This window comes from Apibacter sp. wkB309, from assembly GCF_002964915.1.
Lineage (GTDB): Bacteria > Bacteroidota > Bacteroidia > Flavobacteriales > Weeksellaceae > Apibacter.
The window spans coordinates 173015-403700 of sequence record NZ_PSZL01000022.1 but is presented as its reverse complement, the minus strand read 5'-3'; the positions used below and the strand labels follow the sequence as shown (position 1 = coordinate 403700).

General features: G+C 30.0%; 224 protein-coding genes and 3 tRNA genes (2 of these 227 cut by a window edge). 129 read left to right on the top strand and 98 right to left on the bottom strand.

The features are described 5' to 3' along the window. The 3 genes from C4S75_RS07700 to rplS all read left to right on the top strand — a co-directional run. Positions 1 to 507, top strand: partial view of a thioredoxin family protein gene (locus C4S75_RS07700; RefSeq protein ID WP_105297720.1) — the 3' portion only. The gene continues 96 nt to the left of window position 1, outside the view; 507 of the gene's 603 nt are visible here — the last part of the coding sequence; the start codon falls outside the window, past its left edge; its stop codon occupies positions 505 to 507. Between the two features lie 232 nt (positions 508 to 739). Next, entirely contained in the window at positions 740 to 1831 is a 1092-nt protein-coding gene (ychF, locus tag C4S75_RS07695; protein WP_105297719.1) for a redox-regulated ATPase YchF, read from the top strand. Positions 1832 to 2103: 272 nt separating this feature from the next. Beyond that, the gene (gene rplS / locus C4S75_RS07690; protein ID WP_105297718.1) at positions 2104 to 2457 is read left to right on the top strand and encodes a 50S ribosomal protein L19; all 354 of its coding nucleotides are present in this window, start codon (positions 2104 to 2106) and stop codon (positions 2455 to 2457) included. 84 nt (positions 2458 to 2541) lie between these two features. Here rplS and C4S75_RS07685 read toward each other — a convergent pair whose 3' ends face one another. Next, a complete protein-coding gene (locus tag C4S75_RS07685; protein WP_105297717.1) occupies positions 2542 to 3051 on the bottom strand; it encodes a helix-turn-helix domain-containing protein in 510 nt (169 codons plus the stop codon). Positions 3052 to 3362: 311 nt separating this feature from the next. Between C4S75_RS07685 and C4S75_RS07680 the strand changes: the two genes are divergently transcribed. From C4S75_RS07680 to C4S75_RS07665, 4 genes are all read left to right on the top strand, one after another. Next, positions 3363 to 4547, top strand: coding sequence for a M14 family zinc carboxypeptidase (locus C4S75_RS07680; RefSeq protein WP_105297716.1), 1185 nt, complete (start codon positions 3363 to 3365; stop codon positions 4545 to 4547). Positions 4548 to 4741: 194 nt separating this feature from the next. Further along, entirely contained in the window at positions 4742 to 5698 is a 957-nt protein-coding gene (gene trxB / locus C4S75_RS07675; RefSeq protein WP_105297715.1) for a thioredoxin-disulfide reductase, read from the top strand. A gap of 25 nt (positions 5699 to 5723) precedes the next feature. Beyond that, complete coding sequence (gene recR / locus C4S75_RS07670; protein WP_105297714.1) at positions 5724 to 6338, top strand: recombination mediator RecR; 615 nt, start codon at positions 5724 to 5726, stop codon at positions 6336 to 6338. Positions 6339 to 6364: 26 nt separating this feature from the next. Further along, positions 6365 to 7228, top strand: coding sequence for a glycosyltransferase family 2 protein (locus C4S75_RS07665; RefSeq protein ID WP_105297713.1), 864 nt, complete (start codon positions 6365 to 6367; stop codon positions 7226 to 7228). 76 nt (positions 7229 to 7304) lie between these two features. On the opposite strand, the gene C4S75_RS07660 is transcribed toward C4S75_RS07665, so the two are convergent. Further along, complete coding sequence (locus C4S75_RS07660) at positions 7305 to 8492, bottom strand: MFS transporter (RefSeq protein ID WP_105297712.1); 1188 nt, start codon at positions 8490 to 8492, stop codon at positions 7305 to 7307. A 188-nt stretch (positions 8493 to 8680) separates the two neighbouring features. On the opposite strand from C4S75_RS07660, the gene C4S75_RS07655 reads away from it, so the two are divergent. Beyond that, positions 8681 to 9415: a carbonic anhydrase gene (locus C4S75_RS07655; protein ID WP_105297711.1), complete on the top strand. Its 735-nt coding sequence runs from the start codon at positions 8681 to 8683 to the stop codon at positions 9413 to 9415. A gap of 131 nt (positions 9416 to 9546) precedes the next feature. Continuing rightward, a complete protein-coding gene (mtaB, locus tag C4S75_RS07650; protein WP_105297710.1) occupies positions 9547 to 10881 on the top strand; it encodes a tRNA (N(6)-L-threonylcarbamoyladenosine(37)-C(2))-methylthiotransferase MtaB in 1335 nt (444 codons plus the stop codon). Positions 10882 to 10958: 77 nt separating this feature from the next. Here the strand turns inward: mtaB and serB are convergent, their stop codons facing one another. After that, positions 10959 to 12191 (bottom strand): phosphoserine phosphatase SerB, encoded by a 1233-nt coding sequence (serB, locus tag C4S75_RS07645; protein WP_105297709.1) that lies wholly within the window; start codon positions 12189 to 12191, stop codon positions 10959 to 10961. Between the two features lie 32 nt (positions 12192 to 12223). Continuing rightward, positions 12224 to 13045, bottom strand: a complete 822-nt coding sequence (gene folP / locus C4S75_RS07640; RefSeq protein ID WP_105297708.1) for a dihydropteroate synthase — start codon at positions 13043 to 13045, stop codon at positions 12224 to 12226. Positions 13046 to 13518: 473 nt separating this feature from the next. Here folP and C4S75_RS07635 point away from each other — a divergent pair, with 473 nt between their 5' ends. The 5 genes from C4S75_RS07635 (at position 13519) to gyrB (ending at position 19101) form a co-directional block, all read left to right on the top strand. Beyond that, positions 13519 to 14556 carry an acyltransferase gene (locus C4S75_RS07635; RefSeq protein WP_105297707.1) on the top strand — a complete coding sequence of 346 codons (1038 nt, stop codon included), beginning with the start codon at positions 13519 to 13521 and terminating at the stop codon, positions 14554 to 14556. A 25-nt stretch (positions 14557 to 14581) separates the two neighbouring features. Beyond that, entirely contained in the window at positions 14582 to 15124 is a 543-nt protein-coding gene (locus C4S75_RS07630; RefSeq protein WP_105297706.1) for a DUF1599 domain-containing protein, read from the top strand. A 10-nt stretch (positions 15125 to 15134) separates the two neighbouring features. Beyond that, complete coding sequence (locus tag C4S75_RS07625) at positions 15135 to 16229, top strand: BT_3928 family protein (protein ID WP_105297705.1); 1095 nt, start codon at positions 15135 to 15137, stop codon at positions 16227 to 16229. 17 nt (positions 16230 to 16246) lie between these two features. Further along, on the top strand, positions 16247 to 17005 hold the full coding sequence (tpiA, locus tag C4S75_RS07620) for a triose-phosphate isomerase (protein ID WP_105297704.1): 759 nt from the start codon (positions 16247 to 16249) through the stop codon (positions 17003 to 17005). 158 nt (positions 17006 to 17163) lie between these two features. Further along, a complete protein-coding gene (gene gyrB, locus C4S75_RS07615; RefSeq protein ID WP_105297703.1) occupies positions 17164 to 19101 on the top strand; it encodes a DNA topoisomerase (ATP-hydrolyzing) subunit B in 1938 nt (645 codons plus the stop codon). 72 nt (positions 19102 to 19173) lie between these two features. Here gyrB and C4S75_RS07610 read toward each other — a convergent pair whose 3' ends face one another. From C4S75_RS07610 to C4S75_RS07600, 3 genes are all read right to left on the bottom strand, one after another. Continuing rightward, positions 19174 to 19707 (bottom strand): GNAT family N-acetyltransferase, encoded by a 534-nt coding sequence (locus tag C4S75_RS07610; protein WP_105297702.1) that lies wholly within the window; start codon positions 19705 to 19707, stop codon positions 19174 to 19176. 87 nt (positions 19708 to 19794) lie between these two features. Continuing rightward, the gene (locus C4S75_RS07605) at positions 19795 to 20682 is read right to left on the bottom strand and encodes a hypothetical protein (protein WP_105297701.1); all 888 of its coding nucleotides are present in this window, start codon (positions 20680 to 20682) and stop codon (positions 19795 to 19797) included. Beyond that, positions 20679 to 21359, bottom strand: a complete 681-nt coding sequence (locus tag C4S75_RS07600; protein WP_105297700.1) for an RNA methyltransferase — start codon at positions 21357 to 21359, stop codon at positions 20679 to 20681. Before C4S75_RS07600 ends, C4S75_RS07605 begins: the two co-directional genes overlap by 4 nt. A gap of 67 nt (positions 21360 to 21426) precedes the next feature. On the opposite strand from C4S75_RS07600, the gene C4S75_RS07595 reads away from it, so the two are divergent. Then, the gene (locus C4S75_RS07595) at positions 21427 to 22449 is read left to right on the top strand and encodes an asparaginase (protein WP_105297699.1); all 1023 of its coding nucleotides are present in this window, start codon (positions 21427 to 21429) and stop codon (positions 22447 to 22449) included. 293 nt (positions 22450 to 22742) lie between these two features. Here C4S75_RS07595 and C4S75_RS07590 read toward each other — a convergent pair whose 3' ends face one another. After that, positions 22743 to 23381, bottom strand: a complete 639-nt coding sequence (locus C4S75_RS07590) for a porin family protein (protein ID WP_105297698.1) — start codon at positions 23379 to 23381, stop codon at positions 22743 to 22745. 1458 nt (positions 23382 to 24839) lie between these two features. Here C4S75_RS07590 and C4S75_RS07585 point away from each other — a divergent pair. Continuing rightward, a complete protein-coding gene (locus C4S75_RS07585; RefSeq protein ID WP_105297697.1) occupies positions 24840 to 25439 on the top strand; it encodes a DUF4468 domain-containing protein in 600 nt (199 codons plus the stop codon). Between the two features lie 378 nt (positions 25440 to 25817). Here C4S75_RS07585 and C4S75_RS07580 read toward each other — a convergent pair whose 3' ends face one another. The 13 genes from C4S75_RS07580 to C4S75_RS07520 form a co-directional block, all read right to left on the bottom strand. Next, positions 25818 to 26120, bottom strand: a complete 303-nt coding sequence (locus C4S75_RS07580; RefSeq protein WP_221404067.1) for a helix-turn-helix domain-containing protein — start codon at positions 26118 to 26120, stop codon at positions 25818 to 25820. A gap of 8 nt (positions 26121 to 26128) precedes the next feature. Beyond that, positions 26129 to 26428: a helix-turn-helix domain-containing protein gene (locus tag C4S75_RS10235; RefSeq protein ID WP_158254234.1), complete on the bottom strand. Its 300-nt coding sequence runs from the start codon at positions 26426 to 26428 to the stop codon at positions 26129 to 26131. 225 nt (positions 26429 to 26653) lie between these two features. Next, positions 26654 to 26965 carry a helix-turn-helix domain-containing protein gene (locus C4S75_RS07570; RefSeq protein ID WP_146105598.1) on the bottom strand — a complete coding sequence of 104 codons (312 nt, stop codon included), beginning with the start codon at positions 26963 to 26965 and terminating at the stop codon, positions 26654 to 26656. Positions 26966 to 27125: 160 nt separating this feature from the next. Beyond that, on the bottom strand, positions 27126 to 27518 hold the full coding sequence (locus tag C4S75_RS07565; protein WP_105297695.1) for a hypothetical protein: 393 nt from the start codon (positions 27516 to 27518) through the stop codon (positions 27126 to 27128). A gap of 1236 nt (positions 27519 to 28754) precedes the next feature. After that, on the bottom strand, positions 28755 to 30386 hold the full coding sequence (locus tag C4S75_RS07555; RefSeq protein WP_105297693.1) for a type I restriction-modification system subunit M: 1632 nt from the start codon (positions 30384 to 30386) through the stop codon (positions 28755 to 28757). A gap of 20 nt (positions 30387 to 30406) precedes the next feature. Continuing rightward, positions 30407 to 31525, bottom strand: coding sequence for an AAA family ATPase (locus C4S75_RS07550; RefSeq protein ID WP_105297692.1), 1119 nt, complete (start codon positions 31523 to 31525; stop codon positions 30407 to 30409). A gap of 3 nt (positions 31526 to 31528) precedes the next feature. Further along, positions 31529 to 32821: a restriction endonuclease subunit S gene (locus tag C4S75_RS10110; RefSeq protein WP_158254233.1), complete on the bottom strand. Its 1293-nt coding sequence runs from the start codon at positions 32819 to 32821 to the stop codon at positions 31529 to 31531. Next, on the bottom strand, positions 32814 to 35849 hold the full coding sequence (locus C4S75_RS07540) for a type I restriction endonuclease subunit R (RefSeq protein ID WP_105297691.1): 3036 nt from the start codon (positions 35847 to 35849) through the stop codon (positions 32814 to 32816). The genes C4S75_RS10110 and C4S75_RS07540 overlap by 8 nt, the downstream gene beginning before the upstream one ends. Positions 35850 to 36130: 281 nt before the next feature. Beyond that, positions 36131 to 36298 (bottom strand): hypothetical protein, encoded by a 168-nt coding sequence (locus C4S75_RS10105; RefSeq protein WP_158254232.1) that lies wholly within the window; start codon positions 36296 to 36298, stop codon positions 36131 to 36133. 293 nt (positions 36299 to 36591) lie between these two features. After that, positions 36592 to 36837, bottom strand: a complete 246-nt coding sequence (locus tag C4S75_RS07535) for a hypothetical protein (protein ID WP_105297690.1) — start codon at positions 36835 to 36837, stop codon at positions 36592 to 36594. Positions 36838 to 37927: 1090 nt separating this feature from the next. Beyond that, entirely contained in the window at positions 37928 to 38341 is a 414-nt protein-coding gene (locus C4S75_RS07530; RefSeq protein WP_105297689.1) for a helix-turn-helix domain-containing protein, read from the bottom strand. A 47-nt stretch (positions 38342 to 38388) separates the two neighbouring features. Further along, positions 38389 to 38829 carry a helix-turn-helix domain-containing protein gene (locus tag C4S75_RS07525; RefSeq protein ID WP_105297688.1) on the bottom strand — a complete coding sequence of 147 codons (441 nt, stop codon included), beginning with the start codon at positions 38827 to 38829 and terminating at the stop codon, positions 38389 to 38391. Between the two features lie 31 nt (positions 38830 to 38860). Continuing rightward, positions 38861 to 39301, bottom strand: coding sequence for a helix-turn-helix transcriptional regulator (locus C4S75_RS07520; protein ID WP_105297687.1), 441 nt, complete (start codon positions 39299 to 39301; stop codon positions 38861 to 38863). Positions 39302 to 39405: 104 nt separating this feature from the next. Between C4S75_RS07520 and C4S75_RS07515 the strand changes: the two genes are divergently transcribed. The 53 genes from C4S75_RS07515 to C4S75_RS07265 all read left to right on the top strand — a co-directional run bounded on the left by C4S75_RS07515 (position 39406) and on the right by C4S75_RS07265 (position 72557). Then, the gene (locus C4S75_RS07515) at positions 39406 to 39597 is read left to right on the top strand and encodes a hypothetical protein (RefSeq protein ID WP_105297686.1); all 192 of its coding nucleotides are present in this window, start codon (positions 39406 to 39408) and stop codon (positions 39595 to 39597) included. A gap of 87 nt (positions 39598 to 39684) precedes the next feature. Next, positions 39685 to 39873, top strand: coding sequence for a helix-turn-helix domain-containing protein (locus C4S75_RS07510; RefSeq protein ID WP_105297685.1), 189 nt, complete (start codon positions 39685 to 39687; stop codon positions 39871 to 39873). Positions 39874 to 39899: 26 nt separating this feature from the next. Beyond that, a complete protein-coding gene (locus C4S75_RS07505) occupies positions 39900 to 40250 on the top strand; it encodes a hypothetical protein (protein ID WP_105297684.1) in 351 nt (116 codons plus the stop codon). Positions 40251 to 40372: 122 nt separating this feature from the next. Then, complete coding sequence (locus C4S75_RS07500) at positions 40373 to 40705, top strand: hypothetical protein (protein WP_105297683.1); 333 nt, start codon at positions 40373 to 40375, stop codon at positions 40703 to 40705. Between the two features lie 11 nt (positions 40706 to 40716). After that, positions 40717 to 40950, top strand: coding sequence for a hypothetical protein (locus C4S75_RS07495; RefSeq protein WP_105297682.1), 234 nt, complete (start codon positions 40717 to 40719; stop codon positions 40948 to 40950). 96 nt (positions 40951 to 41046) lie between these two features. Then, positions 41047 to 41598 carry an ERF family protein gene (locus C4S75_RS07490; protein WP_105297681.1) on the top strand — a complete coding sequence of 184 codons (552 nt, stop codon included), beginning with the start codon at positions 41047 to 41049 and terminating at the stop codon, positions 41596 to 41598. A gap of 1 nt (position 41599) precedes the next feature. Continuing rightward, positions 41600 to 42631, top strand: coding sequence for a hypothetical protein (locus tag C4S75_RS07485; RefSeq protein WP_105297680.1), 1032 nt, complete (start codon positions 41600 to 41602; stop codon positions 42629 to 42631). 6 nt (positions 42632 to 42637) lie between these two features. Then, entirely contained in the window at positions 42638 to 43078 is a 441-nt protein-coding gene (locus tag C4S75_RS07480) for a hypothetical protein (RefSeq protein WP_105297679.1), read from the top strand. Positions 43079 to 43090: 12 nt separating this feature from the next. Further along, positions 43091 to 43699, top strand: coding sequence for a hypothetical protein (locus C4S75_RS07475; protein WP_105297678.1), 609 nt, complete (start codon positions 43091 to 43093; stop codon positions 43697 to 43699). Then, positions 43696 to 44061, top strand: a complete 366-nt coding sequence (locus tag C4S75_RS07470; RefSeq protein WP_105297677.1) for a DUF1508 domain-containing protein — start codon at positions 43696 to 43698, stop codon at positions 44059 to 44061. The genes C4S75_RS07475 and C4S75_RS07470 overlap by 4 nt, the downstream gene beginning before the upstream one ends. 4 nt (positions 44062 to 44065) lie before the next feature. Beyond that, positions 44066 to 44800, top strand: a complete 735-nt coding sequence (locus tag C4S75_RS07465) for a DUF1508 domain-containing protein (RefSeq protein ID WP_105297676.1) — start codon at positions 44066 to 44068, stop codon at positions 44798 to 44800. Between the two features lie 13 nt (positions 44801 to 44813). Further along, complete coding sequence (locus C4S75_RS07460; protein WP_105297675.1) at positions 44814 to 45170, top strand: DUF1508 domain-containing protein; 357 nt, start codon at positions 44814 to 44816, stop codon at positions 45168 to 45170. Positions 45171 to 45172: 2 nt separating this feature from the next. Next, the gene (locus tag C4S75_RS07455; RefSeq protein ID WP_105297674.1) at positions 45173 to 45538 is read left to right on the top strand and encodes a DUF1508 domain-containing protein; all 366 of its coding nucleotides are present in this window, start codon (positions 45173 to 45175) and stop codon (positions 45536 to 45538) included. 45 nt (positions 45539 to 45583) lie between these two features. Further along, positions 45584 to 45862 (top strand): hypothetical protein, encoded by a 279-nt coding sequence (locus C4S75_RS07450; RefSeq protein ID WP_105297673.1) that lies wholly within the window; start codon positions 45584 to 45586, stop codon positions 45860 to 45862. Between the two features lie 90 nt (positions 45863 to 45952). After that, positions 45953 to 46561: an HNH endonuclease signature motif containing protein gene (locus C4S75_RS07445; RefSeq protein WP_105297672.1), complete on the top strand. Its 609-nt coding sequence runs from the start codon at positions 45953 to 45955 to the stop codon at positions 46559 to 46561. Beyond that, complete coding sequence (locus C4S75_RS07440; protein ID WP_105297671.1) at positions 46558 to 46926, top strand: hypothetical protein; 369 nt, start codon at positions 46558 to 46560, stop codon at positions 46924 to 46926. The genes C4S75_RS07445 and C4S75_RS07440 overlap by 4 nt, the downstream gene beginning before the upstream one ends. 22 nt (positions 46927 to 46948) lie before the next feature. After that, positions 46949 to 47782: a DUF6291 domain-containing protein gene (locus tag C4S75_RS07435; protein ID WP_105297670.1), complete on the top strand. Its 834-nt coding sequence runs from the start codon at positions 46949 to 46951 to the stop codon at positions 47780 to 47782. After that, complete coding sequence (locus C4S75_RS07430; RefSeq protein WP_158254231.1) at positions 47745 to 48707, top strand: hypothetical protein; 963 nt, start codon at positions 47745 to 47747, stop codon at positions 48705 to 48707. Before C4S75_RS07435 ends, C4S75_RS07430 begins: the two co-directional genes overlap by 38 nt. 29 nt (positions 48708 to 48736) lie before the next feature. After that, positions 48737 to 49012 carry a hypothetical protein gene (locus tag C4S75_RS07425; protein WP_105297668.1) on the top strand — a complete coding sequence of 92 codons (276 nt, stop codon included), beginning with the start codon at positions 48737 to 48739 and terminating at the stop codon, positions 49010 to 49012. Between the two features lie 36 nt (positions 49013 to 49048). Continuing rightward, positions 49049 to 49183 carry a hypothetical protein gene (locus tag C4S75_RS10195; RefSeq protein ID WP_255410610.1) on the top strand — a complete coding sequence of 45 codons (135 nt, stop codon included), beginning with the start codon at positions 49049 to 49051 and terminating at the stop codon, positions 49181 to 49183. 128 nt (positions 49184 to 49311) lie between these two features. Further along, the gene (locus C4S75_RS07420) at positions 49312 to 49962 is read left to right on the top strand and encodes a hypothetical protein (RefSeq protein WP_146105597.1); all 651 of its coding nucleotides are present in this window, start codon (positions 49312 to 49314) and stop codon (positions 49960 to 49962) included. Positions 49963 to 49975: 13 nt separating this feature from the next. After that, positions 49976 to 50182 carry a hypothetical protein gene (locus C4S75_RS07415; protein WP_105297666.1) on the top strand — a complete coding sequence of 69 codons (207 nt, stop codon included), beginning with the start codon at positions 49976 to 49978 and terminating at the stop codon, positions 50180 to 50182. A gap of 169 nt (positions 50183 to 50351) precedes the next feature. Next, the gene (locus C4S75_RS07410; protein ID WP_105297665.1) at positions 50352 to 50696 is read left to right on the top strand and encodes a hypothetical protein; all 345 of its coding nucleotides are present in this window, start codon (positions 50352 to 50354) and stop codon (positions 50694 to 50696) included. Positions 50697 to 50719: 23 nt separating this feature from the next. Next, positions 50720 to 51082 carry a YegP family protein gene (locus C4S75_RS07405; protein WP_105297664.1) on the top strand — a complete coding sequence of 121 codons (363 nt, stop codon included), beginning with the start codon at positions 50720 to 50722 and terminating at the stop codon, positions 51080 to 51082. Positions 51083 to 51105: 23 nt separating this feature from the next. After that, positions 51106 to 51459, top strand: coding sequence for a DUF1508 domain-containing protein (locus C4S75_RS07400; protein ID WP_105297663.1), 354 nt, complete (start codon positions 51106 to 51108; stop codon positions 51457 to 51459). A 12-nt stretch (positions 51460 to 51471) separates the two neighbouring features. Then, positions 51472 to 51936, top strand: coding sequence for a hypothetical protein (locus C4S75_RS07395; RefSeq protein ID WP_105297662.1), 465 nt, complete (start codon positions 51472 to 51474; stop codon positions 51934 to 51936). Further along, on the top strand, positions 51933 to 52166 hold the full coding sequence (locus tag C4S75_RS07390) for a hypothetical protein (protein WP_105297661.1): 234 nt from the start codon (positions 51933 to 51935) through the stop codon (positions 52164 to 52166). Before C4S75_RS07395 ends, C4S75_RS07390 begins: the two co-directional genes overlap by 4 nt. Further along, the gene (locus C4S75_RS07385) at positions 52163 to 52846 is read left to right on the top strand and encodes a hypothetical protein (protein ID WP_146105596.1); all 684 of its coding nucleotides are present in this window, start codon (positions 52163 to 52165) and stop codon (positions 52844 to 52846) included. Before C4S75_RS07390 ends, C4S75_RS07385 begins: the two co-directional genes overlap by 4 nt. 120 nt (positions 52847 to 52966) lie before the next feature. Beyond that, positions 52967 to 53392 (top strand): methyltransferase domain-containing protein, encoded by a 426-nt coding sequence (locus C4S75_RS07380; RefSeq protein ID WP_255410609.1) that lies wholly within the window; start codon positions 52967 to 52969, stop codon positions 53390 to 53392. Positions 53393 to 53414: 22 nt separating this feature from the next. Next, entirely contained in the window at positions 53415 to 53798 is a 384-nt protein-coding gene (locus tag C4S75_RS07375) for a VRR-NUC domain-containing protein (protein ID WP_105297658.1), read from the top strand. Positions 53799 to 53817: 19 nt separating this feature from the next. Further along, complete coding sequence (locus C4S75_RS07370; RefSeq protein WP_105297657.1) at positions 53818 to 54009, top strand: hypothetical protein; 192 nt, start codon at positions 53818 to 53820, stop codon at positions 54007 to 54009. 93 nt (positions 54010 to 54102) lie between these two features. Continuing rightward, positions 54103 to 54342: a hypothetical protein gene (locus C4S75_RS07365; protein ID WP_105297656.1), complete on the top strand. Its 240-nt coding sequence runs from the start codon at positions 54103 to 54105 to the stop codon at positions 54340 to 54342. 52 nt (positions 54343 to 54394) lie between these two features. Then, positions 54395 to 54814: a hypothetical protein gene (locus C4S75_RS07360; protein ID WP_105297655.1), complete on the top strand. Its 420-nt coding sequence runs from the start codon at positions 54395 to 54397 to the stop codon at positions 54812 to 54814. A 23-nt stretch (positions 54815 to 54837) separates the two neighbouring features. Further along, positions 54838 to 55329, top strand: a complete 492-nt coding sequence (locus tag C4S75_RS07355; RefSeq protein ID WP_105297654.1) for a transposase — start codon at positions 54838 to 54840, stop codon at positions 55327 to 55329. Between the two features lie 5 nt (positions 55330 to 55334). Further along, positions 55335 to 56756: a phage terminase large subunit gene (locus tag C4S75_RS07350; protein WP_105297653.1), complete on the top strand. Its 1422-nt coding sequence runs from the start codon at positions 55335 to 55337 to the stop codon at positions 56754 to 56756. Between the two features lie 26 nt (positions 56757 to 56782). Next, complete coding sequence (locus tag C4S75_RS07345; protein WP_105297652.1) at positions 56783 to 58153, top strand: phage portal protein; 1371 nt, start codon at positions 56783 to 56785, stop codon at positions 58151 to 58153. An 18-nt stretch (positions 58154 to 58171) separates the two neighbouring features. Further along, positions 58172 to 58366 (top strand): hypothetical protein, encoded by a 195-nt coding sequence (locus C4S75_RS07340; protein ID WP_105297651.1) that lies wholly within the window; start codon positions 58172 to 58174, stop codon positions 58364 to 58366. Positions 58367 to 58385: 19 nt separating this feature from the next. After that, a complete protein-coding gene (locus C4S75_RS07335) occupies positions 58386 to 59417 on the top strand; it encodes a hypothetical protein (protein ID WP_105297650.1) in 1032 nt (343 codons plus the stop codon). 144 nt (positions 59418 to 59561) lie between these two features. Beyond that, entirely contained in the window at positions 59562 to 60179 is a 618-nt protein-coding gene (locus tag C4S75_RS07330; RefSeq protein WP_105297649.1) for a hypothetical protein, read from the top strand. A 10-nt stretch (positions 60180 to 60189) separates the two neighbouring features. Further along, entirely contained in the window at positions 60190 to 60753 is a 564-nt protein-coding gene (locus C4S75_RS07325; protein ID WP_105297648.1) for a hypothetical protein, read from the top strand. 1 nt (position 60754) lies between these two features. Next, a complete protein-coding gene (locus C4S75_RS07320) occupies positions 60755 to 61858 on the top strand; it encodes a major capsid protein (RefSeq protein WP_105297647.1) in 1104 nt (367 codons plus the stop codon). Between the two features lie 13 nt (positions 61859 to 61871). Further along, positions 61872 to 62192, top strand: coding sequence for a DUF6706 family protein (locus C4S75_RS07315; RefSeq protein ID WP_105297646.1), 321 nt, complete (start codon positions 61872 to 61874; stop codon positions 62190 to 62192). After that, positions 62186 to 62509: a hypothetical protein gene (locus tag C4S75_RS07310; protein ID WP_105297645.1), complete on the top strand. Its 324-nt coding sequence runs from the start codon at positions 62186 to 62188 to the stop codon at positions 62507 to 62509. The genes C4S75_RS07315 and C4S75_RS07310 overlap by 7 nt, the downstream gene beginning before the upstream one ends. After that, positions 62500 to 62958, top strand: a complete 459-nt coding sequence (locus tag C4S75_RS07305; RefSeq protein ID WP_105297644.1) for a hypothetical protein — start codon at positions 62500 to 62502, stop codon at positions 62956 to 62958. The genes C4S75_RS07310 and C4S75_RS07305 overlap by 10 nt, the downstream gene beginning before the upstream one ends. Continuing rightward, entirely contained in the window at positions 62955 to 63368 is a 414-nt protein-coding gene (locus C4S75_RS07300) for a hypothetical protein (protein WP_105297643.1), read from the top strand. Before C4S75_RS07305 ends, C4S75_RS07300 begins: the two co-directional genes overlap by 4 nt. Before the next feature lie 11 nt (positions 63369 to 63379). Then, positions 63380 to 64117 (top strand): hypothetical protein, encoded by a 738-nt coding sequence (locus C4S75_RS07295; RefSeq protein ID WP_105297642.1) that lies wholly within the window; start codon positions 63380 to 63382, stop codon positions 64115 to 64117. Between the two features lie 78 nt (positions 64118 to 64195). After that, the gene (locus C4S75_RS07290) at positions 64196 to 64750 is read left to right on the top strand and encodes a hypothetical protein (protein ID WP_105297641.1); all 555 of its coding nucleotides are present in this window, start codon (positions 64196 to 64198) and stop codon (positions 64748 to 64750) included. Positions 64751 to 64809: 59 nt separating this feature from the next. Continuing rightward, positions 64810 to 64986 carry a hypothetical protein gene (locus C4S75_RS10100; protein WP_158254230.1) on the top strand — a complete coding sequence of 59 codons (177 nt, stop codon included), beginning with the start codon at positions 64810 to 64812 and terminating at the stop codon, positions 64984 to 64986. Continuing rightward, entirely contained in the window at positions 64986 to 69692 is a 4707-nt protein-coding gene (locus C4S75_RS07285; protein ID WP_105297640.1) for a tape measure protein, read from the top strand. Before C4S75_RS10100 ends, C4S75_RS07285 begins: the two co-directional genes overlap by 1 nt. A gap of 9 nt (positions 69693 to 69701) precedes the next feature. Then, the gene (locus C4S75_RS07280) at positions 69702 to 70142 is read left to right on the top strand and encodes a hypothetical protein (RefSeq protein ID WP_105297639.1); all 441 of its coding nucleotides are present in this window, start codon (positions 69702 to 69704) and stop codon (positions 70140 to 70142) included. A 31-nt stretch (positions 70143 to 70173) separates the two neighbouring features. Next, entirely contained in the window at positions 70174 to 70776 is a 603-nt protein-coding gene (locus C4S75_RS07275; RefSeq protein ID WP_105297638.1) for a DUF4468 domain-containing protein, read from the top strand. A gap of 358 nt (positions 70777 to 71134) precedes the next feature. After that, entirely contained in the window at positions 71135 to 71884 is a 750-nt protein-coding gene (locus tag C4S75_RS07270) for a hypothetical protein (RefSeq protein WP_105297637.1), read from the top strand. Next, positions 71871 to 72557 carry a hypothetical protein gene (locus tag C4S75_RS07265; protein WP_105297636.1) on the top strand — a complete coding sequence of 229 codons (687 nt, stop codon included), beginning with the start codon at positions 71871 to 71873 and terminating at the stop codon, positions 72555 to 72557. Before C4S75_RS07270 ends, C4S75_RS07265 begins: the two co-directional genes overlap by 14 nt. Before the next feature lie 113 nt (positions 72558 to 72670). On the opposite strand, the gene C4S75_RS07260 is transcribed toward C4S75_RS07265, so the two are convergent. Further along, a complete protein-coding gene (locus C4S75_RS07260; RefSeq protein WP_105297635.1) occupies positions 72671 to 72967 on the bottom strand; it encodes a helix-turn-helix domain-containing protein in 297 nt (98 codons plus the stop codon). Between the two features lie 168 nt (positions 72968 to 73135). Here C4S75_RS07260 and C4S75_RS07255 point away from each other — a divergent pair, with 168 nt between their 5' ends. Genes C4S75_RS07255 through C4S75_RS07240 form a run of 4 tightly spaced genes read left to right on the top strand, consistent with a single transcriptional unit; the run spans position 73136 to position 74964 of the window. Further along, positions 73136 to 73447: an SH3 beta-barrel fold-containing protein gene (locus C4S75_RS07255; RefSeq protein WP_105297634.1), complete on the top strand. Its 312-nt coding sequence runs from the start codon at positions 73136 to 73138 to the stop codon at positions 73445 to 73447. Positions 73448 to 73449: 2 nt separating this feature from the next. Then, complete coding sequence (locus C4S75_RS07250; RefSeq protein ID WP_105298143.1) at positions 73450 to 73872, top strand: Rha family transcriptional regulator; 423 nt, start codon at positions 73450 to 73452, stop codon at positions 73870 to 73872. 2 nt (positions 73873 to 73874) lie between these two features. After that, positions 73875 to 74675: a phage antirepressor KilAC domain-containing protein gene (locus C4S75_RS07245; RefSeq protein WP_255410607.1), complete on the top strand. Its 801-nt coding sequence runs from the start codon at positions 73875 to 73877 to the stop codon at positions 74673 to 74675. Positions 74676 to 74718: 43 nt separating this feature from the next. Further along, on the top strand, positions 74719 to 74964 hold the full coding sequence (locus tag C4S75_RS07240; protein ID WP_105297633.1) for a hypothetical protein: 246 nt from the start codon (positions 74719 to 74721) through the stop codon (positions 74962 to 74964). Positions 74965 to 75250: 286 nt separating this feature from the next. Here the strand turns inward: C4S75_RS07240 and C4S75_RS07235 are convergent, their stop codons facing one another. Continuing rightward, the gene (locus C4S75_RS07235) at positions 75251 to 78661 is read right to left on the bottom strand and encodes a phage tail protein (RefSeq protein ID WP_105297632.1); all 3411 of its coding nucleotides are present in this window, start codon (positions 78659 to 78661) and stop codon (positions 75251 to 75253) included. Positions 78662 to 78675: 14 nt separating this feature from the next. Next, positions 78676 to 79380 (bottom strand): phage tail family protein, encoded by a 705-nt coding sequence (locus C4S75_RS07230; RefSeq protein ID WP_105297631.1) that lies wholly within the window; start codon positions 79378 to 79380, stop codon positions 78676 to 78678. Positions 79381 to 79504: 124 nt separating this feature from the next. Between C4S75_RS07230 and C4S75_RS07225 the strand changes: the two genes are divergently transcribed. The 9 genes from C4S75_RS07225 to C4S75_RS07185 all read left to right on the top strand — a co-directional run bounded on the left by C4S75_RS07225 (position 79505) and on the right by C4S75_RS07185 (position 85579). Further along, positions 79505 to 79981: a hypothetical protein gene (locus C4S75_RS07225; RefSeq protein ID WP_105297630.1), complete on the top strand. Its 477-nt coding sequence runs from the start codon at positions 79505 to 79507 to the stop codon at positions 79979 to 79981. Between the two features lie 6 nt (positions 79982 to 79987). Continuing rightward, positions 79988 to 80935: a hypothetical protein gene (locus tag C4S75_RS07220; RefSeq protein WP_146105593.1), complete on the top strand. Its 948-nt coding sequence runs from the start codon at positions 79988 to 79990 to the stop codon at positions 80933 to 80935. A gap of 7 nt (positions 80936 to 80942) precedes the next feature. Then, entirely contained in the window at positions 80943 to 81803 is an 861-nt protein-coding gene (locus C4S75_RS07215; RefSeq protein WP_105297628.1) for a hypothetical protein, read from the top strand. Between the two features lie 33 nt (positions 81804 to 81836). Continuing rightward, positions 81837 to 82652 (top strand): DNA adenine methylase, encoded by an 816-nt coding sequence (locus tag C4S75_RS07210; RefSeq protein WP_105297627.1) that lies wholly within the window; start codon positions 81837 to 81839, stop codon positions 82650 to 82652. A gap of 3 nt (positions 82653 to 82655) precedes the next feature. Then, positions 82656 to 83066, top strand: a complete 411-nt coding sequence (locus C4S75_RS07205) for a hypothetical protein (RefSeq protein ID WP_105297626.1) — start codon at positions 82656 to 82658, stop codon at positions 83064 to 83066. Between the two features lies 1 nt (position 83067). Next, positions 83068 to 83457: a hypothetical protein gene (locus C4S75_RS07200; protein ID WP_146105592.1), complete on the top strand. Its 390-nt coding sequence runs from the start codon at positions 83068 to 83070 to the stop codon at positions 83455 to 83457. Positions 83458 to 83460: 3 nt separating this feature from the next. Next, positions 83461 to 83901, top strand: a complete 441-nt coding sequence (locus C4S75_RS07195; protein WP_105297624.1) for a M15 family metallopeptidase — start codon at positions 83461 to 83463, stop codon at positions 83899 to 83901. A 4-nt stretch (positions 83902 to 83905) separates the two neighbouring features. Next, positions 83906 to 84475 (top strand): hypothetical protein, encoded by a 570-nt coding sequence (locus C4S75_RS07190; protein ID WP_105297623.1) that lies wholly within the window; start codon positions 83906 to 83908, stop codon positions 84473 to 84475. Positions 84476 to 84724: 249 nt separating this feature from the next. After that, positions 84725 to 85579: a DNA adenine methylase gene (locus tag C4S75_RS07185; RefSeq protein WP_105297622.1), complete on the top strand. Its 855-nt coding sequence runs from the start codon at positions 84725 to 84727 to the stop codon at positions 85577 to 85579. 293 nt (positions 85580 to 85872) lie between these two features. Here C4S75_RS07185 and C4S75_RS07180 read toward each other — a convergent pair whose 3' ends face one another. The 3 genes from C4S75_RS07180 to C4S75_RS07170 all read right to left on the bottom strand — a co-directional run bounded on the left by C4S75_RS07180 (position 85873) and on the right by C4S75_RS07170 (position 89251). Next, the gene (locus tag C4S75_RS07180; protein WP_105297621.1) at positions 85873 to 87003 is read right to left on the bottom strand and encodes a site-specific integrase; all 1131 of its coding nucleotides are present in this window, start codon (positions 87001 to 87003) and stop codon (positions 85873 to 85875) included. 167 nt (positions 87004 to 87170) lie between these two features. Continuing rightward, positions 87171 to 87257, bottom strand: a tRNA-Ser gene (locus tag C4S75_RS07175). Positions 87258 to 87496: 239 nt separating this feature from the next. After that, positions 87497 to 89251, bottom strand: coding sequence for a long-chain fatty acid--CoA ligase (locus C4S75_RS07170; protein ID WP_105297620.1), 1755 nt, complete (start codon positions 89249 to 89251; stop codon positions 87497 to 87499). Positions 89252 to 89425: 174 nt separating this feature from the next. Here C4S75_RS07170 and C4S75_RS07165 point away from each other — a divergent pair, with 174 nt between their 5' ends. The 5 genes from C4S75_RS07165 (at position 89426) to C4S75_RS07145 (ending at position 95657) form a co-directional block, all read left to right on the top strand. After that, complete coding sequence (locus C4S75_RS07165; RefSeq protein ID WP_105297619.1) at positions 89426 to 90940, top strand: GH3 auxin-responsive promoter family protein; 1515 nt, start codon at positions 89426 to 89428, stop codon at positions 90938 to 90940. A 16-nt stretch (positions 90941 to 90956) separates the two neighbouring features. After that, positions 90957 to 91349, top strand: coding sequence for a hypothetical protein (locus C4S75_RS07160; RefSeq protein ID WP_105297618.1), 393 nt, complete (start codon positions 90957 to 90959; stop codon positions 91347 to 91349). Between the two features lie 227 nt (positions 91350 to 91576). Next, positions 91577 to 92854, top strand: a complete 1278-nt coding sequence (locus C4S75_RS07155) for a replication-associated recombination protein A (protein ID WP_185116746.1) — start codon at positions 91577 to 91579, stop codon at positions 92852 to 92854. A 204-nt stretch (positions 92855 to 93058) separates the two neighbouring features. Then, complete coding sequence (uvrC, locus tag C4S75_RS07150) at positions 93059 to 94846, top strand: excinuclease ABC subunit UvrC (RefSeq protein WP_105297616.1); 1788 nt, start codon at positions 93059 to 93061, stop codon at positions 94844 to 94846. Between the two features lie 106 nt (positions 94847 to 94952). Next, entirely contained in the window at positions 94953 to 95657 is a 705-nt protein-coding gene (locus C4S75_RS07145) for a DUF4197 family protein (RefSeq protein ID WP_105297615.1), read from the top strand. A 179-nt stretch (positions 95658 to 95836) separates the two neighbouring features. Here the strand turns inward: C4S75_RS07145 and htpG are convergent, their stop codons facing one another. Continuing rightward, the gene (gene htpG / locus C4S75_RS07140; RefSeq protein ID WP_105297614.1) at positions 95837 to 97720 is read right to left on the bottom strand and encodes a molecular chaperone HtpG; all 1884 of its coding nucleotides are present in this window, start codon (positions 97718 to 97720) and stop codon (positions 95837 to 95839) included. 281 nt (positions 97721 to 98001) lie between these two features. Here htpG and C4S75_RS07135 point away from each other — a divergent pair, with 281 nt between their 5' ends. Beyond that, positions 98002 to 98448 (top strand): GNAT family N-acetyltransferase, encoded by a 447-nt coding sequence (locus tag C4S75_RS07135; protein WP_105297613.1) that lies wholly within the window; start codon positions 98002 to 98004, stop codon positions 98446 to 98448. 334 nt (positions 98449 to 98782) lie between these two features. After that, positions 98783 to 100264 (top strand): amino acid permease, encoded by a 1482-nt coding sequence (locus tag C4S75_RS07130; protein WP_105297612.1) that lies wholly within the window; start codon positions 98783 to 98785, stop codon positions 100262 to 100264. 70 nt (positions 100265 to 100334) lie between these two features. On the opposite strand, the gene C4S75_RS07125 is transcribed toward C4S75_RS07130, so the two are convergent. The 5 genes from C4S75_RS07125 to C4S75_RS07105 form a co-directional block, all read right to left on the bottom strand. Beyond that, complete coding sequence (locus tag C4S75_RS07125) at positions 100335 to 101222, bottom strand: nucleoside phosphorylase (RefSeq protein WP_105297611.1); 888 nt, start codon at positions 101220 to 101222, stop codon at positions 100335 to 100337. Positions 101223 to 101262: 40 nt separating this feature from the next. Beyond that, a complete protein-coding gene (locus C4S75_RS07120; RefSeq protein WP_105297610.1) occupies positions 101263 to 101601 on the bottom strand; it encodes a translation initiation factor in 339 nt (112 codons plus the stop codon). A 263-nt stretch (positions 101602 to 101864) separates the two neighbouring features. Continuing rightward, positions 101865 to 102464 carry a nitroreductase family protein gene (locus tag C4S75_RS07115; RefSeq protein WP_105297609.1) on the bottom strand — a complete coding sequence of 200 codons (600 nt, stop codon included), beginning with the start codon at positions 102462 to 102464 and terminating at the stop codon, positions 101865 to 101867. A gap of 144 nt (positions 102465 to 102608) precedes the next feature. Next, on the bottom strand, positions 102609 to 103655 hold the full coding sequence (locus C4S75_RS07110) for an alpha/beta hydrolase (RefSeq protein ID WP_105297608.1): 1047 nt from the start codon (positions 103653 to 103655) through the stop codon (positions 102609 to 102611). A 338-nt stretch (positions 103656 to 103993) separates the two neighbouring features. After that, positions 103994 to 104407 (bottom strand): helix-turn-helix transcriptional regulator, encoded by a 414-nt coding sequence (locus tag C4S75_RS07105; RefSeq protein WP_105297607.1) that lies wholly within the window; start codon positions 104405 to 104407, stop codon positions 103994 to 103996. Positions 104408 to 104759: 352 nt separating this feature from the next. Between C4S75_RS07105 and C4S75_RS07100 the strand changes: the two genes are divergently transcribed. From C4S75_RS07100 to C4S75_RS07090, 3 genes are all read left to right on the top strand, one after another. Further along, positions 104760 to 105419 (top strand): hypothetical protein, encoded by a 660-nt coding sequence (locus tag C4S75_RS07100; protein WP_105297606.1) that lies wholly within the window; start codon positions 104760 to 104762, stop codon positions 105417 to 105419. A 287-nt stretch (positions 105420 to 105706) separates the two neighbouring features. Next, entirely contained in the window at positions 105707 to 106888 is a 1182-nt protein-coding gene (locus tag C4S75_RS07095) for an ImmA/IrrE family metallo-endopeptidase (protein ID WP_105297605.1), read from the top strand. A 13-nt stretch (positions 106889 to 106901) separates the two neighbouring features. After that, entirely contained in the window at positions 106902 to 107450 is a 549-nt protein-coding gene (locus tag C4S75_RS07090) for a hypothetical protein (RefSeq protein ID WP_105297604.1), read from the top strand. An 85-nt stretch (positions 107451 to 107535) separates the two neighbouring features. On the opposite strand, the gene C4S75_RS07085 is transcribed toward C4S75_RS07090, so the two are convergent. The 7 genes from C4S75_RS07085 to C4S75_RS07055 all read right to left on the bottom strand — a co-directional run bounded on the left by C4S75_RS07085 (position 107536) and on the right by C4S75_RS07055 (position 113934). Next, the gene (locus C4S75_RS07085; protein WP_105297603.1) at positions 107536 to 108063 is read right to left on the bottom strand and encodes a GNAT family N-acetyltransferase; all 528 of its coding nucleotides are present in this window, start codon (positions 108061 to 108063) and stop codon (positions 107536 to 107538) included. Positions 108064 to 108067: 4 nt separating this feature from the next. Beyond that, a complete protein-coding gene (locus C4S75_RS07080; protein WP_105297602.1) occupies positions 108068 to 109249 on the bottom strand; it encodes an aminopeptidase C in 1182 nt (393 codons plus the stop codon). Between the two features lie 11 nt (positions 109250 to 109260). Further along, positions 109261 to 110871, bottom strand: a complete 1611-nt coding sequence (lepB, locus tag C4S75_RS07075; RefSeq protein ID WP_105297601.1) for a signal peptidase I — start codon at positions 110869 to 110871, stop codon at positions 109261 to 109263. 64 nt (positions 110872 to 110935) lie between these two features. Next, positions 110936 to 111637 carry a 4-hydroxy-tetrahydrodipicolinate reductase gene (dapB, locus tag C4S75_RS07070; protein ID WP_105297600.1) on the bottom strand — a complete coding sequence of 234 codons (702 nt, stop codon included), beginning with the start codon at positions 111635 to 111637 and terminating at the stop codon, positions 110936 to 110938. Between the two features lie 36 nt (positions 111638 to 111673). After that, the gene (locus C4S75_RS07065; RefSeq protein ID WP_105297599.1) at positions 111674 to 112273 is read right to left on the bottom strand and encodes a DUF5683 domain-containing protein; all 600 of its coding nucleotides are present in this window, start codon (positions 112271 to 112273) and stop codon (positions 111674 to 111676) included. Then, positions 112270 to 113154 carry a ParB/RepB/Spo0J family partition protein gene (locus C4S75_RS07060; RefSeq protein ID WP_105297598.1) on the bottom strand — a complete coding sequence of 295 codons (885 nt, stop codon included), beginning with the start codon at positions 113152 to 113154 and terminating at the stop codon, positions 112270 to 112272. Before C4S75_RS07060 ends, C4S75_RS07065 begins: the two co-directional genes overlap by 4 nt. 3 nt (positions 113155 to 113157) lie before the next feature. Next, positions 113158 to 113934 carry a ParA family protein gene (locus tag C4S75_RS07055; RefSeq protein ID WP_105297597.1) on the bottom strand — a complete coding sequence of 259 codons (777 nt, stop codon included), beginning with the start codon at positions 113932 to 113934 and terminating at the stop codon, positions 113158 to 113160. 316 nt (positions 113935 to 114250) lie between these two features. On the opposite strand from C4S75_RS07055, the gene C4S75_RS07050 reads away from it, so the two are divergent. Next, positions 114251 to 114634 carry a Spy/CpxP family protein refolding chaperone gene (locus C4S75_RS07050; protein WP_105297596.1) on the top strand — a complete coding sequence of 128 codons (384 nt, stop codon included), beginning with the start codon at positions 114251 to 114253 and terminating at the stop codon, positions 114632 to 114634. A gap of 100 nt (positions 114635 to 114734) precedes the next feature. On the opposite strand, the gene C4S75_RS07045 is transcribed toward C4S75_RS07050, so the two are convergent. From C4S75_RS07045 to C4S75_RS07005, 9 genes are all read right to left on the bottom strand, one after another. After that, positions 114735 to 116576, bottom strand: a complete 1842-nt coding sequence (locus C4S75_RS07045; protein WP_105297595.1) for an ABC transporter ATP-binding protein — start codon at positions 116574 to 116576, stop codon at positions 114735 to 114737. Positions 116577 to 116625: 49 nt separating this feature from the next. Continuing rightward, a complete protein-coding gene (locus C4S75_RS07040; protein WP_105297594.1) occupies positions 116626 to 118227 on the bottom strand; it encodes a BamA/TamA family outer membrane protein in 1602 nt (533 codons plus the stop codon). A gap of 297 nt (positions 118228 to 118524) precedes the next feature. After that, positions 118525 to 119229 carry a hypothetical protein gene (locus C4S75_RS07035; protein WP_105297593.1) on the bottom strand — a complete coding sequence of 235 codons (705 nt, stop codon included), beginning with the start codon at positions 119227 to 119229 and terminating at the stop codon, positions 118525 to 118527. A 52-nt stretch (positions 119230 to 119281) separates the two neighbouring features. Next, positions 119282 to 120070: a peptidoglycan editing factor PgeF gene (gene pgeF / locus C4S75_RS07030; RefSeq protein ID WP_105297592.1), complete on the bottom strand. Its 789-nt coding sequence runs from the start codon at positions 120068 to 120070 to the stop codon at positions 119282 to 119284. A gap of 57 nt (positions 120071 to 120127) precedes the next feature. Further along, positions 120128 to 122953 (bottom strand): DNA polymerase I, encoded by a 2826-nt coding sequence (gene polA / locus C4S75_RS07025; RefSeq protein WP_105297591.1) that lies wholly within the window; start codon positions 122951 to 122953, stop codon positions 120128 to 120130. Positions 122954 to 123278: 325 nt separating this feature from the next. Further along, a complete protein-coding gene (gene prfA / locus C4S75_RS07020) occupies positions 123279 to 124358 on the bottom strand; it encodes a peptide chain release factor 1 (RefSeq protein ID WP_105297590.1) in 1080 nt (359 codons plus the stop codon). A 208-nt stretch (positions 124359 to 124566) separates the two neighbouring features. Continuing rightward, on the bottom strand, positions 124567 to 126417 hold the full coding sequence (locus C4S75_RS07015) for a DUF3413 domain-containing protein (RefSeq protein ID WP_105297589.1): 1851 nt from the start codon (positions 126415 to 126417) through the stop codon (positions 124567 to 124569). Further along, positions 126417 to 126872 (bottom strand): CvpA family protein, encoded by a 456-nt coding sequence (locus C4S75_RS07010; RefSeq protein ID WP_105297588.1) that lies wholly within the window; start codon positions 126870 to 126872, stop codon positions 126417 to 126419. Before C4S75_RS07010 ends, C4S75_RS07015 begins: the two co-directional genes overlap by 1 nt. 2 nt (positions 126873 to 126874) lie before the next feature. After that, a complete protein-coding gene (locus C4S75_RS07005) occupies positions 126875 to 127702 on the bottom strand; it encodes a prephenate dehydratase (protein WP_105297587.1) in 828 nt (275 codons plus the stop codon). A gap of 92 nt (positions 127703 to 127794) precedes the next feature. On the opposite strand from C4S75_RS07005, the gene C4S75_RS07000 reads away from it, so the two are divergent. Then, positions 127795 to 128493 (top strand): ABC transporter ATP-binding protein, encoded by a 699-nt coding sequence (locus C4S75_RS07000; RefSeq protein WP_105297586.1) that lies wholly within the window; start codon positions 127795 to 127797, stop codon positions 128491 to 128493. Between the two features lie 29 nt (positions 128494 to 128522). Here C4S75_RS07000 and C4S75_RS06995 read toward each other — a convergent pair whose 3' ends face one another. Together C4S75_RS06995 and C4S75_RS06990 are read right to left on the bottom strand one after the other, a co-directional pair. Beyond that, on the bottom strand, positions 128523 to 129140 hold the full coding sequence (locus tag C4S75_RS06995) for a hypothetical protein (protein ID WP_105297585.1): 618 nt from the start codon (positions 129138 to 129140) through the stop codon (positions 128523 to 128525). 17 nt (positions 129141 to 129157) lie between these two features. Then, positions 129158 to 129700: an RNA polymerase sigma factor gene (locus C4S75_RS06990; protein ID WP_105297584.1), complete on the bottom strand. Its 543-nt coding sequence runs from the start codon at positions 129698 to 129700 to the stop codon at positions 129158 to 129160. Positions 129701 to 129949: 249 nt separating this feature from the next. Here C4S75_RS06990 and C4S75_RS06985 point away from each other — a divergent pair, with 249 nt between their 5' ends. After that, on the top strand, positions 129950 to 130855 hold the full coding sequence (locus tag C4S75_RS06985; protein ID WP_105297583.1) for a TIGR01777 family oxidoreductase: 906 nt from the start codon (positions 129950 to 129952) through the stop codon (positions 130853 to 130855). Positions 130856 to 130981: 126 nt separating this feature from the next. Here C4S75_RS06985 and alaS read toward each other — a convergent pair whose 3' ends face one another. Together alaS and C4S75_RS06975 are read right to left on the bottom strand one after the other, a co-directional pair. Continuing rightward, positions 130982 to 133591, bottom strand: coding sequence for an alanine--tRNA ligase (gene alaS / locus C4S75_RS06980; RefSeq protein ID WP_105297582.1), 2610 nt, complete (start codon positions 133589 to 133591; stop codon positions 130982 to 130984). A gap of 60 nt (positions 133592 to 133651) precedes the next feature. Then, positions 133652 to 134152 carry a hypothetical protein gene (locus tag C4S75_RS06975; RefSeq protein WP_146105591.1) on the bottom strand — a complete coding sequence of 167 codons (501 nt, stop codon included), beginning with the start codon at positions 134150 to 134152 and terminating at the stop codon, positions 133652 to 133654. Positions 134153 to 134433: 281 nt separating this feature from the next. On the opposite strand from C4S75_RS06975, the gene C4S75_RS06970 reads away from it, so the two are divergent. After that, positions 134434 to 134910, top strand: coding sequence for a septal ring lytic transglycosylase RlpA family protein (locus tag C4S75_RS06970; RefSeq protein ID WP_221404066.1), 477 nt, complete (start codon positions 134434 to 134436; stop codon positions 134908 to 134910). 228 nt (positions 134911 to 135138) lie between these two features. Here C4S75_RS06970 and C4S75_RS06965 read toward each other — a convergent pair whose 3' ends face one another. Further along, complete coding sequence (locus tag C4S75_RS06965; protein WP_105297580.1) at positions 135139 to 136035, bottom strand: AraC family transcriptional regulator; 897 nt, start codon at positions 136033 to 136035, stop codon at positions 135139 to 135141. 167 nt (positions 136036 to 136202) lie between these two features. On the opposite strand from C4S75_RS06965, the gene C4S75_RS06960 reads away from it, so the two are divergent. Continuing rightward, a complete protein-coding gene (locus C4S75_RS06960; protein ID WP_105297579.1) occupies positions 136203 to 137189 on the top strand; it encodes an aldo/keto reductase in 987 nt (328 codons plus the stop codon). 312 nt (positions 137190 to 137501) lie between these two features. On the opposite strand, the gene rimO is transcribed toward C4S75_RS06960, so the two are convergent. From rimO to lpdA, 7 genes are all read right to left on the bottom strand, one after another. After that, a complete protein-coding gene (rimO, locus tag C4S75_RS06955; protein WP_105297578.1) occupies positions 137502 to 138803 on the bottom strand; it encodes a 30S ribosomal protein S12 methylthiotransferase RimO in 1302 nt (433 codons plus the stop codon). Between the two features lie 81 nt (positions 138804 to 138884). Beyond that, entirely contained in the window at positions 138885 to 139847 is a 963-nt protein-coding gene (locus C4S75_RS06950) for a hypothetical protein (protein ID WP_105297577.1), read from the bottom strand. Between the two features lie 101 nt (positions 139848 to 139948). Beyond that, the gene (locus C4S75_RS06945) at positions 139949 to 141112 is read right to left on the bottom strand and encodes a class I SAM-dependent RNA methyltransferase (RefSeq protein ID WP_255410604.1); all 1164 of its coding nucleotides are present in this window, start codon (positions 141110 to 141112) and stop codon (positions 139949 to 139951) included. Positions 141113 to 141399: 287 nt separating this feature from the next. Next, complete coding sequence (locus C4S75_RS06940; RefSeq protein ID WP_105297575.1) at positions 141400 to 142737, bottom strand: peptidylprolyl isomerase; 1338 nt, start codon at positions 142735 to 142737, stop codon at positions 141400 to 141402. 72 nt (positions 142738 to 142809) lie between these two features. After that, the gene (locus C4S75_RS06935; RefSeq protein WP_105297574.1) at positions 142810 to 144675 is read right to left on the bottom strand and encodes a hypothetical protein; all 1866 of its coding nucleotides are present in this window, start codon (positions 144673 to 144675) and stop codon (positions 142810 to 142812) included. 128 nt (positions 144676 to 144803) lie between these two features. After that, positions 144804 to 145373, bottom strand: coding sequence for a Maf family nucleotide pyrophosphatase (locus C4S75_RS06930; protein WP_105297573.1), 570 nt, complete (start codon positions 145371 to 145373; stop codon positions 144804 to 144806). A 160-nt stretch (positions 145374 to 145533) separates the two neighbouring features. Then, positions 145534 to 146922 carry a dihydrolipoyl dehydrogenase gene (gene lpdA, locus C4S75_RS06925; RefSeq protein ID WP_105297572.1) on the bottom strand — a complete coding sequence of 463 codons (1389 nt, stop codon included), beginning with the start codon at positions 146920 to 146922 and terminating at the stop codon, positions 145534 to 145536. Between the two features lie 150 nt (positions 146923 to 147072). Here lpdA and C4S75_RS06920 point away from each other — a divergent pair, with 150 nt between their 5' ends. Next, on the top strand, positions 147073 to 147390 hold the full coding sequence (locus C4S75_RS06920) for a TM2 domain-containing protein (RefSeq protein ID WP_105297571.1): 318 nt from the start codon (positions 147073 to 147075) through the stop codon (positions 147388 to 147390). A 46-nt stretch (positions 147391 to 147436) separates the two neighbouring features. Here the strand turns inward: C4S75_RS06920 and C4S75_RS06915 are convergent, their stop codons facing one another. Next, complete coding sequence (locus C4S75_RS06915; RefSeq protein WP_105297570.1) at positions 147437 to 151912, bottom strand: hypothetical protein; 4476 nt, start codon at positions 151910 to 151912, stop codon at positions 147437 to 147439. A 2-nt stretch (positions 151913 to 151914) separates the two neighbouring features. Between C4S75_RS06915 and tsaD the strand changes: the two genes are divergently transcribed. Further along, positions 151915 to 152931: a tRNA (adenosine(37)-N6)-threonylcarbamoyltransferase complex transferase subunit TsaD gene (gene tsaD / locus C4S75_RS06910; protein ID WP_105297569.1), complete on the top strand. Its 1017-nt coding sequence runs from the start codon at positions 151915 to 151917 to the stop codon at positions 152929 to 152931. 4 nt (positions 152932 to 152935) lie between these two features. Beyond that, positions 152936 to 153559 carry a hypothetical protein gene (locus C4S75_RS06905; RefSeq protein ID WP_105297568.1) on the top strand — a complete coding sequence of 208 codons (624 nt, stop codon included), beginning with the start codon at positions 152936 to 152938 and terminating at the stop codon, positions 153557 to 153559. 38 nt (positions 153560 to 153597) lie between these two features. On the opposite strand, the gene C4S75_RS06900 is transcribed toward C4S75_RS06905, so the two are convergent. Next, on the bottom strand, positions 153598 to 154404 hold the full coding sequence (locus tag C4S75_RS06900) for a M48 family metallopeptidase (RefSeq protein WP_105297567.1): 807 nt from the start codon (positions 154402 to 154404) through the stop codon (positions 153598 to 153600). An 89-nt stretch (positions 154405 to 154493) separates the two neighbouring features. On the opposite strand from C4S75_RS06900, the gene metK reads away from it, so the two are divergent. From metK to C4S75_RS06880, 4 genes are read left to right on the top strand one after another with little or no spacing between them, the layout of a single operon-like run. Then, positions 154494 to 155762 carry a methionine adenosyltransferase gene (gene metK, locus C4S75_RS06895; RefSeq protein WP_105297566.1) on the top strand — a complete coding sequence of 423 codons (1269 nt, stop codon included), beginning with the start codon at positions 154494 to 154496 and terminating at the stop codon, positions 155760 to 155762. Between the two features lie 16 nt (positions 155763 to 155778). Continuing rightward, complete coding sequence (gene ruvX, locus C4S75_RS06890) at positions 155779 to 156189, top strand: Holliday junction resolvase RuvX (RefSeq protein ID WP_105297565.1); 411 nt, start codon at positions 155779 to 155781, stop codon at positions 156187 to 156189. Positions 156190 to 156193: 4 nt separating this feature from the next. Next, a complete protein-coding gene (gene def, locus C4S75_RS06885) occupies positions 156194 to 156769 on the top strand; it encodes a peptide deformylase (protein WP_105297564.1) in 576 nt (191 codons plus the stop codon). A 42-nt stretch (positions 156770 to 156811) separates the two neighbouring features. Beyond that, a complete protein-coding gene (locus C4S75_RS06880; RefSeq protein ID WP_158254229.1) occupies positions 156812 to 157381 on the top strand; it encodes a DUF5606 domain-containing protein in 570 nt (189 codons plus the stop codon). A gap of 137 nt (positions 157382 to 157518) precedes the next feature. Here C4S75_RS06880 and dnaJ read toward each other — a convergent pair whose 3' ends face one another. Together dnaJ and C4S75_RS06870 are read right to left on the bottom strand one after the other, a co-directional pair. Further along, entirely contained in the window at positions 157519 to 158637 is a 1119-nt protein-coding gene (gene dnaJ / locus C4S75_RS06875; RefSeq protein ID WP_105297563.1) for a molecular chaperone DnaJ, read from the bottom strand. Between the two features lie 28 nt (positions 158638 to 158665). Then, complete coding sequence (locus C4S75_RS06870) at positions 158666 to 159211, bottom strand: nucleotide exchange factor GrpE (RefSeq protein ID WP_105297562.1); 546 nt, start codon at positions 159209 to 159211, stop codon at positions 158666 to 158668. 133 nt (positions 159212 to 159344) lie between these two features. On the opposite strand from C4S75_RS06870, the gene C4S75_RS06865 reads away from it, so the two are divergent. The 4 genes from C4S75_RS06865 to C4S75_RS06850 all read left to right on the top strand — a co-directional run bounded on the left by C4S75_RS06865 (position 159345) and on the right by C4S75_RS06850 (position 165066). Then, entirely contained in the window at positions 159345 to 160325 is a 981-nt protein-coding gene (locus tag C4S75_RS06865) for an acyl transferase (RefSeq protein WP_105297561.1), read from the top strand. 130 nt (positions 160326 to 160455) lie between these two features. Next, entirely contained in the window at positions 160456 to 161040 is a 585-nt protein-coding gene (locus C4S75_RS06860) for a YdcF family protein (RefSeq protein WP_105297560.1), read from the top strand. A gap of 33 nt (positions 161041 to 161073) precedes the next feature. Then, positions 161074 to 163776: a PD-(D/E)XK nuclease family protein gene (locus tag C4S75_RS06855; RefSeq protein WP_105297559.1), complete on the top strand. Its 2703-nt coding sequence runs from the start codon at positions 161074 to 161076 to the stop codon at positions 163774 to 163776. Positions 163777 to 163839: 63 nt separating this feature from the next. Continuing rightward, the gene (locus tag C4S75_RS06850) at positions 163840 to 165066 is read left to right on the top strand and encodes an aminotransferase class V-fold PLP-dependent enzyme (protein ID WP_105297558.1); all 1227 of its coding nucleotides are present in this window, start codon (positions 163840 to 163842) and stop codon (positions 165064 to 165066) included. Positions 165067 to 165246: 180 nt separating this feature from the next. Here the strand turns inward: C4S75_RS06850 and C4S75_RS06845 are convergent, their stop codons facing one another. The 7 genes from C4S75_RS06845 to C4S75_RS06815 form a co-directional block, all read right to left on the bottom strand. Continuing rightward, complete coding sequence (locus C4S75_RS06845; protein ID WP_105297557.1) at positions 165247 to 166032, bottom strand: YgcG family protein; 786 nt, start codon at positions 166030 to 166032, stop codon at positions 165247 to 165249. Further along, on the bottom strand, positions 166016 to 166438 hold the full coding sequence (locus tag C4S75_RS06840) for a TPM domain-containing protein (RefSeq protein WP_105297556.1): 423 nt from the start codon (positions 166436 to 166438) through the stop codon (positions 166016 to 166018). Before C4S75_RS06840 ends, C4S75_RS06845 begins: the two co-directional genes overlap by 17 nt. 20 nt (positions 166439 to 166458) lie before the next feature. Next, entirely contained in the window at positions 166459 to 167076 is a 618-nt protein-coding gene (locus tag C4S75_RS06835; protein ID WP_105297555.1) for a LemA family protein, read from the bottom strand. A gap of 119 nt (positions 167077 to 167195) precedes the next feature. Beyond that, complete coding sequence (locus C4S75_RS06830) at positions 167196 to 168575, bottom strand: tetratricopeptide repeat protein (RefSeq protein WP_146105590.1); 1380 nt, start codon at positions 168573 to 168575, stop codon at positions 167196 to 167198. A 10-nt stretch (positions 168576 to 168585) separates the two neighbouring features. Next, positions 168586 to 171198, bottom strand: a complete 2613-nt coding sequence (gyrA, locus tag C4S75_RS06825) for a DNA gyrase subunit A (RefSeq protein ID WP_105297553.1) — start codon at positions 171196 to 171198, stop codon at positions 168586 to 168588. A gap of 173 nt (positions 171199 to 171371) precedes the next feature. Further along, positions 171372 to 171875 (bottom strand): anaerobic ribonucleoside-triphosphate reductase activating protein, encoded by a 504-nt coding sequence (nrdG, locus tag C4S75_RS06820; protein WP_105297552.1) that lies wholly within the window; start codon positions 171873 to 171875, stop codon positions 171372 to 171374. Then, entirely contained in the window at positions 171868 to 174075 is a 2208-nt protein-coding gene (locus C4S75_RS06815) for an anaerobic ribonucleoside triphosphate reductase (protein ID WP_105297551.1), read from the bottom strand. Before C4S75_RS06815 ends, nrdG begins: the two co-directional genes overlap by 8 nt. Positions 174076 to 174529: 454 nt before the next feature. Between C4S75_RS06815 and C4S75_RS06810 the strand changes: the two genes are divergently transcribed. Then, entirely contained in the window at positions 174530 to 174949 is a 420-nt protein-coding gene (locus C4S75_RS06810) for a hypothetical protein (RefSeq protein ID WP_105297550.1), read from the top strand. Positions 174950 to 174951: 2 nt separating this feature from the next. On the opposite strand, the gene C4S75_RS06805 is transcribed toward C4S75_RS06810, so the two are convergent. The 5 genes from C4S75_RS06805 to C4S75_RS06785 form a co-directional block, all read right to left on the bottom strand. Further along, a complete protein-coding gene (locus tag C4S75_RS06805) occupies positions 174952 to 175956 on the bottom strand; it encodes a glycosyltransferase family 2 protein (RefSeq protein WP_105297549.1) in 1005 nt (334 codons plus the stop codon). Positions 175957 to 175972: 16 nt separating this feature from the next. Then, positions 175973 to 177286, bottom strand: a complete 1314-nt coding sequence (murA, locus tag C4S75_RS06800; RefSeq protein ID WP_105297548.1) for a UDP-N-acetylglucosamine 1-carboxyvinyltransferase — start codon at positions 177284 to 177286, stop codon at positions 175973 to 175975. Beyond that, positions 177283 to 177927, bottom strand: a complete 645-nt coding sequence (locus tag C4S75_RS06795) for a DUF4290 domain-containing protein (protein ID WP_105297547.1) — start codon at positions 177925 to 177927, stop codon at positions 177283 to 177285. Before C4S75_RS06795 ends, murA begins: the two co-directional genes overlap by 4 nt. Before the next feature lie 583 nt (positions 177928 to 178510). After that, positions 178511 to 181750: a c-type cytochrome biogenesis protein CcsB gene (gene ccsB / locus C4S75_RS06790; RefSeq protein ID WP_105297546.1), complete on the bottom strand. Its 3240-nt coding sequence runs from the start codon at positions 181748 to 181750 to the stop codon at positions 178511 to 178513. A gap of 104 nt (positions 181751 to 181854) precedes the next feature. After that, positions 181855 to 182508 (bottom strand): DUF4294 domain-containing protein, encoded by a 654-nt coding sequence (locus C4S75_RS06785; protein WP_146105589.1) that lies wholly within the window; start codon positions 182506 to 182508, stop codon positions 181855 to 181857. Positions 182509 to 182569: 61 nt separating this feature from the next. Here C4S75_RS06785 and C4S75_RS06780 point away from each other — a divergent pair, with 61 nt between their 5' ends. After that, complete coding sequence (locus C4S75_RS06780) at positions 182570 to 183655, top strand: M42 family metallopeptidase (protein ID WP_105297544.1); 1086 nt, start codon at positions 182570 to 182572, stop codon at positions 183653 to 183655. An 85-nt stretch (positions 183656 to 183740) separates the two neighbouring features. Here the strand turns inward: C4S75_RS06780 and C4S75_RS06775 are convergent, their stop codons facing one another. Next, a complete protein-coding gene (locus tag C4S75_RS06775; protein ID WP_105297543.1) occupies positions 183741 to 184154 on the bottom strand; it encodes a hypothetical protein in 414 nt (137 codons plus the stop codon). A 194-nt stretch (positions 184155 to 184348) separates the two neighbouring features. Beyond that, positions 184349 to 184891 (bottom strand): YqgE/AlgH family protein, encoded by a 543-nt coding sequence (locus C4S75_RS06770; protein WP_105297542.1) that lies wholly within the window; start codon positions 184889 to 184891, stop codon positions 184349 to 184351. A gap of 50 nt (positions 184892 to 184941) precedes the next feature. On the opposite strand from C4S75_RS06770, the gene pdxH reads away from it, so the two are divergent. Continuing rightward, positions 184942 to 185586, top strand: coding sequence for a pyridoxamine 5'-phosphate oxidase (pdxH, locus tag C4S75_RS06765; protein WP_105297541.1), 645 nt, complete (start codon positions 184942 to 184944; stop codon positions 185584 to 185586). A 107-nt stretch (positions 185587 to 185693) separates the two neighbouring features. Here the strand turns inward: pdxH and priA are convergent, their stop codons facing one another. The 3 genes from priA to C4S75_RS06750 form a co-directional block, all read right to left on the bottom strand. After that, entirely contained in the window at positions 185694 to 188117 is a 2424-nt protein-coding gene (priA, locus tag C4S75_RS06760) for a primosomal protein N' (RefSeq protein ID WP_255410603.1), read from the bottom strand. A 92-nt stretch (positions 188118 to 188209) separates the two neighbouring features. Further along, a complete protein-coding gene (gene queG, locus C4S75_RS06755; RefSeq protein ID WP_105297539.1) occupies positions 188210 to 189136 on the bottom strand; it encodes a tRNA epoxyqueuosine(34) reductase QueG in 927 nt (308 codons plus the stop codon). A 94-nt stretch (positions 189137 to 189230) separates the two neighbouring features. Continuing rightward, positions 189231 to 189302, bottom strand: a tRNA-Arg gene (locus C4S75_RS06750). Positions 189303 to 189455: 153 nt separating this feature from the next. Between C4S75_RS06750 and C4S75_RS06745 the strand changes: the two genes are divergently transcribed. Together C4S75_RS06745 and C4S75_RS06740 are read left to right on the top strand one after the other, a co-directional pair. Then, a complete protein-coding gene (locus C4S75_RS06745) occupies positions 189456 to 191900 on the top strand; it encodes a cation-translocating P-type ATPase (RefSeq protein WP_105297538.1) in 2445 nt (814 codons plus the stop codon). 1681 nt (positions 191901 to 193581) lie between these two features. Continuing rightward, complete coding sequence (locus tag C4S75_RS06740) at positions 193582 to 194307, top strand: SHOCT domain-containing protein (protein ID WP_105297537.1); 726 nt, start codon at positions 193582 to 193584, stop codon at positions 194305 to 194307. Between the two features lie 442 nt (positions 194308 to 194749). Here the strand turns inward: C4S75_RS06740 and C4S75_RS06735 are convergent, their stop codons facing one another. Continuing rightward, the gene (locus C4S75_RS06735; RefSeq protein WP_105297536.1) at positions 194750 to 196600 is read right to left on the bottom strand and encodes an acyltransferase family protein; all 1851 of its coding nucleotides are present in this window, start codon (positions 196598 to 196600) and stop codon (positions 194750 to 194752) included. A gap of 184 nt (positions 196601 to 196784) precedes the next feature. Here C4S75_RS06735 and C4S75_RS06730 point away from each other — a divergent pair, with 184 nt between their 5' ends. Next, the gene (locus C4S75_RS06730) at positions 196785 to 197153 is read left to right on the top strand and encodes a helix-turn-helix transcriptional regulator (protein WP_370431232.1); all 369 of its coding nucleotides are present in this window, start codon (positions 196785 to 196787) and stop codon (positions 197151 to 197153) included. A gap of 56 nt (positions 197154 to 197209) precedes the next feature. Then, complete coding sequence (locus C4S75_RS06725) at positions 197210 to 197707, top strand: hypothetical protein (RefSeq protein WP_146105588.1); 498 nt, start codon at positions 197210 to 197212, stop codon at positions 197705 to 197707. 5 nt (positions 197708 to 197712) lie between these two features. Here the strand turns inward: C4S75_RS06725 and C4S75_RS06720 are convergent, their stop codons facing one another. The 3 genes from C4S75_RS06720 to C4S75_RS06710 all read right to left on the bottom strand — a co-directional run bounded on the left by C4S75_RS06720 (position 197713) and on the right by C4S75_RS06710 (position 202639). Continuing rightward, positions 197713 to 198930 (bottom strand): site-specific integrase, encoded by a 1218-nt coding sequence (locus tag C4S75_RS06720; protein ID WP_105297533.1) that lies wholly within the window; start codon positions 198928 to 198930, stop codon positions 197713 to 197715. 155 nt (positions 198931 to 199085) lie between these two features. Next, positions 199086 to 199159, bottom strand: a tRNA-Arg gene (locus C4S75_RS06715). Positions 199160 to 199189: 30 nt separating this feature from the next. Further along, positions 199190 to 202639, bottom strand: coding sequence for a DUF2723 domain-containing protein (locus C4S75_RS06710; protein ID WP_105297532.1), 3450 nt, complete (start codon positions 202637 to 202639; stop codon positions 199190 to 199192). A 194-nt stretch (positions 202640 to 202833) separates the two neighbouring features. Between C4S75_RS06710 and C4S75_RS06705 the strand changes: the two genes are divergently transcribed. Both C4S75_RS06705 and C4S75_RS06700 read left to right on the top strand, forming a co-directional pair. Then, entirely contained in the window at positions 202834 to 204336 is a 1503-nt protein-coding gene (locus tag C4S75_RS06705) for a GH3 auxin-responsive promoter family protein (protein ID WP_105297531.1), read from the top strand. Between the two features lie 48 nt (positions 204337 to 204384). Continuing rightward, positions 204385 to 205239: a glycosyltransferase family A protein gene (locus tag C4S75_RS06700; protein WP_105297530.1), complete on the top strand. Its 855-nt coding sequence runs from the start codon at positions 204385 to 204387 to the stop codon at positions 205237 to 205239. A 43-nt stretch (positions 205240 to 205282) separates the two neighbouring features. Here the strand turns inward: C4S75_RS06700 and C4S75_RS06695 are convergent, their stop codons facing one another. After that, on the bottom strand, positions 205283 to 205999 hold the full coding sequence (locus tag C4S75_RS06695) for a class I SAM-dependent methyltransferase (RefSeq protein ID WP_185116741.1): 717 nt from the start codon (positions 205997 to 205999) through the stop codon (positions 205283 to 205285). 55 nt (positions 206000 to 206054) lie between these two features. Here C4S75_RS06695 and C4S75_RS06690 point away from each other — a divergent pair, with 55 nt between their 5' ends. The 4 genes from C4S75_RS06690 to C4S75_RS06675 all read left to right on the top strand — a co-directional run bounded on the left by C4S75_RS06690 (position 206055) and on the right by C4S75_RS06675 (position 209932). Further along, entirely contained in the window at positions 206055 to 206942 is an 888-nt protein-coding gene (locus C4S75_RS06690) for a glycosyltransferase (protein ID WP_105297529.1), read from the top strand. After that, a complete protein-coding gene (locus tag C4S75_RS06685) occupies positions 206943 to 208424 on the top strand; it encodes a lipopolysaccharide biosynthesis protein (RefSeq protein ID WP_105297528.1) in 1482 nt (493 codons plus the stop codon). It abuts the gene before it with no gap. Positions 208425 to 208517: 93 nt separating this feature from the next. Then, the gene (locus C4S75_RS06680) at positions 208518 to 209342 is read left to right on the top strand and encodes a hypothetical protein (RefSeq protein ID WP_105297527.1); all 825 of its coding nucleotides are present in this window, start codon (positions 208518 to 208520) and stop codon (positions 209340 to 209342) included. A gap of 74 nt (positions 209343 to 209416) precedes the next feature. Next, on the top strand, positions 209417 to 209932 hold the full coding sequence (locus C4S75_RS06675) for a PaaI family thioesterase (protein ID WP_105297526.1): 516 nt from the start codon (positions 209417 to 209419) through the stop codon (positions 209930 to 209932). An 81-nt stretch (positions 209933 to 210013) separates the two neighbouring features. Here C4S75_RS06675 and C4S75_RS06670 read toward each other — a convergent pair whose 3' ends face one another. From C4S75_RS06670 to prmA, 4 genes are all read right to left on the bottom strand, one after another. Continuing rightward, complete coding sequence (locus tag C4S75_RS06670; RefSeq protein WP_105297525.1) at positions 210014 to 210967, bottom strand: electron transfer flavoprotein subunit alpha/FixB family protein; 954 nt, start codon at positions 210965 to 210967, stop codon at positions 210014 to 210016. Positions 210968 to 211010: 43 nt separating this feature from the next. After that, a complete protein-coding gene (locus C4S75_RS06665) occupies positions 211011 to 211757 on the bottom strand; it encodes an electron transfer flavoprotein subunit beta/FixA family protein (RefSeq protein WP_105297524.1) in 747 nt (248 codons plus the stop codon). 120 nt (positions 211758 to 211877) lie between these two features. Continuing rightward, the gene (locus C4S75_RS06660; RefSeq protein ID WP_105298139.1) at positions 211878 to 212165 is read right to left on the bottom strand and encodes an ATP-dependent Clp protease adaptor ClpS; all 288 of its coding nucleotides are present in this window, start codon (positions 212163 to 212165) and stop codon (positions 211878 to 211880) included. Beyond that, the gene (prmA, locus tag C4S75_RS06655; RefSeq protein ID WP_105297523.1) at positions 212162 to 212992 is read right to left on the bottom strand and encodes a 50S ribosomal protein L11 methyltransferase; all 831 of its coding nucleotides are present in this window, start codon (positions 212990 to 212992) and stop codon (positions 212162 to 212164) included. The genes C4S75_RS06660 and prmA overlap by 4 nt, the downstream gene beginning before the upstream one ends. Before the next feature lie 226 nt (positions 212993 to 213218). On the opposite strand from prmA, the gene C4S75_RS06650 reads away from it, so the two are divergent. Further along, positions 213219 to 214052 (top strand): hypothetical protein, encoded by an 834-nt coding sequence (locus C4S75_RS06650; protein WP_105297522.1) that lies wholly within the window; start codon positions 213219 to 213221, stop codon positions 214050 to 214052. Between the two features lie 11 nt (positions 214053 to 214063). Then, a complete protein-coding gene (locus C4S75_RS06645) occupies positions 214064 to 214678 on the top strand; it encodes a deoxynucleoside kinase (RefSeq protein ID WP_105297521.1) in 615 nt (204 codons plus the stop codon). Between the two features lie 128 nt (positions 214679 to 214806). Here C4S75_RS06645 and recQ read toward each other — a convergent pair whose 3' ends face one another. Continuing rightward, the gene (gene recQ / locus C4S75_RS06640) at positions 214807 to 217002 is read right to left on the bottom strand and encodes a DNA helicase RecQ (protein WP_105297520.1); all 2196 of its coding nucleotides are present in this window, start codon (positions 217000 to 217002) and stop codon (positions 214807 to 214809) included. An 84-nt stretch (positions 217003 to 217086) separates the two neighbouring features. Here recQ and C4S75_RS06635 point away from each other — a divergent pair, with 84 nt between their 5' ends. Both C4S75_RS06635 and tatC read left to right on the top strand, forming a co-directional pair. Beyond that, positions 217087 to 218049: an SIS domain-containing protein gene (locus C4S75_RS06635; RefSeq protein ID WP_370431229.1), complete on the top strand. Its 963-nt coding sequence runs from the start codon at positions 217087 to 217089 to the stop codon at positions 218047 to 218049. Between the two features lie 44 nt (positions 218050 to 218093). Next, entirely contained in the window at positions 218094 to 218915 is an 822-nt protein-coding gene (tatC, locus tag C4S75_RS06630) for a twin-arginine translocase subunit TatC (RefSeq protein WP_105297518.1), read from the top strand. 48 nt (positions 218916 to 218963) lie between these two features. Here tatC and C4S75_RS06625 read toward each other — a convergent pair whose 3' ends face one another. Next, positions 218964 to 219812 carry a fructosamine kinase family protein gene (locus C4S75_RS06625; protein WP_105297517.1) on the bottom strand — a complete coding sequence of 283 codons (849 nt, stop codon included), beginning with the start codon at positions 219810 to 219812 and terminating at the stop codon, positions 218964 to 218966. A gap of 350 nt (positions 219813 to 220162) precedes the next feature. Here C4S75_RS06625 and C4S75_RS06620 point away from each other — a divergent pair, with 350 nt between their 5' ends. Next, a complete protein-coding gene (locus C4S75_RS06620) occupies positions 220163 to 220705 on the top strand; it encodes a plastocyanin/azurin family copper-binding protein (RefSeq protein ID WP_105297516.1) in 543 nt (180 codons plus the stop codon). Between the two features lie 67 nt (positions 220706 to 220772). Here C4S75_RS06620 and C4S75_RS06615 read toward each other — a convergent pair whose 3' ends face one another. The 3 genes from C4S75_RS06615 to C4S75_RS06605 all read right to left on the bottom strand — a co-directional run bounded on the left by C4S75_RS06615 (position 220773) and on the right by C4S75_RS06605 (position 225135). Beyond that, on the bottom strand, positions 220773 to 221540 hold the full coding sequence (locus C4S75_RS06615) for a hypothetical protein (protein WP_105297515.1): 768 nt from the start codon (positions 221538 to 221540) through the stop codon (positions 220773 to 220775). Positions 221541 to 222134: 594 nt separating this feature from the next. Continuing rightward, positions 222135 to 223421, bottom strand: coding sequence for an adenylosuccinate synthase (locus C4S75_RS06610; RefSeq protein WP_105297514.1), 1287 nt, complete (start codon positions 223419 to 223421; stop codon positions 222135 to 222137). Between the two features lie 253 nt (positions 223422 to 223674). Further along, positions 223675 to 225135 carry an aminoacyl-histidine dipeptidase gene (locus tag C4S75_RS06605; protein WP_105297513.1) on the bottom strand — a complete coding sequence of 487 codons (1461 nt, stop codon included), beginning with the start codon at positions 225133 to 225135 and terminating at the stop codon, positions 223675 to 223677. 327 nt (positions 225136 to 225462) lie between these two features. Between C4S75_RS06605 and C4S75_RS06600 the strand changes: the two genes are divergently transcribed. The 3 genes from C4S75_RS06600 to C4S75_RS06590 all read left to right on the top strand — a co-directional run bounded on the left by C4S75_RS06600 (position 225463) and on the right by C4S75_RS06590 (position 228000). Next, on the top strand, positions 225463 to 226761 hold the full coding sequence (locus C4S75_RS06600; protein ID WP_105297512.1) for an aminopeptidase P family protein: 1299 nt from the start codon (positions 225463 to 225465) through the stop codon (positions 226759 to 226761). Positions 226762 to 226790: 29 nt separating this feature from the next. Continuing rightward, positions 226791 to 227660 (top strand): cupin-like domain-containing protein, encoded by an 870-nt coding sequence (locus tag C4S75_RS06595; RefSeq protein ID WP_105297511.1) that lies wholly within the window; start codon positions 226791 to 226793, stop codon positions 227658 to 227660. Between the two features lie 97 nt (positions 227661 to 227757). After that, complete coding sequence (locus tag C4S75_RS06590; protein WP_105297510.1) at positions 227758 to 228000, top strand: hypothetical protein; 243 nt, start codon at positions 227758 to 227760, stop codon at positions 227998 to 228000. 75 nt (positions 228001 to 228075) lie between these two features. Here the strand turns inward: C4S75_RS06590 and C4S75_RS06585 are convergent, their stop codons facing one another. Both C4S75_RS06585 and ahcY read right to left on the bottom strand, forming a co-directional pair. After that, positions 228076 to 229287 carry an acetate/propionate family kinase gene (locus C4S75_RS06585; RefSeq protein ID WP_105297509.1) on the bottom strand — a complete coding sequence of 404 codons (1212 nt, stop codon included), beginning with the start codon at positions 229285 to 229287 and terminating at the stop codon, positions 228076 to 228078. A 373-nt stretch (positions 229288 to 229660) separates the two neighbouring features. Further along, on the bottom strand, positions 229661 to 230686 hold the 3' portion of the coding sequence (gene ahcY / locus C4S75_RS06580; protein WP_105297508.1) for an adenosylhomocysteinase. 288 nt of this gene lie beyond the right edge of the window; only the last 1026 of its 1314 coding nucleotides appear in the window; its start codon lies beyond the right edge, outside the window; its stop codon occupies positions 229661 to 229663.

Here is a 230686-nt window from a genome sequence, read left to right as displayed (position 1 = left end):
TCTAAAAATGAAGATATTAAAAAACTTGCTGAATACACACGTTTAAATTTGAGCCGAATCCATCGGAATGATAAAACGCTCGTATTGGATGAATCAGTGAGTTCAGGCTTGAAGAAAATTAGTCGTAAAATTCATATATTAGTCATATCCGAAGGATGGTGTGGAGATGCAGCGCAAATAGTGCCGGTAGTCAATAAAATCTGCGAATCATCCGAGAGGCTGGACATGAGAATTTTTTTTAGAGATCAAGATGAATTATTGATTAATCAATATCTCACTAATGGGGGAAAGGCAATTCCCATTGTAATTTTTATTGATGCGGAAACTTCCGAAGAAATCGCTCATTGGGGGCCTCGACCTAAACCTTGTGCTCCTTTCCTAAAAAAATACAAAACAGATCCTGAAAACTATACCCATGATGATTTTGCAAAAGATATTCAAGGATTCTATAACAAGGATAAAGGCCGAACCATTTCAGAAGAATTGTTAGAAAAGATTTTACAGTAAATAAGTGTAATTTTTTCGAAAATCTATAGTATTCTTTACATAAGTTATTATAAATCTTTATTTTTTAATTGGGCAAAAGTTCTTGTCTAATGCTATCCTTTCTGTGTATAATATTTATTTCAGCAATGTTTTTAGTAGAATACTAGTTTTTTCATATACACAAATTTTGATTTAAATAGCCCGTTCTTAGGCTAAATTATAATTTTATATATTTGTCACAAATTTTTCGAGTATGAAATGTGGAATTGTTGGTCTACCCAATGTAGGGAAATCTACTTTATTTAATTGTTTATCTAATGCAAAAGCACAATCGGCTAATTATCCGTTCTGTACCATCGAACCGAATGTAGGTACAGTTTCTGTGCCTGATTTAAGGTTAAATAAACTTGAAGAATTAGTAGTGCCGGAAAGGGTAGTGCCTGCCGTAGTGGAAATAGTAGATATTGCCGGTTTAGTTAAAGGAGCCAGTAAAGGAGAAGGTTTGGGAAATCAATTTTTAGCTAATATCAGAGAAACCCATGCAATAATCCATGTGTTGCGTTGTTTTCAAAATGATAATATTACCCATGTTGAAGGAACTATAGATCCGGTTAGAGATAAAGAAATTATTGATATAGAGCTGCAACTTAAAGATTTGGAAACCATTGAAAAAAAATTGGATAAATCCAAAAGAGCGGCTAAAGCAGGAAATAAAGAAGAGCAGCAAATTGTGTCTGTGTTGGAAAGGTTGAGAGCTTTTATTGAAGAAGGTAAAAATGCACGAGAATTCGAAACAGATTCGATTTCAGAGCCGATTATTGCAGAATTACAACTCTTGACCTTTAAACCTATCATGTATGTGTGTAATGTAGATGAAAAATCAGCAAAAGAGGGCAATGAATTTGTTGAAAAAGTAAAAGAAAAGGTAAAAAACGAAAAGGCGGAAGTGATCGTATTAGCGGCACAAATTGAGGCAGACATTTCTGAATTAGAAACCTATGAAGAGCGTAAAATATTTTTAGAAGAATTAAATTTAGAAGAACCGGGGGTAAATCGCTTGATTCGCCAAGCATACAAACTCTTAAATTTACAAACTTATTTTACTGCCGGAGTTAAAGAAGTTAGAGCTTGGACAATTGAAAAAGGATGGACAGCTCCTCAAGCTGCCGGAGTAATACATTCAGATTTCGAAAAAGGATTTATTAGAGCTGAGGTTATTTCCTATCAAGATTTTGTAACTTACGGATCGGAAGCTAAGGTTAAAGAAGCCGGAAAATTATCAGTTGAAGGTAAAGAATATATCGTTAACGATGGAGATATTATTCATTTCCGATTTAATGTTTAAGCTATATTAATGTCAATTGTTTAGTTTTAAACTATATTTTTAAAACACGTCTCCTTTATTTAGCATAAATTATAAATAAAGGAACTCATATTTGAATACATTATAAAATTATTCAGCTATTTGTTATAAAACTTTTTAGTATTTAAAAGAATTTTAAATTTACGTATAGTATTTGTACAATTAAATAAGAATTATTAATTTTGCATCCAATTGATTAACCTCTGACGAAAGACGTGAATGTTATTCAATTTTATAACTGTTATATTTTTTAAATGGAACCATTAATTAAGTACGTACAGGATAAGTACATCGCAAAAAAAGAATTTCCAAAATTTGGAGCCGGGGATACCCTAACTGTTTATTACGAAATTAAAGAAGGTAATAAAACAAGAACCCAGTATTTTAAAGGGGTAGTTATTCAGGTTAAAGGAACCGGAGCAACCAAAACATTCACTATCAGAAAAATGAGCGGTGATGTAGGGGTTGAAAGAGTTTTTCCTATTAATATGCCTGCGCTTCAAAATATTGAAGTTAACAGAAGAGGAAAAGTACGTAGAGCAAGAATTTACTATTTTAGAGATCTACGCGGTAAAAAAGCAAGAATTAAAGATGCTAGAGTTAAATAATATTACTTATAGCATTTATTTTAAAATAAAAGAGGAAAATTTTAATTTTCCTCTTTTTTTTGGTTTTTACTTTCCTTTTTAAAATTAATTTTCGAATACTTCAAACGTATGATCTTCGTATATAATTAAGATTTTTTCTATTTTTTTCTTATTATTTTTCGTTTTCTGTAGGATTGAATTTTTAATTATTTGATCTTCTGTCTGAGAATTTTCTTTTACGCGATTCTCAGGCACTTGAATAGTATTAACACTATTAGAGTGTGAAGTATCTTTCTGTTTATGATCTATTTCATCTAAAGAAAAGAGTGTAGGGGATGGTTGTTCCTGAACCGTTTTATTTTCTAAATCTAAACTTTCCTTTTTATTATTTTCCAATTGAGTTTTCAAAGGTTTTCCTTTTCCTAAAATAAGCCATTCAGAATTTATTTCAGGAAAAACTGATAGAGTTCTTTCTAAAAAATCTAACGAAGGTTTATTTCGAGCAGAAGTGATATGCGAGATACTGGATCGTTGGACATTTATTTTATCTGCAAATTCTCCTGATGTTAAACCTAATATTTCTATGAGTGTAGCTATTCTTTTATCAATTTCCATGATTTACAAATGTTAACTATTTACATATGTGAAATAGAGTAATAAATACAAAGTTACTAAAAATACCATTGATTCTCTCAAAAAATAACTTAAAGTTAACTTCAATAAAAACATTAAATAAATATATATAAAATACTGGTAAATATATATTTATATATTTTTTAATAAAAAATTAAATAAAATAACTTATAATTATATGACACAATATCAGAACTAATAATTTAGGAAAGAAGATAGTTTTACAAATGTAAATTACAAATGTAAATCAAGAAAACTGTTTATAATTGAATATCTTTGTAAAAAATATAATTATGTCTGCAGAGTTTAAAATCTTTGATTTAAATGAAAATTTAAGTATCGAAGAAAATTTTAAAAATAGATATGTAAACCCATCGGAGCTTTCCGATTTTTTAATGAATAATTATAAAAGTTTACTTACAGAAATTGGAAGATCGGAACTTAATAAACCTATATATAAATTGACCTTAGGAAAAGGACCTAAAAATATATTACTATGGACCCAAATGCACGGGAACGAAACAACGGGTACCTTAAGTTGTCTAGATTTGCTTAAATTTTTTGAAAATGAAAATAATTGCTCACATGAAATTCTCAGCAAGTTTACCCTCGATATTATTTTTATGTTAAATCCGGATGGAGCTGAAATTTGGACACGAAGAAATCGTTTAGGAATTGATATTAATCGGGATTTTTTAACCGCTTCATCAATAGAAATGCAAGTATTAAAAAAAACTGCAAGCGAAAAAAAATATGATTTAGCGTTCAATCTACACGATCAAAGAACTATATTCGGAGTAGAAGGAAAAAAAGAGCCGGCCACTCTGGCTTTTTTATCGCCATCGGAATCGGTTGATAGAAAGGTGACTGAAACCCGAAAAAAATCGATGGGATTAATAGCTGATATATATAAAGAAATTTCAAAACTTCTACCTAATAAGATATCAAGGTTTACCGATGAATTTTATCCAAGATCAGTAGGTGATAATTTTCAAAAATTAGGAATTCCTACTATACTATTTGAAGGCGGACATTTTCACAAAGATTATTACCGTCAAAAAACCCGAAGATATTTTACTTTATCGTTGATTACTGCTCTATATTATGCCTCTGTTAAGGATGAATGGCAAAAGGGGTATGAATTATATAATGAAATACCTAATAATTCTTTATCATTTTTTGATATTATATATAGAAATGTACGCATACGTGAAGATAAAAAAGAAACAGTTGATATTGGTATACAATATGTAGAAGAGATTACTAAGGGAGAAAATGAACTTTCATTTATTGCCAAGATAGAAGATATTGGAGACCTTTCATTCATGTATGGACATGAAGAAATTGATGCAGAAGAAAGATGTATCGTTTTCGCTGACTCTTCCATACAGTTTCCTAAAATTGGCATCTTGGCTGATTTTAAGTTAGATGAATGGATTATTGTTAATGGAAAAAAATTGGATTCATTTGCTTACTAATCACCTAACAATACATTAAAACATAATAATTTATTTCTAATATTAGCAAAAAAAATGCTTAATACTTAAAATAACACATTTACCGGCCTTTTAGATAGTAAATCATAATAGCATTATATAGAGTTTACATAGGCTTACACACAGTCTCAAAGATAAATTTAGTAACTTTGCTCGGTTAATTATATATGATAATGATGACAGAAAACACAGATATATTAGAAACTATTATTATAGGTTCCGGCCCTGCAGGATTTACGGCTGCAATTTATGCTGCCAGAGCCGAAATGAAGCCGCTTATGATCACCGGTTTAGAATTAGGAGGACAGCTAACGACTACGACCGAAGTTGAAAATTTTCCAGGATATCCCGACGGGATTACCGGTCCTGAAATGATGATTCAGTTACAAAAACAAGCCGAAAAATTCGGCACACAAGTTATCATCGATACCGTATCAGAGGTTGAATTAGGAAAAAATGTAGGGGACATACATGTTGTAAAAACTATATCGGGAAAAGAATTTAAAACTAAGACGATTATCATTTCAACGGGTGCTAGTGCAAAATATTTAGGTAAAGATTTTGAAAAAACGTATAGAGGAGGCGGAGTTTCTGCTTGTGCCACTTGTGACGGATTTTTCTACAGAGGTAAAAATGTGGTAGTTGTAGGAGGCGGAGATACGGCAGCTGAAGAAGCCACGTATTTAGCAAAAATATGTAAGACTGTTTATATGGTTGTACGTAAAGATTATTTAAAAGCTTCTAAAATTATGCAAGAACGAGTAGACCTTACCACTAATATTGTACTTATGTATAATACTGAATTGAAAGATTTAAAAGGTGATAATAATTTGGTTTCTCAAGCAGTGGTTATTGATAATTTAAACAACGAAGAAAAAGTATTGGATGTAGACGGAATATTTATTGCTATCGGACATAAACCTAATACCGAGATATTTAAAGGTAAACTGGAAATGGACGAAACCGGATATTTACATGTTAAGCCATTTAGTACAGAAACAAATATACCGGGAATTTTTGCGGCGGGTGACGTTGCCGATAAAAAATACAGACAAGCAATTACTGCCGCAGGAGCAGGGTGTATGGCCGCTTTGGATGCAGAAAAATATGTATCGTCCTTAGATCATCATTAATTTTTAAGAAGGTCACGATGATTGTATGAATTATCCTAGCAAAATATTAGAAAAAGCAGTTGAAGAAATTTCACAACTTCCGGGTATTGGAAGGAGGACGGCTCTACGTCTAGCCTTGCATTTATTGGATGTACCTGAAATTCAGGCAGATAATTTATCAAAATCAATTAGTCAGTTAGTACATGAAATAAAGCACTGTAAACTATGTAACAATCTATCTGATACTGAGATCTGTACCATCTGTGCAAATCCGTATCGAAATGAAAAAATTATCTGTGTGGTTGAGGATGTAAGAGATGTAATGGCAATAGAAAGTACCCAACAGTTCAATGGGAAATATCACGTATTGGGCGGAAGAATTTCCCCTATGGAAGGAGTCAGCGCAACCGATTTGTGTATTAATCCGCTAATAGAAAGAGTTAAAGAGCAGAGAACAGAAGAAATTATATTTGCATTAAGCGCTACTATAGAAGGAGACACAACCATGTTTTATTTATATAAAATATTGAATGATCCTCATATAAAATTCACGGCAATAGCAAGGGGAATAGGAGTTGGTGATGAACTTGAATATACGGATGAGTTAACTTTAATACGTTCCATACAAAACAGAGTACCTTATAAACAAGGAATTAAATAGTTCTTATAGTAATTAAAAAATAATTAATGAATTTGAAACAACTTTCAATTATTATTGTTAATTATAATGTAAAAGATCTTTTAAAAAATTGCATTCAAAGTTGTTTACATGCAATAAAAACTATTGATGCAGAAATTATTATTGTAGACAATAATTCCAATGACGGAAGCAAAGAATTTATAACGCGAGTATTTCCTCAAGTTAAATGGGTTCAAAACTCGGCAAATTTAGGTTTCTCTAAAGCAAATAATATAGGTGTTTCGTATTCAAAGGGAAACTATTTACTAATTCTCAATCCCGATACTATCGTTAAGCCGGATGTTTTTGAAAAAATTATACCTTTTGCCGAACATGCAAAACAATTTGGAGCCTTAGGGGTTCGAATTACCGATGAAAACAACCATTATCGTCCGGAATCGAAGAGAAATTATCCGAATCCTAAAAATACATTTGATAAATTATTCAGCCAATTATTTTTCAGTAAATCAAAAAAATCTAAAGGCTACTATAATACGGAATTGGGTGAATATGATATAGGAAAAGTGGAAATTTTAACAGGATGCTTTTTCTTTACCACTAAAAAAATATATACTGAAGTAGGTGGTTTCGATGAATCTTATTTTATGTATGGTGAAGATATCGATCTAAGTTATACTATTTTAAAAGCCGGATATCAAAATTATTATTACGGGAAAACTTCTATAATACATTATAAAGGAGCAGCAACTAAAATAGATAAATCGTATTACAAAAATTTCTATAATGCTATGGAAATTTTTGTAAGAAAATATTTCAAAAAGCCTTTTGTAATGTATATTTTCCTATTGTTCGGATTAAAAATAAGATATTATTTAGCTTTATTAATATTTAGCATGCAAAGAAAAAAATAACACAATATTTATAAAATAATGCTCATAAATTTATTCAAATTTATGAGCATTATTTTTTATGGAAAAGTTACTTATTTTAATCTTTGAAAACTTTTAAATTAGAAGAAAGTATAAAAATACAAATTCCAAAAATACCTATTAAAGCAAAGGAAAATCTAAGATTAAGAGCTTCGGATATGTAACCTATAACCGGAGGACCTAATAAAAAACCTATAAATCCTATGCTGGAAACTATAGTCAATGCCATGCCGGTTGGAATTTTAGTTTTCTGTCCTGATAAGCTGTAAATAGTGGGTATTATGCTGGATACTCCTAAACCGATAATCATAAAAGATAAAGTGGTGATAATCAAATTAGGAAAAGCAACAGAAATAAATAAGCCCAATGATATCAGTATACCACTTAGTTGAACTACACGTTTTCTTCCCCATTTTTGTATGGCATGATCAGCAATAAAACGACCGCTTGCCATCATAATCATAAACGAGGTGAAACCTAAAGGAGCCCAATTTTTGGAAGCTTTAACGATTTCTTCAAAATATATCCCGCTCCAATCAAACATGGCACCTTCGGAAGCCATACCACAAAAAGCAGTAATTCCCAAAAGAAATAAAAATTTTTCAGGTTTTTGCTTCTCATTTGTACTTTTTGTTTCTGAATTTTTATCAGAAATATTTTTTGCGTCTATTTGTAGATATTTGAAATTAAATAAAATAAGTACCCCTACTGTAAAAAGAATAAACAAATAATGTTGAAAAGGCGATAGCCCTAAATTTACCATTACTAATCCTATTAATGAACCGGTAAATCCGGCTATGCTCCATCCTCCATGAAAAGAAGACATGATGGATTTTTTGTATAGATTTTCAACAAGTATTCCTTGAGTATTAACGGAAATATTGCAAAAATTACCAAAAAAGCCAAACAAAATTAAAGTAAGAATTAACATTAATTCGGTTTGTGAACATCCGATTAATAATAAACTTAAAGCATAGCAAGGCAGAGAAGCTATCAATATTTTTTTACTTCCCATTTTAGATATTAAAAATCCCGATAGGGTCATCCCTAAAATTTGACCAACCGGCAGCATTAATAAAATAGTTCCCCAGGAAGCATCCCCTAATTTTAAAAAGTTTTTAATATCGGGAATTCTGCTGGCCCAGCTGGAAAAACATATTCCTTGTGAAAAGTAAAAAGCAAATACCCCCAAACGGATTCTTTTGGGCGATAGATTGTTAGGCTTCGAATCAATTGCGTTAGTCATGAATGAAATTTTGATTTTTTTTGAAAATTAGCTGCAAATTTAATTCGCAAGTTTGTAAAATCATAAAATATTATGTAAAGCTCTTAAATGAGAACATTTTGTTTTAAATTAAACTAATTAACAAAAATTTAACATTTATATTGTTTCGTGGTTATATAATTTTGTGCTAAATTATAATAGATAAAACAATGAAAAAAGTATTTTTATTTTTAAGTATACTTGCTGCAAGTATGAGCTATTCTCAAAATCATCATTGGGGATATGAAGGAGAATCTTCTCCGGAACATTGGGGAGAATTGGAAGAAGGAAAACAATGTGGTATAGGTAAATTTCAATCGCCAATTAACATTTCAAAATCTAACTATAAAAAAGATTTATCGCCTATACAATTTAATTACGGATCCGGAGAAATCGAGGATATCGAAGACAATGGGCATTCTCTTCAATTTGATTTTAAATCGGGAAGCACCATTACGTACAACAAAAAAGTTTATACCTTAGTTCAATTCCATGCTCATGAAGAATCTGAACATACCATTGATAGAGTGAGATACCCGTTGGAATTACATTTTGTTCATAAAGCAGAAGATGGTTCAGTATTGGTAATAGGTGTTATGGTAAAAGAGGGAAATTTAAATTCTTATTTTGAAAAACTCGAAATTTTTAAATCATTAAAAGGGTTAGGAAAAATTAATACAGTTATAAAATTCAATCCTGAAAATTTATATCCAAAAGATAAATCTTATTACACTTATTTAGGATCTTTGACTACCCCTCCTTGTGCAGAAAATGTCACTTGGATCGTATTTAAAAATCCGATCACAATGAGCGAAGAAGAAATTGATGAAATAAAATATCACTTACCAAAATCAAATAACAGACCTCTTCAACCTTTAAACGGTAGAAAAATATTTAATAATTAAAAAAATACAGTCATAACTTAAATTCCCTGATTATACTTTTAATAATCAGGGAATTTTAATAAAATCATAAAAATTATTTAATACTAATTATATTAATTTCAGTAAATAAATTAAATACGTAATTTTGCACTATGCTAAACGAAATCAGGAAATCCGTAGCTTTTCATACCATAGGATGTAAATTAAATTTTGCTGAAACTTCTACAATTGCTCGACAATTAATTGAGGAAGGATTTGTAAAGGTATCTTTTGAAGAAACAGCAGATGTTTATATTATCAACACATGTTCGGTAACCGATAATGCCGATAAAGAATGTAAAACTATCGTTAAAAGAGCGTTACATTTAAATCCTGATGCTTTGATTTGTATTATTGGTTGTTATGCTCAATTAAAACCGCATGAAATCAGTAAGATTGACGGGGTAGATTTAGTTTTGGGTGCAAAAGAAAAGTTTAATATTCACAAGTATATTATGGATCTTAAAAAAGATTCTGAAGTAAAAGTTCATTCTTGTGAGGTTGATCAAGCTGATTTTTTTGTAGGTTCCTATTCAATTGGAGACAGAACACGTGCTTTTTTAAAAGTACAGGATGGTTGTGATTATAAATGTACATATTGTACAATTCCTTTAGCAAGAGGAATCTCACGCTCTGCAGAGCTTAAAACCATTATTAAACAAGCCGAAGAAATTTCTGAGAAAGGAATTAAAGAAATTGTACTTACAGGCGTGAATATTGGCGATTATGGAAAAGGTGAATTTGGAAATAAAAAACATCAACATACTTTTTTAGAATTAATACAGAATTTAGATAGGGTAGAAGCCATAGAGCGCATACGGATATCTTCCATTGAACCAAATTTGCTTAAGGATGAGATTATTGATTATGTTGCTGATTCGAAAATTTTCGTTCCTCATTTCCATATTCCATTACAATCCGGATGCGATGATTTGTTGAAGAAAATGAAGAGAAGATATCTGACTCATTTATACGACGAGAGAATCCATAAGATACATTCTGTAATCAAAGATGCTTGCATAGGAGTTGATGTAATTGTAGGTTTCCCCGGAGAAACAGAAGAAAAATTCTTAGAAACGTATAATTTTTTACAAAATCTGCCGATTAGTTATTTACATGTTTTCACTTATTCGGAGAGGGATAATACAGAAGCTATTCATATGGAAGACAGGGTACCTTATTCTGAGCGCAAAAAAAGGAATAAAATGTTAAAAATCCTGTCTGAAAAAAAACGCCATGCATTTTATGAATCTCAATTAGGCAAAGTTAAAACGGTCCTTTGGGAGCATGAGAACAAAAATGGGATGATGTTCGGATATACTGAAAATTACGTACGCGTTAGCCAGCCTTATAATCCTAAACTTATTAACCAATTAGAAGAAGTTTACCTGGAAAAACTTGATTCTTTTGGAAATGTGATGGTAAAATCTACCATTGCAGCTTACTAAGCTAAGAAATTTAATCTAAGTATTAAAATTGTACACATAAACCGTTGGTTTACGTTTATTTAATTTACAATCAAATGTTAAGAAATAGACGTCATTTCAATATCTTCGGAAGAATCTTTATATCCTAAGAAATATAAAATTCCATCTAATCCGATGGTAGATAAGGAATGATTTGCATTTTGTTTGACCGTTGGCTTCGCATGAAATGCAATTCCGAGTCCGGCTATGGATAACATAGGTAAATCATTTGCTCCATCGCCAACCGCAACAGTTTGTTGTATATCTATATTTTCAAAAGTTGAAATTAATTTTAAATATTCGGCTTTCTTTTTTCCATCCACAATATCTCCAATGTAATTACCTGTTAACTTTCCATCAATAATTTCCAATTTATTGGCAAATACATAATCGAATCCGAATTTTTCTTTGAGATAGTCTCCGAAATAGGTAAATCCTCCGGATATAATTGCTGTTTTAAATCCACTTTTCTTAAGAACTCCCATCAGTCGTTCGAGCCCTTCAGTAATAGGTAAATTTTCTGCTATCTCTTTTAAAACGTTTTCATTCAAGCCTTTTAATAACTTTATTCTTCTTTTAAAGCTTTCGGAAAAATCTATTTCTCCATTCATCGCAGATTCAGTGATGGCTCTAACTTCATTTCCAACCCCTGCTTTTTCTGCAAGTTCATCGATAACTTCAGTTTGAATTAAGGTTGAATCCATATCGAAGCAAATCAGGCGTCTCATTCTTCGGTACCTGTTTTCTTCCTGTAAGGCAATATCTATATTTAAATCAGATGATAAGGATAAGAATTTATTTTGTATTTCTTTTAGGTTAGATAAATTACCTCTTACAGCAAATTCAAAGCAAGTTCGATCAATATTTCGATCTAATGGTATGCGTTGAGTTAAACGTATGATCCGTTCGATATTAAGTTTAAAATCCAATAAAACTTTAGAAACTTCAGAAATTTGGTTAGCACTAATTTCTTTACCTAAAATATTTATTATGTATCTGTTTTTACCCTGAACTTTAACCCAATTGCTGTATTCTTCTTTGGTTAAAGCTGAAAATCTAACATTAATTTCTAATGAGTTGGCTTTAAATAAAATTTCTTTTAAAATGTTTCCGGAACTTCCGTTTTCAGACATGAAAATAATAGCTAAGGATAAAGAATGATGTATATTGGCTTGTCCAATGTCAAGTATTTTAGCATTATATTTTCCTAAGATATGAGTGATTGCTGTTGTTATCCCCGGTTTATCAACTCCTGATATGCTGACTAAAATTATTTCTGATGAATTTTTCATGTGAAAATTAATTTTTTTAAATCATTTAATTATTAATTTAACATTTTCCACAGTTTAATCATTTGTTTTGCTTCTTTCACATCATGAACACGCAAAATATGAGCACCTTTTTGTAAGGCGTACAAATTTAATGCGGAAGTACCTATCAATGCATCTTCAGCAGAAGTTTCTAAACATTTATAAATCATGCTCTTTCTGGATATTCCTATATATAAGGGAAGATTAAATATTTTGAATTTATCTATATTTTTCAGTAAATCATAATTTTGTTGTAAAGTCTTACTGAATCCAAATCCCGGATCTAATAAAATATCATTGACACCAAATTCTCGTAATTCACTAATTTTTTTAGAAAAGTAATAATTAATATCGGTGATTAGATTTTCATAATTTGTATAATTTCCCATAGTTTGTGGAGTTCCTCTCATATGCATTAAAACATAAGGAACGTTGAGTTTTCCCATGGTTTCAAACATTTTATTATCTAAAGTGCCTCCCGAAATATCATTAATCATTCCCACACCTTCATTGACACTTTCAATGGCAACTTTAGACCAAAAGGTATCGATCGATAATTTTACCCGAGGAAATTCTTTTTTAATAGCTTTAATTACAGGAATTACTATGCTTAGTTCTGTTTCATCAGATAAAAAATCGGAATCCGGACGAGTGGATTGTCCACCAATATCAATGAGATCAGCGCCTTCATCTATTAATTTTTCTGTTTGTTTTAAAGCTTTGTCAATAGTGGAATACCTACCACCATCAAAGAAAGAATCCGGAGTAACATTTAGTATTCCTGCTACTTTAGGTTCATTACAATCGACCAAATCACCATTAATATTAATTATCATATATCTTATTTGAAACTGTAAATTTAAAAAAATAAATAAAGTTTAAAGTATATATAGTTACATAGTTTAATAGCATTCGTTTTTAATATTAATGAAGTTTAGTTGTAAATTATATTTTCACAAATGTTTTAAAATTGTTTAAAATATAAATGGTACAGAATAAACTTTCTACAATTTTTATAGTATTATATCCCTAAATTTACATAATAGCGTATTTTATACTTATTAATAAATTTTATTGATGTAAAATCATTTTTAAATTTATTAAATTAGTATAACAAATTATATTGTAACAATTTTTTGAAATGATAGACAAATAGATTTTTATATTTAATCTTAAAATAAAGAGATAAAATGAATAAATTTTTTATCTCTTATGTAACTAATATTATAGTCAACTTGTAAACAAGTATTAATATAAAGGTATAGTAATTAAAATTAATTTATTTTTGCGCTCTTAAACTCAGGATTAAATGAAAGAATCTGTGAATACAAATAAAATCATATGGATTGATAATCTTAGGGCTGTTTCAGCTATAGGAATTATTTTAATACATGTGTCCGCCATAATGAGTCATCATTATGGAAGTATTCCAAATAAAAGTTGGTGGATATCAAATTTTTATATTAATATAGCTCGGTTTGGTGTACCGGTTTTTGTTATGATGACCGGTATGTTATCTTTAGGAAAACAATACACTTTTAAACATTTTACCAAAAAATTATGGAGAATATTAATACCTTTTGTGTTTTGGAGCTTAATATATATTTTCTTTAAAATACTAGATATTCATTATAAAGATCATGTCGATCTGGGATATAGATTTGTTATTGATTATACCTATCTAGAATTGGTTTCGGGAGCGAGTTACCATATGTGGTATATTTATATGATTATAAGAATTTATCTATTATATCCGATTATCAATCAATGGATTTTAGATAGTAATCCAAGACAACAATTATATTTTATAGTCGTTTGTTTTATAATATTTTTAATTTTCTACACTTTTTTTAGTACTGTTTATTTAGTAAACTATATAAAACTATATTCTGAATTTCTGGGATATTTAGTATTGGGATATTATTTAGTAAGAAGAAAATATGAATATAGTGTTAAATATTACGTATATGTATGTTTAATTATTTATTTATTATCCCTTTTTGGAATTTGCTTTGATACTTATATTACATCTAAAATGAACAATTTTTATATAGAGCAATATAAGCCCTGGGATTTATTTCAAGCTCTTTCCGTTTTTTTACTTTTCTTATTAGTTCCGGTATTCAATAAAAAAAGTAAAATATTATCTTTTATAAGTGAATACAGTTACGGAATATATTTAATACATGTACTAGTCATGAGATTAATTGAACATTTTGGTTTAAACGCATATTCTTTTAATCCTTTATTTTCTATTCCAATTACTACTTTTTGCACTTTACTTATATCAATTATCATATTATATACTTTAGATAAGATACCTTTAGGAAAATATATAGTTAAATAGTACATTTGTAGGTATTAATGGAATAATGGAAAAAACATCAGAACAATTTGATTCAGTAATTTCAGTTTGTAAGGAATTATTTATAAAAAAAATGATTGATTACGGATCGGCTTGGAGAATATTACGATTGCCTTCCTTAACAGATCAGATATATATCAAAGCCAATCGAATTAGAACTATTCAGGAAAAAGGAAATCAAAAAATTTCAGAAGGAATCGACGAAGAATTTTTAGCGATAGTTAATTATTCTATTATGGCATTGATTCAATTGGAAAAAGGAATTGCTGAAAATCCTGACTTAAATTTAGAAGAGGCTGAACAGCTTTACGATGAAAAGGTTAGCCAGGCTAAAAACTTAATGATGCGTAAGAACCATGACTATGGAGAAGCTTGGAGAGATCTGAGAATAAGTTCGATTACAGATTTAATTTTGCAAAAATTATTGCGTATAAAACAAATTGAAAATAATGAAGGCAAAACATTAGTTTCCGAAGGTTTAGACGCCAATTATTTTGATATACTAAATTATTCTGTATTTGCTTTAATTCTTCATCAAGAAATTAATTAATTGTTGTTACATGAAATTTTTAACTCAATTTTTTAGAATACTTGTTGGAGTAGTTTTCATAATTTCCGGTTATGTTAAAACTATTGATCCCATTGGATTTTCATATAAATTGGAAGAGTATTTTGGAGAAAGTGTGTTTAATCTGCCGAGCTTACATCACTTAGCACTTCCGTTGTCTATTTTTTTTGTAGTTTTTGAAGTCATGTTGGGTGTATTTCTTTTATTAGGAGTTTGGAAAAAATTTACACTTTCTTCTTTAGTTTTATTAATAATTTTCTTTTCATTTTTAACTTTTTATTCTGCATATTTCCACAAAGTAACTGATTGTGGTTGCTTTGGAGATGCTCTTAAATTATCACCGTGGACTTCATTTGGAAAAGATATTATCCTTTTGGTAATGATTTTAATCTTAGTTTTCGGTTCAAAATACATCCGTTCTGTATTTTCTGTAAAAATTAATTGGATAATCGTGAGTGTATCTTTTGCTATCTGTGTATGGACTGTTTATCAAGGCATTGCTCATTTACCTATTATTGATTTTAGACCTTATGCTGTGGGAAAAAATCTTAAAGTAGGTATGAACGATGGTGAACCGGAGCAAAATATAATTATATACACACTCAAGAATACCTCCAATAATGAGATAAAAAAAATGAATTCCGAGGAATATATCAGTTCAGGAATTTGGAAAGATACCCTAACGTGGAAGATTAATGATACTTCGGTTAAAATTTTAAAAGAGGCAAAATTGCCTTCGGTACATGATTTTACAGTAGAATGTTTAGGAAATGATATAACGCAAGATATTTTAGATCAAGAGAAAATAGTAATAATTACTGTGCCTTTTGCAAAAAAACTTAGTATTATTGAACGAGCTAAATTGAGAAAAATCACTTTTCAATTTAACGAGAAAAAACTTAATTTTGTTATTTTAACGAATGATCCACAATATTTGAATCCTTTATCTTCATGCATTACAGATCAAACAACATTAAAAACAATTAATAGAAGCAATCCCGGGGTACTAATATTAAAAAGAGGAATAGTTGTTGCCAAATATAATGGTAATGATTTTCCAACCGTGAATGAAATAGAAAAATTATAAACTTAATAAACATACATATGAGAAAAAAAATTGTAGCCGGAAATTGGAAAATGAATAAAACATTGCCTGAAGCTAAAGCTTTATTAGCAGAAATTGACTCATTTATTCAAACTAATTCACCTAAATGTGAAGTTATTGTAGGAATACCATTTATATATTTAGAAAATGCCAAAGCAAATCATAAAAATGTACAAGTTTTTTCTGAAGATATTTCCGAACACAAATCGGGAGCATATACAGGAGAAATTTCTGCTGAAATGCTTACCTCTATTCAGGTAGACGGTTCAATCATTGGCCATTCTGAAAGAAGACAATATCATAAAGAAACAGATGAACAAATAGGAGCTAAAGTTAAAATTGCTTTAGATAATGGTTTAACCCCTATTTTTTGTAATGGAGAATTATTAGAAGAAAGAAAAGCAGGTAAACATTTTGAAGTAGTTAAAAGACAAACCGAAATTGCTTTGTTTAACTTATCAGCTGAAGAAATCGTTAAAGTGGTAATTGCCTATGAACCGGTTTGGGCTATTGGTACCGGCGAAACAGCTACCCCGGAACAAGCGCAAGAAATACATGCATATATCCGTTCATTAATTGCTGATAAATATGGAAAAGAAGTAGCTGATTCAGTATCCATTCTATATGGAGGAAGTGTGAAACCGGATAATGCTAAAGAAATTTTCTCAAAACCGGATGTTGACGGTGGATTAATCGGCGGGGCTTCTTTAAATGTTAAAGACTTTGGATCATTAATCAATACATACAAAGAAATTTAATTACATTATAAAATAAGTTTTAGAAAAAACAGATTCATTGATTCGAATCTGTTTTTTTATTTGGTTTTATAGAGTATGAAATACCCTAAATACTAGTAAATATCAATATTTTTACGTATATTTGTAAGCATTTCTTGAAATAAATTAACGATTAAAAAATGAGTGAACAAAAATATACTGCAGATAGTATTCAAGCGCTTGAAGGAATTGAACATGTACGTATGCGTCCCTCCATGTATATTGGGGATGTTGGAGTTAGGGGATTACATCATTTAGTATATGAGGTAGTTGACAATTCCATTGATGAGGCTTTAGCCGGGTATTGCGATATTATTAATGTAAGTATAGGAAAAGATAATTCTATAACGGTAAAAGATAACGGTCGAGGTATTCCTGTAGATACCAATAAGCAGACGGGTTTGTCTGCCTTAGAATTGGTTATGACTAAAATTGGAGCAGGAGGGAAATTTGATAAAGATTCATATAAAGTTTCCGGTGGATTGCATGGAGTGGGAGTGTCCTGTGTAAATGCATTATCTACTGAATTGATTGCTACCGTTAACAGAGACGGTAAACAATACCGGCAAAAATACTCTAAAGGGGTTGCATTAACTTCTGTTGAAATTGTTGGGGTTTCCACCCATACAGGAACTACAGTAACATTTATTCCCGACAGTTCAATTTTTACCGAAACTATTTATAATTACGATACATTAGCCACTCGTCTTCGTGAACTTTCATTTTTGAACAAAGGAATTACTATTACTTTATCAGATGAACGTGAAGTAGATGAAGAAGGCAACATTAGATCGGAAGAATTTTATTCTGAAAGAGGATTAGAGGAATTTGTCGAATTTATAGATGAAAACAGAGAACCCTTGATGGACGAAATCATCCATATGGAGGGAGAAATTGATGAAATACCGGTTGAAGTTGCGATGAGATATAATACTTCGTATACGGAAAATATTCATTCGTATGTAAATAATATCAATACCCATGAAGGGGGAACACATTTAACCGGGTTTAGAAGGGCGTTAACCAGAACCTTGAAAAAATATGCCGATGAAAATATTAATTTGGCAAAAGAAAAGGTTGAAATTACCGGTGACGATTTTCGTGAAGGTTTGACTGCTGTTGTTTCCGTTAAAGTCATGGAACCTCAGTTTGAAGGACAAACCAAAACTAAATTAGGTAATTCGGAAGTTAGTTCTGCTGTAGATAAAATAGTTGCCGAAATGTTAACTAATTATCTGGAAGAACATCCTAATGAAGCAAAACAAATTGTTCAAAAAGTTCTTCTAGCAGCAAAAGCACGACAAGCGGCTAAAAAAGCAAGAGAACTTGTGCAACGAAAATCTCCGTTAGGAGGAAGCGGATTGCCTGGAAAATTAGCTGATTGTTCTTCACGTAAAGCAGAAGAAAGTGAGTTATTCTTAGTCGAAGGAGATTCAGCAGGGGGGACAGCCAAACAAGGTAGAGACAGAAACTTCCAAGCGATCCTTCCATTGAGAGGTAAAATACTTAATGTAGAAAAAGCTGTTAGCTATAAAGTATTTGAAAGTGATGAAATAAAAAATATTTATACCGCCTTAGGGGTATCTGTTGGGACAGAAGAAGATTCTAAAGAATTAAACCTTTCTAAGCTAAGATATCATAAAGTGGTAATTATGACCGATGCGGATGTAGACGGTTCTCACATTACAACTTTAATATTAACCTTTTTCTTCCGTTACATGAAAGAAATGATAGAAAAAGGATATATTTATATCGCAACCCCTCCTTTATATTTACTGAAAAAAGGAAATAAAGAATATTATGCCTGGGATGATAAACATAGAGAGGAAATAGCTTCACAATTAGGTAACGCTCAAGGTAAAGGTTTTACCGTTCAAAGGTATAAAGGTTTAGGAGAAATGAATGCTGAACAGCTTTGGGATACAACTATGAATCCTGAAAAAAGAACGTTGAGACAAGTTACTATCAATAATGCATCTGAGGCAGATCGAATATTCTCCATGTTAATGGGAGATGATGTGCCGCCACGTAGAGAATTTATTGAAAAAAATGCTGTTTATGCAAATATTGATGCTTAAAATATTATAACATTATATATAAAAAAAGCCTATTTAATAAAAATAGGCTTTTTTTATTAGTAATATTTTAGATTAAACTTGGTATACTTCTGAGTGTATTAACTTTATAACATTTATATCCTCTTTATCTAGTTGTATTTCACGAAGAGACATTAATTTCATTGGGTAACTTTTACCATCCTGATGATAGGAAGGTTGTTTATATTCAATATCATTCCATAATTTGAATCCTAATCGTTCATAAAAATTAATTCGACGTATATCCCAATGTGAAGTAGGAGGTTCCACTTCAAGTACAATAGGTTGTGAAATTTTTTCTATGAATAATTGCATAATCTTACTTCCATATCCTTTTTGTCTATGAACAGAAGAAATCGCAAAATGTTCAATAAATGTAAAAGTATTTAATTTCCAATAAGTAATGAAACCGATTCTTTCGTTGTCTTTTATACATAATAAGATTTTAAATTTATCTTTATAATCTTCATAAAGTTTAAACATTTGATCCGTAGGCCTCCTTTCTTCAACAGGAAAAGATTTTATATAATTATTTTCGACAAATGTAATTTCATTTTGATCTAAAAGATTTAATTTTTCAAGTTTCATATTAATTTATGGAATTTTATTTAAAATTGAGAGTAAACACTTTTATTAAAAAATTGAATATAATTTATTTCAAAATAATGAAATTTATTAATGATTATCAAAATAATCTGAAGAATGATAATCTTTTTCTTGATCAGTTGTATTTAAATTTTCATTGTTATCAGTACTAATGGTAGGAGAATTATTATAATTAGTAGTCGGTTCACTTTCAGTTGAAATATTATTTTCACTCTGATCATCAGTAGAAACTTTACCTTCTAGAGTGTCTAATTTATTTTGGAAACCTTGAATGACCAATGTTTGAGAATTTAGTTGTTGATCAATGTCTTTATTACGGTTTTTTAAAGTTTGTAATTCCGCTTCATTTAAAATTATCCTTTCTTTAATTTTAGTTATATTATCTTGTTCTTTGTAAGAAATTTTGGAGTTGGCTTTTAAGTCAATTTTATTGTAATCGTCACGAATAATTTTTTCTAAATATAAAATTCTATCGGAATTACGAACTTTTTCTTTAGTAAGCTTTATGGTAAAACTTTTAGCATTCGTTAAATCATCAATTGCACAAGACTTTTGAATATCTAACTTAAAATCTTCAAGAACTGGGATTGCTAATTCTTTTTCAGTAGTATTTGAATTGATGAAAGTATTAGATAAATTATGAAAAGAAGTGAATATTGTCATACTTTTATCATCATTATATTCATATGCAAAATTTCCTAACCAGCTTTCACCATTTGGTGAAAATTTAATATCCGAACCATAGACTTTATTAACAATTCCACCTTTAACTTTACCTCCTTGTTTTTTAATAAAATTCTTCCAAGTATTTACTAGGACATCCTTATTACAAATTGGTAATGTAAAACTTAAGGATTCCATAATCTTGTTTTTTTCCGTATATGAAGATTCTTCAATAGTTTGAGAATGTGCAAAAGCACAGATAAAACTTAAAAGTATAATAGATGTTTTATTCATTGTTTTAAAGATTTAATATAATGAGCTGCAATTTCCTCACCTGAACTTACCGATTTTATAGCCCATTTTATTTTTAAATTAAGTTTTTGAATTTCAGTTAACTGCCAATTTAAATGACTTTCTTCCAATTTCTTTCTCATTTCATAAAAACATATTCCGGCTGCTACAGAAACATTAAGACTTTCTGTAAAACCTATCATTGGAATTTTAATACACGCATCAGCATAATTTAAAGTTTCTTCATTTATACCTTTAAATTCAGTACCAAAAATTAAAGCTGTTGGCTGAGTTAGTTGAAAATCATAAATATCTATAGCATTTTTTTCAGGAGAAACTGCTACCAGTTGATATCCATTTTCTTTAATCTCTTTTAAAGATTCCAGATTTGAAGATTTATAAGAGATATCAATCCATTTATCGGCTCCTCTTGCTACGGTACTTTCCGGCTTAAATTCATTTCTGTTTTCCAAGGCAATCAATGATTGAAACCCAAAAGCTTCCATACTTCTAACTATGGCACCGGCATTACGATATTGATACAGATCTTCAAGTATGGGAAGTACATAATTTGACCTGTAGTTAACTAAATTTTCTATTTTTTCAAATTTTTCTTTTGATATAAAATCTGTTAAATAGTTATATAAATCCAAATTATTCAAAAATTCTTTTGAAATCATGTTTCAAAAATAACAATTAAAGCTGTTAATATTTTCATAAATTGCAATTTAAAACCGAGAAATATAGATGAAACGTAAAATTTTATTAATTTATACAGGAGGAACTATAGGAATGATCAAAGAGTATAGTACCGGAACACTAAAACCTTTTGATTTTAATGCGCTATTAAAGCATATACCCGAGATAGAACTAATTGATGTAGATATAGATATCAACGTATTTGAAAAACCTATTGATTCTTCAGACATAGATATTAATGATTGGATTAAATTAGGTAATATACTTGAAAATTCTTATTTCAAATATGACGGATTTGTAATATTGCACGGTACGGATACGATGTCTTATACTGCTTCTATGATGAGTTTTATGTTACAAGGATTGAAAAAACCTGTAGTATTTACGGGATCACAATTGCCAATTGGTGAATTGCGAACAGATGCCAAAGAAAATTTGATTACTTCAATTTATTACGCTTCTTTATATGAGAATGATAAACCTGTTATCAACGAAGTGTGTATTTATTTTGAATATAAATTATATAGAGCAAACAGAACAACCAAATTCTCAGCAGAACATTTTGATGCTTATATTTCCCCCAATTATCCTAAATTAGGAGAGTCCGGCGTCAATCTTGGAGTTTTTAAAGAATATCTTTTAAAACCTGGTCATACAGATTTTAAGGTAAATAAAAATCTGGTTAATAAAATTGATATATTCACTTTTTTTCCGGGAAAAAATAAATATTTATTAGATCGAATGGTTTCAGACAGTGATCTAGAGGGCATTATCTTAAGAACCTTCGGTTCGGGAAATATTCCTTCCGACAAAGAAACCTTAAAAGCCTTACATAAAGCCAAGGAGTTAGGAAAAGAAATTATAGTTATTACCCAATGTATAAGAGGAAATGTAAATTTTGGGAAATATCATAATAGCCTCATATTTAAAAATTTAGGGGTTATATGTGGTTATGATATAACAGTAGAAGCTGCCACAACTAAACTAATGCATTTACTCGGACAAAATTTAAAAGGAAATGTACTCAAAAAACTGTTTGAGGAAAATTTATCCGGTGAAATAACTAATTAACCCATTATTTTAGTCTTATTAAGCTAATTTAAATTGATTACAATAGATTGTAAACTAGACTTATATATTTATTTCTTATAATTTACTTTAATTAATTATAGTATATAAATATAACTTTATATTCGAGACTATAAATACTTATAAATAAAAATTATTTTATATTAATATCACAATATTAAGTACTATCAATATACTTAAGATAAGATAAATTGTTAATAAAATAAATACCATTTTAAATTAATCATTAACTAATAAAAAATGATAAAATAACAATAGAAATAGTGTGGTTTATATTAGAAAAAGTAAAAATAAGAAACTCCTAAATTAGATGTATTGTGAGATTTAAACCATTTTCCATTTTTAGAATACACTTTATTGTTATCATAAATATTATTTAACCCCCAATTATATCTAATACCTATTTCATGTTTACGAGCAAAGCTAATTCCACCACCTAAGCCGGCTGAAATATCAAATTTTGAAGCTCCTCCGTACCATTTTTTGTCTCTGTGTTTATTTTTTTCATGAATTAAATATCCAACCTGTGGACCGGCTTCTATAAAAAATTCGTGTGTTTCTTTTCCTCTACAGCAAGGAGGGAATATGAAATCTCCAAAATAGTACTTAACCATTAACGGAATGTTAATATAAGTCTGATAAAATTTAACGTTAATATCTTTACCATCTTTTTCTCCTTGTTCAGAATAAACTATTTCAGGCTTAAAAAACCAACTATCGTTGAAGTCATTAAAAGGAATTTGTGCAAACAAACCTACTGCAGGTGCAAAAATACGGGTATCTGAGTGTTTATGCACATTTCTGATATTTGTAAATTGTAAACTCCCTTTTACACCAAATTTAACTTGCGATTTTAATGTAGAAAAACTTAAAAATAAAATTACTACATAAAAAATTTGTAAATTTTTAATCATTTTATGAAATATAACTTGTAAATATTTTAAATATATTAATAAACTTTTATAAAAAATTTAACATTTGCGCAAATATAAACATTATTTTAAAATATAAAAATGAAAATAATCTGAGAAAATATCATTAAATAAATATAAAATATATGTAATAATTAAAGATTATTTATTTGTATTTTATATCATTTGTTTATATTAATACAAGAAAAAATGTTTATAAATAACTTTTTTAATTTAATTTATTTCTTAATATTTAATTCGTATGCACTTAAAATAATTATTTTTTAAATCTAAATATGTTACTATTTATAACTAGGATTAAGCTAACCATGACCTAATTAAAAATTTTTTTTTAATTTAAAAAATAACATTTAATAGTATAAAATTATAAAAAAAAAAATTATTATAAAAAACTTTTATAATAAATTTTTTAATTATGTGAAGTAAATTTTATTATTTTTAAATTATTATCATAAAAATTAATAAATAGGATAATATTTAGTTAAAAATTAACACTATTATATTTAATTTAGTTGTTAATATTTTATATTAAATAGTAACATTTTATTTAATGTATTAAATTTAATTAAAAAATAAATCAAAATGAAATGAGTTTTATATTTTATGTTTATAGAATGATATATATTTATAAATGTGTTTATTAATATAAATATGTATATTTTTATTTTCTATATTTAAAATATTAAAAATTTAGTAAGGGGAATATTGATTTTTAAAAAAATAATAGTATTTTTGCATAAAATTAACACTAATAAACGTCTTATGAAATTTAGAAGAATTATTTCCGCTCTTAATTTAGAAAATTCCTTATTGTTTATTACTTTAACATTATTTTATTGTTTTGCTAAAATGTTAAAAATAGCAACGTCTTAAAAACATATTTATCATTACATATATATTATCTTGTATTTTTAGTTGAATATAGATTTTAGATATATATATGACTAATACTTTAAAGTGATTATAAAAATTTTTAAGCTTAAAAAATAATGGGAATATGATATCATATTCCTTTTTTTTATGATTTTAAAAATTTAAATTAATTAAAATTTAAAATTATTACTAATGGATGCTTAAAATTTAAAAAATATTTTAAATTTTTTTGATACCGTAATAGATAATAAAGTTTTATTTAGGCTTTTTTGTTAAGAACTTATTTTTATTTATAAAAAAATTTTGTTACCAATGTAAAAAGTGTAGCAAAAATAATCTCAGAATATGGCACAGGCAAAAATTACCTCATTTTAATGTCGTAAGAAGTAGTTAAAATTTAATCAAATAATATTTCATTTATATATTTTTGTTAAGATTTAAATCCAAATCACTATTATATAAATCTCTTTAATTTTATTTTCAAATAAGTAATATTTGTAAAAATAATATTTTTATTAGAGATAAAATAAAGTAAATTTTATATATTTGTTTTCAAAATTGATTAGTATGAAAAAGATATTTTTAGTTTTATTTATTTTAATTTATACATTTTCTTTAGGACAGAGCGCAAAAGAAATGCTTAAAGAAATACAAGGTAAATGGAGTTTAGACGATAATAATAATGTTACCGTTGTTAGAATCATTGAAGCGCCAAATATGAGCAAAAATGAAATCTACCAAAGGGCATTAAATTATTTTACATATAATTATGTAAACGGGTCATCAGCAATTCAGACCCAAGATAAAGAGGCTGGAGTTATCGTTGGCAAAAGCCTTTATAACAATGTACATAAGGGTATCAATATCTTCACGATTAACGTTAATGCAACGTATATATTGAGAATTGATGCTAAAGAAGGTAAAGCTAGAGCTATGGTAACACTTTTACAATATGAAAAAAAAATAGTTAGTAGAAATACGGCACCAAGTTATATAACAACCAATATTGCCCAAGAATATCCAATAAATCCTAATGGTGCGAATAAAACAATTATGGCTAAAGCGTTTTATAAAACATTCAAAAAAGCCAATGCTACATTAGAAAACTTAGAAAAAACTATTAAAGAGGGTTCTACATCAAAAGATATAGAAAATTCTGATTGGTAAATTTTTAATTTTGTGACACATCATAACCATCAAAAATTTAATCCGTTGAATTATCAGCGGATTTTTTTTTAATATTTGTACAATGTAAAATTTGTATTTCTTATATTTAATATAATTATTATCATGTCCTTGTTGAAGATGATTTACGGAAATACCTTTACCTATTTTTCATTCAAATTTTACACTACCGTCTCCGGCATCACTAATTTCCGCAATTGAAAAAAATTTTTTTTATCTTTAGGTTCTCTTATGGTTGCTTTAATGGGGATCCTTTCAGAATTTTACAAAATCCAACTATCTAAATAGTTTGTTTCTTCTTTCTCTTACTAATAATACTTCTTTTTCTTCTTTTTTCATGATTATTTGGTTTAAATTTGTTTATAATTCGATTTTCTTATTATTTTTATGGATAAATTCTTGGATATTTTCTTGTGTATAAAATATTTTTTTTCCGATTTTTTGATACTTTAAAAGTCCCATAGATCTATATCTTTGAAGGGTAGCTTTGCTAATATTAAATAATTGACATAGATCTTGATTATCAAAAAAATTTTGTTCAGTAATGCAGTTTTTGAAATAAAATAACTTTTCAATTTTTTCCAGTTTTGACAATAGTTTCTGTTCTGTTTTTTGTAGTCTTTTTTCAAGTTCTTCAAGAGTGATCATTGGGGTTGTTTTCATATTTATTATTATTTATTAGTATTGGTTAAGTAGTCTATATAGTTCGTATGCAAGTTTGAGACGGACTTTACTTTACAACATATTAGTCTCTCTTCAACGATTCTTTCTATTTCCGAAAATCTGTATAAAATCCTAGTTCCTTTTCTTAAATACGTAACTTTTTTTTTATTTCTTAACCCAGATAGCGTCCTTGGACAAATAAGTAGTATTTGACAAACCTCTTTAGTTTCTAAATAAATGTGCTCAGTTTTCAATACTATTTCACCATTGTTGTTGAAAGAGGCATGATCATTAGCGCCCGTTTGCATCAACTTACATACACAGTTATAGATTCGGTCGATTTTTTCAATTAATAGGTCTTGGTCTGGGTTCTCTATAATTAACTTTTTCATAGTTATGAATTTTTTTTGTTTAATTTCATAAACGTATAAAAACGTATAAAAATGCATTATTCTATCATGTCAACATATAACTTTATTATATTTATATTATTAAGCTTTATTTTATAGTAATAAAAAATGTAGGTGCTTACGCTAATATGTAAGTTTTGATCTTGTATTGGAATGCATCCAATCTAAAAGCTCTTTTCTTGAAAAAATCAATTTATTGCCGAATTTTTTGCAGGGTATTTTTCTTTCAGAAGATAATTTATACAATTTGGATTTCGATATGTCATACCCATTTTCCGCAAGAAAAGCAATTGCAGATGTGAGGTTAATGGTATCAACAACGGGTAATTCGTTAAATTGATTAAAAAGATCTGAATAGTTATCAAATACGCTCGAAATTTCCTCTTTAAGGATTTTGCGTAATTCGTTTTCATTTAAAATTGTGAAATCTGCCATATATTTATATTTATTGGTTATATGGCAAATTAAACAATTGAAGTTTAGATATAAAAACATCTAAAAATGTTACAAACACATATTAATTAATATGGTTTTATAAACTAATACTATCGTTTTTTTTTGATTGTTTGCTAAATGTCAACTCTGTAAAGTCATTTTATTTAACTGTATCACAATTAATTATTTTTTTATACAAACGCAATTGTTCTAAAATATGCTCTAATTGATAATAATTTAATTTTTCATTGCTAATTAATTCATGAGAAATCCATCTTGATATCGTACTTCTTGTAACTTTTAAAATTTTTGATAATTGTGTTTGAGATCCAACAATTTTGTTTGGATGATTTTTAAGATATCTTTCCAGTCTATCAATTATTTTATCAATATTATTAATCTTATACTCTTTGATACAATCAAAATTAATAGTAAGAGTACGTATATCGAAATTATTAAATTGATGATGGTTTGCTACTTCTGAAATAATAGCATCATATAACGATTTAGATAATTCAGTTCTTCTAATTGTGTAGTTAGTTCGTTTTGGCATTTTAGATTTTTATTTAAAATTAAAATAAATATCTAGGATTTCCATTTTTGAGTTTTCTAAAATAATAAATATCGATTTCTTAATAACAACGAAAATATAGAAATCAGAAAAGTTGTTTCCGAATTTGTTTCGGTATTTAAACATTCTAAACACATACTATGTATAACTAACTGGTTTATAGTGTTTTATAATTTATTTTAAACGAATTACCTCTTGACTCTTAATCAAGAGGGCATCCATTTCATACATTTTTTACTTCCATTTTTATAAAATAACATACCGATTATCAACTATTTAATAAAAATAATTTTTTATTATCTAGTATTTTAAGTAATATGCATATATATTTAAGATTTGTTTAAGTATAAAGATAGTATTAATTTTTAAAAATTTATTCTTAGGATGACCTATGAAAGTAATGGATTTACTATTACTGCTGACTTTTAAAAAATACAAAAAAATTAAATATTCCTGTTGGTATAGGTATTTATTGGAGGCTGCTTTGGCATCGACATTAAAAACGGATGAACACCAACCATAGTCGTTGGTATAAGCTATAATTATAATTTTATAAGGCTTTAATTTATATTTATTTATGAGAAAAAATAGATTGTTGTATTTTAAATCATGAATTTTTTGGTCACATAAATCTTTTATTGTAAATTTGTATGTATTTAAATTAGACATTAGACATTTGACATAGAAAAATTAATTGAACATTCTAAATCACTCTGAATTACTCAATACAGAGTGATTTTTTATATTCTAAAGTAAACTTTTATTATGATGTAGAATATTCAAATTCCTAATTATTATATTAAAGATAATATTTAAAAATTTATTTAATAATAAATTAGTACAATATCTTTAATACAAATTGTAATAAACTTCTGTTACAAATTTAAAATAATGCAACAAAAATGAGCAGAATTAGGCACAAGTAAAAAAACGTAAAAAAGCGCTATAATCCGTATAAATACAAGAAAATCCGCTATATAAGCGAGTTTATTAGCAGAGAGGATAGTCTCTTTCTAAAATATCGTAACATTGTTCTATAATATCCAATTTTTATATTACGGTAACGGTTTTATAACACTCCTAAAAAAGAAAAACTACAATTAAACATTGATTATCCCGAAGTTTATAATCGTACGTTCAGCGTAGTTTTATTCAAGCTTTTCGCAAGTATCTAAATATAGATATTTGCGCCTTGCACTAAATTTATAACTCTTTCTATTAGTTAATAGGAGGTAATCCCAGCTCTTTTAGAAATTCATTATGTTTATCCGTGTTTGTTTTTATGCTTTCGTTTATTGATATCAATTTTTTATTCACCTCTTGTAAATCAATTGGTACTTCCTCTTCTGATATATTTACATATCTCGAAATATTTAGGTTATACCCATTTTTCTCAATTTCTTCCATCGAAACTTTACGAGAATATCGTTCTATTTCATATCGGTGCTGATATGTTTCGACAATTTTATCTATATGTTTATCTTCTAATGAATTTTGTCTTTTACCTTTTACATAATATTCACTTGCGTTAATAAACAAAATATCATCCTCTTTTTTACATTTTTTCAAAACCAGAATACAAACCGGAATACCTGTTGAATAGAATAAATTGGAAGGTAATCCAATAACCGTGTCAATATTATTATCTTTTAATAGCTTAGTTCGTATTCGCTCCTCTGCTCCTCCACGAAATAAAACACCATGAGGCAGTATAATAGCCATAGTTCCTTCTTTAGCTAAAAAGTGAAATCCGTGTAACAAAAAAGCAAAGTCAGCTGCTGATTTTGGCGATAACCCATGGCTTTTAAAACGAAAATCTTCTGCCAGAGTATCGTTCGGCTCCCAGCGTAAACTAAAAGGCGGATTAGCTACTATCGCATCAAACTCAATCTTCTTAGAAGGATTCATTTCGTTCAATATATCCCATTGGTTAAGCAAAGTGTCTCCGTGGAAAATTTCAAACTCGGTGTCTTTCATGCCGTGTAGAAGCATGTTCATCCGTGCCAGATTGTAAGTCGTTACGTTTTTTTCCTGCCCGTATATTTTCCCTATGGTACCGCCATTTTCCCTTAATTTGGTTCTTACATTCAAAAGTAACGAACCCGAACCACAGGCAAAATCTAATACTTTGTCCAATTTAGGTCTTGGACCTCTTACAGGGTCTTGAGTATCTAAGATAACAATTCGGGAAAGAATGGTTGAAATTTGTTGAGGAGTATAAAACTCTCCTGCCTTTTTTCCTGAACCGGCTGCAAATTTTCCAATCAAATATTCATAAGCATCTCCAAGAGTATCGGTATCTGTAGAAAAATCAGCAATGCCTTCGGCTATTTTTGTAATTATCTTACAAAGCTTATCATTTCTTTCTTTGGAAGTTTTTCCGAGTTTTTCCGAGTTCAAGTTGATTTCAGAAAACAAACCCTTAAATGTGGTTTCAAACGATTCGTTTTCAATGTAACGGAACCCTTTTTGGAGTGTTTCCAATAAATCATTATCTTGAGTACGAGCCAGTTCGATAACATTACTCCATAAATATTTCGGTTTGATAACATAATGCACTTTTCTACGCATCTGCATTTCAAAATCTTCTATATCTTCTTGGTTTTTATCGTACCAGATTTGTAAAGGGGGAGGTACAATAAAATCAACTAGGTTATCTTTAGAAGGACTTTTGGGATAATCTTTTCCTAATTCCTTTTTGGCTGCTTCTTCATAATTAAAAGACAGATACCGGAGAAAGAGAAATGAAAGCATATAGTCACGAAAGTCATCCGCATTCATGGCTCCTCGCAATTGATCTGCTATATCCCAAAGGGTATCCCCTAATTTATTTTTATCTTGTTGTGTCATACTGTTTCTGTTTAAGTTTTTTAGTTAAATATTTCTGGAAAATGAAATTCATACTTTTCCGTAAAACCGGTAAAAATTCTTTTGAAAAGTTCTTTGTTGTCATCTCCCATTTCCACAGGATCGAATATTGAATATTTACCATGGCTAAATAATTGTAATGCCCGTTCAAAAAGCACTTCATCTTCTAAACCGACAATACATTTATCAATTTTATCATAACCAAAAAAAGTTGCCGTTTTTTCTAAAATACTTCTCAAGGAATTAAAATGATAGGTATAAATTTTATTTGATTCACAGACTTTTTTTAATTCGCTCAGTATGGCTATATGATGAAAAAAAGGGGTATCTTTGGTATTTTGTAAAGCATATCCATCAGTTCCTTTACTATGTAAAAAATAACGTTTATACTGCAGTTTTTTTCTACCAGATTCATTGAAAAGTACGTTAAAGAACAAGCTGTGATGCGTTGAAATTACCGTTTTAATCGTGTTACCTTTTGTGGAAATTAAATTACATAAATCACAAGCAACCGCAATAGCATTATTTTCATCAAGGGAGGATATGGGATCATCAATATAAATATACTTCACCCAACTGTATGCAGGGTCTTTATCAATAGCTAACTGACAAATGGCAAGAAAAAAACACCATATAAATAAGGTCTCTTCTCCTCTTGAGATTTTAATATTCTCTACAGTTTGTTCATTTCCGTCAACAATCATGCTTCGTGAAAAAGCTACGGTGGAGGAATCATAATCGATGTCGAACTTTAAATCTGCATAATTATTAAAGAATGATTCAATTTTGATATCCAAATCCAACTCATGTAATCCGTCAAAAAATACAGAGTCAGGATTTAATTTAAGTACTCGGTTGGTATCATTTTCAAGGTCATTATTCCAGGAGAATAAATCTTCAGTAAACGCATTGAAATATAAAGTATCCCGACTGGATACATTACCATCAACATCAACCTTTTTTCCTGCCTGTTTAAATTCCATGGAAAGCCGTGTTTTACCACTTCCATTATGTGCAAATAATAATACCAAATTTTTCATTGGGCGATTGTCACCCGTTAAATCCTTTCGGAGATGTTGGGCTACCTCTGAAAGGTTTGTAAAATTAATTATTGTACTCATTTTCTAGTCGTTTATTTTAGGAAACAATCCCTGCATCAAACCTTTTTTATGTAGTTTTAGCTGTTCTATCTTTTCTGTTTGCGCTGTGATTAAAGCATCTAAGGATGATAGGCAAGAGGCGATTTTTTGTTGTTCTTTGATAGTTTTAGGTATCATTAACTCAATTCCTTTTAGTTCATCTAAACCAATTCTTTTTCTGGTTGAACCTGTTGATTTTTTTTCAATAGCTTCTCTTATTTGTTTTGAATTTATTATTGAATAAATAAAATATTTCGAGTATTTTTTCTCGTCTACAACTAATCTTATGCCATCAGAAGCCATAACACATCTATTTAGGTAAGATGGTATAATACAAGCTCGACCAACAGGATCACCCATCTTTGATAAGATTATTTCATCCGAGTAGATATTGCAGCTTAACAATTCATCGGCTTTCTCTTTTGAAGTATAGATTTTGTATTCATTATTAAATTCTCCATTACCAATATTTTGGAGTTGAATAATTCGAATTCCTTCTGTTGTATAATCACAAGCTTTTAGGTTTGAACCAAAAGGCCCACCAGTAAAACTCCATTTGATTTTTTTATCTGTTGTCTCAATTATTTTCTTTTCCACCCACTCTCCATCTTTCTCAAATTCCTTAAACCTATATTTAGGTACTTTTTCCCCTTCTTGAGGAAAAAGCTTTTGCATTAATCCTTTTTTGTGGTCTTTAAGCAGATTCAGCTTTTGGCCTTGAGCTGCTATCATCTCATCTAAAGAGGAAAGGCAGGAAGCTATTTTTTGTTGTTCTTCAGGATTCTTAGGAACTATAAATTTGTATTTTAGAAAGTTCTTACTATTAATTGAGTTTATTGTCGCTCCCAAGTCAGCCTTAACTTGTCTCTCATACCTTTCTGTTTGAAATAGCTGAAAAACAAATTCAGGTTTTTCAGCTCTAAAAACTGTCATAAAAGCGCCGTGAGTAGCAAATGGTATTCCTTTTGGAATAATTGCATTTTTCCCAATTAGTGATTTCGAACCATTTCTAACACAAATTAAAATATCATTCGGTTCTGAAAAATTGGCTCCTTTTATGTCAGTTCTAACATAAACACAATCATTTAAAGCAATTAATCCATTTAGAATGTTAGAAGAACGCAATACTAACAAACCTTTTCCTCTTACATCATTTGGACTATAAGTAAGTCCATTAATTAACTCACCTAAACTATTTAGCTCTTTCTCTTCCCATTCCTCTTCATCCACAAACTCAGGAAAACGCAATTCAGGTATTAATTTAGTCTTTTTACTCATAAGCTGTTAATCCTGATATTTCACGTCCTTGGGCTAATTTATTTAATTGGGGTACTAGGTCTTCCATCAATGCTAATTCTTTAACCCTGCGTTCTTTCCAGCCTAAGCTTAAGGGTTCTAATAAATCCGTAAGCTTTTCCCCGTCAAAAATCATCCGGCTCATGATCTCTTCTACAAAAGCTTTCAGGTCTGCTGTTTCTAATCCGTACTTGTGAGCTATGGCAGCCAGTTCTTTGTTGTATTTTTGAACTTTAAATGTATTGTACCCTTGATAAAGCGACTTTACATCCTGTCCGCTGTTCCAATCCAAACTGTTGATATATTCGGTTAAATCTTCTTCTTCTTCCATTAAATTGGAATTGGATTTCAGCAAACTAATTACCTGTTCTTTAGTCATCTTATGCTTAGAAGGTTTCTTTTGCGTATTGTCTGCAATCAGATTCATGATATAATCATAGTCTATTATAGCAGAGGCAAACAATACAAATTCAAAATCCAGTTGTTGAATTTCTGGCGGTACTTCATCGCCTCCTTTTTGCTGGATTTCTCTTAGTCGCTTCGCTGTTTCCAAATACGAACTTCTAAATCCTTGTAAAGTTTCGTAAGGTAAAATGGTTTCGATGGTAGTTTTTTGATCTTCATCCAAGTCTGTATATTGATCAAGCTGGGTTTTAAGTCGTTGTACCTCTTTAAAGTTTTTCACAAAGGTAATCCTCGCAGCATCTCCTCTCAATCCGTATACTTCTTGCGGTTCATTAACAAGGTTTTGTTTTTGCATAAAATCTCCCAATTTACCTACGGCTTCTTTATATTTTTCAATAATTACCGGAGCAGGATCAACCAGCCAAATTTTTCTGGACTGTCCACTGTCTTCTCCCGAAAAAAGAGCGATAGCTTGATTTACGGCATCCTGCTGCGAACGGAAATCTAAGATATTGCCGTAAGGCTTGGAATCATTGAGTACCCGATTGGTTCGTGAAAATGCCTGAATCAGTCCGTGATATTTTAGGTTTTTGTCTACGTACAAAGTATTAAGGTATTTGCTGTCAAAACCTGTGAGCAACATATCCACTACTATGGTAATATCAATTTTATTTTTATGTGGATAATCTTTATTACTATATTTTTGATCTTTAATGCGTTTTTGTACGTCCTGATAGTATAAATCAAACTCATGGATGCTATGATTCGTACCGTATTGTATATTGTAATCGGTAATAATTTCCGTTAAAGCTCTTTTCTTTTCTTCAGGGTTTTGTGTATTGTCTTCTCTTTCCTGAATTAAATCTTCCTGAAGTTGCTTAATATCTGCTGCATTCTTTTGGCTTTGACGGTCTCCATCCTTAGCAATTAACTGTACGGGTGGTGAAAATACACAAGCAATATTCAATGGCAGATAATTAGGATTTTCGCTTTGTTTCTTTTTCTGAACTTCTTTGAATAACTGATAGTATACAATAGCATTATCGATAGAAGCAGTAGCCAAAATAGCATTAAATTTTCTGTTGTTGGTTGCTCCATTATGCTTCTCCAAAATAGACTCCACAACCGCCTTTCGTTCAACCGTTTCTCCCTGATTTATTTTAGTAGAATTTTTGCCCTTAAAAAAATCTATGTGGAAACGCAATACATTTCTATCATCAATAGCATGAGTGATGGTATATTTATGCAACTCTTGATCAAATATATCTTTAGTCACTTTGTATGTTGCTTTTCCATCTTCTCTTATAACATTAGTCGCATTATCTTCAAAAATGGGTGTACCTGTAAAACCAAATAGCTTTGCATTGGGAAAAAACGCTTTTATAGCTGTATTATAATTTCCAAATTGAGAACGATGGCATTCGTCAAAAATGAAAACCATACGTTTATCTTTCAAAGGTTCTAACCTCTTTTTATAAATTTCTTTACCGTTTTTTTCCTTTGCTTTGTTATGCTTACTATCTTCCTCAGCTAAAGCCAAACCCAATTTTTGGATGGTGGTAACAATTACTTTGTCGGCATAGTCGGTAGAAAGCAAACGCCTTACCAATGTTTCTGTATTGGTATTTTCTTCTACACTCCCTTCTTGAAATCTATTGAATTCCTCACGGGTTTGTCTATCGAGGTCTTTCCGGTCAACCACAAACAAACATTTTTCAATATCAGGCATGTCTTTCATTAAAGTAGAAGCTTTGAAAGATGTTAGGGTTTTACCACTTCCTGTGGTATGCCAAATATAACCGTTTCCTAAGTTTTGTTTAATAGATTTAATAATAGCCTCTACTGCATAAATCTGATACGGACGCATCACAAGCAATTTTTGTTCGCTTTCCACCAGTACCATATATTTACTAATCATTTCTCCAAGTGTGCATTTTTTGAGGAATTTATCTGCAAAATCATAAAGATTATTAACCTTGTTATTATTGATGTCAGCTAATTCATAAACCGGAAGAAACTGTTCATCTGCATTAAATGCAAAATGCTCATTTTTATTATTCGCAAAGTATAAGGTTCTGCTTCCATTACTCACTATAAATAACTGCATAAAGCAAAGCAGAGAGTTTCCGTAACCATTGCCCGGTTCGTTTTTATAATCCACTATTTGCTGCATGGCTTTTCGCGGCGAGATATCATACTTCTTTAATTCAATCTGCACCACAGGCAAACCATTGATTAAAAGAATAACATCATAACGTTGATTACTGTTTTCTGTATTAATGCGTAATTGATGTATAACTTCATAATTATTTTTACACCAATCTTTGATGTTTACTAAAGTATAGTGTAGAGGAGTTCCATCTTCACGCTGAAAGTATTGTTTTTCACGCAACATTTTGGATGTAATAAATACATCGGAATTAATTATTTCTTCCCGAAGTCGAGAAAACTCACTATCTGTAAGATGAACACGGTTAAGCTCTTCAAATTTGGCTTTAAAGTTTTCCTCAAGCGTTTTTCTATCAACTATATCCGGGCGATAATTATATTTTAACTCTGAAAGTTGTTTAATTAATTTTTTCTCTATTTCTATTTCTTTAATCATATATAAATGTATATGCCAAAATGATATATTTTATTCCCTGTTCTGTTAATTAGAGATGGTTAATAATTTATCTGTTCTGTTACTAGTTAATTAGATAAAGATTACAAATATACATAAAAAGCAACGCTTATTGATGATTATAAATCATATTTACTATTCTAATGTTATCTCATCCAAGCCCTTAAGAAAATTCAATTTTTTCATTTTGAATGGGTATTTTTAAAATCTATTTTTATGTTAACTATGGGAAAAATAGTAAAATATAAGTTTAAAAATATGAATTACCGAAATAATGGGATCCGATGAGCCTTAGCGGTTATAGCAGATGCATTAGGATGATTCTTGCAGGTAAATCCGTTTTTGGGTGTAAATTCAGAAGATTTTAATTTGATACCCGTTGGTATTAATATTCGTTTCGTAGATTTATCTTGTCTAACTTCAATATGCAAAGGCGCTACCGTTTTACCCTTTGCTAATTCATTTCACCTATCAAAAACGAATCGTATACTTAAATTGTCCATATTACAAGTTGTAACAAAATTTTTGTTACAAATTTAAAAAAGTGTAACAAAAAATTGGCAGAATATGGCAGAATATGGCACATGCAAAAAAACGTAAAAAAGGGCTATAAACCGCGTAAACACAAGAAAACCCGCTATTTAAGCGGGTTTATTAGCAGAGAGGATGGAATTAGAACATTAATTGAATACCAACTACTTATGGTAGTTGGTATCAAAAAGTATTAATTAAGGTTTTTAAAACTATTTTTTAAAAAATAACAACACATTTTGGAGGTATCAAGTAGTTTCCAATCATGAAAATTAAAATTTTGATTTTTTGACAGTACTTTTTCATAATAGCCCATTGAAAAGATTAATAGTTCTAAAATTACTGTATTATTATTTTTTAACCAGTTAAATTTTTCATTTGATATAGTGCCTTTTTTGTTAAGGTACAACATAATCTTAAGCAGTTCCTTTTCATTCATTTTTTTTAAAGTTCTTAGTATAAACGCAAATTATAAAAAAAACGATATAAAACACATATGTTAAATATCATATATTAAACTATTCATATAAAATATTAAAGCTAACTAGTTAATAATCAAATGTTAACAAATGGTTAATGTTTTGTAAAAATCTTTTAAAAAAAGTGGCGTTGTTATCTTGTGTTTATATTTTCATAAAAAAATTTTGAAAATTCATTTTTAAGTCTATATATTCCAAGCATATAACTGTTTATTTATAACCAAAGCAGAACCAAAAGCTAACCAAAAGCTAACCAAAGCAGAACCAAAAGCTAACCAAAACCTAACCAAACCAGAACCTAATGTAGAATGTATAATGTATAATGAAGAATGTATAATGAAGAATGAAAATGAAAATGAAGAATGTAAAATGAGGAATGATGTTCTTTTAGAAAAAGAACCAAAAGCGCTTCCTCTTTAAAAAAAATAATAGAGGGAGAAAATAAAAATTCATCTGGGGAATTTTCTACAGAGAAAAATTTTTTTTAGGGAACTTAAACGAGTCATTACATCACCCTAAATACCAAACTTGTAAACAAACCTCATCTCTAACCTTGATACTAACTTCGATACTAACCTCATCACGAACCTGTAAAAATATTTTACAGGTTAGAGTTAAGTCCAGTGTATAGGGTTGTTATGAAGGGCATGTAATTTTACAAAAAAAACTCTTTTTCCAATTTTTAAAAGAAAAAAAGTAAGAAAGAAAAAAAATAAAAAAAGAAAGAAAAGAAAGAACCAAAGAAAAGAAAGAAAAAAAATAAAAAAAAAGAAAGAAACAAAAAAAGAAAAACCCCTCTTTTTTGGAAAAAATTTTTTTTCGATTTTGATTTTTTTTAAATAAAATCAAAAATCAATTCCACTTATCAGACTTACTTACCCCGAAGGGGAGAAAAGAAAAAAAGTTGCGCCAAAAAAAGAAAAGATAAAATAAGGCTATTTAAGACGCTTAAATTATCCTAGTAGCAGTCTTGGTTGTTTTTGATAAAAAAGTCCGCCAGAAGGGCTAAAAATATTAAAATCGGGGGTGTTAACTCAAAAGTCAAACATGTCAATCTTCTTTAATCTGATCTTTTTTGGATTTATGCTTTGAATTTTCTAAAAAATATATTCGATCAGTAAGATCAAGAATTCTTTTTAGCAATTCGTTTTCTTGTTTTAGTAATCGAACACTTTCTTCTAAAAATTTACAACGGTCCTTAAGATTTTCATTTAATAAATTTTCGGTAGAAGTGGTTTTTTCTTTATCTATCAACATTTCGCCTTTTCCGGTAATTAACCAATTGGCATTAATTTTGTCGCATTTTGAAATTATTAAATCATAGTCAAGGATGTTTTTAACCTTCCATGATGATAATGTATTAAATCTTATTCCTAAAAATTCGGCAAATTTTATGTCGGTTTTTATATTTAAATATTTTTTTAGCTCATTAATAATTATTGACTTATCAACTTTTATTTCCATATTTCGTGAAATTTACGGGTAAGGTAAAAATTATATAAATAATTTTCTTACTTTGGTATTTTAATCTTTTTAGCGCCCCTTGAAAGCTCATTTTTAAGATCGTTTATTTCAAGTTTATATGATTCATTTAAATCCTCTAATATTTTAATTCTCTTATTGGCTTTTTTTAATTTTTCTTCTAAAAGTTGTACATCGTAAAGGGCAACGTCTGTTAGGCCTTGAATTTCTTCAAAATTATCGTCAGGCTCTAAGTTGTTATTTAAAACTTTTGATTTTAGCATTTCTCCTTCTCCTGTTAATAGCCAATTAGTGTTTAGAAAACTGCATTTTGAGTATACCAAATTCATATCAAAAGTATTTCTTGCGTACCAACTAGACAATGTAGTAGGGGCAATTCCTAGAAATTTTGCAAAATCCGATTGTGTTTTAAAACCTAAATGATTTTTTATATTATTTAAAATCAGCCTTTTATCAACATTTATACCCATAACCCTGAATTTATAATAAAATTTGTTTTATTTATTTCGGTGTTGTTTTACCCTTAGTAAACTTTGAAAGTTCATTTTTAAGGGTTTTTATTTCAAGTTTATAAGATTCAACTAATTCTTCCAGTATTTCAATTCTCTTATTAGCGTTTTTTAATTTTTCTTCTGAAAGTTGTACGTCGTAAAGAGCAACGTCTGTTAAGCCTTGAATTTCTTCAAAATTATCTTCTGGCTCTAAGTTGTTATTTGAAACTTTTGATTTTAACATTTCTCCTTCTCCTGTTAAGAGCCAAACGAAATCTATTTCGAAATTGTTTGCTATTTTTTCAATTATATTGAATTTTGGTTCTACTCTATCGTTGATGTAATTTCTAATATTAGCTTCATTAACACCTATTTTTGTTGCAAAATCACTATTATTCCCATTACTAAAATGCTTGACTAACTTATTTATTCTCTGTCCTATAGAATCCATTTTGTATATATTATAATATTTGATTCGAAAAAAAAATCGATTTTTATTTTGTTTATTAGAAATATATTTCGATATTTGCTTTAGAATTAAAAACAAATAAAGCGATGTTCAAAAATACTCAAAAAAGGAATAAGTGGAATTCTTTAGTAGTAAATAAATTATCAGAGAAACACGGTTTTACCGGATATTATATACGTCAATGCTTAAAAGGGGAGCGCAACAGTCTTACCTCAGATACAATTAGAAAAGAGTATAAACAATTAGTTCTAAAGATAGAGAACTCTTTAAAAAATTAAAATAAATACCGATTCAGGCAAAAAATTTAATGTCTCTGCTTCATTAAATGAAACCATCGTAAAACGAGTAATGTAATAAAATTTATTATGAATGTCTTAACCATAAAAGAAGTGAGCGCGAGGACTTCATTGTCTGCCCGCACCATTTACCGAATGATAGACAAGGGCACAATAGGATTAGATGATACTTTCTTGGTGGGTAACATCAGAAAAAAAAGAGTCATAACCGAGCAGTGGGTTGAAGATTTTATAAATAAACACAGAACGTATAATTAGAAAAAACCTTAAAAAATTGTCTTGTTATGGAAATAAATATAAAAATTAATATAGAATTTGGAGAAAAGGCCTTAAAAGTATTAAAAAAATGCGGTAAAAATTTCTTAGATACTGTTGATTTAAATGAACCGACAGAAGAAAGTATAAAACAAAACAAGAAAGAGGGTAAAAAAAATATCCCGCCTGTAGAGCCTTTCTACAAACTCACCGACAATATAAAATTCGATAAAATCAAAAAAAAGATTAACTCTCTTATAAGGTTTAAAAAAAATCAAGAAGTTAAAGAATTACTAAACCAATTCAATATCGATCGCATTTCCGAATTAGAGACAGAGAAATATAATGAGTTTTTCGAGCATTTACAAAAAATCATGTAGAAAACAAAAACGTTCAAAACCCTTTACCTGTAAAATCGCTAATCAAAAATTAGAATAATAAAATAAAAAAAAAGCCCTGCAGCAACAGGACTTAATCACAATAATATCAATTAAATATTATCATGAAAACAATAAGTGCAAATATAACTAAAAAAAGAGAAGTATCAAAAAAATTAGCTGAGTCAATTTTTCAAGAGTCTCTTGAGGTTTTATTCAACATAATAATACTTCCTAAAGAAAGCAATTTACATTACGAGATAGAAAAAATAGAAGGATCCATCGTAAGTGTTAAATTTTATTGGACAAAAGATTTTCAAAATTACGATTACTCCTGCGATTACTGGGAAGAAGTTATCGACTCTTATTCAACCCTTTACAACTTCAATAAACCTTATGACAGTATAATCGATGAAATAGTAGAGGACCTGGAAAGAGAAGTAAAAGTATATTTTTAAAACATTACAAAATGGACACTACAATAAAAGGCGTAAAACTTCTTTACGATGAAGCCTTAGAAAATAATAATATCACATTAGCGAAGGCATACGAAAAATACCTTAAAAAGGTAGACACTCAAGAGAATAGACACCAATCAATAATTAAAGGGTTTAAAAATAATCAAATACAAAGCGCATTTAGTAACGGTAAGACTTTTAAATCATTGAAAGAATACTTAGCATACCATGAAAAGGATATATAATTATTTCACATGGTGGTTGCTTACCATGTCAAGTATTGAAAAAATTCAAGAGTTCTTAAAAGAAGAAATAAAGTCATAGAAAATCTTAAAATCACTATGGAAAATAAAACAAGTATATACAAAAAACTATTTCAAGTAAAACTCGAAATAGGTAAACTTATAAAAAATGAAATAAATCCATTTTTTCAATCCAAGTATTTTGATGTAAACCAGCTCATCGAGCACGTTGAGCCTTTATTGCATAAAAATAATTTACTTCTTATGCAGCCTATAAAGGATAATAAAGTAATATCTACGATAACGGATATCGATTCAGGAGAAAACGTAACTAGTGAAATAGAATTGCCAGTATTTCAAGACCCGCAAAAAACAGGATCCGCCATTACCTATTACCGTAGATATACTCTTCAATCACTTTTAGGACTACAAGCAGAAGACGATGACGGTAATAAAACAATTCAAAATGCACAAAATAAACCCAAAATTACCCAATGGCTTACAGAAAAGGAATTTCAAGAGGCTATAAGATCAACGGATATAAAATTTTTAAGAGAATTTGGTGTACAGTGGAATACCCCGCCTAAAGGATTGAAGACGCAATATAAAGAAGCTATTAGAGAAAAAATTAAAGAATTAAAAAACAAATAATATGAGCGCATCAAGTGAACTTGCAGCTCAATATTCAGAGAGCTATTACATAGAAAATCAATACGAATACTTAATGAGTAATCAAGAATATATGACAGAAAAAGACATTTTAATAGAAGGACTTAAAAATAAGCAAAAAGTACTAAGTTATTCTTCGTTAAAATGTTTGGATAGCCCGATAAATTTTATCAACTACTATCTGCGCCCTAAAAAAACAAATGAAGGGATGATAACGGGGAGTGTTATAGATACTTTAATAACTACCCCTGATCTGTTTATTAAGAACTATGCAGTTTTAGAAGACATTCCATCTACTGAACTGCAAGTTAATTTCTGCCATGCAGTGGTTGAAAAAATAAAGAGCAAAGGAATAGACAAAACATCACCCATTTTTGAAATACTATTCAATGAAACATTTAAAGAGTTTTACAAAAAAGGAAGTTCGGAAAACTTAAAACATTTAATCCCTTATATATATTCAATTTGCGAAAATAAGCAAGTTATTAGCATTGTCCATTACCAAAAATGCAAAGATGTAAGTGATAATTTATTATCGCAAGATGAAATATTAGAGGAATTAGAGCAAGTTGAAGAATTTCAAAAAGCAATAGAGTTTGAATATAAAGGGTGGAAAATTAAAGGAAAATTAGACGCTTTTCAATCTAAAATTTTCTACGATTTCAAATATGCATCCGATTGCACACCTGAAAAATTTGAATATGACATGCGTAAATTCCAATATGATCTTCAATTTGGGATTTATTCCTTAGGTTTAATAATACTAGGATTAAGTCATAATCCTAAATTCAAATTCATTGTGTATGATGATAAATTTAACTATTCCATTATAGAAGTAGATGATGGGTATTTAGAATATGCTAGAAGAAAGGTTGATTTTAAGATCAATTGTTTAAACAAAATGATCGCTGAAAACGCTTTTAATAAATCCTATAATTTTTTCAGGTCTAAAACTAAATTTTACAAGCCTAAATGGATTGATGGGTTTGATAATGAAATATTTACACATAGATAAAATATTATGTTCTACAACGCAGAAAAACCTGTCGACATTCAAAAAGCAAAAAAATACTTTAATTGGTTGATAACCAATAAAAAAACCTTCGAATTAACAAAAAAACAACCCATACGAAGTATAAGTCAAAACAATTATTTGCATTTACTGTTAAGTTCTTTCGCTCTGGAATATGGAGACACCTTAGAATATGTAAAGTTAGAAATATTTAAAAAGAAATTGAATTCGGACATTTTTAAAACCGAACATCTAAATAAAAAAACGGGTGAGATTCGCGAAGACTGGAAGAGTACGTCAATACTCAACAGTAAAGATTTAACGATAGCAATAGACAGATTAAGAGCATATTCATTAAAAGAATTCGGTCATTACCTACCCGAACCGAATGACTTGAACTTTTTAAATGAAATAAGAATCAGTATTGAAAACAATAAAGAATATTTATAAATAATTAAAACCATGGAAAATATAATACAACAGACAAAAACAGAAGGAGAAGAAAAGATAAGGGCTTCTAAAAGTAAAACAAAGGATATTAACTCACCAAGTGCAACCTTAGGAAATAAATCAAAAAGTAAAACAAAGGGGGATTTTTCTCCTAGTGTAACATTAGGGAAGAAATCAAAAAGTAAAACAAAGGAGATTAACTCACCAAGCGCAACCTTAGGAAATAAATCAAAAAGCAAAACTAAAGGGGAACAGGCACATAGCGCAACCTTCGAGGAAAAATCACACAGCTACACAGAAGGAAAAGGAGCATATAGCGTGACTTTGGGAAGTTATTCCCTAAGCGAAACAAAAGGTGAAAACGCCATTACAAGTGCGTACGGTTACATGTCAATTGTAAAAGCTCATCATGGATTAGTATCTATAGTCGAATATAAACTAAAAAAAGATGAGTTAGTTCCAAAAAAAACACATTCTGCGCAAGTAGGTGAAAAGATTTTAGATGTAACGATAGAGCCCGATAAGCCGTACGGATTTGATGAAAAAGGAAATTTCAGAGAGTTTACGGAAGAGGAAGTTTTAGAAATATTAAATCCTTATTTAAAAAAACTAAAATCATGATACATTCTACAAATAACGAAAAATACTTTTTTGAAATAAACAAAGATCAATACAATTTATTCTATTTCAATTTAAAAGACGAAGAAGGTAATATTTACCTAGAAAGCTGGCGATATACAAACAAAACTAATTGCCGAAAAGGAATAAAAACAGTAATAAGAAATTCTAAAAATGAATTTCGGTTTGAGGTAGAACATATTTACGATGAAAAATGGATAGTCATTCTAAAAGCGGGAAACGGCAAAAGAATAGCACACTCACAATATTTTGATACAGAAAAAGAAGCTATAAACTTAATTAAAAATTTAAAAAACTTATCCCTAAAAACTCCTGTTATAGACAATACTAAGATAAAAAATTAAAACCATGAATCATTCAACAAATAAAGAAAAATTATATTTTGAAATATACAAAGTTGAAGACGACGTTTTATATACCAATGATCGATTCTATTTCAAATTAAAAGATGAAGAAGGTAACAGTTATATAAGAAGCCGTCCATATCTACACAAAACTGATTGTCTAAAAGAACTAAAATCAGTATTAAGAAATTTTAAAAACAGAGAACGTTTTATAATTGAACAAACTTACGAAGAAAAATGGATCTTCCATCTGAGGAACGAAAACGGTCAAATAATAGCAGTATCAACTTATTATTTTGATACAATTGTGGATGCTAGAAACTTTACTGAAGATTTAAAAAACTTATCCCTAAAAACTCCTGTTATAGACAATACTAAAACCATGAAAGATTCAAATATTAACGAGAAATACTTTTTTGAAATAAACAAAGATCAATGCAATTTATTCTATTTCAATTTAAAAGATAAAAACGGAAATATTTATCTAAAAAGCGGTTCATATACACAAAAAACTAATTGTCTAAAAGGGATAAGATCAATAATAATAAATTCTAAAAATGATGCACGGGTTATAGTTAAACAAACTCGTGATGAAAAATGGAAAGGCTCTTTGAAAGCCGAAAACGGTAAAACAAGAGCATTCAAAACGGCTTTTAACACCAAAGAAGAATTTAAAAACTTTATTGAAGATTTAAAAAGCTTAACTCTTGAAACGCATGTTGTAGACAATACTAAATAAAAAAACTAAAATCATGATACACTCAAATAACAAAGAGATATTCTATTTTAAAATAACAAAAGATTATAACAATTTATTCTTTTTCTGTTTAAAAAACGAAAAAGGTAATATTTGTCTAGGAAGCCTTCCATATACACGCAAAACTGATTGTCAAGAAGGAATAAAATCAGTTATATGTAACTTTAAAAATGGAGAACGGTTTGGAGTAAAGCGATCACCATATGGACGATATGATGTCTACCTGAAAGCCGTTAACGGTGAAATAATCGCAGTCAGTGCGGATTTTTATACAAAAGAAGAAGCTATAAACTTAATTAAAAATTTTAAAAACTTATCTCTAAAAACGCCTGTTGTTGACAAAACTGAATAACCATGATATACCCAAGAAACAACAAAAAATACTTTTTTGAAATAGATAAAAATGAAGACAACTTTTTCTATTTCCAATTAAAAGACGAAGAAGGTAATATTTATTTAGAAAGAGGCGCATATACGTACAAAACTAATTGTAAACACGGGATAAAATCAGTAATAAGGAATTCTAAAAATAGAGAACGTTTTATAATTAAACAAGCTTCTAATAAAAAATGGACATGCAGTCTTACAGCCGGAAATGGTAGAGCAATAGCATTTACCCCTTATTTTAAAACAAAATTTAGAATAGAAAAATTTGTTGAAGACTTACCAAGAAAAGTGCATTTAGCTAAATTTTCTGATAAAACTAAGAGAATTCCTTAGTGGACAATAAACAACTAAAATCTTTTTATTTATAAACATGTTCGCATGAGGAAAAGACTGAAATACGATCCCGATGAAGTAATAACGGTAATTATGAAAAAGGAAATGTCCATGAAAAATTATTTGTCATTGATGGAGAAATTGAGAAAAGATGGATTTAACGGATGGAATTGTCAGGGGTATCAAACAGGTTTTTATTGCGGATATAAAGGGTACCTTGAAGTTATATGTGTTAAACCTAAATTCCTATTAAGATATAACGAAAAATTAAGACCTGTTATAATCATGAAAAGAAGGAATTTAAGACAAGAAGAAAGCAACTAACATTATTATATTCTTATTCAATATGTTTAACTAATGTAAAATTTCAAAGGTAATATAATCCATTAGAAGGAATAAATAAAAATCACTGCTTTGAGAAAGACATTAACAGATCAACAAGTAGAAATAATTATTCGCGAATACTTGAATAAACCCGTAAAGAGGATAGCTGATGAAATAGGGAGTAACCATGGGACTATAATGCGTAAGTTAAAATCATTAGGGCTTGAAATACCTAAAGAAATCATTGAAAAAAGGAAACAGGCTGGGTTATTTAAAAAAGGATCAACCCCCTTTAATAAGGGTAAGAAAATGACAGAATACCTATCTGAAGAAGCTATAAAAAATAACTTAAAAACAAGATTTAAAAAAGGACAAAAACCCAAACAAACAAAAAAAAGTTTTGAAGAAGTAATACGTAATGAAAAGGGCACCCAATATTATTATATAAAATCCCCTGGAGACAATATGATGGTGCCTAAGCAGCGATGGTTATGGGAAAAAGAAACAAAAACCAAAATACCCAAAGGATATAATATAGTATTTAAAGATGGGAACGCCTTGAATTGTGTTATTGAAAATTTAGAATGTATAAGCAACAAGGAATTAATGGAGAGAAACACCATACACCAATATCCGGCGGAGATAAAAAGAACCCTACACTTAACTAAAAAAATTAAAGATAAAATAAAAAGAAAATGAACATATCCGAATTAAACAACAAATTATTTAAAGCCTTAGAAGGTATAGAAGAAGGTACATTAGAAATAGACAAAGCAAAAGCCATGGTTAACATAAGTACCGCAATAACCAATAATGCAAAATTAATCTTACAAGCCGCTAAAATGTCGGAAAATGTACAAATGGCAAACGATCTATTTAGCCCAAAACAAGGGATGTTAACCTTAAACCCTGACGATACATATATGAAAAAAAACATTTTTGCAAAAAAGCTAGGATATAACAATGTCTCTGAAGCATTGGCAAACATGGGTAAAGATAATTTTGATGAAAAGTTTAAAGAACAAATGCAATCAAGGCACCCTGAAAATTACAACAAAAATTAAGACTATTTTAAAAGTTTTCATAATGGAAGAAAGAGACAGTATCATATTTTATAGAAGTTTTTTTGAATCAATAAAACAACTACCTTCTGAAACACAAGCAGAGGTTTACAATGCAATATTTGAATACTCTTTAAACTTCAAAGAGGTTGAATTAAGTGAAATCCCCAAAGTGATTTTTACTCTAATAAAACCGCAATTGGATGCTAATATTCGTAAGTATGAAAATGGCAAAAAAAAAGGAACTAGAAGAAGCAAAGCAGAAGCAAACCAGGAGCAAACCAGAAGCAAAGCAGAAGCAAACCAGGAGCAAACCAGAAGCAAAGCAGAAGCAAACCAGGAGCAAACCAGAAGCAAAGCAGAAGCTAATGTAGAATGTATAATGAAGAATGAAGAATGTATAATGAAGAATGAAAATGAAGAATGTAAAATGAGGAATGATGTTCTTTTAGAAAAAGAACCAAAGGCGCCCCCTTTTTTAAAAAAAATAATAGAGGGAGAAAATAAAAATTCATCTGGGGGATATTCAACAAAAGAAGAAAGAAAAAAAGATTGTGAGGAAATAGTAAATAATTTCAATGATAGATGTACTTACTTACCAATAGTCCAAAAAATAACGGACAAAAGAATATCATCGGTTAGCGCAAGGATAAAAGAATTTGGAAAAGAGAAAGTAAATGAGGTAATAGATTTGGTGTCGGAGTCGACATTTTTAAATGGGCAAAATAAACAAAGCTGGACAGCTGATTTTGATTGGATTATGAGCCCTGCCAATTTTATTAAAATTTTAGAAGGAAATTATAAAAATAAGGGTTTAAGAAATGAAACAGCCGATGAAGATTTCACAATTAATAGATAAAGAAGGATTGGGAAATTTAATACCCAAACGCCCAACACGGCCTTCTACTTATAACTATTTAAAACAAAATAATCCTGAACATCATATTGTAAAAGATTATGAAGCAGCATTATATGCTTATCAAGAATACCAAAAAAAAGCAAATGAAGCTGAGGGCATTATTGAAAAAAAAGAAGTTATAAAACCTATTGGGACCATGGATGTAAAAGAATTAAAAAAATATTTCTGTCAGGCGTTTTATAAAGTAAACAAGGAAAAATTCAATCCAAATGCAAATGATGGAGAAGCAAATCAATTTTTATGCACCTTACTTTATTATTTTGCCAAGTCAGATAATTTTTACAAAAGTAATCTTTTATACAAAGGAGATAAAATCACACATGATTTAAATAAAGGATTACTTGTAATAGGGGGATATGGCTGTGGAAAAACTTCATTTTTTAAAGCTTTCCATTATCTATTTAAAGTGTGCCAGCAACAAGATATTTCAATTAAAAATCTAAATGGAGATCTTATAAAATTAGCCAGATACAAACAGTTTTTTAAATACTTTACGGCAAATCAAGTTGTAGAGAAATATGAGGTATGCGCAGAGCCTGCTGATAAAGATTTCTTTTGGCTGCAACAAAACAATGGACGTGCCTATTATGATGATATTTTAACAGAGCGAGAGGCAAACAACTATGGAAAGGCTGAAATATTCAAAGATATACTGGAAAAAAGATACGATTTGGGAAGTACAACTTTAATAAGCTGTAATTACCACAAACGCTCTATCAAAGATAAAAATGGGAGAGTCGATGTTTTGGAAAATGTGAATTCTACCTTGTGGCAATTTGGTAAAAGATACGGACCACGTATATACGATCGATTATTCTCGATGTTTAACATTATTGAATTAAAAGGGAAAAGCCTTAGAAGATGATCAATGAAAGACTGTAAAAAACTTAAAAAATGAGAAAAATAAGTAAAAAAGAAAAAGATAAATTATTTCATGAATACGTGGTTTTATCCATGTTGTTACTCCATGTAATAGATCGGTTAAAAAGAATACAGGAATTCAATGAAAGATCCAAAAAATTTAAAGAAAACTTAGAATTTAATGCAAAAGAAATAGAGGAGTTAACTGATAAAGTATTTACAATAAAAAAGATAAGTGGATCTACCTACATTCAGGATCTCGCCCAAAAAGTGGAAACAGTTATCCGTAAAAATTTTGTCACAATTTAAAGTATGAATTTAAAAATTAATAAACCGTCCCACAAAATGAAAGGAGAAATTACCCATAAAGAAAAAAAACAAGCAAGAAAAAAAGCCATTGAAAATCTAGAAAATGCTAAAGAAATAGAAGCAGGAAAAAAATATTACCGAAAAGATAAAAGAACAATAGCGTTGAGATAAAGAACTATTAAAAAACTAAAATTATGAAAAAAGAAAATTTTCTTAATAAAATTATCAGAAAGCTAAAAGAATTATTTAGTAATAGTAAGATAAGCAAAACAGTAGGTCATGGGTCACCATGTGTAACTTTGAGGAGCAAATCAAAAAGTGAAACAGAAGGGAATTTTTCTCCTAGTGCAACCTTAGGAAATCAGTCACAAAGTTATACAATGGGCGGGAATTCACCAAGCGCAACACTTGATGAGTATTCAAACAGTTATACAAAAGGTTATGAATCATCAAGTGCTACTTTAGGTAAGTTATCACAAAGCCGCACAGAAGGCTACAACTCACACAGTGCAACATTTGGGGATCATTCACAAAGTTATACAAAAGAGGAATTCGCATTTAGTGTGACTTTTGGTGAGAATTCAAATAGCAAAACAGAAGGGGAATTTTCACATAGTGTAACCTTAGGATATCAATCCCAAAGTTATACAGAAGGAGACGAAGCATGTTGCGTGACTTTTGGAAGTTGTTCCTTAAGCGAAACCAAAGGTAAAAACTCCATTACATGTACGGTAGGTAACAGATCAATAGTAAAAGCGCATCATGGATTAGTAATTATTGTTAAATATGATAAAAATAACAGTCCATTAACAGCGTATTCTGCGCTAGTTGGAGGTAAAATATTAGATGTAACTATTGAACCCGATAAATATTACGGGTTTGATGAAGAGGGGAAATTCAGAATGTTTACGCAAGAAGAAGTTTTAGAAATAGTAAGACCATTTTATTAAAATTAAAATTAAAATGATAATATCATCAAAAAGATGGATAAGAGAATCAAAATTTGATATAGGAGATCAAGTATATATTAAAAATGATAGAGAGCAGCGAATAGTTTTTATAATTGAAGTAATAGTTTCATTATATGAAATAAGATATAGAACAAGGTGTATGGAATCGGTTGATGTGTTTTTTGAGTTTGAATTGTCTAAAGAAAAAAGGATCTTTTAACTATATGAAATAAAAAAAACATTAAAAAAATAAAACAAAAAGACATTGAAGTTTACTCCTGTAGACATTGAAAAGGTAAATTTCATCATTTCTCAATTTATTGAACGTTTAGAGAAAAGTAAATCTTTATAAATAAATCAAGATAAAAATATAGCTAAATTATAAAAAAATGGAAAACTCAAAAAAACAAATTACAAACAAAAAAAATAGTCCTACTATCGGTTATAATGATTATACAGAGTATATAACTAAAGGAGATGAATCCTGTAACGTTATAATGGGTAGTACTTCAAAGGGTTTAACGTTAGGGTATAAATCGCATAGCATTGCTATTGGTTCTAATTCGAACAGTAAAACAAATGGAGATAACGCATGGAGAGTTTATCTTAAAGCGGGAAACGGTCGAACAATAGTAAAATCAAATTTTTTAGATGCAGAAGAAGAAGCTAAAAACTTTATTAAAGATTTAAACTGTTTATCTCTTAAAACTCCTATTGTTGACAAAACTAAATAATAATTATTTAAAAAACTAAAATCATGAAACATTCAAATAACAACAAAGAAAAATTCTATTTTGAAATATACAAAGAAGAACGTTTTAACTTATTCTATTTCGAATTAAAAGACGAAGAAGGTAATATTTACCTAGAAAGCTGGCAATTTACATACAAAACTAATTGTAAAGAAGGAATAAAATCTGTAATAAGAAATTTTAAAAACAGAGAACGTTTTATAATTGAACAACCTTTCTATAACGCATGGAGAGTTTATCTTAAAGCGGGAAACGGGATAATAATAGCATACTCACAATATTTTGATACAGAAAAAGAAGCTAAAAACTTTATTGAAGATTTAAAATGTTTATCTCTTGAAACTCCTGTTATTGACAAAACTAAATAATAATTATTTAAAAAACTAAAACCATGGCACACACAAACAACAAAAAATACTTTTTTGAAATAGATAAAAATGAAGACAACTTTTTCTATTTAAGATTAAAAGGCGAAGAGGATAAAACTTTACTTAAATGCGGTTCATTTACACAAAAAACTAAATGTCAAAAAGTGGTAAAATCAGTAATAAGAAATTCTAAAAATGGAGAACGGTTTGGAGTAAAGCGATCACCATATGGACGATATGATGTCTACCTGAAAGCCGTTAACGGTGAAATAATCGCAGTCAGTGCGGATTTTTATACAAAAGAAGAAGCTATAAACTTAATTAAAAATTTTAAAAACTTATCTCTTGATACTCCTGTTATTGACAAAACTAAATAAAAAACTAAAATCATGAAAAAAGAAGAATTAGCACAATTATTAAATGGCCGTCAAATTGGAGAAGAAATGACCTATCAAGAGCACTTACAAGCCAGAAAAAACGGGCTTTTGGTTTGTTATGGGTATTCTTATGATTTATTAGAATTCAGAGGTATTATATATAATAGAGTAAGTTTTTATGAAGGAGAGGATATTTTCCTGTATAAAGACAAAGATCATAAAATAGGAATTTTGTACGAATCAGACTATGATGAAATAAAAGAAAGTTTAGAAGATTACAATATTGATTTTATTTTACCAAAAATTCCTATTAAAATTCAATGGCGTCCAATAGGACGAGCCTGTTTATGGTTAATAACAACAGATATCCCTCATGCAACATTTGATATTTATGATGATGAAGATTTGTATAGCCGTGGGATCGTATTAGAATTAACGGATATAGAAAATTATTTATATAATAAATATAAAAAATGAAAAACAATAATATCACAATAACATACAGACAAGCAGAGGAATTCAATTTAATGTTAGATGCTCTAAAGAAAATATCAAAAGATTTTCAATCCACAGATCAATTACGTGAAGATTGTAATGAAGATTATGGACTTGATTATGAAGAATGCTTAGAAATGTCTTATGAAAATATCCAAAGTTTAGCGGAACAAACGTCAAAAGGAATAAGAAAAATAAATATAAACAAATGAAAAAAACTAAAAACACCTATATACCAATTAATTTTTCAACTCCGATGATTCAAGCTATACTAGCTGAAGATAAAACCCAGACAAGAAGAATAATTAAACCACAGCCAACAAAACAAAGGGTAGTAGAACAAGGGGAAAAATATCTATCAGGAGCAACTGAGGAGGGAGTAACAAGCAAAGATATGGCGAATGTAGATATTAATATTGATAATTTGTTAGAAGATAATCCAATAAAAAAAGGAGTTATTCTGTGGGTAAGAGAAAAATGGGGATATAGTGGATATAGTGATTATTTAAAAGAACCATATTTATATAAAATCAATTATGATACCGAATATGATAGTTTTATAGAAAACTTTGAATTAAAGAAATGGGGAAGACCTATACTCATGCCAAAAAAAGCCGTGAGGATATTTCTTAAAGTAACGGATGTAAGGGTTGAAAAGCTACAGGATATTACAGAAAAAGACGCTATAAAAGAGGGGGTTGAAATGTTCGAGGACTATGTAAGTAGGTACAAAGATTATTATCATGAAAGTGGATTTAATTTTACATCCGCTAGAAAAGGGTTTCAATCTATTTGGCAATCCATATATGGATTTAAATCGTGGGATGAAAATCCGTGGGTATGGGTATATAGCTTTGAATGGATTGACAAACCCAAAGATTGGAAGTATTAATTCTAAAAACATAATTATTCATATAAGTAATCTAAAAAATTACAGAGACGTTAAAAAGAATACTAGCATAAAAAAAATGGAAAATAAAATAATACTAGATGCTTGTTGTGTCCAAAAATGATGTGGTTTGACAAAAAAGATCCACGTGCTGTTTACATGGATATACGCAAGACAGAATTGACAGCATGCGATGGAAGACGTATAATAATAAGCCCCGATATCATAGGAGATTTTAGAAAAATGCCTTTTGACGATAACTCTTTTAAAATGGTAGTATTTGATCCACCGCATTTAAATCAACTGGGTCTAAATTCCTTTACAGCCCAAAAATACGGCAAATTATTTCCTACATGGGAAGACGATTTAAAATCAGGATTTGAAGAATGTATGAGAGTATTGCAAAAAGAAGGCTTTTTAATTTTTAAATGGAATGAATATCAAATACCCCTTTCAAAAATAATTGAAATCTTTGGAGTTCAACCTCTTTTTGGACACAAATCCGGCAAACAATCATTAACCCATTGGCTGTGTTTTATGAAAAATTAATAATAAATATTGACCTTAAAAAATGGAAAATAAAGAAGAAATTAAAATAAGAAAAAAACGCGAGAACCCTGAAAGCCGGTTACAAAGAGCATGTATCAAATGGTTTAAGCTTCAATATCCCAAAGAAACCATTTTCGCTATTCCAAACGGAGGGAAAAGAGGCAAAATAGAGGCGGCCATAATGAAAGGAGAGGGAGTTATGGCCGGGGTCTCCGACCTTTTTCTTATGCGTGGAAAAGAAGGGTATCATGGGTTGTTTATCGAAATGAAGGCAAAAAACGGAAAATTACGAGAAAATCAACGAGTGTTTATCGAAGACGCAGAAAGAAAAGATTATAAAGTAGAGGTATGTTATTCATTAGAAGAGTTCATTGAAAAAGTAAATAACTATTTGAATAAAAAATAATAAAACTATAACCAATAAAATGAGAGATTTTAAAAGATATGATGATATTCCTAAAGTCCTGAAAATAAAGGTTTATGAATATTTTAAATCAAATGAAGAAAATACAATCCCCGCCTTATCAAAAATATTTAATATCTCACAGGCTCAACTTTCAAGGATTATAACAGAAATGCAATTGGAAGAAAAAACACAGCTTAAAGTTACACTTTAAATAAAACAAATTAAATAACATTAAATCAATTTGTTGAATTAATAAAAATTAAGTATTTTTGTATAAATACTATTACTAAAAAATCTAAAAAAGATGGAAAATCAAAATTTAAGTTACGGGGGAAAGTTGGTAGGGTTAAATAACCCTCCTACAGGAAATGAATTAGTTTACCAATTTAAAAAAAATGTTGCAGCTAAAATAGACACCTTAAATAATTTAAGAGCTACTTCTGAATCACAAGAACAGAAAAGATTGTGTTCTGTAGCAATAACTGAATTAGAAGGGGCTCTTCTATGGGCAGTAAAGGCATTAACTTTTGATAAGGTAAGTTAACTTTAACTACACCAACATTTAAGAAAAATAATTTTAAACTAAATAAATCTCTTTGGAAGTAATTTTTACCGGTACATTAAAAGGTTCAGACAAGTATATACATCAACAACTATCTAAGTTAAAAGAATGCGGGTTAGATCAATTTCATTTTATAAAAAAAATTGATATTGACCTTTCTATCCTAGATCAAATAGAAAAGATAATTAAACTTGTGTTTAATATATCCGATGATATTTCCTCTAATTCTAAAAAACTTGAATATGCCCAAAGCAGAATGATGTATGTTCATTATGCAAGAAAGCTGGGATTACCTACTTATGAGATTAGTAAAAAACTAAATAGGCACATTACTAGTGTCTATTTTTTTATTAAAAAATTTGATGAAGACATCCAATACGATAAAAATTTTATACAAAAATATATACAGGTCGAAAAAGAAATTAAGAATAATATAAAGTTTGATTCTATTTAAAATGTGAAAAAATAACCCTTGATATGGCAAAGTATAGCAAAGAGATAGTAGAAGAAATAACCGATTTAATAAAATCCGATAGTTATACCGTTACAGAGATATGTAAAAGAGTAGGAATTGCCGATTGTACCTATTTTGAGTGGCAAAAAGAAAAACCCGATTTTTCCGAGAAAATAAAAAAGGCAAAAAAAGAGAGACGTAAAATGTACGCAGTAGAAGCTGAAAAATCTTTATTAAAAAAAATTCGCGGATATGAGGTTGTAGAAACAAAGACAGTAAAAAAACCAAAATCAACGGAGATAACAACAACAACAAAACATGTCCTTCCTGATACCGCAGCAATAATATTTGCTCTTACTAATCAAGATCCCGAAAATTGGAAAAACAAACAGTTTAATGAACATACAGGGAAAGATGGTGATGATTTGTTTAAATCATTTGACGCCTCAAAAATACCTACCGAAAATTTAAAAAAGGTTGAAAAAATATTAAGTGAAGGACAAAACAATAGCTGAGTTTAATGAATGCACCGTGCCGGTATAATCCATTATTAGAAGCCCGTATTGAATTATTCAAGCGTAAAAATTTTGAGTTTATAACCGATAGGGATGGAAAGTCTCACAAAAAACAAAACGATTGCTTTCAACTATTGACAGACGATGTACATACAGACGTTGTGTACGGAGGAGCCGCAGGAGGAGCAAAAAGCTGGACAGGGTGTACCTATTTAGCTTTTATGAGTCTTTTATACCCTGGAACAAAATGGTTTGTAGGTAGAGAGACCTTAGTTGATTTAATGACTTCAACTTGGCAGACCTTCGGCAGAGTGTTTAAACAATATGGTATTGATAAAGATTACTATAAAATAAACGAAAAATATAATTTCATAGAATTTATCAATGGAAGTAGGATAGATTTTTTAAAATTACAATTCCTTCCGAAAGATCCTTTATATGAAAGATTCGGATCTAAAGAATATACAGGAGGATGGATTGAAGAAGCCGGACAAATTAATTTAGGTGCTTATGATATCCTTAAAACTAGGATTAACCGATGGATGAACGATAAATATGACTTAATCGGAAAAATATTTATTACTTGTAATCCTAAAAAAAATTGGCTTTATAATAAATTTTATAAGCCCTATATTAAAAAATTACTACCTCCACACATCGCTTTTTTACAATGCTTAGTAACTGAAAATCCTTTCATCGATTCCGGCTATATAAAAAACCTTCAAACGTCTAATAACAAGGTATTAATAGAAAGGCTTTTAAAAGCTAATTGGGATTATGAAGACAACCCGAATGCTATGTGTGCCCACGATACCATTTTACAAATATTTAATAATATACTATCAGTTAAGAATGGAAAGTATTATATAGTTTGTGACGTAGCACGGTTTGGGTCTGATGTCGCCAGAATAACTGTGTGGAATGGATATGTACTGATTTACCAAAATCAATTTGATACCTCGAGACTAACGGATATTCAAATGAACATAAAACATTTGCAGCAAAAATATAAAATACCGAATTACAGAGTATTAGTAGATGAAGACGGGGTTGGTGGTGGAGTGGTTGACAATTGCAATGTAATTGGGTTTAAAAATAACTCTAAACCTTTTAATGAGGAAAATTATAAAAATCTTAAAACTCAATGCGCTTATAAATTAGCGGAAAAGATAAATAATAATGAAATAGGGTTTGAGGCGGAAATAAGCGAAAGCGAGAAAGAAAATATAATCCTGGAGCTAGGAAATCTTCAAACTTGGAATGTTGACGGTGACGGCAAGTTAGAGGTTAAACCGAAGGAAGAAATTAAAGACACTATTGGCCATTCACCCGATTGGTTAGATTGTTTTACTATGAGGATGTATTTTGAATACATGGATACGGGGGGATTTGAAAATATAACTAAAGACACTTTTGGTTTTCACTAAAATAAATAAATATTAAAATATTGATAATGGGAGTAAATAAAACGTTTGATGAGTTATTGTCATCTAAAGATATAAGCGGTATTTTGTCAATACTGGATAATAACAGCGAAAACGCGTTAAGTAATATTAAAAAATATAATGTAAACACGCATAATATAAATGATAGAGAAGATAAGATTTTAACCAATGAAAAAGGAGAACGGATAGGCCTAAAAAAACAATGGAAGTTGCCTATAAATTATCCAAAATACATCAATGAAATTTCCTTAGTTATGCTTTTTGGTAATCCGGTTAAATGGAATCAAATATCGAAAAAAACGGATAATGCCTACCATAAGTTTTTGGATGTTTTAAAGAAAATAAGATTTGACTATGCTATAAGACAATGCAAAAGAATTGCCGGAGCTGAGTCGGAAAGTGCCTTATTAATCCATTGGGAAAAAGAAGAAGGAGGACTACCGGACATTTTAGCTAAACCCTTGTCAAAATCCCTTGGAGATGATTTGTATTATTCAAAAGATCAATTTGGTAGATTACTGAATTTCGCCAGAGTATATAACTTAAAAGTCGGCGGCGATGTAAAGCAACATTGTGATATATACACCAAAAAAAATATTTACAGATGTGTTAAATCTAATTTAGGGTGGGATGTAAATATAGAAATTAATTTAGCAGGCAAGATACCGGTAATTTTATTTCAACAAAATACAGAATTCGGGGACGTGAATCCTCTTATTGAAAGGCAAGAATGGTTAGCGTCTACTAATGCAGATACCAATGATTATTTTTCTTCTCCAATCCTTAAACTTCATATAGATAAAATAGCTTCCATGCCGGAAAAAAACGACCAGGGCAAAATAATCAAATTAACCGGTGAAGGCGGGGCCAGTTATTTAACTTATGATTCTTTACCGGAAGGAAAAAAATACGAAATGGATTTTTTAGATAAACACATACTCAGGGGAGCCTTTACACCTAGTATAGATTATGAAAACATTAAAGGCACCAGTAATATGTCCGGTAAAGCTTTAAAGCAATTAATGATATTAGCTAAAATAAAAGCAGATATGAATAAGGAAATATATGGGGCTATGTTGGACCGATTCTCTAATTTGATTATAGCTATTATTTCAAATATTCTAGATGTTAAATTAAAAGAAGAATGTAAAAAATTGACTATAACCCATGAATTTCAAGAACCATTTGATGAAGACATCTCAACCTTGTTAAATGATTTAATAGAGGCAAAGCAGAACGAAATTATTTCGCAACAAAGCGCCGTATCATTAAATCCTTATGTAACTAATGCATCAGAAGAATTAGAGAAAATTAAAATAGAAAAAGAGGAAAAGGTAGAAAAAGAAAGAGCCGTAAATATTTTTGAATCCGGTATTTAATCTTAAAAATTTAAACTAATGGAAATAAAAACTAAATTTAGCGTAGGAGATACTATATATATTAAAAACGACAGTAAACAATTAGAAAACTTTATAATTGAAATACTAATAACCATGAATGAAGTAAGGTATAAATTAAGAGATGAAAGCGGGTCGGGGGTATATTATGAATTTGAACTGTCGAAAGAAAAGGGCCTATTAAAAACCTTATAAAAACTAGGTAAGAAGTAAAATGCTTGACGATGCCCGTAAAAGAGTAGATGAGTATACCATTCAGATTGAAAAACTCTATGAAAAATATACAGATCTTTTAATTGAACTAATACTAATTCATAGAATTACCTTACATAAAAAAGCATTTACTTTTTATGATTATCCGTTTGCTGAATTGGTAAAGAATATACTACGAAATATGTATTCAGAATTATATTCCTCATTGAAAGTTTCAATTACTAAGGAATGGAACCTGTCCAATACTAAAAATGACGAGTTAGTAAAAAAAATAAAAATAATCAAGAACAAGGATAAGTTTTTGAAAAGAAATGATGCTCCCTTACATGCTTTTTTTGAACGCAAAAGATACGGTTTAAACTTGTCCGATAGAGTTTGGAAATTAACCACTCAACACAAAAAGGAGTTAGAATTGTGCATAGACGCTTGTTTGCGTAGTGGACAATCTGCACATTTATTGAGCATCGGTATAAAAAAATATCTTAACGAACCGGACAGGCTTTTTCGGAGAATTAAAGATCAAAACAACAAATTAACTTTATCAAAAGCAGCGAAAGAATATGCGCCGGGTAGAGGAGTTTATCGAAGCAGTAAAAAAAATGCTTTACGCCTGGCAAGAACTGAAATTAATATTGCATATAAAACTGCAGATATTGAAAGATGGAAAGATATGCCCTTTGTCGTGGGCTATGAAATAAAAAGAAGCAAAAACCCGTATCCCTGTAAAATATGCGATTCATTAAAGGGTAAATACCCTAAATATTTTCAATTTGTAGGGTGGCACCCACAATGTTTATGCAGTATGCTTCCAATTTTAATGACACATGAAGAAATGCTTAAACTTAACAACTATACGTTGCGTGGAAAAGAGCTTGACTGGAAAAGTGTAAATGAAGTGGTAGAGTTACCTTCAAACTTTTTACTTTGGTTAAGCGAAAATCTTAAAAGAATTAATACAGCAAAGTCTCTACCTTATTTTATTAGAGACAATAAAGATATTTTACCTATAAAGCCCATTTTCCAAAACCTGTAATTAATTAGTTTTTAACCTCCTTTTATATTCCTGTATGCAACAGGAAAGACGCTTATTTTTATAGTAATTATTTAGTAATTACCCGTTTAAATCAAGCGATGCGCTCATACCGTAATGTATTTTTGTGCTACAAAATATTTTGTAATGAAAGAAAAAATAAAAACAGCGCTAAAAACTAAATATAAAAATTTAGGGTTTGGAGAAAAAGCATTTAATGGGATGGCTAGTTATTTAGCTGATAACGTAACAGTAGAGGGAGATATTGATACCGCTATCTCAGGGGTTGAAAATCTTCTTAAAGCATTTCAAGGAGAAGTAGATACGGTTCGTCAGGAAAAGTCCCTACTACAAAACAAACTTGCTGAACTTGAAGGCTTAAAAAATAAACAGGAACACGGTAACGAATCTAATTTATCGGGGGCACCGAATTGGTTTCTTGATTTCAAAAAGGCAAATGATCAACTTATTGCCGGTATTGCTGAACAAAATAAAAAATTATTGGAAGAGCAAGGGAAGGAAAAAAGGCAGCAGCTTATTACTAAATATGTTAAAGAAATGGAAATACCGGAAGGACGCATGATCGGTGTTAAAATTGACGATCATTTGAAAGAGGATGAAATAAAACAATTACTTTCTGAAATTAAGCAATCTACAATAAATCTAGAAGTACCTACCAAAAAAACAGGAATTCAAGTAACCAATGATGCAATGTTAGCTCAAGAAGAAAAAGATTTCGTAGCAAGTTTGCCGAATAAATCATAATAATAAAAAAATGGGAGTAAATTTTAAAGAAACAAAATATGCAGGCAGTAAGCAGCCTTTTTGGCGTGGAGAAAGTAAAGTGCTGCCCGGGGGGTTCAATATCACTAATAAATTACCAATAGGGACTTTTATTCCTCGTGGATCTTTTGTTAAAGTTGATTTTGACAAATTAGAAGCTACAATTATCAAATACGTGGTTATAGTGGGCGGTGGAACCGCTTCTAAGCCCAGAATACCTAAAGGGTCCTTGCTATGTAAAGGGGATGTTGTCGTGAAAAGTGGTGGAGAAGAGGTGAAAATTACCGATATTGATACTGATGACACTACGTTTGACACGATTACATTATCAAAACCGATTCAAGATTTAAAAGAAGGCGATATATTATATGAGCCTACTAATATCCCAGAATTTGTTGTTGAGTCCGACAAAACCGTAGACGACATTAAAGACACAACCGTAAGTATTTCGTATGAAGCGGTTATCCTTAAAAACGTGTTGGGTGCCTTTCCTGAGGAATGGAAAGAGGGCCATTATCTAAAAAAGAATCATAATATTTTATTTATAAATCAATAATATGCCACCAATTTTATATAGCTCTATATTTAAAGAATTAACTAAAAGAGTACAATTACGCATTGACGAAGCTTCACGACAAAATAAATTGTTGTTTGACACGCCTATTTACGAGAATTATATGACGTGGGATATTCCTTCTACCAGTTATCACTTTGAAGAAATCATAGGTAAATATAATTTATCGATTGCCGCTGCGACTATAGATGAGAATGCTAAAGAGCCGATTCGAGGACCTCAAGGTTTGAGTACAATTAGTGCAAAAAATCTTACACATGCTCATTCTATTCCGTTGCCTGTGCAAGAGTACAGAAAGATATTAGAATTGCTAAACAGCAGTTTATTACCCGATCAGAAAAAAAAGCAAGAATTAATGCAAATCATGTTTGGCGCGGTTAAAAACGCGGTGGAAGGGGTTCAAGCAAAACTTGACATGATATTTTTAGGGGCATTATCCAATGAAGGAATTTATAATTTAAATGCAGATAATAACCCTGAAGGGATTAAAACGAGTATCAATTATCAGATGCCTGACTCCAATAAAGGAGTTGCAACCATAGAGTGGGTACAATCTAATATAGATACGGTGGATCCTTTTGAAGACATTCAGAGTATAGTGGATGCCGCCCAAAATATAAAACTTTCTGAAATATGGATTTCTCAAGCAAAACTTAGTTTTATTACGAAAGCTAAAAAATTAAAGCAAGTTATTTTGGGTACGGATAAAAGTAACAGTCCGATTTTATTAAGTCAGTTAAATTCATTTATGGAGAGCAATGAATTGCCAAAATTTAAAGTGATTCGCCGCCAAACAAATGTACGTTTACCGGACGGATCATTAAAAACAATCAGTCCTTTTAACGGAAAAAACTTAGTATTTGTACCTGAGGGGAAATTAGGTGTTATTAAAAATTCACACACTGACAACGAATTAAGACAGCAAGACGACATAACATATTCTAATTACGGGCGAATTCGAATTGCACAATGGGGAGTAGGTGAGAAACAAAATTCAAATCAAACCGATTTTATTAAAGCAGAAGTCATAGCCTTACCTGTATTTACTTCAATCAACGGAATATTTAGTTTAAAGACCGAAAAATAGTTTAGATAATCCCATGACTTATAAAGAATACTTATTAGCAACGTTAGCTCCATTTGGAGTTGAGATTGCAACCGTTGATTTAATCATAATAAATCAAAAACTTTCACCCGATAAAGAAGTAAAGACCGAAGAAGATGTGTTGCTTTTGAAAAAAACACTCTTTAAAGAATTCAGCATATATCTTCCGAAGCAAAAAACTTTGTCTGAGGGGGGGTATTCCATTTCTTGGGACATGGAAGCAATACGGTTGTGGTATTCTTCATTAGCAAAAGAATTAGGCGAAGACGATACGTTTTTTACAAGTTCAACAATAAGTGCTGTCCATTTATGGTAATGCAATATCCCTATAAATTAGAAATACTTGTAATTGCTGAGTCTATTCGGGATGGCAACGGTGATTACCAACCTCAAAAAACTGAATGGAAACATTATTGTTATTGCAGGGATGAAGCCGGAAACGGCAAAGTTATTAAAGGTGTAGATGGTGTTAATTATTTATATACGGCATTGATACAATGCCCAAAGGGTACAAAACAGGTGACTCAAGGAACGCTTATTAGAGTGATAGATGGAGAAGGATCCGTAAGGGTGCAGGAGTTGCCTGTGATGTATTCGCGAATGGATCAATTACATACAAGACTATGGGTTTAAAACCAGAATTTAATTTAGGCGAAATAAGGGCTAAATTTCATAAATACACTGAAAAGGTAGAAAGTATTCTTTTAATGAATTTAAGTTATTTAGGAGAACAAGCTGTAATTGAGGCAAGAAATAACGGGCGCTATAAAAACATAACCAATAACTTGCGTTCTTCCATAGGTTACCTGATTGTTAAAGATGGAAGCGTGGTTAAAAAACTAGGTTTTAACCGTCATGGTTTAGCAGAATACAATATGCAGGGAGCTGAAAAAGGCGAGAGTTTAGCGTTAAAATTAGCTGCAGAACAACCCAAAAACTCGTATTCATTAATAGTAGTAGCGGGGATGAACTATGCCGTATACGTGGAAAGCAAAGGGTATAATGTCCTTACTTCTTCTGAAGAATTAGTCAGACGGGAGCTTCCAAAAATGGTTACCAATCTAAACAAGTTAATAAGTTGAGAACCAATATAGATGTACTTGATTTAATTTTCAAGACTATACACTCTTTACAAGCCTGTTTAACCGGAGGAATTTATAAACTGCAACGTCCGGCAAACTCAAATAAAGAAGATATTGTTATTAACTCTTTAATACTTTCAACCGGAGACATACAAAAGGGGACATATAACCTTAATATTCATGTTCCTGATTTGGTAATAAAATACAAAAATCAAATACAAAACCAGCCAAATTTAAAAAGGCTGAACGAGTTAAATGAATTAGTAAGAAATAAAATAGATGAAATTTATAATGAGGATTACAACTTATATATAGTTTGGGAAAATACTCTTAAAGATGTGGATACCGCTAATAATCATTATATAAATATAAGAATTCAATTTATAAGTTATAAAGCATATTTTAAATAAAATAATAGAAAATGGCAACAGATAAGACAACAACCAGGGGACTTCAAAAAATAGAATTTGGAACCATTCCTACAGATGGAGGAATGACTAATCAGTGGTTCCGATTGGGATATACAAGACGAGAAACATTCACATTTAACAGTGAAGATGGAGATACAACGGATTTTTATTCAGAAGAATCAGATACGGCGATTGATTCAATAACAGTACCAGGAAAAGAGAGTTTTGAGTTTGATTTAATGAACTTTAATTTAGAAACGTTACAAAAACTTTTTGGTGGAACTATTAAAGGCACGGGAGACGAGGCCATTTATTGTGCACCAAATAAAATTGAAGCAAAAGAATGGAGCTGTAAAATTACTCCTGAAAAGGGATATATATTTGCTTATCCTAGAGTATCCATAATGCCTAAATTATCCGGTTCTTTTACAAAAAACGAACTGATGCAAATACACTTAGTGTGTACAATACTTGAACCAACTAAAGAAGGTGTACCTAAATGGCAAACACAGAAATTTATTAAACCCTTAATCAGGTTAGATTCAATTTTAAAAAGCACGGATTTAGGAAAGCTTAAGGATAATAATGCTGAGACCATTTTAAATCGAGTAAATGAATTAAACCCATTAGTAGATACTTCAAACGTTGAAGTTTCCAATATAACCAAAAATTCAGCCACAATCAGTGAAAAAGCAGGAGGAGGGTATATAGGCTCGGTAAACGTTGGTTTTACAATTTTAGCGCAATAAAATTTATAAAAAATAAAAAAATCATGTAAATAAGCCTATATAAAACCTACTATATAGGCTTTTTAACTATATACAACCATGGATATATCTCAAAAACTACAAGCAGAAAGACAAGAATACGATTTGTTGTTAAATCAAGGAGTTGAATTTTCAATTCCTGTGGAATATATAAAAAAAGAAAAGATTAAACGGGAGGGCCTATTTTCATTCTTCCCCGCAACGTATAAAACAGTAAAGACAAGCAAAGAGAAAAAATTTGTTATAAAACAACCGGTATTAAAGGTCTTAGACAGGCTTTCTAAAGAATATTTAAAGTTAGAATATGAAAATTCACTAGATAATGAAAATCAATTGCAGCTAAATAAAGCAGCTATAACGTTAGTTAGAGAAAAGGCGATTGTCTTAGCAAAGATTGTTGCTATTGCCGTTTTAGGCATGGAATATACGAATGAAAAAAAATTGAAATATTATACAGGGCTTTTTTACCGCTCATTAACTCCTTCAAAACTGGTAGAGGTTGCGCTGTTGATTAATACTATAGGAAATTTAGTGGATTTTACCAACTCTATCAGATTACTAGCCCCGCTAAGGACAGCAATCCCGACTCCGATAGAGGAAAACAAAGAGGCTTAAAATCTTTATACGGGATTAGGGGAGAAATAAAAAAAAACTTTGGGTTTACATGGAAAGAAATGAACGAGGTTATTCCATGGCCAATCATTCAACGAATGATGATAGACGCTTCAAATTATGAATACGAAACAAACGAATCAAAGACTCCGTCTACCTCTCAATTAAACAAGGTGTCCTATCAAACAGATGAGGATATTATAAATTATATGCTAAATCAACAAAATAAAAATCTATAATGAACAATAACGAAGGAGCTTTAAATTTTTCGGCTGAAATTGATCTAAGCCTTATAAAAAAAGCGATAAAACAGGGGGAAGATTTAATTAAAAATTTTTCCAATAATGCCGTGGATGATTTTTCTAAATTAGATACTGCAGTTGTAAATTCCGGTAAAAGGTTAGAATATTTAATACAAAAAAATGCTTCCAAATACGGGGTAAATTTAAATAAATTAATCCTTACTGCTCCAGGAAACAGTGTGAGTAACGAAATGGTTAAGCAGCGGGTTATTATGGAAGAAGCCAAAAGAAATATTAAAGAGTTGTATAAGGAGATCGAAAACTTTAAATATCAACAAAAAACTTTTGGTGAAGGGTCCAAAAAATGGAACGAACTAAAAAACAGAATTATCGATGCTAAGTCTGCTGTAACCGCATATTCAACAGAATTAGAGACGGCGAAGCAAAAAATAAAAGATTTATCTTCCAATAAACCTGTTAAAGCAACCATTCAGGGTATCGATAAAACTAAAAAAGATGTTGAAAATTTATCAAGTACCGTTAAAGATGAAACCTCTAAAATGAACGGGTATTTTAAATCTCTATCCACAGGGGTTGCCGCTTATTTTTCGCTAACAGCCTTAAAAGGCTTTACCAACCAATTAATAAAAGTAAGAGGAGAGTTTCAACAAAACCAAATAGCATTTGAAGTTATGCTTCAAAGCAAGGCAAAGGCCGACCAATTAATGGGCGAATTGGTAAGTTTTGCTTCCGAATCTCCTTTTGGTTTGCAATCTTCCGCAAAAGCCGCAAAACAGTTGTTAGCTTATGGGAGTGCCGCACATGAAGTGCGCAATGAACTCAAAATGTTAGGGGATGTTGCATCAGGGGTATCTCAACCAATCGGAGACCTGGCGTATTTATACGGTACGTTGAGGACACAAGGAAGAGCGTATGCGGTAGACATCAGGCAATTTGCGGGGAGGGGTATCCCTATTTATGAGGAATTAGCTAAGGTCCTAAAAGTTAATACCAACCAAATAAACGAAATGGTAGAGGCCGGAAAAGTAGGATTTCCTGAGGTTCAAAAAGCGCTTAAAAATATGTCTTCAGAGGGCGGGAAATTCCATAACTTGATGATCAAACAAACGGAATCATTGGTTGGACTACGGGAAAAACTATCTGATGCGGTAGATGTTGCCTTAAATGATATAGGCACAAAAACACAAAGTATACTCTCAGGAGGAATTTCGGCCGCTGCTTTTTTAGTTGAAAACTATGAAGCACTAGTTAAAGTTTTAACTACACTTATCAGTACTTACGGGGCTTACCGCGCCGCTTTAATGCTAGATAATACACTTCAAAAAGCCAAAGACACTACAACTATGATTGCAAACGTGGTTAATCTGTCCAGGGTCACTCAGGGATTGACTGTAGTTTCAAGGGCTCGAGCGGTAGCCTTAGCGGCTGAAACCGTGGCCCAAAAAGCTTTAAATGCCGCATTAATTACTCATCCTTTTGTGTTGATTACCACCACCATTGTTGGATTAACCGCTACTATGTGGGCCTTGCATGACAGCACTAACGCTCAAGAAGAAGCGCAAAAAAAATTAAATGCTCGATTGGAAGAAGGACAAAAAAGAAGAGAAAATACCTCACGATGGGTCGATACGATCAATTCACAAACAAACTCCATTTATGCTCAAGTAGAAGCTTTCAATAAATTAAAAGCCTTATACCCCGACTATTTACGAAACTTAGACCTTCATGCTTTTAAAGCCAAAAGTGCGGCAGAGCAACAAAAGATTTTAAATAAAGCCATGGACGATGCCGATGTTAAGATAAACACGAAAGGCATTGAAGAAGTGGAAAACAAAATTAAAGAATTAAGAGAACGTTATGAAAGAACGGTAAAAGACGACAAAAATGTATTTGAAATTATTCATGTAACCAAATTACTTGCGACTCAAGAAGAAGAATTAAAATTACTTAAAGAGCAAAAAAAACTTAACGAGCAAAACGCCAAAGAGGCTGCGTATCAAGAATTATCGGAAAAAGAGAAAATTAAATACCTTGAAGAGCAAAAGAAAATTTTAACTGACCAGGCATTGGCTATTTTGGATAATCAAAATGTATTGAATAAAGAGAATTTATCGCATGAAAAAAAGATATCTTTAGTAAATCAAGGGACTGAGAGTCTGTTGAAACAAAAAAAATTAATTATTGAAACTAAAGACGAGGTTGATAAATTAGGAAGTTCATTTTCGGTTATTCCTTCTTATTTATCACCCATCAATTATGCTTTAAAAAACATTCTAGATAGCCGTGCTGATTTAGACGAGAAATTATTCGCCCTAAAATCACCTGCAGCAACTAAAAATAAGGAATATTGGAAAAAAAGAGAAGAAGAGTACACCAAATTACTGGAAGCGTTACCGTCCTCGGGCAGGACCTCCAATCAAGAAAAAGATTTTAAAGAATACACCCAACTGATCAAAGAAGCACGAAAAGAGTTAGATAAATACAATATTTCCGTTGAAAAATCATCCAAAAGAAAGACTAAAACTAAAAAAGAAGAATATCCTTACGGATCTTTAAAATATTGGGAAGAGGTATCCAGGAAAATTGATGACATTATATCAAAAACAGCGTATGAAGAAAAAAACAAGGAGTTTATTAAAAAGCTTTCCGACAAAAAGATAGAAGCAGATCAAAAAGCGGAAGAGATCCGTTTCAATCTGGCAATACGGGGATTTGATGAAGAATTGACCTATAAGAGTCAACAATATTCTAATTACTATAAATGGATCGAGAATTTGGGCAAAGATTCTGCAGATAGGCAATTTTCCGATTTACTAAAAAACGGAAATACATTTTTAGAATATTTAGAAAAACAAAAAGCCAATATCGTAAATAAGGGAGACCAATTAACTTTAGTTGAAGGCAATCAACTATCCGTCCTTACGGACAGAATTAATGAAATTAAAGGTATAAAATCATCCTTTGAGCAATTAAAGGACAGTATTGCCCGAGCAAAAGATGAAAGCCGGTCCTTATTTGAATATGTGGAAAAAATTGCAGAATTCAAACAAAAATTGGATGAAGGAGCGATTCATATTTTTGGTGAGCAAAAAAATGAAGCGTTTAATTTCCTCAATCAAGAATCCGAAAAAACGCAGCAGGATATTTTAAATAACTTATTGGCTAATTTTAAAACTTTTGAAACTCAACGAAAAGAAATAGTTGACGAGGCCGAGAAAAATATATTGCTTGCAAGAGAAAAAGGGTATTTAGAATTAATTCCTCTCATAGAAAAGACTAAAGACAGGCTTATCGGTGAATTAGACGCCTCGGAAATACAAGGTTCTGATATTTGGCAACATCTATTTGACGGGATGGGCGATGTGTCTTTAGAGGTGTTTAAGAAAAGCACGAAGAAGATGAAAGAAATGATCGACAATATTAGTGATGAAGGAATTAAAAAGAACCTTATAAAACAATTAGACGATTATGAAACCTCTATTTCTTCTTCTCTAACCAATCTTAGAAAGGCTATTAAAAAATACAAGGAAGCGGAAGGGGAAATAAATAAATCCAAGGCGCTTGATAACTTAAAAAAAGCATATCAAGAGTTTGAAGAGAAAGCAATAATGTCTTTAAAGGCGATTTCCAACGGATTAAAGGATTTAGGCTATAATACCGAAGATTTAGATAAAGTCGTTAAAGGAATAGAAGGAGGAATGCAGGCTATTTCGGGTATATTAAATAAAAATCCGGCGCAAATAATAGGTGGAGCTATGGGACTGATCAGTACGCTTTCTGATGCCTTTGATCGCAAATCAAGAAAATTGCAAAGAAGAACGAAACAATTAAAATCTGAATTAGCTGAAATACAGCGGTTGTTCTCAAACATGGAACGAGAAGTAGGCAGAGCGGTAGGAGAGGATTATTACTCAACGCAACGGGATAAAATCCAAAATTTACAATCTCAACAACAAAAACTCAATGAGTTAATAGCTAATGAGCAAAAGAAAAAAAGCAAGAAACGCGACAACGGAGCGATTGAAGATTGGAAAAATCAAATAAATGAAATTAATAATCAAATCATCGACATTCAAAACAATATAGCAGAAACCCTCACTCAAACAAATTTTAAAGACGTGGCAAACCAATTGGCAGATGTTTTTACGACTGCTTTTTCAGAGGGTAAGGATGCGGCCAAAGATTTTGAAAAGACGTTTAAGCAGGTCATTGCTAATTCCGTTAAAAACGCGCTTAAATTGCGCATATTAGAACCGGTAACCGACAAATTTGTTAAGGATATGTCTGATTATATGGGTAATAATAACAATTCCTTATCAGGGTTTGATTTTGATAAATGGAAAAGCCGGTTGAGCGAGGCGGGAAATAGTTTTACTAATGCGCTTACGGAGTTTGAAAATTTTTTTAAAAACATTAACTCTGCAGATATGGACCCTCTCTCAGGAGCTATTAAAGGAGTGAGTGAAGATACGGCAAATTTAATTGCCGGACAGTTGAATGCCATTCGCATGAATCAATTAAATTCTTTTAATTTATTGAGAGACCAACTTACTTTGATGAGTAAAATTGAAATGAACACCTTTAAATTAAATTCCATGGAAAAAATGATGAGTGACATGGTACAATATATTAAATCTAATTCGGGACTGGACAGTGCCCGAGCAAAAGGATTATTCTATTAAATAAAAAAAATGGATAACAAACAAATAAAAAATATCATGCTAAAAAAGGGAGGGCATTGTGAAGATTCATTAAACGATCTTGAGAATGCCCGGACCGTTAGAGAATTGACCCACGTTTTATTCGATTATATTAAACCTTGTATGGAAAAAGATTTTCCTACTTATGAAATTATGGAACATTTTAAGTTGAAAGGTGAGCCTTACGGGGTTTATGTAGACAGCAGGGGGGTGTTTGAAGCTCAAGAACAAAACATTCTTTACGGAGATTCAACGATCACTTTACATGTCAAGCCGTATGACGTGGTAAGGATCTATTTAAAGCATATTGCTCATGTAGATCTTTCGGTGGGAGAGGAAGCCATAGTACTACTATATAAATTCGACCAATCTACTTTTAAAATAATCAATGGAGATAAAAATAATATTTTTATTAGAGATAAAATAAAGTAAATTTTATATATTTGAGGGCAAAATTAATTATATGAAAAAGATCTTTTTAGTTTTATTTATTTTAATTTATACATTTTCTTTTGGACAGAGCGCAAAAGAGATGCTTAAAGAAATACAAGGTAAATGGAGTTTAGACGATAATAATAATGTTACCGTTGTTAGAATTATTGAAGTGCCAAATATGAGTAAAGATGAAATCTTCCAAAGGGCATTGAATTATTTTACATATAATTATGTAAGTGGAAAATCAGTAATTCAGACCCAAGATAAAGAATCTGGAGTAATTGTTGGCAAAGGGCTATATGAGAATGTACATAAGGGTATCAATGTGTTCAAGATGAAAGTTAGTGCATGGCATATATTGAGGGTTGATGTTAAAGAAGGTAAAGCAAGAGCGATTGTAACACTTTTACAATATGAAAAAGAGATGATAGTTAGTGGAAATTCGTTGCCAAATTATTCAACGTCCTTTATTGCCCAAGAATATCCAATCAATCCTAAAGGTGCAAATAAAACAATTATGGCTAAAGCTTTTTATAAAACTTTCAAAAAAGCCAATGCTACATTAGAAAACTTAGAAAAAACTATTAAAGAAGGTTCTACTTCAAAAGATATAGAAAATTCCGATTGGTAAATTTTATTTTAACGTCAGATCATAGGAATACAATAAATAAAGATTAGATAAATACGAATAAAATTTAATCTTAATGAAAAAATGGAACTAATATTTTGCGGTTGAATAGAAAAGTTATTGTATATTGACTAAAGAATTTAATCAACAATTGGTGAGACATAGTGCAGGCCAATAGGTAATAAGATAAATTCGCACTAACATTATAGAAAACTATTGATCTTTTACGTCTGAATATATAACCCTTTTTTGACAGGGTTTACTTATAGATGTAATCATAGATAAGTTACAGACGGCTTAAAATTTGTTGTGCGTATTAAAAATGCTTAAAAGCAAGTAACCTATAAAGAATTGACTAAAAATGTATAATTTTTCACTACAAATAGATGATGATAAACAAAGGCTTAATGCTAATGAGGGGATATCATTAGATTTATTGTCAGACTTATTAAAAAGCCTGTATAAAGCTATTGATGATGGTAGTAAAGCTAATTGTACATTGAGCAATATACGAGGTAATTGCTATGCTTTAGACTTTACTACATACAATGAAAACCTGTCTAATAATTTCATTCAATTACATAAAGATTTAAATGAGATTCCATTTGACTATTTAGAAAAAAATGAACAAGTTTATGCCAACAATCTAAGAATACTGTTTAAAAATGGTTTTTACATAAACGCTTACGATACTAATAAAAATAAAATAGCACATCTAACCAATATAGTAGATGAAGATATACCCGAATTTTATTATGTATATAAAACTGTATATGGTTATATCTCTAAATTAGGAAGTGATTCCTTAAAATCAAATAAAAGTTATGTTAAGATAGATACTTATCCAAAAAGTATCTTAATTAAAGATCCTACCTTAGATTTAAAATTAAAGCCTTTATATAAAACCGATAGAATAGCTATGAAGATAAAAATCAAAAAAAATGCAAAAACGGGCAATGATATTTATGCTGAAACGACTAATAATTTTAGAGTATTGGGAAAGGGTAGTTTAATTGACAATCTCAAAGAGCAAGGATATATAAACTTAGAAATAACTAAAGGCTCTAAAACTATTGATGATATTTTAAAATCTATTTATGGATACCAATAAACCTATAAATGAATGGGAGAATATCTTATTAGATACTTCTATTATATGCTCTTTGTTTACCTCAGAAAATAATGATGTTACAGATGAGGTTATATTATTTGTAAAAGAATTTATCAGATACTTGACACATAATAAGTCTAATAAAGGTAATGAAAGGCATTTTTATATTTCAACAATCACTATTAGCGAATTACTTACAAGTGAAAATGATTTAGAAAAAATTAAACGTATTATAGCTGTGATAGATAGCAGTAATGTGAATTTTATAGATTTTGATTTAAATACATCTTTGATTTTTAACCGTGACTTGCATCCTATCTTATCCAAAAAAAAGCTAAATGAATTAGCGGATAATTATGGTTTTAAATCACATAATTATCTAATGGCCAGGGAATGGATTATAAGAGATTTAATGATAATAGAATCGGGTAAATCACAAGATGTAGATGTTATTTTAACTACAGATAAAAAAACCTTTTACCCTTTATGTGAAAAAGCTAACGCTTGTTGTATATTGGCCTATCCTGAGTATTTTAGAACTACTCGGCAAAACTCACAAGCAAACATGTTTAATTCTACACCACTACCAGAATTTCAATACACCTACTTATATGAAGAAGCAAGAACAAAAAATACTATTAATACAGCTCATTATAGACATTCTCAAATCTGAAAAGGTTTTAAAAATAGATATAGAAAATTAAAAAGAATATGTATTTTTATTTGCCTTTAAAAGTTGTAAACAAAATCATTTTTAAAAACTAATAAAAATTCTCTAATTATTATTTAATAATCCTTTTCTTTTATTATAGCTAAAATTTTTTCCAACTCGTTAACTGTATTAGCTTTAAAAAATTCTCCTTTATAGTCTATTAGTGCGGTTAAGCCTTCTTCTTTGGTGTCATCAAATAAGTCTTTAACATCAACCCCTAAAACATCCGCTATTTTTTCTAATGACGCGTAAGACGGAGATTTTAAAAGATTGGTAACATAGCTTCTATTATCTTTTCTTCCAAGTAATTCGGCAAGTTTAGCTTTATTTAAACCCTTTTGATGTAATACTTTTTCAATATTTAAACCCATATCTTTAACTTGTTTTAACAAAAATAAACATACTTACCAAATAAGTTTTTTAATAATTAAACTTTAACATTATTTTAACAAAAATATTTAATTTTATATTTGTTTTGTAATATCAAAACTTTATATATTTGTTGTATAAAAATTACTAAACAATAAAAAATTATAACCATGAAAACAATATTGAGTAAAATTATGAAAACCGCTTGGCAATTTTTCAAAACTACAGGTATAACATTTTCTGAATGCTTAAAAAAAGCATGGAGAAATTATAAGTTAATTAAAGAAATGAAAGAGGGGATAGTTAGATTTTATTTTCAAAAAGTAAATGGAGAAATAAGGGAAGCATGGGGAACGCTTAATGAAAAATATCTACCTCAAACAACAGGAACAGACAACAGGAAGAAAAACGATTTTCTACAAGTGTACTTTGATACAGAAAAGCAAGAGTTTAGAAGTTTTAAAAAATTAAATCTAATATGATTATGGAAACATTAGTAAAAATAGAAAATAGTCAAGCAGTAACTAATAGTTTGCTAGTCGCAGAAAAGTTTGCAAAGGAACATCGACATGTTTTACAGACAATTAGAGAATTATTAAGTAGCGCCGAAAATTCGGCTGTACTCCAAATGTTCTTTGAATCCAGTTATAAAGCATCAAATGGTAAGACAAACCCTATGTACATGATGAACCGTGACGGTTTTAGTTGTATAGTTAAACAGATAAAAAAAATATTTGTAAGAATTGAAAAATTTTATACATTTGTCATGCAGAATTTACATAATATATTTAGAGGTAAAAAATCCCAAAAAATATTTAAGCCCGTACGAGCCGTTTGGAGCGGTGACATCTTATACCTTGTATATGTGAGTTCTGCAGCGTACGGGCTTTTAAATTTAAAATTTTAGTTATGCAGAACTCACAAGAAAATGTAGTTACCTTCAACTACAACAACATTTCCGTAAAATTTCAGAAAGGGAATAATTTATTGATCAATGCAACAGAAATGGCCAAAGTCTTCAATAAACGGCCTACTGATTGGTTGAAATTACAATCAACTAAAGAGTTTATACATGTTTTGAGCGTTACGAAGAAAATCGTAACGGCTGATTTAGTGATAGTTAGAAGCGGGGGAATACCCGATATGCAAGGCACATGGCTGCATGAAGATGTAGCAATAGAATTAGCAAGATGGTTAAATCCTTCATTTGCTATATGGTGTAACGATCGAATAAAAGAACTATTAAGACACGGTCTTACGGCAACCCCTCAAAAGATAGACGAATTAATACAAAACCCTGATCTAGTTATAGGGTTAGCTACACAATTAAAGCAAGAAAGACAACAAACTGAATATTTAAGACAACAATCCGCAAAACAAGCGCAAGAACTTCAAAAACAAGCGCCCAAAGTTGAGTATTACAACAACGTACTGAATTCTGAAAGTACCTATAACACAAATTTGATAGCCAAAGAGCTTGGAATGAGCGCAAGGACATTAAACAAAATTTTAGCAGATAACAAAATACAGTATAAGCAAGCGGGTGTCTGGGTATTGAACCATAAGTTTCAAGACAAAGGATTTACGAAAACCAAAACTACCCTGTACAAAGGTAGTGACGGGATTGAACGGACGTGTATGTTAACGGTATGGACGGAAAAAGGAAGGGAGTTTATACATCACCAAATTTCTACTTTAAAAACAGCATAATTTAAACTTACTTTTAATTATTAATAAAAATACTTAAAAAAAAATGAACGAAAACGAGCTATATAAAATCATATTGTACCTTAACAAAAAAGGCACTATATCAAATGAAAAATTTAACTGGTTAAAAAACAATAATACAGTAATTTTAGAACTATTAACCTTTTCAATGGGTTATTATGAAAAGGTACTGTCAAAAAATCAAAATTCCAACATTCATGATTGGACACAAGTTGATACCTCTAAAATGAGTAGTTATTTTTTAAAAAACAGCTTTAATAATTTAAATTAATTAACTTTTGATGCAAGCATCTATAAGTTGTTGGTTGGAATATAGTAAAGGGCTTTGCTTAAAGTTAGTCTAAATCTGATTAAATAGTAAAATAACGCAAAGTGCAAGTTAAGGAAAAATAAAAGCCTTGCGGTCCTTTTCTATGACTACAAGGCTTTTAAATTGTAAAGATGTTATTAACACCTTGTTTAAATATCAACACAAAGATAACAACTATTTTTATACTGAAAAATAAGTAATTATAAAAATACTATCTTTTTATTTATTATTAAGGGTTATGTAGTTTTTAAATTATTTGAATCCATTTATTATGCACAAATATTAATATGGCGCTGTTTTCATTTAAAGCAATTCCATCTTGTAGGCCTCTTTTTAAAGTTGAAATTTGTTTTCCATTTCCGTATATTGAGCATGTAGAGATTGCACGGAAAATAAGTAATTGTCCTTCTTGCGGTTTATTTGGAAGATATATTCTATCATCGTTATTAGTTGAAAATGTAAAGCAGGAAGTTTCATTAAGAGTAATTCCTCCATTAATAGCAAACGTACTAAGGTATAATCCTTTCGCTTTTAAAACTTCGATAAAAGCGCCCCATGAGGGGGCAGGATTGTTGCTATGGTTTTTTGAACTAGCATAAAGCCCACATATACCCCATTCATTCCAATATTTTTGATCCATGGAAGCGTCCCCTTTTACAATTAAAGCGGCCTTAAATTCAACACGATCATTATATGTTTTAAAAACTGTTTTTCCTGCTCTGTTAATTTCTATTCCTTGAGATCCTACCGTAGTTTTATGACCTTTAGCGTTTGCAATCATAATTTCTCCAATTTCAGAGCTTATATTTATCTCGTTTATAGTGTTCTCCGTTGTGTTTTGTTCGGTATATATTTGAGAATCGTTTTTAAAATTTATACCACCATTAACCCCGTTTAATTGCGCTTTAGGAGATCCTTCTGATGTTTTATTTTGTGAAGTGATTTTACCGTTTTGGATTATCCAATCCCCGATATTAGCGTTTTCGGCTAATAAAGTATCTGTAGCGACACTTTCAAAATTAGCTCCAAAAGGAGTCCATTTATGGGCAGCCCAGGGCCAAATATTAGAAAATTCGCCGGCATCAATATTAGTCATATAATACATATCAACAAATTTCACCACTTCAACAGTTTGTCGAGTACCCCTATAAACCGTGTGATCTTTATATTCACCCCTAAAAACTAATGCAGGACCGTTGTAACCGTCCTTTCCGTCTATACCATCTTTTCCATCCTTACCGTTTAGTCCGTCTTTTCCATCCGTTCCATTTTTTCCATTTGCGCCGTCCTTGCCATTCATCCCGTCTTTTCCGTTATAGCCGTCTTTACCGGATTTAGATATAATAGTCCAATAAGATCTGTTGGTGGGCGTATTTCCAGGGTTGGCCTCTTTAATCATTCGATAAGAAGAACCTAAATAAGTAACTTCATCACCCACGTAATATTTTTTCGAGTTATCATATTCGCCCCTATATACTCCAATAACGTTTTCATCTCCTGAAGGGCTTTGTACTATAGTTCCTTTAATAACCAACTTTCTGTCATTATTTCTGTTCCACTCAATACAAGCATTATCGTCTCCAAATTTAAGGTGATTGTTGTCCAGGTCCATAAAAGAGCTTCCGTCTGAAGAAGTAATTTTACCGGTTCGTATAAATTTACCGTTTATAGTAGTACTTCCATACGTCAGAGAAATTGACCGGACATTGTCTTGTACTGAATTTAACACTCCGATAATGAAATGGTAATAGGTAGAGTCATCATCAACTCTAATTTGATCTTGAGAAAAAATAAGAATTCCATTGTCCCCCTTTTTTTCACATCGGGCATATATATAATAAGCATTAGTATTAGTTAAATTGGTAGTGCCAGACCCTAAATTCCAATATTTGATATCTTGTTCAATTGCGTAGTGTACCAAGCTGCCGCCCGTAACCTTTATAACATTGTAATCACCTTGATAGTTTGCCTCCAACAGGGTATTAATCAAGTCGAACTGCATAGATTTTGCACCTACCGATAACATCATGGTGTCAATACTTCCAGGCTTAATTTTTTCGGTATAATAATTACCCTCGGGGTCAAATATTAATCCTTTCAATTCTTCAGTATCTCGCCAATTACGTCTAATTCTAGCGGGATCTTTTAAATTATTTACTTTGATAATTGTATCGTTTTTAATCACATTCTCCAATATGTTTGTGATTATATTGGTTTCTACCGTGTCTGATATAGTCAATTCATATTTATAAGGGTTTATCAGGTCTCTTGAAAATGAATTTATTCTTATACTTTTATTAACATTAATATCTTCATCTTTAATTTTTATTAAATCTCCGGCTTGGAAAAAATTGGTTATCGATCCTTCTCCTTCTCTATTCTTTAAAAATAAAGGATCAATAATTAAAGAATATTCTACATAAGGTTGTGAATTTTGTTGATAGTATTTTTCACCCTTTTTTAGTAATCTTTGTTCCGCATCATCAATGTAATTCTGAGGTAAATTTATATTTAATAATACATACGTATCTCCCGGCATTATTTGAAAGGCGGGACTTTCTTCATTGGGTAACCTTAATCCTCTATCATCGTCAAAAGGAACTAAAGAAAACATTTTTTGTTTATTGTCGTAAGAGTGCACGTCAAACTCATAACCCGCTAAATTACCGGTTTGAAAATGTACTTTAGCGTTAGCCCCCTCAATTAACCAAAGAGTACCTTGATCATCTTTTTCATTCAAATTAAACATTTCCTCATCGCAAAATTGATAATATTTACCTCCTAAAGAAGTTACTTTGCCCGTGCGACATGGATAAATATCGTCAAAGTTTACGACATTTTCAATAATTCCGAACTTATTGACGGCTTCTTTTTCTTCTAAATAAGAGGTTACCTTATTTTTATTCGGTAAACATAGTTTGGTTTGACGATATTTTGTACTTAAATTCTTAGTCCCCCCGTAAACAAATAATCGAGTTACCAAAGATTTATTACTGCAATTATTTCTTGATAAATTATATAATCCACCCATTTTGCCATATTCAAAGGTGAAAGGATAGGTGTTTCCAACAACTTCTTTAATGTTTATGGTGTGGTATTCAGTTGAACTTATTATTTCAAATTCCGTATCATATTCTTGACATAAGCTTTGCAACACCTGGAGGCAATTTTGTCCATCAAAGGAAAGGTTTTTATATTCTGTATTTGTAGGACATTCACCCAGCCTCCAACGCTTACCGAATACTCTTTGTGTATTAGTAATAATAACTTCCGCAAATCCTCTTAAATCAGCTACTAAATAATCTCCTTTTAGGTCTATATCTCCTTTACTTTGAGGAATAAGATACGTGCATTTTAATAGATCATATTGCAAGGATTCAAATTTAACTTGGTAGGTAAACTTCCTTGAGCTTTCTTTGACTATTGAAGGAATAGAATTTAATTTATAAATCTTATCGAATACATATATATAGTCGTTAATCCTAAAATCAATCGGAGTTGCACTGATTATAGTCATGTTAACTATATCATCACTTAATAATGTGGTAATTTGTGTTGCTGATGTAACCTGAGATACCTTTAGTGAAGAGTTTAAATTATATGTTCTAACAGCTCCATTAAGTTCTCTATATACAGTAAATTTTGTTTTATTATTCATATTTCCTTTTATTATTAGATTCCACGAGTCAGCAAAATACAATTATCAGGATTAGAAAAATATAGTTCATCAACTCCTTTATTACACGTTAAAATTATATATCCCCTGTTTTTTAAATTATTTGAGGCGTTAAAGTAAACGGTCAGTTGATCGCTTCCTTCTCTTAATAATATCTCTTTTCGTACAGACATAATCTCTTCTTTGATGGTGTATAGTGTTATAAAAGTATTTTTCTTAATACTGTTAAAATTAAATTTAACCTCTCTGGTTTCCTGTAAAGTGGCATAGGTCAATTTCATGGGTTCGGGCTCTGTAAATTCAAGAGTAAACGTTGAAAAAAATGTTCCATTACGCCATTTTTTTGTATGGTTTATTTCTCCTGAAAGATATACTGCATATACAAGCGGTTTTGAATAAGGAAACTCAATAACCAAACTTACAAGGCCTTTACTATAACTGCTTAAAAACAATTTATTTAATTGTTGAGACTTTGAAATAAAATCTTCTTCATTGTTGCATTTCATATAGCAATTAAGTTTAATTATCCTCGCTTCAAAAACTCTGTTAGCTAAATCGACTTCGATACCGTGTTCATCCGACCAATTGGCGGTTAAAAGCTCTTTAGGTTTAGGCATATCCGTTAGTCCGAAAGACTGAGAAACTACAATACCCAAGTCTTTGCAATTAATGCCATTAAATTTATATGTGATTGAATTCATGTTATATATTTTATTCAAAAATATTTCATTCAAAAATTCATGGAGGTTATCGTTAGAGATGATTACTAAATAATTACTATACACGATAATAAATCGTTTTTCTTAGAATTATTTTTGAGAAAAAATGCACGAATTTAATTCATACGAAGAAGAGGAGCTTAAAAAATCTCATTTTCAATTTAAAAATAAGAATGAGAAATATAAGTTACCGTATCCTAAAAGATACAAAGCCGTAAAGATAACAGGGGGTGATTCTAATCATGAATTTGTTGAAAAAATCAAGGTGTATTCTATTGATTACCCCAATGAAACCTTGGTTATTGGAGGGTTAGATGAAATCATGGTAAATAAAAAAATCTTTACAGATTTACAAAATCTTTTAGAAGAATTAAATAAAATACTTTTTAAAAAAGGAGGTGGGAGGGTAAGTGAAAACAACGGAACTGCAATAAGCGGGACTTTGGAAGAATTAAGAGCAGGAGTCTCCACAACCTCTGTTTTATGGTCTCCATTAGTGCTTTCAACCTGGTTAAAAGAAACCATTAATCATCAAGAGGAAGATCCCTTAAAAATATATCAAGAAGAATTATTAAAAAAATAAAAAACTATGAGCTTATTATACCTACCCGAATGGATGAAAAAAGCCAATGAAACCTTTAAACAAATAGGTAATAACATTAAAAAATTATATGAAACTCTTAACAACAAAGTAGACAAAGAAGCAGGAAAAGGCCTTTCAGAGCAAAACTTTACCAAACAAGAAAAAGACAAACTAAAAAGTCTTTCCAACAAATATTTAGGAACTTATGCTTCCTTTGAAGCCTTGTGTGCGGCTTATCCCGAAACCGAAATCAATGCACAAAAGTGGAACCCTTCCAAAGAAGGCGGATTTTATGCCGATGTAGACGAAGGAAAAGGCAAAAAAGTATCTCGTTACATTTGGGACACCAACGATTTTACATGGACTAAACAGGAGGGAACATCTACCACATTAACGGCATCCCAAATAAAGGAAATGTACGAGTCCAATGCAAATACCAATGCCTTTACCGATAAAGAAAAACAAACGGTAAACACGGTAGAAAAAGATATCGAAAATTTAAAAAACGTCAAAATTGGAACAAGAAATTTACTGTATACAGGAAAATCCGAAAAAGAAAAATTGTTTGGATATATAAATGTTGACGGGTCCATAGCTACCTCTCCAAATAATATTTATACTGACTTTATAGAGGTTAAAGACTACTTGAAAGTAGTCGCAAAATGTTGGAATAAGCCTTCAATGGGGCACCCTGTCATTGCCTTTTACGATAAAGATAAAAAATTTATCAAAAAAGTAGATCTCAATGAAAATACTTATTCCGAAGAGATCCTTGATATACCTGCTAATACCTTTTATTTACGAATATCGGCCCCGCGTCCATCAACTACAAACGGAAAATACAAAGTAGAATTTGGAGAAAAAGCAACCGATTATACAGACGCACCGGAAGACTTTGTATTAGATTTCCAAACAGAAGATCCACTAAATGTTTATCAAGAAGCCTTAAAATAATTACCCTATGCAGACCTTTGCGCTAAAACCTTTTGCAAACCGATTATTAGAAACTCTTAAACAAATAGCATATGATATTAAAGCGGTTAAAAATGTTCGTATAGGAGGAAAAAACCTTTGGTACGAAAAAAAATGTGAAAACGAGGATTTAACCGGTACTTTAGGAGAAACCGGAGAAATTATACGCGATCAGGGGGCATTAGTGACGAATTATATTGAGTTTGAAGATAACGGGGCAATAACCGTTAAATTTTGGAAACCTTCCGAAACAAGAAATCCGATTATTGCCTTTTATGATAAAAACAAAAAATGTATCGATCGTAAAGAAATCAAAGGCAATAGATATTCAGTATTTACCTATAAAAAACCAACAGAAGCTGTTTATCTTAGAATAGCAGCGCCACGCTCGTATAAATATAAATTCGAATTTGGAGAAAAGGCAACCGATTATACTCCCGCCCCTGAAGATTACCCATACATAAATCAAAAAATTTACGACAAAGAAACTCTCAACTGGAATTTTCATCCGAAAACCAACGTAACTTCTTTTTTAGCTGTAAAACAAGGAAATTTGGTCGTAATCACGGCAACCATAGACATTGACGACACCGAAGAAACTGAGGTAATAACTTTATTTAAAGTCCCTGAAGAATTGAAAGGCAAGACCGATGTAAACCAATTAATAAATGTAGTTAGGAAGGGTACGATCATGGGTAACAGAAGCACCCTCAGACAGTTGGATTATTACTGTTGGGATGGTAGCGTAACTATTTCTAATACTGATTTCGAAGGGGTATATGACAGCTTTAATGATTTCAAAAACAGCAAAGTACAAATAACGTTAACATATCCCTGCTTAAAAATTTAGATACCGCCCGTAATTAATTGAGAGAAAATAAATATGAGATGTAAAAACAAAGTCCTGAAATTAGCGTTTTCGGGATCAAAATACAGAAGAATACCGGATATATATGATTTAATAAAATCAAAAAAATACAATAGAATAGTAGAAGTTTTCGGCGGCTCGTGTTGTATTTCTAACAATATGTTGAGAGATAAGGTCGTCAATCAGGCCATTGCTAATGATTTTGACGGATATTTTGAAAAATTCGAAGAAAATATAATTTTTAAAGAAAATCTTATAAAACAACTGTTACAAAAAGGATTTAAAAAATCAGAAAGCATGCTTTCCACGGAAAAACAAGAATATCTAAAAAAATTATTAAGCCCGATTAAAGAAGATAAAAACTTAATTTCATTCCTCTCAAAAAATTTTGTGTATAGTGCGATCCGTGCAAATCAAACCATAGATATAAAAGATTTCAATTATTTAAGGGGTGAGTTGTCGACACGTCAAGAAAGACTTTATTATGAAGAATTAAAAAATGTACAGCTTGATCGATTACAGTATGAAGATTTTATCAATAAATACGTGCAAAATGACGATAAAACCACTTTGGTAGTTTTGGATCCCCCCTATATGAACGCGCGACAAAAACAATATCAAAATACCACGTATTTCGGTATCACGGAGACGTTAAAACTATTAAATCTTATGAAGGATAAAAGAAATGATTTCTTATTTTTTAACATGCGTAAAGACGATACTACTGCTTTATTGGACTTATTAAATCTTAAATATACCTACCAAACGCGCCTGACATCAATTTCAAAAAATAATGTACGGGAAGATTTTTTAGCTTATATAACCTTTTAACGAATGAAAGAAATAATAGATAAAATAATGTCTTTCGGCGATTGGTTTATAACCAACGCTTTCAAAAAAGAGTTTTTATTTCTGTTAGTCTGCGCCTTAATGCTCATCCCCGCTTATATATTTCACGATGAGTTGGAAGATAAAAAAAGAGAAAAGATAGAATGCGAAAAAAACAGAGAAGAGGAAAAAGACGAGTATTATTTAGAACTGAAGAAAAAAGATGAAAAATATGACGAACTGGAAAAAAAGTACATAGAACAAAACCAAAAATGTTATGAGAAATGGGTGGAATACTTAGGCGAAACCAAAAAAGAATATCACCATATAACCAAAGATATTCAAGATAACGAAAAAATAATTAGAGAAGCAAACGAAGCTATTTTAAGATTAAAAAAACTAAAAAAAGAAAAATAGTATGAAACTAAAAATTATCATATCGGCCCTTGTAGTACTCCTTTTTTGTTATTTACTCAAGCCTTACCCTTTAGAGTATAGGACGCATCACAGAAATACAGCAAGCAAGAAAAACCGCTTTACTGTCTCTGAGTTGCCGAATATCGATTCCATAAAAACCATAACAAGCAAAAACGTAACTAACATCAAAGCGAAAAGGAAACAGTTATTGAATTCGGAGGAAAGAAAAAACAAGGTACTGAACCAACTTAAAAATGAGTTGGCCTTTGCACAAAAAGAAATAGAAGAAGACAGTAAAAAGCAACAAGAAGCCGCCGTAGAAAATCTAGTAAAAAATCAAGACAAAGCCCATAAAAAAAGAACAAGAAAAAACAAAACATCAAAAAATTAGAATATGAATAAATTCAGTAGCAGGAGCTATAAAAACCTAAAAGATATACACCCTGATCTGGTAACCGTAATGGTAGTGGCCATACAAAACAGTCCTTACGATTTCACCATAACTCAAGGGCTGCGGTCCACTCAAGAACAAAAAGAACTTTTCGCACGGGGACGAACCAAGCAGGGTAAAATTATAACTTATGCCGATGGAGAGATAAAAAAGTCCAACCATCAAGCAAAGGCCGATGGTTACGGCTATGCGGTAGACTTATATCCTTATTACAATGGATCCGTACAAACAGGAGAAAAAGGAGAAGGACCGGAAGTACGAAAAAGATTAAAAGCCATAGCAGAACACATAAAAAAAACGGCCAAAGAATTAAATATTACAGTAGAATGGGGGGGCGATTGGAAGATGTGCGATGACCCTCATTTTGAGTTGAAAAAACCTTAAACCAATGAAATCTAAAGAAAAATTCATATTTACCGTTGGAATGCTTGTGATGATATTTGCCGCCTGTTATACGTCTTATAAAGCCGGTAAAAGAAAAGTTATCACCAAAACACAGCAAAAAGAAATTAAAGTTTCAGAAAAAAAGGTAAAAACCTACAAAAAAGAATACGACAGCCTACAGAAAGAATACGATAAGTTGGAGCAAGTAAAACAAGAAGTAAAAAAAATATACCTGAAAGGGAAAGAAAAAATTACGCTTATTACAGAAGAACGAATACAGCAATACAACGATACCCTTTGCCAAAAAGATGTCCAACAATTGAAAGAACAAGCGTATCAATGCGATAGTTTAGTAGACATCCAAAACATTCAATTAGAAAAAAACAAACAGCAATTAAATTTGTCAAAACTAATTATCGATGAAAAAGACAAAGAAATAGGGATTTACAAGAATAAAAAAAGCAAAATAAAACCCGTTGGTATCGGTGTTTTTGGAGGCTATGGCACTGACTTTAAAAACGGATGGACACCAACCGTAGGCGTTGGTATAAGCTATAATTTTATAAGGCTTTAGAAATTAATCAATAAAACGAAATAATTATAACTTCTATTCATTTGTTTTTTGTTAGCCGGTACTTATTAAAATCTATTATTAAAGAGTTTTAATAGTATTTAAAAGATTTTTAAAAGTCCCCGGTTTCCTTTTAAGTTCCTACGCAAAAAAAGAAAGCAGAATAATCCACTACCGGGGACAGTAAGTCTTTAGTAGAATTATTCTGCTTTTGCGTAGGAATACAAATTTATTAAAAATATAAAATTAAAAATGGAAAAAACATCAAAAACATTATTAAAAATTTCTTTTTCGGGGTCTAAAGCACATAGAATAAGAGAAATAAAGGAATTAATTAAAAACAAAAAATACACAAGGGTTATTGAAGTCTTCGGCGGGTCCTGTTGTATCTCTAATAATTTAAAAAGAGATAATCATGTTAAAGAGGCTATAGCGAACGATTATGATCACTATTTCGATAATTTTAAAGATAACATAAATTATAAAGAAAAACTAATTGATAAATTAATTGAACTAGGTTTTGTCAAATCCAATAAGACACTTTCTAAAGATAAACGGGAAGAATTACAAAATTTAATTACTGACATACAGGATAACAAAAATTTACTAAAATATTTAGCTAAAAACTTTGTGTTTAGCTCAAAAAGAAGTACTAAAGATTTAAATGTATCTGATTTTTGTTATTTTATGGATGAATTATCTACAAAATATGATAAAGAATTTTACGCAAACTTAAAAAATGTACATTTAGATAGTTTAGACTATAAAGATTTTATTAAAAAATATAGTACATTTAATGATAGAGATACATTAATAATCTTAGATCCTCCATATTTGAATAGTTATCAGAAACAATATTGTAATGGAAAATATTTCGGCTTGAGCGAAACAATAAGATTATTACATACAATGAAACATCTTAAAAATGATTTTATTTTCTTTAACATGATAGAAAAAGATAGTGTAGATTTACTTAGTTTATTTGGATTAAATTTTACATATAATACTATAAAGACATCTTTGTCCAGTAATAATCCTCGCGAAGACTTTTTAGCATATGTTACTTTTGATGAAAAAGAAAGCAAATACAATCCGTGTTTAAACTAGTAAATTCATTTCATCGCTATATAAGGATACAAGATTTTCTCTAAAGTACAAAAAGCCTTTAATATTAAGATTTTTTTGTGTTTTATGTATAATTCATTTTTCCGATTATGCATTTTATAGTTTCATTTTTTGGCTAAAGATATATTTATTTTTATCTTTATAAGAGATAACTTACTTAAGATGAAAACAAAAATAGAATGTCTAAAGGTGAATTATAAAAAAATAATATCTGAAATTAAAAATATTTTGAATAATAAAGATGTTCTTCTTCCAAAATGTGAGTAATTAATTTATCACTCTATCAATTTTTTCATATCATCAACCACTTTTTTACCCATCATTTTAGCGTAGTGTTGTGTCTGTTTTAAATTGGAATGGCCTAAAGCTCTGCTCACTGTTTCAATAGGAATACTTTTATTAAGTAAATACGTGGCAAAAGTATGACGAGCAACGTGACTGGTAAGTTTTTTAGTAAGTCCGACATATTCTCCAACTAGTTTTAAATAATCATTATATTTTTGATTGCTTATTTTAGGTAGTTTATAATCAAATTTTTTTAACACTCTTTCGGCTTCCGGTAAAAGCAATGATATAAAACTTTCGTCGGTCTTTTTTCTATTAGACCGAATAACTTTATACCCGTCCAGTTCAACGATATATTCACTATTGAATAGTTGAGTGTCAGCATATGACATACCGGTATAACATTGAAATAAGAATAACTCTCTGACTCTGTCAATTTTAGGGTTATCAAATTCAAATAAATAAATACAGTCAATTTCATCAGGAGTTAAAAATACAGGCTTCTTAGACTTACCTTTTGAAATTTTAAATAAATCGTAGGGATTAGATTTACAAAGTCCCCTTTTAATCGCCTCATTAATATATCCCTTAAATAAACTATGACGTTTGTAAAGAGTAGGGGCAGATTTAATAAACTGTCTTAAATATTCATCAAAGTCTAATAAATTTTTGTAGGTTAAATCAGCAAATACTTTAATTTTTCCGAAGTCTTCAAGCCTTCTCAAAAACGATTTATTATATTCTATGACAGATAAAGACGGGTCGCGCCGTTTTAATTCAGAATTTATAAATTCAACTATTGAATGGGTTAAAGATTCATCTTTATTCCAGTTTTTGGCATCTTCTAAGGAATTGCAGTTTTCCGATAAAACAAATGCCTCAATATTCCTAAATATTCGATGAGCCTTAGCGGTTATAGCAGTTGCATTAGGATGGTTTTTACAGGTAAATCCGTTTTTGGATGTAAATTCAGATGGTTTTAATCTAATGCCTGTAGATATAAATAAACGGTTAATGGTTTTATTCTGTCTTACTTCAATGTGTAATAGCCCGGTTTCTTTACCTTTATTCTTAATTTCATTTTTCCTGTCGAATATAAAGCGTAATGATAAGCTATCCATGTAATTATAAATTTGATTAAAGGTATCAAAAAATTTGATACTTTTTTAAAAAAAGGTATCAAAAAATTGGCAGAATATGGCAGAATATGGCACATGTAAAAAAACGTAAAAAAGGGCTATAAACCGCGTAAACACAAGAAAACCCGCTATTTAAGCGGGTTTATTAGCAGAGAGGATGGGATTCGAACCCACGATACGGTTACCCGTATACTACCTTTCCAGGGTAGCCTCTTCAACCACTCGAGCACCTCTCTGTTTAGTAGAGCGCAAATATAGAAATATTTTTAGATTGAACCAACTTTAATATAATCTTTATTAAGATTAAATTTTATCGGGATGAATGTTAAATTTATATTTCAATAAACAATTAATAATATAGTTATAAAACTATAATCGGATCAATACTCTGTTTCTTCTTATACTAATTATAAACAAAAAACAACTAAGATAATCTTAGTTGTTTTTTTTTATAATATTAATAATTTATTTACTGTTAACTATACATATCATCGATTAGAAATTTAAATTTTTCCAATACAATTTTACGTCTAACTTTTAAAGTAGGAGTGATCTCACCGGAATCCATGTTAAAATCCATAGGAAGCAATTGAAATTTTTTAATTTTTTCAAATCCTGCTAAATGTTGCTGAATATGATTGATTCTCGCAGTGAACAAATCTTTTATTTTTTGATGAGATATAAGCTCCTCAAAAGAATTAAAATGAATATTTAAATTTTCTGCAAAATGTTTTAACGCTTCAAAGTTAGGTACTAATAAGGCAGTTACATATGGTTTATTATCACCCACAACCACAGCTTTCTCAATATAGTTATCATTGGTTAAAAGATTTTCAATCGGCTGCGGACAAATATATTTACCGTTAGACGTTTTCATTAAATCTTTAATGCGATCAATAATAATTAAATTACCGTTTTCGTCAAATTTTCCTGCATCACCGGTTTTGAACCATCCATCGGCAGTAAAAGCATCTTTAGTCTCTTTTTCTTTCTTATAATAACCTTTAAAAACCCCGTATCCTTTAATTAAAATTTCATTCTCATCGCCTATACGTATTTGTACTCCTGTCATGGGTTTACCAACAGAATTATACTCATAGTTTTTCAGAGGAAAAGCTGCTACAGTCGCAGTAGTTTCAGTTAAGCCATATCCCACGCATAAATGAATTCCAATACTATCCAAAAATTCTGTTATTTCAGGACTGATCGAAGCTCCTCCTACAGGAATAAATCTAAGTTTACCTCCCAATTGTTTCTTAACTTTTTTGAAAAGCAGTGTATCAACGATTTTATACTTTAGTGCTAAAAACCAAGGTATTTTTTTGTCGTTTCTTTTTAGATTGGAGTATTTTTGACCAATTTTCAAAGAGGATGTAAATAATTTCTTTAAAAATTTGGGACTGTTTTGGATTTTTTCATTAACAGAAATGTAAATCTTTTGGAAAAGGCGAGGAACCGAACACATGGTTGTCGGCTTCACTTCTAAAAGAAATTGTGATATTTCTTTAGGGTTTTCACAAAAGCTCAGCTTTCCACCACTTGAAAGAACAAAAGAACTCCAACATTTCTCGAATACATGACTTAATGGTAAAAACACTAATGAATTTTCATTTTTAGGAGTAAAACCAAAGAAACTCTCATGAGCTTTACAAGCTTCGATAAAATTTCCGTGAGAAAGCATTACGCCTTTAGGTTCTCCGGTTGTTCCGGAAGTATATATTATAGAAGCGATATCATCTTTATCTTTCGAAATTACTTCGCATTCTGCTGACTGATCTTTAATCAATTCATAAAAATGATAGGAATATTTACTTTGTAATTCAATAAAATTCTTAGCAACTAAAATATGTTCAAGAGAAGTTCCTTTAGAATAGATCTTTAAACAATTGGTATATTGTTTTTCATTTCCGGCAAGAATAATTTTTACATTCGCGTCATTTATTATATATTCCGCTTGTTCAGAAGTTAGAGTAGCAAAAATTGGAACAGTAACAGCTCCAATAGTTAGAATCGCTAAATCTAAAATCATCCATTGCGGCATATTATCAGCATATATGGCAATCTTGTCATCAGGTTTAGCACCTAAAGACTTTAGAGCATTGGCTGTTTGTTTAACTAAATTAGTAAACTCTAACCAAGTATACGATTTCCATTCATGATTTTCTTTAAAATTTAAGGCTACTTTAGAAGATAATACTTTATTATCAAGTATAATTTGCGAAAAATTCATATATAATTTTTTTTTATCGAAATTTAGAATAAGATAAACATAAATCTCGAAATGTAAAGTTAAGAATAATATAATTCTTATGAAATTAATGTATGTTAATAATTTCAAAAATTAGTTAATTTTTGGCTAGATTTAGTAATATATGTACTTTTATATCCTAAAATTAGTAAAGAAATGGTATCAGGAATTGTAAATACCTTTATCCAGTGGTATGTAAAGAAAAGGGTTAAGCAAATGGAAGTGTTCATCAATAATCCTGAAGATACCCAAAATGCCGTATTAACTGCTCTTTTATATAAGGCAAAAGATACCGAATACGGGAAAAAATATAAGTTTAATCAAATAACTTCGTATAAGAATTTCAAAAATCAAGTACCATTAGTACATTATGAAGATTTCGAACCTTATATAACGAGAGCAAGAAAAGGCGAAAAAAATGTTATATGGCCCGGAATAATTCAATGGTTTGCTAAATCATCCGGTACAACCAATGCAAAAAGTAAATTTATTCCAATTACCGAAGATAGCTTACAAGAATGTCATTATAAAGCCGGAAAAGATTTATTTTCAATGTACGCATACCATAATCCAAATACAAAAATTTTTCAATGTAAAAATTTAAGATTGGGAGGAACCAGAGAAAATTACGCCGGTTTTGATTCGAAATATGGAGATTTATCTGCCGTTTTAATAGATAATCTACCCTTTTGGGCAGAGTGGAAAAGCACTCCAAATAAAGAAGTTTCTCTTTTAAAAGATTGGGAAGTCAAATTACCTGCAATTGTTGAACAAGTCATTATGCAAGATGTAGGAAGTTTTACCGGAGTTCCCTCCTGGATGATGGTACTATTAAGAAAAGTATTGGATGCGACTGATAAAAAATATATTGATGAAGTATGGCCGAATGTTGAATGTTTCTTTCATGGAGGAATAAGTTTCACTCCTTATGTTGAGCAATATGCATCCATATTTTCCAAACCGATTAATTATTATGAAATTTATAATGCTTCAGAAGGATATTTTGCCATGCAAGATACCAATGAAAGTAAAGATATGCTCTTGATGCTCGATTATGGTATATTTTATGAGTTTATACCTATGGATGAATTTTATTCGGATAATCCGACAGTTATATCCATTGAAGATGTAAAATTAAACACTAATTATGCATTGGTTATAACAACTAATGGCGGATTGTGGAGATATATTATAGGAGATACGGTAAAGTTTGTTTCTAAAAATCCGTATCGAATAAGAGTTACAGGAAGAACAAAATTTTATATTAATGCATTTGGAGAAGAATTGATGGTTGAAAATGCTGAAAAAGCATTAAAAGTGGCGGAAAAAGAAACCCAAGCAATAATATCCGAATATACGGCCGGACCTATTTTTATGAAAGGAAAAGAAAAAGGTTCGCATGAGTGGATTATAGAATTTGCGCGACAACCGAATTCTCTGGAAAAATTTACGGAAATTTTAGATAATGAATTGCAGAAATTAAATTCTGATTACGAAGCCAAAAGATATAATAATATGACATTAACGATGCCCAAAGTACATTCAGCAAGACCTCATCTTTTCTATGACTGGATGAAGCAAAGAGGTAAATTGGGAGGGCAAAATAAAATACCCCGTTTAGCTAATGACAGGGAATATTTGGATTCATTGCTGAACTTAGACCATAAATAATCTAAAAACTTTAATAATGAAACAATTTTTTTTAATTTTAGGAACTACTCTAAGCTTACTTGCCTGTTCTTCTAAAAATAATACCCATTCAGTCATTGTAGGAAACGATGCAGACGAACACGGGTGTAAAAGATCTACCGGTTCTCAATGGTCGCAAATTAAAAGAGATTGTGTTCAACCGTTTAGTGTAGGAATTAAATTAAAACCTGTTTCCACAACCTCTACTCAAGCAGCTTATATACTTGTAGATAAAGATCGTATAGAAATATTTTCATCAGAGATACCCGGTTCAGTGATTGCACAAAAGATAAATGACACTGAATGGAAAAATGGAAATTGGGTAGTAAAAAAAATTAATGATACCTATGAATTAGAAAAAGACGGTAAAACGCTTTACAAAAATAACTAATAAGGATATCTATTCAATATAATTCTGGTTTACTAAAAATTATATGGTAAAACTACAGAAACTTTAGGGCATCTCTATTTTTATAAAGTTGGATATTTCTATAAGTTTTAAGTTCAAATCTATAAAACATATATATACTAGAAAATGTAAAAATTTATTGCCTTTGATCCATAAAATTTGAAAATAAATAATTACATTTAGAAACAGTATTAATAAATAAGAGGATGATCCAGTCACCTTTAGCAGAAAGAATGCGTCCGAAAACCCTTGAGGACTATCAATATCAAAATCATTTAATTGGAAAAGACGGTCCCATTAAACGAATGGTGGAAAGTGGAAATCTGGCTTCCATGATTTTTTGGGGTCCTCCGGGAACAGGGAAAACAACCCTTGCAGAAATAATAGCCCATGAATCTCAAAGAGACTATTATACACTTAGTGCGGTAAGTTCAGGAGTTAAAGAAGTAAGAGAAGTAATAGAAAAGGCTAAAAATCAAAATTTATTTACCGGAAAAAGTCCTATTTTGTTTATTGATGAAATCCACCGATTCAACAAGTCGCAGCAAGACAGTTTATTACAAGCCGTTGAGAAAGGATGGGTCGTATTAATCGGAGCAACCACGGAAAATCCCAGTTTTGAAGTTGTATCAGCACTATTATCCAGGTGTCAGGTATATACCCTTTATCACTTAGATAAAAAAGCATTGTCTAATTTATTGCACAGAGCTATAACAGAAGATGAAATTTTGTCTCAAAAGAAAATAATCATAGATGAAGAGGAGGCCTTATTGCAATATTCAGGAGGCGATGCCAGAAAACTGTTAAACAGCTTGGATTTAGTAGTACAACAATTCAGTGATCAGGAGGAAATCCATATCAATAATGAAGAAATAAAAAAAGTCATTCAACAAAATATGGCGTTGTATGATAAAGGAGGAGAACAACATTACGATATCATTTCCGCTTTTATAAAGTCTATCCGTGGTTCAGATCCCAATGCAGCCGTATATTGGTTAGCCCGAATGCTGGATGGGGGAGAAGACATTAAATTTATAGCCCGAAGAATGGTTATTTCCGCTTCAGAAGATATAGGTATGGCCAATCCTACAGCTTTAATATTAGCGAATAATACCTTTCAAGCGGTAAATGTCATTGGAAATCCCGAAGCAAGAATTTTATTAAGTCAGTGTGCCATTTATTTAGCAACCTCTCCTAAATCAAATGCTTCTTATTTAGCAATAAATTCAGCCTTAGCATATGTTAAAGAAACAGGAAATTTGCCCGTTCCTCTCCCAATAAGAAATGCACCCACTCAATTAATGAAAGAGCTGAATTATGGTTCAGGATATAAATATGCCCATGACTATCCGGGAAATTTTGTATATCAGGAATTTTTACCCGATCAAGCTTCTCATCAAAGTTTTTATCAACCCGGTAATAATCCGAGAGAAAACAAACTAAGAGATTATCTTAAAAATTTGTGGATGGATAAATATGATTTTTAATATGATCACAGAATTGACTAAAGTTCAGTGATATAAAAGATGTAGTAAAAATAGAATAAATCTTCTTTATAGTCCTATTTCAATTCTTTCTACATTGCCTTTCAATGGCTGCAACTAAGATAAGAATCTTAGTTCGTCTCTATTTTTGAATCTTTAATTAATTTAGTTATACGTATTTTTGTATAGGAAATTTCAGTAACAGATATGTCATTAGAACTTCAGTTAAAAACATTACCTAACAAACCGGGAATTTATCAGTTTTTTGATGAAAACCAGAAAATTTTATATGTTGGAAAAGCTAAAAACTTAAAAAAAAGGGTTTCATCCTATTTCAACAAAGAACATGTAGGTAAAACTAAAGTTTTAGTTTCAAAAATTAAAAATTTAAAGATTACGATTGTTGATACTGAATACGATGCCTTATTGTTGGAAAATAATCTGATTAAAGAATTTCAGCCGCGATATAATATTCGTTTAAAAGATGATAAAACCTATCCTTGCATATGCATTAAAAATGAACCCTTTCCAAGAGTTTTTTTAACCAGAAAATTAATAAAAGACGGTTCCGAATACTATGGACCCTATAGTTCCGTAGTAGTTGCCAAAGCACTGTTAGAGTTAATAAAAAGTATCTATCCCTTACGAAGTTGTAATTTAGATTTAACTCAAGAAAAAATTGAATCACATAAATTTTCCGTTTGTCTGGAATATCATATCCATAATTGTTTAGGTCCCTGTGAGGAATATCAAACGCTTGAAGATTATTTAGAAAATATCAAAGAAATACGGGATATTATCAAAGGTAATATATCTGAACCCTTAGCATCCTTACGAAAAAAAATGATGCAGTATTCTGATAAAATGGAATACGAAAAAGCACAGCAAATAAAAGAAAAACTAGATATTTTAGAAAAATATCAAGCGAAATCAACTGTTATTTCACCCACTATATCCAATGTGGATGTATTCGGTATTACTTCCGATGAATCGGCTGCTTATGTTAATTATTTTAAAATTGTAAAAGGTAGAATCATTCAATCTTATACAACTGAAATAAAAAAACAGTTGGATGAAACCGATGAAGAAATACTACAAAAAAGTATAATTGAAATACGAGAAAAATTCAATTCAGTATCTAGAATCATTTATATTCCTTTTCCTGTAGATTTAAAAATACCGGATGTAAAATTATATATTCCTAAAATAGGGGATAAAAAGAAAATTTTAGATTTATCTGAAAGAAATGCCAAAGAGTATAGGTTAGAAATGCTAAAACAGGTTAAAATTGTAGATCCCGAACGACATTCTAAACGAATTATGGCTGAAATGAAAACGCTTTTACATTTACCGGAAGAACCACGATTAATTGAAGGTTTTGATAATTCCAATATACAAGGAACAAATCCGGTTTCTGCCTGTGTTGTCTTCCGCAATGGCAGACCGAGTAAAAAAGAGTATCGTATTTTTAATGTTAAAACAGTAGAAGGACCCAATGACTTTGCAACTATGGAGGAGGTAATATACCGTAGATATAAAAGGCAATTAGAAGAAAATAACGAATTACCTCAACTTATATTAATCGACGGAGGAAAAGGTCAGTTAAGTTCTGCCTATAAATCATTGGAATTACTGGGATTGGCGGGAAAAATACCTATTATCGGGATTGCCAAAAGGTTGGAAGAACTCTATTTTCCCCATGATTCCATCCCCTTGTATTTAGATAAAACTTCAGAAACTCTAAAAGTGCTGCAAAAAGTTCGGGATGAGGCGCATAGGTATGGAATAACCAGACACAGAAATAAAAGAAGTAAAAAAACATTCACGACTGAACTGGAAACAATACCCGGAATTGGAAAAAAAACCATTGAAATACTCTTAAATCATTTTAAATCCGTATCAGCCATAAGACAGGCTAACGAAGATGAAATTCAAAAGCTTATTGGTGATAAAAGAACTTCAATAATTGTAAACTATTTTAAAACGGATAAATAAGATTTATTAAACCTCTTAAACTCGATAAAAAAGTTAATTGGATAAAATCGTTAGTATAATTAAAAGATAATAGTATTTTTACTTGTTATTTTTAATTATAAAAATTATGAATTATACATTTTATTCTAAAGTTGGATTGCTTTTTATTTTTATATTGAGTTTTCAATTATGTAGCTGCCAAAAAAGATCAACCAATCATTTAGCCGCCTTACATGCCGTAAAAAAAATTCTAACTGCCAGTACCAATCAAAGTTTTTCCGTACTAAAAGATACAGGATCATTTCTAATCAATACGAAAATGGAAGAAGCCTTACCTGATGAACTTAAGGATATTAATACGAAACTCGAAACCTTAGGCTTATCCAGTATCGTTGAAAGTGAAAAGCAAAACATCGGTAAAGCAGCTCAATCTTCGGTTAATTTATTTAAGCCTATCATTAATTCTGCAATTAAAGACATCACGCCTATAGAGGCTGCTAAAATTATAGCAGGTGGAAAGGGAGCAGCTACTCAATTTTTAAAAAAGAAAACGGAAGCGAAACTTTTTGAAGCAATACAACCCGAGGTTGAAAATGAATTAAACAGCAGTGGAGTAACCACATTGGTTAATTCTGCATTAAACAACAAAACAATTCAAAATGCCTTAGCCATGATTACGGGAAACCCTGCTTCAACAACTGAAAACGGAGCTAATTCGATTGCTAAGTACGCAACTAGTCAAATTGTTAATGGATTTTTTCAAGTAGCAGAAGAATATGAAGTAAAAAATTCCAATCTTTCTACAGATCTTATTAAATCGTTAGTTAAATAAGCTAAAAAGAAAGTTATTTTTGAATTAAACAGTATCTATCACTTAATTTTAGGCATTCGGAAAAAAAGTAAAGAAACGGTTAAAATACAGGATTAGATAACTGATTCAAGTTTTATTAAAATAAAATTAAAAAAAGCCATTCTGATTAGAATGGCTTTTAATATATCAAAGATTATTTTTTACTTTATCATTTCGTAACTTCTCTTAATAAAATCAGTAAGATCTTTACCTTTTAATATATTTTGAGAAAGTTTAGCTAAATCTAAAGCTTGTTTAATAATGGAAGCTTTTTCATCTTTGTTTTCCTTCTTTAATATCTCGGAAGCAATAGGATTATTGGTATTTACGACAAGATTATAAGATTCAGGGAAATTACCCATCATGCCGTACATTCCACCGCCCACTTGTTGCATATCTTTCATTCTTCTCATAAATTCCGGCTGAGTCAAAATAAAAGGAGCGTCATCCTTACTTAAATTTTCTAAAGAAATAGTATACGTTTTAGAATCTACATTTTCCTCAATTTCTTTTTTAAGAGATTCTTTTTCTTCATCGGTTAAAACAGATACGGTGTTTTCGTCTTTCTTGATAAGATTATTAATATGATCTGCATCTACTCGAACAAAAGAAATATTTTCTTTAGAAGTTTCCAATTTTTGAATTAAATGAGGAACTATCGGAGAATCCAATAATAAAACTTCATAGCCTTTTTGTTTAGCCGTTTGAATGTATTGATCTTGCTCATCTAAATTGGAAGCATATAAGATCACTAATTTTCCATCTTTGTCGGTTTGGTGATCTTTAATCTTATCTTTTAACTCGTCAAACGTATAATATACATGATCTATCGTAGGATAAAGCGCGAATTTATCTGATTTTTCATAGAATTTTTCTTCGGAAATCATTCCGTATTCTATTACAATTTTAATATCATTCCATTTCTTTTCAAAATCCTCGCGGTTTTCATTAATTAAAGAAACCATCTTATCAGCCACTTTTTTAGTGATGTAAGAAGAAATTTTCTTAACAGCGCCGTCAGCTTGTAAATAAGAACGTGAAACGTTTAACGGAATATCGGGAGAATCAATAACCCCTCTCAATAACATTAAGAAATCGGGAACAATGCCTTTAACCTCATCGGTAACAAAAACTTGATTTTGATATAATTGGATTTTGTCTTTATCTAAATTCAGGTTATTGGCTAATTTTGGAAAGAATAAAATTCCGGTTAAATGAAACGGATAGTCTACATTCAAATGAATGTAAAATAAAGGTTCATCAAATTGCATTGGATACAGCTCATGGTAAAATGCTTTATAATCCTCATCTTTCAATTCAGAAGGAGATTTTGTCCATGCCGGATTAGGATTATTGATGATATCATCAACGATAACCTTTTCAGGTTTGGCATCTTTATCAGCACCCTCAGGTAGCGGTAACATTTCTTCCTTAGTTCCGAATTTAATCGGAATAGGCATGAATCGATTGTATTTTAACAGCAGCTCGCGAATTTTGTATTCTTCTAAAAATTCAGAAGAATCTTCGGCAATGTGTAAAATAATTTCAGTACCGCGATCTTTTTTATCTGCAGGACCTAAATCGAATTGAGGACTTCCGTCGCAAACCCATTGCACGGCCGGAGCATCTGTATAAGATTTAGTTATGATTTCAACTTTATCGGCAACCATAAAAGCAGAATAGAAGCCTAAACCGAAATGACCTATAATGCCTTCTTTTTCAGCATCTTTGTGTTTAGAAATAAAGTCTTCAGCTCCTGAAAACGCTACTTCATTAATATATTTCTGTACTTCTTCTTCTGTCATACCGATCCCTTGATCGATAATATGAAGAGTTTTATCTTCTTTGTTTATTTTAATTTCAATAATTGGACTGCCGTATTCAACGTTAGCTTCTCCAATATTCGATAAATGTTTAAGTTTTAAAGTAGCATCGGTAGCATTAGATACCAGCTCACGTAAAAATATTTCGTGATCGTTATATAAAAACTTTTTAATCAGTGGAAAAATATTTTCAACCGATACATTAATATTTCCTTTTGCCATATATTTTTTTATTTTTTTTCGATTTATTAATGAAAATTATTTTTCAAAAGTCAAAAAAAGTACCAATGAAAATCTTATGACAAAATGACGGAAAACAAAGGTAAAAGGCGGATTAGCATTAGATAAATTTTATTTCCATTATTTAAAAATGTATTCACAAATGAATTTACTGTATACTATCCAATTTTTTATTTTCTAAAATAAGATAAATTTATTTTAATTTTTTATCTTTAATAGTTTAAATTAAAATTTTTATAAACTTAATTTTAAATATAAATAAAATGATAAGAAAAGCAGTTAAAGGAGATTGTAAAAGATTAATGGAATTAATACAAGAATTAGCCGATTTTGAAAAAGCACCGGGTGAAGTTACCGTAAATCTATCCCATTTTGAAGAAAGCGGATTTGGAAATCATCCTGTTTGGTGGGCGTTGGTAGCTGAAGATGAGAAATCTAAAACCATTATAGGTTTTGCTTTATACTATGTGCGATATTCGACATGGAAGGGACAACGCCTGTATCTTGAAGATCTTTATGTATGCCCCGATTGGAGAGGAAAGGGAATAGGAAGTCAACTTTTTGAGTCTGTAATCAAGGAAACTAAAGATAAACAATTAAACGGGATGGTATGGCAGGTATTGGAATGGAACGAAACGGCGATAGAATTCTATAAAAAGTATAATGCAAAATTTGATGCAGAATGGATCAATTGCAGTATCGATTTATAGTCTCAAGCATTTAAAAAAATATATCAAATGGTTTATTTTATAGAACAAAGTAGTTAATTTACATTTTTTTGTGTTGAATCTTTAGTTTTAGTTGTGATTTGGTAAAAAATCATTGTTAATTTAGGAATAGATTTATCGAAAATGTAAGATTTTAACAGATATATATCATTAAAAAAACAGTTATTTTTCGAATTTCATTATATTTGTAAAATTTCTTAAATTCCGTATAAAATAAGATAAATTTTATCTGAAATTATGTATTATTTGAAAATAGAGCAAAAATAATTACAATTTTTTATACTAATACTAAATTACTAACTGTAAAGAATTAATTTTGAAGAATTTAAAGTCTGATAGAACAAAGAAAGAATTAAAAAGAGGATTATCTAATCGACATATACAACTTATCGCTTTAGGCGGCTCCATAGGTACCGGTTTATTTTTAGGAATCGGACCGGCTGCTGTTATGGCAGGACCATCTGTTATTTTAGGTTATACCATTGCCGGATTTATAGCATTTATGATTATGAGGCAACTGGGTGAAATGGTGGTTGAAGAACCGGTATCGGGAAGTTTTAGTCATTTTGCCAACAAATACTGGGGACCTTTTGCAGGTTTTGCTTCCGGTTGGAACTATTGGTTGTTATACACGTTAGTAAGCATGACGGAATTAACCGCCATAGGAACGTATGTACATTTTTGGTGGCCGGAAATTCCATTATGGGTATCGAGTTTATTCTTTTTTGTGGTTATTAATTTAATTAACCTGGCTAATGTAAAGATTTACGGAGAAGCAGAATTTTGGTTTTCAATCATAAAAGTTATTGCAATCATTGCTATGATTGTTTTTGGAAGCTATCTTTTGATAAGCGGTTCGGGAGGCCCTAAAGCATCCATAACTAATTTATGGAACGACGGTGGATTTTTTCCTAAGGGCTTATTTAATTCAGATGGAGCAGGAGGTTATCAAGGGTTACTTGCCGCAATGGCTTTCATTATGTTTTCTTTCGGAGGGTTGGAGCTGATCGGGATCACTGCTTCGGAAGCAGAAAATCCTGAAGTAACTATCCCTAAAGCAACGAATCAGGTAATATACAGAATCCTTATTTTTTATACCGGAGCTTTACTGATCTTATTTTCACTTTCTCCGTGGAGAGAAATAACAACAGGAAGCAGTCCGTTTGTAACTGTTTTTGATACCCTTAACGGTTTTAGTTTTACATTATTAGGTCATACTTTCTATTTTACAAGCATCATTGCAAATGTTCTGAATGTGGTGGTTTTAACTGCAGCCCTATCTGTTTATAATAGCAGCGTGTACAGTAACAGTAGAATGTTATACGGTTTGTCCGTACAAGGAAATGCTCCTAAATTTTTATCGAAACTGAATGCCAATCATGTACCGGTAATGGCCATATTGGTTTCCGCCTTATTTGCTGCTGTTTGTGTTATTGTAAACAAAGTTATGCCGAAAGAAGCTCTTAATTATTTAATGTCGTTAGTAGTTTCTTCTCTAATCATCAATTGGATAATCATCAGTTTAACCCATTTTTATTTTAAAAGAAGTAAAAATAAAGAAGGAGTGTTTAAAACTAAATTTCCTTCTTTATGGTTTCCGCTGGGAAATATTATTTGTTTGATATTCTTAGTTGGAATTTTACCCATTATGTGGTTTACCGGTATGGAATTATCTATTGAGCTTATTCCTGTATGGTTGTTTGTTCTGTATTTCTGTTATAGATTTCCTAAATATAAATGGATCTTAATAATTGTATTTTTAGCTTATTTTCTCTGGAGAATTTACAGCATAATTTAGTGGGTTATTATATTTTCAACCATACCAATGATTAAGAAAACAGATTTGGGTTCTAATTAATGTAAAAAAATTAATTAGAACTAGTAAGCTTTTCTAAAGCATATTGTATCATTTTATCTACAGAGGAATAAGGATCTTTACTAAAAGTACCTGCATAACGGTTGGCTACAATAGTGTTTAATGATAAAGCACGATGACCCATCAATTGAGATAAACCGTAAATGGCTGAAGTTTCCATTTCAAAATTGGTAATTCTGTGATTATTATATTCGAAACGATTAAGTTTTTCGTTCATCTTTTCATCATCTAAGTCCAAACGTAAAATTCTTCCCTGTGGACCGTAAAAACCAATAGCGGTTGCAGTGATACCGGCTCTGACGGCTGAATTTTCACACATAAGGTCCAGTAATTCCTGAGAGCCGTCTACTACATAAGGAACTGCTCTTTTATTATTCCAGTTGGTTTGAGATATAAAAGCTTTTGCAATTTCATTAGTGTAAAAATTTTCAGTACCTGCATAAAAGCTCATTAAACCGTCAAATCCTAATCCTTTAGTTGAGGCAACCATAGTATCTACCGGAATATCGGACTGTAAAGAACCTGAAGTTCCTAATCGAACAAAAGTAAGTCGGGTAGGGGTAGATTTAATTTTCTTATTAACTAAGTCTATATTGGCAAGGGCATCCAACTCATTCAAAACGATATCAATATTATCGGTACCCATACCTGTGGATATTACAGTAAGCCTTTTTCCGTTAAGTGTTCCCGTGTGAGTAACTATTTCTCGTTTTTGAGACGTAACTTCAACGGAATCGAAATATTGTGACACTTTAGGTACGCGTCCCGGATCTCCAACCAGTATAATGGTATCTGCCAGCTCTTCGGGTTTGATATTGCAATGATAAATACTCCCGTCGGGATTTAATACTAATTCTGAATTTGATAATTTAGAAGCCATAGTTTGTAAAGCTAATTTTTTTAAATTTAATATCTATATTTTATCCGCCCACTCGTTTTACGGAAAATCCTTTTTCTTTTAAAATATTCATTATTTTATCTCGATAATTTCCCTGAATAACAATAATTCCGTCTTTGGCAGATCCACCCACACCTAATTGGGATTTTAGTTCTTTGGCAAGTTGTTTTAAATCTTCATCTGCTCCGTTATAATTTTCCAAGATAGTAACGGGCTTACCATTTCTTCCTTTTTTTTCATATTTACAAATAATAGGGTCCTCCTGCATAAATAATTCTTTTTCAGGGGTGGAAGATGATTCTTCAGGTTCTTCAAACTGATGATTCGGAAATAATTTCTTAAGCTGATCTTGCAAATCCATGGTGTTGCTTTATATATACAATTACGAAATTAGTAATTTTTTATTGTTAAGAATTGATTTTACTTACCTATAGTTTGAAATTATTGTAAGGAATTGTTTCAATCGATAAAAAATTTACTTATGAAGAAATAAAAAACTTATTATATGTATTTGATTAATTATTATTTATTTAAAAATATCTTGAATTAAATACGTTGAAGCTTACAAGCAAAAAAAATACTATTTAAACATTAAATAGTATTTTTTTAAACTTTTTTATTCTATTACATTGATTTTATGATCTTGTCCATTTCCAATCTGGATTTTGGAGTTTTAGAAGGTTGATTATTATCATCCGGATTTCTATATCCAATGGCTACAGCAAAAAGGGTAGTATAATCGTTGAGTTTCAATATTTCATTATATTTTTTAGGCTCAATGCCTTCCATGGGAGTACTGTCAATACCTAAGGCGGCACAGGCACTTAAAAAGAATCCTAAGGATAGATATACTTGTTTTTGAAACCAAGATTTTATTTCAAATTCTGATTGCGGTTTCAGTACTTGATTATAATAAGCCATGCTGCCTTCAGGCAAATAATTAGGCATTTCCTCTTCAAATTTTTTGACATTATCCAGAGCAGTAAACACTATGATATGGCTGCAATCTTTTATTTTTTGTGAATTAAATTCAGAAGCTCCCGCTAATTCGTCTTTTAGTGACGGATCTGATATAAAAAAGAATTTCCAAGGTTGGCTGTCGATGGAAGAGGGACTAAGCCTCAAGATTTCTTTTAATTTTTGAATATTTTCTTCAGAAACTTTTTTAGTGGGATCGTATAATTTAGTAGTATACCTGGTTTTTGCTAATTCCAAAAAATCCATATTTTCTAATTTTAAAATTTAAATAATTATTTATTCTGTTACTAAGTTATGAAGATATGACGAATTAATAAAATTATAGAGCTAATACAGAGATATTTTTTACTATTTGTTTAAAATCTTACAATAACAAAAATTTAATCAGCATTATTTTAAATGCTCTTTAAAAAATCGTTCCAATGTATCAAAAGGAATGATTTTTATTTTATCATATAAATCTACATGAACAGCATTTGGAATTAGTAGTAATTCTTTAGGTTCTGAAGCCGATTGATAGGCATCTTCACTGAAATATCGTGAATGTGCATTTTCTCCGGCAATTAATAATATTGGTCGGGGAGATATTTCTTTAATATAGGTTAAGATAGGCATATTCATAAAGGAGAGGGGATTGGTAGCATTCCAAGCTCCCGTTGAATTCAAAGAACGTTCATGAAATCCTCTGGGTGTTCGGTAGTAATCGTAATAATCTTTTACAAATTGCGGTTCATCGCCATTCAATTTCACAGGATTTAATAAGGGGCCTGCATGAAAAATGCCATTTTCTGCATCTTTCCATCGTTGCTCACTCAATTGCTTTAAAATGTTGGTTCGTTCTTCTAAAGTCATTTTATCAAAATATCCTTTAGACATCACCCGGGACATATCATACATACTTGTTGTGGCAACAGCTTTTACTCTTTTGTCTACTGCCACAGCGTTTAGGGCAAATCCTGCCCATCCGCAAATACCAATAATTCCAATTTTATTTTTATCTACATTTTTTTGAATTCCCAGAAAATCAACGGCTGCACTAAAATCTTCAGTATTAATATCGGGAGATGCTACATTACGAGGTTCACCGCCGCTTTCTCCTGTATAAGAAGGATCAAAAGCCAATGCAATAAAACCTCTTTCTGCCATTTGATTGGCATACAATCCCGAAGCTTGTTCTTTAACTGCTCCAAAAGGTCCACATACAGCAAGGGCGGGTAGGGGGGTATTAGTGTGTTTTTTAGGGATATATAAATCTCCGGTAAGAGTAATTCCGTAGCGATTTTTAAATGTAACTTTCTGTCTTGTTACCTTATCGCTTAACGTAAATGTGTAATGTTCGGTTTGTTTCGTCTGATTCATTTCTACTTGATGTTTATTTTGTTGACCGGCTGCCCAAATAACTAGGTTCATAGTCAGTAACAGGATTATTTTTTTCATTCGTTGAGGATTAATGGTATTAATAAAATCATTATTTCAAACCTATTAATGATATAAGTGTATGGTTAGAATGATATTTATTTTTTTCAAGTAAAAATATAATGGGATTTCTTTTTTTATTTTGTTGTACGGATCATTTTAGTATTCTGTAAGGCTCAATTCTTTTTATTTGCCTTGAACTAAAAGAGAGAGTTAGAGAAAAATAATAATGGGATTGCTTTAATTTTTATTTTTAATTAAAAGCATTCTAAAAAAATTTCTCCATATGTATTAATGAACCATAGTTTTTATGGAAGGAGAGAAATTAAGAGCTCAAAAAAGAGATTTTTAGTATAGAATCATTGTTTTAACCTATCTAAAATATCTTTCATTAATTGGGTTTTCTCTTTTTCACTTTCTAATAATCGTTCAAAAAGTTCCATAATTTTGTCTACAGGATTAAAAGTTGGGCAAAAATTATATAAAGAATTTCCTGAGGCATTATCATTATTGTTTACAGTGTTTGAAAAAATACTTACCGCTTGATCTTCATCAAAATTTTTTATAGCATCTGAGGGAACATTTAAAATTTTAGCAATTTTTTGAAGTATTTCTTCTTCAATATCTTCTTTTGCTTCTAATTTAGATATGTAAGCTTGAGTAACATCCAATTCTATAGCCAACGTTTCTTGTTTAATTCCCAATATTTCACGAAAACGTTTTATATTTCTTCCCTGGTGTATTTTTCTAGGGGTAGTATTATCTATTGTCATAAAGCAAATGTACTAATTTATCTTTGAGCTAATTTACAAAAAATTTAAAATAAGAGATAAATTTTAAAATTAAATAGTAGAACACAGATTGACACAAATCAATATTTTAGATATTCAAAGCGAAAGGTATAATATCTAAAAAATTATTTACTTAAAAAAGCTAATAAAATTTTTTTCACAACATCAATATACTCATATTTAAAAATATTTTAAACTAAAAAGAAAGTTTGTAAAATAAAGAAACAAAAGCTTGATAATAATGAAATTCATATAATATCTCACTGTATAAATTATGCTTATATTGGATAAAATATAAAATTTTTATTACATTTGTAAATAAAAATATTTAATCATGAAAAAGATCATTATTGCTTGCCTGGTATCAATTTTTCTGGTATCGTGTTCAAATCCTTTAAATAAAAAATTTGATCCCAAAACATTTGATACAGATTATGAAGCTATTTTAAAAAGTAAAAAACTAGATAAAGAAGATGAAGAATTACTTGCAGCAATGGCATTTTTTGGAAATCGATCTTCAATAGGCAAAACATATAAGCAAATTTTAAAGGAAGCTAAAGAAAAAGAAAAAGAAAGAAAAGAATTAGCAGAAAAATCTGCAAGAGAAAAAGCAGAAAAGGAAGAAAAGATTAATAATGCTATAACTATTTCGTTTTATGATTATTATTTTAAACCTACGGATGTTGATCATTTATTTACCTCTTATCATGTTTTTAAATATGCTGTTCAAAATAAAACAGATAAAGAAATTGTTGGAGTTAAATTTACTTACACAATCTATAATACTTTAGGTGAAATGATTGGTTTATCTAATACGGTTAGTTTGACCGATAAAAGAATACCTCCCAAAGAATCTATCCAAGCTGAAACTGAGATTGCTAAAGGACGAAGTGAAAAAGAAAAAGATATTAATGAGTCCAATTTTCGAAATTTAAAATTTAAAATTACTATAGAAAAAATTGTTTTTGCCGATGGTACTCAATTAGAAAATTAAACTTATATTACCTAATGTTAAAAGCCTGATAGTTAATGCTATCGGGCTTTTAATTTTGTATTCTATAATGTTCTTTTAATGAGGGGAAGGGGAGAAATTTGTTTTATTTGACGCAATAATTGTTTACAAAAAGATTATCTTTATTGCTGCAAAGTAAATTTTAAAATTGATAACAAATGCAAGTGAATAGATATTATGAAAAAAATAAGGGTAAATTCCCTTTTTATTTGAATATACTTAATAAAATTAGTATTTTTGCAAGGGTAATTTCCCTTTAATTTTAAAAAATGAAAATTGAAAATTTATTAAATTCCATATTTTCAGATACTAATTATGACATTAAGGATATTATTGAAAAAAAATTAATTGAATATAATCTAAGTAAAACAAAGGCTTTGAAGCTTCTGAATATTGATAAGGATGTATTTGATGAAATTCTTAATGGTACAGCAAAGCAGCCAAATCTAATTCAAATTATTAAAATAGCAGAATTCTTAGGATTTGAAGTTAGTAAATTCATAAATGTTTTACTCAAAAATCAATGTTCTGAAAATATTTTTGCTATTGATAATGCAAGAAAGGCAACTTTTATTGTTAAAAACTTTGATGTTAAAGCACTTACAAAGTTAGGTTTTTTTGATTCTAATTATTCAACTGAAGATCTAGTAAAAAAGGTTTTAGATTATTTTGGTTATACTACAATAAATGAATTTGAAAAACAATTAGACGATCCTTTATATAGTAGAGTTAAGAAAAATCATTCAGATAAGATGAAGGATTTTTGGATTAAATCTGCTTTCCAAACTTTTAAAATAATAAATAACCCCAATAGATACAATAGAGAAAGATTAAAAGACATAATTATAAAAATAAAGCCGTACAGTCAAGATGTAATTAATGGATTATTGACTGTATGTAAAGCATTATACAATATTGGAGTTTCAGTAATTTTTCAAAATTATTTGGCAACAACACAAGTTAGAGGAGCAACTTTTATAATTAATGGTAAACCTTGTATTGTTATAACTGATTTTAATAAAAATTACCCGACATTATGGTTTACCTTATTACATGAATTACATCATGTATTATTTGATTTTGAAACTATTGAGAGGTATAATTATCACCTGTCAGATGACAATGATTTATATTTAATAGAAGAACAAGCTAATAATTTTGCGAGGGATTTTTTCATGTCAGAAGAAAAATTTCATTATATTAAAAAATATATCAATAATCCTTATTTAGTAATAAAATTTGCTAATGAAATAGAAGTACATCAATCCATTGTTTATTCATTTTTTATATGGTATCAAAAAGAATTATATGGGAAAAATTACTATGGTGCTTTTAAAAAATTCTTTCCCGATTACAATGATGCGATAACAAAATTAAATCCAATAACTTGGAATGAAATAAGTATTAGAGATGCTAGTGAAAAAATAAAATCAGTTTTAGAGTTAAATTAAAATAAAAGATATTATGATTAAAAAAACTATTGATAAACAAGAAGAGCTTTCTAAATCTGATTTAGAAAGATTAGATTTGCTTCAAAAAGCCAATGTAAGAAAGGGACAACAACTAACAATTAATTATGAAACAGGTAATCTTGAAGTGTTTGATGAATTAAAACATCTTTTAGGTGAAGAATATGAAAATCCTGAACAAAAATATAATTCATATTATGGAACCAGAAGCTTATTAAAGAAATTTCTACCTAAAGGTGATGACAATAAACAATTACGTGATATCATTTATGATGAACTAAATGTTTTTCTAAATTTAGGAAAGAAAAAATCTGATAATAACGGAATAAGAAAATCAGATGGAAGAATGACTTATCAACCTGTTATGAATGAAATTCAAGAAATTATTTTAAAATGGGTAGAAAACTCTCGAAATCCTTTTGACTTATATTGTTTATTTTATGAATTAAATGAGAAACATGAATATGGACATGAACAATATGATAATAGTACTAAAAGTGTTGCGAAAGCTATGTTATCATTGAGTAATAAATCAATCTTCTAGTAGATTGATTTATTATGCTTAATTTTCCTATAATTTATATTATGTTAAATAGAATATTTAATGCTGCTATTTAAGTTCATCGATTCTATCTCCAATTTTCTTTTTTAAGTTCATACACATAATTAATATAGGAACTGTTTCCATCTTTAACTATGATATCTTTAGATGTTTTGATTGCATTTATTTTAGCTATGGCTTTTTGAGATCTAAAGTTAGTAGAACCAATATGAAAATAAATTTTGTCAACATATTGGAAAATATAATCAATCATCAATTTTTTGATTGAAGAATTTATACCTGTTCCCCAATAGTTCACTGCTATAAAAGTATATCCGATTACGATGCTTTTGTCATTTTCCGAATAATCATAAAACCGAGTACTTCCGATTAATTCTCCGGTTGCTTTATCAATAATTTTAAAAGCTCCTTTACTTTCAACTGCTTCTTTAAAAAATACTTTGAATACGTCTTCTTTCCAACGATTATGACACGGATGTTGTTCCCAGATTTTTTTATCTTTTGCTACCTGATATAAACTCTCAAAATCGCTGATTTCTAAGGGTAATACTTGTACAAAATCATTTTCTAAACTGGGTTGAATTGAAAAATTCATTGTATTAATTGTTAAGATTAAGTTTTTTATAAATTTTTTTAGGAATGGCTTTTTTGTTTACTAAAATTGCGGTGGTTTTAAATTGTACGTAATTTTTTGTGACGTATAAATATCCTTGATAATCATTGCTTATTCCCCAAGAGTTTTTAACTAAATAATATTCCTTTCCGTTTTGGTCTTTTGCCAAGCCCACTATATGCATGGCATGATCATCTGTTGTAGTTTTATTATTAAAGGCTTCCTGACGCAATTCTTCAGTTATAACCTTTTCCGGTTTGGGATAACTGAATAAATTAGCTTTTTCTTCGGAAGAAATGGAATAAATATTCGTATCGGGAACATAAGCAATACCATTTTTCCAACTGAAATACGGTTCGCTAACATCGCTGGCCCATCCAATCGTATACCCTGTTGATAAAGCATGATCAATAATTTCAGTCAATTCCTTCATGGGAACATTGTACATCTTGTCTCCACTCCAATTATCAGGTAATGGCGGATAAAATGGTGTATAATATTCGTAATCTTTAAAAGAAGAAATTTCTATATAATCATTTGGATTTAAATCAACGATTTCCTCTGCAAATGCTTTAGGTGTATATTCTTTTCCCTTATAAATAAATGTTTCAGGAACTTTTCCAATGTATTTATCTAAAATAGATGAAAAATTTTGTGTCCATTGGGTATTAATAGGTGCTTTTTGAGATTTTACCGTATCTAAATACTCTTTAAGTTCTTGCTGCATTTTACTGAAATTATTCTTTATAGCACCATTAATTAGTCCGGTATACGCTTCCTGAGGAACCATTCCATATTTTTTGTACATATTAATAACATCGTGTAAAGAACCGCCATCACCATAATTAACATAACCGTCCATTAAAATATAATTTTTGGCTTTATCCTCATAGGTTTTTCTGGCAGTGTATATTTCTGCTATATCTAATACTCGATGATGTTTTTTATATATTTCAGATTCTAAAAAAGAATTTCCTGCATAACTCCAGCAAGTCCCTGAAGATCCTTGATTTTTTACGGAAGTATTATCCAGTTGTTTTATGATGGTAAACTGAAAATCGGTATGGGTTGACTTATTATCTTTAATTTTATTGATTAAATCATCTTGAGCATAACTTATTGAAGGTAAGATCCATAATGCTATTACTAAAAAGATGGTTTTCTTCATAATTTGATGAATTATTTTTTATCGTTTGCTTTCTTTTTCTTTTTGTTAAAGTAATCGTATGCAAAATATCCTCCTAACAATAAGATAAATACAGGTAAATAATTAGTTTTATCTTTAAGCGGAACATTAGTGTTTACGGTACGAAACATTCTATCCCATCTTATTTTAAATTTGGCAGGATGCCCGAAAGGATCGTTTTCAAATAAACCTTGAATGCTTAACCAGGTAAAAATAGGAGTACCTATAATGTGATCTTCCGGTACGTATCCGAAATAACGGCTATCCAAAGAATTATCTCGGTTGTCCCCCATCATCCAATAATAATTTTGTTGTATGGTGTAAGTATTGGTTTCCTTACCATTAATGTAAAATTTGCCCTCCTTTTCCTTCAAATCATTATATTCATAATTTTTAATGATTCTTCTATATTGATCTATATTTTGACGGGTCAACGTAATAACATCCCCTTTTTTAGGTATCATGATAGGTCCATATTGAGAGCCGTTCCAACCACTATGAAGGGGAAAAATAGAATTAGTTGTATCAATTTTCGTTTTAGCTATATCTCTATAATGGATGCCCTCCTCTCCTTTGTTTGCATATAAAATCTGAATAGAATCTACTGTATCAAAATTTTTTATTTTGTTTGCATTTTCTTGGGTAAGCCCTTTGAAATAATAAATAGTATTACCCTGTTCGTTCATTCCTTCTTGATACGTGGCATATCCCAATAGATCTTCAATTTTTCTTTGACTGATTCCGGCTTGGGTTGTATATACTAAATAATCTCTTTGTTGTTCTTCATCTTTTTTAATTTCTTCAGGTTTTCCATTGATCAATAAATTTCCATCAATCAATTGAATTTTATCTCCAGGTAAACCCACGCAGCGCTTAACATAAGGATCTTTCCTATCGATGGCAGTATGCAAAGAATCTGTAGGATAATTAAAAACAACAATATCATATCTGTTAACCTTAGTCCAACCGGGAAGTCTCATATATGGCAAACGAATTTTATCAACATAAGAATTTATTTGATTTTGAGGTTGTTGATTGTTTCCCAACGGAATTTTATTTTGTAAAAAAGGCAACGCTACAGGAGTCATCGGAATTCTTATTCCATAATTCAACTTACTGACAAAAAGGAAATCTCCTACCAGCAAGGTTCTTTCCATAGAAGCTGTAGGAATGGTAAACGGTTGAATGACAAATGCATGGATGACTGTGGCAAATATAACGGCAAACAATACGGCAGATATAAATGTTTCTTTTCGTTCTTGTTTACCACTGTATTGTGTTTCAGGTGAATAGTTTATATATGCTAAAAAAATAAATGAGAAGAATAAAACTAAAACGGCATCTAAATACGAACGACGATTGTAATGTCTTATAAAATCTACTAGTATAATAGCTCCCATAATTGGACCGACAATCGGGATAAATACTATTATAAACCACCACCAAGGTCGATGAATAATTTTTAGAGTAACTAAAATATTATAAAAAGGAACTAAGGATTCCCATGCTTTTCTACCTGCTTTTTGAAATAATTTCCAAGCAGTCAGGAAATAAAATATATTTGAAAGTAAAGCGAATAGTAAATAATAAGTTAAATAATGCATGAGATAATCTTTAAATCTTTTTAATATTTAGTTATTTAGTAGCCTAAAATAAAATAGTTTTTATCTAAAAGCCTAATACATCTTTCATGGTGAATACCCCTTTTTTTCCGATAAGCCATTGGGCAGCAATTAATGCTCCCATAGCAAATCCTTTTCTGGAATGGGCTACATGTTTCAGTTCTATATCATCTATAGGCGAATTATAAATCACAGTATGTGTTCCGGGAACATCATGAACTCTCTTAGCTTCAATTCCCAATAAATTATTATTGGTTTTATAGGATAAATTCCATCCGTCAAAACCATAAATTGGTATGATTTCATCGGCAAGCGTTATGGCAGTACCACTGGGTGCATCTTTTTTTTCTGTATGGTGAATTTCTTCAATATGAACCGTATATTCTTGGTACTTCTGCATTATTTCAGCTGCTCTTTTATTTATTTCGAAAAATAAATTAACGCCTAAACTGTAATTGGAAGAATATATAAATCCCCCGTTATGCTTTGCGCAATATTCTTTTACTTGAGGAAGCTTATCTAACCAGGCAGTTGTTCCACAAACAACAGGTATTCCCAATTCTAAACAAGCAATTACATTTTCATAAGCAGTAGAAGGAGTTGAAAATTCAATAGCTACATCCGCACCATTTAAATTTTTTTGAGTTGGTTTTTCTTCTAATCGGGCTACAATTTCGTGATTATGATTTTTAGCTATTTCTTCAATGGCTTTACCCATTTTACCATAACCTACTAAAGCTATTTTCATAAGAATATATATTATTTTTTATAAACATTAACCATTTTAAAATGACAAGCAAAATGAAAGTCCTACTTTTTGATTAGTAAACCAGGTATCGGCGTCTTCCATAATAACTGGTCGTACGGCAAGATCTTTATCTTTGTCGAATATTGATAGATGAGCATCAACAGTGGCATCAACAATATTTAAAAGATAAGCCAGAGAAGTAAGCACAATCGCATAATCCCTGTTTCTCCTTTCCGAATCTTGAGCGTTAGCTAAAACTTTAGGACTGATTCCTGCTACATCTGAAAATTGATGCTTTTGTCCGCTAAGTTCCGCTAAATAAGCTTTGTGATATTTATTATATCGATTGTCGTAATATTTTATAAAACCGATCCCTGCACCAATAACCCCTAGCACAATAGGAGCTTTAATATATTTTTTATTGTACAATTGTCCTAAACCGGGAAGTATGGCAGAGTATAAAGAAGCTTTCAGAGGGCTTCTCAACATGGTTTGAGTCAGCGAATCTGTATGATTTATATTTCGTATTATAACGCCATCATCACTAATGGTGGCATGGTTTGTTTCTTGATTTTGCGCTAAAATAAAACAAGTAAGAAATAATGAAAGTATAACCAATATTTTCTTTTGTATCATTCTAATAATTTCTGAATTCTTTCAAATTCTTCCGTGGAATCAAAATTAATGATAATTTTTCCTTTTCCTTTTTCTGTAGCCTTTATTTCAATAGTTGTTTCGAAATAATCCTCAAAATTTTTCAACCCCTTTTTTAAATGATTGGGTAATTCTTTTTCTTTGGAAACTTTTTTGCTTTTAGGATTTTTAAAGGTTCGAATGAAACTTTCGGTTTGTCTTACGGATAATTGTTCTCGTACAATTTTTTCATAAACAAATAATTGTTTCTCTTGCTCTTCTAAGGATATGAGCGCTCTTCCATGTCCCATGGAAATTATCCCGTCTCGGATTCCCGTTTGGATAATCGGAGAAAGTTTTAAAAGTCTTAAATAATTGGTTATGGTGCTTCTGTCCTTCCCTACTCTGTTACTCAAGTTTTCTTGAGTTATATTGATTTCTTCAATTAATTTTTCAAAGCTTAAGGCAATTTCGATAGGATCCAGATCTTTTCGTTGAATATTTTCAACTAAAGCCATTTCTAAAAGTTCCTGATCGTTAGCTAATCGAACAAATGCAGGTAATTTTTTTAAACCGGCCTGTTTAGAAGCGCGATATCTTCTTTCACCCGAAATTAAATCGAATTTGTCTCCATTTTTACGAACAGTAATTGGTTGTATTAATCCTAACTGTTTAATAGAAATGGATAATTCATCTAATGCTTTTTGATCAAAATTAGTTCTGGGTTGATTGGGATTGGTTATAATATCATCAAGTGAAATTTCCAAAATGTTACCTACTAATTCTTCTGCTCCTTTTTCTTCTGCAGAATTAACTTTTTTAGAATTCTCACTTAAGATTGCGGATAGACCTCTACCCATAGCTCTTTTTTTGTCTATAGCCATAATTTATTTAACTTCAGCCTTGTTTTTATTTAATACTTCTTCAGCAAGTAAGATATAGTTTATAGCACCTTTGCTTTCTGCGTCATATTTTAATATGGATTCGCCAAAACTCGGAGCTTCGCTTAATCGCACATTTCTTTGTATGAGACTGTCAAACACCATATCCGGAAAATGAGTTTTGACTTCTTCCACCACTTGGTTCGATAAACGTAAACGGGCATCATACATAGTTAATAATAACCCTTCGATAGTTAGATCCGGATTGTGCAGTTTTTGCACGCTGTTTATCGTATTAAGGAGTTTTCCTAAACCTTCTAAAGCGAAATATTCACATTGGATGGGAATTATTACAGAATCGGCAGCAGTTAGAGCATTTAAAGTAATTAATCCTAATGACGGGGCGCAATCAATGATTATGAAGTCATATTCATCTTTTATATCTTTTAAAGCTTCTTTTAACATGTATTCTCTATTGACCTTGTCAACCAATTCAATTTCTGCAGCAACAAGATCTATATGAGCCGGTATTAATTCCACATTTGGGGAAGTAGAAGGTTGTATGGCATCTCTGGCAGAAGCGCTGTGTTCCAATACTTCATAGGTACCATATTCTACTTCTTCGATATTAATACCTAATCCGGAACTGGCATTTGCCTGAGGGTCTGCATCGATGAGTAAAACTTTTTTTTCAAGCACCCCTATGGCCGCAGCCAAATTAACGGCTGTAGTGGTCTTTCCAACTCCTCCTTTTTGATTAGCTATAGCAATAATTTTTCCCATCAGTATAATAAAATTTCAAGCTGTAAAAATACAATTTTTAAACGGTATATTCAGAAAAAATTATCAACATTAGAGGGATTTATAGCAGGTTATCGACTATTTTTTTAGTATTATTATGCTGTTTTTTCTCTCTAACTTAATTATTTTACTTTGAACTTTATTTTAATTTTATTTGGTTTTAAACATTCATCGCAAATGTAATACAAGTTAAAAAAGTTGCTTTTTGTTATATATTAAAAAATAGTTTAAAATGTATAACTTTAAATTAAACCTTTTAAAATATTCCTTGTCAATATAGTTGTAAATCTAAAGTTATATGAAAAAAATAATTTTTGTAGGAGCATTAGTATTTTCCTCTACTTTTGCTTTTACACAATCTAAATGTGAGGATCTTAAGGATCATGATAAAAAAGAAGAAAAAGTGAAAGAGATGAGGGATAGGATGGCTAAAGAACTTAATTTAACGGAAGATCAAATTAAAAAGATTAATTTAATTGAGGATAAATATAAAAGCCGTGAAGATGAGTTAAGGAAAAAATCAGAAGAATTGCGTCAACAAATCCATCAATTAAAGGAAGATAAAAAATCTGAAATAAATAATGTTTTTACTGAAGAACAAAGACAAAAGCTTAAGAAAATTAAAGAGGATATGCATAATAAAAAGCATTTACATAAACAGGGTAAAAAATTTCGTTCCTAGAGAAAAATAGTTTTTTATACAATTCTTTTTTCATTTAAAAAGAGCTTCTACTAATAGAAGCTCTTTTTAATTTTATAGTATGTGTATTATTATCCAAATGTTAAGAAAAATTTTGCATGTCAATTAATTTTTTATAAATACCATTTTTCTCCAATAATTCAGCATGAGTTCCTTGTTCCATTATTTTTCCTTTATCCATCACCACAATCATATCTGCATTTACAATAGTAGATAATCTATGAGCAATAACCAGGGATGTTCTGTTAGACATAAGATTATCTAAAGCATCTTGTACCAATCGTTCACTTTGTGTATCTAAGGCAGAGGTTGCTTCATCTAAAATCATGATGGGTGGATTTTTCAATATAGCTCTGGCGATAGCTATTCTTTGTTTTTGTCCACCCGATAATTTTCCGCCACCTTCACCGATGGTTGTTTCGAAACCTTCCGGCATTTGCTCAATGAATTCCAGTGCATTGGCAACTTTAGCAGCTTCTATAACTTCTTGCATGGATGCATTTGGATTGCTTAATTTAATATTATTGGCAATGGTATCATTGAATAATATGGATTCTTGGGTAACCATGCCCAGTAATTTACGGTAAACTTTTAAATTTAAATCTCGTAAATCATGACCATCTACATAAATCACGCCGCTGTCTACGTCATAAAATCGTGCAATTAAATTGGCTAAAGTAGTTTTACCGCTACCGCTTTGTCCCACGACCGCTATTGTTTTGCCTTTAGGTATAAATAAATTTACATCTTGAAGAATGGGATGTCCGTCAACATATTGGAAATTAATATTTTTCAGTTGAATTCCTTCTTTTATTTCGGATAGTTCAACAGCATGTTCCGGTTCGTAAATCTGTATGCTGGTTTCTAAAGTTTCCACCAAGCGATCTGTAGAAGCTGTACCTTTATGTAAATTCGTGATGGAAGTTGATAAGGTTTTGGCCGGTTCCAATAATTGAAAAAATAGGGCTATATAGACTAAAAAGGAAGGAAGATTTAAACCTTCACCGTCTAAAATAAGAACTCCGCCGTACCAGGTAATAAAAATCATGGCAACAGAACCTAAAAATTCTGAAGAAGGCGAGGCAAGTTCATATTTTTTCATCATATTTATGGAAAGCCTTCTGAGATTAAGAACACTGTTCATGAATCTGTTTTTCATGGATTCTTCGGCATTGAAAATTTTGATTATTTTAGTTCCGTTTAGCGTTTCATCAATTACAGAAAGTACATTACCCGATTCGGCTAATCCCTTTTTAGCATCTTTTTTCAAACTTTTTCCAATTGAGGAAATAATCCACGCCATAAAAGGCAGAACAATAAATGCTATTAAAGTTAACGATGGACTAATGGTAATTAAAGCGATTAGAGTGAAAAGAATGGAAAAAGGCGTTCTCCAAAGCTCTAATATTGAAGTTAAAATATTGCCTTCCACCTCTCCTACATCTCCGGAAAGTCGTATCATAATATCCCCTTTTTTTCGATCGGTGAAATAAGAAACCGGAAGCGTAAGGATTTTATCATACATAGCAACCCGCAAATCTTTGGAAACTCCGCTACGTAAAAGCACAATAAAATATTGAGCTAAATATCTAAAAATATTTCTAAATAAAAATAAAACTATAACAGTAACACAAAGATAAGCTAAAATCGTTTTAGGATTGGTTCCTTCAAGGGAATGATCTAAAAATACATAAAATTTATATTTCAGTTCGGCCATCATACCCTTTGAGGCTTGCATTTCTTTTTTCGTTTGTTCAATTAAAATTTGATTCTTTCCTCCTAAAAGCATTTCCAAAATAGGCATAATGGAAAATACGGAAACAATTGAAAATAAAGAATATAGAACGTTAAATAGAATTCCTAATATAAATTCTTTTCTGTAGGGAGAGGCAAATTTTTTTAGTATTTTTTTTAATGATTTCATGCTACCTTGAGATTAATACAAAGGTAAACAAAAATTCGATTCTTTTTTGTCAAAAAGTAGCTTGTATTCCAATATGAATTTTAGAATCTGAAAAATTTACAGGTTCAGAATCGTATTTACCAACGGCATAGTTCAATGAAAAAATACCGAAACGTGTTAAAAAGCTAATTCCTACTCCGGTTCCCAATAAAAAGGGTCTTGTATTTTGATTTTTATTCTCAATCCATGCAACATCTGTAAATAAACTTAAATACAGTTCTTCAAACGGAACGTATCTGTATTCTAAACTTCCGATGATATACGCATTGGCATAAATGGATTGTTCATTGAATCCGCGGATAGTTTTCAAACCACCGATTTTAAATAATTCATTTACTGTCAACGTATCCGACAGTAAGGTTGAAGCATTTATTTTCGGCTTTAAATAATGGGATGCAGATAATTTTATTAATTTTTCGATGGAAGCACTTACATTATATTCAGTTAAATTTTTTCGATCTTCCGGTATATTTCTATAAGCAATTCCTTTTATGGAGTATAAATTTTTAGGGCCTAAAATTTCGTTTTCATTTCTTTCTTTATATTGATAACTTATGCCAAATCCAGTTTTGGAAAAGTTGTTATTATTATCTAATTCCGATACATATCGTGAGTTTTCATATAACCCTTCTATACCTAACCGTTGGTTTACGGTATATTGATAATATATATGTTCATTCAGTCGAATGGTTGCATACGTGCTGTCTTGTTTAAATATAGTTAACGATGTTTCCGATCCGAATTTAGATTTAAAAAGATAGGGCACGTTGACTTGAACTTCAAAGTTTTGAGATTTATCCGGTGTGGACAACCAATTTAAGTTAATAGTTTCAAATGAATTCAATACATTGCCTAAAGAAAGCTGAAGCTGGCCGTTGACTTTGAATTTACCTTTTTCGTCATTACCAAAGCCTACCATTCCGTCCAATGAACTGGCTTTTCTTTTTTTTAAATATAAATAAATCTTGGTAGAATCGGGAGTGAATAATACTTGCGGATTTTTTTCTTCTGCTATAAATGTTGTTCCTTGTAGCATAGCTGAAATTTCTTTAAGTCGCTCGTCTGTATAAGTTTTACCGAGAAATCCATATTCTAATTCTTTTAATATTCCGCGAGGGATTTTGGTATATCCGTTTAAAACAAATGAATTGATGAGTCTTTTTTGGTGGAGTTCAACATGTATGGATGCTTCTAATGGTTCATTTGCAAGGGATAATTTTGTGTGGACTTGATTAAATGCATAGCCTTTTTTTATATAATAATAATGGATTACTCCTGCTAAAGAATCAATATTATCTGTTTGAAAATGATTTTTGTTAGTAATTGCCGCTTGTGAAAGAGAGTCTAATTGTACCCATACTTTTTTGTAAAATTTTCCTCTGTTAATATAAACTAAGGTTTCTTTTTTATCTTTTTTTAAAGAATCCAGTTTTAAGGTATAAAAACCTAGATCTACTAAAGAATCTAAAATTGAACCTACTTTATTTTCAGAATAGGTTTTTGAAAACCAAAGTTTTTGATTATTATATATCTTAATGAAATTTTTTTCAACTTGGCCATGAAGCAAAATGGGTAAAATAATTATATAAATATAGAGCAGCTTAAATTTCATGAGTTGTACTAACAAAAAAGCTCAATGGTAAGGTACAAATTTAAAACTAAATTATTTTATATTTTTATTTAATAAAATTCTTTAGTTTTTTGTAGGCATTAATGTAAATGATGCTATTAATGGGAAAATTATAGATATTTTAGTTTAATCGTCTTATAATGAACTATTTAAATATATATACACTTTTTAATTAATTATTGTTATGTACATTTCTTTTAATTAAATAGTAAAAATATTTTGTGAATTTTTTATTAACTGAAATTTGATATAAAATGTAAGAGATTATATATTAAAATTTTAAGATTTAAGGTTATTTGAGTTAATAATTTCTAACATATGCTCTTTACCTATAGTATGAGCTGTTTTAAGTGATAGAATCCATTGGATGGTATGATCCAACTTTTCTTGTTTTTTTATACTGTCTTTTTGATTGATATAATGAAGAAGCATAAATAGTATAGAAAAAAGGAGTAAAATAATAGTCAATGCAAACGCAGGATTAAATTGTTGATAGGCGGAAGGTGATGGATTTACATCATAGATCCAATTAACTAATAAAACAAAGGCGGAAATTATAAACAATCCAATAGCTGTCATATAATTAAGCAATGATAATTGTCTTACTTGCTTTATTTTTTTTTCAGAACTTACTATCCATAATTTAAATTCTTCTTCCAAGTTTTTCCAAGAATCAGAAGTATTGTTTTGTTCTTTATTGATAAACGTAAATTCATCGGTAGTGAAATGAGTGTACACCCAATATTCCCATCCCAAGCCCAGAGCCAAAACAAGTACAATAAAAATTATAGAAAGAAAGCTGTAAAATATCTCTTGGATAATATGGTAATAAAATCCTAAACCTACTAAGACTAACCCTAATAGGGTAACTAAAAAATACTTTAAAGATCCTGAATTTTTTTTCTTCATTTGATCATTATCTTTTTTATCAATATTGTCAATGGTATTTCCTATATTTTGTTTATCTGATATATTTTTATCCATTTTATAAATTTATTAACAAAATTATATAATATTTTAATAAATTCATAAAAAATTAACGTAAAATACCACCGGTTACCATTCTACCGGAATTTATGGTTTGCCTTCTTGCCGAAAAAAATAAATTAGGTTGAGTAACCGTACATAAATTTTTTATTTCTATATGATGAGCGAGACAACCTGCTTGTTCCAGTAGCAACTGATTTGCTTTTCTAAGATCAATATGATATTTTCGGGTTTCTTTATTTTTAAAACTAATTAGATTACTATCAAAACATTCTTTAATAAAATCTTCAATGACATGATCTCCTACTTCGAAACAGTTCGCGCAAATGCACGGACCAATTCCTACTCTGATATTTTCAGGTTTGCAATTAAAATGACGAACCATTTCCGATAGAGTTTTTAAAGCAATTTTGCTAACGGTTCCTCTCCATCCTGCATGGATGGCTGCTAAAGTTTTGGTTAAAGGATCATAAAGTACTATAGGTACACAATCGGCAGTAGTTATTCCTATGCAAATTCCCTTTTCTTGAGTCAGTAAAGCATCTTTATTTTGAAGAATTTCCGATTGTTTATCACTTGTTAGATCTAAAAAATTTCGATCAATAAGTAACACATGATTGCTGTGAGTTTGAACAGGTATATATAAATTATGGGTTGAAATACCTAATTCATTACAGAGTCTTTTTCTGTTTTCAATCACATTTTTCGGATCATCCCCGGAGGTAGTTCCTAAATTGAACGATGCATAATTCCCTACACTTACTCCTCCTTCGATTGTAGTTGTAAAATGGGTTAATTCTCTGTATGCAGATAAATTATCAAATGTCAGGAAATTCATATAGTTAAAAGAGAATATTTATAAACTCATCAATTCTAGAATGTTCTATATAAATACTTAATGGGCTTCCAGCCAATTGGGACCCACTCCAACATCTACGATTAAAGGAACTTCCATACGTACGGAGTTTTCCATTGTATTTTTAATCAGTGTCGATACTTCCTTAATTTCTTCATCGGGAGCATCGAAAACCAATTCATCATGCACTTGTAACAAAAGTTTGGTTTGAAATTTTCTTTCCTGCAACAGTTCATGAATTTGTATCATGGCTATTTTAATTACATCAGCTGCTGTTCCCTGAATAGGCGCATTTACTGCATTCCTTTCTGCATGAGAACGCACTACGCTGTTTCCGGAATGGATATCCGGCAAATATCTTCTTCTTCCCAATAAGGTTTCTACATATCCGTTTTTTCGTGCTATCTGTACTTGTTCCGAAATGTATTCTTTTAAAACGGGATAAGCCTGATAATAGGCATCAATCAAACTTTTAGATTCGGATCTAGATAATCCGGTTTGTTCACTTAATCCAAATGCAGATACTCCGTAAATGATACCAAAATTAACTGTTTTCGCTTGAGAGCGCTGCTCTTTAGTCACTTGATCCATAGGTACATGAAATACTTTTGATGCGGTAGCCCTATGGAAGTCCTCACCGTTTTTAAAGGAAGTGATCATGGTGGGATCTTTACTCATGGCTGCAATGATTCTCAATTCAATTTGGGAATAATCGGCAGAAATTATTTTATGTTGAGAATCCTTTGCTATAAAGGCTTTACGTACTTCTTGCCCTCTCTCGGTTCTAATAGGAATATTTTGAAGATTGGGATTATTAGAAGCTAAACGACCGGTTGCAGCAACAGTTTGTGCAAAGGTTGTGTGTACTCTTCCCGTTAGTGGATTTACCTCATTGGGTAGGGCATCAACATAGGTTGATTTTAATTTTTGCAGCTGTCTGTATTCTAATAATAAATCTATAATTTTATGTTTATGCGCCAGTTTTAATAAAACATCTTCGCCGGTTGCATATTGCCCTGTTTTGGTTTTTCTAGGCTTAGTACCTAATTTTAATTTATCAAAAATAATATCTCCTAATTGTTTGGGTGAACTGATATTAAATTCTTCTCCCGCAAGTGAATAAATTTCTTTTTCCAACTTTGAAAGGTCTTCAACTAATTCTTTAGACATTTCACCTAATGCTTTGATATCTAAATTGATACCTTCCCATTCCATGTCTTCCAACACCTTCATTAATGGCATTTCTATATTATCAAAAAGCTTTTTAAGATTATCATGTTTGAGTTGAGGTTCAAATTTGTCTTTAAGCTGTAAGGTAATATCAGAATCTTCAACCGCATATTCTTTTTGCAATTCAATAGGAACGGAAGAAAATAATTTTTGATTTTTTCCTTTTTTTCCGATTAAAGATTCTATGGGAACAGGTTTGTAATTAAGCTCTGTTTCAGCCAACAGGTCCATATTATGCCTTGCATCGGGGTTGATTAAGTAATGCGCAATCATGGTATCAAAAAGTACCCCTTTAACTTCAACCTTATATTTTCTTAAAACTTTGCAATCGTATTTCAAGTTTTGGCCTACTTTAACTATATTTTCATCTTCGAAAACCGGCCGGAGCAGTTCTATAAATTCTTGTGTCTTTTCTTTGTCCTTAGGACTAAAAGGTACATAGTACCCTTTTGCCTTTTCATATGAAAATGAAATGCCGACTAATTCCGCGATCATGGAATCAGTTGAAGTAGTTTCCGTATCAAAGCATACAATTTTTTGCTTTAAAAGCTTATCTACCAACAATTTTACTGCCATAGGAGTTTCTGTCAGTTGATAGAGATGATCAGTATTTTCAATAGTTTTCCAGTTTGCACTTTCTTTCATTTCAATGTCCTGATCGGTTGTATCAAACAACGATCTTTGTCCATTTACCGGAGCTTTACCGGAAGAATTTTTTTCTAAATTAGATTCGCTTTCAGAGATAATATGATACGTTTTCTGAAAATTTGTAATCATATTTCTAAACTCTAATTCTTCAAAAATTTTAATGACCTCATCAACATTCGGCTGATCCACCGTTAAACTTTCATAATTAAATTCGATAGGAACATGCGTATCAATGGTTGCCAATTTTTTAGATAAAAGGCCTAGTTCCTCATTTGCTTCTACTTTTTCTCTCATTTTTCCTTTTAATTCAGAAGAATGAGCAAATAAGTTTTCAATGCTTCCGTATTCTTTAATAAATTGTTTAGCCGTTTTTTCGCCCACACCGGGTATTCCGGGTATATTGTCTACACTGTCTCCCATCATGCCCAAAAGGTCAATAACTTGAGACGGATTTTTAACTTCGAATTTTTCTTTAACAGTTTCTACATCCCAAATTTCAATATCGTTTCCTCTGGATGCCGGTTTAAAAACAAAGATATTTTCGGAAACTAATTGCGCATAGTCTTTATCCGAGGTCATCATATAGGTTGTATATCCCTCCTTTTCCGCTTTTTTTGCCAAAGTTCCAATAACATCATCGGCCTCGTACCCTTCTTTCCAAAGACAAGGAATATGTAATGCTTCCATCAGTTTATGGATATAAGGAACAGCTATGCGTATAGCCTCCGGTGTTTCTTGCCGATTGGCCTTATATTCTTTATAGACCTGATGACGGAACGTTTCTCCCACATCAAAAACTACTGCCAGATGTGATGGCTTTTCTTTTTTCATTAAATCGAAAAGCGTATTGGTAAATCCGAAAATAGCGGAAGTATTTAAACCTTTTGAATTGATTCTCGGGTTTTTTATAAAGGCATAATAAGCTCTGAATATAAGAGCATAGGCATCAATCAGAAATAGTTTTTTATCGCAATCTTGACTGGTCATTCTTTAGGGTTATCTGTGTTTTTATTTTCAAATATAAGATATTTGAAGTTAACACTTGTTGCAAAATGTAAAAAGAAAAACCCTTAAGATATTAATTGAAAAAATGTTTATATTGATTTTAAAGAAGTAAATTCTGAAAAATTCTAAAATATCAATGGTTTATACCGATAGTAATTTTAACACATAAAGGATTTATATAACAGATAAATAGAACTTTATAGAGTAGTATTTTTTTAAATGAGTTGTAAATAATAAACTTTATATAAATCGTTAAGATAAAGGTAGTAGTTGATAGCGAATTATATAAAGCTTATTATGTAAGAATTTAGTCTTCTTGACCTTTTAATTTTTCTGCATTTTCTGCAATTTTTACCGCTTCAATCATTTCATCAATATCTCCATTCATAAAGTTATCTAAGTTATAGATGGATTTATTAATACGATGATCCGTTACACGACCTTGCGGGTAATTATAAGTACGAATTTTAGCCGAACGGTCTCCGGTAGAAACCATCGTTTTTCTGTGTGCCGAAATTTTATCAAGATGCTCTTGCAACTTCATATCGTATAATTTGTTACGAAGCATTTGTAACGCCATCTCTCTATTGGCATGTTGTGAACGTGCTACCTGGCATTGAATCATTATTCCGGTGGGCTTATGCGTAAGCTGAACTTTGGTTTCTACTTTATTAACGTTCTGTCCTCCTGCTCCACTAGATCGAGCGGTTTGATATTCTAAATCTGCCGGATTAATTTCAACATCTACTTCTTCAGCTTCGGGTAAAACAGCTACGGTTATGGCCGAGGTATGTACTCTCCCTTGTGATTCGGTTTCGGGAACCCTTTGAACTCGGTGTACTCCCGATTCAAATTTCATGGTTCCGTAAGCTCCTTCTCCACTAACATTAATAATCATTTCCTTATATCCTTTAACACTACCTTCCGTAGCGTCTACTACTTCAAAGTTCCAGCCCTTTTGTCTCCAATACATGGTATACATTCGGAAGATGTCTTCCACAAAAATAGCCGATTCATCACCACCAGTTCCGGCTCTTAATTCAACGGTGATATTTTTGTCGTCTTCAGGATCTTTTGGAATTAACATATATTTTATGTTTTCTTCCATTTCAGGAATTTTGGCTAAGGCATCATTTTTTTCTTCTTTTGCCAATTCAACCATATCAGGATCAATGCCTTCTTTAATAATTTCATCGGCATCGGAAACTGTATTAAGTAAGGATTTGTATTGATGATAGATTTCTACTATTTTATTTAAGTCTTTATATTCTTTGTTTAGTTGAGCATATCTTTTTTGGTCTGAAATAACATCCGGTTGAATGATTAAATCTGATACTTCATCAAATCTTTGTTTTATAGCCTCTAATTTTGATACTAAATCTGACATATATACTGATGGTTTAAGTTTGCAAATGTACAACTTTGATAGAATATTTTCAGCTTCTTACTTTTATATATATTTTTTTAAAAATTATTTTAAAAGTTACAAGTTAGTATTTTAAATCATGAATACTATGATAGTCGATTAAACCGCAAGTTCAGTTGTTTAATTAATTATGAAGTATAGAATTCCTTTATTTAGCAACTGAAAATTGCTATTTTTCAGATGTATGGTAAAAACGTGAATTTTCAATCACTGCATCTTTAATTACACTAAAATTAACGGTATTTTCTTTTACCGGATTTAATTTTTTATCGACAACATCATACATTCCCGAGGAATAAACATTAATAATCATATTTTTTTCAATGATAGCATATTTTTGATTATATCCACAGATAAACCATTTTCTATTCTTGCAATCATATAAATTTTGGCCTACGCTATAATCGTAATATTGATTTGTAACACCCAAAACGGTATTCATAATCGTTGGAATAATATCATAATGTAAAGTTAAATGAGTATAAGTTTTTGCCGGTCTGGAAGTATCAAATACAATTAGAGGTGTGCCAATTTGATAATCTGAAAAATTTCCTCCGTGTTGCCAATATCCTTTTTTATTGTCATTAAATTCTTGTCCGTGGTCCCCTGTAATAACTACAATTGAAGAGTCTAAAAGCTTTTTCTCTTCTAATTTTTTCAATATGTTACCGATGAGACCATCAATATAATTTAATGAATTTTTATATCTGTTATAAAAAGGGATTGGATTGTAATCATCGTTTAAGGCAATATAATTTACTTCATCCAACGTCGGTTTAAACTTCACAGGAAAATCTGAAGGATAATCAAAGCCATGGGCAGAATCAAAAAATAAGAAGCTAAAAAAGGGAGTATTTTTTTTTGAATCATAGCCGTTAATAAATTTTATCCATTCATTATAAATGTCTTTATCTCTTTCAGAGGGAGAATTTCCATTCGATTCCAGTCTCAAATTTTGAATTCCTGAAAATACATTTTTATTAAAAGGGGGATTCTCAAGCGTTGAGCTGGACAAAATTGATAATGTATAGCCTTGCTTGAGTATTTCATTGAAAAAAACCGGAGATACTTGTAATCCTGTAAAATTATCATAATAAGTAGCAGGTATGGCATAAAATAGAGAAAATATGCCTCCTGTGGTCATATTTGATCCGCTTTTATGGTTTTGAAATACTTGTGATCTTTTGGACAGCTCAAAAATATGCGGGGTTATATTTTCGGTCATGCAATTAAATCTCCATGAGTCTATTACTATGAAAATTATATTCTTTTTTTGGCTATTTTCAGATAGAATGGGCTTTAAAGGATAATTGATCAATGATTTTGAGTACGAGCGACTAAGTAAAGTATTTTTTTCAATTTCTTGTTTATTAATTAAATTAAGTTTGCGAAATAGTGATTCTGAGGTTAACGGATAGAAGACTGGATATATATTTTTCATTTGAGCAATAGGCCTGTATCGGCTCGCATCAGCCCAAGCATATATCAAGTTTGTACCAACTAATAAAAATCCTACAATCACTAAGATTAGCTTAATTTTTAAATTAGGTAATTTTTTGGATAGCTTAGAAGAAATATAAAATATTAATATTTCAAGTAAAATAAGTCCAATTAGGTAAAGTATTGCAATGGTAATATTTATAGTTGAAAAATGAAAAATATCTGTAGCTCTTTTTCCAAAGACTAATTTAAATACTATAGGGGATAAATGATACCTAAATTGGCTAAATACTAGTATATCTATTTGCAGATATAATATAATAAGAATAGAAAGTAAGCTAAAAATAAGTTTAGATAGTAATTTTGATTTGGTTAAAAATAAGAATAAAAGACTCAGTAACAGTGGAACACAATTAAGAATAAAAAAATGTGTAATAAGTGAAGAAAACATATAAAAATATGTAATGAATCCGCTTAAATTTTCGGTATATTTTAAATATTTAACCCCTAAAAAAATTACCAGTAAAAAATTAAAAAAATTGGCTAAACATAATTGTTTACTAAACAAATTAATTTTCATTATATATATTTAAAAACAACAGTTTTGAATAAAGATACAAAATTTAACAAATTAATAGAACAATTTTCTTTAGTTAATATATTTAAATAGTATAAAAAACAATAAATCATCATTATTAGTAAGAAATATTTTAAAGCACCCAATGCCATTCCTGCTAGTTGGTTAGTAAAACCTAAACCTAAATTTTTTAAAATTTTTTCAATAATTCGGGATAAAAATAGAATACTTATAAATAAAATGATGAAAACGCAGACATAGCTTACCCATGCCGATGTTTCTTCTGAGATTATTTTATTTTTTAATAAAATGTGATGCATTTGAGATAAAAACAGAGAAGAAAATAAATATCCGACCGTGAGTCCTGCGATTGAAGAAATTTGTTTTAGAAAACCTTTAATATATCCTATAATTGCACCGATTATAGTGCCTCCCAATAAAATATATTCATAGTTCATTTTTAAATTTTATCTTCCTTATACTCCCCTAAGATATGTAAAAAATTGGTATTATTTTTTATCTCTTCCAATGCCTTGCGGTAATTGTCATCATTTCCCCCGGGGGTAATAATATCCGCATGAAAAGAATATTGGAAAACCGATCCTGATAAAGGCACGGATTGTATTTTAGTGATGTTCATTTTATGGTTAGCAAGAATATTTAAAACTTTTGCTAAACTACCCATTGTATGATCTGTAGTGAAGTATAAGGATGCTTTCGTAAAATTTTCAACTTTTTCCGTTTGAGGAGATAATAAATAAAAACGGGTGTAATTATCAGAAACATCATGAATATTTTCAGCCAATACTTTCAAATGATACATTTCTGCAGCCAATTTTGAGCCAATAGTCGCAATACCTTTCATTTTCTTACTATGAATGTTGTATGCGCAGGTTGCGGTATCGTCTTTAGATAATAATTTCCAATCAGGATATTTTTCAAGAAAATTTTCACATTGTAATAAAGCCATAGGATGGGTTCTAACTTCAGAAATAGAATCTAATGTTTCACCCGGTAGTGCTAATAAATGATGTTTAATCGGTAAGACCACCTCACCGACTATGTGTAACCCGTGTTTGGTAATTAAACTATAATTGGGTAAAATAGCTCCCGCTATAGAATTTTCTATGGCCATCATTCCATAGTTTGCTTTTCCATTAATTACATCCCTTACTACGGTTTTAAATGTAGGACTATCAATTATTTCCACTTTTTCATTTTGAAAAAAACGGTTTACGGCTTCATGATGAAACGATCCTTTAATCCCTTGTATTGATATTGACTTCATAAATAATGGTACTAAACACCCAATTTTTTTTATTTTTATTAATTATATTTACATAAATTTAATGGAACAGCTTTGTTCAAGCTTGAAATAAAATGTCTGTAAAAATACAAAATCTATCTAAACATTATAAAGGACAAATTGCTTTACATGCTATTTCTTTGGAAATAAAAAAAGGTGAGATTGTCGGCTTGTTAGGTCCAAATGGAGCAGGTAAAACCACCATGATGCGGTCAATTACGGGATCGTTATCTTTTGACCGGGGAAAAATTTGGATCAATGGTATGGATAATCAAGAGTTTCCATATAAAACCAAATCGTTAATTGGTTATCTTCCGGAAAATAATCCATTATATTTAGATATGTATGTTAAGGAGTATTTAAGCTTTGTATCGGATATTCATCATACTCCCAAAAGCGAGATTTCCGACATTATTGAAAAGGTAGGCCTACAAAAGGAACAAAATAAGAAAATCAGTCAATTATCTAAAGGATATAAACAACGAGTGGGACTTGCTCAAGCAATTCTCTTTGATCCTGAAATTTTAATTTTAGATGAGCCGACTAATGGTTTGGATCCCAATCAAATTATTGAAATCAGGCAATTAATTCAGGAATTAGGTAAAAAGAAAACCGTTATTTTGTCTACTCACATTATGCAAGAGGTTGAAGCCTTATGTTCAAGAGTCATACTTTTAAATAAAGGATCTATTATTCAAGATAGAAGCATTGAGGATTTTAAAGGTAAATATTTAAGTTTGGAAGAAGCTTTTTTCGAATATACCCATCATTAATTATTGAAAAAATAACAACTTTACTTTTTCTAAAATAAAACAAAACCATCCTGTGAAGTTTCTTCATCGTATAAATTGGTAGTTTCCTCATTGGTAAAATACAAATCATAGATAACATTTGAAGAAGAAATCATCTCTTGTTCAATCATTTTATCTTTACTAGATTCCATTTTTTTGGGAATTCTTTTAGGTGAACGTTTAGGAATATTGTTCGTTGGGATATTGTTCGTTGAACTGGAAGTTGATACAAACGAATTCGACGATTTAGGTGCATATAAATTATCTGTTAAAGCTAAATGGTTTTGATTTTCTAAGTTAGTACTTGTTATCGAAGAATCAGTAGTGTATTGATTTTTAGTACTATATATTCCCACCATTACAGCGAAAAATAAACAGGCTGCTGCCGGAATCCAATATATTTTTTTAGAAAATAAAGTCAAAATTTTTGGCTTATCAGGATTTATTTTTTCAATCGTATTTGAAACAATTTTCTTGTCTAAATTTTCAAAATAGTTATTTGGAATTTTGTAGGGAGACTCTGAACGGTTATTAATTAACGATTTGGAAACAATACGTTTCTCCAACTGAGCAAAATAATTTTCAGGGGTTTGGAAAGGAGTAGATTTATTTTTATTAACGTTATTCATACAAGGTTTTAAATAAACTATTTTTCAATATTGGCTAAAAGAAATTGTTCAACTTTTTTAGAAGCATGATGATAGGAAGACTTCAAGGCCCCTACAGATGTTTCCAGTATTTCCGACATATCTTCATATTTTATATTGTCAAAATACTTCATATTAAATACAATTCGTTGTTTTTCGGGTAATTCGGCTATGGCTTGTTGCAATTTGAATTGAATTTCATCTCCATCAAAAAAATTATCATCTTTGAGTTGAGAAGACAACTGAATGACTAATTCATCGCTTCTTATATTTTTTTTCTGAGCAGCACTATTAATAAAATTCAGCGATTCATTAGTTGCTATTTTGTATATCCAGGTTTTAAGGCTAGAATTTCTTTTAAATCCGGATAAATTTTGAAAAACTTTAATAAATACATTTTGAGTTATATCGTCTGCATCTGCATGAGTATAGACAATTTTACGTATATGCCAATATATGGGTTGACTATACCTTTTTACCAGCAGTCTGAATCCGCTGTTAACATCTTTTTCTAAAAGAAGTAAAAGTTCTGTTTCGTCCATTTTTATTCCTTATTATTAAGACAATAAGAAATTAGAAAAGTTTAATTTCAATTAATAATTTCATGCATTATAATAAAAATATTCTTTATTAAAGGAATGTTATTTCAAAAAAATTAGAAATTATTTTTAAATATATAAAATAAATTATGGGATTAAACCAACGGCCTGTTATTTGATATAATAGTTTGATAACTAGCAGCATATTATTTTGTTATCTCAATTACAACGATTACCGTTAAATACTAAAAAATGGAAGAAAAAGAAATTATACTAATAACCGGCGCCCACGGAGCGGTTGCCAACCAATTATCGACACTCTTAAAAAGTTACTCTCTCCGTTATATTACCAGAAAAAAAACCAAATCGAATGAATATGAATGGGATATTGAAAAGCAATATTTGGATACCAACGCTTTAGATGGAGTTAAACATATTTTTCATCTAGCCGGTGCAGGTATTGCCGATGAAAGATGGTCGGATGAAAGAAAAAAAGTTATTCTTTCCAGCCGAGTAGATTCGGCCAAACTTATTCTAAAAACTCTAAAGGATAGGAATCAAAAAATACAAACTTTTATTAGTGGTTCGGCTTCCGGCTATTATGGCAATACCACTTCAGACAAGATATATAAAGAAACAGATTCTAAGGGTGATGATTTTTTAAGTGAAGTATGTTTTCAATGGGAATCAGCAGCTGATGAATTTTTATCAGAAGGCATAGCCGACAGAGTTGTAAAAATAAGGACAGGTATATCTTTATCTAAAAATAAAAAAGGCGTTTTATATAAAATTAAAAAAATGGTAAACTATTATATAGGTGCCTGTCTCGGTTCAGGAAAACAGTATATACCGTGGATACATATTGATGATCTATGTTCAATGTATAAGTATGTTTTGGTAAATGAAGGTTTACAAGGCACTTACAATGCGGTGGCTCCTTCCTACACAACTAACAAAGATTTAACTGTTGCCATTGCCAAAAAGTTAAATAAACCTCTATTTTTACCTAATGTGCCCGGTTTTATATTGCGCTGGTTATTTGGTGAAGTTTCTACACTTTTATTGGATGGCAGCAGAATTTCATCTGAGAAAATTCGCACAGCCGGGTTTACTTTTAAATATCCCGATTTAGATAGTGCTTTAGATTCTTTATTATAGTTCTAAGAATAACGTTTATAATAGATAAAAGTTTAAACGAAGTCGTAATCTTTTCATATAAAAAGTTTGTGCTCAATTATAATTTTTTATAATTGAGCACAAAACAAATTATTATTATTTATAAATTTATTGTAAATAGTCTAAAGACTTTTTAATAGCAATTTCCAATCCTGATAAATCGCTTCCTCCTGCTGTGGCAAAAGAGGGTTGTCCTCCACCGCCGCCTTTTATTTCTTTGGATAAAGCTTTTACGATCGTTCCCGCATGTAAATTTTTAGTTTTAATTAAATCTTCAGAAATTCCTATGGAAAGTGTAGGTTTTTGATCTGTATGAGTACCTATGATAATAAACAAATTGGAAATTTCATTCTTTAGTTGAAAAATTAAATCTTTTACTGATGCATTACTTAAGTCGGTCTGTAATCCAAGGTAATTTACTCCATTCACTTGAGTAATTGAATTTTTCCAAAGTATTTTTTCATGATTTGCTTTTTCTTTGTTGAGTTGCTCAACTTGTTTTTTTAGTTGATCATTCTCCGAATATAATTTCTCAATGGATTTAATAGGATCATCCGGCTGTTTCAAAAAGCTTTTTAAACGATCATATTGACTGAATTGATCTTTAAGAAACGCTATTCCCGTTTCGCCGGTAATCGCTTCAATTCTTCGTACTCCTGCGGAACTGGAAGATTCACTCATAATTTTAAAAAATATGATTTCATGAGTATTTTTTACATGGGTTCCTCCACATAATTCAACCGAATTTCCAAATTTAATTACCCGTACTAAATCACCATATTTTTCGCCAAAAAGAGCCATAGCTCCCATATCAATGGCTTTTTTAAATGGAACTGCCCTATTTTCGTCTAATTCGATTCTTTCATAAATTTTGGTGTTGACCATCATTTCAACTTTTTGTATTTCTTCCGGACTCATTTTGCTGAAATGGGAAAAGTCAAAACGTAAATAGTCCGCTCCTACATAAGAACCTTTTTGTTCAACATGTTTACCTAGTACTTCCCGCAATGCTTCATGTAAAAGGTGGGTTGCCGAGTGGTTTTTGGTTATTGCCTCTCTTCTTTTGCTGTCTACCTTTGCATTAAATGGAAATTCAGGGTATTTCGGAAGTTCTTTAACCGTATGAATAATTAAATTATTTTCCTTTTTAGTATTTAGAATTTCAATTTTTTCATTTAAATTTTCAATATACCCTATATCCCCTACTTGTCCTCCACTTTCGGCATAAAACGGGGTAATTTGAAATACTAATTGATAAAATTCTCCTTCTTTATTTTCTACCTTACGATATCTTGTTATTTTAACATGAGTTTCCAAAAAATCGTAACCTACAAATTCCTCAACATCATCTTCTTGTAAGATAACCCAATCATAATTTTTAAAAGTGGATGCAGATTTGGAACGAGCTTTTTGTTTGCTCATTTCTTCATTAAAGCCATTTTCATCAATGGTTTTTCCATGATCCTCTGCAATTATTCGAGATAAATCTGAAGGAAAACCATAGGTATCGTATAATTCAAAAACAACATCTCCGGGTATGATTTCTAATTTCGGATTGTTTTCCATAAAATTAGCCAATCGTACCAATCCTTGATCCAGTGTTCTTAAAAATCCAATTTCTTCTTCTTTTATAATTTCTGATATAAGGCTTTCTTGTTTAGAAATTTCGGGAAAAAACTCTCCCATTTGATTATTTAGAATTGGAACCAGCTTGTATAAAATAGGTTCTTTGATATGCAATACTCGGTATGCATAACCAATGGCCCGTCTTAAAATTCTTCGTATTACATATCCTGCTCCGGAATTAGAAGGTAACTGTCCGTCGGCTATAGAGAATGTGATAGCTCTTACGTGATCTGCCAAAACTCGCATAGCTATATCAACGTTAGTGTTTTCGCCGTATTTTAGTTCGGATATTTCTTCTATTTTTTTTATTAAGGGAGTAAATACATCTGTATCGTAATTAGAAATTTTGCCTTGTAATACCATACAAAGCCTTTCAAATCCCATTCCCGTATCTACATTTTTTTTAGGAAGTTTTTCTAAACTGCCGTCCGCTTTACGGAGAAATTCCATAAAAACCAGGTTCCAAACTTCTATGACTTGCGGATGGTCATGATTAACTAAATCTTTACCGTCGATTTTTTTTCTTTCTTCATCCGAACGGATATCAACATGTATTTCGGAAGAAGGCCCACAAGGTCCTGTTTCTCCCATTTCCCAAAAGTTGTCTTTTTTGTTACCGAGAAGTATTCGATCTTCTGAAATATGTTCTTTCCAAAAGTTGTAGGCTTCCATATCTTTTTCTAAGCCTTCTTCTGCATCTCCTTCAAATATGGTAACATAGAGCCTGTCTTTTGAAATTTGAAATACATCAGTTAACAATTCCCAAGCCCATTCAATAGCTTCTTTTTTAAAATAGTCTCCAAAACTCCAGTTTCCAAGCATTTCAAACATGGTGTGATGATAGGTATCTTTACCAACATCATCCAAATCATTATGTTTTCCTGAAACCCGTAAACATTTTTGAGTGTCGGCCGTACGCTTATTTTTAGGTTCTTTATAGCCTAAAAAATAATCCTTAAACTGTGTCATTCCGGAATTGGAAAACATGAGTGTAGGATCATCTTTTAAAACAATCGGAGCAGACGGAACTATACTATGTTGTTTAGATTTAAAAAAATCCAGAAAAGTTTTTCGTATTTCTTTAGAAGTCATTTTTACTACTTGGTTTTTGGAGCTACAAAAATAAGAATTTTAAAATTTCGTTTAAAAAAATTAATTTATTTCTGCGTTTTGTTTAAAATTTATGATATCCTTTAAATCATTCATGGTGTATTGCATCCACTCGATTTGTTTTTTAATTTTTCCCTCTTTATCAAAATAGAACCATGAAGTGAATTTCATGGAATGTATTAATTTATCCTTATAATAATAGGGATTATATTGCCCACTGACTGCTACGATGCTATCATTCGAAACTATTTCTTTAATTGTTACGCTTTCGGGATAATCTTGATGTTTTTTGAAATTTTTGTCATTCCAACTGTTCTCATACATATCCAAAATTATATTTTTGCCTTCCAATAAAGATTGTGAAACTGCATCTACCCATTTAGGATTGTTGTCCGTATAAAAGCCTATAAGTTGTTTAGCGTCTTTTCTTTGAGCATATATTTTATAAAATTCTTCTACATTCTTTATATTTTTCTTTTTCTTAATTGAAGTACACGATAGTAAGACGAGGCATAAAAGAAAATAAGAAACAATTTTTTTCATTATATAATTACGTTTAGTTGTCAAAAATAATACTATTAATTTATATTTATTTATCAATAAAACATTTGTTTTTAATAGAGTGAATTTCATTTATGAATAAGAGTGAAAAAAATTAACAAAAACAATATAATTTAACATTTTTTTAACTATCTCATTGAAACCCTTTATTTAAAATAAATGTAGAAGTTTTCATATGTATGCTTACCATATGTGAAATGTATTTAAGAATATTTTAGATAATGAGATTGTAATTTTGCAGCACAAAAGAGTAAAACTAAAATATGAAGAAAGTAACTTTAGTATTGATGATTATTTTATTAGTGTCTCTATCATTTACATTTTTTCACAGTGAAGAATTGGTAAAAGCTTCTTCCCTTTCTCATGTATCCGGTGACACTATTAAAGTAAATTACCAAAATGACAGTTTGACAAGTAACGTTTCCAAAGAAGAGTTAGATAGTAATGAAAAATCCACTCTTTCCGGGCGTGTTTCTTGGTATGGAGGAAAGTTTCACGGTCGATTGACTTCAAGTGGAGAAAGATATAACATGAATGATTTTACTGCTGCTCATAAAACATTACCATTTGGGACGAAAGTTAAAATTATAAATCCAAAAAATGGTAAAGAAGTTATTGTACGAATTACTGATCGTGGACCATTTGTACCTAAAAGAGAATTTGATTTAAGTAAAGCTGCTTTTGCAGAATTAACAAGCTTAAATGCAGGAGTCATAAAAGTTAATTATGAAATATTGTAATTTCATTACTTAAAAAAATTTTAATTATAAACTCCGGTTATTGTAACCGGAGTTTTTTTGTTTATAAATAGGAAATCTTTCTTTTAAAACTTTTAAAATGAAATGGAGTAAATAAGTTGTATTTTAAAAAATATCTTTGATAAGACTTCAATTATTTTTCATTATTTACGTATAAGTTATTAGGTAGTTAATTGTTTAAATTTGAATACCCAATTCTTATAAAAATTTTTAATTGATATTTCTATATTCATTAGGAGTAATACCTAATTGATTTTTAAAAAATCGGGTAAAATGTTGAGGGTATTTAAATCCAAGTTCATAAGCGATTTCAGAAATATTTTTATTCAGATCTAAAATTTTTTCTTTAGCTAAATAAATAACTTTTTCTTGGATATATTCTTGAGCTGATTTTCCGGTTTCTTTTTTTACTAAATCTCCAAAATAGTTGGATGATAAATTCAATTGTGAGGCGCAAAAGGCTACCGAAGGTAAACCCAAATTTTTTGAATTATCTGAAGAAAAATATTCATAAAGTAGTTTTTCAAATTTTTCTAAAATTCCTTTATTAATATCTTTTCTTGTATCGAATTGACGATCAAAAAAACGAGAACTATAATTTAATAGTAGTTCAATATTGGTAGTGATCAGTGTATTGCTGTGTTTATCTATAGGTTGTTCAATTTCATATTGAATATTCTTAAAACATTCTAAAACCATTTGTTTTTCTTTGTCGGATAGATGTAAAGCTTCGTTGCTGTCATAAGAAAAAAATGAGTATTTTTTTATGTCTTTACCTAGTTGAGTTCCAAGTAATAGATCGGGATGGAAAAATAATCCCCATCCTTTTGGTGCATAGGTGGTTACATTGGGCTCCACTTTCATAATCTGTCCGGGTGAAATAAATACAAGAGAGCCTTCTTGGAAATCATAGGTATTTCTTCCATATTTTAATTCACCGCATTTTAATTCTTTTAAGAATATGGCATATAAACCGTAATTGAATGTTTGAGCTGTTATCGGTTTAGTTTTTGATAAATCAAGTACGTTAACTAATGGATGAGTGGTTTCAACTCCTCGCATGGTATTATAGGTTTTAACACTATCTATAGTTATAATTTTTTCCATTTAAGATGATCATTAGATTCATTCAAATTTACGTAAAACATGTTTTTAACTCGTATAAGAAATTAATAATCAGTAAAATTGATAATAATTTCAGTAAATTATATAAAATTTAAGCTAACTTTTAAAAGTATCTTTGTTGATATAAATTTACTATTAAATATTTTTAAATGAAAACAAGAATATTAGGAAAAAATGGACTTGAGGTTTCCGAATTAGGTTTGGGTTGTATGGGTTTAAGTTTTGGTTTAGGTCCTTCCACTGAAAAAAAAGAAGCAATAAAAGTAATACAAACTGCTTACGATTCCGGAATAACTTTTTTTGATACAGCTGAAGTATATGGTCCCTTTACGAATGAAGAACTGTTAGGAGAAGCGGTAAAAGAATTTAGAAGTAAAATAAAAATAGCCTCCAAATTTGGATTTAAAGATGGAAATTCTGCCAATCCGCCCGACAGTAGACCGGAAAGTATCAGAAAAGCTCTGGAAGGCTCACTTAAAAGATTAAAAACCGATTATATTGATTTGTATTATCAACATCGAGTTGATAAAAATGTACCGATTGAAGAGGTGGCAGGAACAATCAAAGATTTAATGAAAGAAGGCAAAATTAAACATTGGGGATTATCGGAAGCAGGTCCTCAAACGATAAGAAAAGCCCATGCCGTTCAACCGGTTACTGCTCTGCAAAGTGAATATTCCTTATTTTACAGAGATCCTGAAAAAGAGATTATTCCTACACTGGGAGAGTTAGGGATAGGATTTGTTACATTTAGTCCACTAGGCAAAGGTTTCTTAACCGGAACCATTAATGAAAATACCCGGTTTGACAAAAATGATTTTAGGAATATAGTTCCTCGTTTATCGGCTGAAAACAGGAAAAAAAACTTTGTATTAATTGATTTTATAAAATCTATCGGTACAGAACTTAATGCAACACCTGCCCAAGTTGCTATCTCTTGGTTATTAGCTCAAAAGCCATGGATTGTTCCCATACCGGGTACTACTAAATTAAATCGTTTGAAAGAAAACATAGAAGCAACTTCTCTAAAATTAAGTCCTGAAGTTTTAAATCGAATCAATGAAGGATTGTCTAAAATTAATATTGTTGGAGATCGATATCCGGAAAATCTTAATAAAATGATTGATAAGAATTAAAAGAATTATAGTTGGATAGGGTTTGTAATGAGTTAAGATTGCTAAGCAATTTTATATGAGTTCATGAATGCCTAAAATTATTCAATTATATTATTTTTTTTTTGCTTATTTGTGACAACCGTTGATTGTCATATAATTTAAGTAATTGTAATTTTATATAAGGGGCTGATATAAATTATTAATCAGCCCCATTATTATATTGTTTATCAATGTGTAAAAGCAAATGCGTAAATAAGAATTTTTTTAAATCAAAAGAATCTCCGGATAAAAATGATTATTGATAGCCGGCAAAATTTTAAATAAATAGGATTACTAAACTAATTCGCCATAAAGGTCAAAATCTTCTGCACGATTAATTTTAACAGATAAAAAGCTTCCTACGGATAAATATACATCATGGGCTGAAATTAAAACTTCATTGTCCACATCCGGTGAATCGTATTCAGTACGGGCAATATAATAATCTCCTTCTTTTCTATCTATAATACACTTATAGGTTTTACCGATCTTTTCTTGATTTAATTCCCACGAAATTTGAGACTGTATTTCCATGATTTCATTTACTCGATTCATTTTTTCTTCTTCAGAAAGAGAATCTTCTAATGAATAAGCGGACGTGTTTTCCTCATGGGAATAAGAGAAACAACCTAAACGATCAAATCGTTGTTCTATAACCCAATTTTTTAATTCTTCAAAATGTTCTTGAGTTTCTCCCGGATAGCCTACAATTAAGGTTGTCCTAATTGCCATGTCGGGAACTTTCGAACGGAAATCAGTCAACAATCGGTTGGTTTTTTCTTTGGTAGTTCCTCTTTTCATGGATTTTAATATATCGCTTGAAATATGTTGGAGAGGAATATCAATATAATTGCAAATTTTAGATTCATTTTTCATAAGTTCCAGAACGTCCATAGGAAATCCTGTAGGGAAAGCATAATGCAGACGAATCCACTCAATACCTTCCACTTTAATAAGCTCTTTTAATAAATCTGCGAGAGCTCTTTTTTTGTATAAGTCTAAACCGTAATAAGTTAAATCTTGAGCAATTAAAATTAATTCTTTGGTTCCACCTCGAGCCAACGATTGAGCTTCTTTTACCAATTCTTCAATGGGAGTTGAATTATGCTTTCCACGGATTAAAGGAATTGCACAAAAACTACACGGTCGATCGCAACCTTCCGAAATTTTTAAATAAGCATAATGTCTAGGAGTGGTAATTAATTTTTCTCCTACCAATTCATGTTTATAATCAGCACCTAAAGCTTTTAGTAATAAGGGCAATTCACGAGTACCGAAATATTGGTCGACATTAGGAATTTCTTTTTCTAAATCGGGTTTATATCTTTCCGAAAGGCATCCGGTAACAAATATTTTTTCAATAGTTCCTTCTTCTTTTTGTTTAACACATTCTAAAATAGTATTAATACTTTCTTCTTTGGCATTATCTATAAATCCGCATGTATTAATTACTACAATGTCTCCATTTTGTTCATGAACAACCTCTTTGTTATTGGCTTTTAATTGATTGATGAGAACTTCAGAATCGTAAATATTTTTAGAACAGCCTAAAGTTATAACGTTAATTTTTTTTTTCCCAACAGATTTTGTTCGCATTCGCTGTTATTTTTAATAAGGCAAATTTATTTATATTTTTATGAAATGTATAGGATAGATTACAATCAAATAGTATTTTGATCAATTTAATTCTAAAATTTGTTTAACCCATGTTTTAACATGATATTTATTAAGAATATGATCCGGAACTTTCTCATATTTTGAATATAAAAATTCATTCGGTATTTCAATATTTTCAGGGTCTATAATCAAAATGTTCGCAGGATTATAAAAATCGTAATTGATAATGTCTTTATTGGTAGTTATCAATTTTTTATGATGTCCTAAAGCTTCAAATACACGAAATGTCAAGCCTATTTGTTCAGGCCTTTGTATGTCAACCATAAGATTAGATCTTTTAATTTTTTCAAGAACTTCATCTCTGGAAACCATTTTATTTAAATATTTAATCTTGGTTTTGAATTTTTGAGTGTAAAAATTAAAATGGTTACGATTTACAATCAGAAATTCATAGGGATAATTTTTATTTTCTAAAATTTTTGCAATTTTTTCTAATATGGGAGTTCTTTTATCTAATGATGAAATATTGAAAGCTATTTTTTGCTCATGAAGATTTCTATCTTCCATTTGCTCATAAATATAATTGGGTATAAATTTTAAATTATATTTTTCAGCATCATTTCTATCATAACTGTAAATTTTATCAAAATATTTAAAAGTATCTGTAATAGAAGGCATACGCTGAATACCATCATAATGGTAGGCAATCATTTCATTACTTGTATGTTTACAAAATTTTAAAGTTTCAGGAGATAACCATTCTGCATGAATAATAACGATCTTATCAAATTTATCGTTTTTAGATAAAGCATTTTTAATTAATTTTTCCAGATGGGTTCTTTTGATATTAGTATTAAAAAATGATTTAGTAATTAAATTTTTTAATCGAACCCATAAATTGGGATATCTATATCTGTTTGCATAAATATCAATATGAATTGCTTCTATATCTAGTTCTTTCATTGCAGAGATAATATATTTATCATATCTATAATAATCTAAAGATATTAAAGCGATTTTCATAATTTACTATTATTATATAACCGTTTTTAGTTATTAAAATATAGCAAATTTAACTGTATGTACTAAATTATTATATTATAATCATCAATTTTCACTAATTTTTAACTTATTATCTTATTTTTTTTACTTCCTTCATAAATATCATATTGAAAAAAACGACATTCCAATTTCCCGTTATAAATTTTAATTTTTCTTGAGGGACGTAAACCGATTTTTTTATAGGCTTCCAGATCTGAAGTAATGAACCAAGCTAATGTGTTCTTATAATTATTTTTTAATGTATCGCCGATATTTTTATAAAAATGATCTGTAGTAATGGATAGTCTTTCATCGTAAGGAGGATTAAAAACAACTAATAAGGGAAATAGTTCTTTTTGTGAAGTAAAAAAATCCTGATTTTTTAATTCTATAAATTCTGACAAATCTGCTGCTTCAATATTATTCTTTGCAGAAATTAAGGCTTTATCAGAAATATCATATCCGATTATTTTACCTGAAAAATCTTTAATCCTGTTAATTCGAGTATCTTTTATTTTGTTAAATAACTCCAAATCGAAATTTTTCCAATTCATAAACCCAAATTGTTTCCGATGTAATTGCGGAGGCATATTTAAAGCGATCATGGCGGCTTCAACTAACAAAGTGCCCGAACCGCACATTGGGTCAAGAAAATTTCCTTTTCCGTCCCATCCTGCTAAATTCAATAATCCGGCAGCTAATACTTCATTTATGGGAGCTTCAAAATGAGATTTTCTGTAACCTCTTTTAAAGAGTGGATCTCCACTGCTGTCTAAAGATATAGTTACTTCTTGGTTACTGATATGTAGATGCAATTTTATATCCGGATTGAATCTTTCAATGTCGGGTCTTTTGCCAAATTTTTTTCTGAAACGATCAACGATTCCATCTTTCATTTTTAACATAATGTATTGGGAATGTTTAAAATAATCGGAATATACCGTTGCATCAATTGCAAAAGATTGCGAATTGAAAAAATAATTTTCCCATGGAATTTTATTTATTTCCTTTTCAAAAATAGTTTCATTTTTAGCTTTAAAATGATGTATGGGCACCAAAATTTTCAAGGCTGTTCTTAACGAATAATTCGCTTTGTATAAAAAACCCAAATCTCCAAGGAATTCAACCGCTCTGTTTTTTTTAACAATTTGAGAAGCACCTAATTGTTTTAGTTCTTGTACAAGCACATCTTCTAAGCCATAAAAGGTTTTGGCTTGCATCGTAAAGGAATTGTTATTAGCAAACATTATAATATTTCAATTAAAATGAAGTTAAATGTGTTAATAGGAATATATTAAATTTTATTTAAAATATTTTTTTAAGATTTTATAGATTCTTAAAATATTTTTCAAATATAGGATTACTTTTTCTAGAAATTGATAATTGAGTATTATTATTCGTTGAATCGAAATAATTATTCAATCAATAGTTTTTTATTACAGATAAATTATAAAAAACATTCGCATATGCTAATGAAGTTATAGAAAAAAGTAAAGCCCTGTAATACAGGGCTTTTTAACTAATAGTTTACTAATTATCTATTTTTATTTTGTAACCAATCGATAGAAAAGTTACATTTTTTATATTCATCTTGAACTGTTATAAAGGTTGAAGGAATTTGCGCTTCTACCCATTTTTCAATTACTTCATTTTCTTTAGTTTTCTGAGCAAAACCTTTGATTCTGTTATAGTCAATTTCTAAATTCATTTTGTGAGCCGGAATAACATCGGTTATTTTCAATAGTTTCACTACCGTTCTGTTATTTTCTTTATCTTCAAAAACTTCGGATAAATCTCCTTTTCCAAGTCCTGAAAGATTATACAGTACTTTAGTAGGTAGTTTTATTTTTTCAAATCTGTTGTCACCGGTTTGAGAATTTGATAATAAACCACCATTGTATTTAGTATATTTATCGTCTGAATATTTTAAAGCAGCTTGATTGAACGTTATTTTTTCTGATTTAATATCTTCCCTGATATCTTCCAGTTTTTTTATGGCTGTTTTAATTTCTTCTTGATTTGGAACAGACATTAATAATATATGTCTTAAATCTATCACTTGTCCTTTCTTTTTTTCAAGATAAACAATATGGAACCCATATTCAGTTTCAAATGGTTCGGATATTTGTCCTTCTTCCAATCCAAAAGCAACCGCATCGAACTCTTTAACCATTTGTTCTCTTCTAACATTTAAAATTTGTCCACCATTAGCAGCTGAACCCGGATCTTGTGAATATTTTTTAGCCATGTCAGCAAAACTGGCTCCTTCTTCAATTTGTTTTTTTATAGATTTTAATTGATTTATCAATTCTTGTTTATGACTTTCAGTTAATTTAGGGTACATATAGATTTGCCCATATTCGATTTCTTCATTTAAAGTAGGAAATTCTGATTCATGAGCTTTGTAAAAATCTTTTAAATATTCTGGAGAAACGTCTACATTTTTGGTTATGTCAGCCATTTTCCTTTGAGTATACATTTGATTTTTAATCATTGTTTCGAGTAAACTTCTTAGCTCACCCATAGTTTTAAATTTAAAATTGGTTAGAATATTAACATCTGAACCAAAATAATTTCTATATCCTTCAATTCGTGATTCAGCCTCTCTGGCTACTTCATCTTTATTAACAGTTATAAGAGTATCTTGTTTAGCTTTATATAAAATAATTTTTTCTTTCATCATATTTTCTATAAAGCTGCATCTATCAGTTACGGTTTGTCCTTCAGATCGAGCGTAATTTTCACCTTCTTTAACATCAGTTTCTGTAATAATTTCATTTCCCACGACAGCTACAATTCCATCAATTTTTGTTTCTTGTGCAAAAATGAAGGTAGCCATAAAAAAGGTTACAACTATAAATAATCTATTCATTTTATTTTTTATATTCTGCAAATTTAAAATTCTTTTATGAGTAATTAGTGTTTATATTAGTTTTTAACGTTATCATTTATAAATATCTTTTAATCTTTTTACTTGATTTGAATCCATTGTGACAACAGCTTTCTCTTTTAATAATTTTATTGTTTGTGACGTTTTATAATCAATGAATTCATTTAAATAATATTTTTGAAGATCATCTAAACTCATTTTATCATTTTTAACTATTTTTTTAATATTTATTATTAATCTTCTATTTTTACTGTCTACGACATATAATCCTTTAGTTAATTTTTTATTTACAGGCAAATTAAGAGATTCTCGAGTCTTTTTCCCTTCTTCAATTATTAATTCTTCACGTTTATCTTCAAATTGATTTTTTATAAAGTTTACTGACTTTTTATTTTTTAACCAGTTAAGAACTTTAGTTTCTATATCAGAATTGAGGCAATAATAAAAAGTACCTTCAATTCTTTCCTTCCAAGTCAATCGAGCAGCTTGATCATGTAAGAATTTTTTTTGACCGATTTTATCGTTTTGAGCTTCGTAAGCAATTAAATTAAGCGCATATTTAATAAGAAGTTGATCTTTTAAATTCTCATAATTTTTTTTAGCTTTGTTGAATTCGAAAAAATGTGTCTTGTAATACTCCAAAACATTCTCTTTCCCCCATTTATTTAAATAATCAAAAATTAATTGATTTCTTTCATAATAATTTTCAGAATTTAAATATTTTTTAAGATTTACCAGTATATCATTTAAGGTAAGTGTATAGGAATCTCCAATAGTAATAATTGTCTCATTATTTGGAATAGTAAAATCAGTAAATTGATTATAAGTTTGAGGTAAAGAAGAAATAAAATTACTTAAATGGATAAAATTTTCTTTATAAAAAGGTTGTTTTTTTAATTTCAAAACTAATAAATCGTTTAACCGTTTGATTTCTTCTGATTTTTTTAAGCTGTTGTATATTTTATTTCTAGCGATTGAATATGAATCATAATTATCATTAAAATAATATTCACAAATAACATAACCATCTTCTAATTTAATGGGTCGAGAATAATCCGGGATATTATTAGGTTCGGATTTAATTTGATTCACCACGTATGTATATACTTCCTCATTAGAAAGAATATTATTTTTATTTAAAACATTATAATTTTTAAAGATTTCATCTTTAATTTTAGAAAAGCTTTCTCCTTGTTTAAGTTCTTTATAAACTTTATCGATCTCAATTTTACCTAATCGAGAAGTATCCGGAATATATATTTGGCCTAAAGATACTTCACCTAAGTATTTTCTTTCATTGGAAACCAAAATAAGATATATATTATCATTTTCATCTACAAATGTAGTTACCTGATTAAGTGGTGCATTATATATAGCATCCACTACTTTTTTATTTAAAGCGAATATATTTAAATAAGAAGGTTTTTTAAAATCCGAAAGTATTGAATATTTTGATATGGCTTTTTCAAAGCGTAAGGGATCATTACCGATGCTATCTATAATTGAATTTATAAATTTGCTTTTATAAGTTTCATTTTTGTTGATTAAAAATTCATTTTTAAAAACCAACAATTGAAATTTTTTTTCAACCAGAATTTTTTTATAATAATCACGCAGTATTGGTTCAAGAAATTCAGAAGGATAAAATAAGCTGTTTTTTAATTGTTCAGCACCTTTTGCTAAGTCTGTCTGAAAACCTATAGAATTTTCTATGTTGTTTGCAAGTGCATATTGTTTAAGAAGGTTAAAATCAATATAATTGTCTATGGTCTTGTCCGTTCCAAGCAGTTCTAAACTTTTTCGATAATTATTTTCAAAATTATTGGTATAAATAATTTCATTATTTATGGTCATTAAAACCGATTGTGAAAATACAATACAGGTAAAAAAATATAAACAAACACTTATGGATTTTTTCACTTTTACTTATTTTATATGATACAAAAATATATAAAGAATTAGTACTCAGAAAATATTTTTAACCCTTTAAACTATGGACTATTTTGATTGTAATTACTTTACAACTTTTATTCTATATATAAGATAGGTTAAAAAGTTAGATTTTCAAGATATTCATAGACTATATGCGTGGGTAATCCCATAATAGTAAAAAATGAACCGTTTATTTTATCGATTTTAGCCAACCCTATCCAGTCTTGAATACCATAAGAACCCGATTTATCATAGGGTTTGAAATGGGATAGGTAAAATTCAATTTCTTTTTCATTCATAGGTAAAAAATGAACTTCTGTACAATCCGTAAAAACCTTAAAATCATTTTTGGTTGAAAATCCAACAGAAGTATACACTTTATGTGAATTTCCTGATAATTCAAACAACATTTTTTTTGCTTGTTCGAAATTTTCAGGTTTTTCCAATGCATGATCTTTCATCCAAACAATGGTATCCGCTGTGATCACAACCGTTTGATCAGCTACTTCTCCATAATGTTTTGATTTCTGTTCTGCTAAATATTCGGTAATTTGATTTTCTTTTAATAAGGAAGAGTAACTTTCATCAATATTTAAATGTAGGGTCTCGAATTTGTAATTTAAACTTTTTAAAAGTTCTTGTCTTCGTGGAGATTGAGAAGCTAAAATAATTTTAAATGTATTCATATAGTTGTAATTCGATAATCAATAAGTTAAAAAATAAAAGACTATCTTATAAATAGATAGTCTTTTATTTTAAAATTATATTTTGCATCCATTATATATTTATTTAAATAGAATAAGAATTCATACTATTTAAACAGAACTATATAATTAATAAACAATATTATAAATCGATTGCTTCTCCATATGCCGCCTCTGTTGCACCTTTAAATGCTTCTGAAATAGTCGGATGTGGATGCACAGTAGTCAAAATTTCATGTGAAGTAGCTTCTAATCTTCTCACAGCTACAGCTTCCGCAATCATATCAGTAACTCCGTTACCTACCATATGACAACCTAATAACTCACCGTATTTGGCATCATAAATAACTTTTATAAAACCATCAGTGTCACCGTTAGCAGTTGCTTTTCCGGATGCTACAAAAGGAAATTTACCCACTTTAATATCATAACCTGCTTCTTTGGCTTTTTTCTCTGTCATACCCACAGAAGCGATTTCAGGAGAACAATAAGTACATCCCGGAATGTTTCCATAATCAATAGGTTCAACATTCATACCTTTAATTTTTTCAACACAAAGAATTCCTTCTGCAGAAGCTACGTGGGCTAAAGCAGGGCCGGGAATAACATCACCAATGGCATAATAACCCGGAATGTTTGTATTGTAAAAACTGTCAACAAGGATTCTTCCTTTATCTGTAGATATTCCTACCTCTTCTAATCCTATATTTTCAATATTTGCGGTAATACCTACTGCAGATAAAATAATATCTGCTTCTAAAGTTATTTCCCCGTTCGCTGTTTTAACAAAAGCTTTAACTCCGTCTCCCTGAGTTTCAACTCTTTCAACTGAAGAATTAACCATAACTTCTATACCATGTTTTTTAATAGATTTTTCAACATGTTTGGAAACTTCTTCATCTTCAACAGGGACAATATTAGGTAAAAATTCAACTACGGTTACTTTAGCTCCCATGGTTGCATAGAAATATGCAAATTCAATACCTATAGCTCCTGAACCAACTACAATCATAGATTTAGGCATTGTTGGAAGAGTGAGAGCTTCTCTATAACCGATTATTTTTTTACCATCTTGAGGTAAATTAGGTAATACTCTTGATCTTGCACCGGTAGCAATAATAATGTGAGATGCTGAATATTCTGTTACTTTACCTTCTTTATCAGTAACCTCTATTTTTTTTCCGGGCTTAACTTTGGCATTTCCGTTAATTACATCAATTTTATTTTTTTTCATAAGGAAGCCAACCCCTTTATTCATTTTATCGGCTACTCCCCTACTGCGTTTAATAACATTAGAAAAATCAAAAGATGATTCGGTTTTATTCAATCCAAATTCTTCAGCATGATTTATTTCTTCATATACGTGAGCACTTTTAATAAGAGCTTTAGTTGGTATACATCCCCAGTTTAAACAAATTCCTCCTAGATTTTCTCGCTCTACTACAGCTGTTTTAAAACCTAATTGAGCGGCTCTAATAGCAGCAACATATCCACCGGGCCCGCTACCTATAACTATAATATCATAATTCATGGTACAGATTATTTTGTTGACAAAAATACTATTTTTTTTCCAAAAAGAAGATTTATATATATAAACCAAAAAAATGCATAATATTTGTTTATAATTTAAAAAATATTATAAGATTACGGTTTTATTAATATTTAATATAAATAAAAATATATGCAAGAAACGAATCAAACTTATAGTAATTCATATGAAATTTCACAAGATCAACTTAAAGATGCTAATAGTAAAAAATTAATAGCCGGAATTTGTGGTATTCTACTAGGTAGTTTTGGTATTCATAAGTTTTATTTAGGGTATAATAAAGAAGGCTTAATTATGTTATTAATTACTTTATTAACTTCATGGTTTACTTGTGGTGGAGGCGCAATTGTAATGGGTATTATAGGATTAATTGAAGGAATTTTGTACCTTATCAAATCTGATAAAGAATTTTATAAGACCTATATTTTAAATCATAAAGGGTGGTTTTAATAAAGTTGATAATAATTAATAACGCTATAATTAATTTTGGAAACCATTAGTTAGTACTAACGGAATCCTTTTTATCCTTTATAATTTCTTTTTTCTTTCTCTTTTTACTAAACAAATCACTGAATTTATTAAAAGATTTTTTGTAAACAATCCCCCCGCCATACGATTGATTATTTGCCCCTGTAGTGGACAATACCGATGTTTCCAACCCAAAAGTGGAAGGTTTTGAAAATCCATTGATAATTAGCGATTTATCATTGTTTTTAGATATGTCATAATTAATTTTTGCACCATAGGTCCATACGTCGGCAGCACTTTTTTGTTCCAGAGGCATATTAACTGATCCAACTATGGATAACCTTTGATTTACTTTAAATGTAGGGTCTAAAGAGATCCGGTCACTTGTATCGTCGACTCTTGAACCGGCATTAAAATTAGCATCCAGAGAAAATACTCCACTTATATTATTTATTGCAGAAGTTAATTGTTTCAATACTACATCATAAGCAGAAGAAGCATAACTGCTGCCTCCCATCTTATCGGATAAAAAGCTTCCAAAAACAACAATTCCGGCAACTTGATTGTATTTTTCCCCTTCATTATTATTTAGTTTAGTATTGAGTTGATCACGAACCGAAGAAGAAGCATCTGCTTGTATATCAAAAGTTAAACTTGGTTTGGATAAATATCCGGTTAATAATGCCGAAACAGTTACATTAGAAGCGGGTACTGTAGATATACCCAAATAATCGCCAATATTACTTACTAATCTGGTATAGGAAGCGCGAATATTTAAATCGGCTTCGGTAGGACCACGATTTTCCCATCGGATAGTACTTCCGGGAACGATAGTAAAATCCTTATTAACAAACATATTATAATAGTATTTACTATCTCCGGTTATTGTGTAAGTACCATCCATAGAAATCACTCCTGCTTTTGACATATCAAATTTTAGATGTTTTGCATCTCCCCGAACCACTATTTTATCTCCGGTTTCTTGGCTGATAATTAGATTAACTACAGATTTATTGTCTGCTGTAACGTCTGCACGTATGGATAATCCCATAGGTGGTTTAGTTTCTTTTTCATCTCCTTCTTTATGTTGTTCAGGAATGAATTTGATATATTGAATGTCGGTAGCATTAGTTGTACTACTGCTGTTTATTGTGAGGCTGCTTCCCTCAAGAGCCATGGCAGTTGCTGAAATATCAATACCTTTATCCGTAGTTCCTGTTATGGAAAAATTACCTGAAGCATAAATAGTTCCATAAAAAAGATCATTTTCTTTCATGGTAGTATTTAACACTAAAAGTTTATCCGAAGTAAAGTCTAGGTTCATTCCCCATTCGGAGAAATTTTTAGTCATTAAAGGTCCAAAAACTACTCCCTTAGTTTTTCTTTGAGTATCCATCAACTCAATATTATCAAATAAAAATATACCGTCAGATATTTGTAAATCTTGATCTTTAGTTAGTTGATAATCAACCCCTAAAAAGTTAACTTTAAATCCAACTTTAGACATTGTCAGGGATCCTTGATATTTAGGCGAAGTTATATCTCCTGAAATTTGAACATTTCCGGTGGCAGTTCCTCTGAAATTTGAGAAGATACTTTGTAAAAAAGTCCCTATAGGAGCTATGTTCATTTGATTGGCTTGTAAATCTATATTCAATTGAGAAGGCTTACCATTTTGATTGGCTATATATCCGTCAGCTAAAAAACGATCTTGTCCGGAGTCTTCTAATTTACTTTGCAGTAAATATCGGTTGGTTTTAGCATCGTAGATTGCTCTCATGGCCAAATTCCCTAAATTTTGACCATTAAATTTCAATTGATCGATATATAGATCCACAAGCGGTTTTAGTTCACTTGAATTTTTAAGTACTTTGGCAGATCCATTGGCAACACCCTCAAAAGACATATCTTTAAGTAAACTATGAGGTAATATTTTTTCTAATTTAACATCTTTTAAATTCAGATCAAAAGTATATTCATTTTTGGTGGTATATTCTCCGGACAATAAAATTTCAGAGTTTTCAGATGTTAATTCAATTTTTTGTAAAACTAATTTGTTAGTTAATAAATTATATTTCGCAATGGCTTCATCCGATTTAAAATTCGGATTCAGTTTCCATTTTGCTTGTGCCAAATTTATATTAGAAGGTTTAAATCCAATAATAATATCATTATTTTTTTGAGTTTGATATAAATTTAAATCAAAATTAGTTTGTTTTTCTTTATATTTTCCATGATAAAAATTAGTGGAAACAAATAGGGAATCATTTTTATTATATCCTGAAAAATTGATTTTTTCAATATTCGTATTGTCAATATTTAGAGAGGACAAAGATCCCATAAATTGTCGTAAGGTATCTTCTGTATTTAAAAATATATTCGGATTAGTTAGTTTGATATTTTTATAATATATATATTCTGAAATCATTTGTGCTTGTAACTTATTTCCATTGCCAACATACCTTCCTGTAATGGTTGTTCCCGGGGATAAGTTTACATCCATCATTAACAAATCAAATAAATCCTTTTGAATATCCAAAATAAATGAAAACTCTTGATTGTCAAATCGTTTATTAGTTTTAAAATTAGCTACCAGGTTACCAATTCCTTTCTGTAACATATCAGGAATATCTTCTAATTTGTATTTACCATAAATATTGGCCGTAATCATGTTCGGAGAAAAAATATCTAAATTTCGATTTCCTTCCTCAAAACTTGTTTTAATTTGAATATCATTATAATTGGTAGTTTTACTATTATCTTCAATAGAAATTGAATTAATGTTGATTTGTCCAATCAAATCATCAATGGAGCTGAATTCAATATCTGCTTTAATTAATCCTTTAAATGATTTATTTTTATCGGCTTGAGAAATAAAATAGCCTAAATTTAATGATTTAATGTCTGCATCAAAGTTGGTTTTAATATATTTTTGAGCAAAATTTATTGTACCATTAAAGTCAAAATTAGCGTATTTGTCATCGGAAATAATTTTACCTTCAAAAATTTTATCTCTTAAGTTACCCACAGCTGAAATTTCATTAATCGCTTTACCATTAATAACTAAGCTATTTAGTTTTGCATCAAATTTAGTTTCCATATGGTCCAGATTAAATCCGCTGCCGTCAAATTGAATTTTAGCGGATATGGGACCTAGTGTTGTTGATTTAATAAAAGAAGCTAAATTTAATTGGTACGTTTCTAATTTTCCTTTATATCTAGGTTTTTGGGAAGCGTAATCATTTAATTGAGCATCCGCTGTTACTGTACCTAAAGAGCTAATCATTTTACCATTAACACTCAGGTCTTTTTTATCAATTAAAAATGAACCAATATAATTCATAGTTCCAAATTCAGATACTATTTTGGGTATTTCTTTAGAAATAAATTTCGGTAACCATGAATTAAGAGAAGCATATGAAGATTGAAGATGCGTTTCTTTGGTTTCTATATTAAAAGATTGGGAAGGATCTGAAGTAACTAAATTCTTCAGAACTAAGTTTGGTGAAGAATAAAAAGTACCGTTAACCGATAAGATTGGATTAGTTAAAATTAAGTTATTAAGAGTACCATTAACTTTCGAAGAAATGTTAAGTATAGAATTAGTATCCCAGTTTTTTACAAAATATCGTATGTCTTTACCTGATACTTTACTACCTTTGTTTACATCCATATTCCAAGCTACCTGATCCGAAAAGTTACTCAATCCATTTTCTTTGGTGTGATTAAAAAATAAAGAACCTAATAACAATGAGGTATCTGATTCAAAAAGAAGGTCTTTGAAAGAAAGTTCTGTTTCTGAATAGTGAATATCGGATGAAAATTGATAGACAGTATAATTTTCTTTATGCCTTTTAGCTTTGAAATTAAATTGTTCAACTAAAACTCTTACATCCGAATTAAAAACATCGACGGTTGAAGCTTTTAAATTTAATTCAGAAGTATCTAACCAGACTTGATCTTCTAACGGTAAATTTTGATTAACAATTGAAAATCGACCATTGATTATATCTACCCTTCCGTTCAGTTTAAAATCTTTTTTTTGAGAAGGTTTATCTGAGCTAAAATTATCTATAAAAATAGAAAAATTATCATGATTTTCATTTTTATAAGTAATTACTTTGATGACAGGATCTTGTAAGCGCAATTGATCAATTTTGATATCATCAACATGCTTAATTACCAAATTTTCAATTAGAGATATGGTATTTAAATATCCTTTTAATTCTTTTACGGTTAGTAAATTATTCTGATGATGATCTTTAATAACTACATCATGTAAAGTAAGATTTCCAAAATAATCAACTTCAATTCTTTGAGCAGAAATGGAAGTTTTAAATTCTTTGTTTAAATAGGAAAGTGCCTCTTTTGCTATTTTATCTTTAACAGATGGTAAATTTATAACAATAATTAAAGATAGAAGTAATAAAAATAAAATGCAAAATGTATAGAGAATTGCCTTGGATGACTTAAAAAATATTTTTTTAATTAGTAACTTTGTCATAAATGAAAACACCCATTATTTTAGGAATAGAATCGTCATGTGATGATACATCAGCAGCTGTAATACAAGGTAAAAAAATACTATCTAATGTAGTATCTACCCAAAAAATACACCAAAATTATGGCGGTGTAGTTCCGGAATTAGCCTCTCGTGCTCATTTACAAAATATTATCCCTGTTGTACATCAAGCAATTCAATTAGCAAATATAAATAAAAAAGCAATTGATGCGATATCTTTTACCCGTGGTCCGGGTTTATTAGGTTCCTTATTAGTTGGTACCAGTTTTGCAAAATCGTTATCTATGTCATTGAATGTTCCTCTTATTGAAGTTAATCACATGCAGGGGCATATATTTGCACATTTTATTGAGGATGAATTTAAAGAAAATATATCATTTCCATTTTTATGTCTTACGGTAAGTGGTGGACATACCCAAATTGTTCAGGTAAATGATTATTTTGATATGGAAGTGTTGGGAGAAACTTTGGATGATGCGGCGGGCGAAGCTTTTGATAAGATAGGTAAAATATTGGGACTGGAATATCCGGCAGGACCTACAATTGATAAACTTTCTCAAAATGGAGATAAAGATAAATTTAAATTTCCGTTACCAAAATTGGAAGGAATCAAATTTTCTTTTAGTGGCATAAAGACTTCCGTGCTTTATTTCATACAAAAAGAAGTACAGAAAAACCCTGATTATATAAAAGAGAATCTCGAAGATATATGCGCATCCGTCCAAAAAACAATTCTATCTTCATTGTTAGATAAATTAAAGTTGGCTATTGAAATTACGGGAATTAAAAATGTAGCAATTGCCGGTGGTGTTTCGGCGAATTCGGAGTTAAGAAGAGAAATAAAAAAATTAGAATTAGAAAAAAATTGTAAAACTTTTATCCCCAAATTCGAATATACTACAGACAATGCAGCCATGATTGCCGTGGTTGGAAGCATTAAATATGAACATAATAAATTTTCTGATCTTAAAACTATAGCTACCGCTAGATACAAAATGTAAGATTATGATTGGTAATAGCTCTTATAAAAAAAGCTTACTATTTATTTTAAGTTTATTAATTTTTAATTTCTGTAAAAAAGAATCCCTATTGTTTAACGATGATTTTCATACCAATATCAATCATTGGGACACGATATCTACAGATGCACTATATACTAAACTTGAAGAAGGAAATTTATTGATGAAGGCTGATTTGAAAAATGTTTTAAATTATTCTTTACTCTCCCTTCCAATATCCGATCGAAATATTACCTATACTACTTTATTACAAATTAATAATTTTTATAATCCTAAGGGCGTTGCGGGTATAATTTTATATGCTGATGATCGAAAATATCCTGAAAATTATCTCCTATTCGGAATTAATGCAGAAAACGAAGTAGTTATATCTTACGAGAGCAAAAGAGAAGGAAGATCACAAATATATTTTAAACAAAAAACTCAAAAATATAAAAAAAAGGAAAAGAATAGTTTTTCAATCGTAACAGACAAAAGTTCTATTCAATTCCTTTTGAATGGTAAAATATTGACAACCATATCCAAAAATAAAGAATTAGGATCATGTTTTGGTTATATGGTAATCAATTCGAATATATCTGTTTCTTCTCTGCAAATTAAAAGTCATTAATTTAAGCCAAATTACATGCCAATAAAGACTAAATCAAATTAATTGGCTTTATAAGCTTGATAATATTGTAATGCTTTAGGCATTATTTTATTTATATCAGCAATTCTATTTTGAGGATTCGGGTGCGTGGAAAGAAATTCAGGTGTATCGGAACTTCCGGTAGCGTCAATCATTCTTTGCCAAAATAAAGGGGCTTGTCTGGGATCATATCCTGCCATTGCCATAATATATAAACCCATTTCATCTGCATCAGATTCTTGTTTACGACCATAACGTAAAAGAGTGATGCCACTGGCTACGGGGTAATATTGGTTAATTGCCGAACGCAAAGCTTGGTTATTGGTAACCCCTCCTAATACCTGTCCACCGATTTCTGAAATATATGATTGTGAAATTTTTTCAGCTCCGTGACCTGCCAGAGCATGGGCAATTTCATGTCCCAAAACAACTGCTAATCCTGTGTCGTCTTTACAAATAGGTAAAATTCCTGAATAAACAGCCACTTTTCCTCCGGGCATACACCATGCATTAACTGTTTTTGGATCATCAATTAATACAAATTGCCACTGATAACCGTTTAAAGCCGAAGACTTACCAATGGATCTATAATAATCTTCTGCGGCCTTTTTTATTCTGTTACCCACTTCTTCCACCTGCCTTGCTTGAGGAGTTCCTGTGATAATTTTATTGGAAGATAAAACCTCTTGATATTGCTGAAATGAAGATGGCAATAATTGAGAATTGGATACAAAATTTAACGATTTTCTTCCGGTTAACGGATTAGTTGCACATGCTACTGTTAATAAAGATACTAGCGAAAATAATAAGCATTTTTTTGAATTCATAAACTCTGTAATAATTTTTGAAATATAGTAAATTTATTAATTAATGTTCTTAAATTTGCAATGATTATAATAAAATAAAAGCAAAAAATATGCCTTACTTATTCACATCCGAATCGGTTTCGGAAGGCCATCCAGATAAAGTTGCTGATCAGATTTCAGATTCGATATTAGATAATTTTTTAGCATTTGATCCCGATTCTAAGGTAGCTTGTGAAACTTTAGTTACTACCGGTCAGGTAGTATTAGCCGGAGAAATTAAATCCAACACGTATATTGATGTTCAGCATATTACCAGAGATATTATAAAAAAAATAGGCTATACGAAAAGTGAATATAAATTTGAAGCCGAATCTTGCGGTATTTTATCCGCTTTGCATGAACAATCGCAGGATATCAACCGCGGGGTGGATAAACAGAATAAAGAAGAACAGGGTGCAGGTGACCAAGGGATGATGTTCGGATATGCCACCAATGAAACGGATAATTATATGCCTTTGGCTTTAGATATTTCACATAGTATCTTACGTGTGTTAGCTCGAATAAGAAAAGAAGGTCAAATAATGACCTATCTTCGTCCGGATGCAAAATCTCAAGTTACTATTGAATACGACGATAATAATAAGCCGATACGTATTGACACGATAGTTCTTTCTACACAACATGATATGTTCGATGAGGATGAAAAGGTTGTATTGGACAAAATTGCCAAGGACATTATTTCAATTGTTATTCCTGAAGTTAAGGCAGAATCAAAAGATGAAATAAAAGCATTATTTGATGATAATATCACTTACCATATAAATCCAACCGGAAAATTTGAAATCGGAGGACCTCATGGAGACACCGGATTAACCGGAAGAAAAATAATTGTTGATACTTATGGTGGTAAAGGAGCTCATGGCGGAGGCGCATTTTCCGGAAAAGATCCTTCTAAGGTGGATCGTTCTGCTGCCTATGCTACCAGACACATAGCTAAAAATTTAGTGGCGGCAGGTGTTGCTGATGAAGTTTTAGTACAAGTTTCTTATGCTATTGGTATTACCGAACCGTGCGGTGTTTATATTAATACTTTTGGCAGTTCAAAAGTTAACCTGTCCGATGGAGATATAGCATTGAAAGTTGAAAAATTATTCGATCTAAGACCTTATGCTATAGAAAAAAGATTGAAATTAAGAAATCCAATATATACGGAGACAGCAGCCTATGGCCACATGGGAAGAAAGAACGAAATCGTTACAAAAAAATTTGTAAGAAATCGTGAGAATGGAAAGACAGAAATAAAGGAAATCGAAGTAGAATTATTTACTTGGGAAAAATTAGATTATTTAGATCAAATTAAAGAAGCTTTTAATCTGTAAACTAACATTTATTTTCATGTCAAAAATACTGGCCATCGATTATGGTGAAAAAAGATCCGGATTAGCAGAAACGGATGATATGCAAATTGTTGCCAGTGGGTTGGCCGGAATTATGACTTCTAATTTGATTCCATTTCTTGAAAAATATATGTCTGAAAATTCCGTTGAAAAAATAATTATTGGTTTACCTGTTCGATTGAACGGAGAACTTTCAGATGTAGAAATTTCAATTCAAAAATTAATCAAGAAGATTTCCTCCCTTTTTCCAAATCTTCCGGTTGAAAGAGTGGATGAGAGATTTACTTCAAAAATTGCTTCTCACTTTATTAGTTTGAGTGGAAAAAATAAAAAAAATAGAGAAAATAAACATTTATTGGATGAAGTAAGTGCTACTTTAATTTTACAAACCTATTTAGAGAAAAAATAAAATTATGATTTTACCTATTTATGGCTATGGAGAACCTGTTTTAAGAAAAAAAACAGTAGAAATCGGTAAAGATTATCCCGATTTAGATCAATTAATTGAAAATATGTATGAAACCATGTATAAAGCACATGGAATTGGTTTAGCAGCCCCACAAGTAGGATTGAACATACGTTTATTTGTAATTGATGCTTCTCCATTGGCAGAAGATGAGGATTATGTTGACATAAAAGACGAGTTAGCCCTTAGTAAGAAAGTTTTCATAAATCCGAAAATAACTAAAAGAGAAGGTGAACTTTGGAAGTTTAACGAGGGTTGTTTAAGTATTCCTGATATTCGAGAAGATATTAAGAGATTGGAAAATATTACAATTGAATATTTTGATCAAAATTGGAATAAAAAAACTGAAAATTTTGGTGATGTTCGTGCGCGTATTATTCAGCATGAATACGATCATATTGAAGGAATTCTGTTTACAGACTTATTATCTCCGCTTAAGAAAAAATTATTAAAAGGTAAACTTGCCAATATTAGTAAAGGAAAGGTGGAGACTGAATACCGAATGAAATTTCCTTCTCATTAAATTTTAAAATAAATTAACTAAAAATATAATTACAATATTGATATGGATCTTACTAAAATCATTGCAATTACAGGGAAATCCGGTTTATTTGAATTATTATCTCAAACTAAAGGAGGTTTCATTGTTAAAGATTTAGTTGCTCAAAAGAAATTGTCTATTAATGCAAATAGTCAAGTAAGTTTACTGCAAAACATTTCAATCTATACTCAAGATTCTGAAGTATCATTAATTTCAGTTTTAGTTTCAATTTCCAAAAAACATCAATTTAAAGAAATTGAATTTGATAAAAATGATACCAATACGTTAAGATCTTTAATGAAAGATGCTCAACCGGATTATGCAGAAGACAGAGTATATAATTCAGATCTAAAAAAGCTTTTTACTTGGTATAATATATTGGTTAAAAACGGTATCATAACTGAAGAAAGCGTAAAAGCTTATGAAGACAATCTAGCTAAAGCTTCGGATGATAGCCAAAAAGAAAATTCAGAAAATAGTAACATTTCACAAAAAACAGCTACTAATGAGATATCAAATGATGATACAAAAGATGAAGCCGGTGTAACTAAAAAATCTACGAAAAAGTCACCCGCTAAGAAAAAAGCTGAATAGTATAAATAATTTTAAATATTATTAATGAAAAGGTATCAATGTAAAGTTGGTGCCTTTTTGTATTTCAACTATAAAAAAAATCTTTGAGTATCATTGATACTCAAAGATTTTTCTATATATAAATTCCAGATAACTTTTTACATGAACATATCCTTGATCTTTTCAAAAAATGTTTTGTCATTTTTTGATGGTTTAGGATGAAAATGTTCATTATCTAACATAGATTCAAAAAATTCTCTTTGCTCTTTAGTTAGTTTACTCGGATTAGGTGTCCAAACATTGATATGAATAAATAAATCTCCGTATCCATATCCTTGAACTTGAGGCAATCCTTTATCTTTTAATCGTAGAATTTTTCCTGATTGGGTTCCCGAGTCTACCGTAATTTTTACTTTTCCCGTAATCGTAGGAATTTCTTTTTTCGTACCTAAAATAGCTTCGGGTACAGAAATATATAGTTCATAATGAAGATTATCTCCTTCCCTTTTTAAATTTTCATCCTCAATTTCTTCAATCACAACGATTAAATCTCCGGGTACTCCACCAAATGGAGCATCATTTCCTTTACCTCTAACTTGCAGTTGAACTCCTTCTCTAACACCTGCAGGAATTTTAATGGATACTTCTTCTTCAACTTTAATTAAACCATGATTATTAGCACCCGGCGGTATATGATCCGCAACTTTACCCGTACCTCCACAAGTATTACATACTGATTGAGTTTGCATTTGTCCAAACGGAGTATTCATGATTCTTCTCGTTTGACCGGTCCCGTTACAGGTAGGACAATTTTTTGAGGTAGCTCCCGGAGCTAATTTAAATCTTTTTACTTTAACGGTCTTTTCAACACCGTTAATAATTTCTTTAAGAGTTAATGATAAACGGATACGTAAATTGGAACCTTGAACTTGTTGAGGTCTTGAAGAAAAGCCGCCAAAACCGCCTCCGAAGGCACTACCGAAAATATCACCAAAATGGGAAAAGATATCTTCCATATTCATTCCCCCTCCAAAGCCACCACCGGCAGCCCCTCCTACTCCGGCATGACCGTATTGATCATACCTTGCTCTTTTTTGAGGATCACTTAAAACTTCATAAGCTTCAGCAGCTTCTTTGAATTTTTCTTCAGCTTCTTTATCACCGGGATTTTTATCCGGGTGATATTTGAGTGCTTTTTTCCTATAGGCCTTTTTTAACTCTACTTCAGTTACACTCTTAGAAACCTCCAATACTTCGTAATAATCTCTTTTAGACATAATTTTTTATATAAACCTCTTTGAGTTCTTAATTTCCAATAACTACTTTTGCGTATCTAATTACTTTTTCATGCAATAAGTACCCTTTTTGAACCACATCTATAATTTTACCTTTTAGACTTTCATCAGGAGACGGGACTTGGGTAATTGCTTCATGATAATCAATATTAAAATCATCACCGGCCTTTACATCGATAACAGTCAATCCTCTATCTTTCAAGGTATTGAATAACTTATTATAAATAAGTTTCACTCCCTCTAAAACAGATAGATCATCCTCCTTTTTTTCAAGTTCGGTAATTGCGCGATCAAAATCATCTAATACCGGAAGTAATGATTCTAATATATCTTTGTCCGAGTATTTAAGAAGATCCTGTCTCTCTTTAATTACACGTTTTTTATAGTTATCAAATTCAGCAAATAAACGGATATATCTGTCTTTTTCTTTTTCAAGTTTTTCAGTTAAGTCAGAATTATTGTTGGGTTCTGACATATTTTCAGTATCCTTTGAATTTTCTTGATTGTTATTTTCTTCAATTAATTCGTTTTCTTCGTTATCACTTTGAATTGACATGGTTAAATTCTTTATTGGTTACTGATATTTATCAATTTTATTGCCATAGTAAAAATGCTGTCAAATCGACCTATTTTTAAAAAATTATTTAAATACTTCTTATTAAATTTGCATATAAAGTAAATATATTCAAATGTTGAAAAGTTTTGATATTTTTTCAATCAAATCGGAGGAAGAATTTAATTCACTCGCCATCCAAATTTTTTTGTATCAATATAAAAATAATATACCCTATAGAACTTTTGTTGATTTGTTATCTATAGATTGTAATAAAATTCTTAATTATCGGCAAATACCTTTTTTACCGATTGAATTTTTCAAAACCAATACAATTGTTGATAAAAATTTCTTACCGAATTTATATTTTCAAAGTAGCGGTACTACTTCCGAAAACCTATCCAAGCATTATATAGCAAATGAAGATATTTATAAACAAAGTATTTTACATTCATTTTCAATTTTTTTCGGAGACCCTTCCGAATACATATATTTAGGTTTGCTTCCTTCTTATTTGGAGAGAAATAATTCTTCACTTATATATATGGTAAATTATTTAATGGAGCAATCGGGAAAGGTGGAAAATGGTTATTATCTACATAATTTTAATGATTTACATGCTATTATAAATCGATTGGAAAAAGAGAATAAGAAAGTTATTCTTTTTGGTGTTTCCTATGCTTTGTTAGATTTTGCAAATTCTCATCCTCAACAACTGAAAAATACTATAATTATAGAAACAGGAGGAATGAAGGGAAGAAAAAAAGAAATGACAAAAGATGAGTTGTTAACAGAATTAAAAAATTCTTTTCAGACCGATAAAATTTATTCGGAATACAGTATGACGGAATTATTGTCTCAAGCTTATTCTTTATCTAATAATGTTTATAAATGTCCACCCTGGATGAAGATTTTAATTCGAGATGTGGATGATCCTTTTGAATATGTTGAAACAAACAGATCGGGAGGTGTCAACATAATTGACTTGGCAAATATTCATAGTTGTTCATTTATATCTACCCAAGATATTGGTAAAGATGAAGGCAAGAATGGTTTTAAAATTTTGGGAAGAATGGATAATTCCGATATTAGAGGATGCAGTCTTTTATTATTATAAAATATAAAATTTATTAATTAAGCTTTTTTTAACTAAAATTTGTATTTAATTTTAAACTTTTTTTATAAAAAAATAATAAATTTAATAAAATTATATATAAGTTTTATTTTTCGGAATTGTTTATTGTAATATGTCTTATTACAGAAAATTAATAAAATATATTATTACAGGAATTATACTTTTATTCTTGTGGTTTATTCTTCATACCATTGCTATTATTATTGATGGGAATCAAGAAGATACCAGGGATGCAGACGTAGGAGTTATTTTTGGAACAAAAAATAAAACAGACGGTTCTATGCCTATGTCTTTAATACGAAGACTAAATATTGGTTTAAAATTATATAATGAAGGTCAAGTTCAAAAATTAATTGTTTCCGGAGGTTTAGCTAATAAAAACTTTTGTGAAGCTGATCTCATGCAGGAATATTTATTGGAACACGGAGTGCTTTTATCTGATATTATTTTGGATAATAAAGCCTTAAATACTGAAGAAAATGTAGAAAATTCATTAAAAATAATGAAAGATAATAATTACAGAAAATTAATTATTATATCACAATATTATCATATTTCACGTATTAAGCTGATGTATTATAAGCTAGGCTTTTATAATTTAGGTTCTGCAAGTTCTCATCACTATAGTAAAAGGCATCATTATATGTCATTAATAAGAGAATTTTTTGCCTATTACTATTATTATTTTTTTAAATAAATTAATTCTTTAACAAGCGCTTTTTATATATTTATGCATACAAATTTTATAGAAAAAGTAATTGATGAGTTATTGGAAAAAAATAATGATTTATCTAAATTTACTATCATTATTCCCGGAAGAAGACCTATCATATTTTTTAAAAGATATCTTATAAAAAAAGGTTATAACGGATTTTTGCCTACTTTCTATACCATTGAAGATTTTATATACAAACATTCCCATTTAGTTAAAATTGAAAATATTCCTCTTTGGTTGGAAGCTTTTCAAATACAGAAAAAATTCGTAAATGCAGAGGAAACTCTTGATGAGTTTTTAAAATGGATACCTACTCTTCTTAAAGATTTTAACGACATAGAAGTATTCTCTGATAATCCTCATAGGGTTTTAGAGCATATGGCTTCCATTGAAAGAATAGAAAATTGGGTGAATAAGCTTGATACAACAAGTGAAAAAAAATTATATTATAAAAATGTAAAATTTTGGGAAAACAATATAATTTTATATAATAAATTAAAGGATTCTTTGGAAACTAAAGGATTGGGAACGTATGGAATGATTCTAAACCATGTGTTAAGCCAATTAACATCTATTCATATTCCTGAAAATGAAAAGTATGTTTTTGTCGGATTAAATGCCTTAACGCCCAAAGAAGAAAAGCTGATTAAACATTATATATCACATGCCGAAACGTATTTATATTGGGATGCCGATAAATACTATTTAAACAATAGTAATCAAGAAGCCGGAGATTTTTTAAGGAAATATAAAAATTGGAATTATTATGCAACTCGAGATTTCAAATGGGTAACTGATGATTTCAACAAAAAAAAAAATATACATGTAGTGAGTACTTCTCAAGACGTAGCTCAAGCCAAATATATCAGTTCTATCTTATCTACCCTTCCTGAAGAAGAATTACAAAATACCGCACTAGTATTAAGCGATGAATCAATTCTACCGGCAATATTGGAAAGCATACCTAAAAATATATCCCGAGTTAATATAACTATGGGATTTCCTCTTAAAAATTCATTTTTAGCATCATTATTTAAGCAAATTTTTAAATTACACATATTTAGAGAAAAAAATAAATCCAAAGGATATTATTATAACGACATCTTATCCCTTCTTCAGAATCCATTACTACATAATACTATATCTGTTATTGAATTTATTTCTGAAATAAAAAGAAATAATCTTATCTATTTAACTGATTCTCTCATATTTAAATATTTAGGTAGTTCTTACTATTATTTTATATTTAAAGAATATACAAATCCTATCGATTTGATACATAAACTTTATGAATTTTGTACTGAACAATTTTGGAAAACAGATTCTGATCATCAGGTGTTAAAAGAAAATTATTTAAAATTTAAAAATCTTTTCTCCATTTTACATACACAATTATCGCAAGATCTTTCCATTCAAAGTTTTTCACTTCTTTATACATTTTATCAGCATGTAATCAATAATGAAACTATTGATTTTATTGGCGAACCGGTAGAGGGACTTCAAATTATGGGAGTTTTGGAAACTCGTTTGCTAAGCTTTAAAAATATACTAATGACCGGAGTTAATGAAGGAATTTTGCCGGGTGGAAAAAATGATAATTCTTTTATTCCTTTTGATGTAAAGAAAAATTACGGAATCAATACTTTTCTTGAAAGTGATGCCATCTATGCGTATCATTTTTATAGATTAATACAACATGCACAAAACATAACCTTAGTTTATAATAATTATACTGAAGGTATTAACTCCGGAGAAAAAAGTAGATTTATTAATCAATTAGAATTTGAGTCTCAACATACCATAATAGAATCTGTAGCCACTTATGGAGGAAATTTAAAACAATCGAAGGAATTAATCATTGAAAAATCACCTGCTGTATTGATTTCAATTCAAGATTGGCTAAAAAATCCTATTTCGCCAACTCATTTAACCAATTATCACTACAATCCAATCAATTTCTATTTGCAAAAGATTTTAAAGATTAACGAACAACAAGAGATGGAAGAGGAAATTTCTGCTTTAAATTACGGAAATTTGATTCATCATACTTTAGAATCTATTTATTCCCCATGGCAAGGAAATAAACTAACGGAAAAGGAGTTACTTTCAGCTTTAAAAAATTATTCTGTTTATTTAAATAAATATATCGAAAAAGAATTAAATCCCGACTTATTTAAAAAAGGGCAAAATTACTTACAAAAGCTGCTAGCGGAAAAAACCATTGAAAAAATATTGTTAAGAGATTTAACCGACATAAAAAACGGTAATATCATTTTCTTAAAAGAAATTGAAAAAGAACTTAGTTCCACTATTAATTTACCTGAAATAGGCACCTTATTTTTGAAAGGATTTGTAGACCGCTGGGATAGTTTTAATGGCCGGGACCGAATTATAGATTATAAAACATCATCTATAGATACTCTTATATTTAAGTCAGATAGATTTAATCAAATACAAGAAGATAAAAATTTTAAATTTTTTATTCAGCTTGTTTTCTATGCTTATATGATATTACATGAAAAACTTTCAGAATCGGTAAAGGTGGGAATTTGGAGTTTTAAAAAACCTTTTCGAGGATTGGAGATTTTAAAAATTGATTCTTCTGAAAGTTTAAACGAATCTCAAGCTACTATTTTATTTGAGGAAGTTTCCCGATTGATCTTAGAAATTGCTGATCCGGATATTCCATTTCTAGAAAAATCTTCTTTTATTAAATAATAACAAAAAAATAATTTTTAATTCAATTTAATCATTTAATTTTGAAGTTTAACTTTCTTACCCATGAACGAAGATTTAAAAGATATAAAAAATATTTTTCCTATACTGAATCAGTTAGTAAATGGCAAACCTTTAGTCTATCTTGATAATGCTGCGACTACTCAAAAGCCGATTTCCGTAATACAGGCAGAAGAAAAATATTATAAAACTATAAACTCCAATGTTCATAGAGGAATTCATACCCTAAGTCAATTGGCTACCGTGGAAATGGAAGAATCCCGAAAGTCTGTGCAACAATTTTTAAATGCAAAAAAGGATTACGAAATTATTTTTACTAAAGGAACGACCGACAGTATCAACTTAGTAGCTACAGGAATAGAACCCTTACTTAACGAAGGCGATGAAATTATTATATCCAATTTAGAACATCATTCGAATATTGTTCCTTGGCAATTATTAGCCGAACGAAAAAATCTAAAAATTAAAGTTATTCCTGTGGATGACAACGGAGATTTGATAATGGATGAATATGATCGACTCCTTTCGGAAAAAACTAAAATAGTAGCTGTAAATCATATTTCCAATGCATTGGGAGTAGTTAATCCAATTGAAGAGATAATTTCTAAAGCCCACAAAATAGGTTCATATGTGCTTATAGACGGAGCGCAAGCCGTATCTCATAGAAAAGTTGACGTGCAAAATTTAGATGCCGATTTTTATGTATTCTCATCACATAAGCTTTATGGTCCTACGGGAGTGGGTATTTTATACGGTAAAGAGAATATATTAGAATCCATGAAACCCTACCAGGGAGGTGGAGAAATGATTAAAGAAGTTACTTTTGAAAAGACGACCTACGCAGATTTGCCTTTTAAATTTGAAGCAGGTACTCCGAATATTTCCGGTAATATTGTCTTAAAAACTGCTATAGATTTTGTGCAAACTATAGGTTTTAAAAATATTAGTAAGCATGAAGACGAAATTATGAAGTATGCTAAAAATAAACTTTCGCAATTAGATAATATAGTCATCTATGCTCAAAATGCAAAACATACCTCCGGAGCACTTTCTTTTAATTTAGATATCGAAAATATTCATTCGTCTGATGTCGGGTTTATTTTAGATAAACAAGGGATAGCAGTAAGGACCGGACATCATTGCGCTCAACCCATTATGCAACGTTTGGGAATAAAAGGTACAGTTCGAGCATCATTTGCCATCTATACAACTAAGGAAGATATTGATCAACTGATTGAAGGGATGTATTTAGCTCAAAAAATGCTTAGATAAAAACTAAATTATTATTAATCAAACAGTTATTTTAATAATCGGATAGAAGGATGAAAATAATTAATTGGAAAAGTCTGGTCGGCAATTATTTAGTATTATTTTATTCCTATTCATTTCCATACAAACACCAATAAAGAATGAGGAAAATAATCGGTAGCTAATAGTAATATTTTTTTAATATTACCAACTACCACTGGCACCGCCTCCACCGAAGCTTCCTCCGCCGCCAAAACCTCCAAAACCACCACCTCGGGAACTACTGCCCCCACTTCCGCCGATAAATCCACCTAATCCACCCCAAAAATCATCATCATTATTTCTTCTCTTACCGTTACGGTCATAATATGTGTTGTTTCTATTGTTTTTATGCATTAATATATACAATAGTATAATGAAAAATATAAATACGGCTACTATGATCCCTGAAGTAGTATCATCAGTATCCTCCGGGTTATCTGCCTTAAATTTCCCTTGAAGAACCTTTATGATTTGATCCGTACCGGAGTTTATAGCACCATAATAATCATTTTGCTGAAGATAAGGAATCATATATTGATGAATAATAGTACTGGAAGTATAGTCAGTCATGGCATCTTCAACTCCTCGCCCATTCTGTATAGCTAATTTATGATCATCGGAAGCAATTAATAATAAAATACCATTATTTTTATATTTTTGTCCGATTTGCCATTTTTCACCCCATTTGGCTCCCACATAATTAATATCGTCACCATTTAATGTTTTAACAATACAAACAATTATTTCCGTGGAGGTTGAATCACTATAAGATATTAACTTATTATTTAAATTATTTTGTTGCTCTTCCGTAAGAATATTAGCATAATCATTAACGGGATAAATTATTTTTGGTTTTTCCGGGATTTTAAATTCCGTTTGGCTGTAAATAAAGTTATTTATAAATAATACGCCAAAGAGGACTAAAAAAATTTTAACGGGATATTTCATTGGGTAATTCATTTTCTATATTTTTTCCATCTCTTGGAAAAAATTTTTTCAATTTAGTTCCGGTTTTTAAAATTGCGTTGATTAATCCTTCTTTATAATTATCTTTTTTAAATGAAAATGTAATTTCCTTTAAAAGACCATCCCAAAAATTTTGATGTACATATTTATGAATGTTGACATCTCCAATTACAGCAATTTTTTTCTTATTTTCGGATACATAAAATAAGACACCATTTCTATCTTTTGTTTTTTCCATACCCAATTTGGTAAAGAGGGATTGCGCTGTGGCTAACGCATCCCCCGTTAGGTTTTGGTCTAAATGTACCCTAATTTCCCCTGTAGACATCGCTTCGGCTTGTCTAATGGCTTCAATAATATCTTCTTCGTCCCGGGGTGAAAATAACATTCTAAAAGTAGTTTTTAAAATTATTTACCGTTTAACAATTGATCGACATTTGGGGCTTTTTCAGCACCTGCATCTGCTTTAAATGTTCCTTTTTCTTTAAAATTTCTAAAATTAGCAACAATACTTGCGGGGAACTTTTGTATATAATTGTTATAGGTTGTAACAGATTGGTTGAAGTTATCTCTATCGATTTTAATTCTATTTTCAGTTCCTTCCAATTGATTTTGAAGTCCTAAAATATTTTGATTGGCTTTTAAATCAGGGTATTTTTCAATAGTAACTAATAATCTTCCTAAAGCAGAACCTAAACCGGATTGTGCTTTTTGATATTCAGCTAATTTTTCAGGAGATAAATTTGAAGGATCAATCTGTACTGAAGTTGCTTTTGCTCTGGCTTCAATTACAGAAGTAAGAGTTTCTTTCTCATAATTGGTTGCTTTATTAACGGTTGCTACTAAGCCGGGTACTAAGTCTGATCTTCTTTGATAAGAACTTTCTACAGCACTCCATTTTAAATTTACATCGTTATTTAGTTCAATCATATTATTATTAATGCTTACTCCCCACATAAATACTCCGATTACAATTATAGCGATTAATCCTATAATACCACCTCCGATTAAACATCCTTTTTTCATAATTTTTACTTAAATTTATATTTACTATTAATTAAATTATCCAATATCAAATATTATTCCTAAAAAGTAAGGGAAGTTCTACTACTTCCCTTACAATATGTTGTATTAAATTATTTTCTTTATAAAGCAGATTCTGCTTTTTTCATTTCTTCCATTTTATCCTTCATCTGTAAAACTCTATACGCTTCTATTAGTGCTTGAATAATACCTTTGTCTTTTTGATCATAACTGTATGCTTTCTCCATATAAGGTAAAGCCTGTTTGAACATTGCTTTTCTTTTTTCGACTAAAGCATCATATTTTTGTTGATCAGCTCTTGAAGATCCTAAGGCTTTCATTTTTTCTACAATTTCTTTATCAGGAGCTAATAATAAAGCTGCCAAATTCAGATATGCTGCCGGATAATCAGGCTTAATAAGTATAGTCTTATTATAATAATCTTTAGCTAATTCAGCTGTTCTAGGGTCTTTACTGTATAATACTCCTAAGTTATAATAAGAAATATAATCATTAGGTTTTTTTACAATAGCTTCTCTTAATTTAGCAATATATTTATCGGTTTGACCGGTTTGATAGTATAATTCTCCTATTTGAGAATTTAAATTAGTATCATTTGGAAATTTTTTCAATCCTTTTTCAGCTAAAGCCATAGCTTCATTATACCTTTTATCTGCAACTAATAAGGAAATTGCATAATTATATAAATCTGCTTCAACGGAAGGTGATTCCTCTTTTTTAAAGTCTGAAAACCCTGAATTAGGTGCCGATTTGAATAAATTATATTGTTCTTCGCTTAAACCGACTCTTTTACCGTTTTGTAAAGCTGTATACGTGGTTGTCTTACCAGTATAGCCTTCATTTAGTAATTCTAAGTACAGTTCAAGAGCTTTTTTATTATTATTGGCTGCATGATAAGAAATTGCTGCATAATATTTAAAAACTTCATCCGCATTTCCCGCTGCTTGAGTTAAATAAAAGGATTCTAAGAAATCATCAGCCGCTTTCGAAAATTGTTTTGCATTATATTCAGAAGTTGCCCTGCCGGATAATTCTTGTCTTTTTTGTTCTAAAATCGGAATTATTTTTTGAATATAGTTTGTACCTGATTTAGTTTCTTTTAAACCTGTAAAACCTTCGGATTTAAGTTTTTCTGCTTCTTCTTTAGTAAGAACAAAAGCCTTTTCTTTAGTATTTTTATTTTTTAAAGAATAAATAGGGCCTTTTTCATAAAGGGCTAATTTGGAAAATATTTTAGCAGATTCAAGAGTTTTTCCTTGTTCCAATAAAGAATTTCCTTTTACATATAAATATTTAGCATATACGTCGGGATTGATTCCGGATATATTAGAACTAAGCGTTGGTTCTACTTGCTGAATTAATGACTCTGCCTGAGTTTTATTTCCTTTCTCTAATGCATTAAAAGCATCTTTTATTTCTTTCTCTTGGCCAAAAGACCATAAACTAACTAATATAAATAGAGAAACTGATATTTTTTTCATATAATGATTTTTAATCCTGTGATTCTGAATTATTTTCTTCGTTTGATTCATTTAAATCATTTTCTGAACCGTCAGAATCATTTAATTTTTCATTTGTTTCTGTAAGGTTTAGAGAGGTTTCACCATTAATAGTATTTCCATTTTCATCATATTCTTCTTCATCAACCCCTTCTTCTTTTTCAATTTTAGTTATGGCAGCAATTTCATCGTTCTTTTTAAGATTAATTAATTTAACTCCTTGAGTATTCCTGCTCATAACTCTAAGTTGTTCCACAGACATTCTGATGGCTACACCGGATTTATTAATGATCATTAAATCGTTATCATCAGTAACTTTTTGGATAGCTATCAGATTACCGGTCTTATCAGTTATATTTAAAGTAATGACTCCTTTTCCTCCTCTGTTAGTAATACGATAGGCATCGGCATGAGTTCGTTTTCCATATCCTTGTTCTGATACAACTAAAATAGTGTCATTTTCAGGATCTGAAATAATAACCATTCCAATTACCTCGTCATCCTCATCGCCAAGAGTAATACCTCGTACACCTGAAGCATTTCTACCGATAGGTCTTAATTTTTCTTGAGGGAAGCGAATAGCTTTTCCATATTTGGTAGCAATCATTATTTCATCATTCCCGGAAGTTAAACTTGCGCTTACCAAAGTATCTCCTTCCCTAACATTAATAGCATTAATTCCGTTGGCACGTGGTCTGGAATAAGCTTCCAATGTTGTTTTTTTGATGGTTCCTTTTTGGGTAACCATTACTAAAAACGTATTATTTATATATTCCTCATTTTTTAAGTCATGAGTTAAAATATAAGCTTTGATTTTATCGTCTGATTCGATATTTATTAGATTCTGAATAGGTCGTCCTTTAGCTATTTTGGAACCTTCAGGAACTTCAAATACTCGTAACCAGAAACATTTACCTTTTTCTGTGAAGAAAAGCATGTACTGATGTGCAGTAGCGGAAACAACATATTCAAGGAAATCTTCATCTCTGGTAGATGCTGCACGGTTTCCAACGCCACCTCTTGATTGGGTCTTATATTCAGAAAGAGAAGTTCTTTTGATATATCCCATTTTAGAAATAGTTAAAACAACTTTTTCATCAGGAATAATATCTTCAATACTCATTTCACCACCCGCAAAATTGATTTCGGTCTTACGCTCGTCACCGTATTTTTGCTTGATTTCTTCTAATTCCTCTTTAATGATAGAATATCTTAGTCCTTCGTCATTTAAAATAGTCTTAAGATATTCGATCTCTTTCATAATGGCATTGTACTCATCTCGGATTTTATCCAACTCCATTCCGGTTAAACGAGCCAATCTAAGATCCAGGATCGCTTGAGCTTGTATTTCCGTTAATTCAAATTCTTGAATTAAGCCCGTTTTTGCTTCGCTTGGACTAGAACTTTCACGGATAATTTTAATGGCTAAATCTAAAGTATCTTGAGTAGCAATAACTTTCATAAATCCTTCCAAGATATGGGCTCGTTCTTGAGCTTTCTTTAGAAGGTATTGAGTACGTCTTACTACTACGTCATGTCTGTGCTCAACAAAATGATGAATGATATCTTTTAAATTAAGCTGAACGGGTCTTCCGTTTACTAGTGCAATGTTATTTACACTAAATGAGGTTTGTAATGCTGTATATTTGTATAAAAGATTTAAAACTACATTCGGGATGGCATCATGCTTAAGCTCATAAACTACTCTCATTCCATTTCTGTCAGACTCGTCTCTGATTTCAGAAATACCTTGTAATTTATCTTCTTTGATTAATTCGGCCGTACGAGCAATCATATCGGCTTTGTTTACCTGATATGGAATTTCTGTAACTACAATGGCTTCTCTGCCGTGTACCTCTTCGAAATTGGCTTTTCCTCGTAAAATGATTCTCCCCCTTCCTGTTTCAAAAGCAGATTTTACCCCTTCATAACCGTATATAATACCACCGGTAGGAAAATCGGGAGCTTTAATGTGCTGCATTAATTCATCAATAGTAATATTTCTGTTATCAATATACGCACAAATGGCACTAATAGATTCAGTAAGATTATGAGGAGCCATATTGGTAGCCATACCAACCGCGATCCCTGATGCACCGTTCACTAACAGAATAGGAATACGGGTAGGCATTACTTTAGGCTCTTCTAACGTATCGTCGAAGTTAAGTTGAGTATCAACCGTATCTTTATCTATATCCGATAATATTTCTTCAGAAATCTTTTTTAGTCGGGCTTCAGTATACCTCATTGCTGCAGGCGGGTCGCCGTCTACGGAACCGTAATTACCTTGACCGTCTACCAGCTGATACCTCATAGACCATTCCTGAGCAAGCCTTACCATAGTGTCATATACTGACGAGTCTCCATGAGGATGGTATTTACCCATAACCTCCCCAACGATTCTTGCAGATTTTTTGTAAGAACTGTTGGCAGTAACTCCCAATTCATACATCCCATATAAAACCCTTCTATGTACGGGTTTCAAACCATCTCTTACATCGGGTAGAGCCCTGGAAACTATCACAGACATTGAATAATCAATGTAAGATGATTTCATTTCATCTTCAATATTAATAGGAATTAATTTTTCCCCTTCTCCTATCATAAGTGTACTTGTTTATTTTTTCTTTAGTATATAAGACCGTAAAGATAATGAATTTTTATCGAACACGCAATTAGACATGCCTTTTAAGGATTTTGTGCGATTATAGTTCGTATTTATATATCAATTTGGATTCAAATGAATTTATCTCAATGAAATATTTACTCATTAAATTTTTATATAAATTGGTTCTCTCTGATTACAATACTTTTATGTAAAAGTGTTTTTTGGACATCAATTATTCTTTGATTGGAGCTTCCTCTAAATGGTAATCCTTCTTCGTATAAAGTATTCACGTATTTACCGTCTACAAGTACGTCTATATAAGGTAAAATTTGTGATAATTTTTTGGATTTATGTATTTGTTCAAAGGTAAACCCGGTGTAACACCAAATATTTTTATGCGAAGTAGCTTTAATTTCTTTGGCTAGTTCTGTAAATTCTTTTACTTGTATTAACGGGTCACCGCCCGTAAAAGTTACATTTGAAAATTCTGATTGATTTATAATCTCAATCAGCTCATTAATCGTATAGGGTTTTCCATTATCAATATCCCAAGATTCCGGATTGTGGCATTCTACACATTTATGAATGCATCCTGCCGCATAAATTGAAGTCCTAAAGCCGGGCCCATCCACCGTTGTATCCTGTATAATATCTAGTATAGATAGTTTAGTCATGAATAATTCGGTCGTTTAATTCCGCTAACTTTGCATAATTCCATCTATCGGTTGTTCCTACTAAATATCCCGTAATTCGTTGCAAACGGTCAATATGGGTGCTTCCACATTTTGGGCATTCGTCTAAATGGGCAGAAGCATTTTCATACCCGCAAGGTAAACATCGGTTTCGAGTATGATTCACAGAAGAATAGCCGATGTTATATTTATCCATCATATCCACAACAGTCATGATTGATTCGGGATTGTGAGTGGCATCTCCATCTATTTCAACATAGAAAATATGTCCACCGCGAGTTAAATCATGATAAGGTGCTTCAATTTTAGCTTTTAGGTGAGCGCTGCATTTATAATATACCGGTACATGATTAGAATTAGTATAGTATTCTCTGTCCGTTATTCCTTTAATACTTCCAAAGTCTTTTTTATCTTTTCTGGTGAATCTACCTGCTATGCCCTCTGCCGGTGTAGCTAGAATACTATAGTTGTGCTTATAATTTTCTGAAAAAGTTAAAGATTTGTCCCTCATAAATGTAACTATTTCCAGTCCTAATTTTTGAGCCTCCTCATCTTCCGCATGATGTTTTCCTATTAAAGCTACTAAAGCTTCGGCAAGTCCTATAAACCCGATTCCCAAAGTACCTTGATTGATTACTTTTTCTACAGTTTCTTCAGACTTTAGTTCTTCGGATCCATTCCATAATGTCGACATCAATAAAGGAAATTGTTTGGGAGCTGCTGTTTTTTGAAATTCAAAACGTTGATGCAGTTGTTCGGCAGCTATTTGTAACGTATGATCCAACTTTTGGAAAAATTGACGTTTTCTTTCAGTTTCATCCTTTATTTCGCGGGTCTCTAATGCCAATCTAACTAAATTGATTGTTGTAAAAGATAGATTACCTCTACCTATGGATGTTTTCTCTCCAAATCTGTTTTCAAACACACGCGTACGACATCCCATAGTGGCTGTTTCGTATTGATATCTTTTAGGATCTTGTGCATTCCATTTTTCATGATGATTAAACGTAGCATCTAAGTTCAAAAAGTTTGGAAAAAAACGTCGGGCGCTAACTTTGCATGCTAATTTATACAGGTCATAATTTGGATCTTCAGGTAAATAACTTACTCCTCGCTTTTTCTTCCATATTTGGATAGGAAAAATCGCAGTTCCACCGTTACCAACGCCTTCGTCCGTGCTTGTTAGAAGTTCTCTTATCACACATCTTCCTTCCGGAGAAGTATCCGTACCGTAATTAATGGAACTGAATACTACTTGATTTCCCCCTCTGGAATGGATCGTATTCATGTTGTGGATAAATGCTTCCATGGATTGGTGAACTCTGCTTACGGTTCTATTGATGGCATGTTGTACAATTCTTTCATCACCTTGTTTTTGACCAAGTTCTTCCTTAACATAATCCTTAATCGCGTAGTCATACAGGTGTTCATAATTTTGACCGTTTATATTTTCAAGAATTTTTATTTCCTCAATATAGCTTTTTCTAACAAACGGCGCTAAATAAAAGTCAAATGCCGGAATTGCTTGTCCTCCGTGCATTTCATTTTGAGCGGTTTCTAACGAAATACAAGCCAACATGCTGGCGGTTTCAATTCTTTTTGCCGGTCTTGATTCTCCATGTCCTGCAAAAAGACCGTTTTCTAAAATTTTATTTAATGGATGTTGTACACAAGTTAGACTTTTAGTCGGATAATAGTCTTTATCGTGAATGTGTATATAGTTGGAAAGGACCGCTTCTTTGGCTTCAGGACTTAAAAGATAATCATCTACAAAGGGTTTGGTGGTTTCACTGGCAAATTTCATCATCATTCCTGCAGGGGTGTCAGCATTCATATTGGCATTTTCCCTTGTAACCTCATTGGATTTGGTTTCAATAATCTCCAAAAACATATTGCATGTTTTAGCCTTTCTTGCAACATTTCTTTGATCTCTATAGGAGATATATTTTTTTGCCACTTCTTTACGGGGACTGTTCATTAATTCCATTTCCACCATGTCTTGGATGGCTTCAACCGTCATTTCTACATTGCCAGTCTGAGATATATCTTCAGTAATTTTTTGTATTAAAAAAGAATCCACTCCATTTTCCGTATTTTGCATAGCTTTGCTGATCGCATTAAAAATCTTATTTTTATTAAACTCGACAATGCGTCCATCTCTTTTAATAACTGTCTGAATCATTTTATGTTTACTTTATCTATTGCACTTTATGTAAGATGAAAACCTTATACTTGGAGACATAAAATTTAATTGTCGCCAAATACAGGGTTATATATGAAACTTGTAATACTAATAATAGTAACGTAATTATTGAAATTTCAATAATTTAAGGTAGTAAGAATACAGGATTTTTTCCTGTTATTGGTCATGTATTCGATAAAGCTTCATATGTAAGTACAAAGATAATTTTATTTTCACTTAGCTTTTTTTATTTAAGAATTTAATTTTCAACATAATTATTTCTTATGATATTATTACTAAAATTTATAGAAAATTATCAATTATTGATCGAATCGTCTAAAAAAATAAATAAGTCAAAATAATAAATAATCACATTTTAAAAGATCAGCATTTAGGTAGTAAAGTTATTAACAGGGACTTAAATTTGGAGATATTATTTTACTATATTTGAGACATGAAAAAACTATCAGTACTTTTATTTTTATATACTTCTTTTATCTGCTATGCTCAGGAAAAGAACCTTACCTGTCTTGATTTCAATCGGGGTGAATTCAGAAATATTAGCGAAAATTCCAATTTAAGTTCTCTTATTGTGAGAAATGGCAATAAACAGCTGGAAGTTACTAACGGAGTTGAATCTTTTAAAAGGATTGAATGGTTAAATGATTGTGATTATATATTATTTTTCTCTAATCGAGACGCTAAAAAGGACAGTTTTAAAAGATTTATCAATAAAAATGGAGGGATTAAAGTAAAGACTGTTAAAATTGAAAAAAACATTTTATACTATAATACCTATTATTTTGACGGTAAAAAAGAAATTATGGGAGAAGGAAGATTACTTAAAACAAGTAATCATGCTTCATTTAAATAAAACTAATAAAAGTGTGATGGAAAAGCTTCTTTAGGTTCCCTATTTAAGATATTTAATTTTATATAGGATTGTAAAAAGCCAAATCCATAGGAAAAAAATTGAATAAATGTTGTAAGTAAAGATATGAGACCGATTTTGATGCTCCTGTTTTTATAGCTTGAATCGAGGAAAATTGCACAGCAATAAAAAAGCAAAGGAAAGATACACCTATAATTAACTATCGATAATACTAAGGACAAAACAGTGAATATCAAAAAAAGAGAAGGAAACCAAAAAGTAATTTTTGAAAAGTTAGGATGTCTTTGGTTCAATATGGGACGGGCAATTCCGAAATGATATACTTGATTAGCAAATTTCTTTAAGGAAGTTCTTCTTTTGTGAAATACCTTGCATTCAGAAAAAAATCGAGTTTTAAACCCTTTTTCCCAAAGAGTAAGACTTAAATCGGGGTCTTCCCCTACCCTAAGTTCCGAAAATCCGCCAACACTTTTAAATGCTTCTTTGGATATACCCATATTAAAACTTCTAGGCTGGAATTTATTTATCGCTTTTTTATTGCCACGAATTCCTCCCGTGGTTAATAAAGAAGTCATGGAATATGAAATTGCTTTTTGTAAATCATTAAAATTTTTATCGGCCGAATCAGCTCCTCCAAAAGCGTCCACATAATTAAATCTTAATTCTTTACGCACATTTTCTATATAATGAACCGGAGCAATACAATCTGAATCTAAGAAAATATAATAATTTCCTGAAGCGTGTTCCGCTCCGTAATTTCTTGATAATCCTGCTCCGGAATTCGATTTGTAATAATATTTAATATCCAATACTTCTGCATATGTGGAGACTATAGGTTCTAACTTTTCTTGAGATCCATCGTCTACAATAACAATTTCAAAATTTTTATCCGTTTGATTAATTAAACTAAACAGTAATTCCTGTAGTTCATCTTTTCTATTATAGACTGCTATAATAATTGAAATTTTTAAATGTAAATCTCCATGCATAGTTTTGTTTTATTGATTATAGATCCATCCGAACAATATCGGCGCCCAAGGCCCTTAATCTCTCATCGATATTTTCATATCCTCTATCGATTTGATAAATATTATGTATTCGACTGGTTCCTTTTGCAGACATGGCGGCAATTAGTAAAGATATGCCGGCTCTGATATCCGGAGAAGTCATTACTGTTCCTCGTAAAGGAATTTCATGATTTAATCCGATAACTGTTGCTCTGTGCGGATCACAAAGAATTATTTGTGCACCCATATCAATGAGTTTATCAACAAAAAACAGTCTGCTTTCAAACATTTTTTGATGTATTAAGACGCTTCCTTTAGCTTGTGTGGCAACTACTAAAATAATACTTAATAAATCGGGGGTAAATCCAGGCCAAGGAGCATCGGAAATCGTTAATATAGATCCGTCTATAAAATTTTGAATTTTATAATGCTCTTGTGAAGGAATATACAGGTCTTCACCTCTTTTTTCGATTTGAATACCCAATCTTCTAAAGGTATCCGGTATATTACCTAAATTTTCCCAGCTAACCTCTTTGATGGTAATTTCCGATTTAGTCATGGCAGCCAAGCCAATGATGCTTCCAATCTCAATCATATCAGGGAGTACAGTGTGTTCGGCACCGTTAAGTTCGGAAACGCCATAAATAGTTAAAAAATTAGAGCCAATTCCTTCAATCTTTGCGCCCATTTTAATTAACATCTTACATAATTGCTGGATATAGGGTTCACAAGCTGCGTTATATATTTGAGTTTTTCCTTCTGCCAAAACTGCAGCCATAATGATGTTTGCAGTACCTGTTACGGAAGCTTCTTCTAAAAGTAAATAATTACCATTTAACTTTTTAGCTTTTACGGAATAAAACTTCTCTTCTTCGTCATATTCAAATTGAGCTCCTAAATCAATAAAGCCTTTAAAGTGAGTGTCTAATCTTCTTCTACCTATTTTGTCACCGCCGGGAACGGGAATATAAGCTTCTCCGAATCGACTTAAAAGAGGACCTAATAGCATGATGGAACCCCTTAGTTGAGCTCCGTTTTTTCTAAATTCTTTACTTTTCAAAAATTCAAAATCAATTTCTTCAGAACAAAAGGTATAATCTCCCTTAACGTTTCGGGTAACTTTTACACCCACTGTTTTTAAAATTTCAATTAGTATTAAAACATCTTGAATTTCGGGTATATTTTTTATCCTAACTGATTTTGATGTTAAAAGGGTTGCACAGATAACTTGAAGAGCTTCGTTTTTGGCACCTTGCGGAAAGAATTCACCATGAAGAGGCTTTCCACCGCAAATCTGAAAAGTATTCATTATTTATTTTTGTTTTTAGAAAAATTATTTTTCTTTTGATTTCTATAGTTACTATTGTTGTTTCTATTCTTATTTTTATAAGAAGTATTTGAATTAGTCTGAACCGGCACATTCATCAAAGCTTCTTTTGAACTTAATTTTAGGGAACCGTTAGATAATTCTTCTAAATGGTTAAATATTACTTCATCTTCTACCTGATCTTTGTTCCATTTCAGGTAATTTTTTTTCATTTGATTAGCGATCACATATTTCAATCCTTCTTTCTTGTCACCTTCTTCCCATGATTTTGCTATTTCAATCATTTTTTTCACATTCGTTCCATAATATCTGTATTTAGATTCATTGGAAGGATAAGCCATTTTTTTGGGAGCCGTATTCATTTCTGCCTTAGTAGGAATCGGGTAAGGTGAATCTACTTTTAAATCAAAATTGGCCATTATAAAAAGTTGATCCCATAGCTTATGTTGAAAATCCGGCACATCTCTTAAATGAGGATTTAAATCTCCCATAACATCAATGATTGATTTGGCAAATTTATTTCTTTCATCATCGTCCTCGATCGTCATACAATGATCAACTAATTGTTGAACATGTCTTCCATATTCCGGGATAATTAATTTTTTTCTTTGAGTATTATACTCCATATTTTAATTTTAAAATTAATAATACAAATATTATTTTGTGTAAAATTTACTGTAGAAAAGACTCCTTTTTTCCGACGTATTAGGTAAGCTAATGGTTTATATATAAGACCGTGTAAATTACATTAACATAAACAAATTGCCATAAAGAAATTTTTATCATAAAAATTTCTGAGTCTCTTTTTTTAGCTTATACTTTAGGCTTTTAAAGTATATTTTTGTTTTTATTATATAGTAAACTGTAAACTCCTGAATAAATCATAAACATTTATGCGACTTATAAATAATGTCATCGGAAATTTTTTTTAAAGGAACAATAGTTTTAGTAAATTATAAATCTACTATTTGTAGGTTGCAAATGTAATCATAATTCTTGATATTTTCCTTGTCTTTAGTATTTATTTATCATATAGTTATTTTTTTTTCATTAATAAATATGTAATTGATGTAAATAATTTTATTTTTATGTAATTAATAAGGTTATCTAGGAACGTAAATGATTTTAACAAGCTTGATTCTCTATTAATTTATCTTTTTTGAAACATTTATAACTATATTTTATATTTTGTTTATTTATTTAACTTTTTTAGGAATTGAATTTTCTTTTTTGGGCTATATATGAAGTTATTCCTAACATAGCAACCAACAATAGTACAATATATACCCATATAGGTATAGGAACCGGATCTCCTTGTGCATAAGAGTGTAAACCCGATAGATAATAATTTACACCAAAATATGTCATTATAATGGTCGAAAAAGCTACTAAAGATAAAAAATTAAATAGGTATTTACCCCTCCAATTAGGAACTAATCGCAGGTGTAAGACAATCGCATAAACTATTACGGAGATAAATGCCCAAGTTTCTTTAGGATCCCAACTCCAGTACCGCCCCCAGCTTTCATTTGCCCAGATACCGCCCAAAAATGTTCCGATAGTTAATAAAAAAATACCAATTGTCAATGATAGCTCATTTACAATAGTTAATTCTTTAATTGAATTTTCAACTTTATAAGAAATATCTTTACGGTTTATTATAAACAAAAATAAAACTACGGTTCCTATTAAGGCACTCAATCCGAAAAAACCATAGCTGGATGTAATTACCGCAACATGAATCATTAGCCAATATGATTTCAATACAGGAACTAAGGGCGTAATTTGTGGATTCATCTGATCTCCTCCATGAGCAAATCCCATCAAGATAACTGCAACTAAACAACCCGCCGCAGGAATAAATCCATTTCTGTTTCTATATAAGAGAAAACCGGCCAATACACTTATCCAACTTATGAATAGTACCGCTTCGTATCCGTTGGACCAGGGTTCATGTCCCGAAACATACCATCGAATTCCTAATCCCATTCCATGTATAAGAGCAGTTAGTATAACTAAGCTTAACAAAATCCCCTCCAACCAAGAATAAAGCTTATAATTTTCAGTAAATAGCTTGGTAAATGCCAATATTAGTAATACAAGTCCCAATACGGCATATACTATCATAATTTTAAAAAATACATCCCAATTATTGTATCTTAATTCCCAATTGATCTTAGCTTGAGAAGGTATTATTTCTTTCCCCCATTTGAGTTGATAATCGGATATTTTTTTCAGGGCTTCATCCGCTTGATTCCAATTATTATTATTTTCGGCGATAACTATCGCTCTAAAATATCTTCCCAACAAGTTCAAAGCAATGCTATCAGTTTTCATGTCGGGTGAAATCCAGGAAGTCCAGGTATGATTTTTATCGTTGGGTATCGGAATAAATTTTAAATAGTACCCGCTGATTAATCCTTGCATTACTTGGAGTTTATCATTTAACTCAATTATTTCTTTATCATAATTTGATCTTTCTGCCGGCTTTTTTCTAAAAGCTTTTTTAAAATCATTTTCCAAAATAAAATCGGGAGATCCATCCGGTTGGGTAGTAAATAAATTCATTAAGGAGGTATAACCTTCTGTATTTGCTTTAGTAATTTTTTTTAATTGGTCCCCTCCCTTATTTCCTATTTTGAGTAAAGGAACATTTGACCAAAGCATAGGATTGGTGGATATGGAAATAAAAAATTGATTAGCGTCCAACTCATAGAATTTTTCGCTTTTATGTAATTTTCGTAAAATTTCTAAAGCCAATGTATTCACCGGTTCTATTCGTCCCTCGGATGATTGAACCAAAAGTGCCCCAAATTTATCTGAATGTGATTTTGGAATGTGTATACTTTTACTAAAAGTTTCCCCGTCTACTACTTTTGAATACGTTGTATTTTTACTATGGGTATGCTCATGAATTTCCGATTTATGTACGGAAGGTTTTGGTAAGGTGTCCACATCGTTATGCTCCAGATTTTGACTAAAAGCATATTGACTGAATAAAAGAAATAATAAAAGAAATGATTTTTTATGAGCAGCTATTTTTTTAAGTTGAAGATTAAGTTTAGAAAATCTTGTCCCCTTCCAAAATAAAGTCATAAACATTCCAACTATTAATAATGCATAGCCTATATAGGTTAAAGTTGTCCCCCAGAAATCGTGATTAACGGAAAGGACGGTTCCTTTTAAATCTGAATCAAAACTGGATTGAAAAAATCGGTATCCTTTGTAATTGAGTATGTGATTCATATAAATTTTAAAAGGTGTTTCTTTTCCATTATCTAAAATGGATATATCGGATTCATACGAAGAAGGACTGTTACTTCCCGGATAATGTTCCATAATAAATTTATTCAGTTTTAATGAAAATGGAGAAGTGGTATAGATTTTAGAACCATAACCTATAGAAATGAGCAAATTATCTAAGGCAACTTGTTTTTGAACCCCGGTTAACCCTTTTTTTCCATAAAATAAAAATTCTTTAGATTGTTGATTGGTTGAAGCTTTCATGTAAATAAGATCGGGATCCTCAGAATTTTTATTTTTATCCCCTTCATAATAAATAATTTTTCCCGATTGAGGAGTAATTGGTATCACAAAACTTACATTGGGAAATTGATAGAGACTTGCAAAATGTAATTTTTGTTTTTTATCGCTTCCTTCAACCGGAAGTTCTTCCTGTGTTGTCATAATCATACGCCTTCCCATCATGGGCGAAGAAATATAGATTTCTTCATTTTCTGTGGTAATATTTATGGCTCCCGGAAGATGATTATTGAAACTTAGGGTTGAATTTTGAACTTGTCGGGCACTTCCTTCTTCAATATAAATAGTTTCTCTTCCCTTTGATCCTGAAGAAATTACTTTTAATATTTTTTTACCTGAAGGGGTTATTTGTACAGAATCTTGAGCTCTTGGAATAAATTTTACAGATTCTAATCTTACCTTTTGACCTAAAAAATCGTAATTGGCAGAAAATTTCTTTTGAAACGGCTTAAGTAAAAAAGGAATATTTTCTGAGGTTAAAGTAAAAGGAATATCTTTATATGCTCTGGTTTCTCCTTGAAAATTTGAAATTTGTACTTTAAAGTAGGTTGCGTCTGATATTATTTCATTACTTGACTCTCCTTCTCTAATATGCATTTGTCCTTCATAGCTAATATATCTTGTGATAGCACCTCCTAAAAAAATAAAGATAAAAGATAAATGAAAAGTTAAAATGGGCCATTTTTTTAAGGACCAAAGCTTATATTTTTTAATATTTCCTATGAAATTTAAAATTAAAATGAGCATGATGAGTTCAAACCATTTCGAATTGTATATTAGTGCCTTGGCAACTGAAGTACCGTAATCATTTTCTACAAAAGTTGCCCATGCCATAGAGAGAGCATAAATGACCAACATAATCGCTGTTGTTTTAGTAGAAAACAACAAGTCAAGAATTTTCTTCATTGGTTTTTTTATATTATTTTATATAAACTCCCAAAAATACATCAACTTACTTCTTCATCAAAATGTTTATAAAATAAATAGTTAAAATATGATTTTTTTAATTTTTAATCATGTGATTCATTGGGCGGAATCAACTCTCCTCGTTGAAAAGCTCTTTGAAGTATCGATTCTACAAATGCATCATCACGGATATGATAAGGATCAAAAGGTTCTTTTAAATCAATATCAAAAGCTCCCGCTTTTGCATTCCACCAAAAAGCCGACCAACCGTTCCTTAATTCTTTAATAATTTCATAAACGGTTTTACCGGTGTAACGATACATTAATTTAGAAAATATTTTGCCTTCTGTTTTGGTTAATCCTTTTAGTTTACCTTCATATTCTTCTGACAGTTGCTTTTGCCTTTTTTTTAAATATTTTCGAAAAGCAGCATTATTTAAATTCAAGTTTAAGGAATCGTGTAAATTATTGTATTGTTTGAGTGCAATAAGAAAATACGGATATACTCTAAAAACTCTTTTTTTAAGCCAATTGTACTGATTCTTATCTAAGTTGTTATTAAACTTAGGCATACCATCTACTTGTATTGTTTTTAAATCAATTAATACACTGTCTTCCGTAATGCTGTATTGGGATGATTCATTATGCATTACTGAATCAGAATTAAAATGAATAGTAGTTTCTAATGAATCTGTTTTTTGACATAGAACGATGTTGAAAATCAAGATAAATAAAAGAGTAAAAATTCTTAAGTTCATAAATTTTATCCCGTCAAAAACTATTCCCAAATTTAGTACATTTGTAAAAAAACAGGTTAATATGAAAAATTCAATTATAAATGAAAATTCATTGAAATTTTTAGAAAAATATATTAATACTCCTTCACCCACCGGAGCCGAAAGTAAAGGACAAAAATTATGGATGGATTATATTATTCCTTATGTGGACGAAGTCCGAACCGATAATTACGGAACTGCTTACGGAATTATTAATCCCGAATCAAAGTATAAGGTGGTAATAGAAGCTCATGCAGATGAAATATCATGGTTCGTAAATTATATCACTGATGACGGCTTAATTTATGTTATTCGTAATGGGGGATCCGATCATATGATTGCTCCTTCTAAAAAAGTTCATATACATACTAAAAAAGGCATCGTAAGCGGTGTATTCGGTTGGCCGGCAATTCATACCAGAAATTATACAGGAGTTGAAGAACCGCCTAAAGTAGAAACTATATGGGTTGATTGTGGTGCCACTACTAAAGAAGAAGTTGAAGAATTAGGGATTCATGTAGGATGCATCATCACCTATCCGGATGAATTTTTTATATTAAATGATACATACTTTGTCGGCAGAGCTCTAGACAACCGTGTTGGCGGATTTATGATTGCAGAAGTAGCTAAGCTTATTAAGGAGAATAAAGATACACTCGATTATGGTTTATATATCACTAATGCTGTTCAGGAGGAAGTTGGATTGCGAGGAGCTGAAATGATCACGCAAACCATTAAACCTGATGTAGCTATAGTTACGGATGTTACTCATGACACTACTACTCCCATGATAAATAAGATGAAGCACGGAGAAGTAAAATGTGGAAAAGGTCCGGTAATTTCCTACGCACCGGCAGTACAAAATAATTTAAGGGAATTAATAATTGATAGTGCAGAAAAAAATAATATCCCTTTTCAGAGACAAGCTTCCAGTAGAGTAACCGGAACCGATACGGATGCTTTTGCTTATTCGAACGGCGGTATTCCTTCTGCTTTGATCTCTCTTCCTTTGCGTTATATGCACACAACGGTTGAAATGGTTCATAAAAAAGATGTTGAAAACACTATTCTTATGATTTATAATGCTTTAAAAGCAATAAAAAATAATCAAAGCTTTAAATATTTGTAATATAAATTTAAAAAGGAGCTATAAAAATAGCTCCTTTTACATTCTTTGTTATTTCCATTGTATGATATCAATGGTTTTAAATAGTTTATGATATTTTGGAAAAATAAACAAAGTAGGTCTCTGATAATTCAAAGACATCTATTATATATAATTTATAGTTAGTTACCATTTGAGTTTTGAATGGATTTACTTTAAAAGCACGGGATGTAATGCCTTTATTGGTAGATGAAGTGTTGAATATATTTTGATTATATAAATCGCTGAAACGGCATAGAAAAACATCTTTAATTCCGTAATTCCTTGCTAATTTTTTTGAGGTGGTTGAAACAAAATTTTCAGTATCAATTTTTAAATCTGTTGATTTCTTATTTTGATGTAAATTATTGTAGTAAAGATTAGAATATGACTTACCAATAGTTTGCCCATTGAAATAATTTATTCTATTAAAACAGGCAAAAATTATCAATATTGAAATTAATAATAAATTGTGAATTTTCATGATAATATTGGTCAGCTAAATAAGATAATGTTAACTTATCTGCAAAAATATTAAAAAAATTGTTAAAATTCATAATTTTATTATAAATTTCATTCTAATAAGGTTATTTGGTAAAAAATTAAAAAATAAACAAATAATTTTTGTTTATTATATCATATCATAGTTTTATAAAAAAACATTTATATTAAAGAATATTAGTTTAATTTTGGATTTTTAGGAGAGTTTATCCAAATAATATTCTTTTTATCTACTTTTATCAGTTGATTTTTCCATAAATGATCTTCCCATTTTAAAACATTTAACTCTTTATTATCGCTTATTAACCAATCATCATTTTTAATTTCATTTTCTAATTGATTAGCTTTCCAACCTGAATATCCGATAAAAAAACGAATTTCATTCGGTTTTATAAGACTATCTTTTAAAGCTGTTTTAATATCTTCAAAATCTCCGGACCAATAGTATTTTTCGTTTATTGAAATACTGCCTCCAATTACATCAGGTCGAGAATGGATAACAAAAAGATGATCTGAATCAACCGGCCCTCCCACATAAACATCCATATCTATATCAATATCAGGAACTAACTCCGATAATTTTTGATGATATATTTTTGTAAGAGTGAAGCCTATAGTTCCTTTTAACATATCATAATCAGTAATAAAAATTACACTTTTAGAAAAAAAAGAATCATAGCTGATAGGTTTTGAAATTAAAAATTTACCTTTGTAATCCATTTTTATCTTCTTTTATAACTTAGAGACATAAAATTACATATTTTTTACCAATGGAAGACTTATCTGATCGCAGAAAAATATACAAATTAGGTTCGCTAACCGAATCGGATATAACAGACAATCCGATGGAACTATTTAGAGAATGGTATTTATTAGCAGAACAAAGTGATCATGTTTCTGAAGTCAATGCTATGGCTCTTTCAACTGTTGAAGATAATTTGATTCCCCGAACCCGCAGGGTTTTATTAAAACAATATACTTGGGAAGGATTTATTTTTTATACTAATTACCACAGCCGGAAAGGCAGGGCAATAAGTAAAAACCCGAATGTTTGCTTAAATTTTTATTGGGAAAGTCTTGAAAAACAAATTACCATTAATGGAACAGCAGAAAAATTAGCTCCTAATTTATCTGATGGTTATTTTCATTCCCGACCTTTGGGTAGTCAATTAGGTGCTATTGTATCTCCTCAAAGTGAAGTTATACCTAACCGAGATTATTTGGAAAATAAATTAAGAGATTTAGAACTTTCTACTAAAACTAGGGATGAAATCAATAGACCCGAACATTGGGGAGGATATTTAGTTAAACCGTATCAAATTGAATTTTGGCAAGGCAGACCTAATCGCCTACACGATCGGATTGTTTATACATTGCAAGATATGGATTGGATTATCCAAAGGTATGCTCCATAATTTTTCAACCATTCCTGCTTTTACTCAAATTAAAATTCACCCTGCTATTTGCTGTATTTTTAAGCTATAATTTAATTGTAACTCAAAAATAGTATATCAAAAATTGATTAAGAAGGATCAACGTCTACATCAATTTTTACCGAACGAAACGACGAGAGGTTTTGCAATTTTGAAATAGCTTCTTTTATAAACTTTTTACTATTTTTAGTAGATTTTGTAGATGGTATTTTTAAAAGAATTTTATATATAAATTGATTATTTATCCTCGGTATTAATCCTTCTTCCGGTCCTAAAATGAACGGTTCATGAATAAAATTTTTCAGATAATCTCCTACCATTGCAGCTGCCTTTTTAACCTTTTCATTATTTTTATGCTTGAAAGTCAATTCAATCAATCTAAAGTAAGGAGGATATAAATATTCTTTACGTTCTCTTAAAATACCTTCTTTTGCTAAATTATAGTTATTCTCTTTAATAAATAAATAAAATGGATTTTCCGGGTCAAAAGTTTGAATTAATACTTTTCCTTCTTTTCGTCTTCCGGCTCTACCACTTACCTGTGTCAAGAGTTGCAACGCTTTTTCTTCTGCTCTGAAATTGGGCAGATTTAATAAAGAGTCCGAACGTATGATTCCTACCAACTGAACGTCATCAAAATCAAGTCCTTTGGTTACCATTTGTGTGCCGATAAGGATATCAATTTCTTTAAGAGCCATGTTTTCAAATAATATTTCATAGGCATGTTTGCGTTTCATAGTATCAACATCCATACGGGCAATGTTAGCATCGGGGAAAAGCTGTTTTACCTCTTCTTCGATTTGCTGGGTTCCGATTCCTTTCGTTTCTAAAGCATGGGAATGACAGCTTGGACATGATTGGGGAAATGCCATGGTATATCCGCAATAATGACAACGAAGGGTTGAGCTTACTTTATGATAAGTAAGGGTAACATCACAATTAGGACACGACGGTGAATGTCCGCAGTCATTACATTCCAAAATAGGTGAAAATCCACGTCGGTTATGAAAAAGAATAACTTGTTTTTTTTGAATTAAACATTGATGGATTTCTTCTTGTAACCGATACGATATATTGGGGGTTACTGTGGGTTTACATAAGGAAACCATTTCTATTTCAGGAAGTTTTACATTGCCAAACCTTTCCTTAAGCTCTACTAAACCAAATTTTCCCTGCTCATGATTATAAAAACTTTCCATCGAGGGGGTGGCAGATCCTAATAGAACTTTTGAATTATTTTGTTGCGCTAAGATTTGTACACAATCTCTTGCTTGGTAAAAGGGTTTTGAGTCCGTTTGTTTATATGAGCTGTCATGCTCTTCATCAACAATAATTAAACCGATGTTAGATAATGGTAAAAAAATAGACGAACGAGCTCCGATAATTACTTTATACTTATTTTTTAAAGTATTTTTCCAAACTTCCACTCGTTCATTTTGATTGAGTTTAGAATGATAAACTCCTACTTCATCGCCAAAACGTTTTTTTATTTTACTTACCAGTTGCGTTGTGATGGATATTTCCGGTAATAAAAAAAGGGAATTACGAGAATTAGAAATTTGTTTTTCAATCAATTGAAAATATAATTCGGTTTTTCCGGAAGAAGTTACGCCATGTAATAAAACTGTCGAAAACTTTTGAAATTGTTTTTCAATCTCTCTTAATGCTATTTCTTGAGCGTTAGAAAGTTTATAAGAATCTTCGATATGATCATCATATTCTTCTATACGATCTTTTTGGAGTTGAAATTCTTCTAAATATTTTTTTTCAATCAGAGATTTAACGACAGAGGGTGATGATATTTCAATCAGCTCACTTTTTTGTATAAATGTTGCTCTCTGTTGTTGCATTTTAATAAATAATAGTAACGCTTCTCTTTGTTTTTCCGCCCTATTAATATCGACCAATGCTTTTTGAAATAGTTCTGAATCTTCAAATAAAGGATTTAATTTGATATAAGTTAGTTTCTTGGGTTTATATTTATCAATGATTTGCTCATCTAATTCAATTAATTTTTTATCATATAAAGATTTTATGGTAGGAATTATGTATTTTTTCGCTAAAAAAGCTTCTATTTCTTTTAAATTAATTGCAGTTTTAATTTCGAGATTCTGCATAATGAACGTTTCCTTTTCGTCCAACTCTTCCCAATTTATATTTTGAGAAGTTTTTCGGATAAATGTTTCACTTTCCAATTTTAAAGCTGAAGGAAAAGCATTTCTAAATACATCCCCTAAAGAGCACATATAATAATCAGCAATCCATTTCCAAAATTCAATTAATTTTGGAGTTGCTAAGGGGTAATCTTCAAGGATAGTATATATTTCTTTGGTTTTATATAGTTCCGGCTTCTTATCATGGAGACTTTCCACTATAGCCGTATATAATTTTTTTTCTCCAAATGAAACAACCACCCGTTGCCCGATTTGAATGTGGTTTTGTAATTCTTTGGGTATATGATAGGTGAAAACACCCTCTAATGAAAGTGGAATAATTACGTTTGCAAACTCCAATTGATGTATTTTTTAAATAACAAAGATACAGAATTTAATATTTACAGTTTTTTATTTTAAACCCATAGATAAGAATAATTAAGTAAATACGGTTATGTTTTTTTGTTAAAGAGAATATTTCTTTGAAAACCTGAAAATTTGGTTCGTTTAACAGCTGAATTTTTAAATAGTATTTTAAAGGCTTCTTCATTAATATCATTCCAATCATTTTTAGTATAGGATAACAAATCGGGATGCGGATTAAATTTATCTTCTTTATGCGGTGTAGAAAATCTATTCCACGGACAAACATCCTGACAAATATCGCATCCAAAAATCCAATCTTTCAATTTTCCATCAAACTCCTTTCCGATCTGATCTTTTAATTCTATAGTTAAATAGGATATACATTTTGTGGAATCTATGACCCTTTCGGATATGATGGCTTGGGTGGGACAAGCATCCATGCAACGGGTACAGCTTCCGCAATGATTGGTTGGAAAAGCTTCATCATAGTTCAATTCGAGATCGCAAATGATTTCAGCAAGAAAAAAAAATGAGCCTTTTTGTTTGGATAATAAGAGTGAGTTTTTTCCGATCCAACCTAAGCCGGATTTTTGCGCCCATGTTCTTTCCATCACGGGAGCCGAATCTGTAAATACTCTATAGGAAAATTGACCGACTTTATCTTGGATTTCTTCTACAAATTTTTGTAATTTTTCACGTATTACTAAGTGATAGTCTTCTCCATATGCATATTTAGCAATATGGTAACTTTCTGTGTTTTGTTTTTCTTGCGGATAATAATTATATAAGAAGGAAATAACTGATTTTGCACCGTCTACAAGTAATCCGGGATTAAGCCTTTTATCAAAGTTATTTTCCAAATATTTCATGTTTCCATGATAACCTTCTTTAAGCCATTTTTCTAATTTTGGAGCTTCTTCTTCCAAAAATCTTGAACGAGAGATCCCACATCCTATAAAAGAATATTCTTTGGCTTTTTCTTTTATGAAATATGTAAGTTGCTCTTTATTCAATTGGTTTGTAGTATAGATAAATTATAATAGTGAAGGTCAAGTACATAAAAAAAGACTCAAAATACTGCAAACAATAGATTAAGTCTTTTCGTAGTAGCCCCAGCGAGGATCGAACTCACATCTAAAGTTTAGGAAACTTTTGTTCTATCCATTGAACTATGAGGCCTTTTTTTTAAATCTTTTGCAAAAATATGAAAAACTAAGGAAATTTTGTACTATAAATTTATTCCATAATTGTATAACATATTCCAATACTTTTCAACCTACTTTTGTATAGGTAAATAGATAGTTAAATTTATATTCAGTCTGAAATAAAATTATGAATTCTTCTAAAAAAAATAATCCGGTATATTATTACATACCCTTCAATAATAACATTGATGAATCTGATGTTTCCAAGATTACCCATGCCTTACAATCTATAAAAGAAATTGATACATGCAATTTAGAATTAAATAATCAAAGGATCTGTATAACCAGTAAATACCCTGATGAAGCCATAGCCAAGGCTGTTCCGATTCTCACAGACTTACAAGTTAGAGTTCCGGTTACTAAAAACAACTTTCCTTTACTCAACTTAAGTTGTGCATCTTGTGCCAATAGCAGTCAAAATATTCTTAGAATGCAACCGGGCGTGATAAACGCCTCGGTAAATTATGCAAATGAAATGGCATACATTGAATACATACCCTCAATGATAACCCCGCAAAAATTGAAAGACTCTCTCCAAGAAGCCGGTTATGATTTGATTATCAAAGAAAATGATGATTCGCAAAATTCATTGGAAGAAATACAAAAAAATCATTATAAAGCTCTAAAAAGGAAAACCATCGGTGCCATGATTTTTTCCATTCCTTTATTAATTATAGGAATGACACCGTCACTCATGCATCAACATTGGGCAAATTACATCATGTGGATCTTAGCTACTCCGGTTGTTTTTATTTTTGGAAAACAATTTTTTACGGGAGCTTACAAACAAGCAAAACATGGTTCTGCCAATATGGATACCCTGGTAGCGGTAAGTACGGGAACCGCATATATTTTTAGCGTTTTTAATACATTATTTCCTTCGTTTTGGATAAAACGCGGATTGCAACCGCATGTGTATTTTGAAGCTTCAGCTGTAGTTATTGCATTCATTTTATTAGGTAAAATATTAGAAGAAAAAGCAAAAGGGAATACTTCTTATGCCATTAAGAAGTTAATAGGTTTACAACCTAAAACAGTTACTGTAATTCAAGGAAATGAGCAAAATGAAATTCCCATTAAGTCAGTTTCAATTGGAATGACCATTTTAGTAAAACCGGGTGAAAAGATTGCGGTGGATGGAACAGTTCTATCGGGTAATTCGTATGTTGATGAAAGTATGATCAGTGGTGAGCCCATACCAATTGAAAAAGTGAAAGGTTCAAAAGTATTTGCAGGAACGATTAATCAAAAAGGAAGTTTTCAATTTCATGCAGATAAAGTGGGTAAAGAAACTCTTTTATCTCAAATTATTCAAACGGTGCAAGAAGCCCAAGGCAGTAAAGCTCCTGTTCAAAAATTGGTTGATAAAATTGCAGGAATTTTTGTTCCTACAGTTTTTATTATTGCTTGTTTATCAATGATTATTTGGATTATTTTCGGTGGTAATCAAGGGATAATTTATGGTTTTCAAAGCTTTGTAACCGTATTGGTTATTGCTTGTCCGTGTGCTTTAGGATTAGCTACTCCAACAGCCATTATGGTAGGTATCGGTAAAGGTGCGGAAAAAGGTATTTTGATTAAAGATGCAGAAAGTTTGGAAAATACAAAAAATATAAATGCGATAGTTTTGGATAAAACCGGTACGATTACAGAAGGTAAACCTCAGGTTGAAGATTTTAAATGGTTTAGTTCAACGCATGATCTAGAAAAAAACATTTTATATAGTATTGAACGATCCTCTGAACATCCTTTAGCCGGAGCTATTGTAAGTTATTTGAATGATAAAAGCATAACTTTTATTCCTGATATGGAAATTACAAATGTATCAGGGCAAGGAATTATTGGTATTTACAATAATCAAAAATATTTTATTGGAAATCTTTCTTTGTTATCTATACATTCAGTTCCCATTGATAAAGAAGTTAAAAATTGGTTGGATAATAAATTTAAACAAGCTACTACTACTATTTTATTTGCTAATGAAAATGCTATACTTGCAGGAATATCTATTTCAGATAAGATTAAACCAACTTCCCTAACTGCTATTAAGCAGATTAAAATGTTAGGAATTGAGGTTCATATGTTAACGGGAGATAATCCTACTACAGCTAATTATGTAGCTAAGGAAGTAGGAATTAACAAATTTAAAGCTGAGGTTTCTCCACAGGATAAAATTGATTATATAAAAAAACTTCAAGCTTCGCCTAACAATAAAATTGTGGCTATGGTCGGAGATGGTATTAATGATAGTGCTGCCCTCGCCCAAGCGGATGTTAGTATCGCAATGGGTCGTGGATCTGATATTGCCATTGATGTTGCTAAAATGACTATAATTTCAGGAGATCTTCAAAAAATACCTGAGGCAATTAAACTTTCCAAGCAAACGGTTAAAACTATTAAACAAAATTTATTTTGGGCATTTATTTATAATATAATAGGTATTCCTATCGCTTCGGGTATATTATATCCTATCAATGGCTTTTTATTAAATCCAATGGTTGCCGGTGCTGCCATGGCTTTAAGCAGCGTTAGTGTGGTTAGTAATAGTTTGCTTTTAAAATTAAAAAAATAACTGTAGAATAATTAATTCCTTTTTTAACAAATTAAAAGAGCCTCCTATAATAGGAGGCTATAATACAAAACTCAAAAAATAAAATTAATCTATAATTATTTTATTATCTAATTAAAATACGTATACTAACATATACAGCACAAATCATTGCTATAAAATAAATTAAGGTGAGTAATGAAATAGAGGGTCTAATATGCTTCATAAAGTTTAGTGTTTAAGGTTTATACTAAATTAGGTTATATAAAAATTAAAATAAATTAACTATCTGTTATTTTAATGCTACAAATATATAAAATTATTTTATTTATATAAATATAATATTTATCATATACAAATATTATAAAATTTTAGTATGATTTAATCAAAAAATATTTATTTTTTTTTATATAATTCATATTATTATTTTATTTATTTAAACTGTAAAAATTATTAAAAATAAAATTTAGTTTTTTTATGATAAAATGCAGTGAAGAGTGCTAAGTATTAATTTAAAATAGTGAAGGTATATATTTAACAAAATTGATCCTCTACTACTCAGAGAAGATTTTTTAAATATATTAGTTTACAGCTTTTTAAGCTTACTATGTTAATGAAAAATTTTTATCATTACTTAAAATTAACTATGTAATATAATATTAAATTATCCTATCTAATAATATAAATGACTTATAGTAAAAAATATGTTTAAAAAAATAAATAACATATAAAAATATCACTTCCATAGTAAGAAAAGTCTAATTTACTATAATATTATTTTTTATTTTACGGAATTCCGTAATCTAACCTTTTTATTTTTTTATAACTTCAAAAAATATCATATACAAGTTATTTTTCAATAGTAAGAGTTTTATATATATAATTTGAATGTTAATCTAAAATATTTCACTTGCAGAACCATCTGATTAGTCTTTAAGAAATCCTGAGATAAAAACTCAGGATTTTTTTATTTAATAATTGTTATTTATATTTATATATACAAATATAATTCCATGTTTTTGTCAAAATGTTATGTATCCAACTTAGCTATCTTAATTTTATATGTATAGTATTTAATTGTTAGATTAATAAAATATAAAATTAATTTAAGTTCAGATAAGATTTTTCTTACCTCTTTTTTAAACTTAAATTGTATATAATCAATTATTTTAATTTAATCAATATATTTTAATAAAACGTTTTAAAAATATTTATAAGTTATATTAAATTTTTAAAATAGTTAAAATATGATTTATCTCTTATGAATAAAGCAATGTATAAGAGATCATAAAATATTTATATTAAAAGAAAATAATTTTTTTCTTTTATTAAGCTAAATAAATAAAATAATTTATATATTTGAAAAAAAATAAGAATATATATATTAAAAAGAGATTTATTTTTAAAGTGATAATATATAGATTCTTTAATTCAAATTATATTATAAATATCTTATAATAAAAAATTGTAAAGCTTTATTATTTTTTAAATCGAAGAATTGCTCTTCAAAAAATTTGGTTCTTAAAAAAATATAATATAATTGAAATTTTATTTAAAATTTATGAATAACCTTATATCTTTTGTTTAAAAATTACTAAAAAATTTAGATTAGGGATTATGGTCTTTCATAAATGTTTGAATGAACATATTAAATCTTAATTAGTTAGAAATAAAAAAATAACAATAATATATTAATTTAATTAAAATGAAAATTTTTATTATCATTATTATAACATTAGCAATTTTGTATATTATATGGAGATATTATGAAATATCTCAATGCCGTATTGACGAAGATAATCCTTTAAAATCTAATAATAATTTTACTCCTTCAAAAACGATTATTGGTTATAGTAAATTTTACACATTTAATGTAGATGATAAAAGAAAACAGATAGCTATTTTAAAAGGTAAATCTGAACCTATATATATTGATTTCAAAGATATTTTAGGTGTTAAATTCATTGAAGATATAACATATTTTAATTTATCAAATAGGAAATTTGTAGCAGGAGGTTTTTTTAGCCGTATTTTTTTTGGTTTGTTTGGAACAGTTGTAGGTGGTTCAACCAAGTCTCATCATAAACAAAAATATGTTACAAAAGTATGTGTTAAAATATTTATTAAAGATATAAATAATTCAGCGGTACTAATTGATTGTTTTGACCCTGGTACAATGCTTTTTTTTAAAAGACATAGAGTTGATATAAGTAAATTATTTATTAGAAAAGTATATCAAATAGGAGTTCGAGATGCAAATGAAATAAAAGATACCATAAATATGATCATTAAACATACTCCAAAAAATCTATCTGAAGATATTTCTTTTAAAATTTCTAATCAATTATTGAAATTACATGAATTAAAAGAAAAGGGAATTTTGACAGAAACAGAATATCTTTCTCAAAAACAAAAAATATTAAATACTTAACAAATCTTTATTTAAAAATATATTTTAAACTTTTTTATTTAAAATGATCTATTGATCTATCTAGAATTAAAAAAGTTTTAAATCATACTATAAATGTGAAAATTCATTTTAGGTAAAACTATTATTCGTAAATAAAGATTGAATGCGTCTATAAACTATACAATTAGTGAAAATTAGCGTTATATAGAGGAAGAGGTTATCCTGAAATAAACTATATGTATTTAAACTAAAATAATTAAGATTGAAAAACTGATTCAAAATATTATTAGGATCCAATCCTCAATCAAGCTTATTCTTATTATTCAAATAGTTTAGATAATTCAGAATTCATATTTATTTTACCTATTTATATTTTATCTCATGGTTCTTACTTACATTTTGAGAACGATTTTATTCATATTTCCAAGTAAGATACAAGAAACAAATAAAAAAATTTAATTTTTTAATTTATTACTTCTAATATTCTGTTTTTTATAGGATGCTTATATTGTTCTGTACCATAATAAGTTAAATGATTCGTATCATACATATAAGGAATATAATTAGGAGATATCTTATTAATTTTATAGTTCATTAAATCAATATATTTATTACCCAAATAGTGTTTTAAGAAATTATTAATTTCAATTAAATTTTCTTTATTTTTTATATCATTTTTATATTCATTACCATAGGTGGTTTTTAAATAATAATAGGTTGGATAATCTATTGGATAAATATCTGTTTGACCTAAATAAAGTACTTTAATATTGTATTTGTTAAAATACGTATCAGTAAAATTAATTTTTTTTATTAATTCATCTTTAGAATATGCTGCATAATTAGCACTTATTAAAACTAATTTAATTTTTTCAAGATTTAAAGGGAAATATATCTTAAAAAAATAGTTAAAAAAGCTAATTGGCCCCTTAAATTGACTCTTCGAATACAACATGGGATATGTAGCATCTGCTGTCACTTGTATACAATTTATATTATTTTCTTCTAAAAGATTATTGATTGTTTTGGAAAACATTCCTGCATGGCTATCACCCAATAATATAACATTTAATCTATCATTTTTTACTGCCCAATATTTTATATTATAATCTTCAAATTTTTGAGTAGATAATAGATGTTTTTTGCCCAAATTGTACTGTTCATTAGCCTCATTACTATATTTATAATTAGCTGTTATGTTAATCAGATTTCCAATTTTTTTAAAATAAATATTAGCATCAAGTTTTGTTAAAACAAATGAAATACAAAATAATATAAAGCTGCCTGATAACAAATATTTAACTTTTTTATCATATTTTCTTTTTTCAACAAAATGAAAAGATAAAATTGAAAGTATAATTGACAATAAAATAAATAATAGTCTGTATCTAACCCGTGTATCTAAAGCAAAGAATAAACTTAGAACATAAAATGGCCAATGGTATAAATATATGGAATAGGATAAATCTCCAATGTGATTAACCATCTTACTTTTGTATATACTAAAATCATAATTTATAGAAATTATTACTGAAATACAAAGTACCGGAATAATAGTTATTAAATTCGGCCAAATACCATTGAAATCATTTATACAAGTGAAATAAATAATCACGATAAAAGAAAGAATGGTGATCAATATTTTATATTTTTCAGATATTTTTTTTAATTTATTTTCATTTAGAAAAGCTGCTCCTCCCAACATCATCTCCCAGGCTCTTGTATAAAAAATATAAAATGAAAAGGAATTACTATTACTGTTATGATATAACATTGAAATAAGAGAAAATAATATTAATAAATAATAAAATTTTTTAAATAGGCATCTATTGGTTAAATATAGTTTTCTTAGGATCAACAAGAGAAGGGGATATATAAGATAAAATTGCCACTCAACAGCTAAAGACCATGTATGAAGTAAAAAATTATATTGAGAAGATTGATCAAAATACCCACTATTCAAGTAGTAATAAATATTAGAAAAAAACAAACTACTGGAAAATGCACTTTTTAAATAAACTAAAAATTGAGTTGGTAAAAGAAAAAATACGATTATTGAAAAAAACAAAATCATTACTAATAATGCAGGAAATATTCTTAAAACTCTACGTTTATAAAAATTCAATAAATTAAAATTATGTTGCTCAAATCCTGATAAAATGATTTTTGACATTAAATAACCAGATATTACAAAGAAAATGTCAACTCCAATAAATCCTCCTTTGAAATAAGAAAATTTAAAATGGTATAATAAGACTGAGATAACAGAAAAAGCTCTTAAAAAAGAAATATCGTATCTGAATTTAGTAATCATTTTCAAAAATATAAATTTCCTATTAATTTTTATTTTTTCTTACGCTTTCATTACCAACAAATCCATAATAATTTACCGAAAAAAATTTTTAAAACTTAAAGCAGGCATTATGCAGATGCAAGTTTCGATTATTTGCCAATATGCTTTTTCCGATAATTAAAAAAATTTTGATAATACAGATTTTATAAAAAATTTACCTACCTATCCTATATCGGTTGACAGAGAATTAAAGGGTTATTTCATTATGTTTGAAGTTAAGGGTAATAGTATGGATAATAACAGTAAGGAAAGTCTTCAAGAGGGGGATTTGCTTTTGAGCAGAAATATTAAAAAAGAGTATTGGAAATATAATTTAAATGCTAACAATTGGAAATATGTAATAGTTCATAAAACGGAAGGTATAATGATTAGGAAGATAATTAAACATGATTTAGAAAAGAAAATTATTACAGCACATTCGTTAAATCCCATGTTCGAAGACATAGATATTTCTTTAGATGAAGTTGATCAATTATTTCATGTTATACAAATTCAACGTAAAATTAAAGATTAATTTTATTTATTTTATTTTATTTTATTTCATATATTTGTGAGTATAAATTACTCTATATGAAAAAGATCTTTATATTGTTTGCGATGTTTTCTTTTGTATCAATTACTTTGGGACAAAGTATAAATTTTAGTGAATTATATGCTTATAGATTTGAATTTAATAAATCTGACTTTAAAAATTTATTAAATAAGAAAAATTTTATAGCTACAGGTGAGGATGCATATAGAAAATACAATTCTAGTTCTAAAATAAAGGATGTTGAGCTAATTTCATACAATTGTTGTTATAAATCTAAAGCGGTTATTTCTTATGTAACTTTTATATCTGATAATGAAGAGTGTTTTCGTTTTGCAGAGCAAATTACGAGCTCGATACTATATAATGGATTTACTTTTATGGGATCTACTACCGAAAATGAAATTACTAAAGAATCTTACTACGATTATAATAGAAATTGGAGGGTTGATTTACAATACATTTATTTTGATAATTATTTGCTGCAAGGAAAGGTACATTATATACAAATAATAATTTCTCCCGGAGAGCTTGGGTAAAGAAATTACTTTAATAAATGAGAATAATCGTCAGGTAATTCTGCGTCTATATCTCTTAGATATTTTTTTAAACTATCTAATGTTGAATGTCCGGTTATTAACATCAATTTATCATACGTTTCAAATTGTCCGTTAGTTTTCCTCAATTCTCTGTATAATTTTGTTATATAGGTATGTCTGAATGAATATAATCCATAATTAACCCCCAAGCCAAATTCGTTCTTAATTTCTCTAAATTTTTTAGAAAAATATAAGCTCCTGTCTCCTTCATAAGTATTAGTTTCGGCAACTCCTTTATATGTTATTAAATAAGATTCGGGATTTGTTAAATCAAGTTGACGTAATTCTTCCAACATAACCTCCGGGATTATTTTTGTTTTAGCTACTTTATTTTTAGCTCTAACCCTTAATATTGGAGGATTTGAATTTAATTCAATATCTTTAACTTGCAACCTACACACTTCTATAGGACGTAACATATTATAACTAATAAATTTTATAAGCAATCCTAAAGTTGGCGCTTTTTTCTCAATATGTAATATTAGATCTTGCGCTTTATCTATATCATGCGTTTTATTCCTTTCCGGTCTGGAATATAGGGTTGATATTTCTCTTACAAAATTTTTTTCTATATAGTCATTTTTTTCTAATAAAGAAAAAATAGAACTCAAAACAGAACGGTAATTATTCCTGTTGGTTGCATTGGAATTGCCGCTCATTAGTATAAAATTTAAAAATTGATTGACGTCTTTTTTCGTGATATTTTTAATACTTCCTTTAAGAAGATTTTGTTTATCCAACCAGTTTTTAAAAATATTAATTTTAGATCTATAATCTTTAAAAGTATTTTTCCCAATTTGTTTGCTTTTTAATTCAAGCGCGAAGTTTAAGCTGTTTTCCGTATCAAAAATTTCTTCTTTTAACGATTTATCATAAGGCGAATATCCTTTTTTAAGCATATCATCAATGATGTTTAATAAAATATTAAAATGCTTTAATCTAGATGGAACATCTTTATGTTTAAAATTTAAACTAAAAGAAATCGGGGTTTGCCGGGTCATTATCCCTGTTTCCGGATTTATGTAATTAAAATATATATACCATCTTTTTTTTAAGTCATAAGATTTGCCTCCATGATATAGCTTAGGTGTAGTAAATGGTTTCATAGTTTTCTCAGTGTATATATTTTCATATATATTTCTAAGTTCTTGTAAAAAAGTCATAAATATATCTCTTTAAATTTTCACTTTCATTATGAATAAATTTTAGAAGAGTATATTTTTTCAACGTTTCCACTGTATACAATTTCGTATACACTTATCTTTTTTAGCGTTTAGTAGAAGTAGGTAAAACGTTTAATTTCAATGACTTACATTTGTGGCCACGGAGGGATTCGAACCCCCAACCCTCAGAGCCGAAATCTGATATTCTATCCAGTTGAACTACGTAGCCGAAAATATTTTCTGCAAGTATACTAATAAATTAGTCTAACTTCATAATAATATTTGAAATTTCTTCTGCTTTTTCTTTTTCATATACAGAATCAATAGGATGCAAAACTTGAAGCATCTGTCCATAGGAATACATCAAATTCTGAAGAGATACTTTTTGATCTTTCGCATTATTTTTACCTAACATCTCAAAAGTTTTTAATCTTTTATCTAAAGGTTTCATTGATTCTGTGATATATGCTATAGCTTTATCTCTTTGATTTAATTCCAGATAAGTATTTACAATATTATCAACAATAAGTGTATAATAACTGGATAGTTTACTCATATCATCGGTAGCAAACGTTTGATCATGTAGTGGTAATGATAAATAATAATTTAATTCCTTAAAAATTTGATCTTTATATGCTTCTGCTAGTTTTAACCCTTCGTTTTCTTTTCCAATAAGAAAATAACCGGATATGATAGAATTATAAGAAGGCGTAGCCGGATACATAGATATTGGAATCTCTTTATTAATTAACTCTAAAATATCATTAGCCCTTCTTTTGTCTCCACTTTTAGCTAAAGCAATAGCAGCTCTTCCACAAGACATTCTATAATTTAAAATATTACTTCTACAAGTTTCATCAAAATAAGCTTTCGGATCTTTTAAATTTCCAAATTTATAATTCATAACTAAGTTATAAATAGTATTAGGATTTATTCTTCCTTGTTCCCCGTTATTGGTTTCGGGAGTATATATAGGTACTAATTTTGAAATTAAACCTTGATATTCCAAGTAATTTTGTGAAAACATGATATTAGATTGAGAATAGGTTCCTCCTGAACTAAAATAAATGGAACGATCCCAATTGTAATTGGCAAGTAAATCTAACATAGCTAAACCGTCTTTATACAAAGCTTGTTTATTTATTGTTAATACTACCTTATTTACCATCAATTTAGAATCTTCGGGTTTAACTATTCCATATTTTAACGCATTCACCTTGTTTACAGGCAAAGATATTTTGTTAACAGGAATAAATCCAACATCTGTTCCTCTATAATCCCTTTCAGTTACATATGTATATAAATCTTTAATAGCAGATTGTTCTTTTTTATTTCTAAGAAAATTAATGGCTTCTTTAGCAGATATAGTATCAGAAATTGCATATTTCTTAAATGGAAGAATATCCGCAGGTATACTATCAGCCGGAAGATTATCAAAAATTTGCTTCCAAAAATCTCGATTTAATAAAATAACCTGATCATTAACGCCGTCTCTAAATTCTTCATGTGTTAATGAAGAAGGAACACCGGGTGCTTTATAAGTTCTTCTCTGAACCTGATCAATATACCATGCAGTACCCAACAAAGTAAAATTAACCACTTTGGCATCTGATCTAAATTCTTCGGTTTCTTGTAATGCCCATAACGGATATGTATCGTTATCTCCATATACAAAAAGTATAGGATGATTTGCATCTAAACTTTGTAAATAGCTTTTTGAAAAATCATAAGCTGTATATCTCCTACTTCTATCATGATCGTCCCAATTTTGGAATCCAACCAAAACAGGAACTCCTAAAGCAAGAAAACCAATAATAAGACCTATTTGCCTTTGTTTAAGTTTATTTAATAAAAACATAATTGCTGTCACTCCCATCCCTATCCAAATAGCAAAAGTGTAAAAGGAGGTTACTAATGCATAATCTCGTTCCCTGGGTTCAAATGCTTTTATACTGGTGTATAAGATAATACCAACGCTGGCTAATAAAAATAAAGCTATTAAAGAAAAGTTTCTACCCGGATCTCTATTCAGTTGAAAGAAGAATCCTACTAAACCTAACAATAATGGTAAAAAATAATATTTATTGGTAGCTTTATTTACATATGCTTGAGGTAATTTGTCTTGGTCTCCCAAACGTAAATTATCTAAAAATTTAATACCGCTTATCCAATTTCCTTTGGTTGATTCATAATTTCCTTGTAAATCATTTTGACGACCGGCAAAATTCCATAGAAAATATCGTATAAACATATATCCCATTTGATAGGTCATCATAAAATCCAAGTTTTGGCCTAAAGTTGGTTTTTTAACATTAATTAGTTCATTTTGTTTAGCCATTTGATAATCACGAACAGATATTTCTCCGGATTTCTTTTTCCTCACTAACTCATCAAAAACCTTTTGTGCTTCAGGATTACCAATATATTTCGAATTTAAAGTAAAATCGGGGTATCCTTCCATTAATCCGTAATTTTCAATAACACTAGGATCAGGATTATACATTCGGGGAAATATACTGACTTGCTCCGGATTAAACTTATAATTAATCCTTCTGCCTGTTTCAATATACCTGCCTGAATTTTCATCCTTTTCATAAATAGGGCCATTATCCTCGGTTCCAATTATTCCGTTAGGATCTAAATATGCGGTATAATTAGCTCCGTAAAACACCGGCCAATCACCATATTGAGCCCTGTTGTAATAATCCAACATACCTATTGCATTGTCAGGATCATTTAAATTTATAGGAGGATTTGCTTTAGCACGTATGGGAAGTACCACCCAACTTGAAAAACCGATAAGCATAAACAAAATCGATAGAATAATGGTATTTCCTGTTTTATATCCATGATTGGATGTATATCGTAAGGCAAAATAAAAAGCAACAATTAAAAGTATGAATGCAACTACCGAACCTGTATTAAATGGCATTTGAAGATTATTTACAAAAAATATTTCACATTTTCCGAAGAAAGACATCGTAAAAGGAAATATAATTTTGAAAACGGCTAAAAATACACCGCCAATAGCAATATTGGCCCATATAAAACTTTTCCAAGTAAAGGTATATTTTTTAGCATAATAAATATATCCTAACGTAGGAACCACTAGTATGACCATTAAATGGATTCCAACAGACAGACCGATAAGCAGGGATATTAAAATAAGCCACTTGTTGGATCGGGAATCAGATAAATCATTTTCCCATTTGCACATAAGCCACAACAGCAAAGCGGTAAAACAGGAAGCCGCCGCATAAACTTCTCCTTCAACTGCTGAAAACCAAAAAGTATCGGTAAAAGTAAAAGTTAACGCCCCTACTGCCCCGCTTAATAAAATGGTAGCGATTTGATAGGAAGTAAATTCTTTGGGTTCGGTATGTAAAAACAGAATTTTACGAACCATATGAGTAATTGTCCAGAATAAAAATAATATGGCAAATGCACTCATAATAGCAGACATAGCATTTATAACTATGGAATATTTGGTGGGATCGCCAAAGGCTAAGATCGCCCAAACGGCTCCCAATATTTGAAAAAATACGGCTCCCGGTGAATGAGTAACTTCCAGCTTAACCGCTGAAGATATATATTCACCACAATCCCAAAAACTGAAATTGGGTTCAATAGTTAATAAATAAGTTATTGCTGCTATAATAAAAACAACCCATCCGGTAAGGTTATTTAATTTATTGTAATTTAACTTCATTTTACCTTAATTCTTGTTTGCGAATATACTAATAATATTAATTTTAAAAGTTTTCATTTTATACTTTATTCTCTTTTTATATTAATTGTTAGAAAGTTATTTATAAAAAATTATAAGTTTTATTATTCTTTAGATTTTAACATACTAAAATTAAATTACGATATTTGTTACGTGATAAATTCATACTAGTTACCATGGGTTTTTTAAAAAAGAAACTGGCACAAGGGTGGGCATCCCTTCACAATAAAAAAGAGCAAAAATGGATTGACAATCCGGTGGAAACACAAAATTATTGGTTTGAAAAACTCATTAAAGAATCTCAAAATACAAATTTTGGCGTTGATTACTCTTTTTCTAAAATAAGTTCTATTTCAGATTTTCAAAAAAATGTTCCTGTACAGAATTATGAAACGTTAAGACCTTATATTGAAAAAATAAAATCGGGACAAGATAATATTTTATGGCCTAATAAGCCCCTTTATTTTGCAAAAACCTCTGGTACTACCTCAGGCACTAAATACATTCCTATTACAAAAGAATCCATGCCCTTTCATATAGAAGGAGCTAAAAGTGCTCTACTTCATTATATATATAAAAGAAAAAATCCTAACTTTATCGATGGTAAAATGATTTTTTTACAAGGAAGTCCTGTTTTGGAAAATAATAATGGGATCATGACGGGAAGGCTATCCGGGATTTCCGCCCATTTTGTTCCGAAATATCTTCAATATAATCGTATGCCTTCATGGAAAACCAATTGCATTGAAGATTGGGAAACTAAAGTTGATAAAATTGTTGAGGAAACTGTAGATAAGAATATGACTCTAATCAGCGGCATTCCTCCTTGGCTGGTTATGTATTTTGAAAGATTGATTGCAAAATCAGGTAAATCCATAAGTAAAATTTTTCCCAATTTACAGCTTTTAGTAACAGGAGGTGTAAATTATAAGCCGTATGAGGATAAAATAAATGAATTGATTGGTAAAAAGTTGGATATTATCCAAACCTATCCGGCTTCAGAAGGATTTATAGCCTTTCAGGATGATGTAGACCATGAAGGATTATTGCTTATGTTGAACCATGGTATTTTTTATGAATTTATACCTTCAGAAGATATTGGTAAAAATAATCCGAGACGTCTTACACTGGAACAAGTGGAATTGAATACGGATTATGCTATATTATTGACAACGAATGCCGGATTGTGGGCTTATGAAATAGGCGATTTAATCCGATTTATCAGTAAAGATCCGTATAAAATTCTTGTCACCGGAAGAACTAAACATTTTACTTCTGCATTTGGTGAACATGTCATTTCTTTCGAAGTAGAAGAAGCTATTAAAGAAACCATGGAAGTAACTGGATGTATTGTTCAAGAATTTACTCTTGCTCCTCAGGTCAATCCTTCGGAAGGACTGCCCTATCATGAATGGTTCATAGAATTTGAAAAACCGCCGATCAACATTGATGAATTTGAATCAAATTTAGATCAGGCTCTTAGAAAAAGAAATTCCTACTATAATGATCTTATTACGGGTGCTATCTTAAGACCTTTAAAAATTTCAACTATCAAAAAAGGTGGATTTAATGAATATATGAAAGAAATCGGTAAGTTAGGAGGTCAAAATAAACTTCCTCGTTTGTCTAATGATCGAGCTATTGCCGATAAACTTGAAAAATATGTTTTGATAAGTTAGAACGAAAATATGGTAGTAAATTGAAATCATTTTGAAAAAACATACTATTTGAAAATTTTAGTTGTAATACCGGTATTTAATGAGTCTAAACATATATTGAAATGTTTACAATCTTTCAATGAACAATCCTATAAAAATATTGATTGGATTTTAGTAAATGATTCTTCAACGGATAATTCAAAAGAAATTATAGAAGAATTTATCAAAGATAAACCTGCTTTCCGCCTTATTAATTTAATTAATAGCTCCGAACATGTACCGGGTGCAAAAGTGGTTAAAACGTTTTATGCAGGATTAAATTCTGTTAATTGGAAACAGTATGATGTTTTAGTTAAACTGGACGCCGATATAATTCTCCCTGAGAATTATTTTGAACTAATCATAAATGAGTTACAGAATAATCCAAAAATTGGCATTATCGGTGGATTGGTTTACATAAAAAAAGGGAATCAGTGGGTTTATGAAAATATTTCAAATAAAAATCATGTACGCGGCCCCATAAAAACTTATAGAAAAGAATGTTTTATTGATATTGGTGGCCTTCGTATGACGTTGGGTTGGGATAATCTCGATATATTACTTGCTCGTATGCATCATTGGGAAGTTAAAGTCTTAAAGAATCTTTTTGTAAAACACCTAAAACCAACTGCACACGCTTATCAAGAAACTAAATCTAGAAAATTGGGTGAATATTTTTACAATATCGGACTATCCAAAAAATTAGCCTTTATATCCTGTGCAAAATCTTCATGGAAAGAAAAATCTTTACGACATTTTATAATTTCATTTAAAACTTTTATTTCTTTAGAAAAAGAAAAAAAAGAACGAGTGATCACTCAAGAGGAAATGAATTTCATTCGCAAATTTCGATGGAATGAAATGATTAAAAAGTTTAAAAAGTAAACTTTTCAACTTTCCTTTTATACTATTTTTATATGAAAAATTATTATTCTTTTCCTAAGAAAATTTCAATAGGTACTAGATTTAAAAGTTCTTTTCTATGTGAAGCCAAAAAAGAGTATTCCAATTGTGGAATATCTTCATTTGATATTGAATCAAAAATAGGAGGTAAAACTTCTTGGGTCGGAATTTTTTTGACTACTCCTAATCCATGATCGGTATCTAAAACACTTACAGTTAATTCGGGATGATTTTTTCTAAGAAAAACGATCGTTTTCCATACATCGCCGTTCCAAATATTTTTCCAACTTTTATGAGATGAAAATTTAATTCTTGCATCTTCAATATTACTTGCAGGAAAGGCTGCAATTTTATCCTGAGGATTACAATCATGTAAGATAATAATTCCTTGATCAGATAAATACTTGAGTGAATTTAGTGTATCTTTAAGAGATTGACTGAAAGTGTGTAATCCATCGATAAAGGTAAGATTTATCGGATTATTTTTAAGAAATTTATGATGGCTGTCAAAAAAACGATCACTGGTCATCTCAAAATATTTGTTTTTAAAATTATGGGGATTTTTAATTAAATATCTGATTTTTTTGATAAAGCTAAAATTAAAATAAGGATCCACTGCAATTCTTTGTTTTGCTCCTTTGATATTAAAAAAACATTTTCCTCTGTTTACACCGATTTCCAAATAGTTTTTAACATCATAAACTTTTATTAAATAATTCAAAACATCAACTCTAGTAATCATAAGGTTTCTACTATTTTATTATTTATATATTTGTAATAGGTTTTATATCATGTAAATGTACAACATTGTAAGTGTAATTGTTACATATAATGGGGAAAAATGGATAAAAAAATGTTTGGATTCTTTATTGGCATCTAGCATACACACAGATATTTACCTTATAGACAATGGATCGACCGATAGCACTTTAAAAATTGTCGAAAATTATCCCGCTGTAACTTATATGGAAAGTGGACGTAATATAGGGTTTGGACAAGCTAACAATATCCTTTTAAAAAAATTATATAAAGAAAAAAACTATACCCATTATTTTCTCATTAATCAAGATGCTTGGGTAGACAAAAATTGTCTACAATATTTAGCTGATGTTTCCATTAAAAATCCAAAGTATGGTATACTAAGTCCCATACATTATAATCATGATTTCTCTGAAATGGATTTTAATTTTAAGGAATATTTAGCGAAAAGTAAAAAGAAAAATCAAGTTATTTTAGAAACTAATTTCGTTAATGCCGCTTTTTGGTTAATTAGTAAAAAATGCTTGGAAAAGACGGGAGTTTTTAATCCTTATTTCACCCATTACGGAGAAGATAAAAATTATTGTAATCGAGTTATTTATTCCGGCTTAAAAATAGGAATTGTTACTACAGCTAAAGCTAATCATGATAGAGGTAAAACAACAGATTTTAGTAAAATACAAAGATTATCAAAAATAAAATTGGATTGTATACTTTTAAATCCAAATATTAATCTTTACAAAGCATATTTTGAAGCTTTTATTAATGTTTTGGGAATACCTAAATATTATTTTAAAATGCTCTCTACTAAAAATACATCCATATTATTTTATAAATTAGGGATTCACTATATACATTTGCTTTTCTCTAAAAAGATCCGATTGAATCGTAAACAACAAAAGGAAAACTTATTTAGCATATATTAAATGGGAATAGTAGCACGTCAAGGGATAAAATACAGTCTAATTAGTTATCTAAGTTTTTTACTGGGTACATTTTCAACCATTTTTATTTATCCTTCCAATCCTGAATTTTTGGGAAAACTAAGGTTCATTCAGCCATCTGCTGAACTAATCTGTCCCTTCATCCTTTTTGGACTTAGTTATGCAAACATAAAATTTCATCAAAAACTAAAAGCAAAAAATCAGCAGGTCGACTTTCTTTATGCTTCAATTAAATTTGTGTGTCTCAATTTTATTTTTATCTCATTAGTATATTGGATACTCACTCGAATAATTCCAAATATTCAAGAATCTGATTCCTGGAAAATGAAACAGTATGTTTTGCCGGTCGCTTTGTCTCTTGCGTTAACTCAATTGCTTTCAAAATATATCTCTAATTTAAAAAGAATAACAGTTCCCGGAATTTTTGAAAATTTTTTTCCTAAACTGGGAGCTCTTACGGCTTTTATCTCCTGTGTATATATAGGAATAGCACAAAAAAATGCTCTTTATATATTCGTTTCTTTTTTTGTGATTGCTATGATTGGACTGGTATATTATTTTGTAAAATTAAACAAAGACCATAAGAGCAGATCGTTAGATATTTTGAAAGATAAAAATTTTAGACTCAACTTACTAAATTTCTGTGTATTTTCTGTTCTTGGAAGTATTGGAAATAGATTGGCACTCCAAATTGACAACCTGATGATTCCCGAACTGTTGGATTTTAAACAAAACGGGATCTATTCTATTTTAACGTCTATTGTGGGTTTTCTTACCGTTCCATTGATGGGTATTTTCACCATATCCGGTCCTATAATTGTTGAAAAACTGGAAAATAATAGATTAGATGAACTAAATGATTTCTATAAAAAAGTATCCAAATTTTTATTCTTATTTGGTACGGTCTTGTTGTCTTGTATTTTAGTTGGAATAGACTATCTATTCTTATTCATGAAAAACGGAAAAGAATTATCGGATGCAAAAGTTATTATTTACATTCTAGGAGCAGCCACCTTATTTGATTTGGCTACAGGTTTTAACAGTAATATCATTTCTTATTCAAAATATTTTAGATTTAATATTTATGCAATGCTGTTTTTAGCGATTTTTACAATTATTTCAAATATTATTTTTATTTCGTATTTCAAATTAGGTATCGAAGGTATTGCTTTAGCAACGGCCCTATCTTTAACTTTGTTTAATTTAATAAAATTAGGCTTTAACTATCGTAAGTTCGGCATTCAACCGTTTTCAAAAGAGTATACGTATATAATAGTAACCGGAATAATGGGTGTTTTACTTGTAAATTATATACCCGATTTTTCCAATAATTTACTTAATTTAGTTACTAAGCCCCTAATTATTTTATGCATATTTTTCGTCGCCAATAGTGTATTTAAATTTATTCCGATAAAAGAAATACTATCCACAAATATTAAATCTTTTTTGACGGGTAAAAAATAAAATATATAATTTTTTCAATAATAATAAATAATTTATAAAGAGTTGATAGATAATTGTTGTATTTAATGTATTTTTGTTAGGTAATTTCAATACATGAAACTTTTCTATACTTATTTTCTACTTTTATTTACCGTAATCATCTTTTCTCAAGATAGAAAACTAATTAAAGGAAAAGTATATATTCTTGATAAGTATCATGAAATGGTTTCCGGTATTTATGTTAAAAATCTTTCAACCAATTATACAACGTTAACCGATATAACCGGTAATTTTTCCATTCCTGCACTCATTGGAGATGCCATTACTTTTCAATCATTCAATATCGAAAAAAGAACTATTTTGGTTACCCAAGACATGTTTGATCATTTGCAAATGAAAATTCAATTAGATCTTAAAGAAAAGCAATTAGAGGATATTTATGTTACTCCTTTTAAAAGCTTTGGAAGCCTTGAATTGGATGTCAAACGAATTCCAATGATGAATAAAACCAACGAAATTTTGAAAAAATTAGGCAGTTTAAATCCAACACAAAAAATGGACGGAAGTACGGATGTTGATTCCGAAGCTGCAAAGTTATCTTCCATGAAATTTGGTATTGAAGGTATTTTGGATTTTATATCCGGAGAGGGTAAACGTAAAGAGCGTTTATCAATTTTTGAAGAGCAGTCAAACATAATCAAAAATGTTAGAGACTATTTTGGAGATGCTTACTTTGAAGAATTAGGTTTGAAAAAAAGTGAAATCAATGATTTTATATTATATGCTTATTTAAATCATAATTTAAAATTTTATTACGATCATAATAATTACTTCCAGATTTTAAATATTTTCGATAAAAATATTCTTCTCTACAAATCAAGAAAAAACAACGAGAAAAAGATTACACCTAAAATTGGCAAGCCTTATTTTCCTCAATAATGTAACCTTTCTCTATCTATTTGTATAAATAATTTTTAAACTCTATTTTTATAGGGATAAAGACATCAATTGGTATGTACAAAAAAATATATAAGCTCCTTACTACTTTATTTAAACCATCAACCATTTATAAATATTTTTTTAATATTTCTCCTCTTTACATTAGGACAACAGGAAATATCAAATATGTTTCAGATGATGTACATAAAATAATAGTCGAAATTCCTCTTACGTACAAGAACCGAAACTATTCCGGAACTATGTTTGGCGGAAGCATACTTTCAGCTACGGATCCTATTTATATGTTGCAGCTCATACATATTCTGGGAAATAATTATATCGTTTGGGATAAATCTGCTTATGTTGATTATATAAGGCCGATTAATAAAAAAGCCATAGCAGTATTTGAATTTCAAAAGGAAGAAATAGAAAAGATAAAAGAAATGGTTAAAAATGATAAAGAAGTAGTTATCAAAAAGCAAATGAACATTACCAATTCAGAAGGTCAAATTTATTGTTATTTAGAGAAAAAAATCTATATAGCAGACAGTCAGTTTTATAAAGCAAAATTAAAAAGTAAAACTCACTGATAAATAAGTATAAATAAAAAGAATCAGCTTTGTAATTAAACTGATTCTATATAATTTATAGTATAGAGTAATGACAAACAATTAATGAGCATCTTTAAAAACTTTCAATTTTTTAGTCAATTCCGGTACAACTTCGAATAAATCACCAATTATACCATAATCAGCCGTTTTAAAAAAAGGTGCTTGAGGATCATTGTTTATAACGACTATGGTTTTACTTTTAGTAATCCCGGCAACATGTTGAATAGCTCCCGAAATACCGATTGCTATATATAGTTTAGGAGAAATAGTTTTCCCTGTTTGTCCTACATGTTCGGCATGAGGTCTCCATCCTAAATCGGCTACCGGTTTAGTACAAGCTGTAGCTGCTCCAAGTACATTTGCTAAATCTTCAATTATTCCCCAGTTTTCCGGTCCTTTCATTCCTCTACCCGCTCCAACTACCAATTCAGCCACTTTAACATCCAATTTCCCTGTAGCTACTTCTTGTTGTTTTACTTGATACGTTGGATCTGCAACCGTAGTTACCGTAATTTTTTCTTCTGTACCGGAAACGGGATTTTCTTTTGCTCCCACAGAATTAACGGAAAGGGTTAAAACTATAGTAGGTTCTTGAGTTTCAACAACAGCAATTCCTTTTCCTGAAAAAACGGATCTTTTCACCTTAAACGGTGTTACGGACAGCGGCTTCGAAATGGCTTGTGTAATATAAGCTGAAGATTTTTCTTTGACAATATAAGGAGCTATAGAAACACTTTCATTAGTATGTGTAAAAAGAATATATTTACCGTCAATTATTTTTGATAAAACCGAAGCGTACACTTTTGGATTAAAAAATTGCAAAGATTCATCTTGAATATTTACAACTTTAGTTGCTCCAAATTTGTATAAGTGTTCTGAAGAATCCTCAGAATTTATAGTGAGTGCCGTTACTGAATCTCTAATTTCATCTGCAAGAATTTTAGCGTATGATAATAATTCGTAGGCCTCTTTTTTATATTTTCCTTTAGAGTTTTCTATATATGCGTAAATCATTTATTTCAATGTTTGTATTACAAAATTGATTGTAAGTTTAGATTTAAATTACTTTTGCTTCTTCATGAAGTAGGCGAACCAATTCATCTAAGTTATTTTTATCTACATAAACCACTTGAGATCTTGTCTTTGGCTTTTCAAATTCTGCAATGGTAACCTTATTTCCGAAAAATTTAGGTTCAACAACCGTAAAGGGTTTATTTTTAGCAGTCATAATACCTCTGATATTAGGAATTTTTAATTGATTTTCAGGAACAAAACCTTCTTGACCTGCTAAAACAGCAGGTAATTCAATAGAAATTGTTTCTTTTCCATTATCTATTTCCCGTACCACTTGTATGGTTTTTCCTTCGACTTCCAAACCAGTAACGGCATTAACAAATGGGTAATCTAATTCAGCAGCCACTAAACCCGGAACCAATCCTCCGTTATAATCTATCGATTCTTTACCTAAAAGTATCAAATCATAAGCACCCTCTTTTGCAACTGCTGCAATTTCTTTAGCCACTAATTCACTATCCGTAGGTCGAATATTTACCCGAATGGCATTATTAGCACCGATTGCCAACGCCTTGCGCATTACCGGCTCAACAGTAGTATCTCCAACCGTAACAATGGTTACTTCAGCTCCCTGTTTTTCTTGAAAATATAATGCTTTGCTTAAGCAATATTCATCTTGAGGATTAATTATATATTGAATTCCATTAGTATCGAATTCTTTTTGATCATTCGTAAAATTAATTTTGGATGTAGTATCCGGTACGCTACTAACAGCTACTAATATTTTCATCAACTTATTTTTTCCTGTAACTAAATTAAGTAAAAATAATAAAGTATTTTTATTTATTTACTTCTTTTACTAAGAAATTAAAGTAAATAAAATAAAAAAATATAAGAATGTGTATATAATTTAAACAATTTGTGAAGAAAGCCCTTTTTTCAATAATGCTTGATGGATCGGAGTTAGTTTTTCTAAAGATCCGGTTTTAACTTCACATTTTCCTTTGTAATGAACTAAAAAAGTACATTGTTGGGCTTGTTCTAAAGTATGTTCACATATCTCTATTAAGCAATCGATGACATAATCAAATGTATTAAAATCATCGTTATGCAAAACAATTACATGAGGAGCAGCTTCTTTTACCAACGTATCAACACTCTCCTGCTCTTTCCAATGGGGTTGATTATTGTAAATCATATTTTGTTTAATAATATTGAAATCCAATTATTTTTACTTAATTTCTGAACGAATTTTAAGCCATTCCCGGTAGCTTCTGCAATAATGTCATCAAAATCATGTTCAAAGATACCACTTACCAATAGGTACCCATTGGGGCGCAGATTTTCAACGTATTTTGACATATCTTTCAATAAAATATTTTTATTGATATTGGCTAAAATTATATCAAATGAGTGATTTCCTAATAATTCGGCATCTCCCAATTTAATATCTATATCTACTTCATTTTTTTTAGAATTTTCCAGAGCATTACCGTAAGACCATTCATCAATATCTATCGCTTCAACATAATGGGCTCCCCTCTTTTTTGCAAAAATTGCCAAGACTCCGGTTCCGCTGCCCATATCTAAAACATCTTTACCTTCAAAATTCATTGTCAACATTGCATGAAGCATGTTATAAGTGGTTTCATGATGCCCCGTACCAAAAGACATCTTTGGATCAATTTTAATAGAAAAAGGAAGATCGTTTCTGACAGGATGAAAATCTGCATGTAAATAAATTTGATCTTCAATGACTACCGGTGGAAAATTTTTTTCCCATTCTTCATTCCAATTGATATCGGGAGATAATTTTTTTTCGTAAGATATTTCAACTTCAGGAGAAGACATAATAGGTAATTCCATAATTAACTGCTCATCTTCTTCTTCAACCTTAATATAAGTTAAAAAACCCTGTTCGGTTTCAACAAAACTTTCAAAAGGCAACTCTGATAAAAACGCGATTAAAATGTCTCTCCAAGGTTCTAATGGTTTTACGTTGAAATGGTATTCTGTATATTTCATGGAATCATTTAAGTATCGCAAATTTAAAAAATTAATAGCTTATTTACTTAAGGATCTATAAAATTCATCCACGTTATATATTATAGATACACTTTGTTAATGCTTGATAATCTATAGCTGAAAATCTCTATCCAATTATTGAAAATTATTTTCTTTGAGAAGATTTTTTGGAATCAAACAAGTAAAATTATTTTTTTACTTTTACTTTATTTTTTTTGAAATTTCAATGTCACGATTCATCAATTTGCTGGTTTTACTACTATTTATCAATATCTCATTAGGACAACAATTGGTTTTACAAGATAGTATTAAAATTGAAGTTCCCGAATCGTTTAATTTTCAACAAGCAGATATCTTCAATTCATTATATTTCGTTTCTCAAAAGGATAATACTTTATTAAAATACGATCCAACTTCACAAAAAAAATTTATACTTAAAAATTTTAATACATCCAAAAAGCTGTTTATCGTAAATCCTTTATTTTTAGTAACTTTTGATAAGATGAACCAAATTCTTGAATTTTATGACGATAAGTTGATCAATACTCAGGATAATGTTTCTATTTTAACCGATCAACTTATAAATCCAGACTTAATTTATGTTCAAGACAACCATTCATTATTATATTTTGATGAGTTGAACTCTCAAAGCTTTATTCAATACGATTACAGATCAAAAAATACCATACTTTTTTCAAATACTTTGTCTGAAGAACTTTCAGATAATTTTATACTAAAGGATATCTACAATTCTAAACAATCAAAATTTCTTCTTTTAAAAAGTAACAACGAATCCAACGAAGCTTATCAATACAAAATTTGTAAGCAAAAAAATCAAAATATATATACTTATCTAATACCCGAAATGGAAGACTATGGATGGATGGAACAAAATTTTTATTGGATACATAAGGGTTATTTATATATATATGATTTTGAAAACGAACCCGTTCAGATACCCTTGCCTAATTTAGGTGAAAAATATTATATTTTAAATAAACATTTATTTCTATGGAAATCTAAGGTTATGTACCTTTACACATTAGAAACTAAAAAATAAATTTATTAAGAATGCATATTGCTATAACCGGAAATATCGGCGCAGGAAAAACTACATTAACTAAATTATTATCAAATAATTACAATTGGATTGCACAATTTGAAGACACCGAACAAAATCCATATCTAGACGATTTTTATTACGATATGGCTAAATGGTCATTTAATTTGCAAATCTATTTCTTAAGTTCTCGTTTTAAACAAATAAAAGAAATTAGAGAAAATAAGAAAAATACAATCCAGGATAGAACTATTTATGAAGATGTATATATTTTTGCTTCCAATCTTCATGAAATGGGATTGATGCAAACTCGAGATTATGACAATTATTTGAATCTTTTTAATTTAATGAAAGAGTATATCCAAGCTCCGGATCTTCTGATCTATCTTCGCGCCACCGTTCCTACTTTAGTAAATCAAATTCAAAAAAGAGGAAGAGAATACGAAACGTCCATTAGCATTGATTATCTTCAAAGATTAAATGAAAAATATGAAGAGTGGATTTCTAATTATACTGAAGGAAAATTATTGATCATCGATGTGGATAATATGGATTTTGTTGACAATAAGGAAGATTTAGGAAAAATTATTGATAAAGTAGAAGCTAATATTCACGGTTTATTTTAAAAGATTTCCGTCTTTATACGATAAAAATATACTTTCTAAAATTTAAAAAAAATAGTAAATAATTTATTAAAATTATTTACTATTTATAGTTTATAGGGTGAATAAATGTACTATTTATCCAACTAAATTTAGTTAGCAACTTCGCTAATAAATTTAATCCTCATAATTCGTAATTCATCTTCTGAATAGTCTTCTCCAAATTCATCCAACAAGACGGACATTTTATCACTTTCAGACTCCATCAAAAAATCTATAATTTCGTCTTGTTGCTCTTCATCCAATAATTCATCTACATAGTAACCAATGTTTAGTTTAGTTCCTTGATAAACAATACTTTCCATTTCATTAAGTAAATCATTGATTGATAAATCTTTTGCTTTTGCAATATCTTCAAAATCCAATTTTCTATCCGTACTTTGAATTATGAATACTTTATGAGACGATTTATTGGCTACTTGCTTAATGACTAAATCATCAGGACGTTCAATATCATTTTCTTCAACATATTTGGCAATATATTCAACGAAATCTTTTCCAAATTTCTTTGCTTTACCCTCTCCTACACCAAACACATTGGAAAGTTCTGAAAGAGTGGTCGGATAATGTAAAGCCATATCTTCCAAGCTGGGATCCTGAAATACAGCAAAAGGAGGAATTGCATTTTTCTTGGCAACTCTTTTTCTGATATCTTTTAAATCATCAAATAATTTTTTATCTAATGCAGTGCTACCCGCCGCTTGAGGAGTAACGATCGGAGTTTCCATTTCTTTTTCAAAATCAACATCCTCGGCTATAAAAATTTCCTTAGGATCATTAATAAATGTTTTGCCTAATTCGGATAATTTTAATAGTCCGTAAGTTTCTATATCTTTAGCAAGAAAATTATGGACTATAGCCTGTCTGATGATGGATTTCCAGAAATTATCCGATTTATTTTTACCAAAACCAAAATAATCTTCAAATCCCAACTTATAAGATTTGGTAATGGCTGTTTCTTTTCCAACAGCTACATTAACCAGATCTTTTAATTTTAATTTTTCTTTGGTTTTTTCAACTACAGTAAGGATTTGTTTCATTTCTTCCGTAACATTTACCATTGTTTTCGGATTCATGGAATTATCATCCATTTTTGCTCCCAAGCCATTTTTTTCGTCAAAATCTTCTCCAAAATAATGAAGTAAATATTTTCGTCTGGACATGGATGTTTCCGCATAACCTACCACTTCTTGTAAAAGTTGTAAGCCAACTTCTCTTTCAGAAACAGGCTTTGAAGCTAAAAATTTTTCTAATTTTTCAACATCTTTATAATCGTAAAAAGCAAGACAATAACCTTCTCCTCCATCCCTTCCGGCTCTTCCGGTTTCTTGATAATAACTTTCTAAACTTTTGGGTATATCATAATGAATTACAAAACGCACATCCGGCTTATCAATACCCATTCCGAAAGCTATGGTTGCACAAATTACATCCGTTTCCTCCATTAAGAATTTGTCTTGATGGGCTGCTCTGGATTTACTGTCTAATCCGGCATGATAAGGCAAGGCGTTTATACCATTGACTTTTAATAATTCAGCTAATTCTTCTACCTTTTTTCTGCTTAAACAATAGATAATTCCGGATTTACCCGGATTGTCTTTTATATATTTTATAATTTGTTTTTCAGGATTTATTTTAGGTCTGATTTCATAATATAAATTCGGTCTGTTAAAAGAAGATTTGAAAATTTTAGCATCCGTCATTCCTAAGGTTTTTTGGATATCATCCTGAACCTTTGGCGTTGCTGTAGCCGTCAGGGCTATTATAGGTGTTTTACCGATTTTTTCAATTATGAATCGTAAATTTCTGTATTCAGGACGAAAATCATGTCCCCATTCAGAAATACAATGCGCTTCATCAATCGCAAAAAATGATAATTTTATAGTTTTTAAGAACTCTATATATTCTTCTTTAGTTAAAGATTCGGGAGCTACATAAAGCAATTTGGTTGTCCCGGATAATATATCATCTTTAACTCTTTTTATTTCTGTTTTATTTAATGAAGAATTAAGGACATGTGCTATTCCTTCACTTGAGGATATACCTCTGACAGCGTCAACCTGATTTTTCATTAAGGCTATTAAGGGAGAGACAACAATCGCTGTACCCTCTAATAATAAGGCAGGTAACTGGTAACACAAGGACTTTCCGCCACCTGTAGGCATCAATACAAATACATCGTTGCCGCTCAACAAATTCGTAATTACTTCTTCTTGCGGCCCCTTAAATGAATTAAAACCAAAAAATTTTTTTAATAATTTAGGCAAGTCTTTTTCCAAAGATTTCATTCTTAAACTTTAGTTTTTTATTAAATTTGCTGTTTATTAAATTAAATATACAACAAATTTCTTAAACAAAAAAAATTATTTATTTTGGATGATCAAATGATTTTAAAAGCAGGCAAAGATACTATTTTATTTGAAACAACCGAATTACAATCCTTACATAATCGTTTAGGTGATGATTTTGTTAAAGCGGTACGCTATATACTTGATTCTAAGGGTAAACTTGTTTTGTGCGGAGTCGGAAAAAGTGCACATATAGCCAATAAATTAGTAGCCACCTTTAATTCTACCGGAACACCATCACAATTTTTACATGCCGCCGAGGCGAAGCATGGCGATTTAGGTATTATTACTAAAAACGATGTGGTCATCTGCATTTCTAACAGCGGTACTTCCTCAGAAATTCAAGAAGTAGCTCCTTTTCTTAAAGAATATTCTTCGGTATTAATAGCCATGACCTCTAATAAAAATTGCTTATTGGCAGAACTTGCTGACGTGGTTTTAGATACTCAAGTGGAAAAAGAAGCTGATCCTAATAATCTGGCACCCACCACTTCCACTATAGTACAATTAGCTATGGGGGATGCTCTAGCAGTTGCCTTACTTCAGGCTAAAAATTTCACTTCTTCCGATTTTGCAAAATATCATCCGGGAGGCGCTTTAGGTAAAAAACTGCTTCTAAAAGTGGAACAATTGGTAAAACCTGACCGAAGACCTGAAGTTCAACTATCTGCTCATCTTAAAGAAATTATCAATTCCTTAACGTATTCATCTTATGGTATCACTGTTGTTATTGAGGATCATAAGGTTAAAGGAGTAATTACCGACGGAGACGTAAGAAGGACCTTAGCTAAAAATGTGGATTACAACCAAATTACAGCTAAAGATATAATGTCTGTTACGCCTAAAACCATTCAAAAAAATGAATTGGCCAGCGTTGCTTTTGAAGAGCTTAAAAATTATCAAATAGGTCAATTAGTTGTACTTGATGCAGAAAATTATGTAGGAATTATAGACCTGCACACTCTTTTGGATAATGGATTTAAATAATTTTATCTAAATTAGTATCTTCTTTATTTAACTAAAAAAATTCAATGGCTCAAAAAAAAGAGAATGATAATGCGAATATGCCGTTTCTTGCTCATATTGGCGTTTTAAGAAAGCATATTTTACGATCTTTAGTGGCTATATGTTTAGGGGCATGTTTCGTTGGATATAAAATTCATTTTGTAATGGACCATATTATATTCGGTCCGATACATAAGAATTTTTTGACCTTTAAACTTATGAATTTTTTCGGTAGGATTTTTGGTTCTAGTGATGTATTTGACATGCCCGACGAATTTCCCATCCAAGTGCGTAAAATTTTTGAGCAATTAAATACAGCCTTTTATGTGTCTATTGTAGGAGGATTTATATTGGTATTTCCTTATGTTATTTATGAATTATGGAAATTTATTTCTCCCGGACTTAAACCGAATGAAAAGAAAAATTCTTTGACTTTTTTTATTTCAACTTATTTTCTCTTTATTCTCGGATGTTGTTTCGGTTATTTTTTTGTTACTCCTTTGACAATGCACTTTGGTTATTTTTTTAATATTTCCGAAACCATTAAAGTTAACATTGATCTGTCCAGTTATATACGAATTCTATTACAAACCGTATTAGGAATGGGCTTGATTTTTTTATTGCCTATTATTGTATATGTTCTTACCAGTATCGGTATTTTAACTCCAAATTTCTTAAAAAAATACAGAAGACATGCCTTGGTTATTATTTTAATAATTGCCGGGTTTATCACCCCCGGTGATATTCCTTCGATGCTCGTTGCCTCTTGTCCTTTATATTTACTATACGAAGCCAGTATATTGGTTTCTTCCTTGGTTTACAAAAGAAATAAAAGAGACGTTTCTTAATCGCGCAATATCGTAAGCATTTGAGATTCTAATAAAATATAAAAAAATCTAAAATTCACTTAAAATACTTTTAACTTCATCTAAATAATAATTGCCGAATAAAATGGAATGAACCAGCAAAGGGTATAATTGGGTATAGGGTATACGTTCCTCCCATCCTTTTTCTAATGGATATTTAGAATTGTAACCTTCATAAAAATAGACGGAAAATCCACCAAACAGACGGGTCATGCCCAAATCCATTTCTCTATGTCCATAATAAACGGCCGGATCTAAAACCACCGGATCACCGGTATCTGATATTAAGAAGTTGCCATTCCACAAATCTCCATGGACTAGTGATGGAGTTTCTTTAGGAAAAATATCATCAATTTGTTGATAAAAATTTTCTGCCGCTCGTACTTCTTGATTAGTTAAAGCATTCATATCAGTCAATTTTTTTATTAAGGGTTGTAAATGATATTGAGCATAGAATTCACCCCATGTAGACGCTTTCGTATTTTTTTGAGGTAAAAGTCCCACATAATTATCGCTACTGAATCCAAAAAACGGTTGAGGAATTTTATGCATCGAAGCAAGAGATTTACCAAAATTTCCCCATATTTCTTCATTAGCTTGACCCTTGGAAATTAATTCGAGAATTAAATATTGCTCATTTCCACTATCATCTATTTTAATAATCTTAGGGGTTCTTAACGTATGGGTTTCCTCTATAGATTTTAGTCCTTTTGCTTCCTCTCTAAGCATTCCGGGAAATTCTTTTGTACTATTAGTTTTCATAAAAAAATTTCCCTCCTCAGATTGTAAAACGTATGACTTATTTGTGTCTCCTCCCGAAATAGGTTTATAACTAGTTATCTTAATCGGTAAACGTTTCAGTATATTTTGAAGATTCATGTTTGATTTTTTATAATTTTAAATAATATTTATTAATAATATCAAAAAATATACAAAAATGTATTACTATTTTATAATATTCTAACATACTAATATATCAATATAAAAAAAAATAAAACTTTAAAATAATTGGATACATGCTACAATTAATATTCAAATAATTTTATTTATTATATCAATTTTTATATAAATATTGATTTTTATCGATATATTAATTGTAAATAGCTAATTTTTAATTTTATTCTAATAAAAAATTACTAATTTTGAAGAAACTAATCTTATACTCTTTTACATTTACTTTTCCTTAAAATCTGAACACTTCTAGTCAACCCTAAAATTTTAAAAAATTTATGAAAAAAAAGATTATTTTATTTGCACTATTTTTAATAACCTCATTAAATCTTTATACTTCTTGTAATAAAAAGGATTCATCACATAAAATTGATCCTTTATCTGCAGCCGCTTCTATGACACAAGAAGATATTCAAAAATCCAAAGAGGAAGAGATTGCTAATCTCCCTGAAAATACTTTTATAATAGAGGGAGATGATGCTATGCAATTTAATATACACGAATTAAAAGCAAAAACAGGAAAACCCATTACCCTTACACTTAAACATGTGGGTAAAGCAAGTGTTAAAGATATGGGACATAATATAGTAATTATAAAACCGGGTACCAATTTTAATGATTTCGCAAATCGAGCAGCTAAGGATGCGGCTGATGATTATATTCCTAAAAATGATCCGTCGATTGTTGCCCATACCAAATTGTTAGGAGGAGGTGAACAAGATACGATAACCTTTACGATTAATGAAAAAGGAACTTATGAATATTTATGTACATTTCCCGCTCATAGTGCGACAATGAGAGGTAAACTTATCGTAGAATAAATTTTTAACTTTTAAAATAAAAAACAGGAAGTATATTCCTGTTTTATTTTTTTATATAAAATTAAATCTATTTTATTTTTGGCGCTTGTAAATAATAATTATGGGCCGTTTTTAATATATATTCCTCATTTATATCCGAATAGTCTATACAACTGACTTGAGAATTTACATCATCATTATATAATTGGCGATAGACATTGGATCGAACAAATGGATAATATTTTCCTTTTTTAACTAATAGCATTAACACCGTTAATAAATCTTTATCATTTTTATCAGTTGAATTATAAAAATCAACAAGAAATGGTATGGACTCAATAGCATTAATTTCCAATAAAGCTTTTTTAAAGTTGAGACCCATAAATTGATTTTTTAAAGAGGTTTCACGTATAAATTCTTGAATATTTTTTCGATATTGTTTTAAAAACTTTTTTTGTCTTGCACTCCATTTGGGATCATTAACCGAAGTAGGCAGCTTTCCGAAAATTTTATTTTCCTCATAGATCGCTAGGGAATCCATATCTTCGCTTGAAGATTTAATTTCGGGATAAACCATAGTGTAGGTAAATTTTTCTTTGATTGTCAATTTATCAAAATCTTTTTCCGATAAGTACCGATCATCATATTCATTTGATTCAATACCATTGATTGATGACAATTTTGAAATCAACTTTTCAATTTTTGATAAATTATAAGATGGTATTGAATTTTTTAAACGTTCTTCTAGATTTATACTTTTTATATTAGTTGAATCAATCGAAATGTTATTTTCAGTTTCTTGAGCAGTATAAATATTAAAAAGCAATAGAATAATAAGTAAAAATTTTTCTCTCATAAGCGCATATAATATTAGTTTTTTTCATAATAGTAATCAATATAACATTAAAAAGCAATATAAAACGCTCGAATCATTTTATATAAAAACTCGCTTTTAATAGTAATGTTTTATAGTAAATCCTACGGATACTGAATTACTCTCTCAAATACCTTGCAATATAAACAATAATTTATCATAAATAGGAATTTATTTTCATAAAATAGAATAATATTTGTCATATAATTAGCATTTTGAAATTAAAAATTAAGAATATATAAATATTCCATTTATATTTTTTATATAAAAAAAATCATTTATAAAATTTTATAACATATAACAATGATTTTTACTACTATAAATCTTTTATTAAATTTTAAAAATTAAATATTTGATATAGAATATATGGCAAAATAAATAAAATATTTAAATAATATAAAAAGGAGAATGATAACAATGATATTTGATTTCATTCTCCTTTTTAATAGGTTAAGTGAATATATTTATAATTCAATTATTAATTCATCAATAAAATACAATGTTCAATACATTATATATAAATATTATTTATTATGGCTTGAACAAAGTAATTGAAATAAAATGTAATAATAAGTATTATTTCAAATTAGATTTAATGATATTTTGCGATCTTTCAGGACCTACAGAAACTAAATATATTGGAACTCCTAGAAAATTTTCAATAAATTCTAAATATTTCTTAGCTAGAATAGGTAATTCCTCATAAGAGGTAACTTTTGAAATATCTTCTTTCCAACCGTCTAAATCTTGATAAATAACTTCATAATTTGCTAATTCTTCAATAGTAGACGGGAAAATATCAGTTATACTACCTTCAGGCGTTTTATAGGCGGTTCCTACTTTAATTTTATCAAAATCACTTAATACATCCAATTTGGTTATTACTAAATGCGTAATCCCATTAATCATGCATGAATAGCGCAAGGCTACTAAGTCTAACCAACCGCAACGACGTGGACGTCCGGTTGATGCCCCATATTCATTACCAATTTTACGTATAAGTTCACCTGTTTCGTTTTCCAATTCAGTGGGAAAAGCCCCGTTACCAACCCGTGTACAATATGCTTTGGATACTCCTATTAAATTTTTTAAACTGGTTGGTGGAACCCCTGCTCCTACGGTAGTGCCACCGGTAGTTGGAGACGACGAGGTTACATAAGGATAGGTTCCGAAATCTATATCTAGCATAAGTGCCTGTGCACCTTCAAAAAGAACGTTTTTATCTTCTTTTATCGCATGATTAATTTCATATTCTGAATCTATAATACGATTTTTAAGTTTTTTTCCAAATTCAAGATATTTTGTGTAAATATCATCAAATTTTAGAAGTTCTTTGTTAAACAGCTTTTCAAATAAAACATTTTTAACATTAAGATTTTCCTTTATTTTAGTTTTTAAAACTTCAGGATTTAATAAATCAATGGCTCTGATCCCTGTTCTTGAAATTTTATCTTCATAACAAGGTCCTATCCCTCTTTTGGTTGTTCCAATTTGAGAACTTCCTGCAAATTCTTCTCTATAAGTATCAAGTAAAATATGATACGGCATAATGATATGAGCCCTGCTGCTGATAAAAACATGATCGGTATTTAAACCTCTTTTTTCAATTTGTTCTATTTCATTGAAAAAAGCTTCAGGATTTACTACCACCCCATTTCCTATGATACATTTTCCTTTACATTGAAGAACTCCGGAAGGCAAAAGATGTAATACAAATTTATCTTCTCCTACGTATACTGTATGTCCTGCATTATTTCCTCCTTGATAGCGTACTACATAATCTGATTTTTCCGCTAAAACGTCTGTAATTTTTCCTTTTCCTTCGTCGCCCCATTGTAAGCCGACAACAACATATGTTGACATATATAGTTTAATTTATAATAGTTTTATTATTTTATAGAAATTACTTAAAAATAGCAACTCTTTTTGCAAAATTAATTGATTATTATTAATAGCTGCTATTTTACTTAAAAAGTAATTGACATTTTATTACCATATATTAAAATATGAGCTTATTAAAATTAATTTATTTAAGAATCTTACAGATCATTATTTATTAAATTGTGGTATATCTGCAAAAAATTACTCCTCTCTTAACAAGCTCATAAAAAAAATTTTATTTTACCGGAATGTTTTTAAGAATTTCCAGTAAGAAATCCCAAAATTTTTGAACCGATGATATACTAACTCTTTCTTTAGGAGAGTGGGCTCCTTTAATAGTTGGCCCGAATGAAATCATATCCATTGATGGATATTTTTCACCAATAATTCCACATTCCAACCCTGCATGACAAGCCTGAACAGAAGGTTTCTCTCCGTATTTTTTTTCATAAATACTTTCCGCCAGTTTTAATATTTCTGAAGAGGGATTTGGTTTCCATCCGGGATATGAACCGGTTAAATCAACTTTCATTCCTCCTAACTCTAATGCAGCTTCAAGTGACGTTGCCACCCACATTTTAGAACTTTCAACTGATGATCGCGTTAAACATTGTATTTCAGCCTTTCCTTTTTCCAATTTTACTCTTGCAATATTATTTGAGGCTTCAACTAATCCTTTGATATCCGGACTCATTCGAAATACTCCGTTGGGAGCAGCTTGTAGACTTGAGATAAATTTTTTACTGTCTTCAACGCTCAATCCTTTTTCTACATGATCTATCTGAGAAAGCTGAATATTTAGATTACTATCTATACTACTAAATTCTGATTTGATCTCTGAATATAGTTGATTAAATTGTTCTTGTAATTTGTTTTCAAACTCAGAGGATATTGAAAATATAGCAAAAGCTTCTCTAGGTATAGCATTTCTCAAGCCTCCTCCATCAAAAGAAATCAATTGAATATTAAATTTTAAAAAATCATATAAAAAACGGTTTAATATCTTATTAGAATTACCTAAACCTTTATGAATTTCCATTCCGGAATGACCTCCATGTAAACCGGACAAATTAATTCGGTAAGTTTCAGTATTTTTATTGATTTCTTTTTCTTCATAATTTGCTTTTGCTGTAACATCAATTCCTCCCGCACAACCTATGTCAATTTCATCATCTTCTTCTGTATCCAAATTAAGCAAAATATCTCCTGATAATATATCTTTACTTAATTCGAATGCTCCGGTTAAACCGGTTTCTTCGTCAATGGTAAATAAAGCTTCAATAGCCGGATGCTCAATATCTTTTGAAGATAAAACACTCATGATGGCAGCAACACCTATTCCGTTGTCTGCCCCTAAGGTTGTTCCTAATGCATGAACCCAATCTCCTTCATAAGTCATTTGTATTCCTTGAGTTTCAAAATCAAAATCAACATCATTATTTTTTTGGCAAACCATGTCCAAATGGGATTGTAAAACCACCTTTTTTCTATTTTCATATCCCGGGGTTGCCGGTTTTTTTATTACCACATTTCCACAGATATCTTCAATAGTTTCTAAATGTAAAGATGCTCCAAAGTCTTTAATAAATTTGATAACTTTTTCTTCTTTTTTAGAAGGTCTTGGTACGGAATTCAAATCCGCAAAATGATTCCATATAGACTCGGGTTTCAATTTCTTAATAGTGTTATTATTCATGTCTTATCTTAATTAAGAGGAATTTTTATTGAACAAATTTCGTTTTTTTTATAAAAAAAACCTGCAATTTTTGTCTTTAAATACATGAAAAAAAGAAAAAATTTATTTAACTTTTAATAATTAACATTTAGGCTATTCAATGATTATTGATACTATTTAGAAAAATAGCCTTTCTTTTTATTAATAATGCATTCATATGCTCTTTTGAAATAATAAATTTATCTATATAACAATAAAGTAAATAAACTAAAAAAGCTTTTTTAACTTTTCTAAAATTATAAAGAGTTGAAGTATTATTGTTATTTTTGATAAATAAAAATTAGTTAAATGAATACCAGATATAATGCTTTAGACAAAGATTTATTTATTAAAAATAGAAAAAAATTTGTCCAAAGAATGGCCCCAAAATCAGTTGCAATATTCAACAGTAATGATATTTATCCTATCAGTGCAGACAGTACTCTCCCTTTTCAACAGCAACGAGATTTATTTTATCTTTCAGGAATTGATCAAGAAGAATCTATTTTAGTATTATGTCCCTATGCTTATTTAGAGGAACATAGAGAAATGCTTTTTTTACGGGAAACTAATGAACATATTGCCATTTGGGAAGGAGAAAAATATTCTAAAGAGCAAGCAACAGAAGTTTCAGGAATTAAAAATGTGTACTGGTTACAAGATTTTGATAAAATTCTTGAAATGGTTATTGTTCAAATGGATAATATATATATAAATATTAATGAACATTACAGAGCCGAAAAAGTTGTTGAAACCCGAGAAGATAGATTCATAAAAAAATTACAAAATAAATACAGAGGTCATTGTTATTTACGAAGCAATCCCATCTTACAACATCTACGCTCAATTAAAGAACCTGAAGAAATAAACGCTATTCAACAAGCTTGTGATATAACGGAAAAAGGGTTTAGAAGGATTCTTCCATTTATTAAACCGGGAGTTTGGGAATATGAAATTGAAGCGGAGTTAATTTATGAATTTATTAAAAACCGTTCCAAGGGCTGGGCTTATACACCTATTATAGCTTCCGGGAAAAACAGCAATGTTTTGCATTATATATTAAACAATAAAGAATGTAAAGACGGAGATGTTGTTTTGTTGGACGTGGGGGCCGAATATGCCAATTATTCTTCGGATATGACACGTACTCTTCCCGTGAACGGAAAATTTACACCCCGACAAAAAGAAGTATACCAATCGGTTTTAAATGTTAAAAATGAATCTACTAAGCTTTTAATTACGGGTAATAATTGGTACAGTTACCATGAAGAAGTGGGTAATATAATGACGGAAGAATTGTTAAAATTAAATCTTTTAACAACAGAAGAAGTTAGAAATCAAGACCCGAAATGGCCCGCTTATAAGAAATATTTTATGCACGGAAATTCTCATCATTTGGGCCTTGATACACACGATTATGGTATACTGACGGAATCATTTGTACCTAATATGGTGTTTACCGTTGAACCGGGTATTTATATTCCGGAGGAAGGATTCGGGATTAGAATAGAAGATAATGTAGTGATTCAATCGAATGGAAATCCTCACAATTTAATGAGAAATATACCTATCGAAATTGAAGAATTAGAAGATCTTATGAATTCATGAAACTATAAAAAACTATAAACCTTAAACCTATGTTTACTTATAAACCTATTGACCGAGTTGAAAAAATATCCAAAGAAGACTTTTATAATCAATATTATAAACCACAAAAACCGGTAGTAATTGAAAAACTGACTGAAGATTGGCCTGCTTATAAAAAATGGAATTTTGACTATATTAAAAAAGCTGCAGGTGATAAAATTGTTCCTCTGTATAATAATGATCCTGTTAGTGCTGATAAAAAAGTAAATGAACCGGACGCCAGAATGAAAATGTCCGACTATATTGATTTACTTCAAAAAGGCCCGACTGATTTAAGAATATTCTTATTTAATATACTGAAACAAGTACCGGCCATGCAAAACGATTTTAAGTTTCCGGACTTAGGCCTAAATTTATTTAAAAATTTACCTATGTTGTTTTTCGGAGGTGCGGGTTCCAATGTTTTTATGCATTTTGATATAGATTTAGCCAATATTTTACATTTTCATTTTGCAGGTGAAAAACAATGCATATTGATGAAGCCTCAAGATACGAAGTATATGTATAAGATACCATATGCTACTATTTGCAGAGAAGACATAGATTTTGATAATCCGGATTTTGATAAATGGCCCGGATTAAAACACGTTACTCCATATAAGGCTCATTTATCTCATGGTGAAATGCTATACATGCCTGAGGGTTGGTGGCACTATATGCAATATTTAACTCCGAGTTTTTCAATGAGTTTACGATCTTTGGCTAAAAGACCTGCCAATTTTGCTAATGCTGTATTGAATATTTTCATTAAAAGGAATTACGATAATTTTATGAGAAAAAGACAGGGACAAAAATGGATAGATTATAAAAATAATAAGGCCATACTTGATACTAACAGAGCAATTCATCTTTCAAAATAATTTTTTGATAAGTTGAGCTATAATAACCTGAATTATTTTTTGTTTTGATTAAAATTAATTATTATATTTGAGCAAAACAATATATAATAATTGTATTATGGTAACATTGCTTTATATAGGCTCTTGGCCATTTGTGAAGTTTATAGGATTTATTTTATTTTTATTAATTGCCTTTATAGGTTTTTGGTGTCTTACTTTTTTAGTATGTATCCTTCCATATTGGTTAACTTTTGGTATTGCAGAAAATAAAGGTAAAATAAATGCTCATATATCTCCTGATGAGGTGAGATCTAAAACTCTTCCTCAACAACAAAATGTAGAAGTTGTTTATACAAAATAGGTAAATTATACTCAACAAAAAACAAAAGCTGCAAATTATTGCAGCTTTTGTTTTATTATCTTATATCTTTACTATTTACATTTTGTTTAAAATGTTCAAAGTTTCATTAGCTATTTCTAATTCTTCATTAGTAGGTATTATCATTATTTTAACTTTTGAATCGGAAGCCTGAACTTCTTCTACCTTTTCCGGCCCGCTCAATTCAACATTCTTGTTTTCATCCAATTTAATACCTAAATAATCTAAGTCTTTACAAATTAATGATCGTAATTGCGCATCATTTTCACCGATTCCGGCTGTAAAAGCAATCGCATCCACACCATTTAAAGCGGCTATGTAAGCTCCTATGTATTTCTTAACTCTATAAGAATACAAGTCTAAACACAAAATAGCGTTAGGATCACCGTTTAAATACATCTCGTCAACATCTCTTGCATCGCTTTTTCCGGTAAGACCTAACATTCCAGATTTTTTATTTAGCAGATCATCCAATTCCTCGAATTTTACTCCGCATTCTCTAACCATGTAAAAAAGAACGGATGGATCTATATCTCCACTTCTAGTACCCATTACTAAACCATTAAGCGGGGTAAAGCCCATTGAGGTATCAATACTCTCCCCCTTTTCATTAATAGCGGTAATGCTTGATCCATTTCCTAAATGAATAGTTATGATTTTAGCTTCTTGATTATTTAAGTAATTTACGGCCTGCCTTCTTACGTATTTATGACTTGTTCCATGCGCTCCGTAAGATCTTATCTTGTAATCTGTGTAAAAATGGTTCGGAATTGCATATCTGTATGCTTTAGGTGGCATAGTAAGATGGAATGCTGTATCAAATACTGCTACTTGAGGGGTATTTGGGAAAAACTTTTGCGCAACTTCAATACCTAACAAGTTAGCAGGATTATGTAAGGGTGCTAAAGCACTCATTTCATCAATTTCGTTTTTTACTTCATCAGTAATTAAAACCGGAACGTTAAATTTCCCCCCGCCTTGTACAATTCGATGTCCTACTCCTTTTATTTCTGATGGATCATTAATAACTCCAACATCTTTTGCTGTTAACAATTCAACAATAAGTTTCATTCCTTCAACATGTGTAGGAAATTCTTGATGAATTTGTTTTTTATCTGAAATGCCGTTTTTCAGATATTTGTGTGTAATAATTCCGCCAGTCGTACCTATTCTTTCTACCAATCCTTTAGCAATAACGGAGTTTGAATCCATGTTAAGCAATTGATATTTAATAGAAGAACTTCCCGCATTAATAACTAATATTAACATCCTTATAATTTTTAATGCAAAAGTATAGCTTTTAAATTTTTATGCAAAAAATTAAATGAATCTTGTAGTTTAATAATTTTACTATTTATCTCACTTTAATCTTTTTACTTGATATAAATTAATATTTCTAATTAATATGTTTAACAGATGATTCATTTAATTATTTTAATTAAAAATGATAAATACCCAATTAAATAATACAATTGGTTTTCTTAATAAAAAATTTAATATTTATCCAAATTTTAAGGAGTGATAAGCACCTGTTTAATTTTTTATATTAAAATAATGCTTTAAATAAACCCTAAACATAATCAGTAAAAGCAAAAAAAATCCGGAAAAATTCCGGATCATAATTAGTGTAGTAATGAATTTATTAATATCTATATTCATCCGATTTAAATGGTCCTTTGACAGGAACTCCAATATATTTTGCCTGTTTTTCTGAAAGAGTATCCAATTCAACTCCTATTTTAGCCAGGTGAAGCATGGCAACTTTTTCGTCTAAATGTTTAGGCAAGGTATAAACTTTATTTTCATAGTTATTTGAATTGTGCCATAATTCTATTTGAGCCAGCGTTTGATTGCAAAAAGAATTACTCATCACAAAACTTGGATGACCGGTTGCACAACCTAAATTTACTAATCGACCTTCGGCAAGAACAATAATATCTTTACCATTGATCGTATATTTATCTACTTGAGGCTTAATAGTAACCTTTGTAGATCCATAGTTGGCATTTAACCAGGCCATATCAATTTCATTATCGAAATGTCCTATATTACAAACTACGGTTTTATCTTTCATTTTCTCGAAATGCTTACTTTGAATAATATCGCAATTACCTGTACAAGTAATTACAATATCAGCTTTGGTAATGGCATAATCCATCTTTTTAACTTCATATCCATCCATAGCGGCTTGTAAGGCACAAATCGGGTCGATTTCAGTAACTATAACTCTGGCTCCTGCTCCTCTAAATGAAGCCGCTGAACCTTTTCCTACATCACCATATCCTGCAACTACAACTACTTTTCCCGCAATCATCAAATCTGTTGCCCTGCGTACTGCATCAACAGCAGATTCTTTACATCCGTATTTATTATCAAATTTAGACTTGGTTACGGAATCATTTATATTGATGGCCGGTAATAGCAGCGTACCGTTTTTTACTCTTTCGTGCAAACGATGTACACCTGTAGTAGTTTCTTCTGATAAACCTTTAATTCCCGGTACTAACTCGGGATATTTATCTAAAACCATATTTGTTAAATCTCCTCCATCATCTAAAATCATGTTTAATGGCTTTTTATCTTCACCAAAGAAAAGAGTTTGTTCAATACACCAGTTAAATTCGTCTTCATTCATTCCCTTCCAAGCATATACAGATGTTCCTTTAGC

What these genes read in the sequence shown, in the direction of transcription:
- C4S75_RS07065 (WP_105297599.1), bottom strand. Translation starts at nt 112,273, where the DNA reads ATGATACAAAAGAAAATATTGGTTATACTTTCATTATTTCTTACTTGT.
- C4S75_RS07260 (WP_105297635.1), bottom strand. Translation starts at nt 72,967, where the DNA reads ATGGGTTTAAATATTGAAAAAGTATTACATCAAAAGGGTTTAAATAAA.
- C4S75_RS07045 (WP_105297595.1), bottom strand. Translation starts at nt 116,576, where the DNA reads ATGAAATCATTAAAAAAAATACTAAAAAAATTTGCCTCTCCCTACAGA.
- C4S75_RS07135 (WP_105297613.1), top strand. Translation starts at nt 98,002, where the DNA reads ATGATAAGAAAAGCAGTTAAAGGAGATTGTAAAAGATTAATGGAATTA.
- C4S75_RS07590 (WP_105297698.1), bottom strand. Translation starts at nt 23,381, where the DNA reads ATGATTAAAAATTTACAAATTTTTTATGTAGTAATTTTATTTTTAAGT.
- C4S75_RS07250 (WP_105298143.1), top strand. Translation starts at nt 73,450, where the DNA reads ATGGAAACATTAGTAAAAATAGAAAATAGTCAAGCAGTAACTAATAGT.
- C4S75_RS07345 (WP_105297652.1), top strand. Translation starts at nt 56,783, where the DNA reads ATGGGAGTAAATAAAACGTTTGATGAGTTATTGTCATCTAAAGATATA.
- dapB (WP_105297600.1), bottom strand. Translation starts at nt 111,637, where the DNA reads ATGAAAATAGCTTTAGTAGGTTATGGTAAAATGGGTAAAGCCATTGAA.
- C4S75_RS06965 (WP_105297580.1), bottom strand. Translation starts at nt 136,035, where the DNA reads ATGGAAAAAATTATAACTATAGATAGTGTTAAAACCTATAATACCATG.
- C4S75_RS07505 (WP_105297684.1), top strand. Translation starts at nt 39,900, where the DNA reads ATGGAAATAAATATAAAAATTAATATAGAATTTGGAGAAAAGGCCTTA.
- tsaD (WP_105297569.1), top strand. Translation starts at nt 151,915, where the DNA reads ATGAAAACACCCATTATTTTAGGAATAGAATCGTCATGTGATGATACA.
- C4S75_RS06735 (WP_105297536.1), bottom strand. Translation starts at nt 196,600, where the DNA reads ATGATTACTAAATTCAGATACGATATTTCTTTTTTAAGAGCTTTTTCT.
- C4S75_RS06915 (WP_105297570.1), bottom strand. Translation starts at nt 151,912, where the DNA reads ATGACAAAGTTACTAATTAAAAAAATATTTTTTAAGTCATCCAAGGCA.
- C4S75_RS07630 (WP_105297706.1), top strand. Translation starts at nt 14,582, where the DNA reads ATGGAAAAAACATCAGAACAATTTGATTCAGTAATTTCAGTTTGTAAG.
- C4S75_RS07570 (WP_146105598.1), bottom strand. Translation starts at nt 26,965, where the DNA reads ATGGCAGATTTCACAATTTTAAATGAAAACGAATTACGCAAAATCCTT.
- C4S75_RS07275 (WP_105297638.1), top strand. Translation starts at nt 70,174, where the DNA reads ATGAAAAAGATCTTTTTAGTTTTATTTATTTTAATTTATACATTTTCT.
- C4S75_RS07125 (WP_105297611.1), bottom strand. Translation starts at nt 101,222, where the DNA reads ATGGCTTCTAAATTATCAAATTCAGAATTAGTATTAAATCCCGACGGG.
- C4S75_RS07485 (WP_105297680.1), top strand. Translation starts at nt 41,600, where the DNA reads ATGAGCGCATCAAGTGAACTTGCAGCTCAATATTCAGAGAGCTATTAC.
- C4S75_RS06675 (WP_105297526.1), top strand. Translation starts at nt 209,417, where the DNA reads ATGTACAAAAAAATATATAAGCTCCTTACTACTTTATTTAAACCATCA.
- C4S75_RS06590 (WP_105297510.1), top strand. Translation starts at nt 227,758, where the DNA reads ATGGTAACATTGCTTTATATAGGCTCTTGGCCATTTGTGAAGTTTATA.
- C4S75_RS07295 (WP_105297642.1), top strand. Translation starts at nt 63,380, where the DNA reads ATGGCAACAGATAAGACAACAACCAGGGGACTTCAAAAAATAGAATTT.
- C4S75_RS07390 (WP_105297661.1), top strand. Translation starts at nt 51,933, where the DNA reads ATGAAAAACAATAATATCACAATAACATACAGACAAGCAGAGGAATTC.
- C4S75_RS06975 (WP_146105591.1), bottom strand. Translation starts at nt 134,152, where the DNA reads ATGAAAAAAATTGTTTCTTATTTTCTTTTATGCCTCGTCTTACTATCG.
- C4S75_RS07530 (WP_105297689.1), bottom strand. Translation starts at nt 38,341, where the DNA reads ATGGAAATAAAAGTTGATAAGTCAATAATTATTAATGAGCTAAAAAAA.
- C4S75_RS07255 (WP_105297634.1), top strand. Translation starts at nt 73,136, where the DNA reads ATGAAAACAATATTGAGTAAAATTATGAAAACCGCTTGGCAATTTTTC.
- C4S75_RS06720 (WP_105297533.1), bottom strand. Translation starts at nt 198,930, where the DNA reads ATGACTTTTTTACAAGAACTTAGAAATATATATGAAAATATATACACT.
- C4S75_RS07510 (WP_105297685.1), top strand. Translation starts at nt 39,685, where the DNA reads ATGAATGTCTTAACCATAAAAGAAGTGAGCGCGAGGACTTCATTGTCT.
- C4S75_RS06870 (WP_105297562.1), bottom strand. Translation starts at nt 159,211, where the DNA reads ATGTCAATTCAAAGTGATAACGAAGAAAACGAATTAATTGAAGAAAAT.
- C4S75_RS06610 (WP_105297514.1), bottom strand. Translation starts at nt 223,421, where the DNA reads ATGTCAACATATGTTGTTGTCGGCTTACAATGGGGCGACGAAGGAAAA.
- C4S75_RS10100 (WP_158254230.1), top strand. Translation starts at nt 64,810, where the DNA reads ATGAACGAGGTTATTCCATGGCCAATCATTCAACGAATGATGATAGAC.
- C4S75_RS07400 (WP_105297663.1), top strand. Translation starts at nt 51,106, where the DNA reads ATGGCACACACAAACAACAAAAAATACTTTTTTGAAATAGATAAAAAT.
- C4S75_RS07475 (WP_105297678.1), top strand. Translation starts at nt 43,091, where the DNA reads ATGGAAAATATAATACAACAGACAAAAACAGAAGGAGAAGAAAAGATA.
- trxB (WP_105297715.1), top strand. Translation starts at nt 4,742, where the DNA reads ATGACAGAAAACACAGATATATTAGAAACTATTATTATAGGTTCCGGC.
- C4S75_RS06880 (WP_158254229.1), top strand. Translation starts at nt 156,812, where the DNA reads ATGGATCTTACTAAAATCATTGCAATTACAGGGAAATCCGGTTTATTT.
- C4S75_RS07280 (WP_105297639.1), top strand. Translation starts at nt 69,702, where the DNA reads ATGGATAACAAACAAATAAAAAATATCATGCTAAAAAAGGGAGGGCAT.
- C4S75_RS07350 (WP_105297653.1), top strand. Translation starts at nt 55,335, where the DNA reads ATGAATGCACCGTGCCGGTATAATCCATTATTAGAAGCCCGTATTGAA.
- C4S75_RS07395 (WP_105297662.1), top strand. Translation starts at nt 51,472, where the DNA reads ATGAAAAAAGAAGAATTAGCACAATTATTAAATGGCCGTCAAATTGGA.
- C4S75_RS07245 (WP_255410607.1), top strand. Translation starts at nt 73,875, where the DNA reads ATGCAGAACTCACAAGAAAATGTAGTTACCTTCAACTACAACAACATT.
- C4S75_RS06620 (WP_105297516.1), top strand. Translation starts at nt 220,163, where the DNA reads ATGAAAAAAAAGATTATTTTATTTGCACTATTTTTAATAACCTCATTA.
- C4S75_RS07425 (WP_105297668.1), top strand. Translation starts at nt 48,737, where the DNA reads ATGAGAAAAATAAGTAAAAAAGAAAAAGATAAATTATTTCATGAATAC.
- C4S75_RS07330 (WP_105297649.1), top strand. Translation starts at nt 59,562, where the DNA reads ATGAAAGAAAAAATAAAAACAGCGCTAAAAACTAAATATAAAAATTTA.
- C4S75_RS06600 (WP_105297512.1), top strand. Translation starts at nt 225,463, where the DNA reads ATGAATACCAGATATAATGCTTTAGACAAAGATTTATTTATTAAAAAT.
- C4S75_RS07195 (WP_105297624.1), top strand. Translation starts at nt 83,461, where the DNA reads ATGAATAAATTCAGTAGCAGGAGCTATAAAAACCTAAAAGATATACAC.
- recQ (WP_105297520.1), bottom strand. Translation starts at nt 217,002, where the DNA reads ATGAAATCTTTGGAAAAAGACTTGCCTAAATTATTAAAAAAATTTTTT.
- C4S75_RS10195 (WP_255410610.1), top strand. Translation starts at nt 49,049, where the DNA reads ATGAAAGGAGAAATTACCCATAAAGAAAAAAAACAAGCAAGAAAAAAA.
- C4S75_RS06855 (WP_105297559.1), top strand. Translation starts at nt 161,074, where the DNA reads ATGCATACAAATTTTATAGAAAAAGTAATTGATGAGTTATTGGAAAAA.
- C4S75_RS07205 (WP_105297626.1), top strand. Translation starts at nt 82,656, where the DNA reads ATGAAAGAAATAATAGATAAAATAATGTCTTTCGGCGATTGGTTTATA.
- prfA (WP_105297590.1), bottom strand. Translation starts at nt 124,358, where the DNA reads ATGTCAGATTTAGTATCAAAATTAGAGGCTATAAAACAAAGATTTGAT.
- metK (WP_105297566.1), top strand. Translation starts at nt 154,494, where the DNA reads ATGCCTTACTTATTCACATCCGAATCGGTTTCGGAAGGCCATCCAGAT.
- pgeF (WP_105297592.1), bottom strand. Translation starts at nt 120,070, where the DNA reads ATGAATTTCCTGACATTTGATAATTTATCTGCATACAGAGAATTAACC.
- C4S75_RS06695 (WP_185116741.1), bottom strand. Translation starts at nt 205,999, where the DNA reads ATGATTACTAGAGTTGATGTTTTGAATTATTTAATAAAAGTTTATGAT.
- C4S75_RS06815 (WP_105297551.1), bottom strand. Translation starts at nt 174,075, where the DNA reads ATGATTCAGACAGTTATTAAAAGAGATGGACGCATTGTCGAGTTTAAT.
- C4S75_RS10235 (WP_158254234.1), bottom strand. Translation starts at nt 26,428, where the DNA reads ATGCAAACGGGCGCTAATGATCATGCCTCTTTCAACAACAATGGTGAA.
- C4S75_RS06705 (WP_105297531.1), top strand. Translation starts at nt 202,834, where the DNA reads ATGGGTTTTTTAAAAAAGAAACTGGCACAAGGGTGGGCATCCCTTCAC.
- C4S75_RS06840 (WP_105297556.1), bottom strand. Translation starts at nt 166,438, where the DNA reads ATGTTATTTTCACCCCGGGACGAAGAAGATATTATTGAAGCCATTAGA.
- C4S75_RS07085 (WP_105297603.1), bottom strand. Translation starts at nt 108,063, where the DNA reads ATGAATTTTTCAATTCAACCCAGTTTAGAAAATGATTTTGTACAAGTA.
- C4S75_RS07460 (WP_105297675.1), top strand. Translation starts at nt 44,814, where the DNA reads ATGATACACTCAAATAACAAAGAGATATTCTATTTTAAAATAACAAAA.
- C4S75_RS07565 (WP_105297695.1), bottom strand. Translation starts at nt 27,518, where the DNA reads ATGCCAAAACGAACTAACTACACAATTAGAAGAACTGAATTATCTAAA.
- C4S75_RS07015 (WP_105297589.1), bottom strand. Translation starts at nt 126,417, where the DNA reads ATGAAAATTAATTTGTTTAGTAAACAATTATGTTTAGCCAATTTTTTT.
- C4S75_RS07370 (WP_105297657.1), top strand. Translation starts at nt 53,818, where the DNA reads ATGAGAGATTTTAAAAGATATGATGATATTCCTAAAGTCCTGAAAATA.
- def (WP_105297564.1), top strand. Translation starts at nt 156,194, where the DNA reads ATGATTTTACCTATTTATGGCTATGGAGAACCTGTTTTAAGAAAAAAA.
- C4S75_RS07340 (WP_105297651.1), top strand. Translation starts at nt 58,172, where the DNA reads ATGGAAATAAAAACTAAATTTAGCGTAGGAGATACTATATATATTAAA.
- C4S75_RS07055 (WP_105297597.1), bottom strand. Translation starts at nt 113,934, where the DNA reads ATGGGAAAAATTATTGCTATAGCTAATCAAAAAGGAGGAGTTGGAAAG.
- C4S75_RS07240 (WP_105297633.1), top strand. Translation starts at nt 74,719, where the DNA reads ATGAACGAAAACGAGCTATATAAAATCATATTGTACCTTAACAAAAAA.
- C4S75_RS07440 (WP_105297671.1), top strand. Translation starts at nt 46,558, where the DNA reads ATGAACATATCCGAATTAAACAACAAATTATTTAAAGCCTTAGAAGGT.
- C4S75_RS07105 (WP_105297607.1), bottom strand. Translation starts at nt 104,407, where the DNA reads ATGACAATAGATAATACTACCCCTAGAAAAATACACCAGGGAAGAAAT.
- C4S75_RS06900 (WP_105297567.1), bottom strand. Translation starts at nt 154,404, where the DNA reads ATGAATTCAAAAAAATGCTTATTATTTTCGCTAGTATCTTTATTAACA.
- C4S75_RS06690 (WP_105297529.1), top strand. Translation starts at nt 206,055, where the DNA reads ATGTACAACATTGTAAGTGTAATTGTTACATATAATGGGGAAAAATGG.
- C4S75_RS06660 (WP_105298139.1), bottom strand. Translation starts at nt 212,165, where the DNA reads ATGATTTACAATAATCAACCCCATTGGAAAGAGCAGGAGAGTGTTGAT.
- C4S75_RS07625 (WP_105297705.1), top strand. Translation starts at nt 15,135, where the DNA reads ATGAAATTTTTAACTCAATTTTTTAGAATACTTGTTGGAGTAGTTTTC.
- C4S75_RS07145 (WP_105297615.1), top strand. Translation starts at nt 94,953, where the DNA reads ATGAATTATACATTTTATTCTAAAGTTGGATTGCTTTTTATTTTTATA.
- serB (WP_105297709.1), bottom strand. Translation starts at nt 12,191, where the DNA reads ATGAAAAATTCATCAGAAATAATTTTAGTCAGCATATCAGGAGTTGAT.
- C4S75_RS07375 (WP_105297658.1), top strand. Translation starts at nt 53,415, where the DNA reads ATGGAAAATAAAGAAGAAATTAAAATAAGAAAAAAACGCGAGAACCCT.
- C4S75_RS07660 (WP_105297712.1), bottom strand. Translation starts at nt 8,492, where the DNA reads ATGACTAACGCAATTGATTCGAAGCCTAACAATCTATCGCCCAAAAGA.
- C4S75_RS07320 (WP_105297647.1), top strand. Translation starts at nt 60,755, where the DNA reads ATGCCACCAATTTTATATAGCTCTATATTTAAAGAATTAACTAAAAGA.
- C4S75_RS06665 (WP_105297524.1), bottom strand. Translation starts at nt 211,757, where the DNA reads ATGAAAATATTAGTAGCTGTTAGTAGCGTACCGGATACTACATCCAAA.
- C4S75_RS07435 (WP_105297670.1), top strand. Translation starts at nt 46,949, where the DNA reads ATGGAAGAAAGAGACAGTATCATATTTTATAGAAGTTTTTTTGAATCA.
- C4S75_RS07160 (WP_105297618.1), top strand. Translation starts at nt 90,957, where the DNA reads ATGAAACAATTTTTTTTAATTTTAGGAACTACTCTAAGCTTACTTGCC.
- lpdA (WP_105297572.1), bottom strand. Translation starts at nt 146,922, where the DNA reads ATGAATTATGATATTATAGTTATAGGTAGCGGGCCCGGTGGATATGTT.
- C4S75_RS07100 (WP_105297606.1), top strand. Translation starts at nt 104,760, where the DNA reads ATGAAAAAGATCATTATTGCTTGCCTGGTATCAATTTTTCTGGTATCG.
- C4S75_RS07090 (WP_105297604.1), top strand. Translation starts at nt 106,902, where the DNA reads ATGATTAAAAAAACTATTGATAAACAAGAAGAGCTTTCTAAATCTGAT.
- C4S75_RS07520 (WP_105297687.1), bottom strand. Translation starts at nt 39,301, where the DNA reads ATGGATTCTATAGGACAGAGAATAAATAAGTTAGTCAAGCATTTTAGT.
- C4S75_RS07265 (WP_105297636.1), top strand. Translation starts at nt 71,871, where the DNA reads ATGGATACCAATAAACCTATAAATGAATGGGAGAATATCTTATTAGAT.
- C4S75_RS06710 (WP_105297532.1), bottom strand. Translation starts at nt 202,639, where the DNA reads ATGAAGTTAAATTACAATAAATTAAATAACCTTACCGGATGGGTTGTT.
- pdxH (WP_105297541.1), top strand. Translation starts at nt 184,942, where the DNA reads ATGGAAGACTTATCTGATCGCAGAAAAATATACAAATTAGGTTCGCTA.
- C4S75_RS07665 (WP_105297713.1), top strand. Translation starts at nt 6,365, where the DNA reads ATGAATTTGAAACAACTTTCAATTATTATTGTTAATTATAATGTAAAA.
- C4S75_RS06835 (WP_105297555.1), bottom strand. Translation starts at nt 167,076, where the DNA reads ATGAAAAAAGGATGTTTAATCGGAGGTGGTATTATAGGATTAATCGCT.
- folP (WP_105297708.1), bottom strand. Translation starts at nt 13,045, where the DNA reads ATGATAATTAATATTAATGGTGATTTGGTCGATTGTAATGAACCTAAA.
- C4S75_RS07525 (WP_105297688.1), bottom strand. Translation starts at nt 38,829, where the DNA reads ATGGGTATAAATGTTGATAAAAGGCTGATTTTAAATAATATAAAAAAT.
- C4S75_RS06680 (WP_105297527.1), top strand. Translation starts at nt 208,518, where the DNA reads ATGAAACTTTTCTATACTTATTTTCTACTTTTATTTACCGTAATCATC.
- C4S75_RS07470 (WP_105297677.1), top strand. Translation starts at nt 43,696, where the DNA reads ATGATACATTCTACAAATAACGAAAAATACTTTTTTGAAATAAACAAA.
- C4S75_RS06810 (WP_105297550.1), top strand. Translation starts at nt 174,530, where the DNA reads ATGAAAAAACTATCAGTACTTTTATTTTTATATACTTCTTTTATCTGC.
- C4S75_RS07550 (WP_105297692.1), bottom strand. Translation starts at nt 31,525, where the DNA reads ATGAGTACAATAATTAATTTTACAAACCTTTCAGAGGTAGCCCAACAT.
- C4S75_RS07215 (WP_105297628.1), top strand. Translation starts at nt 80,943, where the DNA reads ATGCAGACCTTTGCGCTAAAACCTTTTGCAAACCGATTATTAGAAACT.
- C4S75_RS07080 (WP_105297602.1), bottom strand. Translation starts at nt 109,249, where the DNA reads ATGAAGAAAACCATCTTTTTAGTAATAGCATTATGGATCTTACCTTCA.
- C4S75_RS07595 (WP_105297699.1), top strand. Translation starts at nt 21,427, where the DNA reads ATGAAACGTAAAATTTTATTAATTTATACAGGAGGAACTATAGGAATG.
- C4S75_RS07555 (WP_105297693.1), bottom strand. Translation starts at nt 30,386, where the DNA reads ATGACACAACAAGATAAAAATAAATTAGGGGATACCCTTTGGGATATA.
- C4S75_RS07495 (WP_105297682.1), top strand. Translation starts at nt 40,717, where the DNA reads ATGGACACTACAATAAAAGGCGTAAAACTTCTTTACGATGAAGCCTTA.
- C4S75_RS07635 (WP_105297707.1), top strand. Translation starts at nt 13,519, where the DNA reads ATGAAAGAATCTGTGAATACAAATAAAATCATATGGATTGATAATCTT.
- C4S75_RS07405 (WP_105297664.1), top strand. Translation starts at nt 50,720, where the DNA reads ATGAAACATTCAAATAACAACAAAGAAAAATTCTATTTTGAAATATAC.
- C4S75_RS07430 (WP_158254231.1), top strand. Translation starts at nt 47,745, where the DNA reads ATGAAACAGCCGATGAAGATTTCACAATTAATAGATAAAGAAGGATTG.
- C4S75_RS06950 (WP_105297577.1), bottom strand. Translation starts at nt 139,847, where the DNA reads ATGAAAATCGCTTTAATATCTTTAGATTATTATAGATATGATAAATAT.
- C4S75_RS07685 (WP_105297717.1), bottom strand. Translation starts at nt 3,051, where the DNA reads ATGGAAATTGATAAAAGAATAGCTACACTCATAGAAATATTAGGTTTA.
- C4S75_RS07220 (WP_146105593.1), top strand. Translation starts at nt 79,988, where the DNA reads ATGAGCTTATTATACCTACCCGAATGGATGAAAAAAGCCAATGAAACC.
- C4S75_RS07585 (WP_105297697.1), top strand. Translation starts at nt 24,840, where the DNA reads ATGAAAAAGATATTTTTAGTTTTATTTATTTTAATTTATACATTTTCT.
- C4S75_RS06945 (WP_255410604.1), bottom strand. Translation starts at nt 141,112, where the DNA reads ATGTTTGCTAATAACAATTCCTTTACGATGCAAGCCAAAACCTTTTAT.
- C4S75_RS07040 (WP_105297594.1), bottom strand. Translation starts at nt 118,227, where the DNA reads ATGAAATTTAAGCTGCTCTATATTTATATAATTATTTTACCCATTTTG.
- recR (WP_105297714.1), top strand. Translation starts at nt 5,724, where the DNA reads ATGAATTATCCTAGCAAAATATTAGAAAAAGCAGTTGAAGAAATTTCA.
- C4S75_RS07540 (WP_105297691.1), bottom strand. Translation starts at nt 35,849, where the DNA reads ATGATTAAAGAAATAGAAATAGAGAAAAAATTAATTAAACAACTTTCA.
- C4S75_RS06780 (WP_105297544.1), top strand. Translation starts at nt 182,570, where the DNA reads ATGAAAAATTCAATTATAAATGAAAATTCATTGAAATTTTTAGAAAAA.
- C4S75_RS07380 (WP_255410609.1), top strand. Translation starts at nt 52,967, where the DNA reads ATGTGGTTTGACAAAAAAGATCCACGTGCTGTTTACATGGATATACGC.
- C4S75_RS06585 (WP_105297509.1), bottom strand. Translation starts at nt 229,287, where the DNA reads ATGTTAATATTAGTTATTAATGCGGGAAGTTCTTCTATTAAATATCAA.
- C4S75_RS06930 (WP_105297573.1), bottom strand. Translation starts at nt 145,373, where the DNA reads ATGAATACATTTAAAATTATTTTAGCTTCTCAATCTCCACGAAGACAA.
- C4S75_RS06920 (WP_105297571.1), top strand. Translation starts at nt 147,073, where the DNA reads ATGCAAGAAACGAATCAAACTTATAGTAATTCATATGAAATTTCACAA.
- prmA (WP_105297523.1), bottom strand. Translation starts at nt 212,992, where the DNA reads ATGAAATATACAGAATACCATTTCAACGTAAAACCATTAGAACCTTGG.
- C4S75_RS07120 (WP_105297610.1), bottom strand. Translation starts at nt 101,601, where the DNA reads ATGGATTTGCAAGATCAGCTTAAGAAATTATTTCCGAATCATCAGTTT.
- polA (WP_105297591.1), bottom strand. Translation starts at nt 122,953, where the DNA reads ATGACCAGTCAAGATTGCGATAAAAAACTATTTCTGATTGATGCCTAT.
- C4S75_RS07680 (WP_105297716.1), top strand. Translation starts at nt 3,363, where the DNA reads ATGTCTGCAGAGTTTAAAATCTTTGATTTAAATGAAAATTTAAGTATC.
- C4S75_RS07270 (WP_105297637.1), top strand. Translation starts at nt 71,135, where the DNA reads ATGTATAATTTTTCACTACAAATAGATGATGATAAACAAAGGCTTAAT.
- C4S75_RS07060 (WP_105297598.1), bottom strand. Translation starts at nt 113,154, where the DNA reads ATGGCTATAGACAAAAAAAGAGCTATGGGTAGAGGTCTATCCGCAATC.
- C4S75_RS07200 (WP_146105592.1), top strand. Translation starts at nt 83,068, where the DNA reads ATGAAACTAAAAATTATCATATCGGCCCTTGTAGTACTCCTTTTTTGT.
- C4S75_RS06775 (WP_105297543.1), bottom strand. Translation starts at nt 184,154, where the DNA reads ATGAAAATTCACAATTTATTATTAATTTCAATATTGATAATTTTTGCC.
- C4S75_RS07010 (WP_105297588.1), bottom strand. Translation starts at nt 126,872, where the DNA reads ATGAACTATGAATATATTTTATTGGGAGGCACTATAATCGGTGCAATT.
- C4S75_RS07480 (WP_105297679.1), top strand. Translation starts at nt 42,638, where the DNA reads ATGTTCTACAACGCAGAAAAACCTGTCGACATTCAAAAAGCAAAAAAA.
- C4S75_RS07110 (WP_105297608.1), bottom strand. Translation starts at nt 103,655, where the DNA reads ATGAAAAAAATAATCCTGTTACTGACTATGAACCTAGTTATTTGGGCA.
- C4S75_RS06985 (WP_105297583.1), top strand. Translation starts at nt 129,950, where the DNA reads ATGGAAGAAAAAGAAATTATACTAATAACCGGCGCCCACGGAGCGGTT.
- C4S75_RS06685 (WP_105297528.1), top strand. Translation starts at nt 206,943, where the DNA reads ATGGGAATAGTAGCACGTCAAGGGATAAAATACAGTCTAATTAGTTAT.
- C4S75_RS07315 (WP_105297646.1), top strand. Translation starts at nt 61,872, where the DNA reads ATGACTTATAAAGAATACTTATTAGCAACGTTAGCTCCATTTGGAGTT.
- C4S75_RS06805 (WP_105297549.1), bottom strand. Translation starts at nt 175,956, where the DNA reads ATGCATGGAGATTTACATTTAAAAATTTCAATTATTATAGCAGTCTAT.
- C4S75_RS06795 (WP_105297547.1), bottom strand. Translation starts at nt 177,927, where the DNA reads ATGGAGTATAATACTCAAAGAAAAAAATTAATTATCCCGGAATATGGA.
- C4S75_RS06645 (WP_105297521.1), top strand. Translation starts at nt 214,064, where the DNA reads ATGCATATTGCTATAACCGGAAATATCGGCGCAGGAAAAACTACATTA.
- C4S75_RS07490 (WP_105297681.1), top strand. Translation starts at nt 41,047, where the DNA reads ATGGAAAATAAAACAAGTATATACAAAAAACTATTTCAAGTAAAACTC.
- C4S75_RS07605 (WP_105297701.1), bottom strand. Translation starts at nt 20,682, where the DNA reads ATGAATAAAACATCTATTATACTTTTAAGTTTTATCTGTGCTTTTGCA.
- C4S75_RS07050 (WP_105297596.1), top strand. Translation starts at nt 114,251, where the DNA reads ATGAAAAAAATAATTTTTGTAGGAGCATTAGTATTTTCCTCTACTTTT.
- C4S75_RS07115 (WP_105297609.1), bottom strand. Translation starts at nt 102,464, where the DNA reads ATGGATTTTTTGGAATTAGCAAAAACCAGGTATACTACTAAATTATAC.
- C4S75_RS07465 (WP_105297676.1), top strand. Translation starts at nt 44,066, where the DNA reads ATGAATCATTCAACAAATAAAGAAAAATTATATTTTGAAATATACAAA.
- lepB (WP_105297601.1), bottom strand. Translation starts at nt 110,871, where the DNA reads ATGCATTATTTAACTTATTATTTACTATTCGCTTTACTTTCAAATATA.
- C4S75_RS07165 (WP_105297619.1), top strand. Translation starts at nt 89,426, where the DNA reads ATGGTATCAGGAATTGTAAATACCTTTATCCAGTGGTATGTAAAGAAA.
- C4S75_RS06725 (WP_146105588.1), top strand. Translation starts at nt 197,210, where the DNA reads ATGAAAAAGATCTTTATATTGTTTGCGATGTTTTCTTTTGTATCAATT.
- gyrA (WP_105297553.1), bottom strand. Translation starts at nt 171,198, where the DNA reads ATGATAGGAGAAGGGGAAAAATTAATTCCTATTAATATTGAAGATGAA.
- C4S75_RS07455 (WP_105297674.1), top strand. Translation starts at nt 45,173, where the DNA reads ATGATATACCCAAGAAACAACAAAAAATACTTTTTTGAAATAGATAAA.
- C4S75_RS07095 (WP_105297605.1), top strand. Translation starts at nt 105,707, where the DNA reads ATGAAAATTGAAAATTTATTAAATTCCATATTTTCAGATACTAATTAT.
- C4S75_RS07305 (WP_105297644.1), top strand. Translation starts at nt 62,500, where the DNA reads ATGGGTTTAAAACCAGAATTTAATTTAGGCGAAATAAGGGCTAAATTT.
- C4S75_RS06625 (WP_105297517.1), bottom strand. Translation starts at nt 219,812, where the DNA reads ATGAATCTTCAAAATATACTGAAACGTTTACCGATTAAGATAACTAGT.
- C4S75_RS07185 (WP_105297622.1), top strand. Translation starts at nt 84,725, where the DNA reads ATGGAAAAAACATCAAAAACATTATTAAAAATTTCTTTTTCGGGGTCT.
- C4S75_RS07655 (WP_105297711.1), top strand. Translation starts at nt 8,681, where the DNA reads ATGAAAAAAGTATTTTTATTTTTAAGTATACTTGCTGCAAGTATGAGC.
- mtaB (WP_105297710.1), top strand. Translation starts at nt 9,547, where the DNA reads ATGCTAAACGAAATCAGGAAATCCGTAGCTTTTCATACCATAGGATGT.
- uvrC (WP_105297616.1), top strand. Translation starts at nt 93,059, where the DNA reads ATGTCATTAGAACTTCAGTTAAAAACATTACCTAACAAACCGGGAATT.
- C4S75_RS07365 (WP_105297656.1), top strand. Translation starts at nt 54,103, where the DNA reads ATGGAAAATCAAAATTTAAGTTACGGGGGAAAGTTGGTAGGGTTAAAT.
- C4S75_RS07600 (WP_105297700.1), bottom strand. Translation starts at nt 21,359, where the DNA reads ATGATTTCAAAAGAATTTTTGAATAATTTGGATTTATATAACTATTTA.
- C4S75_RS07310 (WP_105297645.1), top strand. Translation starts at nt 62,186, where the DNA reads ATGGTAATGCAATATCCCTATAAATTAGAAATACTTGTAATTGCTGAG.
- C4S75_RS07410 (WP_105297665.1), top strand. Translation starts at nt 50,352, where the DNA reads ATGGAAAACTCAAAAAAACAAATTACAAACAAAAAAAATAGTCCTACT.
- C4S75_RS06770 (WP_105297542.1), bottom strand. Translation starts at nt 184,891, where the DNA reads ATGGATTACAAAGGTAAATTTTTAATTTCAAAACCTATCAGCTATGAT.
- C4S75_RS06850 (WP_105297558.1), top strand. Translation starts at nt 163,840, where the DNA reads ATGAACGAAGATTTAAAAGATATAAAAAATATTTTTCCTATACTGAAT.
- htpG (WP_105297614.1), bottom strand. Translation starts at nt 97,720, where the DNA reads ATGGCAAAAGGAAATATTAATGTATCGGTTGAAAATATTTTTCCACTG.
- C4S75_RS06940 (WP_105297575.1), bottom strand. Translation starts at nt 142,737, where the DNA reads ATGAATAGATTATTTATAGTTGTAACCTTTTTTATGGCTACCTTCATT.
- C4S75_RS06740 (WP_105297537.1), top strand. Translation starts at nt 193,582, where the DNA reads ATGAAAATTTTTATTATCATTATTATAACATTAGCAATTTTGTATATT.
- C4S75_RS06830 (WP_146105590.1), bottom strand. Translation starts at nt 168,575, where the DNA reads ATGAAAAAAATATCAGTTTCTCTATTTATATTAGTTAGTTTATGGTCT.
- C4S75_RS07180 (WP_105297621.1), bottom strand. Translation starts at nt 87,003, where the DNA reads ATGGATAGCTTATCATTACGCTTTATATTCGACAGGAAAAATGAAATT.
- nrdG (WP_105297552.1), bottom strand. Translation starts at nt 171,875, where the DNA reads ATGACTAAACTATCTATACTAGATATTATACAGGATACAACGGTGGAT.
- C4S75_RS06615 (WP_105297515.1), bottom strand. Translation starts at nt 221,540, where the DNA reads ATGAGAGAAAAATTTTTACTTATTATTCTATTGCTTTTTAATATTTAT.
- tpiA (WP_105297704.1), top strand. Translation starts at nt 16,247, where the DNA reads ATGAGAAAAAAAATTGTAGCCGGAAATTGGAAAATGAATAAAACATTG.
- C4S75_RS06970 (WP_221404066.1), top strand. Translation starts at nt 134,434, where the DNA reads ATGAAGAAAGTAACTTTAGTATTGATGATTATTTTATTAGTGTCTCTA.
- C4S75_RS07000 (WP_105297586.1), top strand. Translation starts at nt 127,795, where the DNA reads ATGTCTGTAAAAATACAAAATCTATCTAAACATTATAAAGGACAAATT.
- C4S75_RS10110 (WP_158254233.1), bottom strand. Translation starts at nt 32,821, where the DNA reads ATGAGTAAAAAGACTAAATTAATACCTGAATTGCGTTTTCCTGAGTTT.
- C4S75_RS07190 (WP_105297623.1), top strand. Translation starts at nt 83,906, where the DNA reads ATGAAATCTAAAGAAAAATTCATATTTACCGTTGGAATGCTTGTGATG.
- C4S75_RS06860 (WP_105297560.1), top strand. Translation starts at nt 160,456, where the DNA reads ATGTCTTATTACAGAAAATTAATAAAATATATTATTACAGGAATTATA.
- C4S75_RS06745 (WP_105297538.1), top strand. Translation starts at nt 189,456, where the DNA reads ATGAATTCTTCTAAAAAAAATAATCCGGTATATTATTACATACCCTTC.
- C4S75_RS07170 (WP_105297620.1), bottom strand. Translation starts at nt 89,251, where the DNA reads ATGAATTTTTCGCAAATTATACTTGATAATAAAGTATTATCTTCTAAA.
- C4S75_RS07225 (WP_105297630.1), top strand. Translation starts at nt 79,505, where the DNA reads ATGCACGAATTTAATTCATACGAAGAAGAGGAGCTTAAAAAATCTCAT.
- C4S75_RS07580 (WP_221404067.1), bottom strand. Translation starts at nt 26,120, where the DNA reads ATGAAAACAACCCCAATGATCACTCTTGAAGAACTTGAAAAAAGACTA.
- C4S75_RS07355 (WP_105297654.1), top strand. Translation starts at nt 54,838, where the DNA reads ATGGCAAAGTATAGCAAAGAGATAGTAGAAGAAATAACCGATTTAATA.
- C4S75_RS07210 (WP_105297627.1), top strand. Translation starts at nt 81,837, where the DNA reads ATGAGATGTAAAAACAAAGTCCTGAAATTAGCGTTTTCGGGATCAAAA.
- C4S75_RS07535 (WP_105297690.1), bottom strand. Translation starts at nt 36,837, where the DNA reads ATGAATGAAAAGGAACTGCTTAAGATTATGTTGTACCTTAACAAAAAA.
- C4S75_RS07385 (WP_146105596.1), top strand. Translation starts at nt 52,163, where the DNA reads ATGAAAAAAACTAAAAACACCTATATACCAATTAATTTTTCAACTCCG.
- C4S75_RS07235 (WP_105297632.1), bottom strand. Translation starts at nt 78,661, where the DNA reads ATGAATAATAAAACAAAATTTACTGTATATAGAGAACTTAATGGAGCT.
- C4S75_RS07415 (WP_105297666.1), top strand. Translation starts at nt 49,976, where the DNA reads ATGATAATATCATCAAAAAGATGGATAAGAGAATCAAAATTTGATATA.
- C4S75_RS07515 (WP_105297686.1), top strand. Translation starts at nt 39,406, where the DNA reads ATGTTCAAAAATACTCAAAAAAGGAATAAGTGGAATTCTTTAGTAGTA.
- C4S75_RS06670 (WP_105297525.1), bottom strand. Translation starts at nt 210,967, where the DNA reads ATGATTTACGCATATATAGAAAACTCTAAAGGAAAATATAAAAAAGAG.
- C4S75_RS06960 (WP_105297579.1), top strand. Translation starts at nt 136,203, where the DNA reads ATGAAAACAAGAATATTAGGAAAAAATGGACTTGAGGTTTCCGAATTA.
- alaS (WP_105297582.1), bottom strand. Translation starts at nt 133,591, where the DNA reads ATGACTTCTAAAGAAATACGAAAAACTTTTCTGGATTTTTTTAAATCT.
- C4S75_RS07035 (WP_105297593.1), bottom strand. Translation starts at nt 119,229, where the DNA reads ATGGATAAAAATATATCAGATAAACAAAATATAGGAAATACCATTGAC.
- C4S75_RS07285 (WP_105297640.1), top strand. Translation starts at nt 64,986, where the DNA reads ATGAACAATAACGAAGGAGCTTTAAATTTTTCGGCTGAAATTGATCTA.
- C4S75_RS06605 (WP_105297513.1), bottom strand. Translation starts at nt 225,135, where the DNA reads ATGAATAATAACACTATTAAGAAATTGAAACCCGAGTCTATATGGAAT.
- C4S75_RS07450 (WP_105297673.1), top strand. Translation starts at nt 45,584, where the DNA reads ATGAGGAAAAGACTGAAATACGATCCCGATGAAGTAATAACGGTAATT.
- C4S75_RS07500 (WP_105297683.1), top strand. Translation starts at nt 40,373, where the DNA reads ATGAAAACAATAAGTGCAAATATAACTAAAAAAAGAGAAGTATCAAAA.
- tatC (WP_105297518.1), top strand. Translation starts at nt 218,094, where the DNA reads ATGGCTCAAAAAAAAGAGAATGATAATGCGAATATGCCGTTTCTTGCT.
- C4S75_RS07005 (WP_105297587.1), bottom strand. Translation starts at nt 127,702, where the DNA reads ATGAAGTCAATATCAATACAAGGGATTAAAGGATCGTTTCATCATGAA.
- C4S75_RS07325 (WP_105297648.1), top strand. Translation starts at nt 60,190, where the DNA reads ATGGGAGTAAATTTTAAAGAAACAAAATATGCAGGCAGTAAGCAGCCT.
- gyrB (WP_105297703.1), top strand. Translation starts at nt 17,164, where the DNA reads ATGAGTGAACAAAAATATACTGCAGATAGTATTCAAGCGCTTGAAGGA.
- C4S75_RS06905 (WP_105297568.1), top strand. Translation starts at nt 152,936, where the DNA reads ATGATTGGTAATAGCTCTTATAAAAAAAGCTTACTATTTATTTTAAGT.
- C4S75_RS06990 (WP_105297584.1), bottom strand. Translation starts at nt 129,700, where the DNA reads ATGGACGAAACAGAACTTTTACTTCTTTTAGAAAAAGATGTTAACAGC.
- C4S75_RS06995 (WP_105297585.1), bottom strand. Translation starts at nt 129,140, where the DNA reads ATGAATAACGTTAATAAAAATAAATCTACTCCTTTCCAAACCCCTGAA.
- ruvX (WP_105297565.1), top strand. Translation starts at nt 155,779, where the DNA reads ATGTCAAAAATACTGGCCATCGATTATGGTGAAAAAAGATCCGGATTA.
- C4S75_RS07335 (WP_105297650.1), top strand. Translation starts at nt 58,386, where the DNA reads ATGCTTGACGATGCCCGTAAAAGAGTAGATGAGTATACCATTCAGATT.
- ychF (WP_105297719.1), top strand. Translation starts at nt 740, where the DNA reads ATGAAATGTGGAATTGTTGGTCTACCCAATGTAGGGAAATCTACTTTA.
- rplS (WP_105297718.1), top strand. Translation starts at nt 2,104, where the DNA reads ATGGAACCATTAATTAAGTACGTACAGGATAAGTACATCGCAAAAAAA.
- C4S75_RS07230 (WP_105297631.1), bottom strand. Translation starts at nt 79,380, where the DNA reads ATGAATTCAATCACATATAAATTTAATGGCATTAATTGCAAAGACTTG.
- dnaJ (WP_105297563.1), bottom strand. Translation starts at nt 158,637, where the DNA reads ATGTCTAAAAGAGATTATTACGAAGTATTGGAGGTTTCTAAGAGTGTA.
- C4S75_RS06650 (WP_105297522.1), top strand. Translation starts at nt 213,219, where the DNA reads ATGTCACGATTCATCAATTTGCTGGTTTTACTACTATTTATCAATATC.
- rimO (WP_105297578.1), bottom strand. Translation starts at nt 138,803, where the DNA reads ATGCGAACAAAATCTGTTGGGAAAAAAAAAATTAACGTTATAACTTTA.
- ccsB (WP_105297546.1), bottom strand. Translation starts at nt 181,750, where the DNA reads ATGAAGAAAATTCTTGACTTGTTGTTTTCTACTAAAACAACAGCGATT.
- C4S75_RS07610 (WP_105297702.1), bottom strand. Translation starts at nt 19,707, where the DNA reads ATGAAACTTGAAAAATTAAATCTTTTAGATCAAAATGAAATTACATTT.
- C4S75_RS06595 (WP_105297511.1), top strand. Translation starts at nt 226,791, where the DNA reads ATGTTTACTTATAAACCTATTGACCGAGTTGAAAAAATATCCAAAGAA.
- C4S75_RS06785 (WP_146105589.1), bottom strand. Translation starts at nt 182,508, where the DNA reads ATGAACTTAAGAATTTTTACTCTTTTATTTATCTTGATTTTCAACATC.
- C4S75_RS06865 (WP_105297561.1), top strand. Translation starts at nt 159,345, where the DNA reads ATGTTGAAAAGTTTTGATATTTTTTCAATCAAATCGGAGGAAGAATTT.
- C4S75_RS06845 (WP_105297557.1), bottom strand. Translation starts at nt 166,032, where the DNA reads ATGAAATATCCCGTTAAAATTTTTTTAGTCCTCTTTGGCGTATTATTT.
- C4S75_RS07290 (WP_105297641.1), top strand. Translation starts at nt 64,196, where the DNA reads ATGGATATATCTCAAAAACTACAAGCAGAAAGACAAGAATACGATTTG.